This window comes from Pseudomonas sp. EggHat1 (assembly GCF_014892995.1).
Lineage (GTDB): Bacteria > Pseudomonadota > Gammaproteobacteria > Pseudomonadales > Pseudomonadaceae > Aquipseudomonas > Aquipseudomonas chaetocerotis.
The window spans coordinates 53,589-281,537 of sequence record NZ_JACKQK010000002.1 but is presented as its reverse complement, the minus strand read 5'-3'; the positions used below and the strand labels follow the sequence as shown (position 1 = coordinate 281,537).

212 protein-coding genes, 3 pseudogenes and 1 riboswitch (2 of these 216 running past the window's edge) are annotated in these 227,949 nt (G+C 63.9%); of the genes and pseudogenes, 108 read left to right on the top strand and 107 right to left on the bottom strand.

Translation table 11 applies throughout. From position 1 onward, the window contains the following. From INS93_RS05550 to INS93_RS05510, 9 genes are all read right to left on the bottom strand, one after another. Positions 1-442, bottom strand: the beginning of a protein-coding gene (locus tag INS93_RS05550; RefSeq protein ID WP_319017537.1) for a hypothetical protein. It extends 1,004 nt beyond the left edge of the window; the window shows 442 of its 1,446 coding nt (coding positions 1-442); its start codon is at positions 440-442; the stop codon falls past the left edge of the window. Continuing rightward, a complete protein-coding gene (locus tag INS93_RS05545) occupies positions 430-2,460 on the bottom strand; it encodes a TonB-dependent receptor (RefSeq protein WP_192980611.1) in 2,031 nt (676 codons plus the stop codon). The genes INS93_RS05550 and INS93_RS05545 overlap by 13 nt, the downstream gene beginning before the upstream one ends. 111 nt (positions 2,461-2,571) lie before the next feature. Continuing rightward, on the bottom strand, positions 2,572-2,964 hold the full coding sequence (locus INS93_RS05540; RefSeq protein ID WP_192980610.1) for a DUF2946 domain-containing protein: 393 nt from the start codon (positions 2,962-2,964) through the stop codon (positions 2,572-2,574). A gap of 166 nt (positions 2,965-3,130) precedes the next feature. Then, complete coding sequence (locus INS93_RS05535; RefSeq protein WP_192980609.1) at positions 3,131-4,390, bottom strand: NAD(P)/FAD-dependent oxidoreductase; 1,260 nt, start codon at positions 4,388-4,390, stop codon at positions 3,131-3,133. A 3-nt stretch (positions 4,391-4,393) separates the two neighbouring features. Next, positions 4,394-5,971 carry an aldehyde dehydrogenase (NADP(+)) gene (locus INS93_RS05530; protein ID WP_192980608.1) on the bottom strand — a complete coding sequence of 526 codons (1,578 nt, stop codon included), beginning with the start codon at positions 5,969-5,971 and terminating at the stop codon, positions 4,394-4,396. A 62-nt stretch (positions 5,972-6,033) separates the two neighbouring features. Then, positions 6,034-6,981 carry a dihydrodipicolinate synthase family protein gene (locus INS93_RS05525; protein ID WP_192980607.1) on the bottom strand — a complete coding sequence of 316 codons (948 nt, stop codon included), beginning with the start codon at positions 6,979-6,981 and terminating at the stop codon, positions 6,034-6,036. 44 nt (positions 6,982-7,025) lie between these two features. Next, entirely contained in the window at positions 7,026-7,952 is a 927-nt protein-coding gene (locus tag INS93_RS05520; protein ID WP_192980712.1) for a 4-hydroxyproline epimerase, read from the bottom strand. A gap of 11 nt (positions 7,953-7,963) precedes the next feature. Beyond that, positions 7,964-8,251, bottom strand: a complete 288-nt coding sequence (locus tag INS93_RS24870; RefSeq protein WP_319017536.1) for a hypothetical protein — start codon at positions 8,249-8,251, stop codon at positions 7,964-7,966. 27 nt (positions 8,252-8,278) lie between these two features. Beyond that, a complete protein-coding gene (locus INS93_RS05510; RefSeq protein WP_192980606.1) occupies positions 8,279-9,901 on the bottom strand; it encodes an APC family permease in 1,623 nt (540 codons plus the stop codon). 297 nt (positions 9,902-10,198) lie between these two features. Between INS93_RS05510 and INS93_RS05505 the strand changes: the two genes are divergently transcribed. Continuing rightward, on the top strand, positions 10,199-10,978 hold the full coding sequence (locus INS93_RS05505; RefSeq protein ID WP_192980605.1) for an AraC family transcriptional regulator: 780 nt from the start codon (positions 10,199-10,201) through the stop codon (positions 10,976-10,978). Positions 10,979-11,087: 109 nt separating this feature from the next. On the opposite strand, the gene INS93_RS05500 is transcribed toward INS93_RS05505, so the two are convergent. Further along, a complete protein-coding gene (locus INS93_RS05500) occupies positions 11,088-12,002 on the bottom strand; it encodes a LysR family transcriptional regulator (protein WP_192980604.1) in 915 nt (304 codons plus the stop codon). Positions 12,003-12,107: 105 nt separating this feature from the next. Here INS93_RS05500 and INS93_RS05495 point away from each other — a divergent pair, with 105 nt between their 5' ends. From INS93_RS05495 to INS93_RS05485, 3 genes are all read left to right on the top strand, one after another. Then, positions 12,108-12,401, top strand: coding sequence for a putative quinol monooxygenase (locus INS93_RS05495; RefSeq protein WP_192980603.1), 294 nt, complete (start codon positions 12,108-12,110; stop codon positions 12,399-12,401). 22 nt (positions 12,402-12,423) lie between these two features. Then, a complete protein-coding gene (locus INS93_RS05490; RefSeq protein ID WP_192980602.1) occupies positions 12,424-13,440 on the top strand; it encodes a zinc-binding alcohol dehydrogenase family protein in 1,017 nt (338 codons plus the stop codon). Between the two features lie 349 nt (positions 13,441-13,789). Beyond that, positions 13,790-13,972, top strand: coding sequence for a hypothetical protein (locus tag INS93_RS05485; protein ID WP_192980601.1), 183 nt, complete (start codon positions 13,790-13,792; stop codon positions 13,970-13,972). 72 nt (positions 13,973-14,044) lie between these two features. Here INS93_RS05485 and INS93_RS05480 read toward each other — a convergent pair whose 3' ends face one another. Continuing rightward, on the bottom strand, positions 14,045-14,701 hold the full coding sequence (locus tag INS93_RS05480; protein ID WP_160017176.1) for a TetR family transcriptional regulator: 657 nt from the start codon (positions 14,699-14,701) through the stop codon (positions 14,045-14,047). A 180-nt stretch (positions 14,702-14,881) separates the two neighbouring features. Between INS93_RS05480 and INS93_RS05475 the strand changes: the two genes are divergently transcribed. From INS93_RS05475 to adeC, 3 genes are read left to right on the top strand one after another with little or no spacing between them, the layout of a single operon-like run. Further along, on the top strand, positions 14,882-16,030 hold the full coding sequence (locus tag INS93_RS05475) for an efflux RND transporter periplasmic adaptor subunit (protein ID WP_192980600.1): 1,149 nt from the start codon (positions 14,882-14,884) through the stop codon (positions 16,028-16,030). A 14-nt stretch (positions 16,031-16,044) separates the two neighbouring features. After that, positions 16,045-19,188, top strand: a complete 3,144-nt coding sequence (locus INS93_RS05470) for an efflux RND transporter permease subunit (protein ID WP_192980599.1) — start codon at positions 16,045-16,047, stop codon at positions 19,186-19,188. Next, a complete protein-coding gene (adeC, locus tag INS93_RS05465; protein ID WP_192980598.1) occupies positions 19,185-20,618 on the top strand; it encodes an AdeC/AdeK/OprM family multidrug efflux complex outer membrane factor in 1,434 nt (477 codons plus the stop codon). The genes INS93_RS05470 and adeC overlap by 4 nt, the downstream gene beginning before the upstream one ends. A 182-nt stretch (positions 20,619-20,800) precedes the next feature. Here the strand turns inward: adeC and INS93_RS05460 are convergent, their stop codons facing one another. The 4 genes from INS93_RS05460 to INS93_RS05445 all read right to left on the bottom strand — a co-directional run bounded on the left by INS93_RS05460 (position 20,801) and on the right by INS93_RS05445 (position 24,576). Then, positions 20,801-21,394: an HAD family hydrolase gene (locus tag INS93_RS05460; RefSeq protein WP_192980597.1), complete on the bottom strand. Its 594-nt coding sequence runs from the start codon at positions 21,392-21,394 to the stop codon at positions 20,801-20,803. After that, complete coding sequence (gene tesB, locus INS93_RS05455) at positions 21,391-22,260, bottom strand: acyl-CoA thioesterase II (protein ID WP_192980596.1); 870 nt, start codon at positions 22,258-22,260, stop codon at positions 21,391-21,393. The genes INS93_RS05460 and tesB overlap by 4 nt, the downstream gene beginning before the upstream one ends. A gap of 169 nt (positions 22,261-22,429) precedes the next feature. Next, positions 22,430-24,019, bottom strand: a complete 1,590-nt coding sequence (locus tag INS93_RS05450) for a SagB/ThcOx family dehydrogenase (protein WP_192980595.1) — start codon at positions 24,017-24,019, stop codon at positions 22,430-22,432. Further along, positions 24,016-24,576 (bottom strand): GNAT family N-acetyltransferase, encoded by a 561-nt coding sequence (locus tag INS93_RS05445; RefSeq protein WP_192980594.1) that lies wholly within the window; start codon positions 24,574-24,576, stop codon positions 24,016-24,018. Before INS93_RS05445 ends, INS93_RS05450 begins: the two co-directional genes overlap by 4 nt. Positions 24,577-24,848: 272 nt before the next feature. Between INS93_RS05445 and trhA the strand changes: the two genes are divergently transcribed. The 4 genes from trhA to INS93_RS05425 all read left to right on the top strand — a co-directional run bounded on the left by trhA (position 24,849) and on the right by INS93_RS05425 (position 28,818). Continuing rightward, complete coding sequence (trhA, locus tag INS93_RS05440; RefSeq protein WP_192980593.1) at positions 24,849-25,466, top strand: PAQR family membrane homeostasis protein TrhA; 618 nt, start codon at positions 24,849-24,851, stop codon at positions 25,464-25,466. Positions 25,467-25,662: 196 nt separating this feature from the next. Continuing rightward, positions 25,663-26,745: an L-dopachrome tautomerase-related protein gene (locus INS93_RS05435; protein WP_192980592.1), complete on the top strand. Its 1,083-nt coding sequence runs from the start codon at positions 25,663-25,665 to the stop codon at positions 26,743-26,745. Positions 26,746-27,012: 267 nt separating this feature from the next. Beyond that, positions 27,013-27,933: a histone deacetylase gene (locus tag INS93_RS05430; protein ID WP_192980711.1), complete on the top strand. Its 921-nt coding sequence runs from the start codon at positions 27,013-27,015 to the stop codon at positions 27,931-27,933. A 60-nt stretch (positions 27,934-27,993) separates the two neighbouring features. After that, positions 27,994-28,818, top strand: a complete 825-nt coding sequence (locus INS93_RS05425; protein WP_192980591.1) for a class I SAM-dependent methyltransferase — start codon at positions 27,994-27,996, stop codon at positions 28,816-28,818. A 15-nt stretch (positions 28,819-28,833) separates the two neighbouring features. Here INS93_RS05425 and INS93_RS05420 read toward each other — a convergent pair whose 3' ends face one another. Next, entirely contained in the window at positions 28,834-29,967 is a 1,134-nt protein-coding gene (locus INS93_RS05420) for an aminotransferase class V-fold PLP-dependent enzyme (RefSeq protein WP_192980590.1), read from the bottom strand. A 257-nt stretch (positions 29,968-30,224) separates the two neighbouring features. On the opposite strand from INS93_RS05420, the gene INS93_RS05415 reads away from it, so the two are divergent. From INS93_RS05415 to INS93_RS05400, 4 genes are all read left to right on the top strand, one after another. After that, positions 30,225-31,460: a TIGR03862 family flavoprotein gene (locus INS93_RS05415; RefSeq protein ID WP_192980589.1), complete on the top strand. Its 1,236-nt coding sequence runs from the start codon at positions 30,225-30,227 to the stop codon at positions 31,458-31,460. Between the two features lie 126 nt (positions 31,461-31,586). Next, positions 31,587-32,588 carry a response regulator gene (locus INS93_RS05410; protein WP_192980588.1) on the top strand — a complete coding sequence of 334 codons (1,002 nt, stop codon included), beginning with the start codon at positions 31,587-31,589 and terminating at the stop codon, positions 32,586-32,588. A 4-nt stretch (positions 32,589-32,592) separates the two neighbouring features. Then, positions 32,593-33,030 carry a PAS domain-containing protein gene (locus INS93_RS05405; protein ID WP_045736286.1) on the top strand — a complete coding sequence of 146 codons (438 nt, stop codon included), beginning with the start codon at positions 32,593-32,595 and terminating at the stop codon, positions 33,028-33,030. A gap of 83 nt (positions 33,031-33,113) precedes the next feature. Beyond that, complete coding sequence (locus INS93_RS05400) at positions 33,114-33,479, top strand: VOC family protein (protein ID WP_192980587.1); 366 nt, start codon at positions 33,114-33,116, stop codon at positions 33,477-33,479. A gap of 65 nt (positions 33,480-33,544) precedes the next feature. Here the strand turns inward: INS93_RS05400 and INS93_RS05395 are convergent, their stop codons facing one another. The 3 genes from INS93_RS05395 to INS93_RS05385 all read right to left on the bottom strand — a co-directional run bounded on the left by INS93_RS05395 (position 33,545) and on the right by INS93_RS05385 (position 36,638). Continuing rightward, complete coding sequence (locus INS93_RS05395) at positions 33,545-34,888, bottom strand: DEAD/DEAH box helicase (protein ID WP_192980586.1); 1,344 nt, start codon at positions 34,886-34,888, stop codon at positions 33,545-33,547. A 284-nt stretch (positions 34,889-35,172) separates the two neighbouring features. Beyond that, complete coding sequence (locus INS93_RS05390; protein WP_192980585.1) at positions 35,173-35,772, bottom strand: PolC-type DNA polymerase III; 600 nt, start codon at positions 35,770-35,772, stop codon at positions 35,173-35,175. 386 nt (positions 35,773-36,158) lie between these two features. Next, entirely contained in the window at positions 36,159-36,638 is a 480-nt protein-coding gene (locus tag INS93_RS05385) for an NYN domain-containing protein (protein WP_075749683.1), read from the bottom strand. Between the two features lie 101 nt (positions 36,639-36,739). Between INS93_RS05385 and INS93_RS05380 the strand changes: the two genes are divergently transcribed. The 3 genes from INS93_RS05380 (at position 36,740) to INS93_RS05370 (ending at position 38,454) form a co-directional block, all read left to right on the top strand. After that, a complete protein-coding gene (locus INS93_RS05380) occupies positions 36,740-37,225 on the top strand; it encodes a YbaK/EbsC family protein (protein WP_192980584.1) in 486 nt (161 codons plus the stop codon). A gap of 63 nt (positions 37,226-37,288) precedes the next feature. After that, positions 37,289-37,957: a hypothetical protein gene (locus INS93_RS05375; RefSeq protein ID WP_160017153.1), complete on the top strand. Its 669-nt coding sequence runs from the start codon at positions 37,289-37,291 to the stop codon at positions 37,955-37,957. Positions 37,958-38,016: 59 nt separating this feature from the next. Next, positions 38,017-38,454, top strand: coding sequence for a VOC family protein (locus INS93_RS05370; RefSeq protein ID WP_192980583.1), 438 nt, complete (start codon positions 38,017-38,019; stop codon positions 38,452-38,454). A 9-nt stretch (positions 38,455-38,463) separates the two neighbouring features. Here the strand turns inward: INS93_RS05370 and INS93_RS05365 are convergent, their stop codons facing one another. Genes INS93_RS05365 through INS93_RS05355 form a run of 3 tightly spaced genes read right to left on the bottom strand, consistent with a single transcriptional unit; the run spans position 38,464 to position 40,324 of the window. Next, complete coding sequence (locus tag INS93_RS05365) at positions 38,464-39,207, bottom strand: substrate-binding periplasmic protein (protein WP_192980582.1); 744 nt, start codon at positions 39,205-39,207, stop codon at positions 38,464-38,466. After that, positions 39,207-40,052 (bottom strand): SDR family oxidoreductase, encoded by an 846-nt coding sequence (locus tag INS93_RS05360; protein ID WP_160017150.1) that lies wholly within the window; start codon positions 40,050-40,052, stop codon positions 39,207-39,209. The genes INS93_RS05365 and INS93_RS05360 overlap by 1 nt, the downstream gene beginning before the upstream one ends. A gap of 32 nt (positions 40,053-40,084) precedes the next feature. Beyond that, the gene (locus tag INS93_RS05355; protein WP_160017149.1) at positions 40,085-40,324 is read right to left on the bottom strand and encodes a CDGSH iron-sulfur domain-containing protein; all 240 of its coding nucleotides are present in this window, start codon (positions 40,322-40,324) and stop codon (positions 40,085-40,087) included. Positions 40,325-40,414: 90 nt separating this feature from the next. Here INS93_RS05355 and INS93_RS05350 point away from each other — a divergent pair, with 90 nt between their 5' ends. Then, the gene (locus INS93_RS05350) at positions 40,415-41,506 is read left to right on the top strand and encodes an endonuclease/exonuclease/phosphatase family protein (RefSeq protein WP_192980581.1); all 1,092 of its coding nucleotides are present in this window, start codon (positions 40,415-40,417) and stop codon (positions 41,504-41,506) included. 94 nt (positions 41,507-41,600) lie between these two features. Continuing rightward, positions 41,601-42,335 (top strand): substrate-binding periplasmic protein, encoded by a 735-nt coding sequence (locus tag INS93_RS05345; RefSeq protein WP_192980710.1) that lies wholly within the window; start codon positions 41,601-41,603, stop codon positions 42,333-42,335. 4 nt (positions 42,336-42,339) lie between these two features. On the opposite strand, the gene INS93_RS05340 is transcribed toward INS93_RS05345, so the two are convergent. The 3 genes from INS93_RS05340 to INS93_RS05330 are packed head-to-tail and all read right to left on the bottom strand — an operon-like array spanning position 42,340 to position 45,818. Next, on the bottom strand, positions 42,340-43,146 hold the full coding sequence (locus INS93_RS05340) for a TlpA disulfide reductase family protein (protein WP_160017147.1): 807 nt from the start codon (positions 43,144-43,146) through the stop codon (positions 42,340-42,342). Positions 43,147-43,153: 7 nt separating this feature from the next. Beyond that, the gene (gene hrpB / locus INS93_RS05335; protein WP_192980580.1) at positions 43,154-45,688 is read right to left on the bottom strand and encodes an ATP-dependent helicase HrpB; all 2,535 of its coding nucleotides are present in this window, start codon (positions 45,686-45,688) and stop codon (positions 43,154-43,156) included. Then, the gene (locus tag INS93_RS05330) at positions 45,654-45,818 is read right to left on the bottom strand and encodes a hypothetical protein (RefSeq protein ID WP_192980579.1); all 165 of its coding nucleotides are present in this window, start codon (positions 45,816-45,818) and stop codon (positions 45,654-45,656) included. Before INS93_RS05330 ends, hrpB begins: the two co-directional genes overlap by 35 nt. Here INS93_RS05330 and INS93_RS05325 point away from each other — a divergent pair. The 5 genes from INS93_RS05325 (at position 45,817) to INS93_RS05305 (ending at position 48,760) form a co-directional block, all read left to right on the top strand. Further along, positions 45,817-46,236, top strand: a complete 420-nt coding sequence (locus tag INS93_RS05325) for a polyribonucleotide nucleotidyltransferase (protein ID WP_192980578.1) — start codon at positions 45,817-45,819, stop codon at positions 46,234-46,236. The genes INS93_RS05330 and INS93_RS05325 overlap by 2 nt on opposite strands. Positions 46,237-46,240: 4 nt before the next feature. Continuing rightward, entirely contained in the window at positions 46,241-47,122 is an 882-nt protein-coding gene (locus tag INS93_RS05320; protein WP_192980577.1) for a cation diffusion facilitator family transporter, read from the top strand. Positions 47,123-47,495: 373 nt separating this feature from the next. Beyond that, positions 47,496-47,975, top strand: coding sequence for an Lrp/AsnC family transcriptional regulator (locus INS93_RS05315; RefSeq protein WP_004424680.1), 480 nt, complete (start codon positions 47,496-47,498; stop codon positions 47,973-47,975). 90 nt (positions 47,976-48,065) lie between these two features. Then, entirely contained in the window at positions 48,066-48,284 is a 219-nt protein-coding gene (locus INS93_RS05310; RefSeq protein ID WP_003240295.1) for a DUF2788 domain-containing protein, read from the top strand. An 83-nt stretch (positions 48,285-48,367) separates the two neighbouring features. Continuing rightward, positions 48,368-48,760: a globin gene (locus tag INS93_RS05305; protein WP_021489453.1), complete on the top strand. Its 393-nt coding sequence runs from the start codon at positions 48,368-48,370 to the stop codon at positions 48,758-48,760. Positions 48,761-48,975: 215 nt separating this feature from the next. Here the strand turns inward: INS93_RS05305 and INS93_RS05300 are convergent, their stop codons facing one another. After that, complete coding sequence (locus INS93_RS05300; protein ID WP_192980576.1) at positions 48,976-49,596, bottom strand: pseudouridine synthase; 621 nt, start codon at positions 49,594-49,596, stop codon at positions 48,976-48,978. A 123-nt stretch (positions 49,597-49,719) separates the two neighbouring features. Here INS93_RS05300 and ahr point away from each other — a divergent pair, with 123 nt between their 5' ends. Further along, a complete protein-coding gene (gene ahr, locus INS93_RS05295; RefSeq protein ID WP_160017141.1) occupies positions 49,720-50,751 on the top strand; it encodes an NADPH-dependent aldehyde reductase Ahr in 1,032 nt (343 codons plus the stop codon). Between the two features lie 212 nt (positions 50,752-50,963). Beyond that, positions 50,964-51,401: an acetyltransferase gene (locus INS93_RS05290; RefSeq protein ID WP_192980575.1), complete on the top strand. Its 438-nt coding sequence runs from the start codon at positions 50,964-50,966 to the stop codon at positions 51,399-51,401. Here the strand turns inward: INS93_RS05290 and INS93_RS05285 are convergent. Further along, complete coding sequence (locus tag INS93_RS05285; RefSeq protein WP_192980574.1) at positions 51,394-52,737, bottom strand: PLP-dependent aminotransferase family protein; 1,344 nt, start codon at positions 52,735-52,737, stop codon at positions 51,394-51,396. The two genes, INS93_RS05290 and INS93_RS05285, sit on opposite strands and share 8 nt — an antisense overlap. Positions 52,738-52,817: 80 nt before the next feature. On the opposite strand from INS93_RS05285, the gene INS93_RS05280 reads away from it, so the two are divergent. Then, a complete protein-coding gene (locus tag INS93_RS05280; RefSeq protein WP_192980573.1) occupies positions 52,818-53,789 on the top strand; it encodes a threonine dehydratase in 972 nt (323 codons plus the stop codon). Positions 53,790-53,893: 104 nt separating this feature from the next. On the opposite strand, the gene amn is transcribed toward INS93_RS05280, so the two are convergent. Beyond that, positions 53,894-55,426: an AMP nucleosidase gene (gene amn, locus INS93_RS05275; protein ID WP_192980572.1), complete on the bottom strand. Its 1,533-nt coding sequence runs from the start codon at positions 55,424-55,426 to the stop codon at positions 53,894-53,896. Between the two features lie 67 nt (positions 55,427-55,493). Here amn and INS93_RS05270 point away from each other — a divergent pair, with 67 nt between their 5' ends. Further along, positions 55,494-56,222 carry a hypothetical protein gene (locus INS93_RS05270; protein WP_192980571.1) on the top strand — a complete coding sequence of 243 codons (729 nt, stop codon included), beginning with the start codon at positions 55,494-55,496 and terminating at the stop codon, positions 56,220-56,222. A 145-nt stretch (positions 56,223-56,367) separates the two neighbouring features. On the opposite strand, the gene INS93_RS05265 is transcribed toward INS93_RS05270, so the two are convergent. The 8 genes from INS93_RS05265 to INS93_RS05230 all read right to left on the bottom strand — a co-directional run bounded on the left by INS93_RS05265 (position 56,368) and on the right by INS93_RS05230 (position 67,358). Next, positions 56,368-57,048, bottom strand: coding sequence for an energy-coupling factor ABC transporter permease (locus tag INS93_RS05265; protein ID WP_192980570.1), 681 nt, complete (start codon positions 57,046-57,048; stop codon positions 56,368-56,370). Between the two features lie 51 nt (positions 57,049-57,099). After that, positions 57,100-57,303: riboswitch (cobalamin riboswitch) on the bottom strand. A gap of 52 nt (positions 57,304-57,355) precedes the next feature. Continuing rightward, positions 57,356-59,005 (bottom strand): acyl-CoA dehydrogenase family protein, encoded by a 1,650-nt coding sequence (locus INS93_RS05260; RefSeq protein ID WP_192980569.1) that lies wholly within the window; start codon positions 59,003-59,005, stop codon positions 57,356-57,358. After that, on the bottom strand, positions 59,002-59,643 hold the full coding sequence (locus tag INS93_RS05255; protein ID WP_192980568.1) for a TetR/AcrR family transcriptional regulator: 642 nt from the start codon (positions 59,641-59,643) through the stop codon (positions 59,002-59,004). The genes INS93_RS05260 and INS93_RS05255 overlap by 4 nt, the downstream gene beginning before the upstream one ends. 225 nt (positions 59,644-59,868) lie before the next feature. Beyond that, positions 59,869-62,277, bottom strand: coding sequence for a hybrid sensor histidine kinase/response regulator (locus INS93_RS05250; RefSeq protein ID WP_192980567.1), 2,409 nt, complete (start codon positions 62,275-62,277; stop codon positions 59,869-59,871). A 91-nt stretch (positions 62,278-62,368) separates the two neighbouring features. After that, complete coding sequence (locus INS93_RS05245) at positions 62,369-63,259, bottom strand: ABC transporter substrate-binding protein (RefSeq protein WP_192980566.1); 891 nt, start codon at positions 63,257-63,259, stop codon at positions 62,369-62,371. Continuing rightward, positions 63,256-65,232, bottom strand: a complete 1,977-nt coding sequence (gene fhuB, locus INS93_RS05240) for a Fe(3+)-hydroxamate ABC transporter permease FhuB (RefSeq protein ID WP_192980565.1) — start codon at positions 65,230-65,232, stop codon at positions 63,256-63,258. Before fhuB ends, INS93_RS05245 begins: the two co-directional genes overlap by 4 nt. 2 nt (positions 65,233-65,234) lie before the next feature. Beyond that, positions 65,235-66,002 carry an ABC transporter ATP-binding protein gene (locus INS93_RS05235; RefSeq protein ID WP_192980564.1) on the bottom strand — a complete coding sequence of 256 codons (768 nt, stop codon included), beginning with the start codon at positions 66,000-66,002 and terminating at the stop codon, positions 65,235-65,237. Between the two features lie 195 nt (positions 66,003-66,197). Next, positions 66,198-67,358 carry an MFS transporter gene (locus INS93_RS05230; RefSeq protein ID WP_192980563.1) on the bottom strand — a complete coding sequence of 387 codons (1,161 nt, stop codon included), beginning with the start codon at positions 67,356-67,358 and terminating at the stop codon, positions 66,198-66,200. Positions 67,359-67,501: 143 nt separating this feature from the next. On the opposite strand from INS93_RS05230, the gene INS93_RS05225 reads away from it, so the two are divergent. The 5 genes from INS93_RS05225 to INS93_RS05205 all read left to right on the top strand — a co-directional run bounded on the left by INS93_RS05225 (position 67,502) and on the right by INS93_RS05205 (position 71,532). Beyond that, positions 67,502-68,299, top strand: a complete 798-nt coding sequence (locus INS93_RS05225; RefSeq protein WP_192980562.1) for a hydroxymethylpyrimidine/phosphomethylpyrimidine kinase — start codon at positions 67,502-67,504, stop codon at positions 68,297-68,299. Positions 68,300-68,309: 10 nt separating this feature from the next. Further along, the gene (gene thiE, locus INS93_RS05220; protein ID WP_192980561.1) at positions 68,310-68,933 is read left to right on the top strand and encodes a thiamine phosphate synthase; all 624 of its coding nucleotides are present in this window, start codon (positions 68,310-68,312) and stop codon (positions 68,931-68,933) included. A 22-nt stretch (positions 68,934-68,955) separates the two neighbouring features. Beyond that, on the top strand, positions 68,956-70,245 hold the full coding sequence (hemL, locus tag INS93_RS05215; RefSeq protein ID WP_192980560.1) for a glutamate-1-semialdehyde 2,1-aminomutase: 1,290 nt from the start codon (positions 68,956-68,958) through the stop codon (positions 70,243-70,245). After that, positions 70,245-70,877: a DUF6962 family protein gene (locus INS93_RS05210; RefSeq protein ID WP_160017129.1), complete on the top strand. Its 633-nt coding sequence runs from the start codon at positions 70,245-70,247 to the stop codon at positions 70,875-70,877. The genes hemL and INS93_RS05210 overlap by 1 nt, the downstream gene beginning before the upstream one ends. A 106-nt stretch (positions 70,878-70,983) precedes the next feature. Further along, positions 70,984-71,532, top strand: a complete 549-nt coding sequence (locus INS93_RS05205; RefSeq protein WP_160017128.1) for a tetratricopeptide repeat protein — start codon at positions 70,984-70,986, stop codon at positions 71,530-71,532. A gap of 108 nt (positions 71,533-71,640) precedes the next feature. Here the strand turns inward: INS93_RS05205 and INS93_RS05200 are convergent, their stop codons facing one another. Next, positions 71,641-71,964, bottom strand: a complete 324-nt coding sequence (locus tag INS93_RS05200; RefSeq protein ID WP_013717157.1) for a DUF1820 family protein — start codon at positions 71,962-71,964, stop codon at positions 71,641-71,643. A 189-nt stretch (positions 71,965-72,153) separates the two neighbouring features. Here INS93_RS05200 and miaB point away from each other — a divergent pair, with 189 nt between their 5' ends. The 5 genes from miaB (at position 72,154) to lnt (ending at position 77,615) form a co-directional block, all read left to right on the top strand. Then, positions 72,154-73,497, top strand: coding sequence for a tRNA (N6-isopentenyl adenosine(37)-C2)-methylthiotransferase MiaB (miaB, locus tag INS93_RS05195; RefSeq protein ID WP_192980559.1), 1,344 nt, complete (start codon positions 72,154-72,156; stop codon positions 73,495-73,497). 87 nt (positions 73,498-73,584) lie between these two features. After that, positions 73,585-74,577 (top strand): PhoH family protein, encoded by a 993-nt coding sequence (locus tag INS93_RS05190; protein ID WP_192980709.1) that lies wholly within the window; start codon positions 73,585-73,587, stop codon positions 74,575-74,577. Further along, complete coding sequence (gene ybeY / locus INS93_RS05185) at positions 74,570-75,049, top strand: rRNA maturation RNase YbeY (RefSeq protein WP_160017125.1); 480 nt, start codon at positions 74,570-74,572, stop codon at positions 75,047-75,049. The genes INS93_RS05190 and ybeY overlap by 8 nt, the downstream gene beginning before the upstream one ends. 6 nt (positions 75,050-75,055) lie before the next feature. After that, positions 75,056-75,895, top strand: coding sequence for an HlyC/CorC family transporter (locus tag INS93_RS05180; protein WP_072424410.1), 840 nt, complete (start codon positions 75,056-75,058; stop codon positions 75,893-75,895). A gap of 196 nt (positions 75,896-76,091) precedes the next feature. Then, complete coding sequence (gene lnt, locus INS93_RS05175; protein ID WP_192980558.1) at positions 76,092-77,615, top strand: apolipoprotein N-acyltransferase; 1,524 nt, start codon at positions 76,092-76,094, stop codon at positions 77,613-77,615. 158 nt (positions 77,616-77,773) lie between these two features. On the opposite strand, the gene INS93_RS05170 is transcribed toward lnt, so the two are convergent. Together INS93_RS05170 and INS93_RS05165 are read right to left on the bottom strand one after the other, a co-directional pair. Then, complete coding sequence (locus INS93_RS05170; protein WP_192980557.1) at positions 77,774-78,544, bottom strand: YdcF family protein; 771 nt, start codon at positions 78,542-78,544, stop codon at positions 77,774-77,776. A gap of 87 nt (positions 78,545-78,631) precedes the next feature. After that, positions 78,632-79,060, bottom strand: a complete 429-nt coding sequence (locus INS93_RS05165; protein ID WP_192980556.1) for a hypothetical protein — start codon at positions 79,058-79,060, stop codon at positions 78,632-78,634. Positions 79,061-79,238: 178 nt separating this feature from the next. Here INS93_RS05165 and leuS point away from each other — a divergent pair, with 178 nt between their 5' ends. The 6 genes and pseudogenes from leuS (at position 79,239) to lipA (ending at position 86,455) form a co-directional block, all read left to right on the top strand. Then, entirely contained in the window at positions 79,239-81,851 is a 2,613-nt protein-coding gene (gene leuS / locus INS93_RS05160) for a leucine--tRNA ligase (RefSeq protein ID WP_192980555.1), read from the top strand. A 54-nt stretch (positions 81,852-81,905) separates the two neighbouring features. Continuing rightward, entirely contained in the window at positions 81,906-82,517 is a 612-nt protein-coding gene (gene lptE, locus INS93_RS05155) for an LPS assembly lipoprotein LptE (RefSeq protein ID WP_160017121.1), read from the top strand. Between the two features lie 57 nt (positions 82,518-82,574). Then, the gene (gene holA / locus INS93_RS05150) at positions 82,575-83,609 is read left to right on the top strand and encodes a DNA polymerase III subunit delta (RefSeq protein ID WP_192980554.1); all 1,035 of its coding nucleotides are present in this window, start codon (positions 82,575-82,577) and stop codon (positions 83,607-83,609) included. A gap of 132 nt (positions 83,610-83,741) precedes the next feature. Next, positions 83,742-83,888: pseudogene (gene arfA, locus INS93_RS05145) on the top strand (alternative ribosome rescue factor ArfA); the annotation flags it as partial. A gap of 81 nt (positions 83,889-83,969) precedes the next feature. Further along, entirely contained in the window at positions 83,970-85,226 is a 1,257-nt protein-coding gene (locus INS93_RS05140) for a lytic murein transglycosylase (protein ID WP_192980553.1), read from the top strand. Between the two features lie 176 nt (positions 85,227-85,402). Continuing rightward, positions 85,403-86,455: a lipoyl synthase gene (gene lipA, locus INS93_RS05135; RefSeq protein WP_192980552.1), complete on the top strand. Its 1,053-nt coding sequence runs from the start codon at positions 85,403-85,405 to the stop codon at positions 86,453-86,455. A gap of 177 nt (positions 86,456-86,632) precedes the next feature. Here lipA and lipB read toward each other — a convergent pair whose 3' ends face one another. From lipB to INS93_RS05080, 11 genes are all read right to left on the bottom strand, one after another. Then, positions 86,633-87,250, bottom strand: coding sequence for a lipoyl(octanoyl) transferase LipB (lipB, locus tag INS93_RS05130; RefSeq protein ID WP_192980551.1), 618 nt, complete (start codon positions 87,248-87,250; stop codon positions 86,633-86,635). A 5-nt stretch (positions 87,251-87,255) separates the two neighbouring features. Continuing rightward, entirely contained in the window at positions 87,256-87,534 is a 279-nt protein-coding gene (locus INS93_RS05125) for a DUF493 domain-containing protein (RefSeq protein WP_192980550.1), read from the bottom strand. 64 nt (positions 87,535-87,598) lie between these two features. Continuing rightward, positions 87,599-88,774 carry a D-alanyl-D-alanine carboxypeptidase family protein gene (locus tag INS93_RS05120; RefSeq protein WP_160017114.1) on the bottom strand — a complete coding sequence of 392 codons (1,176 nt, stop codon included), beginning with the start codon at positions 88,772-88,774 and terminating at the stop codon, positions 87,599-87,601. A 111-nt stretch (positions 88,775-88,885) separates the two neighbouring features. After that, positions 88,886-89,899: a septal ring lytic transglycosylase RlpA family protein gene (locus tag INS93_RS05115; RefSeq protein WP_192980549.1), complete on the bottom strand. Its 1,014-nt coding sequence runs from the start codon at positions 89,897-89,899 to the stop codon at positions 88,886-88,888. Further along, entirely contained in the window at positions 89,896-90,906 is a 1,011-nt protein-coding gene (gene mltB, locus INS93_RS05110) for a lytic murein transglycosylase B (RefSeq protein ID WP_192980548.1), read from the bottom strand. Before mltB ends, INS93_RS05115 begins: the two co-directional genes overlap by 4 nt. A gap of 19 nt (positions 90,907-90,925) precedes the next feature. Next, complete coding sequence (gene rodA / locus INS93_RS05105; RefSeq protein WP_192980708.1) at positions 90,926-92,029, bottom strand: rod shape-determining protein RodA; 1,104 nt, start codon at positions 92,027-92,029, stop codon at positions 90,926-90,928. Positions 92,030-92,067: 38 nt separating this feature from the next. After that, entirely contained in the window at positions 92,068-93,960 is a 1,893-nt protein-coding gene (gene mrdA, locus INS93_RS05100; RefSeq protein WP_192980547.1) for a penicillin-binding protein 2, read from the bottom strand. 10 nt (positions 93,961-93,970) lie between these two features. Then, positions 93,971-94,438, bottom strand: coding sequence for a 23S rRNA (pseudouridine(1915)-N(3))-methyltransferase RlmH (gene rlmH / locus INS93_RS05095; RefSeq protein ID WP_192980546.1), 468 nt, complete (start codon positions 94,436-94,438; stop codon positions 93,971-93,973). Between the two features lie 9 nt (positions 94,439-94,447). Then, positions 94,448-94,801, bottom strand: coding sequence for a ribosome silencing factor (gene rsfS, locus INS93_RS05090; RefSeq protein WP_003240193.1), 354 nt, complete (start codon positions 94,799-94,801; stop codon positions 94,448-94,450). Between the two features lie 66 nt (positions 94,802-94,867). Then, entirely contained in the window at positions 94,868-95,527 is a 660-nt protein-coding gene (gene nadD, locus INS93_RS05085; protein ID WP_192980545.1) for a nicotinate-nucleotide adenylyltransferase, read from the bottom strand. Further along, the gene (locus tag INS93_RS05080) at positions 95,528-96,793 is read right to left on the bottom strand and encodes a glutamate-5-semialdehyde dehydrogenase (protein ID WP_192980544.1); all 1,266 of its coding nucleotides are present in this window, start codon (positions 96,791-96,793) and stop codon (positions 95,528-95,530) included. Between the two features lie 245 nt (positions 96,794-97,038). Here INS93_RS05080 and INS93_RS05075 point away from each other — a divergent pair, with 245 nt between their 5' ends. Both INS93_RS05075 and INS93_RS05070 read left to right on the top strand, forming a co-directional pair. Further along, entirely contained in the window at positions 97,039-97,758 is a 720-nt protein-coding gene (locus INS93_RS05075) for a DNA-3-methyladenine glycosylase (RefSeq protein ID WP_192980543.1), read from the top strand. Then, positions 97,755-99,071, top strand: a complete 1,317-nt coding sequence (locus tag INS93_RS05070; RefSeq protein WP_192980542.1) for a bifunctional DedA family/phosphatase PAP2 family protein — start codon at positions 97,755-97,757, stop codon at positions 99,069-99,071. Before INS93_RS05075 ends, INS93_RS05070 begins: the two co-directional genes overlap by 4 nt. A 9-nt stretch (positions 99,072-99,080) precedes the next feature. On the opposite strand, the gene INS93_RS05065 is transcribed toward INS93_RS05070, so the two are convergent. The 3 genes from INS93_RS05065 to INS93_RS05055 all read right to left on the bottom strand — a co-directional run bounded on the left by INS93_RS05065 (position 99,081) and on the right by INS93_RS05055 (position 100,799). Continuing rightward, entirely contained in the window at positions 99,081-99,665 is a 585-nt protein-coding gene (locus INS93_RS05065; RefSeq protein ID WP_192980541.1) for an LON peptidase substrate-binding domain-containing protein, read from the bottom strand. 61 nt (positions 99,666-99,726) lie between these two features. Further along, entirely contained in the window at positions 99,727-100,443 is a 717-nt protein-coding gene (locus tag INS93_RS05060; protein ID WP_160017103.1) for an LrgB family protein, read from the bottom strand. Further along, positions 100,440-100,799, bottom strand: a complete 360-nt coding sequence (locus INS93_RS05055; protein WP_003463039.1) for a CidA/LrgA family protein — start codon at positions 100,797-100,799, stop codon at positions 100,440-100,442. The genes INS93_RS05060 and INS93_RS05055 overlap by 4 nt, the downstream gene beginning before the upstream one ends. A gap of 429 nt (positions 100,800-101,228) precedes the next feature. On the opposite strand from INS93_RS05055, the gene INS93_RS05050 reads away from it, so the two are divergent. From INS93_RS05050 to INS93_RS05025, 6 genes are all read left to right on the top strand, one after another. Then, entirely contained in the window at positions 101,229-101,684 is a 456-nt protein-coding gene (locus INS93_RS05050; RefSeq protein ID WP_192980540.1) for a MaoC family dehydratase, read from the top strand. A gap of 134 nt (positions 101,685-101,818) precedes the next feature. Further along, on the top strand, positions 101,819-103,543 hold the full coding sequence (locus tag INS93_RS05045) for a C13 family peptidase (protein ID WP_192980539.1): 1,725 nt from the start codon (positions 101,819-101,821) through the stop codon (positions 103,541-103,543). 174 nt (positions 103,544-103,717) lie between these two features. Continuing rightward, a complete protein-coding gene (locus tag INS93_RS05040) occupies positions 103,718-104,359 on the top strand; it encodes an oxidoreductase (protein WP_192980538.1) in 642 nt (213 codons plus the stop codon). 16 nt (positions 104,360-104,375) lie between these two features. Next, entirely contained in the window at positions 104,376-104,717 is a 342-nt protein-coding gene (locus INS93_RS05035; RefSeq protein WP_160017099.1) for a DUF5629 family protein, read from the top strand. A 3-nt stretch (positions 104,718-104,720) separates the two neighbouring features. Next, complete coding sequence (locus INS93_RS05030; RefSeq protein WP_192980537.1) at positions 104,721-105,332, top strand: class I SAM-dependent methyltransferase; 612 nt, start codon at positions 104,721-104,723, stop codon at positions 105,330-105,332. 69 nt (positions 105,333-105,401) lie between these two features. Continuing rightward, positions 105,402-108,011: an EAL domain-containing protein gene (locus INS93_RS05025; RefSeq protein WP_226945338.1), complete on the top strand. Its 2,610-nt coding sequence runs from the start codon at positions 105,402-105,404 to the stop codon at positions 108,009-108,011. 4 nt (positions 108,012-108,015) lie between these two features. Here the strand turns inward: INS93_RS05025 and INS93_RS05020 are convergent, their stop codons facing one another. Beyond that, positions 108,016-108,654 carry a response regulator transcription factor gene (locus INS93_RS05020; protein WP_160017097.1) on the bottom strand — a complete coding sequence of 213 codons (639 nt, stop codon included), beginning with the start codon at positions 108,652-108,654 and terminating at the stop codon, positions 108,016-108,018. Positions 108,655-108,740: 86 nt separating this feature from the next. Further along, positions 108,741-110,675 carry a sensor histidine kinase gene (locus INS93_RS05015; protein WP_192980536.1) on the bottom strand — a complete coding sequence of 645 codons (1,935 nt, stop codon included), beginning with the start codon at positions 110,673-110,675 and terminating at the stop codon, positions 108,741-108,743. Between the two features lie 141 nt (positions 110,676-110,816). On the opposite strand from INS93_RS05015, the gene INS93_RS05010 reads away from it, so the two are divergent. The 6 genes from INS93_RS05010 to INS93_RS04985 all read left to right on the top strand — a co-directional run bounded on the left by INS93_RS05010 (position 110,817) and on the right by INS93_RS04985 (position 118,664). After that, entirely contained in the window at positions 110,817-112,436 is a 1,620-nt protein-coding gene (locus INS93_RS05010) for an acyl-CoA synthetase (RefSeq protein ID WP_192980535.1), read from the top strand. A 116-nt stretch (positions 112,437-112,552) separates the two neighbouring features. After that, the gene (locus tag INS93_RS05005) at positions 112,553-113,926 is read left to right on the top strand and encodes a solute carrier family 23 protein (protein ID WP_192980534.1); all 1,374 of its coding nucleotides are present in this window, start codon (positions 112,553-112,555) and stop codon (positions 113,924-113,926) included. A gap of 59 nt (positions 113,927-113,985) precedes the next feature. Then, a complete protein-coding gene (locus tag INS93_RS05000) occupies positions 113,986-115,758 on the top strand; it encodes an acyl-CoA dehydrogenase C-terminal domain-containing protein (RefSeq protein ID WP_192980533.1) in 1,773 nt (590 codons plus the stop codon). 142 nt (positions 115,759-115,900) lie between these two features. Next, positions 115,901-117,079 (top strand): acetyl-CoA C-acetyltransferase, encoded by a 1,179-nt coding sequence (locus INS93_RS04995; RefSeq protein WP_192980532.1) that lies wholly within the window; start codon positions 115,901-115,903, stop codon positions 117,077-117,079. A gap of 74 nt (positions 117,080-117,153) precedes the next feature. Next, complete coding sequence (locus tag INS93_RS04990; protein WP_192980531.1) at positions 117,154-118,020, top strand: MBL fold metallo-hydrolase; 867 nt, start codon at positions 117,154-117,156, stop codon at positions 118,018-118,020. Between the two features lie 164 nt (positions 118,021-118,184). Continuing rightward, complete coding sequence (locus INS93_RS04985; protein ID WP_192980530.1) at positions 118,185-118,664, top strand: YbaK/EbsC family protein; 480 nt, start codon at positions 118,185-118,187, stop codon at positions 118,662-118,664. Between the two features lie 159 nt (positions 118,665-118,823). On the opposite strand, the gene INS93_RS04980 is transcribed toward INS93_RS04985, so the two are convergent. The 3 genes from INS93_RS04980 to mpl all read right to left on the bottom strand — a co-directional run bounded on the left by INS93_RS04980 (position 118,824) and on the right by mpl (position 121,197). Then, positions 118,824-119,120, bottom strand: a complete 297-nt coding sequence (locus INS93_RS04980; RefSeq protein WP_003463065.1) for a YceK/YidQ family lipoprotein — start codon at positions 119,118-119,120, stop codon at positions 118,824-118,826. After that, positions 119,113-119,742, bottom strand: a complete 630-nt coding sequence (gene ubiX, locus INS93_RS04975) for a flavin prenyltransferase UbiX (protein WP_192980529.1) — start codon at positions 119,740-119,742, stop codon at positions 119,113-119,115. The genes INS93_RS04980 and ubiX overlap by 8 nt, the downstream gene beginning before the upstream one ends. Before the next feature lie 102 nt (positions 119,743-119,844). Next, positions 119,845-121,197, bottom strand: coding sequence for a UDP-N-acetylmuramate:L-alanyl-gamma-D-glutamyl-meso-diaminopimelate ligase (gene mpl / locus INS93_RS04970; RefSeq protein WP_192980528.1), 1,353 nt, complete (start codon positions 121,195-121,197; stop codon positions 119,845-119,847). Positions 121,198-121,442: 245 nt separating this feature from the next. On the opposite strand from mpl, the gene INS93_RS04965 reads away from it, so the two are divergent. Beyond that, on the top strand, positions 121,443-121,898 hold the full coding sequence (locus tag INS93_RS04965) for a GNAT family N-acetyltransferase (RefSeq protein ID WP_036998299.1): 456 nt from the start codon (positions 121,443-121,445) through the stop codon (positions 121,896-121,898). Positions 121,899-121,925: 27 nt separating this feature from the next. Here the strand turns inward: INS93_RS04965 and INS93_RS04960 are convergent, their stop codons facing one another. Further along, positions 121,926-123,509 (bottom strand): protein kinase, encoded by a 1,584-nt coding sequence (locus tag INS93_RS04960; protein ID WP_192980527.1) that lies wholly within the window; start codon positions 123,507-123,509, stop codon positions 121,926-121,928. Between the two features lie 114 nt (positions 123,510-123,623). Here INS93_RS04960 and INS93_RS04955 point away from each other — a divergent pair, with 114 nt between their 5' ends. From INS93_RS04955 to INS93_RS04905, 11 genes are all read left to right on the top strand, one after another. Then, a complete protein-coding gene (locus tag INS93_RS04955) occupies positions 123,624-124,451 on the top strand; it encodes a zinc-dependent peptidase (protein WP_192980526.1) in 828 nt (275 codons plus the stop codon). 78 nt (positions 124,452-124,529) lie between these two features. Next, positions 124,530-125,057, top strand: coding sequence for an inorganic diphosphatase (gene ppa / locus INS93_RS04950; RefSeq protein ID WP_074679082.1), 528 nt, complete (start codon positions 124,530-124,532; stop codon positions 125,055-125,057). A 152-nt stretch (positions 125,058-125,209) separates the two neighbouring features. Further along, positions 125,210-126,841 (top strand): methyl-accepting chemotaxis protein, encoded by a 1,632-nt coding sequence (locus INS93_RS04945; protein ID WP_178094593.1) that lies wholly within the window; start codon positions 125,210-125,212, stop codon positions 126,839-126,841. Between the two features lie 2 nt (positions 126,842-126,843). Beyond that, on the top strand, positions 126,844-127,338 hold the full coding sequence (locus INS93_RS04940) for a chemotaxis protein CheW (RefSeq protein WP_192980525.1): 495 nt from the start codon (positions 126,844-126,846) through the stop codon (positions 127,336-127,338). 4 nt (positions 127,339-127,342) lie between these two features. Continuing rightward, entirely contained in the window at positions 127,343-128,590 is a 1,248-nt protein-coding gene (locus tag INS93_RS04935; protein ID WP_192980524.1) for a CheR family methyltransferase, read from the top strand. Continuing rightward, a complete protein-coding gene (locus INS93_RS04930; RefSeq protein WP_192980523.1) occupies positions 128,583-129,266 on the top strand; it encodes a chemotaxis protein CheW in 684 nt (227 codons plus the stop codon). Before INS93_RS04935 ends, INS93_RS04930 begins: the two co-directional genes overlap by 8 nt. After that, the gene (locus INS93_RS04925) at positions 129,263-131,527 is read left to right on the top strand and encodes a hybrid sensor histidine kinase/response regulator (protein ID WP_192980522.1); all 2,265 of its coding nucleotides are present in this window, start codon (positions 129,263-129,265) and stop codon (positions 131,525-131,527) included. Before INS93_RS04930 ends, INS93_RS04925 begins: the two co-directional genes overlap by 4 nt. Then, a complete protein-coding gene (locus INS93_RS04920) occupies positions 131,524-132,528 on the top strand; it encodes a chemotaxis response regulator protein-glutamate methylesterase (RefSeq protein WP_192980521.1) in 1,005 nt (334 codons plus the stop codon). Before INS93_RS04925 ends, INS93_RS04920 begins: the two co-directional genes overlap by 4 nt. 62 nt (positions 132,529-132,590) lie before the next feature. After that, positions 132,591-133,613, top strand: coding sequence for a response regulator (locus INS93_RS04915; RefSeq protein ID WP_192980520.1), 1,023 nt, complete (start codon positions 132,591-132,593; stop codon positions 133,611-133,613). Positions 133,614-133,817: 204 nt separating this feature from the next. Beyond that, a complete protein-coding gene (gene aroQ, locus INS93_RS04910) occupies positions 133,818-134,258 on the top strand; it encodes a type II 3-dehydroquinate dehydratase (RefSeq protein ID WP_192980519.1) in 441 nt (146 codons plus the stop codon). Positions 134,259-134,262: 4 nt separating this feature from the next. Continuing rightward, positions 134,263-135,114 (top strand): shikimate dehydrogenase, encoded by an 852-nt coding sequence (locus INS93_RS04905; RefSeq protein ID WP_192980518.1) that lies wholly within the window; start codon positions 134,263-134,265, stop codon positions 135,112-135,114. Between the two features lie 70 nt (positions 135,115-135,184). Here INS93_RS04905 and INS93_RS04900 read toward each other — a convergent pair whose 3' ends face one another. The 6 genes from INS93_RS04900 to INS93_RS04875 form a co-directional block, all read right to left on the bottom strand. After that, complete coding sequence (locus INS93_RS04900) at positions 135,185-135,856, bottom strand: TetR/AcrR family transcriptional regulator (RefSeq protein WP_192980517.1); 672 nt, start codon at positions 135,854-135,856, stop codon at positions 135,185-135,187. Positions 135,857-135,944: 88 nt separating this feature from the next. Then, the gene (gene quiC / locus INS93_RS04895) at positions 135,945-137,852 is read right to left on the bottom strand and encodes a 3-dehydroshikimate dehydratase QuiC (protein WP_192980516.1); all 1,908 of its coding nucleotides are present in this window, start codon (positions 137,850-137,852) and stop codon (positions 135,945-135,947) included. Positions 137,853-138,042: 190 nt separating this feature from the next. Continuing rightward, positions 138,043-138,927 carry a DMT family transporter gene (locus INS93_RS04890; protein WP_192980515.1) on the bottom strand — a complete coding sequence of 295 codons (885 nt, stop codon included), beginning with the start codon at positions 138,925-138,927 and terminating at the stop codon, positions 138,043-138,045. 105 nt (positions 138,928-139,032) lie between these two features. Then, entirely contained in the window at positions 139,033-139,851 is an 819-nt protein-coding gene (locus tag INS93_RS04885) for a sugar phosphate isomerase/epimerase family protein (RefSeq protein WP_192980514.1), read from the bottom strand. A gap of 13 nt (positions 139,852-139,864) precedes the next feature. After that, on the bottom strand, positions 139,865-140,914 hold the full coding sequence (locus tag INS93_RS04880) for a Gfo/Idh/MocA family protein (protein ID WP_192980513.1): 1,050 nt from the start codon (positions 140,912-140,914) through the stop codon (positions 139,865-139,867). A gap of 396 nt (positions 140,915-141,310) precedes the next feature. Continuing rightward, positions 141,311-142,087 carry an IclR family transcriptional regulator gene (locus INS93_RS04875; RefSeq protein WP_192980512.1) on the bottom strand — a complete coding sequence of 259 codons (777 nt, stop codon included), beginning with the start codon at positions 142,085-142,087 and terminating at the stop codon, positions 141,311-141,313. A 555-nt stretch (positions 142,088-142,642) separates the two neighbouring features. Here INS93_RS04875 and INS93_RS04870 point away from each other — a divergent pair. The 3 genes from INS93_RS04870 (at position 142,643) to INS93_RS04860 (ending at position 145,710) form a co-directional block, all read left to right on the top strand. Beyond that, positions 142,643-143,113 (top strand): tripartite tricarboxylate transporter TctB family protein, encoded by a 471-nt coding sequence (locus tag INS93_RS04870; RefSeq protein WP_192980511.1) that lies wholly within the window; start codon positions 142,643-142,645, stop codon positions 143,111-143,113. A gap of 13 nt (positions 143,114-143,126) precedes the next feature. Beyond that, positions 143,127-144,641 carry a tripartite tricarboxylate transporter permease gene (locus INS93_RS04865; protein WP_192980510.1) on the top strand — a complete coding sequence of 505 codons (1,515 nt, stop codon included), beginning with the start codon at positions 143,127-143,129 and terminating at the stop codon, positions 144,639-144,641. A gap of 67 nt (positions 144,642-144,708) precedes the next feature. Continuing rightward, entirely contained in the window at positions 144,709-145,710 is a 1,002-nt protein-coding gene (locus INS93_RS04860) for a tripartite tricarboxylate transporter substrate binding protein (protein WP_160017067.1), read from the top strand. Between the two features lie 53 nt (positions 145,711-145,763). Here the strand turns inward: INS93_RS04860 and INS93_RS04855 are convergent, their stop codons facing one another. Continuing rightward, positions 145,764-146,633 carry a helix-turn-helix domain-containing protein gene (locus INS93_RS04855; protein WP_192980509.1) on the bottom strand — a complete coding sequence of 290 codons (870 nt, stop codon included), beginning with the start codon at positions 146,631-146,633 and terminating at the stop codon, positions 145,764-145,766. 135 nt (positions 146,634-146,768) lie between these two features. Here INS93_RS04855 and pobA point away from each other — a divergent pair, with 135 nt between their 5' ends. The 8 genes and pseudogenes from pobA (at position 146,769) to INS93_RS04820 (ending at position 156,582) form a co-directional block, all read left to right on the top strand. Then, entirely contained in the window at positions 146,769-147,953 is a 1,185-nt protein-coding gene (gene pobA / locus INS93_RS04850) for a 4-hydroxybenzoate 3-monooxygenase (RefSeq protein ID WP_192980508.1), read from the top strand. Positions 147,954-148,253: 300 nt separating this feature from the next. Then, positions 148,254-149,306 carry a TRAP transporter substrate-binding protein gene (locus INS93_RS04845; RefSeq protein WP_045736188.1) on the top strand — a complete coding sequence of 351 codons (1,053 nt, stop codon included), beginning with the start codon at positions 148,254-148,256 and terminating at the stop codon, positions 149,304-149,306. A 58-nt stretch (positions 149,307-149,364) separates the two neighbouring features. Then, positions 149,365-149,895 (top strand): TRAP transporter small permease, encoded by a 531-nt coding sequence (locus tag INS93_RS04840; protein ID WP_192980507.1) that lies wholly within the window; start codon positions 149,365-149,367, stop codon positions 149,893-149,895. Then, on the top strand, positions 149,892-151,214 hold the full coding sequence (locus INS93_RS04835) for a TRAP transporter large permease (protein WP_192980506.1): 1,323 nt from the start codon (positions 149,892-149,894) through the stop codon (positions 151,212-151,214). Before INS93_RS04840 ends, INS93_RS04835 begins: the two co-directional genes overlap by 4 nt. Before the next feature lie 125 nt (positions 151,215-151,339). Next, entirely contained in the window at positions 151,340-152,599 is a 1,260-nt protein-coding gene (locus tag INS93_RS04830; protein ID WP_192980505.1) for an OprD family porin, read from the top strand. A gap of 107 nt (positions 152,600-152,706) precedes the next feature. Then, positions 152,707-153,786, top strand: a pseudogene (locus INS93_RS25010) (methyl-accepting chemotaxis protein); the annotation flags it as partial. Next, positions 153,778-154,641 carry a methyl-accepting chemotaxis protein gene (locus INS93_RS25005; RefSeq protein ID WP_417705235.1) on the top strand — a complete coding sequence of 288 codons (864 nt, stop codon included), beginning with the start codon at positions 153,778-153,780 and terminating at the stop codon, positions 154,639-154,641. The pseudogene INS93_RS25010 and the gene INS93_RS25005, both read left to right, overlap by 9 nt. Before the next feature lie 246 nt (positions 154,642-154,887). Beyond that, positions 154,888-156,582 (top strand): FAD-dependent oxidoreductase, encoded by a 1,695-nt coding sequence (locus INS93_RS04820; RefSeq protein WP_192980503.1) that lies wholly within the window; start codon positions 154,888-154,890, stop codon positions 156,580-156,582. Positions 156,583-156,663: 81 nt separating this feature from the next. Here the strand turns inward: INS93_RS04820 and pcaC are convergent, their stop codons facing one another. The 16 genes from pcaC to INS93_RS04740 form a co-directional block, all read right to left on the bottom strand. Further along, a complete protein-coding gene (pcaC, locus tag INS93_RS04815) occupies positions 156,664-157,059 on the bottom strand; it encodes a 4-carboxymuconolactone decarboxylase (protein WP_160017059.1) in 396 nt (131 codons plus the stop codon). Between the two features lie 104 nt (positions 157,060-157,163). Continuing rightward, on the bottom strand, positions 157,164-157,952 hold the full coding sequence (pcaD, locus tag INS93_RS04810; RefSeq protein ID WP_192980502.1) for a 3-oxoadipate enol-lactonase: 789 nt from the start codon (positions 157,950-157,952) through the stop codon (positions 157,164-157,166). 9 nt (positions 157,953-157,961) lie between these two features. Then, positions 157,962-159,314: a 3-carboxy-cis,cis-muconate cycloisomerase gene (locus tag INS93_RS04805; RefSeq protein ID WP_192980501.1), complete on the bottom strand. Its 1,353-nt coding sequence runs from the start codon at positions 159,312-159,314 to the stop codon at positions 157,962-157,964. Between the two features lie 246 nt (positions 159,315-159,560). Further along, positions 159,561-160,766: a 3-oxoadipyl-CoA thiolase gene (pcaF, locus tag INS93_RS04800; RefSeq protein WP_192980500.1), complete on the bottom strand. Its 1,206-nt coding sequence runs from the start codon at positions 160,764-160,766 to the stop codon at positions 159,561-159,563. Continuing rightward, on the bottom strand, positions 160,763-161,545 hold the full coding sequence (locus tag INS93_RS04795) for a CoA-transferase subunit beta (RefSeq protein ID WP_160017055.1): 783 nt from the start codon (positions 161,543-161,545) through the stop codon (positions 160,763-160,765). The genes pcaF and INS93_RS04795 overlap by 4 nt, the downstream gene beginning before the upstream one ends. Next, positions 161,545-162,408, bottom strand: a complete 864-nt coding sequence (locus tag INS93_RS04790; protein ID WP_192980499.1) for a CoA transferase subunit A — start codon at positions 162,406-162,408, stop codon at positions 161,545-161,547. The genes INS93_RS04795 and INS93_RS04790 overlap by 1 nt, the downstream gene beginning before the upstream one ends. Positions 162,409-162,554: 146 nt before the next feature. Further along, on the bottom strand, positions 162,555-163,835 hold the full coding sequence (locus INS93_RS04785; protein ID WP_192980498.1) for an OprD family porin: 1,281 nt from the start codon (positions 163,833-163,835) through the stop codon (positions 162,555-162,557). A gap of 240 nt (positions 163,836-164,075) precedes the next feature. Continuing rightward, complete coding sequence (locus INS93_RS04780) at positions 164,076-165,290, bottom strand: benzoate/H(+) symporter BenE family transporter (protein WP_192980497.1); 1,215 nt, start codon at positions 165,288-165,290, stop codon at positions 164,076-164,078. A 101-nt stretch (positions 165,291-165,391) separates the two neighbouring features. Then, entirely contained in the window at positions 165,392-166,735 is a 1,344-nt protein-coding gene (locus tag INS93_RS04775) for an MFS transporter (RefSeq protein ID WP_192980496.1), read from the bottom strand. A gap of 119 nt (positions 166,736-166,854) precedes the next feature. Beyond that, on the bottom strand, positions 166,855-167,619 hold the full coding sequence (locus INS93_RS04770) for a 1,6-dihydroxycyclohexa-2,4-diene-1-carboxylate dehydrogenase (protein WP_192980495.1): 765 nt from the start codon (positions 167,617-167,619) through the stop codon (positions 166,855-166,857). A gap of 105 nt (positions 167,620-167,724) precedes the next feature. Then, entirely contained in the window at positions 167,725-168,735 is a 1,011-nt protein-coding gene (gene benC, locus INS93_RS04765; protein ID WP_192980494.1) for a benzoate 1,2-dioxygenase electron transfer component BenC, read from the bottom strand. Between the two features lie 81 nt (positions 168,736-168,816). Further along, on the bottom strand, positions 168,817-169,305 hold the full coding sequence (benB, locus tag INS93_RS04760; protein WP_122109117.1) for a benzoate 1,2-dioxygenase small subunit: 489 nt from the start codon (positions 169,303-169,305) through the stop codon (positions 168,817-168,819). Then, positions 169,306-170,667, bottom strand: a complete 1,362-nt coding sequence (gene benA, locus INS93_RS04755; protein ID WP_192980493.1) for a benzoate 1,2-dioxygenase large subunit — start codon at positions 170,665-170,667, stop codon at positions 169,306-169,308. A 195-nt stretch (positions 170,668-170,862) separates the two neighbouring features. Then, complete coding sequence (locus tag INS93_RS04750; RefSeq protein ID WP_192980492.1) at positions 170,863-171,819, bottom strand: AraC family transcriptional regulator; 957 nt, start codon at positions 171,817-171,819, stop codon at positions 170,863-170,865. Positions 171,820-172,156: 337 nt separating this feature from the next. Then, positions 172,157-173,002 (bottom strand): IclR family transcriptional regulator, encoded by an 846-nt coding sequence (locus tag INS93_RS04745; protein WP_160017045.1) that lies wholly within the window; start codon positions 173,000-173,002, stop codon positions 172,157-172,159. A gap of 185 nt (positions 173,003-173,187) precedes the next feature. Then, positions 173,188-174,192, bottom strand: a complete 1,005-nt coding sequence (locus INS93_RS04740; RefSeq protein WP_192980491.1) for an AraC family transcriptional regulator — start codon at positions 174,190-174,192, stop codon at positions 173,188-173,190. A gap of 546 nt (positions 174,193-174,738) precedes the next feature. On the opposite strand from INS93_RS04740, the gene antA reads away from it, so the two are divergent. From antA to antC, 3 genes are read left to right on the top strand one after another with little or no spacing between them, the layout of a single operon-like run. Beyond that, positions 174,739-176,130, top strand: a complete 1,392-nt coding sequence (gene antA, locus INS93_RS04735) for an anthranilate 1,2-dioxygenase large subunit (RefSeq protein ID WP_192980490.1) — start codon at positions 174,739-174,741, stop codon at positions 176,128-176,130. Next, positions 176,130-176,621 carry an anthranilate 1,2-dioxygenase small subunit gene (gene antB / locus INS93_RS04730; protein WP_192980489.1) on the top strand — a complete coding sequence of 164 codons (492 nt, stop codon included), beginning with the start codon at positions 176,130-176,132 and terminating at the stop codon, positions 176,619-176,621. The genes antA and antB overlap by 1 nt, the downstream gene beginning before the upstream one ends. 19 nt (positions 176,622-176,640) lie before the next feature. After that, complete coding sequence (gene antC / locus INS93_RS04725; protein ID WP_192980488.1) at positions 176,641-177,663, top strand: anthranilate 1,2-dioxygenase electron transfer component AntC; 1,023 nt, start codon at positions 176,641-176,643, stop codon at positions 177,661-177,663. Positions 177,664-177,929: 266 nt separating this feature from the next. Here the strand turns inward: antC and INS93_RS04720 are convergent, their stop codons facing one another. The 8 genes from INS93_RS04720 to INS93_RS04685 form a co-directional block, all read right to left on the bottom strand. After that, positions 177,930-178,877 carry an AEC family transporter gene (locus INS93_RS04720; protein WP_192980487.1) on the bottom strand — a complete coding sequence of 316 codons (948 nt, stop codon included), beginning with the start codon at positions 178,875-178,877 and terminating at the stop codon, positions 177,930-177,932. Beyond that, positions 178,871-179,893 (bottom strand): cell division protein ZapE, encoded by a 1,023-nt coding sequence (gene zapE, locus INS93_RS04715; RefSeq protein ID WP_226945337.1) that lies wholly within the window; start codon positions 179,891-179,893, stop codon positions 178,871-178,873. The genes INS93_RS04720 and zapE overlap by 7 nt, the downstream gene beginning before the upstream one ends. Further along, entirely contained in the window at positions 179,883-180,491 is a 609-nt protein-coding gene (gene pcaG / locus INS93_RS04710; RefSeq protein WP_192980486.1) for a protocatechuate 3,4-dioxygenase subunit alpha, read from the bottom strand. The genes zapE and pcaG overlap by 11 nt, the downstream gene beginning before the upstream one ends. 12 nt (positions 180,492-180,503) lie before the next feature. Then, positions 180,504-181,223 carry a protocatechuate 3,4-dioxygenase subunit beta gene (pcaH, locus tag INS93_RS04705; RefSeq protein ID WP_160017036.1) on the bottom strand — a complete coding sequence of 240 codons (720 nt, stop codon included), beginning with the start codon at positions 181,221-181,223 and terminating at the stop codon, positions 180,504-180,506. 116 nt (positions 181,224-181,339) lie between these two features. Beyond that, positions 181,340-182,272 (bottom strand): pca operon transcription factor PcaQ, encoded by a 933-nt coding sequence (gene pcaQ, locus INS93_RS04700; RefSeq protein ID WP_017675565.1) that lies wholly within the window; start codon positions 182,270-182,272, stop codon positions 181,340-181,342. 147 nt (positions 182,273-182,419) lie between these two features. Beyond that, positions 182,420-183,349, bottom strand: a complete 930-nt coding sequence (catA, locus tag INS93_RS04695; RefSeq protein WP_192980485.1) for a catechol 1,2-dioxygenase — start codon at positions 183,347-183,349, stop codon at positions 182,420-182,422. Between the two features lie 40 nt (positions 183,350-183,389). After that, positions 183,390-183,680 carry a muconolactone Delta-isomerase gene (catC, locus tag INS93_RS04690; RefSeq protein ID WP_037000634.1) on the bottom strand — a complete coding sequence of 97 codons (291 nt, stop codon included), beginning with the start codon at positions 183,678-183,680 and terminating at the stop codon, positions 183,390-183,392. A gap of 25 nt (positions 183,681-183,705) precedes the next feature. Continuing rightward, complete coding sequence (locus tag INS93_RS04685; RefSeq protein WP_192980484.1) at positions 183,706-184,827, bottom strand: muconate cycloisomerase family protein; 1,122 nt, start codon at positions 184,825-184,827, stop codon at positions 183,706-183,708. A gap of 126 nt (positions 184,828-184,953) precedes the next feature. On the opposite strand from INS93_RS04685, the gene INS93_RS04680 reads away from it, so the two are divergent. Then, the gene (locus INS93_RS04680) at positions 184,954-185,838 is read left to right on the top strand and encodes a LysR family transcriptional regulator (protein WP_160017032.1); all 885 of its coding nucleotides are present in this window, start codon (positions 184,954-184,956) and stop codon (positions 185,836-185,838) included. A gap of 56 nt (positions 185,839-185,894) precedes the next feature. Here the strand turns inward: INS93_RS04680 and INS93_RS04675 are convergent, their stop codons facing one another. From INS93_RS04675 to INS93_RS04625, 11 genes are all read right to left on the bottom strand, one after another. Beyond that, the gene (locus tag INS93_RS04675; RefSeq protein ID WP_192980483.1) at positions 185,895-186,518 is read right to left on the bottom strand and encodes an NIPSNAP family protein; all 624 of its coding nucleotides are present in this window, start codon (positions 186,516-186,518) and stop codon (positions 185,895-185,897) included. A gap of 60 nt (positions 186,519-186,578) precedes the next feature. Beyond that, complete coding sequence (locus INS93_RS04670; RefSeq protein WP_192980482.1) at positions 186,579-187,856, bottom strand: OprD family porin; 1,278 nt, start codon at positions 187,854-187,856, stop codon at positions 186,579-186,581. 284 nt (positions 187,857-188,140) lie between these two features. After that, complete coding sequence (locus tag INS93_RS04665) at positions 188,141-188,641, bottom strand: flavin reductase (RefSeq protein WP_160017029.1); 501 nt, start codon at positions 188,639-188,641, stop codon at positions 188,141-188,143. A 17-nt stretch (positions 188,642-188,658) separates the two neighbouring features. Continuing rightward, complete coding sequence (locus tag INS93_RS04660; protein WP_192980481.1) at positions 188,659-189,618, bottom strand: PDR/VanB family oxidoreductase; 960 nt, start codon at positions 189,616-189,618, stop codon at positions 188,659-188,661. Between the two features lie 118 nt (positions 189,619-189,736). Then, complete coding sequence (locus tag INS93_RS04655) at positions 189,737-190,477, bottom strand: SDR family NAD(P)-dependent oxidoreductase (protein ID WP_192980480.1); 741 nt, start codon at positions 190,475-190,477, stop codon at positions 189,737-189,739. Between the two features lie 153 nt (positions 190,478-190,630). Next, positions 190,631-191,107, bottom strand: coding sequence for an aromatic-ring-hydroxylating dioxygenase subunit beta (locus INS93_RS04650; RefSeq protein WP_160017026.1), 477 nt, complete (start codon positions 191,105-191,107; stop codon positions 190,631-190,633). A gap of 77 nt (positions 191,108-191,184) precedes the next feature. Beyond that, complete coding sequence (locus INS93_RS04645; RefSeq protein WP_160017025.1) at positions 191,185-192,459, bottom strand: aromatic ring-hydroxylating oxygenase subunit alpha; 1,275 nt, start codon at positions 192,457-192,459, stop codon at positions 191,185-191,187. A 142-nt stretch (positions 192,460-192,601) separates the two neighbouring features. Then, complete coding sequence (locus INS93_RS04640; protein ID WP_192980479.1) at positions 192,602-193,120, bottom strand: nuclear transport factor 2 family protein; 519 nt, start codon at positions 193,118-193,120, stop codon at positions 192,602-192,604. A gap of 3 nt (positions 193,121-193,123) precedes the next feature. Further along, positions 193,124-193,486 (bottom strand): IacB protein, encoded by a 363-nt coding sequence (locus INS93_RS04635; protein WP_192980478.1) that lies wholly within the window; start codon positions 193,484-193,486, stop codon positions 193,124-193,126. A gap of 26 nt (positions 193,487-193,512) precedes the next feature. Further along, a complete protein-coding gene (locus tag INS93_RS04630) occupies positions 193,513-194,685 on the bottom strand; it encodes an acyl-CoA dehydrogenase family protein (protein WP_192980477.1) in 1,173 nt (390 codons plus the stop codon). A 23-nt stretch (positions 194,686-194,708) separates the two neighbouring features. Then, positions 194,709-195,821, bottom strand: coding sequence for an amidase (locus INS93_RS04625; protein WP_192980705.1), 1,113 nt, complete (start codon positions 195,819-195,821; stop codon positions 194,709-194,711). 708 nt (positions 195,822-196,529) lie between these two features. Between INS93_RS04625 and INS93_RS04620 the strand changes: the two genes are divergently transcribed. The 10 genes from INS93_RS04620 to feaR (INS93_RS04575) all read left to right on the top strand — a co-directional run bounded on the left by INS93_RS04620 (position 196,530) and on the right by feaR (INS93_RS04575) (position 208,968). Next, on the top strand, positions 196,530-197,681 hold the full coding sequence (locus INS93_RS04620; RefSeq protein WP_192980476.1) for an ABC transporter substrate-binding protein: 1,152 nt from the start codon (positions 196,530-196,532) through the stop codon (positions 197,679-197,681). A 151-nt stretch (positions 197,682-197,832) separates the two neighbouring features. Continuing rightward, a complete protein-coding gene (locus tag INS93_RS04615) occupies positions 197,833-198,870 on the top strand; it encodes a branched-chain amino acid ABC transporter permease (RefSeq protein ID WP_192980475.1) in 1,038 nt (345 codons plus the stop codon). After that, the gene (locus INS93_RS04610) at positions 198,867-200,666 is read left to right on the top strand and encodes an ABC transporter permease subunit (RefSeq protein WP_192980474.1); all 1,800 of its coding nucleotides are present in this window, start codon (positions 198,867-198,869) and stop codon (positions 200,664-200,666) included. Before INS93_RS04615 ends, INS93_RS04610 begins: the two co-directional genes overlap by 4 nt. Continuing rightward, the gene (locus INS93_RS04605) at positions 200,666-201,457 is read left to right on the top strand and encodes an ABC transporter ATP-binding protein (protein ID WP_192980473.1); all 792 of its coding nucleotides are present in this window, start codon (positions 200,666-200,668) and stop codon (positions 201,455-201,457) included. Before INS93_RS04610 ends, INS93_RS04605 begins: the two co-directional genes overlap by 1 nt. A gap of 54 nt (positions 201,458-201,511) precedes the next feature. After that, positions 201,512-202,516 (top strand): ketopantoate reductase family protein, encoded by a 1,005-nt coding sequence (locus INS93_RS04600; RefSeq protein WP_192980472.1) that lies wholly within the window; start codon positions 201,512-201,514, stop codon positions 202,514-202,516. 14 nt (positions 202,517-202,530) lie between these two features. Then, entirely contained in the window at positions 202,531-203,289 is a 759-nt protein-coding gene (locus tag INS93_RS04595; RefSeq protein ID WP_192980471.1) for a class II aldolase/adducin family protein, read from the top strand. A gap of 53 nt (positions 203,290-203,342) precedes the next feature. Then, the gene (locus INS93_RS04590) at positions 203,343-204,899 is read left to right on the top strand and encodes a PAS domain-containing methyl-accepting chemotaxis protein (protein WP_192980470.1); all 1,557 of its coding nucleotides are present in this window, start codon (positions 203,343-203,345) and stop codon (positions 204,897-204,899) included. 134 nt (positions 204,900-205,033) lie between these two features. Continuing rightward, positions 205,034-206,089, top strand: coding sequence for an extracellular solute-binding protein (locus INS93_RS04585; RefSeq protein ID WP_192980469.1), 1,056 nt, complete (start codon positions 205,034-205,036; stop codon positions 206,087-206,089). A gap of 176 nt (positions 206,090-206,265) precedes the next feature. Continuing rightward, entirely contained in the window at positions 206,266-207,753 is a 1,488-nt protein-coding gene (locus INS93_RS04580) for an aldehyde dehydrogenase family protein (RefSeq protein WP_192980468.1), read from the top strand. 264 nt (positions 207,754-208,017) lie between these two features. Further along, on the top strand, positions 208,018-208,968 hold the full coding sequence (gene feaR, locus INS93_RS04575) for a transcriptional regulator FeaR (protein ID WP_192980467.1): 951 nt from the start codon (positions 208,018-208,020) through the stop codon (positions 208,966-208,968). A gap of 10 nt (positions 208,969-208,978) precedes the next feature. On the opposite strand, the gene INS93_RS04570 is transcribed toward feaR (INS93_RS04575), so the two are convergent. After that, positions 208,979-209,455 (bottom strand): MarR family winged helix-turn-helix transcriptional regulator, encoded by a 477-nt coding sequence (locus INS93_RS04570; protein ID WP_179526646.1) that lies wholly within the window; start codon positions 209,453-209,455, stop codon positions 208,979-208,981. A 128-nt stretch (positions 209,456-209,583) separates the two neighbouring features. After that, positions 209,584-210,909: a hypothetical protein gene (locus tag INS93_RS04565; protein WP_192980466.1), complete on the bottom strand. Its 1,326-nt coding sequence runs from the start codon at positions 210,907-210,909 to the stop codon at positions 209,584-209,586. Positions 210,910-211,626: 717 nt separating this feature from the next. On the opposite strand from INS93_RS04565, the pseudogene INS93_RS25000 reads away from it, so the two are divergent. Then, positions 211,627-211,881, top strand: a pseudogene (locus INS93_RS25000) (IS3 family transposase); the annotation flags it as partial. A gap of 13 nt (positions 211,882-211,894) precedes the next feature. Here the strand turns inward: INS93_RS25000 and INS93_RS04555 are convergent. Continuing rightward, on the bottom strand, positions 211,895-212,260 hold the full coding sequence (locus INS93_RS04555; RefSeq protein WP_192980465.1) for a YybH family protein: 366 nt from the start codon (positions 212,258-212,260) through the stop codon (positions 211,895-211,897). Between the two features lie 364 nt (positions 212,261-212,624). Then, entirely contained in the window at positions 212,625-213,515 is an 891-nt protein-coding gene (feaR, locus tag INS93_RS04550; RefSeq protein WP_192980704.1) for a transcriptional regulator FeaR, read from the bottom strand. A gap of 461 nt (positions 213,516-213,976) precedes the next feature. Between feaR (INS93_RS04550) and INS93_RS04545 the strand changes: the two genes are divergently transcribed. Beyond that, positions 213,977-214,528 carry a hypothetical protein gene (locus INS93_RS04545; protein WP_192980464.1) on the top strand — a complete coding sequence of 184 codons (552 nt, stop codon included), beginning with the start codon at positions 213,977-213,979 and terminating at the stop codon, positions 214,526-214,528. A 59-nt stretch (positions 214,529-214,587) separates the two neighbouring features. On the opposite strand, the gene INS93_RS04540 is transcribed toward INS93_RS04545, so the two are convergent. Together INS93_RS04540 and INS93_RS04535 are read right to left on the bottom strand one after the other, a co-directional pair. Continuing rightward, on the bottom strand, positions 214,588-215,799 hold the full coding sequence (locus INS93_RS04540) for an MFS transporter (RefSeq protein WP_192980463.1): 1,212 nt from the start codon (positions 215,797-215,799) through the stop codon (positions 214,588-214,590). A 58-nt stretch (positions 215,800-215,857) separates the two neighbouring features. Further along, positions 215,858-217,165, bottom strand: a complete 1,308-nt coding sequence (locus tag INS93_RS04535) for an NAD(P)/FAD-dependent oxidoreductase (protein ID WP_192980462.1) — start codon at positions 217,163-217,165, stop codon at positions 215,858-215,860. 1,023 nt (positions 217,166-218,188) lie between these two features. On the opposite strand from INS93_RS04535, the gene INS93_RS04530 reads away from it, so the two are divergent. The 10 genes from INS93_RS04530 to dxs form a co-directional block, all read left to right on the top strand. After that, positions 218,189-219,337 (top strand): amine dehydrogenase large subunit, encoded by a 1,149-nt coding sequence (locus INS93_RS04530; RefSeq protein WP_192980461.1) that lies wholly within the window; start codon positions 218,189-218,191, stop codon positions 219,335-219,337. A gap of 12 nt (positions 219,338-219,349) precedes the next feature. Beyond that, positions 219,350-219,889 (top strand): MauE/DoxX family redox-associated membrane protein, encoded by a 540-nt coding sequence (locus INS93_RS04525; RefSeq protein WP_192980460.1) that lies wholly within the window; start codon positions 219,350-219,352, stop codon positions 219,887-219,889. A gap of 3 nt (positions 219,890-219,892) precedes the next feature. Continuing rightward, a complete protein-coding gene (mauD, locus tag INS93_RS04520) occupies positions 219,893-220,504 on the top strand; it encodes a methylamine dehydrogenase accessory protein MauD (protein WP_192980459.1) in 612 nt (203 codons plus the stop codon). A gap of 16 nt (positions 220,505-220,520) precedes the next feature. Then, the gene (locus INS93_RS04515; protein WP_192980458.1) at positions 220,521-221,042 is read left to right on the top strand and encodes a methylamine dehydrogenase light chain; all 522 of its coding nucleotides are present in this window, start codon (positions 220,521-220,523) and stop codon (positions 221,040-221,042) included. Positions 221,043-221,056: 14 nt separating this feature from the next. Beyond that, complete coding sequence (locus tag INS93_RS04510; protein ID WP_192980457.1) at positions 221,057-221,584, top strand: cytochrome C; 528 nt, start codon at positions 221,057-221,059, stop codon at positions 221,582-221,584. Between the two features lie 69 nt (positions 221,585-221,653). Beyond that, positions 221,654-222,421: a sulfite exporter TauE/SafE family protein gene (locus tag INS93_RS04505; RefSeq protein WP_192980456.1), complete on the top strand. Its 768-nt coding sequence runs from the start codon at positions 221,654-221,656 to the stop codon at positions 222,419-222,421. A 290-nt stretch (positions 222,422-222,711) separates the two neighbouring features. Continuing rightward, positions 222,712-222,954 (top strand): exodeoxyribonuclease VII small subunit, encoded by a 243-nt coding sequence (locus INS93_RS04500; RefSeq protein ID WP_192980455.1) that lies wholly within the window; start codon positions 222,712-222,714, stop codon positions 222,952-222,954. Beyond that, positions 222,951-223,838, top strand: coding sequence for a polyprenyl synthetase family protein (locus INS93_RS04495; RefSeq protein ID WP_192980454.1), 888 nt, complete (start codon positions 222,951-222,953; stop codon positions 223,836-223,838). The genes INS93_RS04500 and INS93_RS04495 overlap by 4 nt, the downstream gene beginning before the upstream one ends. Positions 223,839-223,990: 152 nt before the next feature. Further along, the gene (locus INS93_RS04490) at positions 223,991-227,263 is read left to right on the top strand and encodes a carboxyl transferase domain-containing protein (protein WP_192980453.1); all 3,273 of its coding nucleotides are present in this window, start codon (positions 223,991-223,993) and stop codon (positions 227,261-227,263) included. Positions 227,264-227,367: 104 nt separating this feature from the next. Beyond that, positions 227,368-227,949, top strand: partial view of a 1-deoxy-D-xylulose-5-phosphate synthase gene (dxs, locus tag INS93_RS04485; RefSeq protein ID WP_192980452.1) — the 5' portion only. The gene runs 1,314 nt beyond the window's last position; 582 of the gene's 1,896 nt are visible here — the first part of the coding sequence; its start codon is at positions 227,368-227,370; its stop codon lies off the right edge, out of view.

The window sequence follows — 227,949 nt, the reverse complement described above, 5'->3', positions numbered from 1 at the left end:
AGCTCAGCGGCTCGTCACTGCCTAGATAGTGCCGCGCCAGGTGTTCGGCATGGGCCGCAGCCACATCGCTGGCCTGGCCGCTACGCGCATGCCAGTAACGCGGCAGCGGTTCACCCGGCAGACGCGCCTGGTAGTAAGGCTCGCCAGCCAGGACCAGCAGGCGCAGTGCCTGTACCCGCTCGATGGTCGCTGCGGAGAGGACCTGCGCCGGGCTGCGCAGGTGATCCAGCGGTACTACCTGCTGCGGTGCGGCCATGGTCTGCGGACGCGGCTGCAGGTAGCCCATCAGCGGGTGCAGCATGCCACTGCCCGCCCAACTGAACACGCCCAGGCAGGCTAGTAGTGCCAGGCGCCTGTGCCACGGCAGCAGCCGCAACAGGCGCTGACGCCAGGTCAGACGCGGCAGTTCTTGCGCCGGCAGTGCCGCTGTCAAAGCCGCCACTCCAGGCCGGCATAGACGGCGCGGCCGTCGCCGGGCAGGAACTGCGCGCTGTCCTGGCCGCGAGCGTCGGCGATCACCCCGGTGGCGGCGGCGTAGGTCTTGTCGGACAGGTTGCGACCCTCGACGAAGAAGCCCAGCCCTTCGCGCGCCCGGTAACCGGCCTTCAGCCCCCAGATGGCGTAGCCGTCGGCATACAGGCTCTCGGCGTGGTCGACGTTGTAGTGGGTCGGCACCCATTCGAAGGTCGGCCCGGCGTACCAGCCACCCTGCTGCCACAGCGCCTCGCCCTTGACGAACTGGCGCGGCGCGCCGGCCAGGCGGTTGTCGCCGTAGACATCGTCGTTGTCGAAGCGAAAATCGTTGAGCAGGTACTGGCCTCGCAACACGAACTGGCCCAGGGTCAGCGCGCCGCCCAGCTCGATGCCCTGGTGCAGGGTGCGGTCGGCGTTGATGGTGCCCAGCGCGTTGCCGTCGGCGTCGTTGAGCGCCAGCAGTTCGTCGCGGATCTCGCTGCGATAGACCGCCACGTCCAGCTCCAGATTGCTGCGCATCCAGCGCATGCCGAACTCCAGGGTATTGGCCTTCTGCGCGTCGTTGGCCGTGACCACCTGGCCACCAGTCAGCTCGCTGAAGGTCGGCGGCTCGACGCTCTGGCTGAAGTTGGCGAAGAACTGCAGGCCGTCGTCCAGATCGTGACGCAGGCCGATACGGCCAATGCGGCCGATATAGGTCTTGTTGAACGACTCATCCTGGGCCAGACAGAAACCGCTGACGAAGGCGTTGCACTTGAGCCGATCGTCGACGTCGCGCTGCTGATGCAGCCAGGCCAGGCCGCCAATCAGCGCCCAGCGCTCGGCCAGCGGTACTTCCAGCTCGGCGAAGGCATTCAGGCTGCGTGCGGTCTGGTGCAGTTCGTTGACCTTGCGCCCCTTCTGCCCGCCGACGTTGAGGTAACGCGAATCCCAGTTGCGCCCGTGGTTGACCTCGACGCCGCCGACCCAGCGCCAACCCTGGGCGTCCTGCCACTTGTGCGCCAGGCGCAAGCCGTAGTCCTCGCTGTCGATATCCAGCACCTGGAAGATCGGGTGGAACATCGACTTCTCGCTGTAAAAGCTCGACAGTTCCAGGCTGTGCCCGCCGTCCAGTTGCAGGGTGCTGATGTTACCCAGGCGGTTGAGGGTGAAATCGCGCTTCTGGTCGCCACCGAGGGCCGCGGCCGAGGCCTGCTCGGGATCGCGGCGCAGCTGCGCCTTGGTCAGGCTTCCCGGCAGCTCGGAGTCGCTCTCGACATGGGTCAGGTAGAAGCGGGTGGCCAGGCGCTCGTTGATCCGCCCGCCGAGGTTGGCGAAGTAGCGCTGGTTGTCCTGCCTGGCGTGATCGCGAAAGCCGTCCTGCTGGTAGTCGGCGATGCTGACGAAGCCGTCCCAGTCGCCGAAGTCCTGGGCGAAGGCGCCGTACAGCCGCTGGTAGCCGAAGCTGCCGCCTTCGACGCGCAGATCGGCCGGCGCCGCGGTCTTGCCGGTGGGGGTGACGAAGTTGATCGCGCCGCCCAGATTGGCCGCGCCGTAGCGCCAGGCGTTGGCGCCGCGCAGCACCTCGACGTGGTTGGCCGCCAGCGGCTCGATGGTCTGGAAGTCGAAGCTGCCGTCGGCCAGGTTGACCGGAGCGCCGTCCTGCATCAGCAGCAGGCCGCGGCCATGGAAGGTGCGCTGCAGGCCGGAGCCGCGAATCGACAGGCGTGCCTCCTCGGCACCGAAGCGCGGCTGGATGAACACCCCGGTGGCAAGGCCGAGGGCATCCTGCAGGGTGCTGCTGCGCCCGCTCTTGTAGGTCTCGGCATCGACCAGGCTGGCGCCGCCGGGAATATGGGCGAACTCGGCGCGCTTTTCCTCGATGGTCGGCGCGGTGGGGTCGGGTCGTTGCTGGCCGGTGACGGTGTCGTCCGGTAGTTGCACGTGGTCGGCCTGGGCCAGGCCGCAGCTCAGCGCCAGCAGGCCGAAAAGAAATGGGCGTCGCATGGGTGTCTCCCCTGAAAACTGCGCCAGCCGCCATGCACTGGGCATGCACGGGTGGCAGCAGGTATTCGCTCGATTGTTATGGTGCGTCGGCAGGCGACGGCTCGGGCGGGATCAGGCGAGCAGCGGGGAGGCGCGGGGATTGGCCGAGGGCCAGAGGTAGCGGATGGGGTGGCGGACGGCGTGGCCGACGCCAGGCAGCGCGTGGCTGGTCGACAGCAGCCCGAGCAGGCCGAAGAAGGCGGCGAGAATGATCGCGCTGAACAGGCTGGCCAGCGCACAGTTGGAACCGGTGGCCGGGTTGGGCGCGACGATGCCGGAGCCGTCGAGGTCGGCGCCGGCGCCGGCGCCGAAGTTGCCATCGAACGAGCAGTACTGGCCGTCCAGACCGCTGAGTTGCATGCCGGCCATCTGGCCGTGGCTGATCGCGCAGACGAACGCACTGAACAGGATGCTGAAGTACAGCACCCAGGCGGTCAGTGAGCGGTCTTTGCGGGCCAGTTTCATGGGGCGCGACTCTAAACAGAGGATGGCAGCGCGACACTGCGGTGCGTTGCCGCAGGGATTGTGTACGAGAGTCTAGCAAAGTAATGGGAGTGGGGATTTATCCGCGTTCAACATGATCGGGCCGGCACCGACCGGCCCGTGATCGTGCGATTCGTGCCGCCGTCAGCTAACCACCGAAGCGCCCCAACCGATAGGCCGCAAGCCCCGGTAGCACTTGCCCCCGAGCAAGCCCGGCAATGTGTTCGCCGGTGATGGCGGCCTGCGTCAGGCCCAGGTGCTGATGGCCAAAGGCGAGCAAGACACGCCCCTGCTCAACCTGGTCGATGATTGGTAGCGAATCCGGCAACGACGGTCGCATGCCCATCCACGGACTGGCTCCCTCGAGGTTCAGTTCATCGCGAAACAGCCCCTCGCTCAGACGCTGCAACTGCCAGGCACGGGCCATGTTCGCAGGCTTGTTGAGCCCGGCGAACTCCACGGTGCCCGCCAGGCGCAGCCCGTCCTGCATCGGCGTCATGATGAAGCGGCGCTCGAAGGAGGTGACGGCGAAGGGTAAGCGCCCCTGCTCCCGGGGCAACATCAGGTGATAGCCGCGCTCGGTATCCAAAGGCACCCGCCTGCCGGTAAGGCGCGCGGTGAGTGCCGCCGAATGGGCTCCACAGGCCAGCAGCACCCGGCGTGCGCGAAGTGCACCACCATCGAAGCGCAGCGCAACGCCGTCCGGCAACAGGTGCCCGTCCACCACCCGGCGTTGATGGAACACCACGCCCAGTGCTTGGGCGGCGTGAGCCAGTTCACCCACCACCCGGTAGGGGTCGATGAAGTGCCCGGTGGCGGGAAAGAACAACCCACCGCGCAGGCCATCGCTGAGTGTGGGCAGCGCCGCACGCACGGCTTGCGCGTCCCAGTAGTCGACCGGGACACCCTGCGCCTGCATGCGTGCCTGCAGGGCCAGCAGCGCCGGACGCGATTGCTCCTGCTCATAGGCCAGCAACGAGCCGTCCTCACGCAACAGTTCTGGTCGTGCGATGGCCTGCAAGGTGCGCCGCCAGGCGCTCAGACTGGCCTCGTTGAGCGCACGCAGCCCGGCCACGGTGCGTGCGAACGGCGCAGCCCGAAGATTGAGCAGCAGGCGCAGAAACCAGGGTGTGGCCTGCGGCAGATAGGTCCAGTCCAGACGCAGCGGCCCCATCGGGTCGAGGAGCATGGCGGGCAGGCGCTTGAGGATGGAGAAGTCGGCAATCGGGAACACCTGCTCGGTGGCCAGGTGCCCGGCATTGCCGAACGAGGCTCCCTGCCCCACGCCGTCCGGGTCGAAGACCTGCACCCGCAGCCCCTGACGCGCCAGTTGCAGGGCGCAGGCGACACCGATGATACCGGCGCCGACCACAGCCACATCGACATCGACCGACAGGTGATCGCTCATCGATCAGACCTCCCTTTCGCCGTCGATCAATCGCCGCAGCCCCAGCGGATTGGCGTCGCGCAGGGCCAACGGCAGCAGCTCATCCGGGAAACCCTGCAGGCATACCGGCCGCAGGAAGCGGCGAATGGCGGCCGTACCCACCGAGGTGGAACGCGCATCCGAGGTGGCCGGGAACGGCCCGCCGTGAACCATGGCATCACACACTTCCACACCTGTCGGCCAGGCATTGACCAGCACCCGACCGGTCTTGAGTTCCAGGGTCGGCAACAGGGCATGCGCCGCATCGAAGTCGGCAGCGTCCAGCTGCAAGGTGGCCGTGAGCTGGCCTTCGAGCGCGTCAAGCAGACGGCGAACCTGCGCCGCGTCGTCGTACTGCACCAGCAGCGCCGCCGCGCCGAAGACTTCGCCATGCAGAGCAGGGTCGGCGAGGAAAGACTCGGCATCGGTGAGGAACACCTGTGCCTGGCAGCGGTTCGGCCCGTCTCCCGGCAACCCGCTGGCAACCTGCCTCACCTGAGGATGTGCAGCCAGCGCCTCGACACCGGCGCTGAATGCCTGGTGGATACCCGGCGTGAGCATCACCTGCGCCGGACACTGCCTGAGCTGTTCGGCCACTGCGACGAGAAACGTATCCAGCGCAGCACCGCGCGGGGCAAGCAACAGGCCCGGATTGGTACAGAACTGACCGGCGCCCAGGGTCAGCGAAGCGACGAAGCCCTGGGCCAGTTCCTCGCCACGCGCCTTGAGCGCTGCCGGAAATAGCAGCACCGGGTTGATCGAACTCATCTCGGCGTAGACCGGGATCGGCTCGGGCCGGGATTGGGCCGCCTGACACAGGGCAAGGCCGCCACTGCGCGAACCGGTGAAGCCGACCGCCTTGATACGCGGATCACCGACCAGGCCGAGACCGACCTCACGCCCGGCACCGAACAGCAGCGAAAACACACCCTCGGGCAGACCGCAGCGCGCCACTGCCTGGCGCACCGCCTGCCCGACCAGCTCACTGGTGCCGGGGTGAGCGCCATGCGCCTTGACCACTACCGGACAGCCTGCCGCCAGCGCCGAGGCGGTGTCGCCACCGGCCACGGAGAACGCCAGAGGGAAGTTGCTCGCGCCGAACACCGCCACCGGCCCCAGTGGCACCTGGCGCTGGCGCAGGTCCGGTCGAGGCAGGGGTTGACGCTGAGGTTGCGCGCGGTCGATGCGCACGTCCAGCCACTCACCCGCGCGCAGGGTGCGGGCGAAGCTACGCAGTTGCTGGCAGGTTCGCGCACGCTCGCCCTGCAGGCGCGCCTGGGGCAGGCCGGTCTCTGCCATTGCCCGCTCGATCAGCGTCTCACCCAAGGCTTCGATGGATTCGGCAATGGCCTCCAGAAAGGCCGCACGGGCTGACGGCGTGGTCTCTCGGTAGTCATCGAAGGCGGCCCAGGCCAGGGCACACGCCTGCTCCACCTGCGCGCGAGAGGCGCCGTGGTAGGCAGGCTCAAGGGCCTGGCCGGTAGCGGGATCGATGGCGTGAAATGCGTTGCCGACGCCGGGCACGACCGCGCCGCCAATCAGCATCTTGCCTGTAAGAGTCATAGTGCATCCTTAGCGTTCAGGGGTTGGCCCCGCCGTACCGGCGGTCGGCGGGGCGGGCGAACTCAGGCGAGGTTGTGTTCGGCCGTCCAGTTGGCATACCACTGGAGGAACAGGCTGTACTGCTGCTCGGCATAGCGGCGCTGGGAGTCGCTGAGGGCGTCGCTCTCGTTGAAGTGCAAGCGGTACTCGCGGTCGCCGTTGAGCACCATCAGGTACTTGTAGAACAGCACCAGATCGCAGCCTTCGTCGAAGGACGAGAGCACCTCCAGCGCAGCACTCAGCTCCAGGGCCAGGCGCCGTGCACGCGCGTCACCGCTGGCAGCCTGGCGACTCAAGGCGACCAGTTGCAGGACTTCACGAGGCAGCACGTTACCGATGCCGGTGATGGTGCCGGTGGCGTTGCAATTGACGTAACCGTGGAACACCTGGGTGTCGACACCGGCCATGAGAATCACGTCGTCATCGCGGGAGGTGATGTGCTCGGCGGCATAGCGCATGTCGGCCGCGCCACCGAACTCCTTGAAGCCGATCAGGTTGCGGTGCTGCCCACGCAATTCGAAGAACAGATCAGCGCGGGTGGAGAAACTGTAATACGGGCTGTTGTAGATGACCGAAGGCAGCTCCGGCGCCGTCTGCAGCACGGCGCTGAAGTGCGCCTTCTGCGCCGCCGGCGAGGCCGCACGAGAGAGCAGGCGCGGAATCACCATCAGCCCGTGGGCACCCACCCTGGCCGCGTGGGCCGCGTGCGACACCGCCTCACGGGTATTCACCGCCCCCGTGCCGACGATGGTGGGCACGCCAGCCTGCACTAGACGCGCCACCCCTTCCTGACGTTGCGCTTCGCTGAGCAGCGGCCAGTCCCCCATGGAACCGCAGTAGACCACGGCGCTCATACCCGCCTGGATCAGTTCGCGGCCCTTGGCAACCAGGGCATCGAAGTCGGGTTGACGTGTCTCGGTGCAGGGCGTCATGAGGGCGGGAATGCAGCCACGGAAGATATCGATATTCATGCTGTCGCTCCTAGAGCAGGGTTTGAGAATGGGGCGAAGAGGGCTCAGATGCCCCAGGCGAAGGGGTCCTGCTCATCGATGAGCAGGGTGTTGTCGGCGGTCAGGTGGGCGCGGCCCGTGATGAAGGGACGAATACGCTCGCCCTCCCACTGGTAGCGCCCTTCGAAGCGACTGCCGGTGATGCTGGCCTGGACCCAGGTCTGCCCGGCAGCGAGCTTGCCGTCTGCGGCGAGGCAGGCGAGCTTGGCGCTGGTTCCAGTGCCGCAGGGCGAACGGTCATAAGCCTTGCCGGGGCACATGACGAAATTGCGGCTATGCGCTTCGTCGTCCTCGGCGAACAACTCGATATGGTCGATAGGCGCTCCGTCCTCGCCACCGATGCCCTGTGCCTCCAGGGCCTGCAACAGCGCCCAGGTGTATGCGCTGAGGGCATCGACATTGTCCAGGTGCAGGGTCTGGCCGTGGTCGTTGACCAGGAAGAACCAGTTGCCGCCCCAGGCGATGTCGCCGTGAACCACGCCGTGCCCAGGTACGTCCACCGGCACCTGACGGCGATAGCGATAGGCCGGCACGTTGCCGACGGTGACACGACCGTCCTCGTGCAGCGTGGCGCTGACGGTGCCCACCGGGGTGTCGATGCGGTGCTCGCCGGGTGCCATCAGACCCAGGTACTGCAAGGACGCCACCAGGCCGATGGTGCCGTGGCCGCACATGCCGAGGTAACCGGCGTTGTTGAAGAAGATCACCCCGCAGGTTGCGCCGGGCGAAACCGGCGGACGGTACAACGCGCCCACCAGCACGTCATTGCCGCGCGGCTCCAGCAGGCAGGCACGGCGCCAGCGGTCGTGCTGTTCGCGCAAGGTGTCGCGCTGCTCGGCCAGGGTGCTGCCGGCCAATTCGGGAAAGCCGTCCATCACCAGGCGCGTGGGTTCGCCGCCGGTGTGGGAATCGATGACATGGATACGCTTCATGGCCAGGTCCGTCAGGTCAGGGAATGGGGCTGATCGATCAGCCGTTGAATATCGTCCAGCAGCGGTCGGCTCACCCAGACGCCGGCCTGTCGGCTGCGCTGGCGGGCCGCGAAGCAGCGCAGCGAGTGCACGCACACCAGCACGCGGTAAAAGCCGTGGGAATGGCACTCATCGCGCTGCCCCCGGGTGATGGTGTCAGCGATGGCGCGGGCATGATCCTGGCTCATGCCGTTGACGGTCAGGGCACGCAACGCGAGCGCGTACACCTGATCGAGGCTGAGATTGACGAGATCAGTCATGGTCGTACTCCTTCCGGTCAATGCCGACTAGGCGCGGCCCGGCACCAGCGTCGGAACTGGCGCGGCATCCGCCTCATCACCGTCCTCGCTTTCGTCCTCGCCGCTCAGGCGAATCAGCTCGGCCGGTACACCGGTGGCTGCGCCCCAGTGGTAAATGCCCAGGGCACAGAGCGCCACGCTGAGGGTGTCATAGGGATGACCGAGCACTCCCAGCCCGCCAAAGCTGCCCAACCAGGAAAGCAGCAGCGTCACGGCGTAAAAGCCGATCAGCCAGGCGGACGAGCGCACCTGCTGGGCAAGACTCAGGTGCTCGGTCGGCACGAAGCGGCGGCACAGCAGGTAGATCACGAACATCACAATCTGCAGACTCAACAGCCAGGACACGGTGCCCCAGCCGGACCAGTAGACGATCAGCGCGGCAATCACGAAGGACAGCGGCCCCATTACCGCCAGGCCACGCACACGAAACGGGCGCGGCATATCCGGCGCATTGCGGCGCAGCGCAGCCACCGTGACCGGGGCTACCGCATAACTCAGTACCAGCGCGGCGGACACCACATTGATCAGCGCTTCCCAGGAGGGGAATGGCAGGGTCCAGAACACCGACAGAGCGAAGGTCAGCCACAGTGCCGGACGCGGAATGCCAGAGGCTTCGTCGATGCGAGTGAATATGCGGAAAAAAGTGCCGGTCTGCGCCCAGCCATAGATCACTCGCGGCGTCGCATTCATGTAGATGTTGCCGCAGCCACTGGGCGAAACCACGGCATCGGCGACCACCAGATAGGCTAGCCAGCCCACCCCGAGTACCAGCGCGATGTCGCGGTATGGCAGGGCGAATTCTTTGGAGATACCGGCCCAGCCGTTGGCCAGCATTTCGGTCGGCACGGCCCCCAGGAACGCAACCTGCAGCAGAACATAGATAGCCGTGGAGAGCAGCACCGAGAGGATCAGCGCAATGGGGATGGTGCGCTGCGGATTCTTGACCTCGCTGGCCACCGAGATGATCGGCGTCAGCCCCAGGTAGGCGAAGATGATGCCGCCGGCCGACACCGCCATCTCGATGCCCGACAACCCGAACGGCGCGAAGCCCTGCACCTGGAAGTTCTCGGGCTTGAAGAAGGTGAAGAGCACACCAATGACCAGCAGTGGCACGATGAACTTGAATACGCTGACCAGGTTGTTGGCGCGGGCGAAGGTTTTCACGCTGCGGTAGTTGAGCCAGAAGAACAGGCACAGCAATGCAAATTGCAGCAGCCAGCCGAGCAGCGTCGGATTGCTGGTGCCCGACTGGGTCAGGCTGGGAAACCAGGCCGCTGCGTACTGACGTGCGGCCACTACCTCGATCGCCACCAGGCTGGAAAAGGCGATCAGCGTGATGAATCCCATCAGGTAGCCCAGCAGTGGACCATGGGAAAACACCGGGTAGCGCACCACTCCACCGGCACGTGGCAGCGCCGCGCCCAGCTCGCAATAGATGATGCCCAGCAGCAGCACTGCAAAGCCGCCGAGAAACCAGGAGATGATGCCTGCCGGACCGGCAATGGCGGATACGTGGCTGGCAGCGAACAGCCAGCCGGAACCGAAGATGGCCCCCAGGCCAATGAAGGTGAGGTCCGTCAGAGACAGTTGTTTCTTGAACTTTCCAGACATGGTGCCGCCCTCTTGTATGTTTTGGATGGGCTGGAGAGAGTCTGCTGCAGTGTCTTGATTCGGAGACGATTCAGGCACCCGCCAGGAGCCGGGCCAAAGACCTCCCGATATCTGCAGCGGCCATAGATTGGCCCGGCAAAGCGTGCCTGGGCTTGATACTTTTCCTCGGCCACCATGACGAAATCGGCACAAAGCGCCCATCCCGCGCGATGTCGCCGAGTGCCTATCGACAGCAGACATGGCCGTGGGGCAACCTGCCGGACGGTCATCAACAGGCCTACCGCTGGAGAAAGGAAAATGTCGCGAAACGCGCTCGGTGCCCTGTTCGCGGAGAGCGAGCAGACGCGTCCGAAGAACATGGAAGAGTTACTGGGCAGCGCCAGGTTGCTGCTGCCCATGCTGGATGCAATCCCCAATGCGGTGATCTTCATCAAGGACACCCAGGCACGCTACCTGCTGGCCAACCGCACCCTGGTTCAACGCTGCGGGCTGAAGGACCTGCGCCCCCTGCTGGGCAAGACCAGTGCCGAGGTCTTTCCCGCCCAGCTAGGCCCCGGCTACACCGAGCAGGACCGCAGTGTTCTACAACAAGGTCAGATGCTGGAGGACCAGCTGGAGCTGCATCTCTACGGCAGCCGCGAACCTGGCTGGTGCCTGACGCACAAGCGCCCGCTGCATGATCGCAGCGGACGCATCATCGGGCTGGTGGGCATCTCCGTGGACCTGCAGTCGGCCAGTGCCAGCCATCCTGCCTACGAGCGCCTGGCCGCCGTGGACGAACATATTCGCCAGCATTTCCATGAAACCATCACCCTGGAGACGTTGACTCATATCGCCGGCCTGTCCGTCGCCCAGTTGGAGCGCTACTGCAAACGGGTCTTCCATCTCACACCCCGACAGATGATCAGCAAGGCCCGACTTGAGCATGCCCATGGTCTGCTGCTGACCGATCTGCCCATCACCGATATCGCCCTGCAATGCGGCTACACCGACCACAGCGCCTTCAGCCGAAAGTTCAAGCAACTCACCGGCTTTACCCCGCAGCAGTACCGGCAGGCAATGGGTAGACACGCATAAAAGCCACTCGCCACTTCGGGGCCACACTGACTTGCATCAGGCGAACAGTTGCATGCAGCCAGTTTGTAACGCAGCACTACCGTGCCTCAGGGCTTTATCGCATCAAGTGCTAACGCCATGGCGCAGCGTCCAGCAAACGCTGGCAGCGCAGTTGCACGAATTCGCGTAACAGATGCACCGACTTGCTCAGCTGAGCACGGTGCGCACAGACCAGATACAAAGGCGTCGGCTCGCCCAGCCAGTTCGGCAGCAGCACCTGCAGGCGTCCTTCGCGAACGTCTTCGGCGACATCCAGCCAGGACTTGTACACCACACCCCGCCCGGCCACGGCCCAGCGTCGAGTGACATCGGCATCGTCGCAGACTCGATCACCCGCGACGTTCATCAGCACTTCGCGCTTGCCATCCTGAAAGCGCCAGCGATCATACGCACGGCCATGCAGCATATAGAGCAGGCAGTTGTGCTGATGCAGCTCCTCCACGCTCTGCGGCGAACCGTGCCGGGCGAGATAGGAAGGTGAAGCGCAGAGCACCCGACGATTGTCAGCTGCCACCGGCAGTGCCACCAGGCTTGAATCCTCCGGTGCGCCGTAGCGCAAGGCGATATCCACCGGCTCACGAAACAGGTCGGTCACCCGGTCTGCCAGCAGCAGGCGCAGTTGCAGTTGCGGATGCTCGCCCTGAAACTCGTCGAGCCAGGGCAACAGCGTGTTACGCCCCAGATCCGAGGGCGCAGAAAGCTGCAATACGCCGCAAATACCCTCCTGACTGCCGACCAGTTGCTGACGTCCCTCCTCCAAGCTCTGCAACGCCAGCCGGGCATGCACCAGATACAGCTCGCCCTCGGGCGTCAGGCGCAGACTGCGCGTCGAACGCGCCAGCAGGCGCACCTGCAGTTGCTGCTCCAGACGTTTGAGGGCGGCGCTGGCGACCGCTGGCGATACATCCAGCTGCCGCGCCGCAGCGGACAGGCTGCCGGTTTCGGCGGTACGCACGAAGAGTTGCAGATCGTCGAAACGCAGCATGGCCGCTCACTTTCAAAATATTGATGAAAGAGACTCTATTACCCGCCGCTTTTTCTTGCCACACAAATAAACGAGCATGACTCCAGTACCCCACCGGAGCCAGCCATGACCACTGCTCTCACACTGATCGCCACCATCAAGGCCCTGCCAGGTCATGCCGAGGCAGTGGCCGCAGGCCTTCAACGCCTGGTCACGGCCACCTGCGCAGAGCCCGGCTGTCTGCAGTACGCGCTGCACCGCAACAAGTTGGACCCGCACCAGTTCGTGATGATCGAACAATGGCGCGACGCCGAGGCATTGGACCAGCATCGCGCAGCGCCCCATTTCCTATATTTCACCAACGCATTCGGCGAGCGGCTTGCGGGCATCGATCTGCTCCCGCTGCAACCCCTTACCTGATACCTCACAGAGGACCATTTCCATGAAAGCCGTCGCTTACTACCAATCCCTGCCTGCCGACCATCCCGAAGCACTGCAGGACATACAGCTGGCCGACCCTACTCCGGGCCCGCACGATCTGCTGGTCGAGGTTCGGGCCATCTCGGTCAACCCGGTCGATACCAAGATCCGCCTCGGCGTCAAACCGGAGAACGGCGCCGCCAAAGTGCTGGGCTGGGATGCGACCGGTATCGTCAAGGCCGTGGGCAGCGAAGTCAGCCTGTTCCAGCCCGGCGACCGGGTGTTCTACGCCGGTGCCATCGACCGTGCCGGTGCCAACAGCGAACTGCACCTGGTCGATGAACGCATCGTTGGCCATATGCCCAACAGCCTGTCATTCGCCGAAGCTGCGGCCCTGCCACTGACTGCCATCACCGCCTGGGAACTGCTGTTCGAGCGCCTGCAGGTTGCCGAGGGTTCGGCCGATCAAGGCCAGAGCCTGCTGATCGTTGGCGCCGCCGGCGGTGTTGGTTCGATCCTCACCCAACTGGCACGCCACCTGACCGGCCTGACCGTGATCGGCACTGCCTCGCGCCCGGAAACCCAGGCCTGGGTCCGTGAGCTGGGCGCACATCATGTGATCGATCACAGCAAGCCGCTGAGCGAGGAACTGGCGCGCATTGGCATCGGCCAGGTCACCCATGTCGCCAGCCTGACCCAAACCGACCAGCACTACGCACAACTGGTCGAATCCCTGGAGCCTCAGGGGCGCCTGGCGCTGATCGACGACCCACTGCAACCACTGGACGTGATGCAACTCAAGCGCAAGAGCCTGTCACTGCATTGGGAGTTGATGTTCACCCGCTCTCTGTACCAAACCGAAGACATGATCGAGCAGCATCGTCTGCTGGAACGAGTATCCGATCTGGTCGACAGCGGCGTGATCAAGACCACCCTCGGTGAGCATTTCGGCACCATCAATGCAGCCAACCTGCGCCGCGCTCATGCGTTGCTGGAGAGCGGCAAGGCCAAGGGCAAGATCGTGCTCGAAGGGTTCTGAGGCGCGATGCGGGGCTGGGTCGCATGGGGTAGGACAGTGCGGTGAGTCGGTGTGGTGGCTGAAACGGAACGCCGCCCGGCCCACAAATCTCAGCCCTGATTGCGATGTCGTAGGGTGCGCTGTGCGCACCGAAAAAACCGGCTAATACCTGGTGCGCACAGCGCACCCTACCTCCCTGCTTCAGCCCCCTCGCCTGACCCAGCGTTGACTTCACGGTACCGCTTATCGCGAAGCGGCGTCACGCTGGTCGGCCATTTGATCCAGATCAGAACAAGGTCATACAAGCGAACTATCCTGATTGTCCCCAACAAGCACTGGCGACTCGTCGCAGCTCAAGGAGGTTGTCAGCATGAAGATTGTCGTCCAACCGCAGAATCAGGGCGGCGAATGCCTGTGGCAGGTCCGTCTGGATCAGCATTGCGTGAGTTTTCGCAGCGAAGAGGAAGCCCGCCAGTTCGTCGTCAGGCTGGAAGCCCGCGTGCGCGCGCCACACAACCTGCCCGACTGGCCCGCGCAACTCAAGGCAGGCTGAGTAACTGCAAGGCCGTAGGGTGCGCTGTGCGCACCGAAAACCCGGGCTAACCCCTGGTGCGAGCAGCGCACCCTACCTCTCGTCAGGCAGCTGACTGACCGTCATCAGGCGCAACGCCGGACTGCACAGCATGTCCAACGCGGTGTCGACCAGCGCGGGCGCCTGCTGCGCCAGGTCGAAGTTGGGCACCAGCAACCAGTTCGACTCGATGCCTTCCATATAGGCATGCAGACAGACAGCTGCGCGCGCGCAGTCCAGATCGCTCGGCAGCTGGCCCTTGTTGACCGCGTTGCTCAGCGCCTTGGCGATACGTTGATCGCACTCCAGGCTCAGCGCCTGCATGCGCTCGCGCAGGCCGAGCAGCTCACCGGTGTATTCGCATTTGTAACGCAGGATGTCATGGGTGCGGTGGGTCTGCGGCTCGCAAGCCAGGCGCGTCAGGGCCTTGACCAGCAATTCACGCATGCAGCCCAGTGGGTCCGGCTCGTCCTCGCTCTCGCTGGCACGCGCCAGTTCCTCGAGCGGCAGGCGCAGACGTTCGAGCATCGCCTGAAACAGATCGATCTTGTTCTCGAAATGCCAATAAATAGCGCCGCGGCTGACGCCGGCTTCTTTCGCCACTTCCGCCAGAGAGGCACGGGAAACGCCCTGGGCATGGAACACCCGCTCGGCGGCATCGAGTATCTGCACCCGCGTCGCCTGCGCTTCCTCTTTGGTTCTTCTGGCCATCTGTCACCTACTGTCGCTTTGCCGTAACCCTTCGGTAAGGAAGGACGGGCGAGAGTATGCAGGCAGCTTTAGGCATTTACAAACATTCACGTACGTAAGTATATTCCTCCATCGATTTTTTCCCCTGCCTTCGTCCCCTTCGCCCCTTGGGCCATGATTCGATAAAAACGAGGTTCTCAGATGCACTCGAAGCCAGCCTTCGCTGTCTTGGTTTCCGCCATCGCCGTGGCAATGCTCAGTCTCACCGGCTGCCAGGAATCCAGCGCCCCACAGACCCAGCAAACCCCGCAAGTCGGCGTGGTAACGCTCGAAGCCAAACCCTTTGCACTGACCAGTGAAGTGCCGGGGCGCACCAGCGCCTATCGCATCGCCGAGGTGCGCCCACAGGTCAACGGCATCATTCAGAAGCGTCTGTTCACCGAAGGAAGCGAGGTCAAGGCGGGCCAGCAGTTGTACCAGATCGACCCGGCCACCTACCAAGCCACGTTCAAGAGCGCCCAAGCCACGCAGCTTTCCGCCAAGTCCCTGGCTGATCGCTACAAGCTGCTGGTTGCCGACAAGGCCGTCAGCCAGCAGGCCTATGACGAAGCCCGCGCCGCCGCCCTGCAGGCTGACGCCGCACTGGAGCAGGCGCGCATCGACCTGCGCTACACCAAGGTGATGGCGCCGATCAGCGGTCGCATCGGCCGCTCTGCGGTAACCGAAGGTGCGCTGGTCAGCAATGGCCAGGCGGGCGCCATGGCCACCATCCAGCAGCTCGATCCGATCTACGTCGACGTCACCCAATCGAGCAAGGAACTGCTGCGTCTGCGCCGTGACCTGGCCGATGGTCGCCTGCAGAAAGCCAGCGACAGCGCCGCCAAGGTCGCGCTGAAACTGGAGGACGGCAGCCGTTACGCCCATGAAGGCACCCTGGAATTCTCCGAAGTGGCAGTGGACGAAAGCACCGGCTCGGTGACCCTGCGCGCCGTGTTCCCCAACCCGGACCACCTGCTGCTGCCGGGCATGTTCGTGCATGCCGAGTTGCTCTCCGGGGTCAAGCAGAACGCCATCCTCGCCCCGCAGCAGGGTGTGACGCGCAACCAGCGCGGCGAACCCACGGCAATGGTGGTGGGTGCCGACAACAAGGTTGAACTGCGCGTGCTCAAGGCTGATCGCACCGCCGGCAGTGCCTGGCTGGTAGAGGAAGGCCTGAACGAAGGCGACCGCCTGATCACCGAGGGCCTGCAGTTCGTGCAGCCTGGCGCTGAGGTCAAGGCCGTGCCGGCCGGCAACGTCGAGACCGAACAGCCTGCCCAAGACGCCGAACAAGCCAGCGGCCAGGACTAACGGAGAAGTACTGAATGTCCAGATTCTTTATCGACCGGCCGATCTTCGCCTGGGTGATCGCCCTGGTGATCATGCTGGCGGGTGGCCTGTCCATCCTCAAGCTGCCGATCAACCAGTACCCGAGCATCGCGCCGCCTGCCGTCGCCATCCAGGTCAGCTACCCGGGTGCCTCGGCGCAGACGGTGCAGGACACTGTGGTGCAGGTGATCGAGCAGCAGCTCAACGGTATCGACGGTCTGCGCTATGTCAGCTCGTCGAGCAACTCCGACGGCAGCATGGAGATCATCGTTACCTTCGAACAGGGGGTGAACCCGGATATTGCCCAGGTTCAGGTGCAGAACAAGCTGCAACTGGCCACCCCGCTGCTGCCACAGGAAGTCCAGCAACAGGGCATCCGCGTGACCAAATCGGTGCGCAACTTCCTGATGGTCATCGGCGTGGTGTCGAAAGATGGCAGCATGACCCGTGAAGACCTGTCGGACTACATCGTCTCCAACCTGCAGGACCCGATCTCACGGACCAAGGGCGTCGGCGACTTCCAGGTGTTCGGCGCGCAGTACGCCATGCGCATCTGGCTCGACCCGGCCAAGCTCAACAGCTTCCAGCTGACTCCGGTTGACGTGCGCAGCGCCATCCAGGCGCAGAACGTGCAGATTTCCTCCGGCCAGTTCGGCGGCCTGCCTGCGGCGCCGGGCAATCAGCTAAACGCTACCATCATCGGCAAGACGCGCCTGCAGACCCCGGAAGAGTTCCGCAAGATTCTGCTCAAGGTTCAGCCCGATGGCTCCCAGGTACGCCTGGGTGACATCGCCAAGGTCGAGCTGGGCGGCGAGAACTACGCCATCAACGCGCAGTTCAACGGCCTGCCGGCATCCGGTCTGGCGATTCGCCTGGCCACCGGTGCCAACGCCCTGGATACCGCCAAGGCAGTGCGTGAAACCATCGCCAATCTCGAGCCGTTCTTCCCGGCCGGCATGGAAGTGGTCTTCCCCTACGACACCACGCCGGTGATCTCGGCCTCCATCGAAGGGGTGGTGCACACCCTGTTCGAGGCCATCGTGCTGGTGTTCCTGGTGATGTTCCTGTTCCTGCAGAACCTGCGCGCCACCATCATTCCGACCATGGCGGTGCCGGTGGTACTGCTCGGCACCTTCGGCATACTTGCCGCGTTCGGTTTCTCCATCAATACCCTGACCATGTTCGCCATGGTCCTGGCCATCGGCCTGTTGGTGGACGACGCCATCGTGGTGGTGGAGAACGTCGAACGGGTGATGCGCGAGGATGGGCTATCGCCCAAGGAAGCGACGCGCAAGTCCATGGGGCAGATCCAGGGCGCACTGGTGGGCATTGGCCTGGTGCTCTCGGCAGTATTCTTGCCAATGGCTTTCTTCGGCGGCTCCACCGGGGTGATCTACCGGCAGTTCTCCATCACCATCGTCTCGGCCATGGCTCTGTCGGTGCTGGTGGCGCTGATCTTTACCCCGGCGCTGTGCGCCACCCTGCTCAAGCCCATCGACGGCGATCACCACGAGGCCAAGCGCGGCTTCTTCGGCTGGTTCAACCGTACCTTCGAGCGCGGCAGCAATGCCTATCAGCGTGGCGTAGCGGGCATGATCAAGCGCAAGGCGCCCTACCTGCTGCTGTACCTGGTGATCGTCATCATCATGGCGTGGATGTTCACCCGCATCCCCACCGCCTTCCTACCCGAGGAAGACCAGGGCGTGCTCTTCGCCCAGGTGCAGACGCCGTCCGGCTCCAGTGCCGAGCGCACCCAGGTGGTGGTCGACGAGATGCGCCAGTACCTGCTGGAAGACGAAGCGAGCACGGTCAAGTCGGTGTTCACCGTCACCGGCTTCAACTTCGCCGGCCGTGGTCAGAGTTCCGGTATGGCCTTCATCATGCTCAAGCCCTGGGGCGAACGCCCGGGTGAGGAGAATGGCGTAGCCGCACTGGCGCAACGTGCACAGATGCACTTCTTCAGCTTCCGCGATGCGATGGTGTTCGCCTTCGCCCCGCCGGCGGTCATGGAGATGGGTAACGCCACCGGCTTCAACTTCTTCCTGCAGGATCAGGCGGGTGTTGGCCACCAGGTGATGAACGAGGCACGCGACAAGTTCCTGCAGCTGGCCAACCAGCACCCGGTGCTCGACAGCGTGCGCGCCAACGGCCTGCGCGACGAGGCGCAGTACCAGTTGCTGATCGATGACGAACGCGCCCGCGCCCTCGGTCTGTCGCTGGCGGACATCAACAGCACCCTGTCGATTGCCTGGGGTGCCAGTTACGTCAACGACTTCATCGATCGCGGTCGCGTGAAGAAGGTCTACCTGCAAGGCACATCCGAAGCACGCATGAGCCCGGAAGACCTGAACAAGTGGTACGTGCGCAATGACCAGGGCCGCATGGTGCCGTTCAGTGCCTTCGCCAGCGGCGAATGGACCTACGGTGCGCCGAAGCTGGCGCGCTACAACGGCGTCTCGGCGGTGGAAATCCTCGGTGCACCGGCACCTGGCTACAGCACCGGTGATGCCATGGCCGCCGTCGAGGAAATCGCCTCGCAGCTGCCACAGGGCGTCGGCTACTCCTGGACCGGGTTGTCCTACGAGGAACGCCTGGCAGGCTCGCAGACCACTGCACTGTTCGTGATCTCCGCCATCGTGGTGTTCCTGTGCCTGGCAGCCCTGTACGAGAGCTGGTCGATCCCGTTCGCGGTGATGCTGGTGGTGCCGCTGGGGATCATCGGTGCGCTGCTGTTCACCGAGCTGCGCGGCCTGTCCAACGACGTGTTCTTCAAGGTCGGTCTGCTCACCACCATCGGCCTGTCGGCGCGTAACGCGATTCTCATCGTCGAGTTCGCCAAGGCCCAGTACGAACAGGGCATGACCTTCGCCGAGGCGGCCATCGAAGCCTGCCGCATGCGTTTGCGCCCGATCATCATGACCTCGCTGGCGTTCATCCTTGGCTGTCTGCCACTGGCCATCGCCAGTGGTGCCGGCGCAGGCAGCAAGCACGCCATCGGCACCGGGGTGATCGGCGGCATGCTCAGCGCGATGATCCTGGCGATCTTCTGGATTCCGCTGTTCTACGTAGTGGTCTGCTCGATTTTCGAGAAGAAGCGCCCCGAGCCGACCCGTGAAAACGAGAAGGAGGTACTGCAATGAGGCAGTCCCTGTTGTCCCTGGCCGTGGCCGCCGCTCTGCTCAGCGGCTGCAGCCTGATTCCCGACTATGAGCGCCCGGACGCTCCGGTGGCCGCCGACTGGCCGCAAGGCGAAGCCTATGGCAGCGCCGCCAGCGAAGGCAGCCGTGCAGCGGCCGACCTGCAATGGCGCGAGTTCTTCCGCGACCCGGCGCTGCAGCAACTGGTGCAGGTGGCACTGGAAAACAACCGCGACCTGCGCGTTGCTGCGCTGAACGTCGAAGCCTATCGCGCGCTGTACCGCATCCAGCGTGCCGACCTGCTGCCTTCGGTTTCCGCCGACGGCGCCGGCACTCGCCAGCGCCTGCCCGCTGACCTGAGCCAGACCGGCGAAGCCCGTACCAGCGGTCAGTACAGCGCGACCCTGGGCGTCAACGCCTGGGAGCTGGACTTCTTCGGCCGTATCCGCAGCCTCAGCGAGCAGGCCCTGCAGCAGTACCTGGCCACCGAACAGGCCGCGCGCAGCACGCAGATCAGCCTGGTCGCCAGCGTCGCCAACGCCTACCTGCAATGGCAGGCGGATCAGGCGCTGCTGCAACTGACCCAGGACACCCTGAAGACCTTCGAGGAGAGCTACCAGCTGACCCAGCGCAGCTTCGACGTCGGTGTCGCCGATGCCCTGGCCCTGAGCCAGGCACGCAGCTCGGTGGACAGCGCCCGCGTCAGCCTGGCGCAGTACCAGCGCCTGGTCGCTCAGGATCGCAACGCCCTGACTCAACTGCTCGGCACCGGCCTGCCGGCCAACCTGCCGCAAGGTCTGGCATTGAACGCCGAACTGCTGGAGCAGGTACCGGCCGGCCTGCCCGCCGACCTGCTGCAGCGTCGCCCCGACCTGCTGCAGGCCGAGTACCAGCTCAAGGCCGCCGATGCCAATATCGGCGCGGCGCGTGCGGCGTTCTTCCCCAGCATCAGCCTGACCGCCAATGCCGGTACCGCCAGCAGCCAGTTGTCCGGCCTGTTTGATGGCGGCTCGGGCACCTGGCTGTTCCAGCCGCAAATCAGCCTGCCGATCTTCAACGCTGGACGTCTGCGCGCCAACCTCGACTATGCCGAACTGCAGAGCGATATCCGCGTCGCCGAGTACGAGAAAGCCATTCAGGTGGCTTTCCAGGAAGTCGCTGACCGCCTCGCTGCACGTACCACCTATCGCCAGCAACTGGACGCCCAGCGTGCCCTGCTGGAAACCACCGAGACCTATTACGACCTGGCCGAACGCCGCTACCGCACCGGCGTGGACAGCTACCTGACCCTGCTCGACGCCCAGCGTCAGCTGTTCAGCGTGCGCCAGCAACTGATCGCCGACCGCCTGGCCCAGCTCAGCAGCGAAGTGGAGTTGTACAAGGCCCTGGGTGGTGGCTGGAGCAATACGGGGAGCGACACCCCACAAGGTTGACCGCGCGTAACCCGCTTCAAGGACGACCTTATCCAACGCGCCGCCCCCGCAGTCTTTGCGGGGGCGTTTTTTTTACGAGTCCTGACGGGACTGGGCTGCATAACCTAGCCCGGATGAAATCCGGGGGCCGTTGGCGCTGCCTGGGTGTCGGCGCGGCATGGACAGCATGGCGCTGTCTGCGCTCAGCTCAGCTCGGCCAGCAACTGCGCGCAGTCCTGGGCATGCAACTCGGTCAGCTCCGGCCAGGGGTTGTCCGGCATGTTGACCAGCACGCTGCGCGCACCGGCGGCCTGGGCGCACTCCAGGTCGAAGCGGTAGTCGCCGACCATTACCAGCTCACGCGGCCTAACACTCCAGCGCTCGGCCAGGTGCAGCAATCCGCCCGGATGGGGTTTGGGTGGAGCTTCATCGCGGCCGAGAACGTCCGCCGTGGCGAAGCAGTCATCCAGGCCGATGGCCTGCAGCGTCAGCAGCGCCAGTTCGTAAGCATTGCGGGTCAGGATGCCGAGCTGGCAGCCACGCTCGCTCAGGGTACGCACCAGCTCGATGGCACCTGGTGCCGGGCGCGAGGCCACCGCCAGCTCGCGTTCATGCTCCAGCAGCCAGGCATGCTTCTGCGCGGCCTCCTCCGCCGGCAGCGCCGCCAGGTGATGGAGAATGTCATCCTCCTGGGGAATGCCCAGCGTCCGCTTGATCGCCGGAAAATCGTGCACCGCCAGGGTCAGGGTGCCGTCCATGTCGAACACCCAGTGACGCGCCTCACGCAGTGTCTTCACTTCCAGTCCTCACGCACGCGGGTCAGGCCTTCCTGGGCGACGGAGGCCACCAGTTCGCCCTGACGGTTGTAAATGCTGGCGCGGGAGAAACCACGGGCATTGCCGGCCCAGGGGCTGTCCATGGCGTACAGCAGCCAGTCGTCCATACGCAGGTTGCGGTGGAACCACAGCGAATGGTCAAGGCTGGCCACCTGCATGAACTTCTGGAACACCGACACACCGTGGGGCTGCATCGAGGTGGTCAGCAGGTTGAAGTCACTGGCGTAAGCCAGCAGGTACTTGTGCAGTTGCGGGTCGTCAGGCAGCTCGCCGGCGGCGCGGAACCACACGTACTTGACCGGCTCGCAGGGTTGCGGGGCAAAGGGGTTGATCAGGGTAACCGGGCGAATCTCGATAGGCTTGTCGCTGATCGCACGCTCGCGCATGCGCTCGGGAATCATCGGCGCGACCATGCGCGCCAGCTCGGTTTCCGACTTCAGGTCCTCGGGGCCGGGGACGTCCGGCATCTCGCTCTGATGGTGAAACCCCTCTTCGTCATACTGAAACGAGGCACTGCAGAAGAAGATCGGCTTGCCCTTCTGCACCGCCACCACGCGACGGGTGCTGAAGCTGCCGCCATCGCGGGTGCGCTCGACCTGATAAACCACCGGCAGGCTGGCATCGCCCGGGCGCAGGAAGTAGCCGTGCATGGAATGCACGTGGCGCGCCTCCTCGACCGTCTGGCTGGCGGCGGAAATGCATTGGCCAAGCACCTGGCCACCGAACAACTGGCGAAAACCGAGATCCTGGCTGCGGCCACGGAACAGGTTTTCCTCGATCTGTTCCAGGCTCAGCAGCGCGACCAGATCGTCGAGTACCTGGGTCATGGAGTGTCTCCTCGTGCAGGGGTAACAGACCGTTGAAAAACTATCTGCGTTGGCAATACTGCGTTAAAAACGCCCTCAAAATGCTCATTTAGTATACTAAACTGCGCTTTTTCGGCCGTTTTTGCGGGGCCGCCATCGGTATTGTCTTGCCTGCCTCGCCTACGTTTTTTCAACGGTCTGGGAATCGCGGTTGGGAATAGGCCGGCAGGGACGTCAGGCGTTCATCCCATACAGCGCGGCCAAGGGTGAAATGGTAAAGACTTTGCCAACCGCTGTCGGCATCTTCGAGCAATTCCCGCAGAGCGTCGTCGAAATAACAACCGATGCCAGTCCCCGAAAGCCCGGCCGCCTCGGCTTCCAGATAGAGCACCTGACCAATCTGGCCACATTCCCAGTAGAGCCGGGGATAACGCCAATTGCCATTGGCAACAGTGCTCTCCACCCGCGCCAGCATGGCCAGGGCCACACAACCGTCGGCGGCAATGTCCTGACCGCAACTGAGAAAGCCCGCCAGACCACGGGCATCGCCTTCGAGCAAACGGTACAGCGGCAGTTCGTCGTCCACCCGCTGCCATAGATAGTCCTCGCGCAGCGACTGCACGCCGCTGCCCGTGCGATCCAGCCAGTACAGACCGGGCGCAAGGCCCTGCACACGATGAACGAACAGCAGCAGGTCGATCTCGCTCGGCTCACCGGTGACGGCGAACGGCACCGGCGATTGCACCGGCATCAGGCGGCGCAGCCAGGCCAGCAGCAGTGCAGCCTGAATACCGCTGCGGCCGTCCATACTCTGCGCACTGCGCCGGCGATGCAGGATGGGCCTCAAGGGCAGGCCGGGGTTGTCATTGCGAACACCAGCAGCATCTAAGCTCCAGGCGGCGCGAGGACGTGCCGGTGCACGGCATAGCCCATGTATGCGCTGCAGCTCGGGCCAGTGGCGATAATCGCGTGACAGACGATTGGGCACCCCGGCCCGCTCAAGCTGCGCCAGCCCGGTCAGCAGGGGCTCGGGCAGCGCGAACTCCATCGTCTGCGCCGGGCCGATCCACAGCAGACAGTCGCCATGTTCGGCCTCATGAAAGCCCTCATCATCCAGCCCCAGCAGGCCGTCCAGACGCGCTTCGGCCACACCGTGGAGCATGCGCACCTGCCAGCCCTGCACGCTGGCGGCGATGGCCAGCGCCGCCAGGGCATGCCCCAGGTCGTGCTGGCAATAACGATAAGCCCGCTCGCCGTACTTCCAGGCTTCGCGCCAGGCGATACTGCTCAGGCCTAGGAGAAAACCGCCGGGCGGCAGGCTGTTGGCAAGCTGCTGGCCGAGCGGCGCAGGCAGGTCGCAGCGCACCTCCAGCGCATGCAGATCCGGCGCGTAATGTGCCAGCAAACCAGTTTCATCCACGACACCCGGCGGCAGCAACAGGTAGGCCTCGGTCGGGTGCAGGTTGCCAGACGACGGGTTGACCCGCAGCGCCCAGCGGCTGCCGCCGGCCTCCTTCCAGGCGGAAATGGCCAGGCTGTCGTACAGCAGTTGCGAGACGCTGGCGCGATTCAGTGGTGCGGGCGGCGCCTGCGGTCCGGCGAATGCAACATCGTAGGCCGGCCCCTCTTCCAGCGGGCGGTGGTACAGCTCGATCAGCCGAGCCCCCTCGTAACGGCGAAAGGGCGCTGGCTGGGTCGCCCAGTCCAGTTGCCCCGGCCCCGGTGCGAAGCGCTCGGGGGCGTGTTTGCTGAGCTGGTGATAGGCGAGCACGTCCGTCATCGCTGCGCCTCCCACCGCTCGCGGCTTATGCGATAGAGCACGTGCGGTTGCAAGGGATGACCGGACGGCACGCGCGGATGGAGAAAATCGCCGCTCTCGTCGCGCTGCATACCGATGCTGCGCATCACCGCCTGTGACGGCAGATTCGCCGGCACGGTGAAGCTCAGTACCTCGTCCAACCCAAGCTGCTCGAAGGCCACGGCCAGGGCAGCACGCGCCGCCTCGCGGGCATAGCCCTGACGCCAGTGCGCCCGCGCCAGGCGCCAGCCGATTTCCACAGCCGGTACGAACGGCGCATCGAAGCCGACCTGTGCCAGGCCGGTGACGCCGATCAGTTCGCCAGTGTCGCGCCGCTCCAAAGCCCAGAAGCCAAAGCCGTGCTCATCGAAATGCGCACGGATGCGCGCCAGCAGTTGTGCGCTCTGCTCGGCATCCATAGGCGCGGGAAAATGACGCATCACCTCGGCATCGGCATTGAGTGCGACCAGCGCCGACAGATCACTGTCGCGCCAGGTGCGCAGCAGCAGGCGCTCAGTGGAGGTTTCGATCAGGGGCATGGCGATTGTCTCGATTGGCTGCGACCATATGGCGTCGACTCGATGAGCACTTATTGTAAGCCGCTTACAGCCCGCCTTTCCCGCATGCTGCACGAGCATCTGGTCGACAGCGGCCGGACCACCGATGCTTAACTGCATCGTCCCGAACGGTCTCCAGCGGAGGTCCTCGCCCTCCAACTACGGGGCTTGCTACATGGCTGGCGAGCTGTCATACGAAAACCCGCGCAGAAAAGGTCTGGCAAAGCCAGGCGTAACGGAAGACGGCAGATAGCATGTACCACGGAGAAAAATTCAACGCCTGGAGCCACCTGATCGGCGCTGTGCTTGCAGCCATCGGTGCAGTATGGCTGCTGGCACTGGCCAGCTCCACGGGCGATCTCTGGAAGATCGTCGCGGTGGCCATCTATGGCGTCACCCTGATATTGCTGTACAGCATCTCCACCCTCTACCACAGCATGCGCGGCCCGGCGAAACGGGTGATGCAAAAACTCGATCACCTGTCGATCTACCTGCTTATTGCCGGCAGTTACACCCCTTTCTGTCTGGTAACCCTACGTGGTCCCTGGGGCTGGAGCTTGTTCGGCATCGTATGGAGCCTTGCGGTGATCGGCATGCTGCAGGAAATCAAACCCCGCTCCGAAGCACGCGTGCTGTCGTTGATCATCTACGCGGTGATGGGCTGGATCGTGCTGGTGGCGGTAAAGCCCTTGATCGCCGCCCTGGGCATGACCGGTTTCAAGTGGCTGGCGGCGGGTGGCGTGCTCTACACCGTGGGCATCATTTTCTTCGCTTACGACAGTCGCTTTCGCCATTGGCATGGCATCTGGCACCTGTTCGTCATGGCCGGCAGCCTGCTGCACTTCGTGGCGATTCTGTTCTACGTGCTGTGACGACTTTCGTGCGCCGATTGAAAGACGTTCAACAGGGCCAGTCTTTTTCATCTTTGCTGATAAAGCCACACTGGACCTCACTGCCTACCGGCCTCAGGGCGAATACTCGCCGCCATCAATCACCGAGGCAGCCGCAACGGCGAATAACGCTTGTGTAGCGCATTCGCCTTTCCCAGCGCACAACAGGAAACCTGTCATGACGTCTCTTTCTCGCCCCATCCGCCGGGCAGCCAGCGCTACCCTGCTGGCTATTTCCATACCGTTCTTCAACTCGGCCCTTGCAGCCAAGGTCGGCGACCTGGAAGTAGTCGCCGAACTACCGATCCGCCCCGGCAACGTCGCTCCCAGCGCGGACAACCGGGTGTTTGCCACGGTCCATCCCCTGGGGGCGCCCGCAGCCGCTCAACTGATCGAGATCACTGGCCGCGAAAGCTACAAACCCTGGCCCACCAGCACGGTGCAACGCGGCACCGCCGCTGCCAACGATGCGCAGATCGATACGCCGCTGGGCATCGCCATCGATGGCAAGAACCGCCTGTGGATAACCGACATGGGCCTGAACCTGGGCAAAACACGCCTGTGGGGCTTCGATGTGGCGACTGGCGATGAGCTGTATCGCATTGAGCTGCCTGCCGATATAGCGCCCAAAGGCAGCTTCATCCAGGATCTGGCCGTCGACGACAACGCTGGCTGGATCTACCTGGCGGACATCGCCAACCCCGGCCTGATCGCCGTAGAGATCAGCAGCGGCAAGACGCGGCGCTTCAGCGGCCATGCCGCGCTGCAAGCAGAGCCCGACGCCAGAATGGTCATCGGCGGCGTGCCGATTCAGTTCCAGGGCAAACCTGCCAACGTGGCGGTCAATCCGATCACCCTGTCGGCCGACCATGCCACCCTGTACTTCGGTGCAATGAGCGGCAAGAGCTGGTACTCGTTGCCCAGCAAGCTGCTGCGTGACGGCGCCAGCGACGAGCAAATCGCGGCTGCCATCCAGCGAGTCGGTGCCAAGCCCGTTTCCGACGGCGCCGGCACCGACGCCAAGGGCCGGCATTTTTTCACCAACCTCAACGACAACGGCATCGACCTGCTCGATACCGATGGCACGCTCAAGCCGCTGGTACGCGACGCCCGACTGGACTGGCCGGACAGCGTACATATCGGTCACGACGGCTGGCTGTATATATCGGTCAATCAGCTATACAAAACCCCGGCCTTCACCGGTGGCACCGACAGCGGCAAACCGCCTTATCGCGTGATGCGCGTGTGGCCGGGAGAATAAGCCACCCCGCACCACTGCCGGCATCATCCGTGCCCTGACGGAGATCACCGTACCTACTACTGTGCCTATCCGTTCGGTCGCCGTTTACAACACCAGGGGCATTGCCCACCAGGCCATTCCCACAGCACCGGCCCTGTCCGGTGCTGTGGACGAGTGGACGTCAGCACAGAAAGTCAGCTTTCGCTCGAAGAAGGTTTCGATCAGAGGCATGGAGATTGCCTCGATTGGCTGCGACCATATGCCGTCGATTCGATGAGCACTTACTCTATGCCGCTACCGCTGGTCTACCACGAGGACTACAGCCCGCCCTTTCCGGCCGGGCATCGTTTCCCCATGGAGAAATTCCGTCTGCTGCGCGATCACCTGGTCGACAGTGGCCTGACCACCGATGCCGAGTTGCAACGCCCCGAACTTTGCCCGGCGGATGTTCTCGCCCTGGTTCACTGCCCCGACTACATCGCCCGTTACATGGCCGGCGAGCTGTCATATGAAGACCAGCGCCGCCTAGGTCTGCCCTGGAGCGATGCCCTGGCGCGGCGCACCGTGCGCGCCGTGGGCGGTTCGCTGCTGACCGCCGAATTGGCGCTGCGTCACGGCCTGGCCTGCCACCTGGCTGGCGGCACGCACCATGCGCACTACGACTTCCCCTCCGGTTTCTGCATCTTCAACGACCTGGCGGTGATCGCCCGCTACCTGCTCGAAGCCGGCCGCGTGCACCGCGTACTGATCTTCGATTGCGACGTGCATCAGGGCGACGGCACCGCGCGGCTGCTGGAAGACGAGCCGGATGCCGTTACCGTGTCACTGCATTGCGAGCAGAACTTCCCGGCACGCAAGGCGCAGAGCGACTGGGACATCCCCCTGCCGCGCGGCATGGGCGACGAGGACTACCTGAAGGTGGTGGACGACATCCTCAACTACCTGCTGCCGATCTATCAGCCGGACCTGGTGCTCTACGATGCGGGCGTCGACGTGCACAAGGACGATGCCCTGGGCTACCTGCAACTCACCGACGCCGGCCTGGCGGCCCGTGACGAAGCCGTGCTGCAGCACTGCCTGGGCCGCGACATTCCGGTGCTGGGGGTGATCGGCGGCGGCTACTCGAAGGACCACGCCGCACTCGCCCGCCGCCACGGCATCCTGCACCACAGCGCGGCGAAGGTGTGGGCGGCGCGTGGGTTGGGTTGACGAGCACACCTGACGACACCTCGGCATAATCGTGTTTTATCCCTATATGGAAACAGCGTCATGGATGACTCATTCGAGCTGAACAAGGCCAACTGGAACGAACGCGCCGCACTGCACGCGGCCTCGCCCGACTATCAGGTGCAGAAATTCATCGAGTCGGCCGAACACCTGTCCGATGTCGTGCGCTTCGATCTGCCTCGCCTCGGAGATATCCAAGGGCTGGAAGCGCTCCATCTGCAATGCCATATCGGCACCGATACCCTGTCACTGGCCCGCCTGGGCGCGCGGCTCACCGGCCTGGACTTCTCCTGCGCCTCGCTGGAGCAGGCGCGCCGCCTGGCTGACGCCTGCCTGCAGCGCATCCACTTCGTCGAAGCCTCGGTCTACGATGCGGCACAAGCGCTCGGCGAGCGGCGATACGACCTGATCTACACGAGCATCGGCGCCCTCAACTGGCTGCCGCGCATCGATGATTGGGCGCGCAATGTTGCGGTGTTGCTCAAGCCCGGCGGGCGCCTCTTTCTGCGCGAGGCGCATCCCGTTCTGCTGAGCCTGGACGAGACGTGCGAAGATCAATTGCGCATCGCCCATCCGTACTTCGAACACCACGAGCCGCTGGTCTGGGATGACGAGCAAACCTACGTGCAGACCGAAGCGACGCTCACAGCCAGCGTTACCCACGAATGGAATCACGGCCTGGGTGAGATCATCTCGGCCTTGCTGCGCCATGGCATGACGCTCACCGCCCTGGAAGAACACGAGTGCCTGCCTTGGGAAGCCCTGCCCGGGCAGATGCAGTTGGGCGCAGACGGCGAATGGCGTCTGCGTTCACGGCCCGAGCGCCTGCCGCTGAGCTACACGCTGCAGGCCGTGAAGAATCGCTGACGAGCAGAGCCGTGATTAGCCGGCCAGCACCCTGTCCAACGCCTGCTCCAGAGTGGCCACGGTGCGGTCGATGTTGCCGAGTTTGTCCAGCCCGAACAGGCCGAGGCGGAAGGTCTGAAAGTCCGCCGGCTCGTCGCATTGCAGCGGCACGCCGGCGGCGATCTGCAGGCCGATGGCGGCGAACTTGGCGCCGGTCTTGATCTGCGCGTCGTCGGTGTAGCAAACCACCACCCCTGGCGCTTCGAAGCCCTTCCCCGCGACGCTGTTGAAGCCACGCGCCGCCAGCAGTGCGCGCACCCGGTCACCGAGTTCCTGCTGTTGCTCGCGCACCCTGTCAAAACCGAGGGTCTTGGCCTCGAGCATGGCATCGCGGAAACGCGCCAGGGCGTCGCTGGGCATGGTGGCGTGGTAGGCGTGGCCGCCCTGCTCGTAGGACTGCATGATCTGCAGCCACTTCTTCAGGTCGCAGGCGAAGCTGGTGCTCTGGGTCGATTCGACACGCGCCTGAGCCGCTTCACTCATCATCACCAGGGCGCAGCAAGGCGAGGCGCTCCAGCCTTTCTGCGGGGCGCTGATCAGCACGTCGATGCCACAGGCCTGCATGTCCACCCAGAGGGTGCCGGAGGCAATGCAATCGAGCACGAACAGGCCGCCGACGGCATGCACCGCGTCGCTCACCGCGCGCAGGTAGTCGTCCGGCAGGATCATGCCCGAGGAGGTTTCCACGTGCGGGGCGAACACCACCTGCGGTTTCTCGGCGGCGATGGTGGCCAGCACTTCGTCCAGCGGCGCCGGGGCGAAGGCCGCCTGCGGGCCGTCAGCGACCGGGCGCGCCTTGAGCACCCGCGCCTCGGCAGGAATCCGGCCCATTTCGAAGATCTGCGTCCAGCGGTAGCTGAACCAGCCGTTGCGGATCACCAGGCACTTCTGAGCGGTCGCCAACTGCCGCGCCACCGCTTCCATGCCATAGGTGCCGCTGCCCGGTACCACCGCCACGGCATGGGCGTTGTAGACCTGTTTCAGGGTGGCGGAGATATCGCGCATCACGCCCTGGAACGACTGCGACATATGGTTCAGCGAGCGGTCGGTGTAGACCACCGAATATTCGATCAGGCCATCGGGATCGATGTCGGGGCAGATCTGGGACATAACGGGCTCCAGCCGAAAAGGTTCGACCAGAACCTGCCCTAAGCCTGAGCAAATGACAAGGCCGGGGAGCACTCGGGTACCAGGCTGCTGAAAAACTACCTGCGTTGGCAATACTGCGTTAAAAACAGCCTCAAAATGCTCATTTACAGCACGTAAACTGCGCTTTTTCGGCTGTTTTTGCCTTGTCTTGCCTGCCTCGCCTACGTTTTTCAACTGCCTGGTAGAATACGCAGCCGTTCCCTGACCGCCCCGCCGCCATGACCACACACAGCCCGACCACCGCTCATCACGTCGCCATCATCGGCGGCGGCCCTGCCGGGCTGATGGCTGCCGAAGTGCTGGCACAGGGTGGCGTGCGCGTGGAGTTGTTCGATGCCATGCCCTCGGTGGGGCGTAAATTCCTGCTGGCCGGCGTCGGCGGCATGAACATCACCCACTCCGAGCCCAGGGACGCCTTCATTGGTCGTTATGGCGAGCGTCAGGCCGACGTCGCGGCGCTGCTACGCGAGTTCGACGCCGATGCCCTGCGCACATGGATTCATGGTCTGGGCATAGACACCTTCGTCGGCACCTCCGGCCGCGTATTCCCTAGCGACATGAAGGCCGCGCCGCTGCTACGCGCCTGGCTGCGCCGCCTGCGCGAACTGGGTGTAGTCATCCACACGCGCAGCCGCTGGCTGGGATGGAACGCCGATGGCAGCCTGCGTATCGCTGGCCCGGATGGTGAGCGCGCACTGGCCGCCGATGCCTGCCTGCTGGCACTGGGCGGCGGCAGCTGGGCGCGGCTGGGCTCCGATGGCGCCTGGGTGCCCCTGCTGCAAGCTCGCGGCGTCGAGGTGGCAGCGCTGAAGCCAAGCAACTGCGGTTTCGAGGTCGCCGGCTGGAGCGATCACCTCAGGGAGAAATTCGCCGGTGCGCCGCTGAAGAACATTGCCCTTGGCCTGCCCGACCAGGCGCCTCGCATCGGCGAGTTCGTGCTGACTGCAGGCGGTATCGAAGGCAGCCTGGTGTACGCCTTTTCCGCCGATATCCGTCGTGCCATCGAGGCCGATGGCCTGGCCGTGATTCACCTCGACTTGTTGCCGCAGATGCCGCTGGCCAGGCTGCAACAGGCGCTGGCCAAACCACGCGGCAAACACTCGATGGCCAAGCATCTGCATCGCCAGGCCGGCCTCGATGGGGTGAAGGCCGCCCTGCTGCGCGAGCTTGCACCCGCTGAAACCTTCGCCGATCCAGCCGCACTGACAGCGTGGATCAAGGCGCTACCAATCACCCTGGTGCGCACCCGACCGCTGGACGAGGCAATCAGCAGCGCCGGCGGCGTGCCCTTCGCGGAACTGGACGCAGGCCTGATGCTCAAGACCCTGCCCGGCGTGTTCTGCGCCGGCGAGATGCTCGACTGGGAAGCGCCCACCGGCGGCTACCTGCTGACCGCCTGCTTCGCCAGCGGGCGGGTGGCAGCACAGGGCATGCTGCGCTGGCTGAGTCCGTAGGGCGGGGGCAACCCGCCACTTTGATCTGGCGGGTTTCACCCGCCCTACGCATGAAAACTGCTGTGCCCTGACTAGGGCTGCGTCTATGCTCAGAATTGGCGCTTCCCACACAGGTAATTCCCCGCCGTGATCCCGCTGCTGGTCTGTGACGACTCCAACATGGCGCGCAAGCAATTGATCCGCGCGCTGCCGGCTGAGTGGCCGGTTTCCCTCAGCCAGGCCAGCAACGGCGAAGAGGCGCTGGCATCGATCCGCCAGGGGTTGGGCCAGGTCATGCTGCTCGACCTGACCATGCCAGTGCTCGATGGCTACCAAACCCTGGCCGCGCTGCGCGCAGAAGGGCTCAGCAGCCAGGTCATCGTGGTGTCGGGCGACGTGCAGGAAGAAGCCGTTCGCCGCGTGCGTGAGCTGGGTGCCCTGGCCTTCATCAAGAAACCCGCCGACCCCGAGATCCTGCGCCAGACACTGATCGATCTGAAGCTGTTCGACCCGCACGCCACGCCAGCGGCGCAGGCCCAGGCCGCTGCGCTGTCAGAACTCAAGGTCAGCTTCCGCGATGCCCTGCGCGAGGTCAGCAACGTCGCCATGGGCCGCGCCGCCGCGTTGCTGGCCAAGGTGCTGGGTGTATTCGTGCAGTTGCCGGTGCCGCAGGTGAATATCTTCGAAGTCAGCGAGCTGCACATGACCCTGCTCGACGCCCAACGCGGCGAGCGCTTCAGCGCCATCTGCCAGGGTTTCATCGGCGAGGCCATCGCCGGAGAGGCGCTGCTGCTGTTCCATGACTCGGAAGTGGACGACATGGCGCGCCTGCTCGGCTGGCAGCCGGAGAACGAAGCGCAAACCTCGGAGATGTTGCTGGACCTGGCCAGCATCCTGACCGGCGCCTGCCTGGCCGGCGTCGCCGAGCAACTCGACCTGCGCTTCTCCCAGGGCCACCCGCAGTTGCTCGGCCAGCATGCCAGTCTCGACCAGCTGATCCAGGTCAACCGTCAGCGCTGGCGCAAGACCCTGGCCGTGGAGATCAGCTACAGCCTGGAAGGCCATGCCATCCACTTCGACCTGCTGTTGTTGTTCACCGAAGATTCGATCAAACGCCTGACCGACAAGATCGGCTACCTGATGGAGTGAGGCGATGCCCGCACAGATCGATATCAAGGAAGTTCACTGGCTGCTCGACATCGTGCAATGCATCGACGTCGGTGTGGTGGTGCTCGACCGCCAATACCGCGTCGAAGTGTGGAATGCCTTCATGGAGAACCACTCCGGGCTGGGGCCGGACCAGGTACAGGGGCGTTCGTTGTTCGAGCTGTTCCCGGACATTGACCGCCCCTGGCTGGAGCGCAAGGTGGAAAGCGTGGTGCAATTGGGCACCCGTGCCTTCAGCCTTTGGCAGCAGCGCCCCTACCTGATGCGCTTCAAGAGTTACCAGCCGATCACCGGCCAGGCCGACTTCATGTACCAGAACGTCACCCTGTTGCCGCTGGCCGGCCAGCCGGTGGAGCATGTGTGCCTGGTGATCTATGACATGACCGCTGCAGCCGTGGCGGCACTGGCGCAACCGGCTCGATAAAAACGCCGTAGCCCGGATGCGATCCGGGGCCGGTGCCAGGTGCTCCCGGATTGCATCCGGGCTCTGACGAAAAAGGAATTTACATGCTGCGCAGCGTTGAACTGAAAACCTTCGTCCCGGCACGGGACTTCGCCCTGAGCATGGATTTCTACCAGGCCATGGGCTTCAAGCGCGGTTGGTCGGACGAACAGATGGCCTATTTCAGCCATGGTGATCACTGCGCCTTTCTGCTGCAGAACTTCTACGTGAAGGAGCAGGCGGAGAACTTCGTCATGCACCTGCTGGTGGAAGAAGTCGATGCGTGGTGGCAGCAGATTCAGGCAGCCCGCCTGGATGAGCGGTTCGGCACGCGACTGATCGCGCCGCAGGATCAGCCCTGGGGCATGCGCGAGTTCATGGTGTTCGATCCTAGCGGCGTGCTGTGGCGAATCGGCCAGAACATCGACTAGTCGCGGCTAAAGCCCCTCCCACAGCGTGCCGTAGGGCGGGTGCAACCCGCCAACAGAGATCCCACCTACTTCTTGCCGCCCTTGGGCTTGCTGCCGAAGCTCGGCACCTTGCGCACCGCCTTGGCCTTGGGCTTGGCGTCCTCTTCCTCGAACCAGCGGCCGAGGTGAATATTGCCCTTGCCGGCAGGCTTGGCCGCACCAGGGATCAGCTTCTGCTTGGGCTTCTTCGGTTTCTTCAGCACCTGGCCACCGACCGCCGTCAGCGGTACGCGGTGATCGGGAATGAAGTCCGGCTCATCGACACGCTTGATCAAYTGCTGGGTCAGGTTCTCGATCGCCGCCAGCTGATCCACCTCATCGGCGCAGACCAGGGAGATCGCCTCGCCGGTGCTGCCGGCGCGGCCGGTACGGCCGATACGGTGCACGTAGTCTTCGGCGTTGATCGGCAGATCGAGGTTGACCACCAGCGGCAGGTCGTCGATATCCAGCCCACGTGCGGCCACGTCGGTGGCCACCAGAATCTGCACGTCGCCGGCCTTGAAGCGCTCCAGCGCACGCAGGCGGCTCGGCTGTGGCTTGTCGCCGTGAATCGAATCAGCAGACACGCCCATGGCCAGCAGTTCCTGCTCGAGCTGATCGACGCCCTTGCGGGTCTTGGCGAACACCAGCACCTGGCCCCAGCGGTTTTCCTGCAGCAGGTGCAGGAACAGCTCGCTCTTGCGCTTCTTGTCCACCGGAATCAGCCATTGCTTGACGGTCTTGGCAGCAGCGTTGCGCGGGCTGACTTCCACCGACAGCGGATCGCGCAACAACTCGCCGGCCATCTGCCGGATGGCATCGGAGAAGGTGGCGGAGAACAGCAGGGTCTGGCGCTTTTTCGGCAGTGCACTGAACAGCTCGTCCAGCTCGCGGGCAAAACCCAGGTCGAGCATGCGGTCGGCCTCATCCAGCACCAGGGTCTGCAACTGGGAGAACTTCACCGCGTTCTGCCGATACAGGTCGAGCAGTCGCCCCGGCGTGGCCACCAGCACATCGACACCCTTGCGCAGCTTCATCATCTGCGGGTTGATACTGACGCCGCCGTACACCGCATAGCTGGTCAGCGGCAGGTGCTGGCCATAGCTCAAAAAGCTCTGCAGTACCTGCTCGGCCAGTTCGCGGGTTGGCGTCAGCACCAGCGCACGCACGCTGTTGCTGGCGACCTGCGGGCCTTCCAGGGTCAGACGCTGCAGCAGCGGCAGGGCGAAACCGGCGGTCTTGCCGGTACCGGTCTGCGCTGCGGCCATCAGGTCACGGCCCTTGAGCACCGCGGGAATGGCCTGGTTCTGCACCGGGGTCGGGGTCTGGTAGTCGAGGTCAGTAAGGGTATGCAGCAACGGCTCGATCAAACCGAGAGAGGCGAAGGTCATGGGGCAACCGGCGAGGCAATGGGAACAGGCGCGCAGTTTACCCTGTCCCCCAGCCGAGCGCCTTCAACCTCGATAAAGATCGCCGCTGAAACGCCTCCCACAGCGCTTATCGCCAGCGATCCTGGCTACCAACTTGTAGGAGCGGCTTCAGCCGCGAAATCCCCCGGCATACCGTCCATCGATGAAGGCTACGAATCCGTGGGAGGGGCTTTAGCCGCGACAAGAGCGCGCGACTGAAACGCAATGCCACCCAGCCGCTCTACAAAGCCAGAGTTTGCGCTGCGCTAGCCAGCGGCCAATAGCGCACGCACCTTGGCGGCGGAGAGGTTCTGCAACTGACAGAGAAAGGCATGGTCGGCCTGGTGCCGGCCATGGCGCTCACGCAGCAGGCCGAACAGATGCAACGTCAGGTTCGCTGCCATCTCGGCATCGGCCAGAGCGCGGTGAGCTCGGCCGGTATCCGGCAAGCCGGCCCAAGCGTTGAGGTTGCCCAGCTTGTGGCTAGGTGCCTCGGGCAACAGGCGCCGCGATAGCAGCAGCGAGCAGGCGAAGGGCTGCGCACGACGACGGCGCACACGCGCCAGTTCGGCGTCCCAGAACTTCTGGTCGAAGGACGCGTTATGCGCCAGCAGCGGCCTTTCCCCGATGAAGTTGGCCACCTCGTTCATCACCTGATCCGACGGCGGCGCGTTGCGCAGCATGGCGTTGCTGATACCGGTGAGCTGCTCGATGAATGGCGGCACCCAGGCACCGCTATTCATCAGGCTCTGGTAGCGGTCGACGATGCGCCCGTCCTCGATGATCGCCACGCCGATCTCGGTGGCGCGCGCCTGGCTCGGCGACACGCCGGTGGTTTCGAAGTCGATGACAGCGATGGATTCCAAATAAAACCTCAGAACGTGTTGAGAAGTCGTCGCGAGCGAAGGCAGGTCGCGTTTCGCCTGCGCGCAGCAAGCGGAGTGTAGTGAAATACATAAGCATTGCGAGCACAGCCGAAGCGCGGGATACCGAACGCAGTAGGCTTAGAACCTGTTCACAATCTCGCGAGCTAGAGCCATACAACACCGATGGCGGCCCCGCAAAAACAGGCGAGGAACGGTCGGAGTCGCGCTCGACTTTACGAGCTGTAAATGAGCATTGCTCGTTGCACTCGTCCTTCGGACCGCGCTGAAGCGCGTTAGCCGCGAGCGGCTTTCCGAGCCTGTTTTTAACGCAGTAGGGCCGACGCGCAGCAGATCGTGAACAAGTTCTTACAAGTTCTTACAAGTTCTCAGTGATTACGTAGCAAAAGCTCACCCTCGATGGGCACATACAAGCTGGCGGCGCGGATCAGCGACTGCGCCGTCAGCCCGGGCGCGCCATAGGCGATAGCCTCGACACCACGGCTGCGCACGCGCTCGAGCAGCAAGTCGAAATCGCCATCGCCAGAGGCCAGAACGATCTCGTCGACGCGCTCGACGGCATCGAGCACGTCGATGGTGATGCCGACGTCCCAGTCGCCCTTGGCCGAACCGTCGCTGCGCTGGATGTAGGGTTTGAGCTTCACGGTGAAGCCCAGCTTGCGCAGGATCTGCTGGAACTGCTGCTGCTTGGCGTCGCCACGGTCGATGGCGTAGGCGTACGCTTCAACGATCACACCACGGCGACTGACCTCGGCCCACAGCACGCTGTAGTCGAAGTGGCAGCCATAGACCTGGCGCACCGTGTAGTAGAGGTTCTGCACATCGGCGAATACGGCGATCTTCTTCACCGGGAGTCCTCGGGGGCAACGAAGCCGCCAGTATGCCAGAGCTGGGCCGCGGATGCGGCCGGGGCTGGCCCAGGCGCGGCGCAGACCCTATCCTTGGCGCCATGACGCCTCTACAACTGCTTTGCCAGCGCAATCTCGAACTGCTGCAACGCCTGGATATCGCTCATCGACTGGTCGAACACGAGCCGGTGCTGGATTACCCCACCGCTCATGCCGTGCGCCAGCGTTTTGGCCTGCGCGGCGTGGAGAGCAAGAGCCTGTTCCTGTGCATGGGGCCGCAGAGATACGCAATGCTGATCAGCGTCGAAGGCGCCCGCGCCGACTGGGCCAGGCTCAAAGCGCTGCTCGGCAGTCGCCCGCGCATCGCCAGCGACGAGGAACTGATCGAGCACACCGGCTGCGTGCCGATGTGCGCCTGTCCGTTCGGACATGACGCCAGCATCACCCTGCTGATCGATCGTGCGGCGCTGGCCTGCGACTTTTTGCTGTATTCACCCGGCCCGCCCGAGCTGACCCTGGAAGTGCCTGGTAACGAACTACCGCGTCTGCTCGCCGCACTGCCAAACGCGCAGCTGGAGTACCCTTGAACTCATTCGACTGCCCCGGCGAAAGGCTACAGCGCCCACGCCCACACACTTGGTAACCTGCCGATGAAGCCTCTGTCCGTCCTGCGCGACGCCTGGTTTTTCTCCAGCCACAACCTGCTGGCCATTGCCCGCCTGACCCTGCCGCTGTTGCTGCTCGAAGCCATCGCCCAGACGATCCTCGCCGCCCAGCTCGGCGAAGGTGCCAACCCGGCCTATGGCGTGCTGCTCGGCATTCTCTTCTACCCGCTGTATGCCGCGCCGCTGATTCTCTTCCTGCATGCGCGCAGCATCGGCCAGACGCCCGCCAACGCGCCGCTGTTCGCGGCCGGCCTGCAACTGTGGCCAGCCTTCGCCCTGATGACCGGATTGAGCACCCTGGCAATCATGCTCGGCCTGTCGCTGTTCATCGTGCCGGGCATCTGGATCATGATGCGCCTGGCCTTCTCCGAACTGATTCTGGTACTGCGCCAGGAGCCGCCGCTACGCGCGTTGCAGGCCAGCTTCACGCTGACCGAAGGGCGCTTCTGGCCGGTGTTCGCCTGCCTGGCCAACGTGCTGGTGCCGTTGTGGCTGCTCGACTGGTGGACGCAACCGAGTCAGAGCGACACCCTGCTATGGGTGCTGCATCAGACCGGCAACGGCTTCCTGCAACTGTTCGCCATCGTGGTGCTATTTCGCCTTTTCATGTTGCTCGAACCGCAGCAGGCGGCGAATAGCGAGAACAGTGACTAGCAGGCTGTTGAAAAACTACCTGCTAGGCTTGCAGCTTTGGCCAGTGTAAGGAGAGCGCCATGAGCGAAACAAATCCCAGCATCCTGTCCCACGTGTCCATCGGCACCAACAACTTCGGCGCCGCCAGCGCCTTCTACGCCAAGGTGCTGGCCACTCTCGGTTGCCGGGAAATCATGCGCCATCCCGGGGCAGTGGCCTTCGGCCGCGAGTACCCGGAGTTCTGGGTGCAGACGCCAATCAATGGTCAGCCGGCGACGCTCGGCAACGGCAGCCACTTCGGCTTCGTCGCCCCGGACAAGGCCTCGGTACATGCCTTTCACGAGGCGGCGCTGGCAGCCGGCGGCGCGGACGAAGGCCAGCCAGGCCCACGCCCGGACTACGGCGAGCCCTACTACGGTTGTTTCGTCAGGGACCTCGACGGCCACAAGATCGAGGCGGCTTACTGGGATATGGAGCTGATGTACGAGCTGTACGTCGAACCACACGATCATGGCTGACAGGGCCTGCTATTGATGCGCCACTACCACTTGGTAACGCCGAGCCGCTCGCGCTACCCAACCCTCGCGTAGCAGGGTCTCCAGCGCAGCCGCAAGTTGCGGCAGACGCTCCAGGCGCTGACGAGAAAAACCGATGTAGAGATCGGTGCGCGCCTCGGGACGGTAGGCAGCCTTGACGATGCGACCGCCCAGTTCGGGAGTCAGCAAGGCGTAGTCAACCTGGCAGTCAGTGCCCACCAGCACGTCGATACGGCCGCGCACGAGCATCTGCAGCAACTGGCTCTCGTTACTGACACCGACCTTGTTCAACGCCTGATCGCCATCGAACGGCCGGAAGTACACCGACTCCAGCACATAGCCGATGCGCAGCCCGCGAAGCTTCTCGTAGTCGTCCAGGCGCGTGGCCAGCACCGGATTGGCGTAGAAACGCGGCGAGCACGCGTAGTACGGCGCCTCCAGATACTGGATATAACGCTCACGCTCCGCCGTCCTGGCTAGCCCGGTCATCAGGTCGGCCTTGCCCTGCTCCAGCGCAGCCAGCCCTCTCGCCCAGGGCGCCCGCTCCACGTCGAAGCGCAGCCCGGTGCGCCGTGACAGTTCGGCCAGCAGATCGATATCCAGCCCCTGCAACTGACCGTTCTCGTCTTCCATGCGAAAGGGCGGCCAGAGGTCAGTGATCACCCGCAAGGGTTCGCCCTCGCCAGCACGGCACAGAGGCGCCAGGATCAGCAGTGCGAGCAGCCAGAGGCGCATCAATTGCGCCCCGAACGCTGTGGTCGCAACCCGGAAAGCCGCGGTAGCAGCACCCGCTCGAACAGCCTCGGGAAGAAGCGCGCCAGCACCCGGGCACGCCAATCGACGTTGGACAACACCAACAGACGCCGACGCTTGAGCGCCCCATGGTAGATGGCCTCGGCGACATCCTGCGGCGAAGCCACCTTGCCCATCGCCAAGGGTGGCTGGGCGGCCACCGAGCCGTCACCGACCAGGGCATTCTTGCGCAGATCAGTCGCGGTAAAGCCAGGGCACACCAGCATCACGTTCACACCCGAGCCCTTGAGCTCAAAGCGCAGTGTCTCGAACAAGCCGTGCAGCGCGTGCTTGCTGGCGTTGTAAGCGCTGCGATAGAGCAACGGCGCGATGCCCGATAGCGAGCTGAGCACGATGATCTGCCCGCCCCGCGCAATCAGGCTGGGCAGCGCCGCCTGGGTGCAGTAGAGCGCACCGAAATAGTTGACCGCCATGACCCGCTGGAAGACCTCCAGACTGGTCTCGGCGAAGGTGCTGCGATGAGTGATGCCGGCATTGTTGACCAGCACATCGATGCCGCCGAAACGCTCCACCGCCAGCGCCACCGCGCGCTGCACCGCCTCGGCGTCAGCGACGTCGCAGAGCAGGCCCAGAGCCTCGGCGTTGTGATGATCGGCCAGGTGCTGCACCAGGCTGTCCAGCGACGCCTGCTGCAGATCGAGAATCACCAGCCGCGCACCAGCCTGGGCCAGGCGCATCGCCAGGGCGCGACCGATGCCGGCACACCCTCCCGTGATGAGTACGACCTTGCGGTCGAACACCTTGTTGGCGAATACCTTGCGATACATGCGTTGCTCCCGCTGCCCTGGCCTCGCCGACACTACAACCTGTTATGGCTGCCATCGCAACAGGGTGGCGTGGCCGTGTGCTTGCAGCCACAGAAAAATACCCGTTCGGCGCGCTCGGCATGGTACTTCTGTGGCGTCAGCCCGCTGCCCTTGTGGCTGCCATCGCAGAATGGCTGGCTGGCGCTGTGCCCGCAACGGCACCAGAAATAATCCCGCCCGGCCTCCACATCCACCGCGTAGGGGCCACGCTGGGCGATCAGCGGCTGGTTCATCGCAACCTCCCGGCAGGATCGCGCATGCCTGGGCCGACAGGCCGCAGTCAGGTATCCTCGCCTCCTTCCAGCATAGCCGCCCGTTTCGCCATGTCCCTGCCCCGCCCGCTTCGTCTGCTCCTGCTCATTGTGCTGCCATTGCTCGCGGTGCTCATTGCGCTGGTCTACAGCCTGACCTGGCGCCCGCTCCCCCGTGAGGAGGCAGCCGTGTCATGCACTGGCCAGGTCGCCCAGCTGCAACCCGGTCAGGCACTCAAGGTGATGACCTGGAACGTGCAGTACCTGGCCGGCAAACGCCATGTGTTCTGGTACGACCTACCCGGCGGCGATGGCCCGGATGAGCGCCCGAGCAGCGCCGATCTGGCTGTCACCTTGGACGAAGTGGTACGCGTGCTGCGCGACGAACAACCGGATGTCGTGCTGCTGCAGGAGCTGCACGACAACGCCAGGGCCAGCGACTACCAGGATCAGCTGGCCCTGCTACAGGCGCGCCTGAGCGACCTTTACCCCTGCAGCACCGAGGCGTTCTACTGGAAGGCCGGCTTCGTCCCGCACCCGCGCATCCTCGGCAGCGTCGGCATGAAGCTCGGTACCCTCAGCCGCTTCCAGATCGCCCGCGCCGAGCGCCTGCAACTGCCCATGCTGGAAAGCGACCTGCTGAGCCGTCAGTTTCAGCTCAAGCGCGCCCTGCTGGTCAGCTACCTGCCGATTCGTGGCGGCGACGAACTGGTGGCGATCAACACCCATTTCGATGCCTTCGCCCAGGGCGCGGACACCATGCAGCGCCAGGTGGAGATGACCGACGGCCTGCTCCAGCAGCTGCAAAACAGCGACAAGACCTGGGTGCTGGGCGGCGACCTCAACCTGCTGCCGCCCGGCCAGTTCCAGCATCTGCCGGAGGATCAACGTAGCTGGTACGCAGCCGACAGCGAACTGCAGGACCTGGCCCGGCGCTACCCGATGATCCCCAGCCTGCAACAGGCCAGCGGCGAGGATCAGGCCAGGTGGTACACCCATTACCCCAATGATCCCGCCGCCAGCGGCCCGGATCGCACCCTCGACTACCTGTTCTACAGCCCGCGCCTGACGCCCTTCGCCAGCCAGGTTCGCCAGCGCGATACCCTGACCATTTCCGACCATTTGCCGGTGATCGGTCGCTTTTTCCTGCCAAGTCAGGAATAAACGTGCAGAACTGGACAAGTCCACTGCGACTTGTCCATGCTCGTGGGGCACCACTCGATAACAACAAATGACGGCCAAGAGCCGCAATACCCGGATGCCAAGACGCTTCTGCCTGATATTCATCGTCCTGCTATGGCTGCACGCCGCTCATGCTGCCGAGGCCAGGCAACGCGTTCACGTGGGTTACTACGAGTTTCCACCCTTTTCCTATACCGACGCACAAGGCCAGCCCAGTGGCTCGGGCCTGGAGCTGGCCGCGCGCCTGCTCGACGAGGCGGGATACCAGGCAGACTTTCGCGCCTACCCCGGTGCCCGCCTCTACAGCGGCCTGCTCGACGGCAGCATACATATCTGGGCCGGCGCCTCAGGCAAGCCGGAGCTGGCCGAGCACACCCTCGAAGGCAAGCACCTGCTGGGGGAGATCACCCTCAACCTGTATTTTCGCCATGACACACCTGCGCCGCGCATTCCGGATGATCTGCAGGATCGCGGGGTGATCCTGATCACCGGCTACAGCTACTGGCAGGACGTCAATCAATGGCTGGAAGATCCGGCGCGAAATATCACTCATCACCGTACCGCCAACCACACCTCGGCCCTGGAAATGCTGGCGCGCCGACGCGGCGACTACCTGCTGGACTATCAGGCCCCCGTCGAACAGGCCAAACGCGCACTGGGCATGGTCGACCTGCCCTTCGTCGAGGTACAGCGCTTGCCGCTGCGGCTGATCTATTCACGACGTGCGCCTGATGCCGAGCGCCTGCGCGAGGAGCTGGATCGGGTGTATCAGCAATTGCAGGATGCCGGCGAGGATCTGTGGCTGAATTGACGCTTCAATCTTCCCGCAATCGGGCCAGTGCCCGCTCCAGACTGGCATGCGACAGCTCGCCCAGATGACTGCCGACCTGTCGGCCCTCGGCGTCGTAGAACAGCGTGGTGGGTAAGGCCCGCGAGCCCACCAACTGACCCAGCTGCACCTGCTCGTCGAGCAGCAGGTTGTCCAGGCTCAGTTGCTGCGCGGCGAGGAACTCATCCACCAGCGCAGCGCTTTCCCCCTGGTTGACGAACAAGATGGTGATAGCCGCCTCACGTTGTTGCGCCTGCATCAACACTGGCATCTCGCGCCGACATGGCGGGCACCAGGTCGCCCACAGGTTGATCACCAGCGGCTGACCGGCGTAGTCACGCAGGTTCACCGGCTCACCCTGCATATCCCGCACCTGCAGACCGGGCAACCGCGTGCCCTGCTCCAGCGCATGCAACATCAGGTTGCCGCCGAGCCACAGTGCCAGCCCGACGCTCATCGCCACCCCCAACGGCCGCCGCAATTGTGCGTGACGCCAGAGATACCAGGCACCCAGCGCCAGCCCTGCGAGCACGCCTGGCCAGGCGATGAAACCACCATCGCGGATATCCACCACTCGCCAAGGTTCATCGCGGTAGTACTCGGCATACAGCAGCACGAACGCCAGCCGCGCCACCAGCAGCCCCAGCATGAGCATCCGGAACAACTGACTTTCCGGATTGCAGCCGTGACGACGACCGATCAACCAGCCAACCAGTGTGGCCAGCAGCAGGCTGCCAAACAGCAGCACATGGGATACACCAAGGGCCAAGGGCCCGACATCCAGGGTCAGCATCGACTTCTCATTTTCTCGGTTTGGCCCGTGCGGTGGGCTCGGCAATCAGCGGGTCATCCGGCCAATAATGCTTCGGATAACGCCCCTTGAGATCCTTCTTTACATCCAGGTAGGTATTGGCCCAGAAGCTGGCCAGGTCCTGGGTCACCTGCACCGGCCGCCGCGCTGGTGACAGCAAGTGCAGTTTGAGACCGAGGCGGCCACCGGCGATGCGCGGCGTGGCGGCCAGGCCGAACAGCTCCTGCAGGCGCACGGCGAGCACCGGTGGGTGCTCCGTGTAGTCGATGGCGATGCGTGAACCGGACGGCACGTTCAGCGCACGCGGCGCCAGCTCGTCGAGGCGCTGCGGCAACGGCCAGGGCAGCAGCGTCTGCAGGATCGACGGCAGGTCGAGGCCTGCGAAGTGGCTGAGGCGATTGACCTTGCACAAGTAGGGCGTCAGCCACTGTTCGAGGCTGGCCAGCAGCGCGACATCGGACAGGTCCGGCCATTCGCTTTGCCCTTGCTGTTGGATGTCCAACTCGCGCAGCAGCGCCACTCGCGCCTGCCACTGACGCAGCTCGGGCGTCCAGGGCAGCAGCTCCAGGCCCTTGCGCCGCACCAGGCCGACCAGCGCACGGCTGCGCGCGGCCTCGTCCAGCGCAGCCAGCGCCTGGCGTTCCAGCACCAGTTCGCCGACCTTGCGTTGGCGCTCGGCGCGCAACACGCCTTCGCGCTCGTCCCAGTCGAGCACGTCCAGCGCCTCGACCTGCTCGGCGAGCTCACGCTCGAACAGCGCCGGGTCGAGATCGGCGGCGAGGTAGATGCGCTCCTCACGCTGGCCCTGGCGGCTGCCCAGATCAGCGACCACCAGCCATTCGTGCTTCATCAGGGCATCGGTTTCACCGAACTGCGCGGCACGACCATTGGCCAGGCGATAGTCGGCGCCACCGGTGCGGCGCTGCTGGGCGATGCGGTCGGGGTAAGCGAAGGCCAGCAGACAGCCGAGCCAGCGCGGGTGCTCGGGGTCGCTCACGGCCTGGCTTACCGACCGGCCTCTAAGCAATCCGTGGAACTGCTTCGCCAGTTGCCGGGCGCGCTGCACGCCGCCTTGGGCCGAGCGCACGGCGCGGCTTTCGCCACCAAGCAGTGCCAGACGACTGTGCAAGTCGGCGCCACCGCCGCGCAGGATATCGCGCTCGGACAACAGCGCCGCCAGGTCGCACGCCAGCGCACCGAGGCCAAGAGCCTGGCCGCGCAGCAGCAGATGGGCAATACGTGGATGGCTCGGCAGCTCGGCCATGGCCTGGCCGTGAGCATTGAGCGCACCACGTTCATCGAGGGCGCCGAGGCGGCCGAGCAGATCGAGCGCCTGTGCGTAAGCGGCCGGCGGTGGCACGTCGAGCCAGCTCAGCTCCTGTGGCGTCACGCCCCAACGCAGCAGTTGCAGGGCCAGCCCGGCCAGATCAGCCGCAAGGATTTCTGCACCGGAATAGGAACTGAGCTGCTCGTGCTGCGCCTGCGACCACAGCCGATAGCAGGCGCCCGGCTGCAGGCGGCCGGCACGCCCCGCGCGCTGGGTGGCGGAGGCGCGGGAAATGCGCTGGGTGTCGAGCCGCGTCATGCCGCTGGCCGGGTCGAAACGCGGCACTCGCGCCAGACCGGCGTCGATGACCACGCGCACACCGTCGATGGTCAGGCTGGTCTCGGCGATGTTGGTGGCCAGCACCACCTTGCGCTTGCCCGCGGGTGCTGGCTCGATGGCGGCGCGCTGGGCGGACAGATCAAGCTCGCCATGCAGCGGACAGAGCAGGATGTCGTCGCGACCTCCCAGGACATCCCCCAGTTGCTCGGCCACGCGGCGAATCTCGGCCTGCCCCGGCAGGAACACCAGCAGGCTGCCCGGCTCGTCGGCCAGCGCCTGCTGCACCGTCTGCACCACGCGCGGCTCGATCCACTCACCGGGCGCCTGCGGCGCGCCCCAGCGAATATCCACCGGGAACATGCGGCCCTCACTGCGCAGCACCGGCGCATCGCCGAGTAGCGCGGCCAGGCGCTCCCCCTCCAGAGTGGCGGACATCAGCAGCACCTTGAGCGGCGACTCGCCGCTGTCCGTACCGCGAAACATGGCGCGGCCATTGAGGGTCAGTGCCAGGGCCAGATCGGCGTCCAGGCTTCTTTCGTGGAATTCATCGAAAATCACCAGGCCGACGCCGTCCAGCGCCGGATCATCCTGCAGACGACGGGCAAGAATGCCCTCTGTGACCACCTCGATGCGCGTGTTCGGCCCTACCTTGCTGTCCAGACGAATGCGATAGCCGACCGTCTCACCCACCCGCTCGCCCAGCTCGCTGGCCAGACGCTCGGCAGCGGCGCGGGCTGCCAGGCGACGCGGCTCGAGCATGAGGATGCTCTGCCCGGCCAGCCAGGGCGCATCGAGCAATGCCAGCGGCACGCGGGTGGTCTTGCCGGCGCCGGGTGGCGCTTCCAGCACCACTTCGTGGCGGGCGCTCAGCGCATTGCGCAAATCAGGCAGCAGCGAATCGATAGGCAGGATGTTCATCATTTCTCCACGGCAGACCGGCGATTATAACGGCGAACCGCCTGTCAACTTGCTGGTCTGAAACAGCGCCCTGCAGTTTTGCAATCATCGCCTTGGTATAGTTGCGCCACTTTTTTCTGGAGGTGCTCATGCGCACGAAATCCCGCGTTATTGTCGGCGTTGTCGCCGCTACCCTGCTCGCTCAACTGACCGCCTGTGGCTCGATCTTCTACCCGGATCGGCGTGGCCAGATCGAAGGCCGGATCGACCCGGTAATCGCCGGGGCCAACGCCATCGGCATCCTGTTCTACGTGATTCCGGGCCTGATCGCCTTCGCCGTGGACTTCGCCACCGGCGCCATCTACCTGCCCGAAGGCCAGACCGTTCAAGTCGACCCGCAGCAGCTCAAGCAACTGATCGGCAAAGACGGCAAGGTCGACCAGTACGCACTGAAGACGCTGATCGAAACCAGCACCGGCCACCAACTGCCGCTGGACGACCCGCGCCTGATCCAGCACAGCGGCAGTGCTGAGCAACTGGCCGCCTACGGCCTGCGCCCGGCTGCCTGAGTCCATGCACAACCCGCAGCATGCCAGGCTGATGCGCCTGGCCACTCGCGCGGCGCTGACCGTAGCGCTGACGCTGGTGCTGGCCAAGGCGATTGCCTGGTGGTTGAGTGGTTCGGTCAGCCTGCTGGCCGGCCTCACCGATTCGCTGCTCGACAGCGCCGCCTCGCTGATCAACCTGATCGCCGTGCACTTCGCCCTGCGCCCTGCGGACGAGGATCACCGCTATGGCCACGGCAAAGCGGAGGCGCTGGCCGGCCTGGCCCAGGCGCTGTTCATTGGTATCAGTGCCATCCTCATTGGCCTGCAAGGCATCGAGCGTCTGCAAGCGCCACAGCCGCTGGAGGCCGAAGGCCTCGGCATCGCCGTCATGCTGCTGTCGTTGGCGCTGACTGTCGCGCTGTTGATGTTCCAACACAAAGTGGTGCGCGAGACCGGCTCCACCGCGATTCATGCCGACTCGCTGCACTACCGCTCCGACATCCTGCTCAACAGCAGTATTCTTCTCGCCTTGCTGTTGACCCGTTTCGGCTGGCTGCAGATGGATGCGATCTTCGCCATTGGCATCGCCTTCTACATCTTCTGGAGCGCCATCAGCATCGTACGCGGTGCGATCGGCGTACTGATGGATGAAGAACTCCCCAGCGAAACCACTCGGCATATGTACGAGCTGGCCAATGCCGTCCCCGGCGTGCTCGGCTCCCATGACCTGCGCACGCGTATTTCTGGTACGCGCTGGTTCGTCCAGTTGCACCTGGAGCTGCCGGGCGAGATGAGCCTGTCCGACGCACATGCGCACTGCGAGGCCGTGGAAAAAGCGATCCATGAGCAATATCCACGCGCCGAAGTGCTGGTACACGCTGATCCGTCGGAAGTGGTCCAGCACTGACCGCAGCGCCCCGCCTCTCGAAAATTGCCAAAGCCCACGGGGCCTCCCGCAAAAATCCCAGACAATAAAAAGGGGCCTTGCGGCCCCTTCGGGAAATCTGTCCGGTGCTGGCGATGCTGTCGCCGCTTTCGTCGCCCGCCTGGTTGGGCAGTGCGGACCCGGGTGCCGGTGCGATCCGGTAGGACCGTCGGCGCCGGCTCACCTGGTTGGGCGAGGCCGGTAGGACTTGTCGTCCGGGCCGTGAAACTGAGAGAAAGCTTACGCCTTGGGCTGCGAAATAAGATTGCTAAGATTGCTTACAAACTTACCAATTGCGCAATTAACAACTAAAGGAGCACTATCTAGCGCAATCCAATAATGAGCCAGTTTAAAAATGGACAAACTCGACCGTTACGACCTGAACATTCTCGCCGAATTGCAGCGCAACGCTGCCCTGTCCAACCAGGAACTCGCCGAACGCATTGGCCTGTCGCCCTCGCCCTGCTCGCGCCGGGTCAAACAGCTGGAAGACGACGGCTACATCACCGGCCAGGTCGCCCTGCTCGACCGCAAGAAGCTTGGCCTGAGCCTGACCGCCTACGTGCTGATCGGCATGGACCGGCATACCCCCGAGCGCTTCGAGCACTTTCAGGATGAAATCCGCAAATGCCCCGAAGTGCTGGAGTGCTGCCTGGTGACCGGGATGGACGCCGACTACCAGCTCAAGGTGGTGGTACCGGACATGGATCATTACCAGAAGCTGCTGCTCGGCACCCTGACCCGTATCGACGGTGTTTCCAGCGTGCGCTCGAGCTTCGTGCTGCAGCAGATTCTCTCCAGCACGCAGTTGCCCTTGCAGCATCTGCGCGACTGAAAGTCGCAGGGTGAAGCGGATCATGCCGCGCACCAGGGCAGGGCGCGTATAATTCCCGCCCTGCGTTTTCCGTCCGAATCACGAGGCACCATGGAAACCGAACAATTTGAAGCCCTGATGATGTACGTCCTGGTGGGCGGCCTGATGCTGTTCATGTTCTTCATCATCTGGGACCTCGCGAAGAAGTCCAAGGCCGGTCGCCTGGGCACCGCCATCCTGTTCCTTGGCCTGGGTCTGTGCCTGTTCGCCTTCCTCGCCAAGCCGATCATCACTTACATCATCGAGACCGCGCGCGGCATTCACGGTTGAACGAGCGCATTAACCCGCGCTAAATATGATCGTTTACAGGGCATCGTCTCGATGCGACCTGCCGCCTACCCAAGGAGTCACACATGAGCGCCGCCAATCTGGTGATGCAGAGCTATGGACGCTGCTGCGCCAGCCCGGATTTCTTCGACAGTTTCTACCGCCACTTCCTTGCCAGCTCGCCGCTGATCCGCGAGAAATTCGTCGATACCGACATGAGCGCGCAAAAGCAGCTGCTGCGCCAGGGCATTCTCAACCTGGTGATGCACGCCCGCGGCATGCCTGACACCAAGCTGCGTGCCCTCGGCGAATCGCACTCGCGCCAACATCTGGATATTCGCCCCGAACTCTACGACCTGTGGCTCGACGCGCTGCTGGCGACCATCGGCGAGCACGACAAGGAGTGCGACGCAGACGTGCGCCAAGCCTGGCGTGAAGTGCTGAACAAAGGTATCGCCGTGATCAAGGCCGGTTATTGATTCAGGTCATGCTCGCTGGTCCGGCCTCTGCGACAAAACGTCCGCTGCGCGGTGCGCCTCACTGATCACCGCGGCCGCCGCCATTCTCCCCCTATACCCATCCAGCGGCGACTCGGGAACAATCGGCGTGCCCTGGTGCGCGCGGCGCACCCTACAGGGATACCGCCGGCCGTAGGGTGCGCCGTGCGCACCAACTTCGCCTGCAATGATGCTCCCTATGGCAATAACGCCGGCACCTCGCGCCACTGACCGGGCTGCAATCCGTCCAGACACCAGGGGCCTATGGCCACGCGCACCAGACGCAGGGTCGGCAGGCCGACGGCGGCGGTCATGCGCCGTACCTGACGATTGCGCCCCTCGCGAATCACCAGCTCCAGCCAAGCCGTCGGCACGCTCTTGCGAAAGCGTACCGGCGGGTTGCGCTCCCATAGCTCGGGCTCGTCCAGATACCGCGCCTCGGCCGGCAAGGTCGGGCCGTCATTGAGCGTCACGCCATCGCGCAACTGCTGCAGTTGCTCAGCGCTCGGCTCGCCTTCCACCTGCACCCAATACGTCTTCGGCAGCTTGTGCTTGGGGTCGGCGATACGCGCCTGCAGGCGGCCATCGTTGGTCAGCAGCAGCAGGCCTTCGCTGTCGCGATCCAGGCGCCCTGCCGGATAGACGCCAGGCACCTCGACGAAATCCTTGAGCGTGGCACGGCCCTGCTCATCGTTGAACTGGGTGAGCACGTCGAACGGCTTGTTCAACACCAGCAAACGCGGCTGGGCAGGCGGCGCCTTGGCGACGCGCCGGGGAGCGGCAGGGCGGTGATTGGCAGGTAGGCGCGGGCGAGACATGCGGCGGACTTCGATGAAACTGGGCTGCGCAGTGTAACCCACGATAAGCGCCGCTGATGGTGCTTCCACGCCCAGCCAGACCTACTAAGCTGCTGATTCACCCCCTGCATTCAGGAGCCACCGATGAGCAACAGTGCCGAACTCGCCACCTTCAGCGGCTGGGCCGCCACCGCCCCCAAGGCACCGCTGGAGCGCCTGAGCTACGACCCTGGCCCGCTTGGCGCCGAAGAAGTGGAAGTGGCGGTGGAGTATTGCGGCATCTGCCATTCCGACCAGTCGATGATCGACAACGAATGGGGCAATGCGCGCTATCCCTTCATACCCGGCCATGAGGTGGTCGGCACCATCGTTCGCCTTGGCGAGCAGGCACGCGGCCTCAAGCTGGGGCAACGGGTCGGTATCGGCTGGTACAAGGGCAGTTGCATGCACTGCGGCTCGTGCATGGAAGGCTCGCACCAGCTGTGCCGCTCGGTGAAGCCGACCATCGTCGGCAGCCATGGCGGTTTCGCCGACCGCCTGCGTTCGCACTGGGCCTGGGCCGTGCCGCTGCCCGACGGCCTCGACCCGGCCCTGGTCGGGCCGCTGTTCTGCGCCGGTTCCACGGTGTTCAGCCCACTGCTGGAGTTCGACATCAAGCCCACCGACCGCGTCGGCGTGGTCGGAATCGGCGGCCTTGGCCACCTGGCGCTGCGTTTTCTCAATGCCTGGGGCTGCGAGGTAACAGCCTTCACCTCGTCGCTGAACAAGCAGGACGAAGCCAAACGCCTGGGCGCACACAAGGTGGTGGCCTCTACCGACAGTGCAGCGATGAAGGCGATCGCCGGTAGCCTGGATTTCCTTCTGGTCACCGCCAGCGCCGACCTCGACTGGATCGCCCTGCTCGGCACCCTGCGCGGCAAGGGCCGGCTGCACTTCGTCGGCATCGTGCCCAGCGCCATCCCGGTGCACGTGTTCAACCTGATCCCGCAGCAGAAGAGCCTGTCCGGCTCGCCGGTGGGCTCGCCCTCGAGCATGGCGACCATGCTCGAATTCTGCGCGCGGCATCAGATACTGCCGCAGGTCGAGCAATTCCCCATGAGCCAGGTGAACGCGGCCATCGACCACCTGCGCAGCGGCAAGGCGCGCTACCGCGTGGTACTCGACGCCAGCAAATGACAGCACGGGCGAAAGCTGTCGGCGTAACGTGGGTGTAGGAGCCGGCTTGCCGGCGATCATAGGCCCGGAAGGATCGCCCGCAAGCGGGCTCCTACCTATCGCCTGGATGTTGCGCGCCAAGGACAAATCCGCACCTACAGGGTTGAGAGGCCTTGAGACACTCAACCGACGGGTATACTCCATCCCCCGCTTGCCTACCGATACCAATTAGCATGCTGATTCTCGACACACCCACCGATGCAGAACTGCCCACCCTGGTGGGCATCTGGGAGGCTGCCGTGCGCGCCACCCACCACTTCCTCCCGGAAAGCGACCTGCAGGTGATCAAGCCGTTGCTGCGCGAGCAATATTTCCCGGCCGTGCAACTGACCTGCGCGCGGGACGAAACGGGGCGGATACTGGGTTTTCTCGGTACGAACGAGGGCATGGTGGAAATGCTCTTCGTCGATCCGGCCTGCCACGGCCAGGGCGTGGGCAAGCGGCTGATGCGCCATGCCATCGACGAACTGGGCGCCACTCGGGTCGACGTCAACGAACAGAATCCGCAGGCCGTGGGGTTCTACCAGCACCTGGGATTCGTGGTGACCGATCGCTCGCGCCTGGACGGCGGCGGCCGGCCCTTTCCGATCCTGCATATGACGCTCAGCTGATAGGCCAAGCAGCCACTATCCCTTCCAACGCCCGCTTGAGTTCGACCCGGCTGGCTGCCGCCGCAAGGCTTACACGCACGGCGTTCCCCGGACTGGCCTCGACCGCGAACACCTCGGCCGGCACCACTTCCACGCCATGCTGCCGGCAGGCCTCAGCCAAACCGGCCGGAGGCTCGCCATCGAGCCACAAATGCGGCGCCACCGCCCTGCCCTGCGGCATGCGCGGGCCGAGCACGCGCGCAGCCAGGCGCCAGCGCTGCTGCAGCTCGCCGATCTGCCAGGCCAGGCGCTGATCGGCAATGCTGCTTTCGATCCACTCACACGCCAAGGCCAAGCTAAGCGGCGTCACCGCCCAGCGCGTGGCCTGGGCCTCGGGGTCGATACGCTCGAGCAGTTCGGGCGCGCCGGCGATAAAGCCCAGGCGCAACCCCGGTGCGACGCTCTTGGACAGGCTGCTGATCAGCAGGCAGCGCTCGGGAAGCTGCACCGCCAAAGGCGCCTCGCTGCCCAGCACGCCGTAGACATCGTCCTCGACGATCCACAACCCGCGCCGCCGCGCCACCTCGGCGATGGCCGTGCGGCGCTCGGCGTCCAGGCTGGCGCCGGTTGGGTTCTGCAAACAGGGCGTGAGCACCGCGACACGAGCCCCGGTGGCGCGGGCCAGGCGGTCGAGGTCATCGGGCAGGATGCCGCGCTCGTCCATCGCCACGCCGTGCAGCGGCAGACGCAACTGGCGCGCGGCGGCCTTGATCCCCGGCGCGGTGTAGCGCTCCACCAGAATCGGCTCGCCTGCCTCGCACAGCGCCAGCAGCGCGGCCGAGACGCCCTGCTGAGCTCCGGCGCAGAGCAGCAGGCTACCCGGCGCCAACTCCATGCCACGGCGGCGCAGCCAGGTAACCCCAGCCAGGTGCGCGCGCTCGACCAATGCTGCCGACGGGTAGGCCTGCAGCGCGTCCAGCTCGCCACGTGCAGCCAGCGCGGCGAGGCTCGTGGAGAGATCGCGGTTATCCGAGTCATGCACCGGCACGTTGGTCGACAGGTCGATCAGCTCGCCCTGCGCGGCCGGCTGCTTGAGGCGGAACAGGCTCGCTTCGTGGCTGCTGGCGAGTACGTAGGTACCGCGCCCGACCTCACCGGAGACCAGATGTCGGCGCGCCGCCTCGCGATAGGCGAGCATCACCGTGCTCGGATTGATGCCCAGCGTCCAGGCCAGGCGTCGCTGCGGCGGCAGGCGCTCACCGGGCTTGAGTTCGCCACGACCAATGGCAGCGGCGATGGCCTCGACCAGCGCGAGATACGTCGGAAGGGAGTTGTCTTGAAGATCAGGAAGCCACATTGCTTGCCATGCAATATAAATATTTACCCATACAATGCACCGCACTAGCATCCGGGTCAACACCACTCGGAGTGCCCGTCATGTTCGACCTTGCCCAACTGCGCCAGAGCGCTGAACTGGTTCACCGCCACATGGCGCCCACACCGCAACTGGCCTGGCCACTGCTGGCCCAGCGCCTGGGTTGCGAGGTCTGGGTCAAGCACGAGAACCACGCGCCGACCGCCGCCTTCAAGGTGCGCGGCGGACTGGTCTATATCGACGCCCTGCTGCGCCGCGAGCCGCAGGTGCGCGGGCTGGTCACCGCCACCCGTGGTAACCACGGTCAGAGCCTGGCGCTGGCAGCGCGCGCGGCGGGGCTGGCGATCCGCATCCTGGTGCCGCACGGCAACGCCCGCGAGAAGAACGCGGCAATGCGCGCCCTCGGCGCCGAGGTGATCGAGCATGGTCGCGATTTCGACGAAGCCCGCGCCGAGGCCGCGCGCCTGGCCGAACGCGACGACCTGCACTGGGTGCCTTCATTGCATGAGGACCTGGTGCGTGGCGTGGCCACTTACGCGCTGGAGCTGCTGGAGGCGGTGCCGAACCTGCGCCGGGTGTACGTGCCCATCGGCCTCGGCTCGGGCATCTGCGGGATGATCCGCACCCGCGACCTGCTTGGCCTCGACACCGAGATCGTCGGCGTGGTCGCCAGCGGCGCCGACGCCTATGCGCAGAGCTTCGAGCAGGGCTGCCTGGTGCAGACCGACCGCGCCGACACCCTGGCCGACGGCATGGCCTGCCGCCAGCCGCAGCAACTGGCGCTGGACATGATCCGCGCCGGCGCTGCGCGCATCGTGCGGGTCGGCGACGAGGAAATCCGCACCGCCATCCGCACTTATCACGAGGACACCCACAACCTCGCCGAAGGCGCCGGCGCCGCTGCTCTCGCCGCCCTGATGCAGGAGCGCGAGCTCAATGCCGGCCAGCGCGTGGCCGTGGTGCTCAGCGGCGCCAACATCGACCGCGCGGCGCTGGCAGAACTGCTGCGTGACGAGGCGCCGGTCGCGGCCTGAGTTCCCCCGACCAACGGTGGCTGAATGGCGTAGGGTGCGCTGTGCACACCGCTGACAAACAGATACCTGAGCGCGACAGCAGCCTGCTGGCCGCGCTCAAGCCTTCAGCGGAACGGCGGCTCGTCGAAGCTGCGCAACTTGCGCGAGTGCAGCGAGTTGAGCTGGCTGCGCATCAGCTCCAGCGCCGCGATACCGATATGTAGATGCTGGGTCACCGCGCGCTCGTAGAAGGCGCCTGCCGCGCCGGGCAGTTTGATCTCGCTGTGCAAGGGTTTGTCCGACACGCACAGCAGCGTGCCGTAAGGCACGCGCAGGCGATAGCCTTGCGCAGCGATGGTGCCACTTTCCATGTCCACCGCCACGGCGCGCGACAGGTTGATCAACGGCCGCTCCTGGGCCCAGCGCAGTTCCCAGTTGCGATCGTCGTAGGTCAGCACGGTGCCGGTGCGCAAGCGCTTCTTCAGCTCGTCGCCCTGCTCGCCGGTCACCAGCTTGGCGGCTTCCTGCAGCGCCTGCTGTACCTCGGCCAACGCTGGTAGCGGGATATGCGGCGGCAGTACGCGGTCGAGAATGCCGTCGCGGCGCATGTAGGCGTGGGCCAGCACGTAGTCGCCGATGGTCTGCGATTGGCGCAGGCCGCCGCAGTGGCCGATCATCAGCCAGCAATGCGGGCGCAGCACGGCCAGGTGGTCGGTGATGTTCTTGGCATTGGACGGACCGACGCCAATGTTGACCAGGGTGATGCCGTGGCCATCCTCAGCCTGCAGGTGGTAGGCCGGCATCTGGTAGCGGTGCCAGACCACGTTTTCGATGATCGCCTGCATCTCACCTTCGGCCATGCCGCGCTCGATCACCACGTTGCCCGGCAACACCATGCGGGTGAAACGCGAGTCGCCCACCAGCATGTCCAGGCCGTGGCGAATGAACTGATCGACGTAGCGGTGATAGTTGGTCAGCAGGATCCACGGCTGCACGTGGCGCCAGTCGCTGCCGGTGTAATGCTGGATGCGCTTGAGGGAGAAGTCGGTGCGCGCCGCGTCGAACAGCGCCAGCGGCAGCGGATCGATGTTCTCCCAGTCGTACAGGCCATCGGCGGTGCCGTCGGTGGCAGCGGACAGGTCGGTGCTGGGGAATACGCGCGCCAACTCGGCGGCGGTCACGCCACTGCCAGCCAGCTCATCACCGCCCTCGACCACGTACGGGTAGGGAATGTTCTGCTGGCTGCGGCCGACTTCCACACGCAGGGTGAAGTCGTTCATCAGCGGACGCAGCTGCTCCAGCAGGTATTTTCGGAAGGCCGCCGGCTGGGTCACGGTGATGGCGTAGGTGCCCGGCACCTGCACCTTGGCGTAGGCGCGCACGGTGGTCGGCACCTCGCCCTGGCACAGGTAGGTCAGGCGCAATTCGGGATAACGGAACAGGCAGTGTTCGCTGGCATCGGGGCGGATGCGCTCCTTGAGGTAACGCTTGAGCGCCTGGCTCAACGCACCGGTGGCCTCCTGGTGCAGGGCGGCGAGACGGTCGACCGCCTCTTCGGGGGTGTGGGCAATGATGAAATCATCTGAGCAGGCTTTCACAGTGCATCTTCCTGACTGAACGTACGCCCCTATCTTGCCTGCATACGGTGACGAAAACATAGCGCGACAGGCCTCGCGCATCACTGCTAGCGACTAGGCTTGGATCAACTCGTCAGAGGTCACCATCATGCCCCGTGCAATCGTTCTGCTGTTGGCCATGGCCTCATGCTCAAGCATTCAGGCCGGTGAACTCGACGGTCATTACCGGGCAACCCTCGACGGCCAGCCAAGCGAGCTGATCCTGCGTCAGAGCGGCGCCGTGGTAGAAGGCGAGTATGTGGAAAGCCAGCGCCTGCGCCTGATCGTCAAAGGCCGCTACGACGGCAAGCTGCTGCGTGCCGAAATCAGCGACCCACAGACCGGTCTGCTACTGGCCAACATGAACGCCACCTATGCCAATGCCATGCTCAATACCAGCATCGCCGCGCGCGATCCACGCAACGGCGAAGTGTTGGAGCGCCAGGCCTTGTTCCATCGCGAAACGGCGGCAACGGCGGCGACGCCATCCAGTGCAGGCGCTAGGGACCCGGCACTGGTCGGCATCTGGATGCATGAGAAGATCATCAACAGCGGCGGCACCAACTTCGCCTCGTTCAACACCCTGATGACCCTGCAGTTGAACGCCGATGGCAGCGTCACCCAGTGGGCTCGCTCGGTCGGCGGCGGCAACGACTGGAACTACGACAGCCCTGGCGAGGTGCAGTACAGCGGCCACTGGCGCAGCCAGGACGGCATGCTGATGGTGCGCCTGACAGGCGCCGCCGACTATCAACCCGCCGCCTATTACCGCTTCAGCGACCCGTACCTGGTCACCGAAAGCAATACCGGCAAGATGATCTGGCAGCGCCGCCGTTAGCGCAAAAGTCGCGCAGCGACGCCTTCCTTAATGCTCCTCTCCCTCCGGGAGAAGGTGGCGCGAAGCGCCGGATGAGGGCAGGCATGCAGCACAGGCTTTCATCATCCAGAACGCTTCTTAGCGCATGACCGTCAGAGCGACGAGGTCAGGCCGGCTGGTGCAGACGCACGTTGAACAGCGGCCCCTGACTGAAACGCGACAGCGCCTTGGCAGCGGCCAGCACGCCCAGGTCGATCAGCGGTTCGATCAGGATCACGCTCATGTAGGCCAGGCCGAAGCTGCCCACGGCCGCCAGGTTTTCGCTGGAGAAACCGTGGCCGTAGAAGGCCCAGAACGCCACCCAGGCAACGATGCCGCCCTGATAAGCGGTCGAAAGCGCCAGCGCCTGCTTGTAGGAAAGATCGATGTAGGCGGTGCCCGGCGCGACGATGCGCTTGGCCAGCAGGCTGATGCCCCACAGTGGGATCAACAGCGTGGTGACGTTCATGCCGTACTGCGGCAGGTCGAACGGGGCGAACAGCAGCCCTTGCAGCAGCAGACCTGCCGCCAGGCCAATGCCCGCGGCACCGGCACCGAACAGCAGGAGCAGGGTCGAACCGAGGATCAGATGAACCTCGGAAACGCCCACCGCATGATGCGGGAACACTTCGAAAAAGCAGAACACCAGGGCGGTGGTCAGCAGGCTGCGCAGCGCCAGGGCAGCGACACCGCCGTTGTTGCGTACGCTGTCCAGGGCGAGTTTGGCGGTCAGGCCGAAGGCAGTGACGGCCGTTGCGTAGCTAAGCAGGATCTTGGCGCCTTCGACGACGTCCGGTTCGATATGCATGCGAGTTCCTTTGCCGCGCCCACCGCGCGACGATTCGGATGGAGGGTGGGCGAAACGCCCGTTGTCGATGGCAGGTCTCCTGGCTCACGGCTTGACACTTCGCCCGCCTTCCCGACCGAAGTCAGTGGCATGAGGGCATCGTTCGCCGCTTACAGTTGCGGGGGCAGCCAGGGCATTGGCGAGATTCGCCGCACCCTGTTCCCTTTTCATCCGCGTCACAAGCGTGCACGCAGAACCATCGGCCGCAAGATTACTCGCCTGCCCGGCTAAAAAACAGCGCACCAGGCAATCCGCCCTCGGCACTCGCTCAGGCCAGGTGGGGCGTGCTGCGCGCCAGCAGCGCCTCGACGTCAACACCGCGCGGCAGGGTGCCGTAGACGCGACCACGGCCTTCCAGGCGGCTGGCGATGAAGGCATCGGAGACGGTAGCGTTGCCCGCCTCCAGCAGCAGCTTGGCCTGCAGCGCGACGGCCATGTCTTCGGTGAGCTGGCGGGCGCGGTACTGGATATCGGCCGTATCAGCGAAATCTGCCTTGAGCCTCTGGATATGCGCTTTCAAGCGGGCATCGCCGTGGCCATCACCCAGCTCGGCGAACAGCGCGTCGAGCACGCCCGGCTCCTTGGACAGGGCACGCAGCACGTCCAGGCATTGCACGTTGCCCGAGCCTTCCCAGATCGAGTTGACCGGCGCTTCACGATACAGGCGCGGCATGATGGTTTCCTCGACGTAGCCGGCGCCGCCCATGCACTCGCTGGCCTCGTAGATCATTTCCGGCGCGCGCTTGCAAATCCAGTACTTGCCCACCGCAGTGACCAGGCGGGCAAACTTGTCTTCCTGCGCGTCATGCGGGTTATCGAGCGCACGGCCCATGCGCATGCACAGCGCCAGCGCGGCTTCGCTCTCCAGCGCCAGGTCGGCCAGCACGTTCTGCATCAGCGGCTGGTCGGCGAGCAGCTTGCCGCCGACCTGGCGGTGTGCGCAGTGGTGCGCGGCCTGGGTCAGCGCCTGGCGCATCAGGCTGCTGGAGCCGACCATGCAATCGAAGCGGGTCATGGCCACCATCTCGATGATGGTCGGCACGCCACGTCCTTCCTCGCCGAGCATCCAGGCGAAGGCACCTCGATATTCCACCTCGCTGGAGGCGTTGGCCCAGTTGCCCAGCTTGTTCTTCAGACGCTGGATGTAGAACGCGTTGCGCGTGCCATCCGGCCGGTGACGCGGCAGCAGGAAGCACGACAGGCCCTTGTCGGTGTACGCCAGGGTGAGAAAGGCGTCGCACATCGGTGCCGAGCAGAACCATTTGTGGCCCACCAGTTCATAGCCCTGTCCCGGCCCGCCAAGACCGATGGGATAGGCCCGCGTGGTATTCGCGCGCACATCGGTGCCGCCCTGCTTCTCGGTCATGGCCATGCCGATGGTGACGCCGGCCTTCTGCTCCATCGGCAGGTTGCGTGGGTCGTACTGACTGGCGAGGATCTTCGGCAGCCACTGCTCGGCCACGTTGGGTTGCAGGCGGATGGCCGGCACAGCGGCGAAGGTCATGGTCAGCGGGCAGCCGCTGGCCGCTTCGGCCTGACTGTGCATATAGGTCAGCCCGGCGCGGGCGACATGAGCGCCGGCGCGCGGATCTGTCCAGGGCAGCGACGGCAAGCCGTGCTCCACCGCCGTGCGCATCAGTTCGTGGTAGGCCGGGTGAAACTCCACCAGATCGATACGGTTGCCGTAGCGGTCGTGGCTCTTGAACACCGGTTTGTTCTCGTTGGCGAGAAAGCCGGCCTGCATCAGGGCACCGCCTGCCAGGGCGCCATAAGCGCTCAAGCGTTCATCCGCCCAGGCGCCGTCGTAGCGGCGAATCCACTCCTGCAACGGCAGGTCGAGGCGATAGAGATTGGCGCCATCGAGGCTCGGCACCTGGTTGAACACTTCATGGGTTTCGGCGTGCAGACTGGGTTTCATCGCGCGGGCTCCTCGGCGCCGACGGCGCGCAGGCAGAAGGTGGCAAGGCTGGCGCTGACCTGCGCCAGCTCAAGAGTGGGTTGGCCCGCTTCGCGAGCGGCGCGGGCAGGTGGCGACAGCGGCCCCACCAGCGCTTCGGCAATGGCGCCGACCAGACAGGCCGCCATCAGGCTGATCGGCTCGACTCGAAACTCGCCGGCAGCGGCGCCCTCCTCCAGCAGGTCACTGAACAGTTCGGCGTAGGCTTCGCGATAGAGCAGGCGCTGCTCGTCGACTTCGGGGTCGACCGGTTCGGCGATCAACGCAAAGGCCAGACGGCGGCTATGCCAGGCGCGGGCAGCGAACTGCTCGAGGCCGATGCGCAGACGCTCACTGGGGCGGCCCGGCCCGCGCAAGGCAGCTGCCAGAGCATCCACCTCACGCTGGCTGGCGCTGGCAAAGACTTCGGCGGCCAGTTCACCCTTGCTGCGAAAGTGGCGATACAGGCTGCCGGTGGCGATGCCGACATCGTCGGCCAGCGCCTGCATGGTCAAAGCGGCGAAACCACCCTCGGCAACACGCAGCAGGGCGCAGTCGAGAATACGCGCGCGCAACGCCTGGTCGCGGTCGAGTCGAGCTTCGGTGGTGCGATAAGCCATGATCTGAATCCTGATTCACCTGCGCCCAGTGAATCAGGATTCAGACCATGGCTAAAGGGGCGATACGGCCAAACCTGCCGCCGAATCGGGAAAGAGGTTGCTCGTGCAAAGCTGCACTTGTAGGAGCCAGCTTGCTGGCGATCATCGATCTGACAGGCGCCAAGCATCGCCGGCAAGCCGGCTCCTACGGGGCGCAGCGACTTGATTACGCCCTGCGAAGAAGTGTCAGACCGGAGCGGCGCCACCGGAAACCGTCGCCGGGCGGCACAGCACCCAGTCATGCAGCAGCACGCGCAACTCGTCGAACTTCACCGGCTTCGCCAGGTAGTCGCTCATGCCCGCAGCCAGACAGCGCTCGCGGTCGCCACTGTGACTGTGCGCAGTGATCGCCAGCACCGGCAACTCGGCGCAGCCCGGCAGGGCGCGCAGTGCGCGACAGGTGGCAAAACCGTCCATCACCGGCATCTGGCAGTCGAGCAGCACTGCATCGACCGTCTCGCCGCGCAGCAACTCCAGCGCCTCGGCACCGTTGTCGGCAGTGCGCACGCGGTAGCCGAGCTTGAGCAACATGCCGCGGGTAACCAGCTGGTTGATCGCATTGTCCTCGACGATCAATACCGTGCATTGCTGTGCCTGGCGCTGCAGCGCCCCACCCCGCGGCCGTGCCGGGCGTACATCGCTGGCCTGTGGTTGCAGCGGCAGAGTCAGCGGCACATCGAGGCGAAAACGACTGCCCTGCCCCGATTGAGACTCGTGACTGAGACTGCCACCCAGCAGATCGACCAGTTGCCGACAGATCGCCAGGCCAATGCCCAAACCGCCGTACTTGCGGGTCATTGAACCGTCGAGCTGGTGGAAGCGCTGATACAGATCGCCCTCATGGACGAAACCGATACCACTGTCGCTGACCACCACACTCAGTGGCAGGTTGCTCCCCACGTTGCCGGCCCGGCCGACCTGCAACGTCACGCCGCCCTCGCTGGTGAACTTGATGGCGTTGTCCAGCAAATAGCCCAGCGCCTGCGCCAGCTTGGTCGCGTCCCCTTCCAGGGTGTCGGGCAGGTTGTCATCGAGCTCCAGGGTGAACGTCAGCCCCTTGTCTTCGGCGCGCGACGCATACTGGGCACGCAGGCCATCGAACAGCCCACGCAGGCTGAACGTCTCACGTCGCGGATAGAGTTTGCCGGCCTGCAGCTCGGTGAGCGCGAGGATGTCGTTGACCATGCGCATCATGTCGCGTGCGGACGCTGCTGCGGTCTTCTGGTACTGCTCCAGTTCGATGTCCATCTTCACCGTCTGCATCAGCTCCAGTGAGCCAATTACCCCGTTCATCGGCGTACGCAGCTCATGGGTCACGGTGGCGAGGAATTCGTCCTTGAAGCGGTTGCTGTCCGCCAGTTCCTGGTTCAGCGTTTCGAGCTTGCGTCCGGCCTCCTGGAGAATGCGCGTACGTTCTTCCTTCATCGCGTTGATGCGGTCGGCCAGCGCCAGCGACAGCAGGCCCACCTCCAGCGCCGAGCCAATCTGGCTGGCGTACATGGTGAGAAAGACATTCGGCAGGTAGCCCAGCACCATCAGCGTGTTGACGAGGCCGCCGATGAGAAAGGCGGTCCAGGCGAAGATGAAGTAGCGTGCCACGCGCATGCCGCGCAGCCAGGCCAATACCCCGGCAGCGGAGATCACCACGGTGAACAACAGCGCAAGGTAGGTGGCAAGACGCAGTGCGGTCGCATAGCTGACGCTCAGTGCCAGGATCATCACCACGGCACCACAGGCCATGAGCAGCAACAACAGGCGGTCGACCCAGGGACTATGCTCGGAGGTGTGCAGGAAACTACGGGCGAACTGACAGCCGAACAAGGCGGCCGAACCGATCAGGAAGGGGGTTGCGGCGTTGGCCCACCAGGGACTGTTGGGCCAGAAATACTCGATGCCGGCACCGTTGACCGAGACCTGATACAGGCCGAACGAGGCAATGTAGAGAATGTAATAAAGGTAGCTGGTGTCGCGCACGCTGAGGAAGATGAACAGGTTGTAGACCAGCATCACCAGCAACACACCGTAGATGATGCCGAGCACGTAGATGCGTCCCGGTTGCTCTTCCAGGTAGGCATTGGGCGCCCACAGGGTCAACGGCGCCTGGATCGAGCCCTGGCTTTCCAGGCGCAGATAAATGCGCTTTTCCTGGTTTGGCTCGAGGTTCAATTCAAAGAGGTAGTTGTTCTGCCGGATCTGCCGGCTGTCGAAGGGCAAGGCATCGCCGGTACGTTGAGCCAGGGCGAAGCCGCCGGCTTCGCTCGGCAGATACAGCTCCAGATGATCGAGCGGCGGATAGGCCAGCTCCAGCAACCAGTTGCGCGGGCCCTGCGCCTGCTGCGGCAGGTAGTGCATATCCAGTCGCAGCCAGAACACCGAACGCGAATAGCCGGCATTGAGCACAGGCTTGTCATGCAGGCGGAAACTGCCTTGCACGGCCGGCGAGGCAACATCGTCGATGCTGGCGTCGCCACGTACGTCCTCGAACACGTACATGCTCTGCCCCAGCGGCAGTGCACGCGTCTGTTCGTCGAAGGTAACGGCGCCCACGAGCGAGGAAAAAACGAAGCTCACGATGAGCAGGAGCAGCCGGTACATACGACTCCAGAACCCTGTCGAACGGTGCCCAGGCCCCCATTAGCCCATCAGATGGCACCGTCACGCACGGCAGACTTATATTCGAATCGCCCTACTCTAGGGACTGTTGGGTCGCTTTTCCAGATTCAGACGGCAGTTTAAGCAGCGCTTCACCTATGGCCTCGGCCAGGTACTGCAGGGAAAATACGCCGCCATAGGTCCAGGTCGAGGGCATCGCGGCGAAGCGCTGCTCACGCACGAAAGGCATCGCCTGCCACAGTGGCGAGGCGAACAACTGCGCCTCCTGGGCAAAGGGTTCGATATGCAGCACGACACCCTCTTTGATGCGACCGAGCGCAGTGATCGGTACCTGAGTGGTGCCCCAGGGGCTTGGCGCCAGGTCCATGGCCTGCTGCAGGCCGAGCAGCGCCAGCGCATGTTGCGGCATGGAGTTGGGGCCATTGATGAAGGCGGCTGTCGGCGACGAGAACCGAATCACCGTGACCGCCGGCAGGCGCTCCCGGTAATGTGCCCGTAGCTGCTCACGCAACTGCGCCAGTTCGGCGTCCATCGCCTGCAGGCGTTGCTCGGCCAGCGCCTCGCGCCCCAGCGAGCGCGCCAGATCGAGAAACGCCTCGCGCTGCACCTGCTGATTGTCATGCTCCTGGCTGAAACCCTGATACACCTGCACCGGTGCGATACGTTCGAGCAACGGACGAATGTCCTCCAGCAAAGGCGCAATGACGATCAGATCGGGCTGCAACTCGGCCAGCAACTCGAGGTTGGGCTCCAGGCGCGAGCCGGCCGACGGCACACCTTCAGGCAGCATTGGCCGCACCACCCAGGCGCGGTAGTCGCCGGCATCGGCCACGGTCAGCGGGGTCACGTCGAGCATCAGCAGGTGCTCGGTGGCCTCCCAGCTCAATGCCGCCACCCGTGGCGCGGCGCTGGCCCAGGCAGGCGTCAGCCAAAGCAGTAGAAAGCCAAGCAACCAACGCTTCACGCCAACCTCCCACGAATGAGCAGGAAGACGAAGTAGCCCCCACATAACACCGACGCAACAATGCCCACCGGAATCTGCAGCGGGAAGATCAAGGTGCGACCGACCCAGTCCGCCAGCAGCATCAGTACCGCGCCCAGCGAGGCTGCCAGCAACAGCTGCGGCATCACCCGACGCGCGCCGAGCATCACCGCGATATGCGGGGCCAAAAGCCCCAGGAACGCCACCGGCCCGAGCAGGCTGGTGACCAGCGCACACAGCAGTGCCACCAGCACCAGCAGCGCCAACCGTAAGCGCGGCACGTTCAGGCCACGGCTGGCGGCTACTCCGTCGCCGATGCCGATCAGCGTCAGCGCGCGCTGAAACAGCAGCGCCAGGGCGCCGAACAGCAGCACGCCAAATGTCAGCCACAACGCCTGCGCGGGTGTGGCGCGATAGGTGGAGCCGGCCAGCCAGCCGAGCAACGCGAACGAGTCCCCAGTCCCCTTGGCCAACACGAACTGCAAGGCAGCGTTGAGCAGCGCGCCAAGGGAAATCCCCAACAGCGCCATCAACGCCGGTGAGTAGTGATGGCGCCGCCCCAGCAGCATCAATACTGCCAGCACCGCCAGGCTACCGACGAAGGCCGCCAGCGGTGCGACCGCGCCGAACACCGTGCCACCGAAGACGATCAGTGCCAGCATCACCGCCAAGGTGGCCCCCGCGGAAAGGCCGAGGATATCCGGGCTGGCCAGCGGGTTACGCAGCAGCCGCTGCAGCAACAGACCGGAAATCGCCAAGCCGGCGCCAGCTGCAGCCGCAGTGAGCACGCGCGGCCAGCGTAGCGACCAGACCAGCGCCGACGGCCACTGCAGACGCCAGCCGTCGACACCACGCGCCAGCCCGAGCGCCACGGTCAACGCCAGTAGGGCGAGGGCCGCCACCCACAGCGCACTGCGCCAGCTGAAACGCTCGGCGCCTCGCGGCAACTGCAGGCCGCGCGGGTCTTCCGCCGCCAGGTGCCGGCGCGCCAGCCACAACAGTACCGGCGCACCGATCAACGCTGCTGCGGCACCACTGGGTACCATCTGGCCGCTGACACTATTGGCCAGCAGCGCCAGAACGTCAGTGCCGAGTAGCAGCAAGGCGCCGAGCAGTGCGCTGTAGAAAAGCTCGTCACGCGCCGTGCGGGCGCCGAGCATCTTCGCCATGTTCGGCGTGAGCAGGCCGATGAAACCGATCAGGCCGACCGCCGTGATCGACACCGAGCACAGCCACAGCGCCGCCAGAAACAGCACCAGCATCACCGGCCACAGCGCCAGACCACGGGCCTGGGCAGCATCGCCACCAAGCTGCAGCAGGCTCAACGGTCGCGGCGCCAGAATCAGCAGCGGCACTGCCAGCAACAGTTTGGGCCACAGCCACTGCACCCAGTGCCAGTCGATCTGCGCCAGGTCCCCCGCGCCCCAGACGAACAAGCCCTGGGTGTACTGGTTGTTGATCAGCACCAGCCCGGCGGCCAACGCACCGAGCAGCAAGTTCATGGCCATGCCGCCCAGCACCAACGGCAGCCCGCCAATGCCGCTGCGCCCGGCAATCAGCAGCACCAGGCCGACCGCCACCAGCGCGCCAACCAGCGCCGCCCACTGCCCGTGATTGGCGGCGAACGCCGGCACCAGCAAGGTGGCCAGGACCAGCCCGAGCCATGCCCCGGACGAGGCGCCGATGGTCATGGGGGAAACCAGACGATTCTGCGTGATCTGCTGCAGCAGGCTGCCGGACAAACCCAGCGCAGCGCCCGTCAGCAGCGCCATGCTCAGCCTGGGCAGCGCTGACAATTGCAGCTGGAGAAACGCGAAGCCGTGCTCGGCAGAATCGAGCATCGCCCACAGTTCGAACGGATCAAGATCGGCCGCCAGCCACAGATGCAGCAGTGCCAGGGGCAGCAACGCGAGCAGCGTCAGAAGGTGGCGTGACGGCGCCGAAACAGCCGTCATGCTCAGGCCACCACGGCAATCTTGCGGGCGCTGCCGGGCTGCTCGATCAGTTCGATATCGATGTCATAGAGCTGGCTGAGCAACGGCCCGCTGAGCAGCTCGTCCGGGCTGCCGTCGAAGAAGATCCGCCCCTGCTTGAGAGCGATCACCCGGTCGGCATGCCGCGCGGTGAGGTTGATGTCGTGGAGGATGGCGACGATGCCGCGTCCGCTGTCGCGATTGAGTTGGCGCAGCAGGCCCATCAACTCGTACTGGTGGGCCAGGTCCAGCGCCGAGGTCGGCTCGTCGAGCAAAAGCAGCGGCGATTGCTGGGCCAGCAGCATGGCGACCCAGGCGCGCTGGCGCTCGCCGCCGGAGAGACTGTCGGCCAGGTGATCGGCGTAGTGGGCGACATCGGTCTGGGCCAGCGCCTGGTCAACGGCCGCATGGTCCTCGGCGCGCCAGCGACCGAGCAGCCCGCGCCAGGGAAAGCGCCCCAGGCGCACCAGTTCACGTACGGTCAGGCCGGCGACATCGGGCAGATGCTGCGGCAGGAAGGCCACGCGCCGGGCAAAGTCACGGGCGGAAAAACCCTCCAGAGCACGCCCGTCCAGCTGCAGCGAACCTCGGGTCGGCTCCAACTGACGTGCCAGCAGGTTCATCAGGGTCGATTTGCCCGAGCCGTTGTGGCCGAGGATCACGGTGAAGCGATCACCTTCCAGATGCAGCTCGTCCACCGCAAGCGTCACCCGCTCGCCACGACGGACTTCGATATCACGCAGGTTCAGCATGCCTGGGCCAGCTCCTTGGGCAGGCCAATCGGTGCCCGGCGATGGCCGGCACGCCAGGGCAGGCTGGGACAAATCACATCGAGCAGGTGATGGAGGTCTTGCATCGCGGTGAACCCGGACGACGACGGCTGTAACAGAGGGCGAATTTAATCATCGATACGCACCTGCATCAAATTATCATTCGCCATTAAAGACTCAGGCCGCCTTAGGCTTGCGCACCAGCACCGGAAACAGCGCAGCGGTCAGCAGCAGGCCGACGGCACCGACCCAGAACGGCATGGCCTGGCCGTAATGGCTGACCAGCAGGCCCGCGCCATAGGCCGAGCCCATGTTGCCCAGGCACTGGAAGATGTTGATCTTGCTGAAGTCCACCGCATAGTGCTCTGGCGAACTGAGCTCGAACAGCAAGGCATCGAGGCGCACGGTGACCTGATACAGCGCCCAGCCGAACAGCACGCGGCCGAGCAGGATCAGCCACTGATCACCGAAACCTTGTATGAAGGTGGCCGCCGCGCCCAGCAGCAAACCGGCAAGAATGCCCTCACGGGTGTTGCCCTGCTTGGTCGCGCGGCGCCCCCACCACAGCGCCAGCACCGCCACGGCGCCGGGCAGCGCATAGACGAAGCCGGCCGCCATCTCGCTGTTCCAGTGCGCCACCTGCTGCCAATAAACGGCAAAGAACGGCCGGGTGACGTAACCGACGAAATAGAACAGCAGCATCACCAGGCACAGCCGGTAGATGGCCGGCAGGCTGCGCGACTCGTTTCTCACCGGTGCCTCTTCGTTCGCCGGCTGCTCACCCGGTGCCGGCAGGTAGCCGCGCACCAGATGCATGCAGATGGCCATCTGGATGAAGTCGCCGGCGGCCATCACCAGGAACACGTCGCCGATGTTCATGATCTGCAGAATCAGGCCACCCAGCGCGGCGCCGAGAATGGCGCCGAAGTGCACCACCACCGACAACGTGCCAATGGTCTGAGTGTGGTTGTCCTGCTGCTGCAGGCTCATCACGTAGGGGTACATCAGCAGGTAGCTGCCCTTGAACACCACCATCAGCAGCGACACCACCCAGAACAGCGGCAGCGAGTCGATGAAATAGCAGGCAGCGGTCAGGCTGCCGGCCATTAGCTGCGCGCTGATCAGGATGCGCACCGGGTGCACGCGCTTGGCCAGGCGCGCCCAGAGCGGGAACACCGACATCACCACCAGGCTGACCACAGCCAGATAGAGGCCGACATGCTGCTCCGGCGGGTTGTCGAAACGCTCGGCGAAATACTGCGGATAAAAAGGAATGATCAGGTTATCGGTGATCACCGCCAGGGCGGTCATCATGATCAGGCAGGTACGCAGCGTCATCGGAGGCATTCGGGCAAGGCGGCAGGGCCGCGCATGATGCCATTCCCAACCCGATTAATGCCAATACAGACGAGAATCAGAAAGGCTACCAACCGGCATGGCGTGCAGCGACTCAAGGCCTGTTAGTGATAAGCTCGCGCACCATGAAAACGCCAAACTCCCGCCCCGTAGTGCTCTGCATGTCCGGTCACGACCCCAGCGGTGGTGCCGGCCTGCAGGCCGATATCGAAGCCCTGCTGGCTCAAGGTTGCCACGCCGCCCCGACGGTGACCGCCCTGACCGTGCAGGATACCGTCAACGTCTCCGACTTCCGCGTGCTCGACCGCGACTGGGTGCTGGCCCAGGCCCGCGCGGTAATCGCCGACATGCCGGTGGCCGCCGTCAAACTGGGCATGCTCGGCTCAGTGGACATGGTCGACACCGTGCTCGAGGTGATGAGCCAACTGCCGGGTGTACCCCTGGTCTGTGACCCGGTACTGCGCGCGGGCGGCGGCGGCTCGCTGGGCAAGGACGACGTCGGTTATGCCATGCGCGAGCGCCTGTTCGCCGCGTCCACCATCGCCACACCGAACCTGCCGGAAGCGCGCATCCTCGCCGAGTTGCCGCAAGGCAGCGCCGACGAATGCGCCGAAAAGCTGTTGCCTTTCATCGAGCACCTGCTGATCACCGGCGGCCATGGCGACGAAGCCGAAGTGCACAACCGCCTGTACTGCCGCGACGGCAGCCGTCACACATTCACCTGCGCACGCCTGCCGGGCAGCTACCACGGTTCCGGCTGCACCCTGGCCAGCACCCTGGCCGGCCGCCTGGCGCTGGGCGAGGAACTGGTGAGTGCCGTGAAAAGCGCCCTGGATTACACCTGGCGCACCCTGCGCGACGCCGAGCAACCCGGCCACGGCCAGTACGTGCCGCGCCGTCTGCCTTTGGATTTTTCCCAGTGAAGAGCCGTTCGTGAACCTGCGCGGTCTTTACGCCATCACCGACACACCACTGCTGGCCGGCGGCAAGCTGCTGCCCTACGCCGAAGCGGCGCTGGTCGGCGGCGCACGTCTGCTGCAGTACCGCGACAAGTCGGGCGACACTGCACGCCGCTTCGACGAAGCCCAGGCCCTGGCCGAGCTGTGCCAGCGCCACGGCGCCACACTGATCATCAACGATGACCTGGAGCTGGCTGCACGCCTGGGCGTCGGCCTGCACCTGGGCCAGAGCGACGGCTCGCTGGCCGCCGCCCGCGCCCGCCTCGGCGCTGACACCGTGATCGGCGGCACCTGCCATGCCCAACTGGAACTGGCCGAGAGCGCCGTCGCCGAGGGCGCCAGTTACATCGCTTTCGGCCGCTTCTTCAATTCCAACACCAAACCCGGCGCTCCGGCTGCCACCGTGGAGTTGCTGGACGAGGCGCGTGCGCGTTTTGCCCAGCCCATCGTCGCCATCGGCGGCGTGACCCTGAGCACCGCGCCCAGCCTGATCACCCGCGGCGCCAGCATGGTCGCCGTGATCCACGCCCTGTTCGCTGCGGACTCCGCCACCGAGGTGGAAGACCGCGCCCGCGCCTTTGCCGCGCTGTTCGTCTGATTCGTTTCCAGAGAGACCTGCCATGTCCCGTTCAGAAATCCTCTTCGCCAATGCCCAGAAACACATCCCCGGCGGTGTCAACTCGCCGGTGCGCGCCTTCCGCAGCGTCGGCGGCACGCCGCTGTTCTTCAAGCACGCCGAAGGCGCCTATGTCGTGGACGAAGACGATAAGCGTTACGTCGATTACGTCGGCTCCTGGGGCCCGATGATCCTCGGCCACAGCCACCCGGACGTGCTCGACTCGGTGCGTCGCCAGCTGCAGCACGGCCTGTCGTACGGCGCGCCGACCGCGCTGGAAACCGAGATGGCCGAGCTGGTGTGCAGCCTGGTGCCGTCGATGGAGATGGTGCGCATGGTCAGTTCCGGCACCGAAGCGACCATGAGCGCCATCCGCCTGGCCCGTGGCTATACCGGCCGCGACAGCATCATCAAGTTCGAGGGCTGCTACCACGGTCACTCCGACAGCCTGCTGGTCAAGGCCGGCTCTGGCGCACTGACCCAGGGCGTGCCGAACTCCGCTGGCGTGCCGGCGGCTTTCGCCAAGCACACCCTGACCCTGCCGTTCAACGACATCGACGCCGTGGCCGAATGCCTGGCGCAGGTTGGCCAGGAAGTCGCCTGCATCATCGTCGAGCCCGTGGCCGGCAACATGAACTGCGTGCCGCCGGCGCCGGGCTTCCTCGAGGGCCTGCGCGAGCAGTGCGACAAGCATGGCGTGGTACTGATCTTCGACGAAGTGATGACCGGTTTCCGTGTCGCCCTCGGCGGTGCCCAGGCGCACTACGGCGTCACCCCGGATCTGACCACCTTCGGCAAGATCATCGGCGGCGGCATGCCGGTGGGCTGCTTTGGCGGCAAGCGCGCGATCATGGAATGCATCGCCCCGCTCGGCCCGGTCTACCAGGCCGGCACCCTGTCGGGCAACCCGCTGGCCATGGCCGCTGGCCTGACCACGCTGAAGCTGATCAGCCGTCCGGGCTTCCACACCGAGCTCACCGACTACACCTCGCGCATGCTCGCCGGCCTGCAGGAGCGCGCCGATGCCGCCGGCATTCCCTTCGTCACCACGCAGGCAGGTGCCATGTTCGGCCTGTACTTCAGCGGCGCCGACGACATCGTCACCTTCGCCGACGTGATGGCCAGCGACAGCGCACGCTTCAACCGTTTCTTCCACCTGATGCTGGACGGCGGCGTATACCTGGCCCCGAGCGCCTTCGAAGCGGGCTTCACCTCCATTGCCCACGGCGACAAGGAACTGGAAATTACCTTCGCCGCCGCCGAGCGCGCCTTCGCCGAGCTGAAAAAAGACTGATGCAATACAGCACTGCCTTCAGTGATGCGTTACTGGCACTGGCCTGCGCCGCCTGCGTCTGGATTGTCGGTCGGGCGCGCGGACGCTACGGCGAGGGCGACCAGCCGGCGCTGTTCTGCGCCCTGCTCGGCTTCCTGCTGCCGGCCGCAGCGGCCAGCGTCGGTGTGATTCGCTACGGCTTCGACCCAAGCTGGCAGCCCGCGCACCTGTGGCTGAGCCAGGCCAGCAGCTTTCTCGGCCTGCCACTGCTCGGCGCTGCTGCATTGGCGCTGGGGCGCGGCTGGGCCTGGAGCCGGCCGAACTGGGGGCGCATCCTGCTCGGGCTGTGTGCATTCTTCGAACTGTTCCGCCAGCTTGGCTACCTGGAGGACTACCGCCTGGCGCTGAACCTGGCCACGCTGGTACTGATCCTCTATGCCGGCGCGGTCCAATGGCCACGCCGCGCGCCAGTGATCAGCGCAGCCGTGGTGGTGGGCCTGTTTCTGTTGGCCGGCCTGGCGGTCGGCACCAACGGAGTGATCGGGCCACTGCGCCGCATCGACCTGTTTCACGTGCTGCTGGCGCCGGCTTATCCGCTGCTGGCATGGCTGCTGCTGAGCCTGCCGGGGAGCGCGAAACGACAGACCGGGTAAAGCCTTTGTAACAAGCGCGCGGTTTATTCCATAATGCGACGGTCGGCACGTTCTGCGCCGACCGGGCACGTCACCCGACCTGAACTGCCGAGGTCCCGTTATCCAGATGAACCGCACCGGCCGCACCCTGTCACTGGGCTGCCTGTTGCTTTTCCTCCCGCTGTTTGCGTTTGCAGGCGGCAATTCCCTGCTGATCCCCGCCAGCGGCAGCTGCGCGCTGAACGCCTCCCCCGAAGAAATGCCCGATGCCCTGGCAAGCTGCCAGGAAATGGCGCGCACCGGCAACATGCAGGCCGCTTATGAGCTGGGTGAATACTATTACGACGGCAAACGCACCCCACGCGATCTCAAGCAGGCCCTGACCTGGTTCGAACGCGCCTCACTGCAGGGCCATGCAGAAGCCCAGCTGCGCCTGGGCACCATGTTCTTCCGTGGCGAAGGCGTACCGGCCAACAACGTGCAGGCCTACATCGTCTTGAAGATGGCATCGGTCAATGGCTCGGACGAAGCCATGGATAGCGCTGATCTGGTATCGGCGCAGATGCGCCGCGATGAACTGGAAATCGCCAGCCAGGTGCTGGGGCAGATTTTCCGCAGCTACCTGCTGGAGCTGCAGACCGCCGAAGGTCGCTCGCCCTTCGCGCCGCTGCCCTGACCCCACAGGGCTGGCCGGGCGGCGTTCCGCTTCAGCCCACCAAGTGGCATCGCAATAAAGATGGTGGGCTGAAGCCCACCCTACTTAGCTATAGCCTGTGGCTTGTGCTCACTTGTCCGGCATCGGCATGGGGAACGGCATCACGTTGCCGCCGCCCTTGGCCTCGCTGATCTTCGCCGTGCCCAGACGCTCTACCTCGTCGATGCGAATGATCGCGTGCATTGGCACGAAGCTGCGCACCACACCCTCGAATTGCGCCTTGAGCTTCTCCTCGCTGGGGTCGACCACCAGTTGGCTACGCTCGCCGAAGACGAACTCCTCTACTTCCAGAAAGCCCCACAGATCGCTCTGATAGATCTGCTTGGCGTACATCTCGTACACCTGACCCTGGTTGAGGAAAATCACCTTGTAGATGGGATCGCGCTTGCTCATGAAGACTCGAAGTGAGGAAAAACGGGGCGCGCAGAATAGCACAGCGCCGCATGCGTAGCCCGGATGCAATCCGGGGACGGACGACGCAAGGCCCCGGATTGCATCCGGGCTACGGGAACGGAGCGGTAGCATCCACTTTGGCACACGCCTATAATGCGCGGTCATTTTTTAACCACCTCAGACAGTGCCATGACCAAGAAGCTCTATATCGAAACCCACGGTTGCCAGATGAACGAGTACGACAGCTCGCGCATGGTCGACCTGCTGGGTGAGCATCAGGCCCTGGAGGTCACGGAAAAACCCGAAGACGCCGACGTCATCCTGCTCAATACCTGCTCGATCCGTGAGAAGGCGCAGGACAAGGTGTTCTCCCAACTCGGCCGCTGGCGCGAGCTGAAGCAGGCCAACCCGGACCTGGTGATCGGCGTCGGCGGCTGCGTGGCCAGCCAGGAAGGTGCGGCGATCCGCGACCGCGCACCCTATGTCGACGTGGTGTTCGGCCCGCAGACCCTGCACCGCCTGCCGGAGATGATCGACGCCGCACGCCTGACCAAGACCGCGCAGGTCGACATCAGCTTTCCCGAGATCGAGAAATTCGACCGCCTGCCCGAACCGCGCGTCGACGGCCCCAGCGCTTTCGTTTCGGTGATGGAAGGCTGCAGCAAGTACTGCACCTTCTGCGTGGTGCCCTATACCCGTGGCGAGGAAGTCAGCCGACCGCTGGTCGACGTGTTGATGGAAATCACCTCCCTCACCGAGAAAGGCGTGAAGGAAATCACCCTGCTCGGGCAAAACGTCAATGGTTACCGTGGCGAAACGCCGGACGGCCGTATCGCCGACTTCGCCGAGTTGCTGCATGCCGTGGCCGCGCTCGACGGCATCGAGCGCATCCGCTACACCACCAGTCACCCGCTGGAGTTCTCCGACGCGATCATCCAGGCACACGCCGAGATCCCGCAGTTGGTCAAATACCTGCACCTGCCGGTGCAGTCCGGCTCCGACCGTATCCTCGCGGCGATGAAGCGCAACCACACCGCCCTGGAATACAAGTCGCGCATCCGCAAGCTGCGCGCTGCCGTGCCGGACATCCTGATCAGCTCGGACTTCATCGTCGGCTTCCCCGGCGAGACCGAGAAGGACTTCGAGCAGACCATGAAGCTGATCGAAGACGTCGGTTTCGACTTCTCCTTCTCTTTCATCTACAGCTCGCGCCCCGGCACACCGGCCGCCGACCTGGTCGACGACACCCCGGACGAGGTGAAGAAGCAACGCCTGGCCCTGCTGCAGCATCGCATCAACCAGAACGGCTTCGAGAACAGCCGACGCATGGTTGGCACGGTGCAACGCATCCTGGTCAGCGACTACTCGAAGAAAGACCCGGGCATGCTCCAGGGCCGCACCGAGCAGAACCGCATCGTCAATTTCCGTTGCGACAATCCGCGCCTGATCGGCCAGTTCGTCGACGTCCACATCGACGACGCCCTGCCCCACTCCCTGCGCGGCACCCTGCTGGATGCCGGCACCCTCAACTAAAGCCGTAATTGCCCACACTTTGCGTTGTGGGCGACCGGCGTTATGCTGCCTTTCCATACCCAGACAAGTGACGATCACACCATCACCTTGAACGCCTCTCTAGAACCTCATCGTTTTACCCTCGAACCTTTCGAGGCTCGCCGTTTCGCCAATCTCTGTGGCCAGTTCGACGAGCATCTGCGCCTGATCGAAGAGCGCCTCGGCCTGGAAATCCGCAACCGTGGCAACCAGTTCGAGATGCTCGGCAGCACCGAAAAGACCCAGGCCGCCGAAACCCTGCTGCGCAAGCTGTACCGCGAAACCAAGGCCACCGAGCTGTCGCCCGATCTGGTGCACCTGTACCTGCAGGAATCCGGCGTCGAAGAGCTGGTCACCCCCAGCAACCTGCCGCAGGTGACCCTACGCACCAAGAAGGGCGTGATCAAGCCGCGCGGTGCCAACCAGCAGCTCTACGTCAAGGCGATCCTCGACAACGACATCAACTTCGGAATCGGCCCAGCCGGTACCGGCAAGACCTACCTGGCCGTAGCCTGCGCGGTGGACGCGCTGGAGCGTGAACAGGTGCGACGCATCCTGCTGGTGCGCCCGGCGGTCGAGGCCGGCGAGAAGCTCGGTTTCCTGCCCGGCGACCTGGCGCAGAAAATCGACCCTTACCTGCGCCCGCTGTATGACGCGCTGTACGAGATGCTCGGTTTCGAATACGTGGCCAAGCTGATCGAAAAGCAGGTGATCGAGATCGCGCCACTGGCCTACATGCGCGGCCGCACCCTTAACAACAGCTTCATCATTCTCGACGAGAGTCAGAACACCACCGTCGAGCAGATGAAGATGTTCCTCACCCGTATCGGTTTCGGCTCCACCGCCGTGATCACCGGCGACATCACCCAGGTCGACCTGCCGCGCGGCACCAAGAGCGGCCTGGCGCACGTCATCGAGGTGCTGCGTGACGTGCCCGGCATCAGCTTCACCCACTTCAAGCCCAAGGACGTGGTGCGTCACCCGCTGGTGCAGCGCATCGTCGAAGCCTACGAGCGCCATGACGCGCGCCTGCACGGCAAGGTCGACAGTCACGATGCTTGAGCTCGACCTGCAACTGGCCACTGACGGCCAGCACCCGGACGAAGCACAGCTGCGCCGCTGGTGCGAACTGGCGCTGCGCCAGCGCACGGCCGATTCCGAGCTGACCATCCGCCTGGTCGATGAGGCCGAGGGCCGCGAGCTTAACCACACCTGGCGGCACAGGGACTACGCCACCAACGTGTTGTCCTTCCCGGCCGAGATCCCCGACGGAATCCTCGATATTCCGCTGTTGGGCGACCTGGTGATCTGCGTGCCAGTGGTCGAGCGCGAAGCCGCCGAGCAAGGCAAGACGCCGGAGGCGCACTGGGCACACCTGGTGATCCACGGCTGCCTGCACCTGCTGGGTTATGACCATATCGAGGAAGACGAAGCCCTCGAGATGGAAGAACTGGAACGACAATTGCTCGCCGAACTGGGTCATCCCGACCCGTATGCGGACGACGAATCCCCTCCTGACAAGGACCCCGAGTAAAACGCCATGAGCGAAGACCGATCGAGCAACGAGCAGAAGTCCTGGTTCAACAAGCTGACCCAGGCTTTTGCTCATGAGCCGAGAAACCGCCAGGAACTGCTGGAAGTCCTGCGCGAAGCCCACCAGAACAAGCTGCTCGACAGCGAAGCACTGGCCATCGTCGAAGGCGCCATTCAGGTCGCCGACCTGCAGGTACGCGACATCATGGTGCCGCGCTCGCAGATGATCAGCATCAAGGCCAGCCAGACGCCCCGCGAGTTCCTGCCCGCCATCATCGACGCGGCGCACTCGCGCTACCCGGTGATCGGCGAGAGCCTCGACGACGTCATTGGCATTCTCCTGGCCAAGGATCTGCTGCCGCTGATCCTGCAGGGTGAACAACCCAACTTCAACATCAAGGACCTACTGCGCCCGGCCACCTTCGTGCCCGAGTCCAAGCGCCTGAACGTGCTGCTGCGCGAGTTCCGCGCCAACCACAACCACATGGCCGTGGTCATCGACGAATACGGCGGTGTTGCCGGCCTGGTGACCATCGAGGATGTACTCGAGCAGATCGTCGGTGACATCGAAGACGAGCACGATGTCGAGGAAGACGGCTACATCAAGCCGCTGCCCTCCGGCGACTACCTGATCAAGGCGCTGACGCCCATCGACAGCTTCAACGAAACCTTCGACAGCCAGTTCTCCGACGACGAGTACGACACCGTCGGTGGCCTGGTGATGAGTGCCTTCGGCCACCTGCCCAAGCGCAACGAAGTCACCGAGATCGGCGAGTTCCGCTTCCGCGTGCTCAACGCCGACAGCCGCCGCATCCACCTGCTGCGCCTGACCCCAGTCAGCCGCTGACGGCTGGTATCCGGGCCAGGGAATCACTGAAAAAGCCGTCATGCCCGCACCGGCGGGCATCCAGAACCAGCGGATCACCTGGGCTCCCGCCTTCGCGGGAGTGACGATAAGTGGCTTTTTCAGAACATCCCTACCACTTGCCGCCCGCCACTGCCTGCCCCTACCCTTGCGCCACCCCGATTCCAAGGATCTGCTCATGTTGCAATGGATCACTCGCCCGGGCTGGCCCGGCCACCTGCTCGCCTGCGGCGCTGGCGCCCTGACCACCCTGGCGCTCGCGCCTTTCGATCTCTGGCCATTGGCCGTGCTTTCCATTGCCCTGTTGTATTTCGGCCTGCGCCATCTGCGCCCCGGCCAGGCAGCGCTGCGCGGCTGGAGCTACGGCTTTGGCCTGTTCGCCGCCGGAACCAGCTGGGTATATGTCAGCATCCACGACTACGGTGCTGCATCACCGGCACTGGCCGGCATTCTCACCCTGGGCTTCGTCGCCGGCCTGGGCCTGTTGTTCGCCCTGACTGGCGCCCTATGGGCGCGCTGGATACGCCGCAACGAAGCACCACTGGCCGACGCCCTGGCGTTCGCCGCGCTATGGGTCGCACAGGAAGTGTTTCGTGGCTGGTTCCTCACCGGCTTTCCCTGGCTCTATGCCGGCTACAGCCAGCTCGACGGCCCGCTGAGCGGCCTCGTACCGGTTGGCGGCGTGTGGCTTTCGTCGTTCGTCATCGCCCTGTCGGCAGCGCTGATCATCAATCTGGAGCGCCTGCGCAAGCACAAACCACGCTACGTCTGCGCCCTGCTCCTGTTGCTGAGTCCCTGGATCGTCGGCCTGGCGCTGAAGGATCACCACTGGACCCGCGCCGCAGGCAATAGCCTTACGGTTGCCGCCGTGCAAGGTAACGTCGAGCAGAACCTGAAGTGGGACCCGGCCCACCTCAACGCGCAGCTGGCGCTGTATCGCGACCTCAGTTTCAGCGCCGAGCGGGTCGACATTCTGGTCTGGCCGGAAACGGCGATCCCCGTGCTCAAGGACATGGCCCAGGGCTACATCGGCGTGATGGATCGCTTCGCCCGTGATCGTAACAGTGCACTGATCAGCGGCGTGCCGGTGCGCCAGTCCAACGAGCGCGGGGAGATTCGCTATTACAATGCGATCACCAGCTTTGGTGAGGGCCAGGGCACCTACCTCAAGCAGAAGCTGGTGCCATTTGGCGAATACGTCCCTCTGCAGGAAGTGCTGCGCGGCTTGATCGCCTTCTTCGACTTGCCGATGTCCGACTTCGCCCGCGGCCCCACCGACCAGCCGCCGCTGCTGGCCAAGGGGCATCGCATCGCCCCCTTCATCTGCTATGAAGTGGTCTACCCGGAGTTCGCCGCAGCACTGGCAGCGGACAGCGAGATCCTCCTCACGGTGAGCAACGACACCTGGTTCGGCACCTCCATCGGCCCGCTGCAGCACCTGCAGATGGCGCAGATGCGCGCACTGGAGGCCGGACGCTGGATGATCCGCGCCACCAACAACGGCATGACCGTGGTAATCGACCCGCAAGGACGTATCCAGTTCGGCTTACCGCAGTTCGAACAAGGCGTGCTCTACGGCGAAGTGCTGCCCATGCAGGGGCTCACGCCCTATCTGCAATGGCGCATCTGGCCGCTGGCGATTCTCTGCGCCCTGTTGCTGGGCTGGGCACTGCTGGCCAGCCGCATGGCCAAGACGGTATAGAAGCGGTGTAGCCCGGATGCAATCCGGGAATCAGGCGCCAGGATTCCCCGGATTTCATCCGGGCTACAGGCTGTAGGGTGGCCTCGCGAGCGAAGCGAGCAGCCCACCAGCCCACGGAACCCAGAATCCGCAGGCGTACAGCCTGCGGCGAGTACGCTCTACTGCTTCCCGTAGACGATGGGGTACGCCAACAAACCGATGGCTTCGTTGAGCAATTGACTGCTCTGCCAGATCACTCTCGACTCCGGCAACCAGCCGCCCAGCGGGCGCTCGTAGCCGGCACTGAGATAGCCCATCGGCGCCGTGATCACTTCGAAGCCGGCCTGCTCGAAACTCCAGCGCGCACGCGGCATGTGCCAGGCCTGTGTCACCAGCACCACACGACGAACGCCTTGAGGCTGTAACAGCTCAGCGCTCAGTTGAGCATTTTCCCAAGTGGTGCGGCTCTGCTCCTCCAGCCAGCGGATCTTCAGCCCATAGTCCCGGTGCATGGCATCGGCCATCAACACCGCTTCACTGGGCGGCTGGTCGTAGTGCAGGCCACCGGTTGCCGCCAATGGCAGGCCGGACGCGCGTGCCAGGCGAGCTGCATAGCGCAATCGCTCCAACGCCATCAGACCGGGCTGATCGGTGCGCCCCCAGCCCGGATCGTTCTGCTCACGCCCGGCACCGAGAATCACGATGGCGTCGGCACGCTGCGCCAGCGTCGCCCATTGCGCCTCCTCCAGCACCGGCTCACGCTCGAGCAGTCGAGCCCCCGCCTGCATCACCGCCGGCAGGCTCATCAGCCAGAGCCCGCAAAAACCTGTCGCGAAACAAGCCATCGCAATCCGGGGAAACCGACGGCGCAGCCACCAACCCAACAGCATCAGCAGTAGCAGGACGCCTGGCGGCATCAACAGTTGTTTGAGGATGTAGCGAATCGGCATCAGGCACCTCCTGGGCGCCCAAGCCTATCAGGCTGCTTAAACCGCAGGCGACGACTGCATGGATGCAGGAAGTCCGAGGCGAGGCAGCTAGCGGGGATTACCGCTACGAAACAACTTCGAGCCGCAGGCCTGACAGGCCTGGGCGTTCTGCCCTCGCTGCCAGGTCACCGGCGTACCGCAGAGAGCACAACACAAGGCCTGGCGCCGCTTGAGCAGGGGTTTTGCCTTGGCCATAGGGCCGGCAGAAAGGCCCTTGCCCACGCGCATTGGCTGGCGCTGGATCAGCGCCAACTCCTCGGCCGCCGCATGCCAGCCACGCAACCAGTTCAGGTCACGGTTGAGATAGGCTCGAATCAGATCCAGCTCCGCCGGGCTCAACCCATCGAGTTCCAGCTCACGCAGCGGCTCGGCATGCAGGCGGCTGGCGGTATCGGCTTCCTCCAGCGCCAGGGCAAGCCTTTGCAGCAGTCGCTCGTAAAGGCCACCACCCCGCTCCACTTGCCGTGCATCCGCCATCTAACACCTCGCGAGCCCCGACAACCGCGGGCCTTGAATAAAGCTTAGCGAAGGCCCCGCACGCAGCCCGGCGCCGCGACAAACGGCGGACGCAGCACAATCTGGGTTTCCCTCGATAGACGGCGCTCATGTATGCTACGACGTTTTCCGCAAGCCCCATTCCTTCAGCGCCAGAGCCATGCACGAACAGTACTCGCCCCGTGAAATAGAAGCCGCCGCGCAGTCCCATTGGGACGCGCAGAAATCCTTCGTCGTCAGCGAACAGCCTGGCAAGGACACCTTCTACTGCCTGTCGATGTTCCCCTACCCCAGCGGCAAGCTACACATGGGGCACGTGCGCAACTACACCATCGGTGACGTGATCGCGCGCTACCAGCGCATGCAGGGCAAGAACGTGCTGCAGCCGATGGGTTGGGACGCCTTCGGCATGCCGGCGGAAAACGCCGCGATGAAGAACCAGGTGGCGCCGGCCAAATGGACTTACGAGAACATCGCCTACATGAAGTCCCAGCTCAAATCGCTGGGGCTGGCCATCGACTGGACACGCGAAGTCACCACCTGCAAGCCGGATTACTACCGCTGGGAGCAGTGGCTGTTCACCCGCCTGTTCGAAAAGGGCGTGATCTACCGCAAGAACGGCACCGTCAACTGGGACCCGGTTGACCAGACCGTACTGGCCAACGAGCAGGTCATCGACGGCCGTGGCTGGCGCTCGGGCGCGCTGATCGAGAAGCGCGAAATCCCGATGTACTACTTCAAGATCACTGCGTATGCCGAAGAGCTGCTGAGCAGCCTGGATGAGCTCGATGGCTGGCCAGAGCAGGTCAAGACCATGCAGCGCAACTGGATCGGCAAGAGCTTCGGTGCCGACATCGTCTTCGACTACGACGTCGCCAGCGTGGGTATCGAGGGGCAACTGAAGGTCTACTCGACTCGCCCCGACACCCTGATGGGCGCCACCTACGTCGCCGTGGCCGCCGAGCACCCGCTGGCCCAGCGTGCCGCCGAAAGCAGTGCGCAGATCGCCGCCTTCATCGCCGAATGCAAGGCCGGCTCCGTGGCCGAGGCCGACATGGCCACCATGGAGAAGAAAGGCCTGGCCACCGGCCAGTTCGTCATCCACCCGCTGACCGGCGACAAGCTGCCTGTATTCGTCGCCAACTACGTGCTGTGGGGCTACGGCGAAGGTGCAGTGATGGCCGTGCCGGCACATGACGAGCGCGACTTCGAATTCGCCAACAAGTACGACCTGCCGATCCAGCAGGTCTATACCGGCGAGGGCAAGGACTACGACGCCAGCACCTGGCAGGACTGGTATGGCGACAAGGCCGGTCTGACCACCATCAATTCCGGCAAGTACGACAACCTGGACTTCGGCGCCGCCTTCGACGCCATCGTCGGTGATCTGGAAGCCCGCGAGCACGGCGCGCGCAAGACCCAGTTCCGCCTGCGCGACTGGGGCATCAGCCGCCAGCGTTACTGGGGCTGCCCGATCCCGATCATCCACTGCGACAGCTGCGGCGACGTACCGGTGCCGGAAGACCAACTGCCGGTCGTGCTGCCCGAAGACGTGGTGCCGGACGGCGCCGGCTCGCCGCTGGCCAAGATGCCCGAGTTCTACGAATGCAGCTGCCCGAAATGCGGCTCCCCGGCCAAGCGCGAAACCGACACCATGGACACCTTCGTGGAATCGTCCTGGTACTTCGCCCGCTATGCCAGCCCGAACTACGAGGGCGGCATGGTCGATCCTCAGGCGGCCAACCACTGGCTGCCGGTGGACCAGTACATCGGCGGTATCGAGCACGCCATCCTGCACCTCTTGTATGCGCGCTTCTTCCACAAGTTGATGCGCGATGAAGGTTTGGTCAGCTCCAACGAGCCGTTCAAGAACCTGCTGACCCAGGGTATGGTGGTCGCCGAAACCTACTACCGCACCCTGGCAAATGGCGGCAAGGACTGGTTCAACCCGGCCGATGTCGAGGTCGAGCGTGACGCCAAGGCCAAGGTCATCGGCGCCAAGCTGAAAAGCGACGGTCTGCCAGTGGAAATCGGCGGCACCGAGAAGATGTCCAAGTCGAAGAACAACGGTGTCGACCCGCAGGACATGATCGACCAGTACGGCGCCGACACCTGCCGCCTGTTCATGATGTTCGCCTCGCCGCCCGACATGAGCTGCGAATGGTCGGATGCCGGCGTCGAAGGCGCCAACCGCTTCCTGCGTCGCGTCTGGCGCCTGGCTCAGGGCCATGTCAGCGCCGGTCTGCCGGGCAAGCTGGATGCCGCCAGCCTGAGCGACGAGCAGAAGGCTGTACGCCGCGCCATTCACCTGGCGATCAAGCAGGCCAGCAACGATATCGGCCAGCACCACAAGTTCAACACCGCCATCGCCCAGGTGATGACGCTGATGAACGTACTGGAAAAAGCCGCCACCGCGACAGAGCAGGATCGCGCGCTGGTGCAGGAAGGCCTGGAGATCGTCACCCTGCTGCTCGCGCCGATCACCCCGCATATCAGCCACGAACTGTGGCAACGCCTGGGTCACGCCGATGCTGTGATCGATGCGCAGTGGCCGCAGGTCGACGAATCCGCTCTGGTGCAGGACAGCCTGACCCTGGTGGTACAGGTCAACGGCAAGCTGCGTGGCGAGATCATCGTGGCGGCCAGCGCCAGCCGCGAGGACGTCGAAGCTGCCGCCCGCGCCAACGAGAACGTGCTGCGCTTCACCGAAGGCCTGAGCATTCGCAAGGTCATCGTGGTACCGGGCAAGCTGGTCAACATAGTCGCCAACTGATTAAGCTCGGCGCCACACATGTGTGGCGCCGTGATCCGCCAAGGGGATATGAGAATGATGAAACGGAATCTGCTGGTCATCGGCCTGGCCGGCCTGCTCAGCGCATGCGGCTTCCAGCTGCGTGGCACTGGCGATGTGCAGTTCGCCCTCAAGGAACTCGACGTCAGCGCGCGCGATGCCTACGGTGACACCGTGCAGCAAGTACGTGAAGTACTGCAAGACAACGACGTTCGCGTTTACTCCGGCGCGCCCTACAAGCTGGTGATCAGCCGTGAAACCGAAGATCGTCGCGGCGCCAGCTACAGCAGCGGCGCCCGTACCGCCGAGTACGAGCTGACCATGGGCCTGGAATACGAGATCCGCGGTGCGAAGAACCTGCTGCTGACCGGCAACAAGGTGGAAGTACAGAACTACTACCAGCAGGATGACAACAACCTGGCCGGCTCCGACCAGGAAGCGGCTCAGCTGCGCAGCGAGCTGCGCCGTGAAATGATCCAGCAACTGATGTTCAGCCTGCAGCAGATCACGCCCGAGCGACTGGACCAACTGCAACAGACCGCCGAAGCCCGCGCCAAGGCCGAAGCCGAAGCACTGGAAGCAGAGCGCCGGGCTCGCGAGAGCCAGGTCGCACCACAGCAGTCGCCGATCGAACTGCCGTCCCGCTAAAGGCCCAAGGGCCGCAACTGCGGCCCGACGCCATGCCCGTCTGATGACATCACCTCGATGAAGCTCGCCCCCGCGCAACTCGGCAAACACCTGCAAGGCGCTCTCGCACCTGTCTATGCGATCAGCGGCGACGAGCCGCTGTTGTGCCAGGAAACCGCTGACGCCATTCGCAATGCCTGCCGCCAGCAGGGGTTCGGCGAACGCCAGGTGTTCAATGCCGAAGCCAACTTCGACTGGGGCAACCTGCTGCAAGCGGGTGCCAGCCTGTCGCTGTTCGCCGAAAAGCGCCTGCTGGAACTGCGCCTGCCTTCCGGCAAGCCAGGCGACAAGGGTACAGCCGCCCTGCTCGAATACCTGGCCCGCCCGCCCGAGGACACCGTCCTGCTGCTGAGCCTGCCCAAGCTCGACGGCAGCACGCAGAAATCCAAATGGGCCAAGGCGCTGATCGACGGTCAGGTGAGCCAGTTCATTCAGATCTGGCCGGTAGACGCCAACCAGTTGCCGCAGTGGATTCGTCAGCGCCTCGCTCAGGCCGGCCTGAGCGCCAGCGCCGATGCGGTGGACATGATCGCCGCTCGGGTGGAGGGCAACCTGCTGGCCGCCGCCCAGGAAGTGGAAAAACTCAAGCTGCTCGCCGACGGCAATCAGGTCGATGCCGAGACCGTACAGGCGGCGGTGGCCGACAGCGCCCGCTTCGATGTCTTCGGCCTGATCGACTGTGCCCTCGGCGGCGACGCTGCACATGCCCTGCGCATGCTCGAAGGCCTGCGCGGCGAGGGCGTGGAAACCCCGGTGATCCTCTGGGCACTGGCCCGCGAGATTCGCCTGCTGGCCGGCATCGCCCATCAGCAGAGCCAGGGCATACCGCTGGACAAGGCCTTCTCCAGCGCCCGTCCGCCCGTCTGGGACAAACGCAGGCCGCTGGTTTCCAAAGCCTTGCAGCGTCACAGCAGCAAACGCTGGGGCGAGTTGTTGCAGCAGGCGCAACTGATAGATGCGCAGATCAAAGGCCAGGCGGCTGGCAATCCGTGGAGCGAGCTGGCCATGCTGACCCTGCAACTCTCCGGGCAACGGCTGCGTCTTTCTCCGTAGGGCGGGTGCAACCCGCCACCCGATGATGGCGGGTTGCACCCGCCCTACGCCCCCGTCTGGACATTTTCTGTACAGCGGCGCATAGTCTTCGCCGCCTGCATTGGCGCAGGCCAGCCTGCATGAGGAAATGCCATGAGCAAGAAAACCGGCAAACGGCCGAACAAGGCCAAATCCATCGTCGCCCAGCCACTGTTTCGCTCCCGCCAGGAACGACCGCAGAAAGGCAAAGGCAGCTACCGCCGCGAAGCCTCCCACACTTGGGAGGCTTCTTGCTTTATGGGGTATGTTGATTCACTGATAGCCCTGACTGTTGCCCGAGCATGCTAAGGTAACCGCCTGCTTAAACGTCCTGAGATAGACATGCCACACCAGCTTCCTCGTCGCGTCCTGGCTCTGCTTCCTCTTCTGCTGCTGGCGGCCTGCGCCCAGGCCCCGGCGGAAAACCTGCCTAGCGCCACAGCCCCCGCAGCGCTCCAGACTACAGCCGAAAACCCCTTGCCCAGTTTCGCCGACTGGCAGCAGGCAATGCGTGGCGAAGCGATTGCCGCCGGCATCGATGCGGCGCTGTTCGATCGCGTATTCGCTGACGTAACCCCTGACCCTGCGGTGCTCAAGGCCGACAGCAGCCAGCCCGAGTTCACACGCCCGGTTTGGGAATACCTCGATGGTGCCGTCTCCTCCAGCCGCATCGGTCGCGGCCGGGTATTGCTGGCCCAACACAACACCGTGCTGCAACGCATCGAGCAGCAATATGGCGTCGAAGCGCAGATCCTGGTGGCCATCTGGGGACTTGAGAGCAACTTCGGCAACAACATCGGTAGCCACAGCGTAATCCGCTCCCTCGCCACACTGGCCTATGACGGTCGCCGCCAGGGCTTCTGGCGTGCTCAGTTGCTGGCCGCACTGCAAATCCTGCAGAACGGTGATGTACCCAGCGAACGCATGATCGGCTCCTGGGCCGGCGCCATGGGCCAGACCCAGTTCATGCCCACCACTTACAACCAGCATGCGGTCGATTTCGACGGCGACGGCAAGCGCGACCTGTGGAATTCCTCGACCGACGCCCTGGCCTCGGCCGCCCACTATCTGCAGGCATCCGGCTGGCAGCGTGGCCAGCCATGGGGATTCGAAGTGAGTCTGCCGAACGGCTTCGACTACGCCCTGGCCGACCCGGATCAGCGCCGCACGCTGGCCGAATGGGCAGAGCTCGGCATTCGTCCGCTGGCACCGACCGGTACCCCCGCCAATGCCCGCGCCAGCCTGCAGCTGCCCGCCGGACATCAAGGGCCGGCCTTCCTGCTGCTGGACAATTTCCGCAGCATCCTCAAGTACAACAACTCCACGTCCTACGCGCTGGCCATCGGCCTGCTCGCCGACAACCTGCTGCGCGCCAGTGAAATAAAGGGGCAATGGCCGCGAGGTGAGCGCCAACTGGGGCGCAGTGAACGTGTCGAGCTGCAAGAACTGCTGGCCCAGGCCGGCTTCGACCCCGGCCCGGCCGACGGCATCATCGGCGCCAATACGCGCAAGGCCATTCGCGCCCTGCAACTGCAGTTGAACTGGCCAGCCGATGGCTACCCCAACACCCAACTGCTGCAACAGCTGCGCACACGCTGAATCCATGCGCTGGCCCCGGGCGCTTGCCATCACTGGCGAGCGCCTTGCCCCGGGAAACGCCCTTGCGGTGTTTTGTCGACAGGCGGCCCCAGCGTCTGCATACACCTTCTGTGGTAGACTGGCCGGCGGCCAAAAGCCACCTGCCCACGGAGCCTCTACCGGAGCCCAGATTTCCGATGTCCGACACCTCCTCGCCCAAATCCGTCGCCAGCGGCGAAAAATTTCGCACCGCCCAAGGCATCACCGCGATCAAGGATGGTCAGAAGCGCCGTGCCTCGGCCGAACCCCAGGTCTTCGAACCCAAGCCCAAGTGGCTGCGGGTCAAGGCGCCTGGCGGTAGCCGTTTCGAGGCGGTCAAACGCAACGTCGGCGAACATCGCCTGAGCACCGTCTGCCAGGAATCGCACTGCCCGAACATGGGCGAGTGCTGGTCCAACGGCACGGCCACCATCATGCTGATGGGCTCGGTGTGCACCCGCGCCTGCCGCTTCTGCGCCGTGGACACCGGCAACCCCAATGGCTGGCTGGATCTGGAAGAGCCGCAGAACACCGCCAAGTCGGTGGAGCTGATGGCCCTGCGTTACATCGTGCTGACCTCGGTGGACCGTGACGACCTGGAAGACGGCGGCGCCGGCCACTATGCAGCCTGCGTGCGTGCAATCAAGGAAAACACCCCGCAGGTGGTGGTCGAAGCCCTGACCCCGGATTTCGATGGCGATCACCAGGCCATCGAGCGCGTCGTCGACTCCGGTCTCGAAGTCTTCGCGCAGAACGTCGAGACGGTCAAACGCCTCACCTACGTGGTACGCGACCCGCGCGCCGGCTACGAGAAGACCCTCAAGGTGCTCGAACACGCGAAAAAGCACCGTCCTGACGTGCTGACCAAGACCAGCCTGATGCTCGGCCTGGGTGAAACCGACGAGGAAATCCTGGAAACCATGGATGACCTGCGCGCCATCGGCGTGGATATCCTCACCCTCGGCCAGTACCTGCAACCCACACGCAACCACCTCAAGGTGCAACGCTGGGTCAGCCCTGAAGAGTTCAACCGTTTCCGTGAAATCGGCCTGGAGAAAGGCTTCATGGAAGTCGCCGCCGGCCCGCTGGTGCGCTCCAGCTACCGCGCTGATCGCGTGTTCGAGAAGAACAACCTGGGCCTCGCTGCCCCCGTACCGGTGCCCGGCCAGGAGATCAACGCCAGCCTGATTCCGGCGCTGAATCTGAACTGAGACAGGTCATCACAGCAAACGAAAGGGACGCCTCGGCGTCCCTTTTTCGTTGCTGGCCGCCAGGGGGCGCCATGCTGCAGCCTCATTGGTGCGCGCGGCGCACCCTAGGCTTGGCGCGATCATCCGTAGGGTGAGCCGCGCGCACCGAAAAATCGCGAATACCGAGCCGCCAAGACCCTAGGCGTAACCCAGCCTGCTACGCAGCGCCTGTTCCAGACGTTGCGCTACCTCGTCGAATGCGGGTGGCGATGGCAGCAGGTCACGCATCTGCACCATCTTCAGCCCGGCATAGCCGCATGGATTGATGCGCAGAAAGGGCGACATGTCCATATCGACGTTCAACGCCAGGCCATGAAACGAGCAGCCACGGCTGACGCGCAGCCCCAGCGAGGCGATCTTGTCACCCGCCACGTATACGCCCGGCGCATCCGCCTTGGGCGCGGCCTCGATGCCATAGCCGGCCAACAGCTCGACCAGGCTCTGCTCCATGGCAGTCACCAGCTCACGCACGCCGAGATCGAGGCGACGCAGATCGAGCATCAGATAGGCGACCAATTGGCCAGGACCGTGATAGGTCACCTGCCCGCCGCGCTCGACCTGAATCACCGGAATATCGCCCGCCGCGAGCACATGTTCGGCCTTGCCAGCCTGGCCCTGGGTGAACACCTTGGGATGCTGCAGCAACCAGATCTCGTCCGGGGCCTGTGCATCGCGCTCACGGGTCAACTGGCGCATGGCCTCCAGCGTGGGCTGGTAGTCGACCAGCCCGAGATGACGGACGACAAGCTCGGGCATGGGTGTCACAGCACCATGTGCACGCGGCCGGTGGCACGCAGGTCGACGTGAATCGCCTGCAATTGCTCGACACCGGTGGCCGTGATCAGCACCTGAACGGACAGGAAGTTGCCGTTGCGGCTGTCACGCATCACCAGCGTGGAGGCATCCAGATCCGGGGCGTGACGCTGGATCACTTCGATCACCAGGTCGGTGAAACCCTCACCGGCGGTACCGATCACCTTGATCGGGTAACGCTCGCAGGGGAATTCGATTTTTGGCGGTTGAACATCGTTGTCGGTCATGGCATCAGCGGGCTTGTGGCCCGTCCATAAGAGGGCCGCCCCGAGTTGGAGCGGCCAGGCTAAATCAGTTGAACAGGCCGAAGAAGAACAGGCGAATGCTGTCCCACAGGCGACGCAGCAGACCGCCCTCTTCTACCGATTCCAGCGCTACCAGGTCAGTGCTGCGTACCACTTCATCACCCAGTTTGACTTCGACCTTGCCGATCACGTCGCCCTGCTGGATCGGCGCGATCAGCTGCGGGTTGAGGACCATGCTGGCCTGCAGCTTTTCCAGCTGCCCCTTGGGCAAGGTCATGGTCAGGTCTTCAGCCAGACCAGCCTTGACCTGATTCGCAGCACCTTTCCAGACGGTGGCCTGCGCCAGTTCTGCGCCCTTCTGGTAGAAGGTACGGCTTTCGAAGAAACGGAAGCCGTAGGTCAGCAGTTTCTGGGTTTCCGCTGCGCGGGCCTGCTCGCTGTCGGTACCGAATACCGAGGTGATCATGCGCGCGCCATCACGCACGGCCGAGGCCACCAGGCAGAAACCGGCTTCCTGGGTGTGGCCGGTCTTCAGGCCGTCGACAGTGCGGTCACGCCACAGCAGCAGGTTGCGGTTGGGCTGCTTGATGTTGTTCCAGAGGAACTCCTTCTGCGAGTAGATCGCGTAATGCTCGGCGTCTTCATCGATGATTGCGCGGGCCAGAATGGCCATGTCATGAGCGCTGGAGTAGTGCTCGGGATGCGGCAGCCCGGTGGCATTCATGAAGTGGCTGTTCTTCATACCGAGGCGCTCGGCGGTGACGTTCATCATGTCGGCGAAGGCATCTTCGCTACCGGCGATGTACTCGGCGATGGCGATGCTGGCATCGTTGCCGGACTGGATGATGATGCCGTGCAGCAGGTCGTCGACTGTCGCCTGGCTGTTCAGCGGCAGGAACATGGTGGAGCCACCGGAGGCGGCACCGCCGGTGCGCCAGGCGTGCTCGCTGATGGTCACCAGATCCTGCTCGCCGATCTTGCCGTTACGGATTTCCAGGGTGGCGATGTAGGCGGTCATCAGCTTGGTCAGGCTGGCGGGCGGCAGGCGCTCGTCGCCATTGTTCTCGACCAGGATGTTACCGCTGGCGGCATCCATCAGAACGTAGGATTTCGCGGCCAGTTGCGGCGCCGCAGGCACCACCTGCTGGTTGGCCATTGCGAGTGGCGCGGCCAGAAGGGTCAGTACCAGTGAAGCACGTTGCACGAAGCTGGTGATGTTCATCCGTCTCTCGAAAAATCATTGCTTGGGTTGTACGGCCCCGAAGGGCCATCTTTCGACTCGCGATCAAGGCGAGCCTCGGATTTAGTCCGGCAAAAGCCGGTTAAGTTGCCATCAGTCGGCGCGCACCAGCGTGGGCTGCCCCAGGTTGGCCAGGCGCACGCTGCTCTGCAGCTGCTCAGCCTCGCCCTGGTTGCTGATCGGCCCCATTCGGACCCGATGCAGGATCTGCTGGTCGCGAACCACTGAGCTGATGAACACCGGCACACTGCTGGTCTGGCTCAGCTTGGACTTGAGCAGCTCCGCAGCGTCCGGATTGGCGAAGGCTCCCACCTGGAGATACAGGCCAGAGGCTCCGAGTGAATCGTTTTTTTTTGCGTCGATCTGCACGGGCACCACCGCAGCGGCGTGCTGCTCGGGCGGCGGCGCGTACTGTTCGACGACCTGCGGCACAGGCTGCGCCACGGGCTGGGCGACAGCGGCCTTGGCCGGCTGATTGTTGGCCAGCACCAGCGGGACCGGGCGGCCCTGCTGTGCCCACCACTCATGTGGGTCGATGCCTTCTACCTTGACTCGCGCCGTGCCTTTCTCGGCATAGCCGAGCTTCTTCGCCGCAGCGAAGGACAGGTCGATGATGCGGTCCGAATAGAACGGCCCACGATCGTTGACCCGCAGGATCACGACCTTGCCGTTCTCGAGGTTGGTCACCCGTACATAGCTGGGCAGCGGCAATGTCTTGTGCGCTGCGGTCATGCCGTACAGATCGTAGGTTTCGCCGTTGGCAGTGGCCTGGCCATGGAACTTGGTGCCGTACCAGGAAGCCGGACCGACCGCCTGGTAGCGACGGGCGTCCTGAATCGGGTAGTACTGCTTGCCGAACACCACATAAGGGCTGGCCTTGACCGGCCCGTAATGCGGCATGGGGATGGCGTCCTGAATCTTCGAGACGTCGACGTCCCACCAGGGCGCGCCATCCCTGTGTGGTCGGTTGAAATCCTCCGGGCCAGAGATACCGGCAGACTGACCGGGCGTCACCACAGGCTGCGGTGCACGCTTGGAAGAACAGCTCGCCAGCAACAGCGCTGCCGTTACGCAGACTGCCAGTGGCAGCAGTTTGGACGCACTCATCGATTACCCCGCGTTTCGACCAGCAATTCGGCCAGTTGGTTGACCGCCATGGCATACATCACGCTGCGATTGTAGCGGGTGATGGTGAAGAAGTTGGGCAAACCGAACCAGTATTCGTCACCTTCCGCGCCTTGCAGACGAAACGCCGTCACCGGCAAATCCTCGGCCAGCTTGTCTTCGCTCTTCCAGCCCAGCTCGCGCAGCTCGGCGACGTTCTTCATCGGGTCCAGGCCTTGCGTCAGACCTTCATCGACGCGAGCACCGCTGGCTTCGACGCGACTGGCGACCTGACCGCCGGCCTGCCAGCCGTGGCGTTTGAAATAGCTGGCAACACTGCCAATGGCATCGGTGGGGTTGCTCCAGATGTTGATATGACCGTCACCGTCGAAGTCCACGGCGTAAGCACGGAAACTGCTCGGCATGAACTGCGGCAGGCCCATGGCACCCGCGTAAGAGCCTTTGAGGGTGATCGGGTCGACCTGTTCCTCACGGGTCAGCAGCAGAAACTCACGCAGTTCCTTGCGGAAGAACGGCGCACGCGGCGGGTAGTCGAAGGCCAGGGTCGACAGTGCATCCATCACCCGCCAACTGCCGGTATTGCCGCCGTAGAACGTTTCCACGCCAATGATGGCGACGATGAACTGCGGCGGCACGCCGTACTCGGCTTCGGCCTTCTCCAGCACCGCCTGGTTCTTGTTCCAGAACTCGACACCCTGGGCGATACGCTTGTCGGTGATGAAGATCGGGCGATAGTCCTTCCAGGGTTTGACCTTTTCAGCCGGACGCGAAATGGCGTCGAGAATCGCCTGCTTGCGCTCTACCTCGGCAAACAGGCTGACCAGTTGCTCACTGGCGAAGCCATAGTCACGGGTCATTTCCTCGACGAACTCGGCTACCTGCGGCGAGCCGTCGTAATCGGCAGCCAGCGCCTGGACGCTTGTGCCGAGCACGCCGGCGACGCCGACTCCGATGAACGTACGAGCAGCCCAACTACGCAAAGAATGCATTGACTCAAAACCCCCAAAATCAAACCTGAGCGATCCACTTTCTGTGAGTGTGGATCGCCATCAATATCCCGAAGCCTGACAACAGCGTGACCAGATGGGTTCCGCCATAACTAATGAAGGGCAGCGGAACCCCAACCACCGGCAGCAGCCCGCTGACCATGCCGATGTTGACGAATACGTAGACAAAGAAGGTCATGGTCAGCGCCCCTGCCAGCAACTTGCCGAACAGCGTCTGCGCCTGGGCGGTAATCACCAGGCCACGCGCCAGCAACAGCAGATACAGCAGCAACAACAGACAGACGCCGACCAGGCCGAACTCCTCCGCGAGCACGGCAATGATAAAGTCCGTGTGGCTTTCCGGCAAAAAATCCAGGTGCGACTGGGTACCCAGCAGCCAGCCCTTGCCCAATACGCCGCCGGAACCGATGGCCGCCTTGGACTGGATGATGTTCCAGCCCGACCCCAGCGGATCGCTTTCCGGGTTGAGGAACGTCAGCACGCGACGCTTCTGATAGTCGTGCATGACGAAGTACCACATACCCACCGCGATCGGCACAACGGCAGCGGCGGCACCGATTATCCAGCGCCACTGCAGGCCAGCCATGAACACCACGAAGGCTCCCGAGGCGAGAATCAGCAATGAGGTGCCCAGGTCCGGCTGTTTCAGGATCAGCACGAAGGGGATGCCGATCATCGTCAGGCTGACGACGATATGTTTGAAACGTGGCGGCAGGTTATGCCGTGACAGATACCAGGCAATGGTCATCGGCATGATGATTTTCATCAGCTCCGAGGGCTGGAAGCGGATCACGCCTGGGATATTGATCCAGCGTGTCGCCCCCATCGCCGTATGGCCCATCACCTCCACCGCCATCAGCAAGGCGACACCCGCCACGTAAGCAAGAGGCACCCAGCGCGCCATGAAGCGCGGGTCGAACTGGGCGATCACAATCACCGCGACCATGCCGAGGCCGAAGGACGATGCCTGCCTGAGCAGCAGGTCGACATTCTTGCCACTGGCCGAATAGAGAATGAACAGGCTGCCGGCACCCAGAATCAGCAACAGCAACAGCAACCAGCCATCAATGTGCATACGCTGCAACAGACTGGCGCGACGACGCAGTACGTCCTCATCGGACAGGGTACGGTCGAAATTACTGATCATCGCTGACTGACCTCGGCAGGCGTGGGCAACGCGAACTCGGCCTTGAGCTGACCGGTCTCCTTATCCAGTAGCCAGGCGTCCATCACCTGCTTGACCACGGGTGCGGCAACGCCAGAGCCTGACTCACCGTTCTCGACCATCACTGCCACGGCGATCTGCGGCTTCTGCGCAGGAGCGAAGCCAATGAACAGCGCATGGTCGCGGTGGCGCTCCTGTACCTTGTTGCGGTCGTATTTTTCACCCTGCTTGATCGCCACCACCTGCGCCGTACCGCTCTTGCCGGCGATGCGATAGACGGCGCTATCACCGACCTTGCGCGCCGTCCCGCGGGCACCGTGCAGTACCTCTTCCATGCCATGGATGCCATAGTCCCAGAACTTGGGATCGCGCAGGACGATATCCGGGATCGGGTTGGGGTCGACAGGCTGGCGGCCGTCAACGCTCTTGGCCAGGTGCGGACGAATCCACTTGCCGCGCGTGGCCATCAGCGCGGTGGCCTGCGCCAACTGCAGCGGCGTGGTCTGCATGTAACCCTGGCCGATGCCAAGAATCAGCGTCTCGCCCGGGTACCACGGCTGGCGATAACGCGCCCGCTTCCAGTCACGCGAAGGCATCAGGCCGGCGGTTTCCTCGAACATGTCCAGCGCCACGCGCTGCCCGAGGCCGAAACGGCTCATGTAGTCATGCATGCGGTCGACGCCCATCTTGTGCGCCAGATCGTAGAAATAGGTGTCATTGGAGCGCGCAATGGCCAGGTTCAGATCGACCCAGCCGTCACCGTTGCGGTTCCAGTTGCGGTATTTGTGGCTGTGATTGGGCAACTGATAGAAGCCGGGGTCGAACACCCGAGTAGTGGGGGTGACCACACCCGCATCGAGACCCGCCACGGCGACCATGGGCTTGATGGTCGACCCCGGCGGATAGAGACCGCGCAATACCCGGTTATACAAAGGCTGGTCGATGGAGTCTCGCAACTCACCATAGGCCTTGAAACTGATGCCGGTGACGAAAGGGTTGGGGTCGAAACTGGGCTGACTGACCATCGCCAGAACTTCGCCGCTGTTCGGATCGATGGCCACCACGGCCCCACGGCGACCGCCAAGCGCATTCTCCGCCGCCTCCTGCAGCTTCACGTCGAGACTGAGGACGATGTCCTTGCCCGGTTTCGGATCGACGCGGTTGAGCACACGCAGCACGCGACCACGGGCGTTGGTCTCGACCTCTTCGTAGCCGACTTCGCCGTGCAGTTCTTCCTCGTAGAAACGCTCGATACCGGTCTTGCCGATATGGTGCGTACCGGCGTAGTCGGTTGGATCCAGGCGCTTGAGCTCCTGCTCGTTGATGCGCCCGACGTAGCCGACCGAATGAGCGAAGTGTTCCTGCTGCGGATAGTGCCGCACCAGTTGCGCAGCCACCTCGACGCCCGGCAGGCGGAACTGGTTGACCGCGATGCGAGCGATCTGCTCTTCGGACAGTTCGAACAGGATCGGCACCGGCTCGAACGGGCGCCGACCCTGGCGCACCCGACGCTCGAACAGCGCGCGCTCTTCCTCGGAAAGCTCCAGCACCTCGACCACCGTATCGAGCACGCCGCGCCAGTCACCGGCGCGCTCGCGGGTCACGGTGAGGCTGAAGCTCGGCCGGTTGTCAGCGATGATCACACCATTACGGTCGTAGATCAGCCCACGGGTCGGGGGCAACGGCTGCACGTGAATGCGGTTGTTTTCCGCCAGGGTGCTGTGATGCTCGTACTGAATCACCTGCAGATAGTACATGCGCAAGATCAGCACGCAGGTCAGCAGGATGATCACCGCGCCGCCGACGAGCACCCGGCGCTTGACCAGGCGAGCGTCCTTTTCGTGATCCTTGAGGCGAATCGGCTGCGGCATGACTAGGTGATCACTTGTGATACGGATGGCCGGACAGCACGGTCCAGGCTCGGTAGATCTGCTCGCCAAGCAGGATACGCACCAGCGGATGCGGCAGGGTCAGTGGCGATAGCGACCAGCGCTGGTCGCTACGCGCGCAGACCTCCGGCGCCAGCCCTTCCGGGCCGCCGACCATGAGGTTGACGTTGCGCGCATCAAGACGCCAGCGATCCAGCTCCGCGGCCAACTGCTCGGTGCTCCATGGCTTGCCATGGACCTCCAGCGTGACGATACGTTCGCCGGGTTGCACCTTGCTCAGCATGGCCTCGCCTTCCTGACGGATCAGGCGGGCGACGTCGGCATTCTTGCCGCGGGTATTGAGAGGGATTTCCACCAGTTCCAGCGGTAATTCGGCAGGCAGACGCTTGACGTACTCCTGCCAGCCCTCCTCGACCCAGCGCGGCATGCGCGAACCGACGGCGATCAGTTTGATCCGCACGGTTTGCGCTTACTCGGCGCTGTGCTGAGCGCGGCTCTGCTCGGCGCCTTGCCACAGGCGTTCGAGGTCATAGAACTGGCGCGCGGTAGGCAGCATCACGTGCACGACGATGTCGCCCAGGTCGAGCAGAGCCCATTCGCCGCTGTCCAGACCTTCGCTGCCGATCGGGCGCACGCCCTGCTCCTTGACCTTTTCCAGCACGTTCTCCACCAGCGACTTGACCTGACGGCTGGAGCTACCGCTGGCAATCACCATGAAGTCGGTGATGCTGGTCTTGTCCTTGACGTCGATCACGGTGATGTCGGTCGCCTTGATCTCTTCCAGCGCCGCCACGGCGATCTTGACCAGCTCTTCGCTGGGTATGTTCTGCTTGCTCATAAATGACTCATTTGCCTCGTGTAATGGACGCCAGCGCACATGCGCGACGTTTCAAGCATTGGGCGCACGGTACAGATCGTGCGCCTGGATGTAGGCCAGTACCGCATCCGGCAGCAGGTATCGCGCCGAGCGGTCGGTTGCCAGCAAGTGGCGAATCTGCGTGGCGGAAATCGCCAGCGGAGTCTGCCAGATGAAACTGATCTGCCCGCCAGCACCCTGCAGGCTCAGCGGGTCGCTTACACTGCGCGCGGCCAGCAGATCGCGCAGCGCCTCGGGCGCCTCGCTGTCGGCATCCGGCCGTTGCAATACCAGCAGGTGGCAATGCTCGAGCAACTCCTGCCAGCGATGCCAGCTCGGCAAGCCGCAGAAAGCGTCCCAGCCGAGCAGCAGAAACAACTGATCGTCCGCCGCCAGCTCGGCGCGCACCGACTCCAGCGTGTCGACCGTATACGACGGTTTGTCGCGGCGCAGCTCGCGGTCATCGACCGTCAGCCGCATCTCGCCAGCCACCGCCAGTTCGACCATGGCCAGACGCTGCTCGGCCGTTGCCTGCGGCGTGTCGCGATGTGGCGGTCTGGCGCTGGGAATCAGCCGCAGCTCGTCCAGCGCCATGAACTCGGCCACTTCCAGTGCGGCACGCAGATGCCCGATATGCACCGGGTTGAAGGTACCGCCGAGCAGGCCGATGCGTCGGGCGCCGATCCGTTTCATTTATGTGCGAATGTGTCCATCGCCAAAGACCACGTACTTCTCGCTGGTCAGGCCCTCCAGGCCAACCGGGCCGCGTGCGTGCAGCTTGTCGGTGGAGATACCGATCTCCGCACCCAGGCCGTACTCGAAACCATCGGCAAAGCGGGTCGAGGCATTGATCATCACCGAAGCGGAATCCACCTCGGTGAGGAAGCGCCGGGCATCGCTGAAGTTCTCGGTGATGATCGAGTCGGTGTGCTGCGAGCCGTAATGGTTGATGTGCTCGATGGCCGCATCCAGCGAATCGACGATGCGAATGGCCAGGATCGGTGCGTTGTACTCGGCGAACCAGTCGTCCTCGCTCGCTTCCAGCACATCGCTGCCGAGCAGCTGGCGGGTGGCGGCGTCACCGCGCAACTCCACGCCCTTGTCGCGGTAGATGGCGGCCAGCGGCGGCAGCACGCGCGCGGCGATAGCCTGGTGCACCAGCAGGGTTTCCATGGCGTTGCATGGCGAGTAGCGCTGGGTCTTGGCGTTGTCGCAGACGCGGATGGCCTTGTCGAGATCAGCAGCGACATCGACGTAAACATGGCAGACACCATCCAGGTGCTTGATCACCGGCACCTTGGCGTCGCGGCTGATGCGCTCGATCAGACCCTTGCCACCGCGCGGCACGATGACGTCGACGTATTCGGGCATGGTGATCAGCTCACCGACCGCAGCGCGGTCAGTGGTTTCCACCACCTGCACGGCAGCCGCCGGCAAATCGGCCTCGGCCAGCCCCTGCTGGATGCAGCGGGCAATCGCCTGGTTGGAATGAATGGCCTCGGAGCCACCGCGCAGGATGGTGGCGTTGCCGGACTTCAGGCACAGGCTGGCCGCATCGATGGTCACGTTCGGACGCGACTCGTAGATGATGCCGATAACGCCCAGCGGCACGCGCATCTTGCCGACCTGGATACCGGACGGCAGGTAGCGCATGCCCTGAATCTCGCCGATCGGGTCAGGCAGGGTCGCAACCTGGCGCAGCCCTTCGATCATGCTGTCGATCACCTTTGGCGTCAGCGCCAGGCGGTCGACCATGGCCGGCTCCAGACCGTTGGCGCGGGCGGCAGCCAAGTCCAGTTCGTTGGCGGCGGCAAGCTCGGCGCGAGCGGCGTCGAGGGCGTTGGCAGCCGCCTGCAGCGCGCGATTCTTCTGCGCGGTGCTGGCGCGGGCAAGCACCCGCGAGGCCTGGCGGGCGGCCTGGCCCAGGCGGGTCATGTAGTCGTGCACGGACTCGGTCATGGCGGCGGAGGTCTGGCAATTGGAAAAAGGGGCTGATTATAGCGGGCTCGCAAGTCCACGCCCAGCGGCGTCTGGCAAGCGGTAGGCAGCTCGCCCTTCAGGTGATGAATGCTGGGCAATGCCGGACGTCGCGGGTGTAACGCGCCAAGGGGCAGACATGGGCACGACGGGAGCAGGAACGTTCAGGCATTTTTAAGCTTCTTGTTGTTATGCTCGCCGCCCGAGACCTAGCCCCCATACGACAGATGACAGCAGTCGAACCCACCATCAGTGTGCCCTGGCCCGACGCCAGGCCATTGCCCGATACCTTCTTCGACCGCGACGCGCGGTTGCTGGCCCGCGAGTTGCTCGGCAAGGTCATCCGCCATCGCGTCGGCGCGCTATGGCTGAGCGCGCGGATCATCGAGACCGAGGCCTATTACCTGGTCGACAAGGGCAGCCACGCATCGCTCGGCTACACCGAGAAGCGCAAGGCACTGTTCGCTGATGGCGGGCACATCTATATGTACTACGCGCGCGGCGGCGATTCGCTGAACTTCAGTGCCCATGGGCCCGGCAACGCGGTGCTGATCAAATCCGCGCATCCCTGGGTCGATGCCTTCAGCGGCCCCGATGCCCTGGCGGCTATGCAACGCAACAACCCGAGCAGCCTCGGCCAGCCCCGCGCCCCCGAACGCCTGTGCGCCGGACAGACACTACTGTGCAAGGCGCTGGGCCTGAAAGTACCGGACTGGGATGCGCGCCGCTTCGACCCACAGCAGCTGTTCGTCGAGGATGTCGGAGAACGACCGCATACGATCATCCAGTGCGCACGACTGGGTATTCCCAAGGGCCGCGACGAACATCTGCCCTACCGTTTCGTTGATGCTGCCTACGCCCGCCATTGCACACGCAACCCTCTGCGCCGTGGGCAGGTCGAAGGGCGTGATTATCAATTATTGAGCGTTTCGGGAGCAGAGCGATGAGCGCCTGGCTGGACAACCTGACCACCTGGTTGAGTGGCAACCCGCAATGGCTGGGCCTGGCAATCTTCCTTATCGCCCTGCTCGAGTGCCTGGCACTGGTGGGTATTCTGCTGCCCGGCGTGGTGCTGCTGTTCAGCGTCGCCCTGCTGGCCGGCAGCGGCATACTGACGCTGTGGCAGACGTTGCTGCTGGCCTACGCCGGAGCGCTGTGTGGCGACATGATTTCCTATTCGCTGGGCAGACGCTTCAAGCACAACATCGGCCGCCTGCCGGTGTTGCGTCACCACCCGCAGTGGCTCCTGCGCGCCGAGCTCTATTTCCGCCATTACGGCGTGGCCAGTCTGCTGGTCGGTCGCTTCATCGGCCCGCTGCGCCCCATGCTGCCGCTGGTAGCCGGCATGCTGAACATGCCACTGCTGCGTTTCATTCTGGTCAGCCTGGTGGCGGCAGCCGGCTGGGCGGTGGCTTACCTGTTGCCGGGCTGGGCGACCGGTGCCGCCCTGCGCCTGCCAATGGCGGAAGGCTTCTGGACCGAAGCAGCGGTGCTGCTGGCCGGTATTGGCATGATCCTGCTGCTGACCATTCAGGCCAGCCTGGCGGAAAAACCGCGCGCCAGTCTGTTGGGGGGCGGCCTCAGCCTGTTGCTGTTGATAGCCATCGTCATTGGCTGGCCGCATCTCGATGCACTGGATCAAGGCCTGATGACGCTGGTCCAGGAACAACGCCAGGCACATCTCGATCGCTGGATCGGCACCATCACACGACTAGGCGACTTCCATATCCAGCTTGTAGCAGCAGCGGTGCTGTGCACCTTATTGCTGCTGGCTCGCCGCTGGCATCACCTGCTGTTCGCCGGTTCGACGCTACTGATCACAGCCCTGGGCAACACCACCCTCAAGCATGGTTTTGCCCGGGCGCGCCCCGACGTATTGAGTGAGCCACTGACCACGTTCAGCTTTCCCAGCGGCCATAGCTCGGCAGCCTTTGCCTTCTTCCTGGTGCTGGGAGTGCTGGCCGGCCGCGGTCAATCGGCGCGACTGCGCCTGGCCTGGCTGGTAGTGGCATGCCTGCCGGCTCTGGCGATCGCTTTGTCGCGGGTCTACCTTGGCGTGCACTGGCCCAGCGACATCATCGCCGGCGCCCTGCTGGCTTCAGCCGTCTGCGGCCTTAGCCTGGCGCTGTGTCAGCGCCAGGAAACGCTGCCGGCGCTACCGGCGCGCCTGTGGTGGATCGTCCTGCCGGCCTGTCTCGCGGTACTGGGCGCCATGGCGACCTGGCAGCTGTCCACCGCGCTGCTGCGTTATTCCTACTGACGCGTCGCTTCAGGCATTGTCCTGGAGCATTTCCAGCATGGCGTGCAGTTGTTCCAGGCGCAGGGCCGGGTCATCGAGTTGAAGTAACTGCAGTTTCTGCGCCGGCTCCAGTGGCAGCAGATAGGCCAGCTGATTGGCCAACTGCTGCTGCCCGGCGACCACGCTCGTCATGCCCAAGCCAGCCACCAGCGGATGCTCGGCCAGGGCAGCATGCAGGGCGGCCAGATCGGCATGTTCGGCCTGCAGTGGGCTGTTTGCCTGCTCCTCCAGCCACTGCACCTCGGCGACGGTCAGTTGGTCAGGCATAACCTGAGCTCGCTCGACATGAAAACGCCGCCCGCCTTCGACACGAATCCCCAGCAGACCATTGGTGCGCTGCTGAAAGTCGCGCACCAATGCCTCGCAACCAATAGCGGAGAAACTACTGGCGGCTTCGCCGACTTCATCCCCCTCGACGATGCAGACTACACCGAAGCCACTGCCCTGTTTCATGCAGCCGCTGATCATGTCCAGATAGCGCGCCTCGAATATCTGCAGGTCGAGCACGCAGCCGGGAAACAGTACGGTATTGAGAGGGAACAGCGGCAGATTCATGGTTTCACAGCCTGTTATCAATGCAGTGGTGCCAGGGCATCAGTGATCGCCTGGCAGGCTCTCACAGCAGCAGAGCAATCGCCAGAGGCAACAGCACGGCGGTAATCACCCCCATCAGGCTCATCGCCAAAGCCGCGAAAGCACCACATTCGTCGCTCTCCTGCAGCGCTCGCGCCGTACCCACGGCGTGCGCGGTGATACCCAGCGCCATGCCCTGCGCGGCCGGATGATGAACCCTGCACAGACGTAGAATGGACGGCCCGACTATGGCGCCGATGACCCCGGTGATCATCACGAACACCGCCGCCAGCGCCGCGATACCGCCAATCTGATCGGCCACCAGCATGGCGATAGGCGAGGTCACCGACTTGGGCGCCATGCTCATCAGCATCAGTCGCTCGGCGCCGAACAGCCAGGCCAGCCCCGCTCCAAGCACGGTGGCGAAGGTGCCTGCGACCAGCAAGGTCAGGATGATCGGCCAGAACAGCTGGCGAATCCGCCGCAGATTGAGATACAGCGGCACCGCCAGGGCCACGGTGGCCGGGCCAAGCAACAGCGTCAGCGCCGCGACGCTGCCCCGGTACTCGGCGAAACTCAGGCCGCACAACAACAGAATGCCGATCACCGTGAGCATCGATACCAGCACCGGCTGCAGAAATACCCAGCGGGTGCGCTCGTAGGCGGCCATGGCCAGTTGATAAGCGCCCAGGGTGATGCCGATGCCGAACAACGGGTGATGGGTCAGCGCCTGCCAGGCACCCTGCCAATCAGGACTCATACGTCCTCCCGGCGCTGCTGACGCTCGATCAGTTTCTGCATCAGCCAGCCGGCGAAGGCCAGCGACACCAGCAGCGACAGCACCAGCGCACCGACCACCGCCCAGAAGTCGGCGGCGATGTCGCTGGCGTACGCCATCACGCCCACGGCCGGTGGCACCAGAATCAGCGGCAGGTACTTGAGCAGGCTGCTGGACGCGACGCTCAGCGGTTCCCCCACCTCGCCGCGCAGCATGAGAAAGACGAACAAAAGCAGCATGCCGATGATAGGCCCCGGCAGCATCGGTAACAGCAGGACATTGAGAACGGTACCCAGCAACTGGCACAGCACCAGCCAGGAAAGGCCGCGAAGCAGCATGTTTGAGGTCTCCAGAAGACGAACGATGGCCGCGTTTCCGCTCGCGAGTAGGCCGCTGAAAAACGTAGGCGAGGCAGTCAGTGCAACACCGATGGCGGCCCCGCAAAAACAGGCGAGAAAGCGCAGTTTACGAGTTGTAAATGAGCATTCTGATCGGACTCGCGCACGAGCCTGTTTTTAACGCAGCAATGGCAACGTAGGTAGTTTTTCAGCGACCTACCAGAGGGGATTCCGGGCATCTATTGAGGCATGTCGGCCATTATAGGCGCGATGCCCCCTCGCTGGCCCCTGTATTGCTTCGTCAGGCTGGCCTATGCCGCGTCATTCATTACGCCAAGGCAGGCTTGACCCGCTGCCGGCCCCGTGATGATCTAGGCCGCAACGGTTCCACGCACACAAGAACAACACCCGCGTCCTCAAGGAGGAACTATGCCGTTCGTACCCGTAGCAGAGCTCAAGGATCATGTTGGCAAGGAACTCGGCAAGTCCGAGTGGCTGACCATCGACCAGCAGCGCATCAATCAGTTCGCCGAGTGCACCGGCGACCACCAGTTCATCCACGTCGACCCGGAAAAGGCCAAGCTGACCCCCTTCGGCACCACCATCGCCCACGGATTCCTCTCGCTGTCGCTGGTGCCGATGCTGATGGAAGGCATCATGATCATGCCGCAGGGCCTGAAAATGGCTGTGAATTACGGCCTCGACAGCGTGCGTTTCATCCAACCGGTCAAGGTTGACTCCAAAGTGCGTCTGACGGTGACCCTGACCGACGCCACCGAGAAGAACCCCGGCCAGTGGCTGCTCAAGGCCCGCGCCGTACTGGAGATCGAAGGCCAGGAAAAGCCGGCCTATATCGCCGAACCGCTGACCCTCTGCTTCGTCTGACCCGGACTGTTCCCGTTTCCGGCGGCAGCCGCCGGGGCGGGAGCGTTCTCACATCAGCAAAGCGTGCGACTCGGCAACGCAAGCGTCCAGGCTTGCGGCATACTGCGGACAAAGCACTGACCTGGACGTCCGTCATGAATCCCCTTGCCCTGCGCTTACTGCCTCTTTGCCTGTCCCTGCTGCTCGTCGGTTGCGAGGAAGCGCGCCCGCTGCTGCCGGCCAATGCCACGCTGCCAGACGGCGGTCAGTATCGCGGCGAGATAGTCGATGGGCTATTGCAAGGTCCGGGGCGCCTGGACTACCGCAACGGCAGCTGGTTCGTCGGTCAGTTCAAGGACGGCATGCTCGAAGGCAGCGGCGAATGGCAAGGCCCTGGCGGCGAACACTACCTGGGGGAATTCCACCAAGGCATGTTCCATGGCCAGGGCACCCTGACCTACAGCGATGGCAGTCGCTATCAGGGCGGTTTCGAACGCAACCGTTTCAGTGGCGCAGGCTTGCTCGAACAGGGCGGCCAGCGCTACCAGGGCGAATTTCTCAATGACCGCTTCCATGGCCTGGGCAAACTGGAGACGGCCGACGGCAGCAGCTTCCAGGGCCAGTTCGTCAATGGTCAGCCAGAAGGCCAGGGCGTGCGCAGCGATGCCTATGGCAACCAGTACAGCGGCGTGTTCACCCAGGGGCTGCTCAGTGGCCAGGGCAGTTACCAGAATGCCGATGGCGACAACTACAGCGGCGGTTTCCAGAATGATGAATTCCACGGCAAGGGCCGCTACCAGAGCGCCAGCGGCGAAACCTGGGCCGGGGATTTCATCGAGGGCGTGATGCAGGGCCCCGGTGAATATACCGACGGCGCTGGCACCCGCTACCTCGGCGAATTCGCCGACTGGCAGTACGAAGGCGAAGGCCTGCTCACCCTGACCGATGGCAGCGCCTACCGCGGGCATTTCTCGGGTGGCGAGTACAGCGGCGAAGGCACCCTGACCCTGGCCGATGGCAGCCGCCAGTCCGGCACCTGGCAACGCGGCCGCCTGGTGCGTGACGAACAGGGCCAGGTGCTGCCCGACAGCCTCGAACTGGGTCTGCTGCAGCAAGGGCACCTGCTCGATCAAGCCATCGCCGCGATTCCAGCCTCAACCTCGGCGCGCGAACTGTATGCGCTGACTCTGGCCGGCGACGGCAAGCAAAGCGTATTCATGCGCGAAGCCGACTACGTCAGCCGGCTGATGCGCGAGCGCTTCGGCGCCTATGGCAGCATCAGCCTGATCAACCATCGCGACCATCTCGCCGACCGCCCGCTGGCCACCCGCGAGAACCTCACCCGCGCCGTCCAGGCGCTGGCTGAACGCAGCGGCGAGGAAGACCTGATCTTCATCTACCTGACCAGCCACGGCTCGCGCCGACACGAGCTCAATCTCGACCAGCCACGCCTGCAGCTGGCCGACCTGCCCGCCAGCGAGCTGGCCGCTCTGCTCGCTCCGCTCAAGCAGCGCAACAAGGTGGTAGTGATCTCTGCCTGCTATTCCGGCGGTTTCATCCCGCCACTGAAAGACGAGAAGACTCTGGTAATGACCGCCGCACGCGCCGATCGGGTGTCCTTCGGCTGCAGCGAGGAAAACGACTTCACCTACTTCGGGCGTGCCCTGTTCGCCGAGGCGCTGGGCGAGACCGACAACCTCGAGCGTGCCTTCGAGCTGGCCAAGGAACGCGTCGCCGAGCGTGAGCAGAGCGACGGCTTCGAACCTTCCGAACCGCAGATCTGGGCGCCACGCGGCGTACTCCAGCACTGGCGTAACCTGCGCCAGAGCCAGGCCGAGCGAGCGCTCAGCGCCGTGGCCAGCGGTCCGGCAAAGGACTAACAGGCCGTTGAAAAACGTAGGCGAGGCAGGCAAGGCGAGGCAAAAACAGCCGAAAAAGCGCAGTTTACAAATTGTAAATGAGCATTTTGAGGCTGTTTTTAACGCAGCATTGCCAACGCAGGTAGTTTTTCAACAGCCTGTTAAGCTGAACTGTAACGGACAAGAGACAATTGCATGTACCTGACCCCGCAGCACATCCTTCTCGCTGGTGCCACCGGACTCACCGGTGAACACCTGCTCGACCGCCTCCTCAGCGAGCCAACGGTCGCCCGCGTGCTGGCGCCTACCCGCCGGCCGCTGGCCACGCACCCTCACCTGGAAAACCCGGTGGGCGACCTGCAAGCGCTGCTGCCGCAGTTGTCCGGCCAGGTCGATACCGCTTTCTGCTGCCTGGGCAGCACCATCAAGCAGGCCGGCTCGCAGGAAGCCTTCCGCGCCGTCGACCATGACCTGGTGCTGGCCTTCGCTCGCCGCGCTCGCGAGCTGGGCGCACGGCATCTGGTGGTGATCAGCGCCCTGGGCGCCAACCCCGGATCAAAGGTGTTCTACAACCGCGTCAAGGGCGAGACCGAAGCGGCGCTGAAGGCCATGGACTGGCCGCAACTGACCATCGCCCGCCCGTCGCTGCTGCTCGGTGCGCGGCACGAATTTCGTCTCGGCGAGCGTCTGGCAGCGCCGCTGCTGCGCTGGCTGCCGGGCAAGTACCGCGGCATCGACGCCTGCGCCCTGGCCCGTGCATTGTGGCGCCTGGCTCTGGAAGAGGAAGACGGCGTGCGCGTGATAGAGTCTTCCGACCTGCGCCGCCTGGGGCGCTGATGCCGTGGGTGATGCGATGAAACCGACAAGCCTGATCGAGGCCCTGCAGGACGCCGACATGCTGGAGATCGATGGTCTGTATGCCTGGCAGTTCGACCTCGACACCGAATTGCTGGCGCAGATCAGCGCCGGCACGGCGGGCAGCGACAGCTCTGCCAAACCCCTGCTGCAGGTGCACTGCATCGATGGCCGCGAACGCCGCCTGTGGAAGTTTTCCCTGGCTTCGGTGCAGGCCGCGCGGTACAGCGAAGCGGACGACAGCTGGCTCATCGAAGGCAACGAGGCTAGCCACAGCCTCAAGTGCTTCGCTGCCTATCGCGGCGACAACGATGACGACGTCGAGCAAGACGAGGCCTGAACCATGGGCCTCTATGACCGCCATGTGCTGCCGTATCTGATCGATTTCGCCTGCGGCATGGGCGCGGTCATGAAGGCACGCTCGCAGGTCGTACCACTGGCAAAGGGACGGGTGCTGGAAATCGGCATCGGCAGCGGTCTCAACCTGAGCTTCTACGATCCGCAGCGCGTCGAGGTAGTCGTCGGCGTCGACCCGTCCGCCGACATGCAGCGCCTGGCCCGCGACCGCGCCGCGCGCTGCCAGATGCCGGTGGAAATGATCGCCCTGGAGCTGGGCCAGATTCAGGCTGAGGACGCCAGCTTCGACGATATCGTCTGTACCTTCACTCTGTGCACCATCCCCGATGTGGTCGCCGCCCTGGACGAAATGCGCCGGGTGCTCAAACCCGGCGGCCGTCTGTTGTTTTGCGAACACGGACTGGCGCCGGATCTCCCTGTGGTGCGCTGGCAAAAACGCCTCACCCCACTGTGGAAGCCGCTGGCCGGCGGCTGCCACCTGGACCGCGACATACCCGCGCTGATTATCGCCGGTGGTTTTCATATCCGCCAGCTGGATACCGGTTACCTGAAGGGGCCCAGGCCCATGACCCACGTCTATCGCGGCTGGGCCGACTGAGCACCGTCCTGAGCTCGCATACTCGGCATAGGCGGCCATACTGCAGAACAGGTTGCTGGAACTTTGCCAATGGAAGTCGACCCGCGCATGAAGCCGCTCTCTTCACCCCGCCTTGTTCACCTGCTGCTGTGCCTGTGCCTGCTGGGCTGCGCCTGGAACATTGCCGCAGAGACACGCACGGTCAGGGTCGGTGTATACGCCAACGAGCCAAAGATCTTTGCCGATGCCAACGCACAGCCATCGGGCATTCTCGGTGAACTGCTGCAGGCGATTGCCAACGAGGAGCGCTGGCAGCTGCAGACAGTGCCCTGCGCCTGGCAGCAATGTCTGCAGATGCTGCAGGACGGCGAGATCGATCTGCTGCCGGACGTCGCCTTCAGCGAAGAACGCGCACAACTGATGGACTTCCACCAGGTGCCTTCGCTATTCAGTTGGTCGCAGTTGTACAGCCACGAAGAGCTGCACCTGCGGAGCGTGCTCGACCTGCGCGACCTGCGTATCGCCGCACTGGAGGGGTCGATTCAATACCAGTATCTGCAGAGCCTGCTCGACAGCTTTGGCCTGCAGGCGCAGATGATTCCGCTCAGCGACCTGAGTCAGGGCTTTGCCATGGTGCTTGCCGAACAGGCCGACGCAGTGGTGGCCAATCAGCTGTTCGGTGACTATCACGCCGCCAACTACCGCCTGAGCGCGACACCGATCATGTTCCAGCCCGCACAGTTGTTCTACGCCACGCGCAAGGGTGCCAACGGCGAGCTGCTCAGCGCCATCGACCAGCACCTGCAAAACTGGCAATCAGCGCCTGGCTCTATCTACTTTCAGGTGCTGCAGCGCTGGAGCGGCGCACCTCAGCAGCGCAACGTTCCCGTCCTGTTCTGGTGGGGCCTGGCGCTGCTAGCCGCGCTACTGACGTTGGCCATTGGCGGCAGCCTGTTGTTGCGCCGCCAGGTCGCGGACAAGACCCGACATCTCAAGACCAGCGAAGCGCGCCTCAATACCATCCTCGACAGCGTCGAGGCACATATCTACATCAAGGACCCGCAACTGCGTTATCAGTACGTCAATCGCAAGGTCTGCGATCTGTTCGGACGCAGCGCCGAACAGGTCATCGGCCATAGCGATGCCGACTTCTTCGACAGTGACACAGCGCAAGCACTGAGCATCAATGACCGACTCGTACTGGCTGGCGAGCGCATCGAAAGCGAGGAAACCAACCGTGATCGCTACGGCCGTAACGAGCGCACCTACTTTTCGGTGAAGCTGCCGCTGCGTGCGGCCGATGGCAGCATCTACGCTCTGTGCGGCATTTCCACCGACATCACCGAGCACAAGAAGAACCTCGAACAGATCCATCAGCTCGCCTATTACGACGCACTCACCGGTCTGCCCAATCGCCGCCTGCTGCTCGAACACCTGCAGTTCGCCCTGGCCCGCAGCGCACGTAGTCGACGTGAGGGCGCGCTGCTGTTCATCGATCTGGACAATTTCAAGCAGCTCAATGACACCCTCGGCCACGACATGGGCGACCTGCTGCTGCAACAGGTCAGCGACCGTCTGCTCAATCAGGTGCGCCTCGAAGACAGCCTGGCGCGCCTCGGCGGTGATGAGTTCGTACTGACTCTGGAGAACCTCGACCCCGAACCTCAGGCAGCCATCGCCGCCATCGAGCATGTCGCAGAAAAACTGCTGCGCGCTCTGGCCACCCCGTTCGAGCTGCCCGGCTATAGCCACAGCGGTAGCGCCAGCATTGGTGTCGCATTGTTCTCGCAACCGCACGACAAGCCCGAGGAGCTGCTCAAGCACGCCGACCTGGCGATGTATGAAGCCAAGGCCGCCGGGCGCAATACCCTGTGCTTCTTCGACCCGCGCATGCAGCAGGCACTGGCGGCCCGCGCTACCCTGGAGCACGAGCTGCGTCACGCCCTGAGCGAGGCTCAGCTACTTCTGCACTACCAGCCGCAGGTAGATGAACGGGGTGAGCTGCTCGGCGCCGAGGCGCTGGTACGCTGGCAGCACCCGCAGCGCGGTCTGGTACCGCCTGGCGAGTTCATCCCGCTGGCGGAAAGCACCGGGCTGATCCTGCCCATGGGCCGCTGGATCCTGCACACGGCCTGTCAGCAACTCGCCTCATGGGCCAATGACCCGCAGCGCGCTGCGCTGACCGTGGCGATCAACGTCAGCGCCCGCCAATTCCATCACCCTGACTTCGTCACCGACGTGCTCGCCGCGCTGCAGGAGACCGGAGCCGACCCGCACAGGCTGGAGCTGGAGCTGACCGAAAGTCAGCTGGTCCAGGACATCGAAGCGCTGATCAACAAGATGGCCCAGCTCAGAGCCCACGGCGTGCGCTTCTCGCTGGACGACTTCGGCACAGGCTACTCATCGCTCAGCTACCTGAAGCGCCTGCCACTCGACCAGTTGAAGATCGACCGCAGCTTCGTTCGCGATCTGCTCGACAATGCCAGCGATACCGCCATCGTGCGGACCATTCTCGCCCTGGGTCAGGCGCTGGAGTTACGCGTCATCGCCGAAGGCGTAGAGAGCCAGGCGCAGCGCGACGCCCTGCTACACCTGGGCTGTCGCTACTTCCAGGGCTACCTGTATGGCGTCCCGCAGCCGGCCGAACAGATCGGTGCCTATGGCCGAGCCACCCTCGACCTGCAGCAGGGCTCAGCCTGAAGGCTCAGGCGCGCGCCGGCTCACGCAACGCCAGGCTGTCCACCAGACCGGCGGCGATGGCCATGCCCACCAGTTCCGGCAGGCTTTCGGCCTGCATGCGCTTCATCACCCGTGAGCGATAGAGGTCGACGGTTTTTACGCTGATATCGAGCTGCTCGGCCACTTCACGGTTGGTGTAGCCGCGCACCAGTGGCAACAGCACGTCACGCTCACGTGGGGTGAGTTGATCGAGCCGTGCCTGTACTTCGGCCAGACGCGGATCCAGCCGGACCGGAGGCGCACGACGCTCCAGCGCCTGCTGCACACTGTCGAGCAGCAATTGCTCGTTGTAGGGCTTCTCGATGAAATCCACCGCGCCGGCCTTGAACGCGCGCACGACGATGGGTACGTCGGCATGGCCGCTGACGAAGATGATCGGTAGGTCGATGCCGCGCGCACGCATCTCCTCCTGCACGTTCAGGCCGCCCATACCCGGCATGCGCACATCGAGCAGGACGCAAGCATTGGCCAGCGCATCGCAGGCCTCGAGAAAGGCGCGACCGCTAGTGAACGGCACGCCCTTGAGGCCTACCGACTCCAGCAGCCAGAGGGTCGAGTCGAGCATGCCCTGGTCGTCATCGACCACATAAACCAGTTGTTGCATCCCAGTGCAGCTCCTCTTGTTGTTATGCATTTCATCGGTCGCGGCTGAAGCCCCTCCCACAGTTTGCATGCCCCGTGGGAGTGGCTTTAGCCGCGACTGTTCGACAACGACTCATCGTCCCTGCCCAGCGGCAAACGACACTCCAAGCACAACCCGCCACCCTCGGCCGGCAATGCCTCCAGCGCCCCACCAAAACCCTCGATGATACTGCGACTCATGGACAGACCCAGCCCCAGGCCGTCCGCCTTGCTGGTGTAGAACGGCGTGAACAGCTTGCCCAGTTGCTCGTCGCTGGCGCCCGGTCCCTGGTCGATCACCCTGATCGTCAGGCTGCCGTTGCCTTCACGAGCCTCCAGGCGTATCTGCGATGCGCTGCCTGGATGCTGGTCGCGATTCGCCTCGATGGCATTACGCAGCAGGTTCAGCAACACCTGCTCGAGCAATACACGGTCGGCGAATACCAGCGGCAGATTGTCCGGCAAGGCGTCGCTGACCGCCACCTGTGCCGCGCCCGCCTCCCAGGCGCACAAACGCACGGCCTCGCGTGCCACCTCGGCCAGGTTCAGCGCCTGCATGCGCCGTTGGCCCTTGCGCAGGAAGGCGCGCAGACGTCTGATCACCGTCGCGGCATGGTTGGCATGTTCGGTGATGCGCGCCAGGCCCTGAGCCACCTTGTCGACACCGGCCGGATCACCGCCGACGCCCTGCAGATAGCGCTGGCTGGCACTGGCGTAGTTGACCACAGCCGCCAGCGGCTGGTTGATCTCATGGGCGATGCCCGACGCCAGCTCGCCCAGGGTGATCAAACGCGTGGTGTGTGCCAGTTCGTCCTCCAGACGCCGCTTGTTCTCTTCGGCATGGATACGCGCAGTGATGTCGCGCGAAACGCTGACCACCTCCACCACCGCGCCGGTGTAGGTCTCGCGGATGGCGCGGCTGGCGGTCTCGAACCACAGGTAGTGCCCGTCGCGGTGACGGATGCGATAGGTCATGGTGTGGTAGCCGTCCTGCTCCAGCGCCTCGCGCGCCTGCTTGGCCTGCTGCAGTTGGTCCTGTGGATGCAGCAGGCCGTCGACCGCCATGCCGCGCAACTCTTCCGGCCAGTAGCCGAGCAACGTCCAGCTTGCAGGCGTGGCATCGAGAAACACGCCGTCCGGCGTATGCCGGGAAATCAGGTCGGTGGTGTTCTCGGTGATCAGCCGATACAGCCTGCGCGCGCGCGCAGCTTCGCGCTGCTCGCGAATTTCCTGGGTCGCTTCGCGGCAGCGTGCCAGCACGCGACATTCGGCGAGGTCGGGGATGAAGCTCCAGATCAGGATGCGCTCGCCGTCCTGCGCCTCCACCGCCTCGATGGCACGGGCCTGCTCCAGACAGGCGCGCACCAGCGGCACATGATTCACCGGCAACAGCGCGCCCACCTGCGCCAACGCGCGCTCGCCTAGCAGCGCCAGCAACGCGTGGTTGAACTCCAGCGGGCGCGCCTGTTCATCGAGCAGCAGCGCCGGCTGCGGATCTGCCGATAGCAGCGGCGCGCTGCGCGCCATACCGCCGGACAGCGCGATCAGTTGCGCCAGCAGCTCACGCAGCCAGGGTAGCCATTGCAGACCGGCGTCTTCGTCCACCTGCAGCAGCAACAGACCGGCACCACCCTCCTCCAGACTCAGCGCCAGCGCCTGGCCGTGATGAATCGCGGCGCGGCGCAGTCGCCCGGCCAGCCAGCAGGGCAGTTGACGCACTGCTTCCAGGCTCAGGCAGGGCTGTGTCGTCAGCGCCTCGAACAACTCCTGATCGCTGGCGGCCAGAGGATCGCCCTGCCCCGGCGGCAGGCGCGGGCCACCGTCGTCCTGGGCATAGGTACGGCTGGCCGGTTGCCAGGTCAGGTACCAGGCCTGGCGTACCTGTGGGCAACCCAGCACGGCACGGCGCAAAGCCGCCGCCCGCTCATTGAGGGATGGCGCTTCGCGCTGGATACGCAGCCAGGCCTGCAGCGGCACGACCGCCTGATCACTCGAAAGATTCATATAGTAATTATTCTATAAAACCTTGGTACAACTTCCATAAAAAAAAGAAATGACCTATAAATCACCGCCAGAAAGCTTCGGTAATGCCTGCATCATTACCGGAATAACCAGAGCTAACAATCAGCCAAAGGTGTATCCGCCATGTCGATCTACGAGCAGGGCCTCGGCCGCGCCGCCGTCAACCATGTCGCCCTCAGCCCCCTGAGCTTCATCGAACGCACTGCGGCGATATACCCACACTACCCGGCAGTGGTGCATGGTTCGATTCGTCGCGACTGGGCCGAAACCTACGCACGCTGCCGGCGCCTGGCCTCGGCGCTGGCCGGTCGCGGTATCGGCAAGGGCGATACGGTAGCGGTGATGCTGCCGAACATTCCGGCGATGCTCGAAGCGCATTTCGGCGTGCCGATGATCGGCGCAGTGCTCAACACCCTCAACGTACGTCTGGATGCAGAGGCCATCTCCTTCATGCTGCAGCATGGCGAGGCCAAGGTGGTGATCGCCGACCGCGAGTTCCATGACGTGATCCACGCCGCCATCGGCATGCTCGACCACCCGCCGCTGGTAATCGATGTCGACGACCCGGAGTACGGCGAAGGCCAGGCCGTCAGCGATCTGGACTACGAGGCCTTCCTCGCCGAAGGCGACCCCGAGTTCGCCTGGCAGTGGCCGGCGGACGAGTGGCAGGCCATCAGCCTCAACTACACCTCCGGCACTACCGGTAACCCGAAAGGCGTGGTCTATCACCACCGTGGCGCCTTCCTCAACGCCATGGGCAACCAGATGACCTGGGCCATGGGCAACCACCCGGTCTACCTGTGGACCCTGCCGATGTTCCACTGCAACGGCTGGTGCTACCCCTGGACCATCACCGCCCTGGCCGGCGTGCATGTGTTCCTGCGCCGCGTCGACCCGGCGAAGATCCTCACCCTGATCCGCGACGAGCAGGTTACTCACCTGTGCGGCGCGCCCATCGTGCTCAATGCCCTGGTCAACATGCCGCCCGAAGCCAAGGCCGCCATCGATCATCCGGTCAAGGCCATGGTGGCTGGCGCCGCACCACCGGCCAAGGTGATCGGTGCGGTGGAAGAGATGGGCATCACCGTGACCCACGTCTATGGCCTCACCGAAGTCTACGGCCCGGTCACGCTGTGCGCCTGGCATGCCGAGTGGGATGAACTGCCGCTGGAGGAGCGCGCCACCATCAAGGCGCGCCAGGGCGTGCGCTACCCGACCCTGGAAGGGGTGATGGTCGCCGACCCGAAAACCCTGGAGCCGGTGCCGCGCGATGGCCAGACCATCGGCGAGATCTTCATGCGCGGCAACACCGTGATGAAGGGTTACCTGAAGAACCCCAGCGCCACCGCCGAGGCCTTCGAGGGCGGCTGGTTCCACACCGGCGACCTGGGCGTGTGCCATGCCGACGGCTACGTGGAAATCCGCGACCGCCTCAAGGACATCATCATCTCCGGCGGCGAGAACATCTCCACCATCGAAATCGAGGGCGTGCTCTATCGCCACCCCGCCGTGCTGGAGGCGGCCGTGGTAGCGCGCCCGGACGAGAAATGGGGCGAGACGCCCTGCGCCTTCATCACCCTGAAGACCGGTCAGCAAGCCAGCGACAGCGAGATCATGACCTTCTGCCGCGACCACCTGGCCGGCTTCAAGGTGCCCAAGACCGTGGTCTTCACCCAGTTGCCCAAGACCAGCACCGGCAAGATCCAGAAGTTCGTCCTGCGCGATATGGCCAAGGCGCTCTGATCCCTTGTGGGAGGGGCTTCAGCCGCGAGCGTCGCCGCTAAAGCGCCTCCCACAGACCGCAGCCCACCGTTTGCACAACAACAAGAACCGGCCCTGGCGGCCGACGGAGAACCCTCATGCAAATTTTCAAGCGCCGTGACGGCGACGAACAACCACACTGGCCCCTCGGGCCGTTCAAGGTGCGCCTGCCCTTCGTGCATTACCGCTGGGAAACGGCGGAGATGCTGCAGGCGCTGATCATGTTCGTGGTCAGCCTGGCGATGATCCCGCTGCTGGAGAAATACCTCGGCCTGCCCTATGACGTGGCCCTGGCCTATGTGGTGGTGTGTGGCATCGGCTTCATGCTGCCGGCGCTGCTCGGCGTGCCCTTCGTACCCGGCTGGATCACCCCTGGCATCCCCGTGGTGCTGCTGTTCCTCGGCGACTTCGAGCCGGGCCCGCAGGCCATCCAGGCGCTGTTCGCCCTGCAGTTCCTGGTGTTCGTGATTTTCCTCGTGCTCGGCGTCACGCGTCTGGGCAGCGCCTTGGTGCGGCTGATCCCCAACTCGATGAAGGGCGGCATCATCATCGGCGCCGGCATCGCCGCACTGATGGGCGAGATCAGCGCCGGTGGCCGCCTGGCCAACACGCCGATCTCCCTGGTGCTGGGCAGCCTGATCTGCCTGTACCTGATGTTCTCCGTGTCGTTCAAGGGCCTGACCGAGCGTGTGCCAATGGCACGCAAGATCGTCAACTACGGCATGGTGCCAGGCATGCTGATCGCCATTTTCATCGGCATCGGCGTGGGCGAGTACAAGATGCCGGACGTGAAATGGGGCATCACCGCGCCGGCCTTCGCCGAGATGTGGAACTACCTGCCGTTCAGCGTCGGTTTCCCCGGCCTGGACGTGTTCCTGCTGGCCGTGCCCACGGCGGTGATCGCCTATGTGATCGCCTTCGGCGACATCATCGTTGGTCAGTCGCTGATGCAACGCGCCGATGAACTGCGCACCGACGAGGTGATCGAAAACAACGTCGACCGCGTGCATCTGGTGACCGCCATCCGCAACGCCCTGCATGCCTTCTTCGCACCCTACCCGGGCCTGGCCGGTCCGCTGTGGACGGCGGTGGCGGCAACCATGGCCGAACGCTACAAATACGGACGCAAGGCGATGGATTCGATCTACAGCGGCGCTGGCACGTTCTGGATCACCGGCTTCGCCGCGCTGTTCATGCTGCCGCTGGTCAGTTTCTTCCAGCCGGTGCTGCCGATCGCCCTGTCGCTGACGCTGATCCTCACCGGCTACATCTGCCTGATGGTCGGCTTCGAGCAACTCAACAACAACACCGAGCGCGGCATCGCCGGCACCATGGGTGTGGTGCTCGCCGTCTACGGCGCTGGCTGGGGCCTGGCTGCGGGTGCGGCGCTGTACATCCTGGTCGAACGTACCCATCTGCTTAAATTCACCAGCGTCAAGGATAAGCCGCAAAGTCAGGCGGAAGCCGACTGACGGATTTCGTTCCACACGCGCCGCGCTCGTCGCGGCGCCACTGCTGTCGAGGTTGCACCATGCCCGAGTTCAACGCCCCGCTGCGCGATATGCGCTTCGTCCTCCATGAAGTCTTCCAGGCGCCAAACCTGTGGGCACGTCTGCCGGCCCTGGCGGAAACCGTCGATGCCGACACCGCCGACGCCATCCTCGAAGAAGCCGCCAAGGTCACCGGCAGCCTGATCGCCCCGCTCAACCGCAGCGGCGACGAGGAAGGCGCGCAGTGGGTCGATGGCGACGTGCGCACCCCAGCCGGTTTCCGCGAGGCCTACGCCACCTACACCGAAGGCGGCTGGGTCGGCCTGTCCGGCAACCCGCAGTACGGCGGCATGGGCATGCCCAAGATGCTCGCCGTGGCCTTCGAGGAAATGCTCTACGCCGCTGGCTCCAGTTTCGCGCTGTATTCGGCGCTGAGTTCCGGCGCCTGCCTGGCCATCGACGCCCATGCCAGCGAAGAACTGAAAACCACCTACCTGCCGCCGATGTACGAGGGCCGCTGGGCCGGTTCCATGTGCCTGACCGAGGCCCACGCCGGCACCGACCTGGGCATCATCAGAACCCGCGCCGAGCCGCAGGCAGACGGCAGCTACAAGGTCACCGGCAGCAAGATCTTCATCACCGGCGGTGAGCAGGATCTGACCGAGAACATCATCCACCTGGTGCTGGCCAAGTTGCCGGACGCACCGACTGGGCCGAAGGGCATCTCGCTGTTCCTGGTGCCCAAGGTGATGGTCAACGGCGATGGCAACCTCGGCGCGCGCAATGCGGTGAGCTGCGGCTCCATCGAGCACAAGATGGGCATCAAGGCCTCGGCCACTTGCGTGATGAACTTCGACGGCGCCACCGGCTATCTGATCGGCGAGGTCAACAAAGGCCTGGCGGCGATGTTCACCATGATGAACTACGAACGCCTGTCCATTGGCATCCAGGGCATCGGCTGCGCCGAGGCGTCCTACCAGTCGGCCGTCAGCTACGCCCGCGAACGCATCCAGAGCCGCGCCGCCACCGGCCCTGTCAATCACGACAAGATCGCCGACCCGATCATCGTCCACGCTGATGTGCGTCGCATGCTGCTGACGATGAAGGCGTTGAACGAAGGTGGTCGTGCTTTCGCCTGCTACGTCGGCCAGCAACTCGACCTGGCCAAGTACGCCGAGGACGCCAACGAGCGGCAGAACGCCGAAGCCCTGGTCGCCCTGCTGACGCCGGTGGCCAAGGCCTTTTTCACCGACACCGGTCTGGAAAGCTGCGTGCACGGCCAGCAAGTGTTCGGCGGCCACGGCTACATCCGCGAGTGGGGCCAGGAGCAGTTGGTGCGTGACGTGCGCATCGCGCAGATCTATGAAGGCACCAACGGCATACAGGCGCTCGACCTGCTCGGGCGCAAGGTGGTGGCCAACGGCGGCGCCGCGCTGCGCCTGTTCGCCGGCGAAGTGCGCGACTTCGCCCATGCTCACGAATCGCCTCACGGCGAGCGCCTGGTGGAAGCGCTGGAACGTCTTGAAGCGGTCAGCGGCTGGCTGCTGGAGCAGGCCAAGAGCGATCCCAATTCGGTCGGTGCCGCCTCGGTGGAGTACCTGCACCTGTTCGGCTACGTCGCCTACGCCTATATGTGGGCGCGCATGGCCGCCGTGGCGCAGGGCAAACAGAACGAGGACAACGCTTTCTACGGCGGCAAGCTCGCTACCGCCGAGTTCTTCTTCGCCCGCCTGCTGCCGCGCACCCTGAGCCTGGAGGCGAGCATTCGTGGTGGTAGCCAGTCCTTGTATGGCCTGGCTGCCGAGCAGTTTTAAACGTAGGGCGGGGGTAACCCGTCACCGCCGAGCTAGCGGGTTTCACCCGCCCTACAGGGTTGAGCGTGTTGCGCGGCGCTTCGGCGCCGCGCTTTTTTATTCAAGTCTCGGCTGGGACATGCCCAACCGACGAGGAACCTTTATGCGTGAAGTCGTGATAGTCGCCGCCTGCCGTACTGCCATAGGCAGCTTCCAGGGCGCGTTGAGCCGCATTCCAGCCCCGCAGCTGGGCGCGGCAGTGATCCGTGAACTCCTCGCCCGCACAGGCATTGCAGGCGAGCAGATCGACGAGGTGATTCTAGGCCAGGTACTTACCGCAGGCTCAGGGCAGAATCCGGCCCGGCAGAGCGTGCTGCTCGCCGGCCTGCCACATACGGTGCCGGCCATGACCCTGAACAAGGTCTGCGGCTCCGGCCTCAAGGCGGTGATCCTCGGTGCCCAGGCCATTCGTGGTGGCGATGCCGAGATCATCATCGCCGGCGGCCAGGAGAACATGAGCCTGGCGCCCTACGTCATGCCCGGCGCCCGCAGCGGCCTGCGCATGGGTCATGCCGGGCTGGTCGACACGATGATCCAGGACGGTCTGTGGGACGCCTTCAATAACTACCACATGGGCATCACCGCCGAGAACCTGGCCGAGCAGTACGGCGTCACGCGCGCCGAACAGGATGCCTTCGCCCTGCGCTCGCAGCAGCGCGCCCAGGCAGCCATCGAGTCCGGCCGTTTTGCCAGCGAGATCGTCCCCGTGGAAATTCCCCAACGCGGCGCCGAACCGCTGCGTTTTGCCCAGGACGAACAGCCGCGCGCCGGCACCAGCCTGGACAGCCTCGGCAAGCTGCGCCCGGCCTTCAAGAACGACGGCACGGTGACCGCCGGCAATGCCTCGACGCTCAACGACGGCGCTGCTGCCGTACTGCTGATGAGCGCCGAGAAGGCCGATGAATTGCAACTGCCGGTGCTGGCGCGCATTGCCGCCCACGCTAGCGCCGGGGTCGACCCGGCGGTGATGGGCATTGGCCCGGTATTCGCCAGTTGCAAGGCACTGGAGCGGGCAGGCTGGAGCCTGGAACAGCTCGACCTGATCGAGGCCAACGAAGCCTTCGCCGCCCAGGCCATCGCCGTCGGCCGCGAGCTGCATTGGGACAGCGCCAAGGTCAACGTCAACGGCGGTGCCATCGCCCTCGGCCACCCCATCGGCGCCTCCGGCTGCCGCATCCTGGTCAGCCTGATCCACGAGATGCAGCGCCGCGATGCCCGCCGTGGCCTGGCTACCCTGTGCATCGGCGGCGGCCAGGGCGTGGCGCTGGCCATCGAACGCTAGCCTGGAACAAACGAGCCGGTGGATGTAGAAAGCGACATCCACCACGCCTCCCAGACAAGAACAAGAGAACACCCATGCGAACCCTGACCACCCTCACCGGCAACAGCCAGAAACTCGACGGCGGCGCCATGTTCGGCAACGCGCCCAAGGCTCTCTGGCAACGCTGGATGCCGGCCGACGAACTGAACCGCATCGACCTCGGCTGCCGTGCCCTGCTGGTGCAGGAGGACGAGCGCAACATCCTCATCGAAACCGGTATCGGTGCCTTCTTTAGCCCCGAACTCAGGCAGCGCTTTGGCGTGCAGGAAGATCGCCACGTGCTGCTCGACAGCCTGGCGGCCGTGGGCTTGAGTGACGCCGACATCGACATCCTGGTGCTCACCCACCTGCACTTCGACCATGCCGGCGGCCTGCTCGCCGCCTGGCAAGAGGGTCAGCCAGCACGATTGCTGTTCCCCAACGCGCGCTTCATCACAGGCCGACGCCAGTGGCAGCGTGCCTGCAACCCACACGCCCGGGATAAGGCCTCCTATATTCCGGAACTGCTCGATCTCCTGGAAAACAGCGGCCGCCTGCAACTGATCGACGAAACCGAGCACTGCGAATTGCTCGGCCCCGACTGGCGCCTGCACTGGAGCGACGGCCATACGCCGGGCCAACTGCTGCCGGAAGTCGCCATGCCGGGCGGACCGGTGGTGTTTCCCGGTGACCTGATTCCCGGCGCGCCCTGGGTCCATCTCCCGATCACCATGGGTTATGACCGCTTCCCCGAAGGCCTGATCGAGGAGAAGCAAGCGCTGCTCAGTGACCTGTTTTCGCGTGACGGCCGGCTGGTGTTCACCCATGACCCGGAAGTGGCCATGGGACGGGTAACGCGAGATGAAAAAGGCCGCTACGGGCTCATTGAGGCGGTAAAAACAGCACATCTGCTGGCAAACTGACGCCATCAGGCCTTGACGCGCAGCTCATGCAGCGCGAGCATGGCCGCTTGTTTTTTCGCCGTGGTCACGACCACACCAGCACCCCAGGAAGGGGGCTGCGCTTGGCCAGCGAGAGACTGGCCGTCGTGCCATGCCCACCTCGACAGCCCTGGGGGGATCGTTTCATGAGCCTGGCCTCTGTACGCGCCTTCTTCGCCGCCAAGGCGCCCGATATCGCGATCATCGAACTGCAGTCCAGCACCGCCACCGTGGCGCTGGCTGCCGAAGCGCATGGTGTATCGCCGGGACAGATCGCCAAGACCCTGGCCTTTCGCATCGCCGAACGCGACGTGCTGATCGTCGCCCGCGGTGACGCCCGTATCGACAACCGCAAGATGAAGGAATGCTTCGGCGCCAAGGCGCGCATGCTCGATGCACAAACCGTTGTCGAGCTGACCAGCCACCCGGTCGGCGGCGTCTGCCCGTTCGGCCTGGCCACACCGCTCAGCGTCTACTGCGACCGCTCGCTGCTGGCCTTTAACGAAGTGCTGCCGGCGGCCGGCGCCACCCACAGCGCCGTGCGTATCGCCCCGCAGCGCATGGCCGAACTGGTGGACGCCGAGTGGATCGACGTGTGCCAGGAAGTGGAAACCGAACCCTGCTGAACGGCGTCACGTCCATGTAGGGTGCGCCGCGCGCACCGGGCTTTCCCGGATGACATCCCAGCCTTCAACCTTAGGACGCACCACTGCAGCCGAGATTCGGTGCGCACAGCGCACCCTACGGTGTCATGGCACTAGCGCCTGTCCCGGATTGCATCCGGGCTACAACCCGCCGCTGACACCGAGGCTGACACCCAGGGCGGTAGCTAGCGAAAACGGCAGCAACAGGGTATCGAGCAGCGCGCTGGCCGGCAGATCCAGTCCCGCATAACGAGGCGCCTCGGCACCGAAACGATCCAGCGGGCAGCAGCCGCCATTGATCGCATACCAATCCAGTCGCGTGCCGGCATAGACCACCGGCGCACCAGGCTTGGCCGCATCCAGCGTGCGCACGGTGGCACAGCCGCTCAGGCTCAGCAGCGCCACGGCGCATAAGAGCAGGCGCACGCTGCTAGTCATCCGACACCAAATGATGCTCGCCCCAGCGCGGCAACATGTCCTGAGGGATATTCAGGCAATTGAGGATGCGCGCAACGACGAAATCCACCAGATCATCCAGCGTCTGCGGCTGGTGATAGAACCCGGGCGAAGCCGGCAGAATGGTCACGCCCAGATTCGACAGCTTGAGCATGTTCTCCAGGTGAATGCTCGAATACGGCGCCTCGCGCGGCACCAGGATCAACTGGCGGCGCTCCTTCAATGCCACGTCGGCGGCGCGTTCGATCAGGTTGTTGCAGGCACCGGTAGCGATGGCCGACAAGGTGCCGGTGCTGCACGGCACCACCACCATGGCCGTCGGCGCGCCGGAGCCGGAGGCCGCCGGCGCCATCCAGTCTTCCTTGCCGTAGACGCGAATCTGCCCCGGCGCCGCGCCGGTGTATTCGGTGAGGAACTGCGCCATGGACTGCGGCTTGGCCGGCAGCGCCACGTCGGTCTCGGTGGCCATCACCAGTTGCGCGGCCTTGGAGATCAGGAAGTGCACCTCGCGATCCTCCTGCACCAGGCAATCGAGCAGGCGCAGACCATATTGCGCGCCGGAGGCGCCGGTCATGGCCAGGGTAACTCTATCGGGACCGCTCATACATTCACTCTCAAGACTGCTACGCGTGCTTATGCCGCGTAGGGCGGGTGCAAACCGCCGGGACTTGAACCATGGCGGGTTTCACCCGCCCTACTGCCAGCTTCAGGCCAGGGCCTCGGCCAGCTTGCCATGCAAACCACCGAAGCCGCCGTTGCTCATGATCACCACCTGGGTGCCGGGGCCCGCCAGGGCCTTCACGCCGTCGATGATCGACTCCAGCGAATCGCACACCTGGGTCGCATTGGTCGCCCCAGCAACGGTCGCGCCTAGGTCCCAGCCGAGATTCGGCGGGGCGTACCAGAACACCGCATCGGCCTGCTCGGCCGACTCGGCCAGGCCATCGCGATGAGCGCCAAGCTTCATCGAATTGGAGCGCGGCTCGATCACCGCGATCACCTGAGTGTCGTCACCAACGCGCTTGCGCAGCCCGTCCAGGGTGGTGGCAATGGCGGTCGGGTGATGGGCGAAGTCATCGAAGACGGTCACGCCATTCACCTCGGCGACCTTCTCCATGCGCCGCTTGGCGTTGATGAACTGGCCCAGCGCCTCGATGCCCAGCGCCGGCACCACGCCGACATGGCGCGCTGCAGCGAGCACGGCCAGGGCGTTGGCGACGTTGTGCTGACCGGTCAGGTTCCACTGCACGGTACCCTCGACCTTGCCGTCGAAGCTCACCTCGAAGCGCGAGCCATCCGCGCTGAGCAGGCGTGCCTGCCATTGCCCGCCTTCGCCGGTGGTCTGCACAGGTGTCCAGCAGCCCATTTCGATGACTCGCGCCAACGCGGCTTCGCTGGCGGGGTGGATGACCAGGCCTTCGCCGGGAATGATGCGCACCAGATGGTGGAACTGTCGCTCGATGGCCGCCAGGTCCGGGAAGATATCGGCGTGGTCGAATTCCAGATTGTTGAGAATGGCCGTACGCGGACGGTAATGGACGAACTTGCTGCGCTTGTCGAAGAAGGCGCTGTCGTATTCGTCAGCCTCGACCACGAAGAACGGCGTGTCGCCCAGCCGCGCGGAAATGCCGAAGTTCTGCGGCACGCCGCCAATCAGAAAGCCCGGACTCATGCCGGCGTGCTCCAGCACCCAGGCGAGCATGCTGGAACTGCTGGTCTTGCCGTGGGTACCGGCGACCGCCATCACCCAGCGCCCCTGCAGCACGTGATCGGCCAGCCACTGCGGGCCGGAAACGTAGGGCAGGCCCTTGTTCAGCACATATTCCACCGCCGGGTTGCCACGGCTCATGGCGTTACCCACCACCACCAGATCGGGCGCCGGCTGCAAATGCGCCGGGTCGTAGCCCTGCATCAGCTCGATGCCCTGGGCTTCCAACTGAGTGCTCATGGGCGGGTAGACGTTGGCATCGGAGCCGGTAACGCGATGGCCAAGCTCTTTGGCCAGAACGGCCAGCGACCCCATGAAGGTGCCGCAGATGCCGAGAATATGAATGTGCATTGATGACCTCTGAACGCGCCCTAATCATAGGGCTTAAAGCGATGGCGGCAGGTTAGCACAGCGCCCGCCAGGCGGCTGCTGCGCCCTGTTCAGACAGAGATGCGCAAACCAAGTTGCCCGGCAGGCGAAAATCAAACGCTTGCTTTGATTGCACATTCAACTGGCTTTGAGGCAGCATCGACTGGCTTGCTGGCACAACAGCTGCATCGTCCATCCAGTTTCAATCACAGAAGCCGAGGCCCGCCATGCGCATCGTCCAAGCCACCCTGGAGCACCTGGACCTGTTGACCCCGCTGTTCGTCAAATACCGCGAGTTCTACAACGAACTGCCCTACCCCGAGTCGTCGCGCAAGTTCCTCGAGAAGCGCCTGCGGCGCAAGGAGTCGGTGATCTACCTGGCGCTGGCCGACGATGAAGACAAGCTGCTCGGCTTTTGCCAGCTCTACCCCAGCTATTCCTCGCTGTCGCTCAAGCGCGTGTGGATTCTCAACGACATCTACGTCGCCGAGGATGCTCGCCGCCAACTGGTTGCCGACCGCCTGCTGCACACCGCCAAGCAGATGGCCAAGGAAACCAACGCCGTGCGCATGCGCGTGGCCACCAGCCGCGACAACGAAGTGGCGCAGAAGGTTTACGAGTCCATCGGCTTCGTCGAGGACGAGCAGTTCAAGAACTACGTGCTGCCGATCAACTCCGATTGATCGAACTGCAAGCGCAGCGGCTGTGCGTCAGCCGCCGAGACTGAGCAGCAGCCCGAACAGCAATGGCAAGGTGACCAGGCCCAAAACAGCCAGGCGTGTCGGCTGCAACGGCACCCGCCGCAGCGCTTGACTGCGACGCGCCTGCAGCGGCTGCTGCAATGCCAGCTGAAACTCCGACAGTGCATCGAAACGTGCCTGTGGCTGCGGCGCCAGGGCACGGGCAAGCACACCATCCCAGCCTTGCGGTACATGCACGCTAAAGGTCGCCAACGGCACGTAGCAGTGACCGGGCCCGACGTCGCTGCGCGCCGCCTCCGGCCATTGCCCGGACATCAGCCAGTAGACCAGCGACGCAAGTGCGAACTGATCAGCACGACCATCCAGCGCACGGCCACTGCGCAGCTCCGGCGCCAGTGGTACAGCCTGTTCAGGCACAGGTTGACGCGCAACGCCGGGCAGGATGACAGCCGCTCCGGGCAGAAACAGCACGCGCCCATCATCACCGAGCAGAATCTGCCTGGGACTCAGCCAAAGCCCCTGCATGCCACGGCGCTGCAGCGAACGCACGGCGGCGATCAGTTGCGTCACTATCCCCATCAGCGTCTGTGTATCCGGCGCACCATGGGCGGCCACCCAATCGAACAGATTGCGCATGCCGCGGGGCGGTTTGGCCAGTACCAGATACGCGTGACTGCGCGCCTGATGCGGCGACAGCACCTGCGGCAACCCCTGCTGCGCACTACGCCGCAACGCCCACTCGCGCTGCCAGAAGGCTTCCCCTGCGTCTTCCTCGGCGAACCAGAGCACGGCTTCCCGCCCGGATTCATCACACCCGATATACAGCCGCCCGGGCGGCCCATAAGGACATTGGCTCAGCAGCGTCCAACCATCGAGCTGCTGGCCACAGGTGATCTGCGTCAACGCCGGGCGCGCCGGCGCGGACGGCGCCGGCGTCAGGCACTGGGTTTCGCCCACGCCGAGCAAAACTGCAGCGCCGGGGGCCTGCAACAGCGGCTGCAGCCGCTCGCCAAGCGCACCCTCCGCCTGGATACAGAGCCCTTGCAGATCACTCACATCGAGCAGCGGTTGCGGTGCCAGCAGCAGATGCTCGCCGCAGCTTGGCACCAGGCTGTGCTGAACCAGCGCCAGCTCGGCCTGGGCGCCGAGCGCCTGCCCCTCACGCCCCGTGAGGATTTGCAAGGTGCCTTTATGCGCACGCGCCAGGCCGACACTGCCCGCCTGCAGAAACTGCAACTCATCGCCTTGCATCAAAAGCACACCGGCATGCAAGTCGGCGACGCCCTGCCCGGCCTGCTGCTGGCGAAACAGCTGAAGATTCAGGGCTGCCAGCACCTGTCGCACGGCCTGGGTTTCACTCCAGCCCTCAGGCGTACAGCGAAAATCGGCGAACAGGGCATCCAAATGATGTTCAAGGCGCTGCACCACATCGGGGCAATGGCGCGCCCAAAGCAGCACGACCAGCAACAAGGGTGGACGTTGTTGGCGACCGGCCAGCCACATCGCCCGAGCGCGCGCGGCCTGCTGCGGCAAGTCCAGCCCAGTGCCGAACGCCAGCGTGATTCCAGGGTGTTCCAGCAATTGCAGCGCCATGCTCAGTCCTCCTGCATCAGCGAAGCTGCCAGTGGCATTGCAGCCTTTGTGCCGACTTGTAGCCAGGCCTTGGCGCCCTTATGGTGGCGTGGTCATCCCAACGAGCCCGCATGCATGTGGTCCTTCAAGGCCTGGCGCCGTCGGCGCACCCTCGAAAACAACCCTGTCGACCCCGCCCACTGGGCCGAAGTACGCAGGCGCCTGCCGATTCTCGACGGCCTCGACGAACGCGAAGAGCATCATCTGCGCGAGCACGCCGTACTGTTTCTGCATGACAAGCACCTGACCGCCCTGCCCGGCCTGGAACTCGGGCCAGTCGAGCAACTGCTGCTGGCAGCTCAGGCACAGTTGCCACTGCTACACCTGGGCGATCTGGACTGGTACCGGGGCTTTCACGAAATCGTCCTTTACCCGGACGACTTCCTCAGCCCACAGCGCCACCGCGACGCCAGTGGCATCGAACATGAATGGGATGACGCCCGCAGTGGCGAAGCCTGGCAGCAAGGCCCGGTGATCCTCGCCTGGCCCGGCGTCGAGGCCAGCGGCGGTTGGGAAGGCTACAACCTGGTGATCCACGAATTGGCACACAAGCTGGACATGCTCGAAGGCGGCGCCAATGGCCTGCCGCCGCTGCACCGCGACATGCGCGTGCAGGACTGGGCCAATGCCATGCAGAGTGCCTATAACGCACTGAACGCCGAGCTGGACGCCAACCCCGACAGCGAAACCGCCATCGACCCGTACGCAGCCGAAGACCCGGCGGAATTCTTCGCGGTGACCAGCGAATATTTCTTCAGCGCACCGGATCTGCTGGCTGACGCCTTCCCCGAGGTCTACCGGCAACTGGCATTGTTCTACCGCCAGGACAGCCTGGCGCGATTGCAGCGTCTGCAGGCGGAACACCCCGACTACAGGGCGGTCGAAAACGCGACCAATGGCTGAGTAGGCCACCGTAGTAACGCACTGCGAATACGCCTATAATGCGCCCCACTTTTTTGGCCCTCCCTGGGAGTTTCCCCCATGAGCTACAGCAAGATCCCGGCTGGTAAAGACCTGCCGAACGACATCTACGTTGCCATCGAAATCCCGGCCAACCACGCGCCGATCAAATACGAAATCGACCACGACACCGACTGCCTGATGGTCGATCGTTTCATGGCCACCCCGATGTTCTACCCGGCCAACTACGGTTTCATCCCGCACACCCTGGCTGACGACGGCGACCCCCTCGACGTGCTGGTCGTGACCCCTTATCCGGTTGCTCCGGGTTCGGTGATCCGCGCCCGTCCGGTCGGCGTCCTGCACATGAGCGACGAAGCGGGCGGCGACGCCAAGCTGGTTGCCGTTCCGCACGACAAGCTGAGCGTTCTGTACAAGGACGTTCAGGAATACACCGACCTGCCCGCGCTGTTGATCGAGCAGATCAAGCACTTCTTCGAGAACTACAAGGATCTGGAGAAGGGCAAGTGGGTCAAGGTAGAAGGCTGGGGCGGCGCTGAAGAAGCCCGCGGCCTGATCAACAAGGCAGTCGCGGCTTACCAAAAATAAGCCCTGACCACCTCCGAAAAGCCGGCCACAAGCCGGCTTTTTTATTGCCTTTCGCCAGGCAACCGGTACACATTCGTTACACCCAGGCAAAACGGCGACACGCCGGTGTGCTGTAATCGATTAGCAAAACTGACCTGCCAGGCCCAATGGACATGATGAACCTGACCGTACGTAATCGAATCATTGTCAGCTTCCTGCTGATCATCGCCATTCTGGTTCTGCTGGCTGGCGCCTCTTATTTTCGCCTGGTGCAGATCGAGAAAGAGGCCAATGGCATTCGCAACGGGTCTATCCCGGGCCTCTATCATCCGAGCAAGGCGCAGGAGCTCTGGTCCCGTCACATGCTCGACACCCGCCGCCTGCTGCTACGTGCCGTCGATGAAGACGTTACCATCGTGCTCGACACCTACCGCGACCAGTTCGCCACGTTGGAGCAGGCGCTCGATGAGGAATTCGGTCGTTACCAGAGCGCCACGGCGGACGAGCAGGAGCTTGCTCTGGCAGAGCAATTCCGTCAGGTGCAGCGTCAGTATCTGAACCGCCACGGGCAACTGCTCGACAGCTTGCCAAGCATCGAACTCAAGCAGGCTCGTCAGTTCAGTGCCGAACGCGTGTTTCCCGAGTGGGACAAAGGCGAAAGCCTGCTGAGCGAGCTGATCGAGATGAATCGCAGCCAGGCCGAGGCCGCCGCGCACGAAATTCGTGGTGCGGTGCGCATCATGGAAGCAGGCTTGCTGATTGCCATCCTCCTGGCCATCCTCGTCTCCGCCGTGTGCGGCTGGCTGCTGATGAACGCCATCACCAAACCGGTGAACCGCATCGTCGCCACCCTCAAATCCCTGGAAAGCGGCGACCTGTCAGTGAAGCTCGACCTGCACCGGCGCGACGAATTCAACGCCATCGAGCTGGGTTTCAACAGCATGGTCGGCGAGCTCAAGAACCTGGTCGGCAACACACAGCGTTCGGCTGTGCAGATGACCACCTCGGTCACCGAGATTGCTGCTACCTCGCGCCAGCAGCAGGCCACGGCCACCGAAACAGCCGCCACTACTACAGAGATCGGTGCAACTTCACGGGAGATCGCCGCCACTTCGCGCGATCTGGTCCGCACCATGGGCGAGGTATCGGATAACGCCGAGCAGACCTCGATTCTCGCCGGCACCGGCCAGCTGGGCCTGGCCCGCATGGAAGAGATCATGCATCAGGTGATGGGCGCTGCCGACGTAGTCAACGGCAAGCTGTCGATCCTCAACGAGAAGGCCGGCAACATCACCCAGGTGGTCACCACCATCGTCAAGGTGGCGGACCAGACCAACCTGCTTTCACTCAACGCCGCCATAGAGGCGGAAAAAGCCGGCGAATATGGCAAGGGCTTCGCCGTGGTCGCCGTGGAAGTACGTCGTCTGGCCGACCAGACCGCCGTGGCCACCTATGACATCGAACAAATGGTGCGCGAGATCCAGTCCGCCGTATCGGCTGGGGTGATGGGCATGGACAAGTTCTCCGAAGAAGTGCGCCGCGGCATCGGCGAGATGGCACAGATGGGCGACCAGCTCAGCCAGATCATCCAGCAGGTACAGGCCCTGGCGCCACGCATCCAGATGGTCAACGAAGGCATGCAGGCACAGTCCACCGGCGCCGAACAGATCAACCAGGCATTGGTGCAGCTCGGCGAAGCCAGCAGCCAGACCGTCGATTCGCTGCGCCAGGCCGGCGCCGCCATCGATGAACTCAACCAGGTGGCCAACAACCTGCGCGTTGGCGTCAGCCGCTTCAAGGTCTGAACATGCCGGCTTCCAGCAAAGCATCAGCCGGGGAGCTGCACCTGCAGTTTCAGCTCGGTAACGATCGCTACGCCCTGCCCGCCAGCCAGGTGGTCGAAGTGCTGCCGCTGCGCCGCCTGAAAAAGGTACCCGAAGCACCGCAGTGGGTTGCCGGGCTGTTCGAGCATCGCGGCCGGGTGACCCCGGTGATCGATCTCAGCCGCCGCGTGCTGGGTCGCCCCGCCCTGCCGCGCAGCAGTACGCGGCTGGTGCTGGTGCGCTTCGACATGCAGCTGGGTGAGCAATCTCCGGTGCTCGGTCTGATCCTGGAGCAGGCCACCGACACCCTGCGCCTGCCCAGCGAGGCGTTCAAGGCCAGCGGCCTGGAAGCGGGTCAGGCCGATTACCTGGGGCCACTGCAACGCGACGCCCGGGGCATGATCCAGCGTATCGAGGTCGCCGGGCTGCTCGACGACGAGGTACGCGCCTTGCTGTTCCAACCGACGCAGCAGGGCTGAAGGGATGATCGAGCATATCGAACGCCTGCTGAAAAACCGCATCGGCCTGGAAGCCGAATCGGTCGGCCGCACAGTGATCGAACGCGCCGTACGCCAGCGCATGAACGCCCTCGGCCAGCAGAGCCTGGAAGGCTACTGGACCACCCTCGGCGGCTCGCCACGCGAGCAGCAGGCGCTGGTGGAAGCCGTAGTGGTGCCGGAAACCTGGTTCTTCCGCTACCCGGAATCGTTCAACGCGCTGGCCAGCCTGGCCCAGGAACGTCACGCCCAATTGCATGGGGCCAGGCCGCTGCGCCTGATCAGCCTGCCCTGCTCCAGCGGTGAAGAACCCTACTCCATCGCCATGACCCTGCTCGATGCCGGTTTTGCCGCCGAACAGTTCCAGATCGAGGCACTGGACGTCAGCGACAAGGTGCTGGAGCAGGCTCGCAAGGGCCTCTACGGGCGCAACTCGTTCCGCGGTGATGCCCTGGCCTTTCGTGATCGCTTCTTCCACGAGCAGGACGCCGGTGGCTTTCTCCTCGACGACCGGGTGCGCACATGCATCAGGCTGCGCACCGGCAACCTGCTCGATTCCAGCCTGTTTGCCGGCGAGCCCAGCTACGATTTCATCTTCTGCCGCAACCTGCTGATCTACTTCGACCGCCCGACCCAGGTGCGCGTGCTGGAGCTGCTCAAGCGCCAGCTGCAGGAAGGCGGCACACTGTTCATTGGCCCCGCCGAGGCCAGCCTGGCCAGCCAGAACGGTTTGCAGGCGCTGGGCCGCCAGCAGACCTTTGCCTTTCGCATGGCCCCGGCCCAACCGGTCATAAGCGTGCCGACGCGGGCACCCGCCAGTCGTTCGCGCCCAGCTGTGGCCATACCGACGCGCGCCATCCAGCCAAGCAGGCCACGCTCCGCGAGCAGAGCGCTGGACACAGCGGCACCAAACGTACAGGCAGTGGATGTCTGGAGCGAAGTCGCCAACCTGGCCAACGCCGGCCGCACCGACGAGGCGCGCCAGCGCAGCGAAGAGCATTTGCAGCAAAACGGCCCCAGCGCCGCAGCCTATTACTGGCTGGGTCTGCTCTGCGACGCGGCAGGCCAGGGCGACCAGGCCTGCGCCTACTACCGCAAGGCGATCTATCTCGAACCGCAACACCGCGAGGCACTCACCCATCTGGCCGCGCACCTGGAAGCGCAAGGCGATCAGACTGGCGCCCTACGCCTGTATCGACGCGCGCAGAACCCCGAGGTAGGCGAACGTGACTGATCAGGATCTGTTGCACAGCCAAACAGCCGTAGACGACTGCTGGAACCGCATTGGCGTGTTCGGCGACAAGCGCTGCCCGCAGCTGGAGCGGCATATCCATTGCCGCAACTGCGAGGTTTACGGCGCAGCGGCCATCGCCCTGCTCGACCGCTACGGCAGTGCACTGGAGCGTGGCGATGACGACTACGCCCAGAGCGGAACCGAGGAAGTTCAGGGCGCGCAGCGCTCACTGCTGATCTTCCGCCTTGGCGAGCAATGGCTGGCCATCGCCACGCGCTGCCTGGCCGAGGTGATGCCGGTCTCGCCGATCCACGTGCTGCCGCACCGTAACAGCCGTGGCCTGCTGGGCGTGACCAACGTACGCGGCACCCTGGTCGCCTGCCTGTCGCTGGCCGAACTGCTCGATCTCGACACGCAGCAGGATGCACGCCGTGGCGAGCGGCGAGTGATTCCGCGCATGCTAATACTGGAGAGCGACAGCGGCCCGCTGGTGACGCCGGTGGATGAGGTCAGCGGCATCCATCGCATCCCCGTGGCACGCATCAGCAGCGCCAAACATGACGACAAGCGCGCCATCAGCCGTTTCACTGCGGGCGTCCTGCAATGGCAGGAACAGAGCATTACCCTGCTCGACGACGAACAGTTGCTGCAAACCATGATCGGGAGCCTCGCGTGACACCGGACCAGATGAGGGACGCATCGCTGCTCGACCTGTTCCGGCTGGAAGCCGAGGCGCAGAAGCAGGTGCTCGACACCGGCCTGCTGATTCTCGAACGGGACCCGACCAACGCCGGCCAGCTGGAAGCCTGCATGCGCGCCGCGCACTCGCTCAAGGGCGCGGCACGCATCGTCGGCCTGGACCATGGCGTGCAGGTCGCCCACGCCATGGAGGACTTGCTGGTCGCCGCCCAGGAAGGCCTGCTGCGCCTGCTGCCCGATCATATCGACGCCCTGCTGCAAGGTTCCGACCTGCTCCTGCGCATCGGCCAGGCACAGCAGGACGCCGAGCTGGACGCGCGGGTGGAAACCGTCACCACACGCCTGCAGGTGCTGCTTGGCAATGCCGTGCCGGCACTGCGCGTGCAGCCTGGTGACAGCCCCCTGTTTGCCGCCGAAGCCACCCCGACCAGCCCGCACGAAACGCCCATTGCGCCCAGCCCGCAGCCAGCCGAGCCCGTGGCCGACGAACGCATCAGTCGCGTATTGCGGGTGTCGGCCGAACGCTTCGACCACCTGATCGACCTGTCCGGTAAATCGCTGGTGGAGTTCCAACGCACCAAGCCGCTGAACGATTCGCTGCATCGCCTCAAGCGCCAGCAGGAGTCGGCACGGCGCACCCTGGAGACGTTGCGCGAGCAGTTGCTCGGCACCGACCTGGACGCCACCGCGCAGGCGCTGTTTGCCGAGAGCCGCAACCTGTTGATCGAATGCCAGCAACAGCTGCAGGCCCACCAGGAACTGTTCGACGACTTCGTCTGGTACGGCGGGCAACGCACGCAGCAGCTGTACGACCTGGCACTGGCCTCGCGCATGCGCCCGTTCGCCGATGTGCTGACCGGGCACACGCGCATGCTGCGCGACCTGGGTCGCTCGCTGGGCAAACAGGTGCGTCTGGAGATCGAGGGCGACAACACTCAGGTCGACCGCGACGTGCTGGAGCGCCTGGAGGCCCCCCTGACGCACCTGCTGCGCAACGCCGTCGACCACGGCATCGAGCCACCGGCGCTGCGCGCCCGCAAGGGCAAGCCGGAAGAAGGCGTGGTGCAACTGCGCGCCCGTCATCATGCCGGCATGCTGGTGCTGGAAGTCAGTGACGACGGTGCCGGCATCGACCTCGAGCGCGTCGCCGAGGCGGTGATCAAGCGTCGTTTCGCCACTGCCGAGCAGGTCGAGCAGATGACCGAGGAAGAGCTGCTGGCCTTCCTCTTCCTGCCTGGTTTCAGCATGAGCCAGCAGGTCACTGAAGTATCCGGTCGCGGTGTCGGCCTCGATGTGGTGCAACACGAAATTCGCCGCATGCGCGGTAATGTACGCCTGCTGCAGAACCCGGATCAGGGCTGTCTGTTCCACCTCGAACTGCCACTGACCCTCTCGGTGGTGCGCGCGCTGGTGGTGACCATCGGCGGCGAAGCCTATGCCTTCCCGCTGGCGCAGATCGAACGCATGCTGCGCCTGCCGCGCAGCGCCATCGTCCAGCTCGAGGGACGCCAGCAGTTCTGGCTGGAGGACGAGCATGTCGGCCTGATCTCCGCCGCACAGCTGCTGCAATGCAATGAGAAACAGGGTGACGATGACAGCATTCCCATCGTGCTGATTCGCGACCGCGAGCAATACCACGGCCTGGCGGTCGAAGCCTTCCTCGGCGAGTTCACCCTGGTGCTGATGCCGCTCGATGGGCGCCTGGGCAAGGTGCGCGACGTCGCGGCCGGCGCCCTGCTGCACGACGGCACGCCGGTGCTGATCCTCGACGTCGACGACCTGCTCAACTCGGTGGGCAAATTGCTCGGCACCGGTCACCTGGAGCGCGTCGACCATGCCAGCCATGCGCGCCAGGCTGTCAGCAAGCGTGTGCTGGTGGTGGATGACTCACTTACCGTGCGCGAACTGGAGCGCAAGCTGCTGCTCAGTCGTGGCTATCAGGTGTCGGTCGCCGTGGATGGCATGGATGGCTGGAACGCCCTGCGCGCCGAGACCTTCGATCTGCTGATCACCGATATCGACATGCCGCGCATGGACGGCATCGAGCTGGTCACGCACGTGCGCCAGGACCCTCGCCTACGCTCTCTGCCAGTGATGGTGGTGTCGTACAAGGATCGCGAAGAGGATCGTCGTCGCGGCCTGGAGGCCGGCGCCGATTATTACCTGGCCAAGGCCAGCTTCCATGACGAAGCGCTGCTGGATGCCGTACAAACCCTGATCGGTGAGGCCCGCGAATGAGGATCGCCATTGCCAACGACATGCCCCTGGCAGTCGAAGCCCTGCGCCGCGCCCTGGCGGCAGAGCCCGAATACCAGTTGATCTGGGTTGCCAGCAACGGCGAAGAGGCGGTCAGCCGCTGCCGCGACGACCTGCCCGACCTGCTGCTGATGGACATGCTCATGCCCGGTATGGACGGCGTGGAAGCGACCCGGCGGATCATGCACGACACGCCCTGCGCCATTCTCATCGTCACCTCGGATGTCGAACGCAACATGTCGCGGGTATTCGATGCCATGGGTGCCGGTGCGCTGGATGTGGTCGCCGCGCCGTCGCTCGGCCCGCAACAAGTGCTCGATGCCGCGACGGTAAGGCGCAAGATCCACAACATCGCCTGGATGATCGGCCACAAGACCTCGCGCTCGGTCAAACCGACACCCGTGCGCAGCACTGAGAACCGCGGCAAACGCCTGGTGGCCATCGGCGCATCGGCCGGCGGACCGGCTTCGCTGGTAGAGCTGCTGCGGCAGATACCACCGGATTTTCCCGCCAGCATCGTGCTGGTGCAGCATGTCGACGAAGTTTTCGCGGCCGGCATGGCCCAGTGGCTCGGCAGCGAATCGCACATGCCGGTGCGCCTGGCCCGAGAGGGCGAAGTGCTGCAACCGGCCACCGTGCTCCTGGCCGGCACCAACAATCACCTGTACCTGGCGCCGGAGGGGCGCCTGGTGTACCGACGCGAGCCGACCGATCAGGTCTACCGGCCCTCTATCGATGTATTCTTCGAGAGCGTGGCCACCTACTGGCGAGGTGATGCAATTGGCGTGTTGCTGACGGGGATGGGGCGCGATGGCGCCAGGGGCCTGAAACTGATGCGCGAACGCGGCTTCCATACCATCGCCCAGGATCAGGCCAGCAGCGCCGTCTACGGCATGCCCAAGGCCGCTGTGGCGTTGGGCGCCGCAGCCGAAGTGCTGCCTCTGGACAGAATTGCGGCGCGCCTGCTCGAGCGCCTGGGCTGAGAACGCCAACTCGCGGCCAAAGCAGCCGCGCAACCTACGAAGACAAAGGCGGAGACGCACTTATGCAACGGCCTCAAGGGAACTCCAATCATCATTACGGCTTGCCCGACTACTCGATGATGGTGCTGCTGGTCGACGACCAGGCCATGATCGGCGAAGCCGTGCGGCGGGCGCTGAGTGAAGAGAGCGACATCGACTTCCACTTCTGCTCCGACGCGCATCAGGCGCTGAGCGTTGCCCAGCAGATCAAGCCGACGGTGATCCTGCAGGACCTGATCATGCCCGGTGTCGACGGACTCGAACTGCTCGCCCAGTACCGCGCGGCGCCCGGCCTGCGCGATGTACCGATCATCGTGCTGTCGACCAAGGAAGACCCCAAGGTCAAGAGCGCCGCCTTCACCGCCGGGGCCAACGATTACCTGGTCAAGCTGCCGGACGTGATCGAGCTGCTCGCACGCATCCGCTACCACTCGCGCTCCTACCTGACCCTGCTGCAGCGCGACGAGGCTTACCGCGCCCTGCGCGAAAGCCAGCAGCAATTGCTCGATACCAACCTGGTGCTGCAGCGCCTGATCAAATCCGACGGCCTCACCGGCCTGGCCAACCGCCGCTACTTCGACGAGTACCTGGAAATCGAATGGAGCCGCGCCTTGCGTGATCAGAGCGAACTGTCGCTGCTGATGATCGACGTCGACTACTTCAAGGCCTACAACGACCAGCACGGCCACGTCGCCGGCGATGAAGTGTTGCGCCGCGTCGGTGAGTCGCTGCGCGGAAGTTGCACGCGCGCCTCTGATCTGGCTGCACGCTACGGTGGCGAAGAGTTCGCCGTGATCATGCCCGGCACCGCCGCCGGCGGCGCGCGTCTGCAGGCAGAAAAGATCCGTCGTGCTGTCGAAGCACTGGGCATTCCCCACGACCTGCCCAAGCCCGGCTCTCCGATCAGCGTGAGTATCGGTATCGCCACCATCCGGCCCTCTGTGGAACATGATCCGCTGAGCCTGGTGATCAAGGCTGATGAAGGCCTGTACCTGGCCAAGCACAGCGGCCGCAACCAGGTGGCGCAGGCTGGCGAGAACAGCTAAAGCGCAGGGCGATAATCGCCCACTTTGCAAGCCCCCTTCGGTCTTGCCGAAATCTTCCACAACCCTTGATTTTACTGAGCCTGACGCCCTGACCGAGGGCGCCAGGCTTTTTCTTGCGCGCTTACCCAGCGACCACCGAATTGACTGAATTAACCAGTTAGTACATTTTTCTCGCAGTCACGTCACAACAACAAGAGATACCCCATGACGCCCTGCATTCTTGTACTCAATGGCCCCAATCTGAACCTGCTTGGAACCCGCGAACCGGCTACCTATGGCCATGAAACCCTGGCCGACATTTCCCGGCTTTGCGCCGAAACTGCCACCGAACACGGCTTGAAGATCGAGTTTCGCCAGACCAACCATGAGGGCGAACTGCTCGACTGGATTCATGCCGCGCGCGGGCGCTGCGCCGGCATCCTGATCAATCCGGCAGCCTGGACTCACACGTCGGTGGCCATCCGCGATGCCCTGGTGGCCAGCGAACTGCCGGTCATCGAGGTGCATCTGTCCAACGTGCACAAGCGTGAGCCGTTCCGTCATCACTCCTTCGTCTCGCCGATCGCCGTCGGTGTCATTTGTGGGCTCGGCAGTCAGGGTTACCGACTGGGCCTGCAGTACTTCGCTCAATCGCTCAAGGGTTAAGACCATGTCCTCGGTTACCAGCGGCATTCTCGCCGGCCTCATTGGCAAAGGCATTCAGGCTTCGCGCACGCCCGCCATGCACGAACGCGAAGGCGATGCGCAGGGGCTGCGCTACCTCTACCGCCTGATCGACCTCGACCAGTTGGGCCTCGATCTCGATGCGCTGCCGAGCCTGCTCGATGCGGCGCAGCACATGGGCTTTACCGGTCTCAACATCACCTTCCCGGCCAAGCAGGCGATCATCCCGCTGCTCGACGAGCTGTCGAGCGAGGCCCGTGGCATTGGCGCGGTGAACACCGTGGTGCTCAAGGACGGCAAGCGTGTCGGCCACAACACCGATTGCCTGGGCTTCGCAGAGGGCTTGCGCCGTGGCCTGCCCAACGTGGCTCGCCGTCGCGTGGTGCAGATGGGCGCAGGCGGTGCCGGCGCAGCCGTGGCCCATGCCCTGCTCGCCGAAGGCGTCGAACGCCTGTGCATCTTCGAGGTGGAGCCCGGCCGCGCCCAGGCCCTGGCGGACAATCTCAACGCTCACTTTGGCGCCGAGCGCGCCATCGCGGGCGAAGACCTGGCAGGTGAAGTCGCCGCTGCCGACGGACTGGTCAACACCACGCCGGTGGGCATGGCCAAACTGCCGGGCACACCGCTGCCGATGGAGCTGCTGCATGCCGGGCTGTGGGTCGCCGAGATCATCTACTTCCCGCTGGAAACCGAACTGCTGCGCCACGCCCGCGCCCTTGGCTGCCGCACGCTGGATGGCGGCACCATGGCGGTGTTCCAGGCGGTCAAGGCGTTCGAACTGTTCAGTGGCCGCCCGGCCGATGCCGAACGCATGCAGGCGCACTTCGCCAGTTTCTGAGCACACTCATGCAAAAAGGGCCCTGGCAGCGACAACGCGGCCAGGGCCCTTTTCATATCCGCACCGATCTTCAGCCCTGGATATAACGCAGCACCGCCTCGCAGATCATCGCCTTGTGTCGCTGCTTGACCTGCTCGTCGGGCAGATCGATCTGGAAGATCTCGCCAAAGGTGTGGCGGTTGGACACCCGATAGAAACAGAACGAACTGATCAGCAGGTGTACATCGAGTACGTCGATACCGGAGCGGAACACCCCCTCTTGCTCGCCGCGACGCAGGGTCTTGCCGAGGGTATCGAGCACCACGTTGCTCATCTGGCGGATGACCGGCGACTGCTTGACGTACTCGCCGTAGTGGATGTTCTCGATGCTGACGATGCGCACGAAGTCGACGTTGCGGTCATGGTGATCGAAGGTGAACTCCACCAGCCGACGGATCGCCAGCACCGGCGGCAAGGAGGCCAGATCGAGGCGACTCTCGGTGCCGCGGATATCACCGTAGAGTTTGACCAGCACCTCGAGATAGAGCTGTTCCTTGCTGCCGAAGTAGTAGTAGATCATCCGTTTCGAGGTCGCGGTGCGCTCGGCGATGGCGTCCACGCGGGCGCCGGAAAGGCCCTGCTGAACGAACTCCGTGATGGCGGCCTGGAGAATGCTCTCGCGGGTTTTTTCCGGGTTGTTCTTACGTACCTTGCGCACCACCTCGAGAGGTTCAGTGGTCAGGTTGGCAACGGCTTCGGTCATACGGCAATGGTCTTTTTTATAAGTATTGGTAATACGGAGTATGGCAGGCCGGGTAGCGGCAACCGAGCAGGTTGCCGCCTCGACCGAGTTACAGCCGCGGCCGCTTCAAGCCACCGCTGCGCGCCTTGGCCATGGCCGCCAGGCGCACCGCGACGTTGGCTGCGCCGTAGCCCACGTAGCCACCCTTGCGCTGAATGATCTCGAAGAAGAAGCGCTCCTCGAACGGCTCGGTGTAGACGTGGAACAACTCGCCACCCTGGGCATCACGGTCATAGAGCACGTTGTAGTACGCCAGCTCGCTGAGGAATTCGTCGTCGAAATCGAAGCGCGCGGCCAGATCATCGTAGTAGTTCAGCGGAATTTCCAGTAGCGGCACACCCGCTTCCTTGGCCCGCGCCACTTCGGCGAAGATGTCTTCGCAGGAAAACGCGATGTGGTGCACGCCGGAGCCCTGATAGCTCGACAGAGCATGGGCAATGGCGGTGTTGCGGTTCTCCGAGATGTTCAGCGGCAGGCGGATCGAACTGCAACGGCTGCGAATCGCGCGGCTTTTCACCAGGCCATAGGGATCGGGCAGGACCACTTCGTCATCGGCCTCGAAATCCAGCAGGCTCTTGTAAAACAGCACCCAACTGTCCAGCGACTCGGCTGGCAGTGCCAGCGCCATGTGGTCGATGCGCTGCAGGCCACCACTGGCCTCGGCCGCCTGATTCAGGCTGAAGTCAGTGTCATAGATGGTCTGACCTGCTCCCGCCTGCTCCACCAGATAGATCAGGCTGCCATCGGGAGCGCGCACTGCCGGCACTTCCCGCTCGTTGGGGCCGACCAGGCCGCGATAGGGCTGGCCCCGATAGTCGCAGGCGCGTTGCAACGCCGCGGCACCATCCTTCACCCGCAGCGCAGTGGCACACAGCGACGGGCCGTGCGACTCGAAGAAGTTGTGCGCGAAAGAATAGGGTTCGGCGTTGAGCACGATATTGATATCGCCCTGACGCAGCAGGCGGACATCCTTGGAGCGATGCTGGCCGGCATGGGCAAAACCCAGTCGCTCCAGCCAGCCGGACAGACGCGCGCCGACGGCTTCGTCGACGGCGAACTCGAGAAACTCCACGCCGTCGTAGCGGTGTGCCGCAGGCGGGGTGAAGAGCACGCCCGGCTCGATCTGATGGCCCTCTTTCTCAAGGCGCTTGTGGGTCTTTTCCTCGAGATAGAGCAGCGAGCGCAGACCGTCGGCGGCGTTCTGACGCGGCGGCGCAGCGCGAAAACCATCGTTGAAGATTTCCAGCGACAGCGGGCCGCGATAGCCGGTACGCAGGATCGGCGCGAGGAAACCGGCCAGATCGAATTCGCCCTGCCCCGGGAAGCAGCGGAAATGGCGGCTCCACTCCAGCACGTCCATGGCCAGGATCGGTGCATCGGCCATCTGCACGAAGAAGATCTTGTCGCCGGGGATATCGGCGATGGCTGCAGGATCGCCCTTGAGCGACAGCGTATGGAAACTGTCGAGGATCACCCCGACGGCCGGGTGATCGGCCTGACGAACCAGATTCCATACCTGCTGGTAGGTATTGACGTGACGGCCCCAGGCCAAGGCCTCGTATCCAATTCGCAGGCCGCGCGCACCAGCGCGCTCGCCCAACAGGCGCAGGTCGTCGATAAGGATTTCATCGTCGCCCAGCGAGTCGGCAGCGACGTTGCTGCACACCAGCACCAGGTCGGTGCCCAGTTCCTGCATCAGGTCGAACTTGCGCTCGGCACGGTCGATGTTGCGCTGCAGGCGGTCGCGGCGGCAGCCTTCGAAGTCGCGAAATGGCTGGAACAAGGTGATGGCGATGCCCAGGTCGGCGCAGCGCTTGCGAATTTCGCTGGGGCTGCCGTCGTAGTAGAGCAGGTCGTTCTCGAAGATTTCCACACCGTCGAAGCCGGCGGCAGCAATGGCTTCGAGCTTCTCGGGCAGGGTACCGCTGAGGGAAACGGTGGCAATTGAACGCTGCATAGACGGCTCCGGGCTGAGGCGGCGCCGTGGCGGGCAAAGTGAGGGAGGCGAGACGCGCTCATGAGCCCTCACTCGGCCGGTTGGTCGGCGCTCATGGATTGTTCGTAGCCTGGATTATTGGCAGGGTCGGGGAGATCAGCAATTTAAAATGAACGAACTGGTTAGTTTTCCGTTCGATAATCGAACATCATCACTTCCGGGGCTGTTTCCGGTTCTGCCAGGCAGCCGCCAAACCACTCAGGCAGATGATGAGAATACCGATCATCGCCGTGGTATCCGGCTTGTGCTGGAACACCAGCAGCCCCAGCAGCCCGGCGAAGACGATCTGCACGTAGCCGAACGGCGCCAGCAAAGCCGGCGCGGCATGGCGGAAGGCGTGGGTCAGCAGCAGGTGCGCGGCCATGCCACAGCCGCCCAGCGCCAGCATCATCAGACCGTGCGTGAGGCTCGGTACATGCCAGAAGAACGGCACCAGCAGACTCATCACCAGCGTGTTGACCAGGCCGGCGAAGAAGTTGCTGGTGGTCGCGCTGTCCACTTCACTGAGACGCCGGGTGAGGATCTGATAGCAGCTGAAACACAACGCCGCACTCAGCGGCAACAGCACAGCCGGGGTAAACAGGCTGCCGCCCGGATGCACGATGATCAGGACCCCGACGAAGCCGACGATCACCGCAGCCCACTGGCCCGCGCTGACGCGTTCACCGAGCAAGGGCACCGATAGCGCCGTGACCAGCAGCGGCGCCAGAAAGATCACCGAGGTCGCCTCGGCCAGCGGGATGAATATCAGACCCGTGGTGAACAGCAGGCTCACACCCAGCAGGCACAGCGCCCGCAGCACCTGCAGGCCAGGCCGCTTGGTACGCAGCACGCGCAATCCGGATTGCGGCAGGAAGATGCCGGCCATCAGCAAGGTGTGCACCAGGTAGCGCGCCCAGACGATGAGGATGATCGGATAGAAACCCGACAGGTATTTGGACATGGCATCGTGACTGGCGAACAGGAAGGTCGCCAGCACCATCAGGCCGATCCCCTTGAGCGGGTGATTGGCACCGGACAATGGAGTGAGACTCATGAAATACCCGGAAGGCGGACTCGCCGCAAAAAGATAGCAAGACAACTAACTATACAGACCACGACGGATCAACGCCTACATCCACTGCGGCAGGCGCTGACTGCATCACGACTGACGGTCGAGCAACTGCCGGGTCTTCTCCAGCGCCATGCGGGCTCGCTGCAATGCGCTGACACCCTGTTCCATCAGTTGCCGGGTCGGAATTTCCAGGCTCAGCGGGATGTTCGTCGGCAGGGTTCGCAGCAAGCCGAGCAGATCGCAGTCGCCGTCGCCGGGGAAGCGCCGTTCATTACGCGCCTGCCGCAGGATCTCCTCCATGTCCTGCGGGCGCGGCCCGGCCACGTCGCACAACTGAGCGTAGCGCAGGCGCTCGGTGGGCACGGCCGCCAGATCCTGCAGGCGTGAGCCAGAACGGTCGAAGTGAAAGGCATCGACCAGCACGCAGCCATTGGCTCGCCCCGCCGCAGCGACGATACGCGCCGCCTGGGTCAGGTCGCGAGCGTCGGTCCAGGGCATGAATTCCAGGTGCGGATGCAGGCCGTACCGCGCGGACAGATCACAGAGCGCTGCGAAGTTGTCGGTCAGTCGCGCTTCGTCTGGATCATTGCCGGCTACCAGCAGTTCGCTGGCACCGCACTCGGCGCCTACGGCAAGGATGGCCTCGAAGTCGCTGACGCGGGTTTGCGCCCTCAGGCGCAGAATTTCCACATCGAGCACCTGGATGCCGGTATCGCGCAAACGCTGCAGGGTCTGCGTACGCAGGGCGGCATCAGCCACCAGCGGGAAGTGATGTTCCTCCGGTGTGGCCGGCACCAGACGCAAGCCAACATGGCTATAGCCGGCGCGCGCCGCCACCTCGACCATTTCCGGCGGCGACAGCTCGAGCACGGTCAGGGCGGCCAGGGACAGAATACGTTCGCTCATGATGATTCTCTGCTCAGAGGGTTTCGGGGACGCAGGCCTGGCCGCTTTCCGCCGCCTGCCGAATGGCCTCGACCAACGCCAGGGTGCGACCGGCATCGGCAGCGCTGACCAACGGCTGAACCTGGCCACGGGCGACCTGGACGAAATGCTGCAACTGGCGGTATAGCGCCTCGCCTGCGTCGAAGTGCTCCTGCACCTGCTGCAGCGGCTGGTGCCAGCCGGCACCCGCCTCGCTGTAATGCCAGCGCTTGAGCTGCGGAATGCTCAGGGCGCCGCGTGTACCGGCGAGCAGATAACAGGGCTGATCGGCCTGGCGCGGGTAGACCGGGTTCTCGCCCGATGTCATCTCCCAGCTCCAGGGCGCCGCGGCGGCGTCAGAACCAGTCAGGCTGCCCAGCGCACCACCTTCGAACTGCAGCAGCACCGCCGCGCTGTCCTCGTTGGCGAAACCGCGTACGCCATTGCTGGTAATGGCCTGTACCTGGCGCACTTCGCCGCACAAGTGCCGCAGCAGATCGAGGTCATGAATCAGATTGGTCAGCAGCATCCCGGCACCTGCTTCGCGGCGCCAGGCGATGTCGTAGTAGCTGTCGGGTTTCTGCACCTGCCACAGCGCGGTCACCGTGGTCAGTCGGCCCAGAGCGCCCTCTTCGATGAATTCGCGGGCACGGGCGATCAGCGGATTGTGCCGGCGATGATGCCCCACCAGCACCGGCACGCCACTGCGTTCGCTGGCCGCAACCAGCTCGCGTACCTCGTCCAGGTGGACGCCCACCGGTTTTTCCAGCAGCACCGGCACGCCCGCTGCAATGCAGTCGAGCGCCGTACTGACATGCAGCGCATTGGGGTTCGCAACGATCACTGCTTCAGGCCGAACCTGCTCCAGCATCTGCTGGTGATCGGCGAAAAAAGGCACGCCGCATTGCGCCGCAAACTCGGCGGCCTGAGGGCCGGGATCGGCGATGGCACAGAGTTGCGCTTCGGCCAGATTCTGCAGGTGCTGGTGGTGCTGACGGCCCATGACACCAGCGCCGATCAGGGCAATACGCAGGGGGGAAATCACGCGTTGATCCTCTTTTTGTCGTATTTGCGCGGGCGCTGCCTGGGAGGTCCTGCAGCGCCTCTTTTTTTAATTTAGAACTTAGTTCCAGAAAAATCGCAAGCGCGAATTGGGGCTAACGGATTGCCCTTGATCGGAAGTCGGCGAGAGGAAGAAGTTGAAGCAGGTTCGCGCGGCGCACCCTACACGCTAGTCGCATCAACCGATGCATTGCGCCCGTGCCGACTCAGTACGTAGGGTGCGCCGTGCGCACCAGAACCGACGGAAGCATCGGATCCGGCATCAGCCCGCAGATTACCTGCAGGCGCGACGGTGCCACGAAGGACGTTGATTCGCGGCTGAAGCGGAGTGCCGCCCAGCCGCTCCTACGATGAGGTGGGCGTGTCGCTTTCCAATCGATCAGGCGAACAGTTCGGAAGCAGGGCTGGCGGCGGACAGCTCACCGGCGGCGGCCAGCAGCTCAGGCGCCATTTGCTCGATACGCGTCAGAGGCATACGAGCACTGGGCCCAGCAATGCTGAGCACGCCGATTACCCGTTCCTCGACGGGGTGACGCACCACAGCAGCCAGCGCTGCGGTGCCGATCGACGAACTTTCCATCACCCAGGCGTATCCCTGCTGGCGCGCCAGGGCCAGGCGCTGCAGCAGTTGCTGTTGGTTACGCGGCGCATTGGGGCCGAAGTCGGCAGGGTCGGCGACACCCTGCCGCGCCACCAGCGCCAGAGCGTCTGCGTCGCTCATGCTGGCCAGCCAGGCATGCCCGGAAGCGGTGTAGAACAGCGGTGCGTCACGCCCCATGTCCGGGTCGTAACGCAAACCGGAGCGAGCCCCCTGGCTCTTGGCGATCCAGGTCTGGCGCTCGCCCTCGATCACGCCCAGGCGCACCAGCTCGCCGCTGGTTTCAGCCAAACCATCGAGAATCGGCTGCACCACATCGGCGCCGCTGTTGGCCAGATAGCGAAAGCCCAGCGCTACCAGTTTGGTCGAGAGCCGATAGCGACTGGTGAGCGCATCCTGGCGCACATAGCCCAGACGCATCAGCTCGGCGAGCATGCGATGCGTAGCGCTCTTGGGAATATCCAGCTCATCGGCCAGTGCCTGCATCTGCATGCCACGGGCATCGCGAGTGAGGCTTTCGAGAAGGCTGAGCGCGCGTTCGATCTGACTGCCGGCCATGAGAATGTCCTGAAAAATTTGCGCCGATTCTAAGAGACAAGCGCCCGGTGACGCGAGCCAGACCGGAGCCTACCTCTGGATGCTGGGCCACGGACGCGCGATACTGCCGGCGCGACGCACAATGTACTAACTGGTTCGTTCTTGTTCGGTTATCGAACAAAACCCCGTTTAGCGAATTGAAATGGCCAGCCTGGTCGGCCCACTATTCCTACCACGCCTGAAACCGAAGTGATCTTCTGCCTGGTGCATCACGCTTCGAATGTTTCAGCAGCCAATAAATATAAGAAGGTCAATTGTCATGTCACAGCCTATGCACCTGCGTGCCCCGGCCACCAACGCCACAGCGAGGATCGCTCCTCGTCCGGCGCCCAGCTCGTTGCTCGACGACTGGTCATCCCTATCGACGCTAGCCATGCCTGCCCTCGCCCCTGCCTGTCATGACATGCACAGGAGCTCTCGGCCGCGCCTGATCAGCTCGCTGCTTGCCAGACTGCTGCCTGCGCGCAAAGCCTGACTCAGCCCCTTACCCTCCCCCCATTCTGTCGGAGCGATAGCATGAACAAGACAGACAAGATGCTGGTCGGCGAGCGCACCTTCTGTGTCCTGCTGCTGGTATTCAGCCTGGCGATCTTCTACCTGGCCTACCAGATTTCCGGTTTCTCCTCGATCAATTCCCCAGGGGCATTTCCCATCGGCGTCGCGCTGGTGATGATCCTCTCCGCAGTGAAGATCGGCGTCGAACTGATCGGCAAGGCCAAACCCGACTGCAGCGGCTGGCTGGATGCCTTCCAGCAGTTTCGCGACACCCACTTCCCGCGCCGCACACTGGTCTTCGGCCTGCTGGCCGTGGCGTATCTGGCGGCGATCCAGTGGGTCAGTTTCTACGTCAGCACCTTCCTTTTTCTGGTGCTGTCGATCGTTTACCTGCGCAAAGGCCGCGTACTCAACGCCATCCTGATCGCAGCTGTGTTGCTGGTGCTGATCTATCTGCTGTTCAGCCTGGCGTTCAGCGTTTACCTGCCATAACGAGGCACTCGAGATGAGCGATACCCTTTCCTACCTGCTGATGGCCTGGAGTGATCCGCAGCTGCTGATGCTGACTGCACTGGGCACCTTTGCCGGCATCTATATCGGCGCCATCCCGGGCCTCTCGGTGACCATGGCAGTGTCCATCCTGGTGTCCTTCACCTTCTCCTGGGATGTCAACGATGCGCTGGCGCTGATCGTCGGTATCTTCATCGGCGGCGTTTACGGTGGCTCACGCAGCGCCATCCTGCTGAACATCCCCGGCGCGCCATCCTCGGTGGCCACGGCCTTCGACGGCTACCCGCTGGCACAACAGGGCGAAGCCGGTCGCGCCATCGGCCTGAGCACCGTGATGTCGGTGGTCGGCGGTATCGTCGGCACCATCATGCTCGCCAGCGCGGCACCGCTGATCGGCGAACTGGCCCTGCGCTTCGCCCCGCGCGACTACTTCCTGGTCGCCGCCATCGGCCTGCTGTTGGTCGGTAGCCTGGCCGAAGGCTCGCTGGCAAAAGGCATCTTCGCCGCCGGCCTGGGCGCGGTGATCGGCCTGGTGGGTATGGACCCGGTCACTGCACAAGGGCGTTTCACCCTGGGCCAGGTCGAACTGATGGGCGGCATCCACTACGTGGTGCTGATGATTGGCCTGTTCGGCGTCGCCGAGGCCTTCTATCAACTGCATAACCTCGACAGCCCGGTAGTCCGCCAGAAGGTGGACAAGATCCTGCCGTCCTTCGCCATGGTGCTGAAATTCCTCCCGTTGTCGATCCGCACCTCGATCATTGGTGTCATCGTCGGCGTGCTGCCGGGCGTCGGCGGCGACATCGCGGCGCTGATGGCCTATGACCACGCCAAGCGCACCGTGAAAAATCCGTCCAGGCCGTTCGGCAAGGGTGCCTACGAAGGCCTGGTGGCCCCGGAAACCGCCAACAGCGCAGCGGTCGGTGGCGCCTACGTACCGATGCTGACCCTGGGCATGCCCGGTGATGCAGTCACCGCAGTGATCATCGGCGCCCTGGTGGTGCATGGCCTCAACCCCGGCCCGATGCTGATGGTGGAAAACCCGCACATCTTCTACTTCACCGTCGGCAACCTGCTGCTGGCCAACGTGTTTCTGATGATCTTCGGCCTGATGGGCATCAAGCTCTTCGCCAAGTTCGTGGAAATGCCCAAGGCCGTGCTGATTCCACTGATCCTCGTGCTCTGCGTGGTCGGTACCTACTCGATCAACAGCAGCATGACCGAGGTGTACTGGATGCTCGGTTTCGGCGTGCTCGGCTATCTGCTGAAGATCTTTGGCTTCCAGATGGGCCCGATCATCCTCGGCGCCATCCTCGGCCCGCTGATGGACACCTCGTATCGCCAGGCCATGTCCTCGGCCGGTGACAACCCGGTGGAGCTGCTGCAAGGGCTGGTCACCAGCCCGCTGTCGCTGATCCTCAGCGCCGCGGTGGTGCTGATCCTGCTGGGCAACACCCCGCTGCTGAAGAAACTCAAGAGCAAGTTCAGCCCCGCTTCGGCGCGCGGCTGACACCCAGGTTCCAAGGCGTGCCCCGGCCGACAGGGGCTCACAACAACAACCGATGGAGAGTCTCCACATGTTCAAATCGTTACTGACTGGCGCCGCTCTCGGACTCAGCGCCCTCACCATGGCCCTGCCAGCCCACGCCGAATACCCCGAGCGCAGCATCCAGGCGGTCATTCCCTGGGGTGCAGGCGGCGCCACCGACAACGTCATGCGCAGCCTGACTCCGTACGTGGAGAAAGAGCTGGGCGGCAAGTTCATCCTCAACAACCGCCCGGGTGGCACCGCCGTCATCGGCAGCACCCACGTCATGCAGCAGCGTCCTAACGGCTACACCGTCCTGCTCGGCGCCGAGAACCCGCAGCTCTATAAAGTGCTGAAACTCGCCGACTTCGATTACGCCGACTTCTACCCGGTCAACATCATCGGCCAGAACGTGGTGGTGATCGCCGCCAACGCCGACGCGCCGTTCAACAACATGGCCGAACTGATGGCCGCCGCCAAGGCCAACCCGGACACCCTGCGCATGGGCTCCACCGGCGCCGGCGGCCTGCCGAGCACCGTCAGCGCGATGATCAATGCGGTGGACGAGCTGAAAGTGCGTGAAGTGACCTTCGGTGGCGACGGCCCCGGCATCACCGCGCTGATGGGCAAACACATCGACTTCATGCCCCTGAGCCTGGCCGCCGCCCGCGAACTGGTACGCAGCGGCAAGCTCAAGGCCCTGGCCGTGTTCGCCACCGAGGAAACCCCGGAACTGCCGGGCGTGGAGCCGATCACCAAGTCCCTGCCGGCCATCGCCGAGTACCTGCCGTGGGGCCCGTTCTGGGGCGCCTTCGTGCACAAGGACACCCCGGACGACGTCAAGCAGAAGCTGGTCGACGCCTACGCCAAGGCCGTTGCCAACCCCGAGTTCCAGGGCTTCCTGAAGAACTTCGGCGCGCAGAGCTTGAACCTCAACGGCGCCGAAGCTGAAGAGTTCCTCAAGCGCTGGCAGTCGGTCACCACCTGGTCGATGTACAAGGCCAAGGCCATCGAAATTTCCCCGGACTCGGTCGGCATCGCCAAGCCCTGACCTTCCCCAGCGGGTGCCTTCGGCGCCTGCCTCTCTTTCGCCTGCATCGCTGCTCAGCGATGCAGGCGAAATGCCTTGGGCGAAAGCCCGCTGCCACGCTTGAAGAAACGGGAAAAATAGCCCGGCTCGGAAAACCCCAGACTGTCTGACACCTGGCTCACCGTCATGGTGGTGTACACCAGACAGCGCTTGGCCTCGAGCAACAGACGCTGATTGATCAGCTGCAATGCGGATTGCCCGGCCAACCGCCGGCACAGCGCATTGAGGTGAGCGGCACTGATGCCCAGGCGCGAGGCGTAATATTCGATCGGTAGATGCTCGCGAAAGTGCGTTTCGAGCAAATGCACGAAGGCCTGCACATGCTCGCGCCCTCGGCCATCGGCAGGCTCCTGCGCCTCGCTTCGCGCCAGTTGCCGGCGCGCGATGGCAACCAGCAGGACACTGATCAGCGATTGCAGCATCAGCTCCCGCGCTGGCTCCAGACGGCCGTACTCCTGGCTGATCGACTCGAACAAGGCATCCAGATAACGGCGCTGCTCGCCAACCTCATAGCACATGGGACTCTGCAAGCATTGCTGGCCCAGCGGCGCGGCCAGTTGCTCCACCAGAGGCCGCGCCAGGCTCAGCACATAGCCCTGAACATCACGCGAGAAACGAAAGCCGTGCACGCACAGCGCCGGCACGACCTGCAGCGAAGCACTGCGCACCAGGCGCACTTGCCCTTCCACCTCCAGCTCCGCTTCACCCGCCTGCACATAGAGCAACTGCAGCAGGTCAGCGTGACGGTGCGGTTTGATTTCCCAACCGTGCAGCTGGCTGCGCTCGGGAATCGATTCGCAGTGGATAAGGTCGGGGGTCGGCCATTCGGTCGTCTCACCGTACAGCTTGAATACCGGCACCAGGGAGGCTTTCGAAGCAGTCATGAGCGGGCTCTTAAAATCATCGAAAAGTCCAAGAATCCTTTCCGATATTGCCTTCTAACCGAGCATGTATCCACAAAAAATACAGACCTGAGCCTGTGAATCGACATACAGCCGATCACGTACTGGAGAACAATAATGAACACTCAGGTCGCCATCATCGGCGCTGGCCCCTCCGGCCTGCTGCTCGGCCAACTGCTGCACAACGCCGGCATCGACAACGTCATCCTCGAACGCCAGAGCCCCGACTACGTACTCGGCCGCATCCGCGCTGGCGTGCTCGAACAGGGCATGGTCGACCTGCTGCGCGAGGCCGGCGTGGCCGCGCGCATGGATCGCGAAGGACTGCCGCACGATGGCTTCCAGCTGGCCTTCGATGGCCGCTGCGAGCGCATCGACCTCAAAGAGCTGACCGGTGGCAAGAGCGTGATGGTCTACGGCCAGACGGAAGTCACTCGCGACCTGATGGAAGCACGCCAGGCCAGCGGCGCCGTCACCCTGTACGACACCAGCCGGGTGCAGTTGCACGAGCTCAAGGGCGAGCGCCCTTACCTGACCTTCGAGCATGAGGGCCGCACGCAGCGCCTGACGTGCGATTACATCGCGGGCTGCGATGGCTTCCATGGTGTATCGCGACAATCCATTCCGGCTGGGGTACTTCAGGAGTTCGAACGGGTGTATCCGTTCGGCTGGCTGGGCATCCTTGCCGACACCCCGCCGGTGCATGAGGAGCTGATCTACGCCAACCACGCGCGTGGCTTCGCCCTGTGCAGCATGCGTTCGCCGACACGCACGCGTTACTACGTGCAGGTGGGCGCCGAGGAGAAGGTCGAGGACTGGTCCGACGAGCGCTTCTGGGACGAACTCAAGCGCCGTCTGCCCAGCGATATCGCCAGCCAGTTGGTCACCGGACCTTCGATCGAAAAGAGCATCGCGCCGCTACGCAGTTTCGTCGTCGAGCCGATGCAGTACGGCCGTCTGTTTCTACTCGGTGATGCCGCACACATCGTTCCGCCGACTGGCGCCAAGGGCCTCAACCTGGCCGCCAGCGACGTCAGCACGCTGTACCGCATCCTGCTCAAGGTCTACCGCGAAGGCCGAGTGGACCTGCTCGAACGCTACTCGGAAATCTGCCTGCGGCGCATCTGGAAGGCCGAGCGTTTTTCCTGGTGGATGACCTCGATGCTGCATCGCTTTCCCGACACCGATGCCTTCAGCCGCCGCATGCAGGAGACCGAACTGGACTACTTCGTCAGCTCCGAAGCCGGCCGCAGGACCATCGCCGAGAATTACGTCGGCCTGCCCTACGAAGCCATCGAATGACTCATTTCTCAGCCGTAGGGTGCGCCGCGCGCACCCAGCCAAACTGCGGGCCATTGGTGCGCACGGTGCACCCTGGCCCTCGCACGGGAGCCCTTGATCGATAATCGCCCGGCGCGCCTCTGGCACGTCCCAGGCTCACGCAATTCGTTCGTTTATCGCACACTAAGTCGTTAATCGAATTGAATAGCCCCTCGCTAACTCGCACCATGCGAGCAGCGAATCCTAGCGGCGGCAGTATTGCAGCCGAATTTGGCTGTACCTGAATCGCCTACTAACAATGAATAAGAAAGGACATTTGCGATGCACAAGCTTTCCAAGGCTTTGCTGACGCTGCTCGCCACCAGCGTCATGACCTGGGCCAACGCCGACGAGGCCGAGGTCACCCTCAAGGTTCACCACTTCCTGCCGGCGCACTCGGTGACCCAGGCCGACTTTCTCAAGCCCTGGGCAGAGAAGATCACCGCCGAATCCAATGGTCGAATCCAGTTTCAGTTCTACCCTTCCATGCAGTTGGGCGGCACCCCGCCGCAACTGATCGACCAGGCGCGTGACGGCGTCGCCGACATCGTCTGGACCCTGCCTGGCTACACCAGCGGCCGCTTCCCGCTGGCATCGGCATTCGAGATGCCGTTCATGAGTCGCTCTTCGGAAGCCAGCAGCCAGGCCATGTGGGATTTCCTCGAAGCCCACGGGCAGAAGGAGTTCGCCGACGTGCATCTGCTCGCGACTCACCTGACCGATGGCGCGCTGCTGCACACGGCGAAGAAGCCGGTGCGTAGCCTGGCCGACTTCCGTGGCCTGAAACTGCGCTCGGCCAACCGCATCTCCACCAAGCTGATCTCCATGCTCGGTGCCACCCCGGTGGCCATGCCGGTACCGCAGGTGCCGGAAGCGCTGTCCAAGGGTGTGGTCGACGGCGCCGTGCTGCCCTGGGACGTGGTCCCTGCACTGAAGCTGCAGGAACTGGTCAAGTACCACACCGAAATGGCGCCGGGTCAGCCAGCGTTGATGCACACCGCGCTGGTACTGGCGATGAACCCGGCCAAGTACGCCAGCCTGCCCGATGACCTGCGCAAGATCATCGACGCCAACAGCGGCCGTGAACTCTCACGCCAGGCCGGCCATATCTGGGATACCAACGTGATCGAGACCGGGCACAAGCTGGCGCAATCGCGTGGCAACGAGATCTACGTACTGCCCGCCGAAGAACAGGCCAAGTGGATGGCCATCGGCCGCAAGCTGGACAACGACTGGATCAAGGAAGTCGAGAGCAAAGGCAACGACAACGGTGCTGCGCTGCTGCAAGAAGTGCGCGACCTGATCGAAAGCTACAACGCCAAGCTGCCGCACTGATCGTTAACCCTCGTTGTGTTGGCCGGCACCTGCGGTGCCGGTCTTGCGGAGTCCTCTCATGATCGAAAACCCTGCCTTGCCCGGGCAGCCTCAGCGCACGCGCCCGTTCGGCCAGTTGCTCGATGTCCTGGCCCGTTGGCTGGCACTGGCTGGTGGCCTGGTGCTGGTCGCCATCACCCTGCTGTCGGCCTACAGCATCACCATGCGCAGCCTGTTCGATGCGCCACTGCTCGGTGACGTCGAGCTGGTGCAGATGGGCTGCGGTATTGCCGTGGTGAGTTTCCTGCCGCTGTGCCAGTTGCGTCGCAACAATGTCATCGTCGACGCCTTCACCTTGCGCGCCTCGGCCAGCACCCGGCGCTATCTCGACACGCTCGGCTGCCTGCTGATGTCCGCCTGTGCAGCGCTGCTGGCTTGGCGCTCGATAATCGGCACCCTGGATACTTACCGCAACGGTGAAGAGTCGATCATCATGGGCATTCCGATGTGGTGGTCGATGACCCCCTTCGCGCCTTCTTTCGCTCTGCTCGCCGTCGTTTCCCTGTACACCGCCTGGCTCGACCTGCGCGGTGAGGGAGGCCAACAATGAGCAGCGTCGCATTGGGCGGACTCTTCCTCGCCTTCCTCCTGGTTCTGCTGGCCATCCGCATTCCAATCGCCATCGCCATGCTGCTGACCGGTATTGGCGGCTACGTCTCGATCAGCGGTTGGGACCCCTTGCTCAACTACCTGAAGACGGTGGCCTACGCCCGCTACACCGTGTACGACCTGTCGGTGATCCCGCTGTTTCTGCTGATGGGGCAGTTCGCCTCGCGTGGCGGCCTGGCTACGGGCCTGTTCCGGGCCGCAGCCGCCATGGTCGGACACTGGCGCGGTGGCCTGGCGATCTCCGCCATCGGTTCCTGCGCAGCCTTCGGCGCGGTCTGTGGCTCATCGGTGGCAACCGCCGCGACCATGGGCCAGGTGGCCCTGCCGGAGCTGCGTCGCTACAAGTACTCCAATTCGCTGGCAGTGGGTTGCCTGGCGGCCGGCGGCACCCTGGGCATTCTCATCCCGCCCTCGGTGGTGCTGGTGATCTACGCCATTCTCGCCCAGCAGAACATCTCCACGCTGTTCATGGCCGCCTTCGTGCCGGGCATTCTCGCCGTCATCGGCTACATGATCGCCATTGCCATCTATGTGCGCCTGTTCCCGGACTCCGGGCCAGCGCAGGAGCGCTCGAGCTGGAAACAGCGACTGCAGGCGCAGCAGGGTGTGTGGCCGGTACTGCTGATTTTCCTGGTGGTGCTCGGGGGTATCTACGGCGGCTGGTTCACCCCTACCGAAGCTGCAGCCATCGGCACCGTGGGCACGGGGTTCTTCGCCTTCACCCTGGGCAAGATGCGTCTGACCGAACTCAAGGAGGTGCTGCTGGGCACCGGCGTGACCACGGCCATGATCTTCATGATCCTGCTCGGCGCCGATGTGATGAATGCCTTCCTGGCCATCTCGCAACTGCCCAACTTCATCGCCGAAACCATCAGCGGCGCAGGTCTGCCGCCCTTCCTGGTGCTGGCCGGAATTCTCGTCCTGTACCTGATCCTCGGCTGCGTGATGGACACCATGTCGATGATCCTGCTGACCATCCCGATCTTCTTCCCGGTGATCATGGGGCTGGACTTCTATGGACTGGACCAGACCGAGAAGGCCATCTGGTTCGGCATCCTGGCCCTGATGGTGGTGGAAATCGGCATGGTCACCCCGCCACTGGGCATGAACGTGTACGTGATTGCCGGCATGGCGCGCGATATCCCCATGAGTGAAGCCTTCAGAGGCATCGTGCCGTTCCTGATCTCGGACATCGTGCGCGTGGTCATCCTTGTGCTCTTCCCATCGATCACCCTGTGCCTGGTGCGCTGGCTGAACTGAGGACTCGCGATGCATTCAGACGAACGCCGCTGAACCCCGAATAACTGCCACCACTCTCCCCGATGTAGAAGCGTATCCGCCGCTGCGGAGGGGAGCTTTCAACCTTGAAAAAGGAAACGATAACAATGAAAAAAACCCTGTACCTCGCTCCCAGTGCAATCGCCGTTGCAGTCATGGCCTCCAGCCTCTCGGTCGGCGTTCAGGCCGCCGGCTTCGTCGAAGACGCCAAGGTCACCCTCGGCCTGCGCAACTACTACTTCAACCGTAACTACCTGAACGGCACCGATCCGCTGATCCGCGGTGAGCGCCAGGGCCAGGCCGAAGGCTGGACCCAGAGCTTCATCCTCGATGCCCGCTCCGGCTACACCCAGGGCACCGTCGGCTTCGGTCTCGATGTGCTCGGCCTGTACAGCATCAAGCTGGATGGCAACCGTGGCGCTGCCAACACCCAACTGATGCCGATCCACGATGATGGCCAGGCCGCCGACCAGTTCGGCCGCACCGCCGTGGCCGCCAAGGCCAAGCTCTCCAAGACCGAACTGAAGGTCGGCGAATGGTTCGCCGTGCTGCCGATCCTGCGCGCCGACGACGGTCGTTCGCTGCCGCAAACCTTCCAGGGCGCCCAGCTGACTTCCAACGAGATCGATGGCCTGACCCTGTACGGCGGCCAGTTCTGGAAGAACAGCCAGCGCAACGATGCCAGCCGTGAAGACATGTCGTTCGGTGGCGTGAAGGGCGACGACTTCAACTTCGGCGGTGGTGAGTACCGTTTCAATGGCAACAACACCATGGTCGGCGTCTGGCATGCCCGCCTGGAAGACGTCTACCAGCAAAGCTACGTGCAGTTGACCCACAGCCAACCGGTCGGTGACTGGGTACTGGGTGCCAACCTCGGCTATGTCACCGGCAAGGAAGAAGGCGCGGCCAAGGCCGGCGACCTGGACAACAAGGTCTATCAAGGCGCGTTCACGGCCAAGACCGGCAACAACACCTTCATGCTGGCCTACCAGCGACTGAGCGGTGACACCAAGTTCATGCGCATCGACGGTGCCAGTGGCGGCACCCTGGTCAACGACGGCTTCACCAACAGCTACGACAACCCTGAGGAGCGCTCCTGGCAGGTTCGCCACGACTACAACTTCGCCGGCCTCGGCATCCCGGGCCTGACCCTGATGAACCGCTACGTCAGCGGCTCCAACATCCACACCGGCGGCCGTACCGATGCCGAAGAGTGGGGGCGTGAATCCGAGCTGGCCTACACCATTCAGGAAGGCACGATGAAGAACCTGAGCATCCGCTGGCGTAACTCCGACGTGCGCCGTGACGTGGGCCAGGATCTGCACGAGAACCGTCTGATCATCAACTACCCGCTGTCGATTCTGTAAGCATCACGCGACATCGCTGCACAAGTGACTCCTAGTGTTACGGCACGTTCAGCCCGTCCTCGTGACGGGCTTTTTTTTGATGTGCAACTGTTCGAGGAAGTACCCCCATGCGCTGGATTATCGAACGTAGCGCCGACCTCAAGGTCGGGCACAAACTCCTGCTGGGCTTCTCACTGGTCATGCTGCTGACCCTGGCAGTCGCCCTGGGTGGCTGGCGCACAGCCAGCGAGATTCTCGGGCATGCCGCCCAGTCGCTCCAGGTGGCGGACCTCAAGCAACGGATCCTGCAACTGCGCTTGCAGGAGAAGGATTATCTGCTGGCGCCGCTGGCTGGTCATGAAGCAGGCATAACCGAGCAACATGCGCGCATCGCCGCACAGCTGGCTGACTTGCCCACCGACGCCGAGCAACTCCAGCTGTTGCTGCACGGCAACGACGCCTACCTGCAGCAATTTGCTCAACTGCGCGCGGCGCAGTCTCAGGCAAGCACCGCGCAGACCGGCATGGCGATTCGCGCCGATGAAGCGCTGATCCAGTTCGAGATGATCACCCAGGACCAGTTCAACCTGATTCGCGATCGATTGTACGATGGCGAAACGGGCACGCAGAGCAGCGTCGACCAGGCCGAAGCGGCGGCGCGCCTGAGCCACACCCTGTTGCAGCTGCGCCTGGCGGAAAGCCAGTTCATCCGCAGCGCTGACAAGGTCGATGCCGATCTCTGGCAAACGCGCTTCGCCAGCATGACCGAGGCAGCTCAGCAACTGCGCGCGCAACTCGCGGCCCTGCAGCAGGCATCCCTGGACGAGGCCCTGCGCGCACTCGACAGCTATCGCGAATCCTTCGAGCACTATCGCCATAGTCGCGAGGCCGAGCAGCGCAGTCGCAGCCAATTGGCCGACCTGGCGCAAGGCATGCTGCAGCATGGCAACGACCTGCAGCAGCACCAGCAACGCGCCATGCAAGCAGGCAACCGCACCTCCCTGCAAACCCTTGCCCTGCTCACCACTGCAGCGCTGCTACTGGCTCTGCTCGCCAGTTGGCTTATCCGCCGCCTGATCGTCGGGCCGCTGCAGCACTGCCTGCTGCTGGCCCAGCAGGTCGCGGCCGGCAATCTCAGTGGCAGTCGCATTGCCGTGCGGCGTGATGAGGTCGGCCAGCTTCTGGGCGCACTGCAAACCATGCGCGACCACCTGCGCGAATTGATCGAGCAGATCGGTGGCAGCGCGACACAGATTGCCGCTGCGGCAGAGCAACTCTCGGCAGTCAGCGAACAGACCCGCGCGGGTGTGCGCGAGCAGAGTGAAGAGTCCAGCCAGACGGCCTGCGCCATGCAACAGATGGTCACCAGCGTGCAGCAGGTGGCCGGTGATGCCGAGCAGGCATCGCAGGCCGCGCAACAGGCAGAATTGCAGGCCCGTGATGGCGACCGCCAGGTGCATCGGGTAGTCGAGCAGATCGAACGCCTGGCCAGCGAAGTGGCGCATACCGGACAGACGGTTGGCCAGGTACAAGGCGAGAGCCAACGTATCGGCAGTGTGCTGGATGTAATCAAGGCAGTCGCCGAGCAGACCAATCTGCTGGCGCTCAACGCCGCCATCGAGGCCGCACGCGCCGGTGAACAAGGTCGCGGTTTCGCTGTTGTCGCCGATGAAGTGCGTGCCCTGGCGCGCCGTACTCAGGACTCCACCAGCGAGATCGAGGCGCTGATCACCAGCCTGCAGAGCCGCGTACAAACGGCCGTTACCCAGACTCAGGCCAGCCAGACGCTGAGCCAGGACGCGATGAGCAGCGTCAAGCTGGCCGGCCAGAGCCTGACGCGCATCAATCAGGCGGTCGCACTGATCGAGCAGATGAACCAGCAGATCGCCAGCGCGGCCGAACAGCAGAGTGCGGTGGCTCTGGAGATCAACCGCAGCCTGGACAACGTACGTGGCATCGGCGAGCAAAGCGCCAGCGCCACCGAGCAGACCGCGCTATCGAGCGCCGAACTGGCCAGACTGGGCGGTGAATTGCAGCTGCGCATCGGCCGCTTTCGTACCTGAGGCCGAGAAACTGGCCTTGATCATCAAGGCCGTCGGGTGGGCAACGCGAAGCTTGTCCACCGCTGCTGCTCACGAGCAAGACACAATCGCGGCCCTTTCCCGGATTGCATCCGGCTACACCGACAATAAATGACCGCTAACCGCACGACTTCCCGGGCAAATCATCCGACAGTGCTTGGCGCCCCGGTAGTCGCCACATAAAATTCGGAACCAAGTTCCAATAAATAACAAATGCGGAGATCTGCCATGGCCAACGCCCCACTCGACTGCGACCTGCTGGTGATCGGCTCCGGCGCGGCCGGCCTGGCAGCCGCCGTCAGCGCCGCGCACCTGGGCAAACGGGTGATCCTGGTAGAAAAGGACCCGGTATTGGGCGGCGCCACCGCCTGGTCCGGCGGCTGGCTGTGGGCGCCACGTAACCCTCTGGCCAGACGCGCCGGCATCGTCGAAGACATCGAGCAACCGCGTACCTACCTGCGTAACGAGCTGGGCGAACATTACCGCGCCGAGTTGGTGGACGCCTTTCTGCAGCACTGCCCCGAGATGGTGGCGTTCTTCGAGCAGCACACTGCCCTGCAGTTCGTCGACGGCAACGGCATCCCCGATATGCACGGCAACACGCCTGGCGCCGCCAGCGGTGGCCATCAGGTCATCGCCGCGCCCTACGATGGTCGCGAAGTGCTCGACCTGCTGCCGCGCCTGCGCAAGACCATGCGCGAGACGTCCTTCATGGGCATGCCGATCATGGCCGGCGCCGATCTCGCAGCCTTCCTCAACATGACCCGTTCACCCAAGGCGCTGCTGCACGTGATCCGGCGCTTCACCACCCACCTGTATCACCTGGCCCGCTACGGACGCGCCATGCACCTGGTCAACGGCGTAGCGCTGATCGCACGCCTGGCGCGCTCGGCGCAGGATCTCGGCGTGCAAATGATGGTGTCCACGCCCGCGCAGCGCCTGATGATCGAAGACGGCAACGTATGCGGTGCCATGGTGCTGCACGCCGGTGAGGAAATGACTATCCGCGCCAAAGCGGTGGTACTGGCTGCCGGCGGCTTTCCCAACGACCCCGAACGCCGCAAGGCGATATTCCCGCGCGATGCCAGCGGCCACGACAACCTCGCCCTGCCGCCTGCCAGTTGCTCCGGTGACGGCCTGCGCCTGGGCGAATCAGCGGGCGGCCAGGTGGCCGACGACCTGCGCTCGCCGGTGGCCTGGGCGCCGGTGTCGAAGGTGCCCCACGCCGACGGCAGCGTCGGCCATTTCCCGCACATCATCGACCGCGGCAAACCCGGCATCATCGGCGTGCTGCAAAACGGCAAGCGCTTCGTCAACGAAGCCGGTGGTTACTACGACTATGTCGACGCCATGCTCAAAGCCATCCCCGACGATCAGCAAGCCTGCTCCTGGCTGATCTGTGACCACCGCTTCCAGCGCCGCTACGGCCTCGGCTTCGCTCGCCCGGCGCCAATACCGCTGTGGCCACATATCCGCAATGGCTACCTCAAGCGCGGCCACAGCCTGGAAGCACTGGCGCAGGCCTGTGGCATCGACCCGATCGGGCTCGTTGCCACCGTCGACGAGTTCAACCAGCATGCGCGCCGTGGCGAAGACCCACTGTTCGGGCGTGGCAGCACCGCGTTCAACCGTCGCAGTGGCGATGCCAAGCACAACGGTCCGAACCCCTGCGTAGCCCCTATCGAGCATGGCCCCTTCTATGCCGTGAAAGTACAACCGGGTTGCTTCGGCACCTTCGCCGGGCTGCGCACCGATGGGCATGCGCGGGTGCTCGATGGCACAGGCCAACCGATACCCGGGCTGTATGCAGCAGGTACGGACATGGCCAGCCCCATGGGTGGGCACTACCCGTCGGGTGGCATCAATCTCGGCCCTGCATTGACCTTTGGCTATATCGCCGGACGCCACGCGGCCACATTGTGATATCTGCCGGCCATGGATGGCAGGCATAAAAAAGCGCCACCCGGATGCGTGGTCCGGGTAGCGCCCCATTGCTCGTACGAATCAGTCTTCCAGTGATTCCACGCCCAATTCGTCCCAGACTTCCTCGGCCAGGTGGAAGGTGGCATTGGCTGCCGGGATGCCGCAGTAGATCGCGCTCTGCATGAGCACTTCCTTGATCTCGTCGCGGGTCACGCCGTTGTTCTTCGCTGCGCGCAGGTGCAGTTTCAGTTCGCCCTCGCGGTTCATGCCGATCAGCATGGCGATGGTGATCAGGCTGCGGGTGTGGCGCGGCAGGCCGGGGCGAGTCCAGATATCGCCCCAGGCGTGACGGGTGATCATCTCCTGGAACTCACTGTTGAACGGCGTGAGCTTCTCCAGGCTGCGGTCGACATGGGCGTCGCCCAGCACCGCGCGGCGCACCTGCATGCCGGCTTCGTAGCGTTGTTTTTCGTCCATTTTCTGCTCCGTGGAAAAATGCTCTTGTAGGAGCGAGCTTGCTCGCGAACATCACGAGCGAAAAAGCTTCGCGAGCAAGCTCGCTCCTACAGAAAAACGTGCGATCAGGTGGTTAGGAAATCCAGCAGCGCCTGGGTAAAGGACACGCCGGCCTCGACGTTGGACAGGTGCGCGGCGTGGAACTCCACCAGCTTCGCGCCCTCGATCCGCTGCTGCATGAAGCGGCCGTGCTCGACGGTGGTCACCGGATCGAGGCTGCCGCAGACGATCAGCGTTGGCGACTGGAGGCCGGCAATCTGCTCGCGGAAATCGGCGTCGCGCACCGCTGCACAGTTGGCGGCGTAACCTTCGGGCGAAGTCTGCGCCAGCATGTCGACGATGGGCTCGACCTGCTGCGGCTGCGCGGCGGCGAAACCGGCAGTGAACCAGCGTGAGATCGAGGCGTCGCGCAGATCGCGCATGGCCTGCGCGCCGCCGGCTAGCACGGTTTCAATACGCGGGTTCCACACCTCTGGCGCGCCGATCTTGGCGGCGGTGTTGCACAGCACCAGGCGCGCGATGCGCTCGGGCGCGTTGAGCGCCAGCCACTGGCCGATCAGCCCGCCCATGGACAACCCACAGAAATGCGCCTTGGCGATATCCAGCGCGTCGAGCAGGGCCAGCACGTCGCGGCCCAGTTGCTCGATGCTATAGGGCCCTTCAGTCACCAGCGACTGGCCATGGCCACGGGTGTCGTAGCGCAGTACCTGGAAATGGCGGGTCAGCGCCGGCATCTGCATATCCCACATGTGCAGGTCGGTGCCCAGGGAGTTGGACAGTACCAGCACCGGCGCACCGGCCGGGCCTTCGAGCTGGTAGTTGAGATCGCCATCGGCGAGACGTACGGCAGGCATGGATAACTCCTAACGCGAAAATTGCTGGTGTTCGGCGACGGCCCGCTGCACCCAGCGGCGGGCCTGTCCCAGGTAATGGGCCGGATCGAGTAGACGCTCCAGCTCGGTAGCGGACAGCTCTGCGCTGACCTCGGCATTGGCGCCGAGCACCGCACGCAGGTGCACGCCCTGCTGCACCGCCTGGCGGCAGCACTGCTCGACCAGATGATGTGCGGCGTCACGGCCGATGCGCAGGGCCAGGGCGATGCTCACCGCCTCGGCCAGCACCAGGCCCTGGGTCAGTTCGAGGTTGGCACGCATGCGCGCGGCATCCACCTCCAGCCCAGGCACCGCCAACAGCGCCTGCTGCAGCGCGCCGGAAACCAGGCAGCAGAGTTCCGGCAGGGTTTCCCATTCGGCGTGCCACAGGCCCAGGCTGCGCTCGTGCTCCTGCGGCATGGCGGCGAACATCGTCGCCACCAGGCCCGGCGCGCGGGTGGCGGCGCCGATCAGCACCGCAGCGCCCACCGGGTTGCGCTTGTGCGGCATGGTCGACGAGCCGCCCTTGCCCGGCGCCGAGGGTTCGAAGACTTCACCGGCCTCGGTCTGCATCAGCAGACTCAGATCGCGGCCGAGCTTGCCCAGGCTGCCGGCGATCAGCCCGAGCAGGCTGGCGAACTCCACCAGTCGGTCGCGCTGGGTGTGCCAGGGCTGCTCGGGCAGGTTCAGCTGCAGCTCGGCGGCCAGCGCCTCGGCCACCGGCCATGCCTGCTCGCCGAGCGCCGCCAGGCTGCCGGAGGCACCACCGAACTGCAGGCTCAGCAGGCGCGGCTTGAGTTCATTCAGGCGCTGACGATGGCGGGTGATGGCGCCGAGCACGCCGGCCAGCTTCATGCCCAGGGTCACCGGGGTAGCCTGCTGCAGCCAGGTGCGCCCGGCCAGCGGCGTGTCGGCATGGCGCTCGGCCTGCGCCGCCAGGGCATCGCCCAGGTTGGCGAGATCGCTTTCGATCAGGTCAATGGCCGCGCGCAGTTGCAGCACCAGGCCGCTGTCCATGACGTCCTGGCTGGTCGCACCGAGGTGTACGAAACGCTCGGCCTCGGGGCTTGACGCAGCGATGCGTTTGCCCAGCGCCTTGACCAGTGGAATGGCGGAGTTGCCGGCCGTGGCGATGGCCTCGGCCAGCGCCGGGTAATCGTAGAGTTCGGCTTTACAGGCGGCCTCGATGGGCACCACGGCTTCGGCGGGGATCAGCCCCACGCGTGCCTCGGCCCGTGCCAGCGCGGCCTCGAAGTCGAGCATGCCCTGCACCCGGCCGGCGTCGCAGAACACCGCGCGCATGGCCGGGGCGGTGAAGTAGGCATCGAAGAGTTGGTTGCTCACGAGCGAAACGCTCCTGGGAAAAATGTACGGCTAGTGTGGCATCAACCGGCGGCGCCGCGCACGGAGGGGCGTCTGTGGGAGGGGCTTTAGCCGCGACGGCTTAAAGGCGTCGCCGCTGAAGCGCCTCCCACAAGGTTCACACCCGCTCGATGACCGGGCCTTGGGGTGGGCCGGGCGGAGATCCGTTTTAGCCCACCAATAGCCATAGTGGACATGGTGGGCTAAAGCCCCCCCTACAGATGTCATTCACACCCGCTCGATGGCCAGCGCCAACCCCTGGCCCACGCCCACGCACATGGTCGCCAGGCCCAGCTTGCCGCCGGATTTCTCCAGCTGATGCAGCGCGGTCTGCACCAGGCGCGCGCCGCTGGCGCCCAGCGGGTGGCCGAGGGCGATGGCGCCGCCGTTGGGGTTGACCTTGTCGCTGTCGTCGGCCAAACCCAGCTCGCGCATCACCGCCAGCCCCTGGGCGGCGAAGGCTTCGTTGAGTTCGATCACGTCGAACTGGTCGATGCCCAGGTTCAGCCGCTCCAGCAGCTTGCGTACCGCCGGCACCGGGCCGATGCCCATTACGCGTGGCGCCACGCCGGCGCTGGCCATGCCGAGCACCCTGGCACGCGGGGTCAGGCCGTGTTTTTTCACCGCATCGGCGGACGCCAGGATCAGCGCCACGGCGCCGTCGTTGACGCCCGAGGCATTGCCGGCGGTGACCGTCTTGCCCTCGCCGTTGACCGGCTTGAGCTTGGTCAGCGCTTCCAGAGTGGTGTCGGCGCGCGGATGCTCGTCGGTGTCGACCACCGCCTCACCTTTCTTGCCTTTGATCACTACCGGGACGATTTCCTCGGCGAAGAAGCCTTCGGCCTGTGCCCGCGCAGCGCGCTGCTGGCTGCGCAGGGCGAACAGGTCCTGGTCGGCGCGACTGACCTGATAGTCGTCGGCGACGTTGTCGGCGGTCTGCGGCATGGCGTCGACGCCGTACTGCGCCTTCATCAGCGGGTTGATGAAGCGCCAGCCGATGGTGGTGTCCTCGATCTTCTGGTTGCGCCCGAAGGCACTGTCGGCCTTGCCCATCACGTAGGGCGCACGGGACATGGACTCCACGCCGCCAGCAATGGCCAGTTCCATTTCACCGGCTGCGATGGCACGGAAGGCACTGCCCACCGCATCCAGGCCGGAAGCACACAGGCGGTTGAGGGTCACCCCCGGCACGCTGTCGGGGATGCCGGCCAGCAGCAGCGCCATACGCGCGACGTTGCGGTTATCCTCACCGGCCTGGTTGGCGCAGCCCATGAAGACTTCGTCGATGGCGGCCAGATCCAGCTGCGGATTGCGCTCGATCAGCGCCTTCAGCGGCACCGCCGCCAGATCGTCGGCACGCACCGGCGCCAGGCCGCCGCCGAAGCGGCCGATGGGCGTGCGAATGGCGTCACAGATGTAAACGTCGCGGCTCATTCCTCACCCCCGGCCTGACCGTGGGCGGCGGCGGTGCGCGCTTCCAGGGCGCGCAGCGCTTCCAACTCGGTGTCGTTCGGCGCCTCGGTCACGGCCAGGTCGTCGGCGAAACGGATGGCCCAGCCGGTATTCTCGATCACCTGCTCGCGGGTCACGCCCGGGTGCAGCGAGGTGACGATGAACTCGTTGCTACCGGCTTCCGGCTCCATGATGCACAGGTCGGTAATGATACCCACCGGGCCCTTGCCGGGCAGGCCGAGCTGCTGACGGTGGTCGCCGCCCTCGCCGAAACCGACCGATGTGATGAAGGCCAGCTTGTCGACGAAGGTGCGATGCGACTGCTTGAGGATGATCAGCACTTCCTTGGCGCTACCAGCGATCTCCGGCGCGCCGCCGGCACCGGGCAGGCGCACTTTCGGGTTGTGGTAGTCGCCGATCACGGTGGTGTTGATATTGCCGAACTTGTCGACCTGGGCCGCGCCGAGAAAACCGACGTCGATGCGCCCGCCCTGCAGCCAGTAGCGGAAGATTTCGCCAGTGGGCACCACGGTGTCGGCGGTTTCGGCCAGCTCACCGTCGCCGATCGACAGCGGCAGCACGCTGGGCTTGGCACCGATGGGGCCGGATTCGTAGATCAGCACGACGTCTGGCGAGGAGGTCAGGCGCGCCAGGTTGGCAGCCTTGGACGGCAGGCCGATGCCGACGAAGCAGACCGCGCCGTTCTTCAGGCGGCGGGCAGCGGCGACGGTCATCATTTCATTGGTGCTGTAGTGGCTCATCACTTGGCCTCCGCAATCTTGGCTTGGGCGATCTTTTCCCGGAACTGGGCGAAATCCTGGGTGCCGCGGATGTATTCATCGATCCAGGCGCTGAAGGTTTCACGGTCGCGGGCAATCGGGTCCCAGGCCTGATAGAAGCGGTTGTCGCGCTCGTAGTAGCCGTGGGCATAGGACGGGTGCGCGCCGCCAGGCACGTGGCACACGGCGGTCAACGCCCAGCTCGGCAGCACGCAGGCGTTCATCGGCGCCTTGAGGTCGTCGACGATTTCCTCGACCGTGACGATGCAGCGCTTGGCCGCCAGGGCCGCTTCCTTCTGCACGCCGAGGATGCCCCACAGCAGCACGTTGCCCTTGCGGTCGGCCTTCTGCGCGTGGATCACGGTGACGTCCGGGCGCACCGCCGGGGTAGCCGCCAGCTTCTCGCCGGTGAAGGGGCAGTCGATGAACTTGATGTTCGGATTGACCTTCGGCAGGTCGGAGCCGGCATAGGCACGCAGCAGGGCGAACGGCAGGCCGGAGGCGCCAGCGACATAGGAGTTGGCCAGGTCGGCATGGCTGTGCTCGTCGATTTCCAGGGCGTTCGGCCACTTCTTCTCTACCGCATCGCGCAGACGGTGCAGCGAGCCGACGCCGGGGTTACCACCCCAGGAGAAGGTCAGCTTGCGCGCACAACCGGCGCCGATCAGCAAGTCGTAGACCAGGTCCGGGGTCATGCGTACCAGATGCAGGTCTTTCTTGCCCTGGCGGATCAGCTCGTGGGAGGCGGCAGTGGGGATCAAATGGGTGAAGCCTTCGAGAGCGACGCAGTCGCCGTCGTTGACGTGGCGCGAAATGGCTTCGCCCAGGGTGATGATGTCGGCCATCGTGTTGTTCTCGCTTGGGTTGCAGGTGCCACCGGGCAGGGGTGGCGGTGAGTTCAGATTAGGGCGCGCCATGCGGCGGAACAATCCGATAATCGCCTTATCGTGCGATTATCGAACCATTCCTGATTAATGGTGCTGACAGCGCCTTACAGCAGGTTCCAGGTGTAACTGAGGATCAGGCGGTTCTCGTCGATATCGCTGCGGTAGTTGGAGCGCGCGGTGACGTTGCGCACGCGCACACCGAGCCCCTTGAGCGCGCCGCTCTGCAGCGTGTAGCCGATATCCAGATCGCGCTCCCAGTCCTTGCCTTCGTAGCGCGCACCGCCACGGTTGGTGGCCTGGACATCGACGTTGTCGCCGCGGATGTAGCGCACCCCGGCCACCAGGCCCGGTAAGCCCATGGCTGCGAAGTCGTAGTCGTAACGCAGCTGCCAGGAGCGCTCGTCGGCCGAGGCGAACTCGAATGTCGGCACCTCGTTGCCCAGCGGGCTGACGTTGGCGAATACGCGCGGGAAGGCGTCATCGCCGAACATCGCCTGGTAGCCGATATAGAAGGTGTGGCCACCGTGCCTGGCCGACAGCAGGGCGAACAGCGCTTGGTTGTCGATCTCACCGAGCAACTGCTTGCCGTCTTCGGCCGAGTCGTAGAAGCCGAGGTTGGCGCCCAGGGTCCAGGTGCCAACCGGCTGGCTGTGCTTGAGGCCGAGGAAGCGCTGGTCGTAGATGTCTTCCAGCTGCGCGTACCAGGCGCTGGCGGTGGTGCGCCCGGCGTTGAAGGCATAGTCGCCGCCGGCGTAGTTGAAAGCGTCGCTGGTCGCCGCGCGCTGCGGCAGGTGACCGAGCATGGCGAGCATCTTGTCGTCGCCAGCCTCGTTGCGCAGGCTGGTGGAATTGAGATGCCCGGCCTGCAGGGTCAGCCCGGCGAACTCGTTGGAGACGACGCTGACGCCCTGGTAGCTGGGCGGTAGCAGGCGGATATCGGAATAGGTCAGCACTGGCAGGTTGGGTTGCAATTCGCCCACCTTCAGCTCGGTCCTGGACACACGCAGCTTCGCTGCCAGGCCCAGGCGGCTGTAGTCGTCGGCGGCCTTGCCGCTCTCGCGGGTTGGCAACAGACCGGTATTGACTCGATCCGGGCTACTGTCGAGCTTGAGGCCGAGCAGGCCGATGGCATCCACGCCGAACCCCACCGGCCCAGGGGTGTAGCCGGATTTGACGTTGAGGATAAAGCCCTGCGCCCACTCCTCGGCCTTGGACTGCCGGTTAGGGCCGACGATGTCGGAAAAGTCGCGGCTGAAGTAGTAGTTGCGCGCCGTGAGCGTGGCGCTGGCGTCTTCGATAAACCCTCCCTCGCCAGCCTGGCTCAGGCTCGGCAGGCAGGCGGCAATGGCGGTGGACAGCAGGCAAAGGCGTGGGCTGTGTTTCATCGGTAGCGTGCTCTTGTTGTTATCGAGGTTGCAGAAACCCGCCCGGCAGCCATTGGGAAGCCGGTTGGGGGTAGATGGATCGGGTCGATTGGAGCTATATCGCGGTTTGTAGGGGGTCGCGGGGCCGCCTAGGCCGTGCGCACCAATACAGACGGCAACTGTTGATACGCGCGATGTGGCAATGGTTGGTGCGCATGGCGCACCCTACGAAAGCCGGTCCAGACGCGGATATAGCGCTGTTCACTCGCGCACCGGCGCGGCCCTCGGGTTACTCGTGGCGCTTGGCGATTGCTGCCGTGCTCGCAACAGCAGGTGTGCGGCGAGACCGAACAGCAGGCCCCAAAAGGCCGCCGACAAACCGAGAAAACTCACCCCGGAGGCCGTCACCAGAAAGGTGAACAGCCCGGCGTCGCGCTCCCTGGGCTCGTTCAGGCTGCGCGCCAGCGCCTCACTGAACGCGCCATATAGCGCGAGCCCCGCGAGGGCGGCGATCAGCGCGGCGGGAAAGGCGGCAAACAGCGACACCAGGGTGGCGCCACCAATGCCCAGCAGCAGGTAGGCCAGGCTGCCGGCCACTGCGGCGATGTAGCGCCGCTTGGGGTCTTCATGAGCCTCGCGGCCGGTGCAGAGGCTGGCGGTGACCGCCGCCAGGTTCAGGCCGTGGCAGCCGAACGGCGCCAACAGCGCGCCACCAATGGCACTGGCGCCGATGATCGGGCTGGCCGGTGTGTCATAGCCGGCGCCGCGAAGCGCCGCCATGCCCGGCATGAACTGCCCGGTGAGCGCCACCAGCACCAGCGGCAGCGCCAGGTTGAGGCTGGCGGCCAGGCTGAACTCGGGGGCGATCCACTGCGGCGTAGCCAGTTCCAGCACCAGCGCCTCGCTGCGCAGCTGGCCGCCGAGCAGGGTCAGCGCCGCGCCCACCAGCAATACACCGGCCACCGCATAACGCGGCGCGATTCGGCGCAGCAGCACGTAGGTGGCGAACATGCTGACGATCAGCAACGGCTGCTCCGGTAGCGCCTTGAACACCTCGATGCCGAAGGCGAACAGAATGCCGGCCTGCAGGCCAGCAGCGATGGAACCGGGCAGTTTGGCGATCAGCCGGTCGAAGCTGCCGCTCAGGGCAATCAGCAGCAGGATCAGGTTGGCCACCAGGTAGGCGCCGATGGCCTGGTTCAGGCCCAGTTCCGGCAGGGCGCCGACCAGCAGCGCGCTGCCGGGGATCGACCAGGCGATCACCACCGGCGTGCGGTAGCGCAGGCTGAGCAGCAGGCCCAACGCGCCACTGCCGATGGAAATTGCCCAGACCCAGGAAGACAGCAGCGCCTGCGACAGGCCGGCGCTTTCCGCGGCATGGAAGATCAGCACCAGCGGCCCTGCGTAGGAGATGGTGGTGGCGAGCAGCCCGGCCACCAGGGCGGGCAGAGAACAGTCGCGCAGCAAAGCCTGCATGTCAGCCTCGCAAGTCAGTGTGGCCTTCCGGCAGCGGAAGGCGCTCGGTGTCGGAACGACGGGCCCCCTGCCTGCTCACAGGCAGGGGCTCGGCATGCGGCTCAGGCCTTGGCAGACACCAGCGCCGCGGTCGCTGCCGCCTGGCGCCGCTGGCCGCTGAGGGTGAACACCGCCATGGCCAGGGCAGCGATGGCCCCGGGCACGGCGAAGGCGATGAAATTCAGTTGCAGCGGCAGGTTGATCGCCATCAGCGCACCACCGAGCAGTGGGCCGACGATAGCGCCGTTGCGGCCGATGCCCGAGGCCCAGCCGAGGCCAGTGGAGCGGATCGACAGGCCGTAGAACTGCGCGGCACCGGCGTACAGCAGAATCTGCGTGCCGATGGTGGTGGCGCCAGCAATGAAGATCAGCCCGTAGAGCACCGGCGTGGGGCTGTTGAAGCCCAGCAGGCTGATCGAGGCGGCGGCGGCGACGAAGAAGGCCACCATCACCTTGCCCAGGTTGAAGCGGTCGCCCAGCCAGCCGCCGAGGATCGCTCCGGCCATGCCGCCGAAGTTCAGCGCCAGCAGGAACGACAGACTGGACCCCAGGCTGTAGCCGGAGTTGGCCATCAGTTTCGGTAGCCAGGAGCTCAGCGCGTAGACCATCAGCAGGCAGCAGAAGAACGCCAGCCACAGGCACAGGGTGCGCAGCGCACGACCGTCGCGAAACAGCTCGAATACGCCAACGCCCTGGCCCTTGCCATCGCTCATTTGCAGTTGGTCGGCGGCGTCGATCCGCAGGCCCGGCTCGACCTTGGCCAGCACCGCGCGGGCCTGCTCATGGCGACCCTGGCGCACCAGGAAACCCACCGACTCCGGCAGCTTCCACAGAATCAGCGGCAACAGCAGCAGCGGCACGGCGGCGGCGAAGAACATCGATTCCCAGCCGAAGCGCGGCAGCATGTAGATACCGACGCCGGCAGCGAGCATACCGCCCAGCGAGTAGCCGCTGAACATCACCGCCACCAGAGTGCTGCGCAGGCGCTTGGGCGCGTACTCGTTCATCAGCGCCACGGCGTTGGGCATCAGCCCGCCGCAGCCTAGCCCGGCGATAAAGCGGAAGATGCCGAACTCGGTGGGGCTGGAGGCAAAGCCGTTGAGGATGGTCGCCGTGGAGAACAGCACGAAGCAGATGGCGATGCCCTTCTTGCGCCCGATCCGGTCGGCCAGGGTGCCGAAGCCGAGGGCGCCGAACATCATGCCGAACAGCGCGTAGCTGCCCAGGGCGCCGGCCTCCAGCGGGGTCAGGTTCCACTCCTGCATGATCGACGGCAGCACCACGCCGAAGATGAACAGGTCGTAGCCGTCGAAGATCAGCAGCAGCGCGCAGAGCGCCATGACCATCCAGTGAAAGCGGGAAAAACGCGCGTTATCGATAACGGGGTGAACGTCTATCTGTCGCATGGCATCGGTTCTCGGTTTTGTTTTTGTTGTGAACTGCTCGGTTGATGTTTGTAGGAGCCCGCTTGCGGGCGATGCAGTTGATGGATCGCCAGCAAGCCGGCTCCTACGCGATCAGGGGACTAGCCGAGATCCCCGCCACCCACCGGCAGGGTCACGCCGGTGATATAGGAGGCCTCGTCGGAGGCGAGAAAGAGGATCGCGCCGACCTGCTCGTCGAGGGTTCCGTAGCGCTTCATCAGGCTGCTCTCGACGGTCTGATCGACGATCTGCTGGTACCAGGCCTTCTCCTGGTCGCTCGGCTCGGCGGCGTTGCGCGGGACGCGTCGCGGCGGCGCCTCAGTGCCGCCAGGAGCGGTGGCGTTGACGCGAATGCCGCGCTCGGCAGTCTCGAACGCCAGGCAGGCAGTTAGTGCGTTGACGCCGCCCTTGGCCGCGCCGTAGGGCACACGGTTGACCCCACGAGTGGCGATGGAGGAGACGTTGACGATGGCACCGCTTCCCTGCTTCAGCATCTGTGGCAATGCGGCGTGGCAGCACCACAGCGTGGGGAACAGCGAGCGACGCACTTCGGCTTCGATCTGCGCGGTTTCGTAGTGCTCGAACGGCTTGGCCCAGATGGTGCCGCCGACGTTGTTGATCAGGATGTCCAGGCGGCCGAAACGCTCGACCGCCGCCTGCATCACGCCCTGGCAGTCGCCGGCCTGCTCCAGGTCGGCGGTCAGGCACAGCACACCGACCTGCTCGGCCAGTTCATTGATCAGCTTGGAGCGGTCCACCGCCACCACCTGCGCGCCCTCATCCAGCAACCGCTCGGCGACCCGTCGGCCAATGCCCTGGGCGGCGCCGGTGACCACGGCGACCTTGTCTTGGAAACGCTTGTTCATCTGTCGACCTCAATCAAATGGTGCGACCGTAGCCCGGATGCAATCCGGGACTGGTTCGTGGACTTCCCCCGGATTTCATCCGGGCTACGACTGCCCCGCCCGCGCCTATGCGCTGGCAGCAAACTTCTCGTAATAGAAATTGGCCGGCGCGATGCCCTGTTCGCGGATGCAGGCGCTGACCGCCTCGACCATCGGCGGCGGGCCGCACAGATAGATGTCCACCTCGCCGTCGTTGAGGTGCCTGGGTTCGATGTGCTGGGTGACGTAGCCCTTGTGCGGGTAGCTGCTCTCGGGGCTGGCCACGCAGGCGCTGAAGCTGAAACCGGGGATGCGCGCGGCGAAGGCTTCCAGCTTGTCCAACTCGACCAGGTCATGGTCGTGGGTCACGCCGTAGATCAGGTGCAGCGGGTGCGCGCTGCCCTCGGCGGCGATCTTCTCCAGCATTGCGGTAAAGGGCGCCAGGCCGGTGCCACCGGCCAGCAGCAGCAACGGGCGCTTGATCTCGCGCAGGTAGAAGCTGCCCAGCGGGCCGGCCAGGCTGATGCTGTCGCCGGCCTTGGCCAGGTTGCTCAGGAAGCTGCTCATCAGCCCGCCCGGCACGTTGCGGATCAGGAAGCTGACCTCGCCGTCCTTCTGCAGGCTGCTGAAGGAGTAGGCGCGGCTCTGCTCGCTACCCGGCACCTGCAGGTTGACGTACTGCCCCGGCAGGAAGGCCAGCTGGCTCAGCGCCTCGCCCTTGACCGACAGGGCGATGGTGCTGTCGCTCAGTTTGCGCACCGCGCTGATGGCCGCCTCGAAGCTGGCCTGCTGGGTCTTGCACACTTGCGACGACGCCGGCACGCGGATCACGCAGTCGCTCTCGGCGCGCATCTGGCAGGTCAGCACGTAGCCCTGCTCGGCCTCGGTCTGGCTCAGGGCGTCCTCGATGTATTCCTCGCCGAGGTCGTATTGGCCGGCTTCGGCGAAGCACTTGCAGGCGCCGCAGGCGCCATCGCGGCAGTCCAGCGGGATATTGATGCCCTGGCGATAGGCGGCGTCGGCCACCGTCTCACCCAGGTTGGCGTCGATAAAGCGGGTCACCCCGTCTTCGAAATTCAGTGCGATCTTGTGGCTCATGGCGCACCTCGCTATGCGGTTGGCGGCGTGCAGAAGCCCGCGACGGGAGCCAATGGCCCCGCCGGCAGCGCTGCAGCGGATTCAGATGTGGTAGACGTCGATGATCTGTCTGACGTAATCGTTCTTCAGCACCACCTTCTTGGCCTTGATCAGCGGGTTCTCGCCGCGGGTATCCAGGGTGTAGAAGCTGCTGCCGTAGAAGTGATCGACGGTCTTGTAGCGAAAGCTCAGGGTGTGCCAGTTGAAGCGCACCTTGGTGAGGCCCTCTTCCTGCTCGACGATCTCGATGTTGTTGATGTTGTGCGAGGTGCGGGTATCCGGGATGGTGGCGCTGGAGCGCTCGGTGCGGATGCGGAACACCCGGTCCTCCAGGCCGCCGCGGTTGCCGTACCAGATCAGCGAGATTTCGGTCTGCGGGTTTTCCACCAGCTGATCGGCATCGTCCCAGGCCGGCATCCAGAACTCGGCATCCGGGGCGTACAGCTCGAGCCACTGATCCCACTGCTTGTCGTCCAGGTAGCGCGCCTCGCGGTAGAGGAAGTCGCGCACGGCGTCATAGGAAAGGCTCATTTACGCACCCTCCACGTGGATCAGTTGGTCCTGTTCTTTCTTCACCGCCTGGATCATCTGCTGCTGCCAGTAGTGGTGCTGCAGCACGAACAGACCCTCGTCCTCGGTGCGCACGCCGCTCATCAACGGCTGCAGGTCGATCTCCCGGGCCGAGTCGTCGGCGCCTTCGATCCAGTGCTTGGCGCCGCGGGACATGTCGTTCCACTCCATCGCGCGGCCGGCGAAGCCCTGCTGGCAGGCGCGGAATTCTTCCAGGTCATCAGGGGTGGCCATGCCGGAGACGTTGAAGAAATCCTCGTACTGGCGGATACGACGGGCGCGGGCCTCGGCACTCTCGCCCTTGGGCGCGATGCAGTAGATGGTCACTTCGGTCTTGTCCACCGACAGCGGGCGGGCGATGCGCAGCTGCGAGCCGAACTGATCCATCAGGTACAGGTTGGGGTACAGGCAGAGGTTGCGCGAGTGGCCGATCATCCAGTCGGCACGGGCTTCGCCGAACTCGGCGGCGAGGCGCTCGCGGTCGGCGAACAGCGGGCGGTCCTCGGGGTTGTCCCAACGGGTCCAGAGCAGCAGGTGGCCGTTCTCGAACGAGTAGAAACCGCCGCCCTTCTTGCCCCAGCCGCCGGCGCTCATGGCGCGGATATCGTCGCCGGCCTCTTTCAGCTTGCGCTGCTGCTGGGTGGCGGCGTAGTTCCAGTGCACGGCGGTGACGTGGTAGCCGTCGGCGCCGTTTTCCGCCTGCAGCTTCCAGTTGCCCTCATAGACGTAGGTGCTGGAGCCGCGCAGCACTTCCAGGCCTTCGCTGGACTGGTCGCAGATCATGTCGATGATCGTCTTCGACTCGCCGAGGAACTCTTCGAGCGGAGCCACGTCCTCACGAAGGCTGCCGAACAGGAAGCCGCGGTAGGACTCGAAGCGGGCGACCTTCTTCAGGTCGTGGGAGCCGTCGCAGTTGAAGCTGTCCGGGTAGCCGGCTTCCTTGGGATCCTTGACCTTGAGCAACTTGCCGCTGTTGTTGAAGGTCCAGCCGTGGAACGGGCAGGTGTAGCTGGCCTTGTTGCCGCTCTTGAAGCGGCAGAGCATGGCGCCGCGATGGCTGCAGGCGTTGATGAAGGCGTTGAGTTCACCGTCCTTGTTGCGCGCGATGAAGATCGGCTGGCGCCCCATGTGAGTGGTGTAGTAGTCGTTGACGTTGGGGATCTGGCTCTCGTGGGCCAGGTACAGCCAGTTGCCCTCGAAGATGTGCTGCATCTCCAGGTCGAACAACCGGGGGTCGGTGAACATCTCGCGCTTGCAGCGGAAAATGCCCTTGTCCTTGTCTTCTTCAAGCAGGCTATTGAGGTAGTCGAGTCCCAGGTTCATGGCCATGGCTCCGTTGTTATTGTTTCAACGGTTCCAAGGCTATGCCGCCTGATTGTCCGACAATATCCAGTTCGTGCAGGACCTTTATCCGTTTTCTGCAGGGTGCGACCAAGGTCGTAGAAGCCAGAGATGACGGGGCCTGCGCGACGCTTCATCGGGCGTAGGGTGCGCCGCGCGCACCGAGAAGGCGGGAAATCAGGACTCGCGGCGACGCAGGGTATCGGAGGGCAGTTCGCCGAAGGCGCTCTTGTAGCTCTCGGAGAAGCGGCCAAGGTGAAGGAAGCCGTAGTCCAGCGCCACCTCGGTGATATTGCGCACCTTGGCCGACGGATCGCTGAGGCAGGCATGCACCCGCTCCAGCTTGCGCTGGCGGATGTAGTGCTTGGGCGTGGTGCCCAGATGCTTGTCGAACAGCCCGTAGAGCGAGCGCGGGCTGATATGGGCCAGCTGAGCCAGCTGCTCGAGGCTGATGTCCTGTTTGAGGTTGTCGTCGATGAACTGCACTAGGCGCTCGAACGAAGGGTTGCTCTCGGCCAACTCCACACGACTGACATTGTTGCCCAGCAGGCCGAGCAGCTTGCTGGCGATGATCCGCGTGTAGTGCTCCTGCACCGATGGCAGCGACTGCTCGCTCTCGGCCTCGTCGCAGACCAGACCGAGCAGATTGGTGAAGCCTTCGAGCTGCTGCAGCTGGTGGCGCGAGGCGAAGCGCACGCCATCGGCCGGGCGCTGCCAGTGGTTGTCGCTGCAGGCGCGCTCGATCAACTGGGCCGGCAGCTTGACGATGAACTTCTCGCAATCGTCGGAATAGGTCAGGTCGACCGGATCATCCGGGTTGATCAACAGCAGTTCGCCGGGGGTGAAGTAGTGTTCCTGGCTGTAGCCGCGCCACAGGCAGTGGCCCTGTAGCAGCACCTGCAGGTGGTAGATGGTCTCCAGCGCCGGCGTGGTGACGCGCACGCTGCCGCCGTAGCTGATACGGCACAGGTCAAGACTCGCGAAGCTGCGATGGCTGAGGCTGGCGGCCGGACGGCCGCTGCTGGGCAGGCGGATACAGTGCGAGCCGACATGCTGGTTGACGTAGTCGGATACCGCATAGGGATCGGCATTGGCGAACAGCCGACTCTTCTCGTTCAGCAGGCGACAGTCCATGACTCACGGCACTCTTATCATTGTTATTTGAGTAGCGGGTACTGACGGGCCAAGGCAGCCCTCCTCGCTCGAACCATAGATACAGGCAAATGGCCCATACCTGATCACAAACCGATCAACGGTTGACCGCAGCAGGTTAGCGGCTCGACGAGCTTAGGCAATCGGATCTTGGACGAATATCGCTGCGGGCGATTACCGCCCGGTTTCGTGAAGTGGCGTAGCAGGACCGCCCCCCGCAGCCTCTGTAGGAGCCCCGCCCCGGGGCGAAAGCGATCGAGCAGACAACGCACCTTCGCCCCGGAGCGCAGCGCCTACGAGCAAGCGTCGAGGCGGCCGCTCAGGCCGGCCGGAACAACTGGCTACTGAGCTCGCGGCTGGCGCTGAGCATCAGCGGCAGGTAGCGCTTCTCCAACTCGCTGACCGGCACGCGGCCGGCGTGGGTGCTGACGTTCATCGCCGCCAGCACGTGGCCGGCAGAGTCATACACCGGCACTGCCAGCGAACGCAGGCCCTGTTCCAGTTCCTGATCGACGACGCACCAGCCCTGGTGACGCACGCGCTGCAGGCATTCCCATAGCGCCTCGGGAGTGTGCAAGGTGCGGCTGGTCTTGGGCTGCAGTTCGGCGTGAGCCAGGTAGTCCTGGAGCTGGTCGTCGTCCAGCGCGGCCAGCAGGATGCGGCCCATGGACGTGCAGTAGGCCGGCAGGCGGCTGCCGACACTGAGATCCACCGATATCAACCGCTGCGGAATCGCCGAACGGGCGATATACAACACCTGCTCACCTTCCAGGGTGGCCAGGTTGCAAGCCTCGTGCAGTTGCTCGCTGAGGCGGTCGAGGTAGGGCTGGGCGGACACCGCCAAAGGCGTCGACGACAGGTAGGCGTGGCCCAAGGTCAACACCTTGGGCAGCAGCGAATAGGTACGCCCGTCGGTGGTGACGTAGCCCAGCTTCATCAGGCTGTAGAGGCAGCGGCGCACGGCGGCGCGAGGAATCTCGGTGCGGTGGCTGATCTGGGCGATGGTCAGGTGACGCTTGCGCTCCTGGAAGGCATTGATCACCGCCAGGCCGCGAGCCAGGGAGGTCATGAAATTGGGATCGCCGGCGAACTCCTCGATACGCTTGGCCGGCGACACGTAGGGCGGCGGAGCAAGACTGGTAAGCGGCGGACGGGTTTCGCTCATGGGGCCTCCGAAACGGAATGGACAGCACCAGGCGATTATCGAACCATTGTGCGGTAATCGCAATTCGGCACCACGACCAGGGGGTCAATGTGGATTGCCATCTAAGCCAGTTTCCCGGCTACCCTAAATGGCCTGAGCACGGCCCGACTGAGTATCCAAAACGCGGGGCACCCCGCCGCAGCACCTCATGGCCGTCGCAACGCTTTCAGGCGTTGCTGGGTCATCGTGGGCGTTTCGCCAAACAACTTGCGGTATTCGCTGGCAAAGCGCCCAAGATGATTGAACCCCCAGGCCATGGCGATAACCGAAATATTGCGCGCAAAGCGATCCTCCAGTAGCTCCTGGCGCACGGCTGTCAGACGGTATTTTTTCAGGTACGCCATGGGCGTCTGCCCAAAGTAGCGGTTGAACCCCTCGAACAGCTTGAAGCGGGAAACGCCTGCTACCTGCTCGACATCATCCAGCGCCAGTTGCTCGCGGGCATGGGCATGAATGAAGTCACGCGCACGCACCAGATAATGCGGCAACTTGAGCGCCAGACGTTCACGCAGTTCGTCGGCGTAGTTGCTCGGCTGAGAAAGAATCAAGCCCTTGATCAGAGCGCTTTCGATATCACGGGTGAAAAGCATCTGTCCGTAAAGGTCGCGACTGTGCTCCAGCTCATCGCTCAGGTGCCGAACCATACGCCACCAGCCGGCAGCCGCCCCCTTCAAGGCATTCATTCGCGGCTCGAAACATAGCGGAGCATCCACCCGACGCTGCAGCAGTTCTTCGAGGGTTTTCTGCATGGCCGCACGGCCAATGGCGACTTGCAGCTTGTGGCAGTTGCCGGCGATGGTCAGCCGCTGCGTTTCATGAGGCGAGACGATCACGCCACAGCCTCGGTCCGATAGCAGTCGCTGACCGCCCTTTTCCAACTCCTGCTCGCCGCTAAGCGGCAGACTCAGGCTGTAACAGTTCAGCGCATGACCATCACCGATGCCGATAGTGACATCCGTGCCGTACTCGACATAACCAAGTGTCGTCGACATCGAAGGCAGCACGTTGCCACTGTGGTGAAATTCAATGCACTCAGGCCGGGCCACATATAGATGATGCGGCCCGCAAACAGTGGCCATCCAGGCACGGGCTCCGGCTAGATCGTAATGATCGGCGGAGATATCTCGATAATGCTGGGAGGGGCTATTCATCACGCAACTCTCGACACGGCAATAGGCAGGCGCGTTCTGACGACGCACTCGATGCATTCAACGCAAGCGGTATGCCATCAAGACCTGCCTGACAGCGAACCGAAAGAAACGGATAGTAATCGTGCGCTTTTCGGCCAGACTCGGTGAACCTTCACCTGTCGGCATCCCTGAAAGCTCTGGCCAAGTAATCGGCGCAATGCCGACATTGCCCAGAAAAACAGGCGGAAAGTGGAGTTTTCACAGGTTAAATGAGCATTTTCGAAGCTTTTTAACCCGCCGGTGGCCGCTCTGAAGGCGAGGCAGCGACGCTGATCAACGCGCATCGCCGCTCACCACGCTCTACTCCCTGACAGCAGATGAACGCCGACAAAGCGTTACCCCATCGCCCGCAATTGCCCCGAAGCGTTACCAAGGGCTACCAAACTCCAGCTTCTGTCATCCCTATCAAATAAGCGGCCCGACTTCGTCAACTAAGCGGATAGACCGGCATTTGCCGCACTCTTTCTAATGGCATCTCGAATTGCCTGACGTGCAAGGTGCGACGCCATGAATACCTCCAACAAAAGCATTGAACAGTGGAAAGACTACATAAGCGGCTGCCTGGACTTCCGCCCCGATGAGGGCGTGTTCCGTATCGCCCGCGACATGTTCACCGAGCCAGAACTCTTCGATCTGGAGATGGAGCTGATCTTCGAACGCAACTGGATCTACGCCTGCCACGAGAGCGAGATTGCCAAGCCGAACGACTTCATCACGATGCGCGCCGGCCGCCAGCCGATCATCATCACCCGCGACGGCAATGGCCAACTGCATGCTCTGGTCAACGCCTGCCAGCACCGTGGCGCCACACTGACGCGCGTGAGCAAGGGCAACCAGTCCACCTTCACCTGCCCCTTCCACGCCTGGTGCTACAAGAGCGATGGCCGTCTGGTTAAGGTCAAGGCGCCGGGCGAATACCCGGAGAGCTTCGACAAAGCCACGCGCAGCCTGAAAAAGGCGCGCATCGAGAGCTACAAGGGCTTCGTCTTCATCAGTCTCGACGTCACCGCCAGCGACAGCCTGGAAGATTTTCTCGGCGACGCCCGTGTGTTCTTCGACATGATGGTGGCGCAATCCCCCACCGGCGAACTTGAGGTCATTCCGGGACGCTCCACCTACACCTTCGACGGCAACTGGAAACTGCAGAACGAGAACGGCCTGGACGGTTATCACGTGAGTACCGTGCACTACAACTACGTGGCCACCGTACAACACCGCCAGCAGGTCAACGCCGAAGCCGGCACCACCAGCCAGACCCTGGACTACAGCAAACTCGGTGCTGGTGATGCGCAGACCGACGACGGCTGGTTTTCCTTCCACAACGGCCATAGCGTGCTGTTCAGTGACATGCCCAACCCCAGCGTGCGTCCCGGCTATGCGACCGTCATGCCACGTCTGGTCGAAACCTATGGCAAGGCCCGCGCCGAGTGGATGATGCATCGCCTGCGCAACCTGAACATCTATCCCAGCCTGTTCTTCATGGACCAGATCAGCTCCCAGTTGCGCATCGTCCGTCCGCTGGCCTGGAACAAGACTGAAGTCATCAGCCAATGCATCGGCGTGAAGGGTGAATCCGACGCCGACCGTGAAAGCCGCATCCGCCAGTTCGAAGACTTCTTCAACGTCTCAGGCATGGGCACACCGGATGACTTGGTGGAGTTTCGCGAACAGCAGCGCGGCTTCCAGGGACGCCTGGAGCGCTGGAGCGACATCTCGCGCGGTTACGACAAGTGGCGTACAGGCCCCACCGCCAACAGCGAAACCCTCGGCATCACACCTGTGATGACCGGCACCGAGGCAACCCACGAAGGTCTCTACGTGAACCAGCAAGGCAGCTGGCAGCGCTTTTTGCTCGAAGGTCTGGCCAAGAAAGCTCTGAGCCTGAAGGAGGTGCAATGATGAACGCGCAACTGCAATACCAGGTCGAGCAGTTTCTCTACCGCAAATCGGCGCTGTGCGACGCACAGGATTGGGATGCCTACCTGGACCTGTTCGATGAGCAGTGCGAGTACCACCTGCCGCAATGGGAAAGCGAGCACACCTACACCCAGGACCCCAAGCGCAGTATGTCGCTGATCTACTACGCCAACCGCTCGGGCCTGGAAGACCGCGTGTTCCGCATTCGCACTGGCAAAGCCGCCTCCACCATTCCGATGCCGCGCACCCTGCACATGATCAGCAACGTGCGTATCGCCGAGGCTCAAGACGGCCAACTGAAAGTGAAGACCAACTGGCAGACGCTGTTCCACCGCCTCGGCGCGAGCGACCAGTTCTTCGGCTACGCCACCTATCACCTCAAACCGCACGGCGAGAGTTGGAAGATCACCCGCAAGCACATCGTGCTGCTCAACGACACCATCAACGCGGTGCTCGATTTCTACCACCTCTGAACAGCCGGACAGACAGCTCATGACGCACAAGGTCGCCTTCAGTTTTGCCGACGGCAAAACCCTGTTTTTCGCCGTGCAAGACAATGAAATCCTGCTCGATGCCGCCCTGCGCAACGGCATCAACATCCCACTGGACTGCCGTGAAGGCGTGTGTGGAACCTGCGCGGGCCGCTGCGAGTCGGGTCTCTATGAAATGGACTATGTGGATGAGGAAGCCCTCTCGCCACAGGACCTCGCCCAGCGCCGGATTCTCAGTTGCCAGACCCGTGTGAAGTCGGACGCCTCCTTCTACTTCGACTTCGATGCCAGCCGCTGCAGCACCGCCCAAGCGGTGCAGTGGCGCGGCGTGGTCAGCCACGTCGAGCAGGTTTCACCGACCACCGCCATCCTCCACCTGGACGGCAGCGACAGCCAGCAGCTGGACTTCTTGCCGGGACAATACGCGCGCCTGCACGTGCCCGGCACTGACGCCCGCCGCTCCTACTCCTTCGCCAACCGGCCGGGTGCGGACAACAAGCTGCAGTTTCTAATCCGCCTGCTGCCGCACGGGGTCATGAGCGACTACATCCGCGAACGCTGTCAGGTGGGTGACGTAATTCACCTGGAAGCGCCCCTGGGCACCTTCTACCTGCGCCATGTCGAACGGCCACTGGTGCTGGTAGCAGGTGGCACCGGGCTGTCCGCCTTCCTCGGCATGCTCGATGAACTGGCCGAACGCGGCGGTTGCGGCCAGCCGGTACAGCTGTACTACGGCGTACGTCAGGTGGCGGATCTGTGCGAACTATCGCGTATCCAGGGCTACGCCGAGCGTATTCCCGGCTTCAGCTTCACCCCGGTGATCAGCGACGAGGCGCAGAACTGGCAGGGCAAGCGCGGTTACGTGATCGAACATATGGACGCTGAGGCCCTGCGCGCCCAGGCGTTCGACATGTATCTGTGCGGTCCACCGCCGATGGTCGACTCGGTCAAACACTGGCTCGAAGAGAATGGCCCGGACAATGGCCATCTGTATTACGAGAAATTCACCCACAGCAATAGCTGACAATCGCAATACAGCTCTGCGAGAACCGCACACCTGCGTCGAAGCGGAGCTGTCTTCCTGCGCATCTGCGTTCCCGAATCCTCGACTGGCGCACCTGCGCACACGCGCACATCGTCCGTTCCGCACATCGACTACGCGCCGCTGCAGGAGGCGCAGGCCACTTCGCCGATCATCATCAGCCGGCGTATCGGCGACGCCTCGCCGCTGAAGCGCCTCCCACAGGCGCCATGCCTGAACGCAAGGTGCGCCACGCGCACCACCAACTCTCAGTCCGGCAACAGGCCCTGCCAGCGCAGCAACACCAGCAGGATGCTGACGCTGAAGAAGGCGAGCACGGTGCAACCGACCAGTGAGGCCGCGCAGCGCTCCTCCAGGCCGAAGCGTTGGCCGAGAATCGGGAACACGCTCATCATGGGCGCGCTGGCGAACAGCAGGCCGGCCACCATCAGCGTCGGGTCGATGCCTGGCACCAGCGCCAAAGCCGCGAACATCAGCAGCGGATGCAGGATCAATTTGCCGATGGAGGTCTGGGCCAGATCCGCCGCCATGCCGCCGACTTTCATACCGTTGAGCGTGGCGCCGATTACGAACAGTGCCACCGGGGCCGAGGCTGCGGCCAACATGTCGATGACACGTGCCGGAACCGTCGGCAGACGCAGCGCCAGCATCGACATGACCAGACCCAGCACGATGGCGATGATCAGCGGATTGCGCAGCAGGCGCAGCGCCGTTTCGCGCACCACCGTCCAGCCGCGCCCGCCCTGCTGGCCGGCTTCGGCAAGCGCCAGAGCCAGAGGGACCATCAGCAGGTTTTCCACCAGCATGCCCAGCGCCATGGCCAGCGCCGCCGTGGGGCCGATCACCATGACCGCAATGGGGTAACCAACGAAGCCGCTATTGGGCACGGCCATGCCCATGGCCAGGATCGCACTGCTGGAAAGATTCAGACCGCGCCAACGTCGCGCCACCAGCAGGCCAATGCCGAACAGGCTCAGCGAGGCCATCGCATAAGCTGCCAGATAAGGCCCGTTGAGCACCTCGCTCAGGCTGCGCTCGGCCAGCGCCTTGAACACCAGCGCAGGCAGCGCGAAGTAGATGACGAAGGTGCCCATGCCGCGCACCTGTTCCCGATTGACGAGCCCGACGCGAGCCGAGAGAAAGCCCAGACCGATGAGGATGAAGATCGGTGCGGTAATGCTCAGAACCGCTAGCATGCCAGGCTCTCCGCTTGTTCTTGGCGCAGTTGCGCAAAGCGACTGCGAGTACGGGAAAAGTCGCCGTGCGAGACACCTGCACACAGCACATCGAGAGGGCGCTCGCCTTGCAGCCAGAGTTCACAAGCACGGTCGTAAGCGATGTCGATGAAGTTGATCAGACGCTGTTGCTCGTCCAGCGTGCAACGCCCCAGTGCGGGCAACTCACCGATGGCGATGTGCGCGAAACGCTGGCATAGCTGCAGGTAGTCACTGCTGGCCAGCGGCTGTCGGCACAGTGCGGCGAAGTCCAGCCAGATCGTTCGTTCATCCATGCCGCGCAGTGCCAGAGTGCGGCGCTGCACAAGCAACTGAGACGTGGCCGGTAGATGCGCCAGCCGCGCCTCCAGCAATCTGGCAGGGCCTTGCAGGTAAAGCCCCCAGTGCCGCGTGCTGTGGGCACGGTAGTCAGGGCCGGCCTCCATCTGCAGCACCAGGCAGCGGCGCTGCAGCAGCTCGGCGAACGGTTTGAAACGACTGTGATACAGCGGGTTGGGACACAACTGTGCCGGGGTGTAGTTGGAGCTGAACAGGAGGATGCAGTCGCGCTCGATCAGGGTCTGCAACAGGCGCCCGAGCAGGATTGCATCGCCGATGTCATGGACATGGCATTCATCGAGATAGAGCAGCCGTGCCTCGCGGGCCAGTTCGTCGGCCACGCGCTGCAGCGGATCAGCCTGGCCGGCATGCACCAGCAGACGGCGCTGCACGTCCTGCAGCAGCGCATGGACATGCATCCGGCGCTTGCTGGCCACTGGCGCGGCCTCGAACAAGGCCGCCAGCAACAGGCTCTTGCCACGCCCGACACCGCCCCACAGGTAAGCGCCAGCCGCAGGCCGGCGCCGCCAGCCAGACGGCCGAATGCGCGCCTGCAACCAATCGGTCAGGCGGGCGAGCGTCCGTTGCTGGGCATCGTCCAGATGCAGACCTTGCGCTTCGATGAAGCGCAAGGTCTGCGAGCACAACTCAGAAGTCAAAGAAGACCGTCTCGCCCTCACCCTGAATGCGGATGTCGAAACGGTACGCCGGCTTGCCGTCCACTTCGCAGCGCTTGGCGATCAGCGTCTCGCGGCGCTGTGGCTGCTCGATCAGGTTCAGCACCGGATCCTTGGCGTTGGCCTCGGCCTCGTCTTCGAAGTACAGGCGGGTGTTGAGGTGAATGTTGATGCCGCGGGCGAACAGCGCGACGTTCACGTGCGGCGCCATCGGCACGCCGGCAGCATTGTTCACCACGCCCGGCTTGACCGTGTAAGCGGTCCACTCACTGCCGGCGTCGAAGGTGGTGGCGGTACGAGCGAAACCGTTGAACGCTTTGGACAGGTCGTAATCCTCGTCGTACTGGCCCTGGTGGTCGGCCTGCCACAGTTCGAGGAAAGCATCGCGCACCAGATGGCCGTTGCCGTCATAGACATGGCCGACCAGCACGATGTGCTCGCCCGGGGCTTCGGGCCTCGCCATCTGGTTCCAGATTTCCTGCTCACGGATCGGGTTGCCGGCGGCGGCCAGGGCCAGACCGATATGGACGTAGGGGCCGGCGGTCTGCGAGGGGGTTTCCGGCAGCAATTCAACAGGCATGGGGCATCCTCCTCATTTGTTCTCGAAATGGGTCTTCCGCTGGCCGCGCAACACGATATCGAAGCGGTAGGCCAGGCAATCCATCGGGTTGGCCGTGCTCATGTCGAGCTTGGCTATCAGCGTCTGTACCGCGTCCGGGTTGGCGATGGACTTGACGATCGGGCACAGCGGAATCAACGGATCACCCTCGAAATACAGCTGGGTGATCAGGCGAGTGGAAATCGATGGGCCATTGAGCGAGAAGTGGATATGCGCCGGGCGCCAGTCGTTGGGGTTGTTGCGCCACGGATAGGGTCCGGGCTTGATGGTGCGGAAGATATAGCGACCTTCGCTGTCGGTCAGTGCCCGGCCGACACCGCCGAAGTTGGGGTCGAGCGGCGCCAGATAGCGATCGTTCTTGTGCCGGTAGCGGCCGCCGGCGTTAGCCTGCCACATCTCCACCAGGGTATGCGGGATCGGCTTGCCGTACTGATCCATCACCCGGCCGGAAACGATGATGCGCTCGCCGATGGGCAGGCCACCGTTGTTGAAGTTGAGCAGCAGGTCGTTGTCGTGCTCGGCGAACTTCAGGTGCGAGAAGTCCGGGCCGGTGGTCTCGGAGATCGACTGCGGGATGCTCACCAGCGCCTGGCGCGGCGAACGGGCGATGGAGGTCTTGTAATCGGGCGTCAGGGCTTTGGGGTGCCAGTTGCGGTCACGAATGACGAAACGGCGGTTGTCCTCGGCAGGCATGGTGCGCTCCTGTTGTGAGTATTGTGGAGTCGACCTGGGATCAGGCTGAAGCACAGTTTCCGACAAAGCAGACGCGGGGAATATTGAAAAGACGCCGCCACACCATAACCAGATGGTTATGCAAACAACCCTTCGCGGTAGGCTTCGGCCACCTCACGCAGCGCTGCGCAGAACTGCTCGGCAGCCAGCGGCAGTGCCAGCGCGCTGTTGCGACAGATACCCACCGAGCCGCCTGGTTCCTGCACGCCCAGCTGCAGCTCGACCAGCTCGCCACGCTGCACGTCCAGGCACACCGCGTCCTGCGGCGCCACCCACAGCGCATCGCCGGACAGCACGTAGCGCCGACTCAACGCCGGCGACAGGGTCTCCAGGCGCTGCCGCGACGGCGTCACCCCGCACTGCACGAACAGGCTGTCGGCGTGCTTGCGGATGGTGGTGCCCGCCGTCGGCAACACCAGCGGGTAATCGCCGAGCCGCCCCAGTGTGGCGGCGCCTGCGGCCAGCAGCGGGTGACCGGGGCGCACCACCAGGCTCATCGACTCGCTGTACAGATGCTCGAAGGTCAGGCCCTGGATGTCCGGGCTGTCGGTCATGCGTCCGACCACCAGGTCCAGCTCGCCAACGCGCAACTGACCGAGCAGGTAGGCACCCGGCCCGGTGGCCACGCTGACCACCAGCGCCGAGTGACGCTGATGTAGGCGTCGCACCACCTCGGGAATCAGCAGGCTCTCTACAGTAGAAAGCACACCGACTCGCACCTGGCCGGCCTCGTGCTCACCTTCGCGAAGACTGTTCACCCCATCGCGCAGCGCCTGCACGCAGGGCCCGGCGTAACGCATGAAGGCGACGCCAGCAGCGGTCAGACTCACCCCGTTCCTGCCCCGCTCGAACAGGCTGGCCTCGAGGATCTCCTCCAGTTCCTTGAGCGTCTTGGAAATCGCCGGCTGACTGACCGCCAGGGCATCGGCCGCCTTGGCGAAGCTGCGCTGGCGAGCGATTTCGAGAAAGCACAGCAGGTGGCGGAATTTGATACGGGTGTCGATGTTCATCGCGGGCACCGAAGGGACATGCTGCGATCATGCCGCAAAGCCCGCCAGGCTCCCAGCCCGATTCCTCGCCCCGTCCCTAGGGTGAGACGGAATAAAAAAAGCCGGCACCAAGGCCGGCTATTAATCGGGGTGGTTGGCGACCCGGTCTTACTGCAAGGCACGGGGGCGCGCGTTGCGCTGTTCGGCATCCGCTACGGGTGCACTCTGCAGCTGGAAGTCGAAGTTCACTTCAGCGAAGCGATTGCCCTGAAAGCCACGGTCGCGTGCAGCGGCTTCACCCTCGACGAAGGTCACGTCGCCGATCAGGCCTTCGCGGGTGGCGTAGGCGAAGTCGTCCCACAGGTACTCGTCGCCCGCCAGGTTGATCTGCGTGGTCAGGTGACGATAGCCAGGTGCGGAGATGAAGAAGTGGATGTGCGCTGGGCGGTTGCCGTGGCGACCAAGCTGGTTGAGCAGCTCCTGCGTGGTGCCTTCGGGTGGGCAGCCGTAACCGGACGGCACGATACTGCGCGCGCGGTAGCTGCCATCGGCATCGGTGACGATGCGTCGACGCAGGTTGTAATCGCTCTGGCTCGAATCGAAGTAGGAATAGGTCCCTTTGGTATTGGCATGCCAGACATCGACGATGGCGCCAGCAACCGGCTTGCCGTGGCTATCGACCACGCGGCCATGCAGGTACATCGGCGTACCCGGGTCGGTGCCGTCGTCCATCCGTGCTTCGCCTTCGGTCATCGGCGCACCGGCCACGTACAGCGGGCCTTCGATGGTGCGCGGGGTGCCACCAGTGAGACCGGCCGCCTCGTCCTTGGCATCGAGCAGCAGATCCAGGTAGTGCTCCAGACCCAGACCGGCGACCAACAGGCCGGCTTCGCTGCGAGCACCCATGCGGTTGAGGTAGTCCACCGCCTTCCAGAACTCTTCGGTGGTGACCTCCATGTCCTCGATGATGCGGATGCTGTCCTGCAGGATGCGATTGATCAGCGCCTTCATACGCGGGCTGCCCTGATCGTTGGTCAGGCCGCTGACTTCCTTGAAGAAGTTCTGGACGCTTTCGGTATGCGACAGTTTGATGCTCATGATTATTTCCTCATCTTGTTTTTATCGACTGGAAGATTGATCAGCGATCGTCCTGGTGGATCGAAGACGGGTGACGACACAGGCCGTTCACCTCGATCTCCATGTAGGGAAACAGCGGCAACTGCATGAGGGTATCGTGCAGTTCCTCGACGCTGGCCAGGTCGAACACGCTGTAGTTGGCATAGTGGCCGGCGATGCGCCACAGGTGGCGCCATTTGCCCTCGCGCTGCAGGCGCTGCGCCAGTTCTTTCTCGTCGGCCTTGAGCTTGGCCGCCTGAGCGGGGTCCATGTCGACCGGCAACTTCACGGTCATCTTCACGTGGAACAGCATGAGATCTCTCCTCCTTCGCGCAGGGTTAGGAACGGCGGAAGCGCGCCAGGCGCTCCTCGTCGAGGGTCAGGCCAATGCCGGGCAAGCGCGGCACGTGCAGGTGGAAGTCGCGGTACAGCGGCGCCTCGGTGACGATGTCTTCGGTCAGCAACAGCGGACCGAACAGTTCGGTATCCCAGGCCAGTTTGTTCAGGGTGATGAACGCATGGGCCGAAGCCAGGGTGCCGACGCTGCCCTCGAGCATGGTGCCGCCGTACAGGCCGATGCCGGCTGCCTCGGCGATGCTGGCAGTACGCAGCACGGCGCGCGGGCCACCGTTCTTGGCGATCTTCAGGGCGAACACCGGGGCAGCACCGTCACGTGCAAGGTTGAAGGCGTCCTCCACGCATTCGATGGATTCGTCGGCCATGATTGGCGCCGGGCTGGACTGGTTCAGGCGCACCTGGCCACCGCGGTTGTGACGCGAGATCGGCTGCTCGATCAGGTCGATGCCGTTGTCGCCGAGTATGCGACAGGCACGCAGGGCCACCGCCTCGTCCCAGGCCTGGTTGACGTCGACACGCACGCTGGCGCGCTCACCGAGGGCCTGTTTGATGGCGATGACGTGGGCCAGGTCCTTGCTCACCTCACCGGCGCCGATCTTCAGTTTGAAGATGCGGTGGCGACGGGCTTCGAGCATCTGTTCGCCTTCGGCGATGTCCTTGCCGGTGTCGCCGCTGGCCAGGGTCCAGGCCACTTCCAGGCTGTCGCGCACGCGGCCGCCGAGGATCTCGCTGACTGGCAGGCCGAGGCGCTTGCCCTGGGCATCGAGCAGCGCGGTTTCCACGGCCGAGCGGGCGAAGGTGTTGCCCTTCACCACGCGGTCGATGCGCTGCATGCAGGCGTTGATATTGCTGGCGTCCTGGCCGATCAGCAGTGGCGCGAAGTGACGATCCAGGTTGACCTTGATGCTGTCCGGGCTCTCGTTGCCATAGGACAGGCCACCGATGGTGGTGGCCTCACCGATGCCCTCGATACCGTCGGCGCAGCGCAGGCGCAGGATCACCAGGGTCTGGTTCTGCATGGTGTGCATCGCCAGCTTGTGCGGGCGGATGGTCGGCAGGTCAACGATGATCGCTTCGAGCGACTCGATCGCGGCGTGGCTCATTTCAATACCCATCAGGTTGCTCATATCTATGGACTGATATTGATCCTGCCTTTTGAGAGGTTCCAATATTGATTTTGTCTGCAACAATACCCTGAAGGTATCGTCAACCTCAGAGGACAGTCGCCCATGGAGCTTCGCCACCTGCGCTATTTCCAGGCGCTCGCCGAAACCCTCAACTTCACCCGCGCCGCCGAGCGCCTGCACATCGCCCAGCCACCACTGAGCCGGCAAATCCAGCAGCTCGAGGACGAACTCGGTGTGGCCCTGCTCGAACGCGGCCGGCCGCTGCGCCTGACCGAAGCCGGGCGCTTCTTTCACGAGCACTCCAATGCCCTGCTCGAGCAACTGGCCAAGGTCTGCGATAGCACCCGGCGCATCGGTTCGGGCGAGAAGGCCTGGCTCGGTATCGGCTTCGCCCCGTCCACCCTCTACGGCGTGCTGCCGGAACTGATTCGCCGTCTGCGCAGTGACGCCGGCCTGGAACTGGGGCTGTCGGAAATGACCACGCTGCAACAGGTGGAAGCACTCAAGGCCGGGCGTATCGACGTCGGCTTCGGCCGTATCCACATCAACGATGCGGCCATCTCCCAGCAGGTGCTGAGGCTCGACCCCCTGGTCGCCGCGCTGCCCGCCGGGCATCCGCTGCTGCCGGGACCGGTGAGCCTGGCCGAGCTGGCCCGCGAGCCGTTCGTGCTGTACCCGGGCAACCCACGCCCGAGCTACGCCGACCATGTGCTGACGCTGTTTGCCACGCATGGCCTGCAGATTCGCGTGGCGCAGTGGACCAACGAGCTGCAGACAGCCATCGGCCTGGTCGCCGCCGGCATCGGCATCACCCTGGTACCGGCCTCGGTGCAGGTACTGCACCGCGCCGACATCGACTACGCGCCGCTGCAGGATGCGCAGGCCACCTCGCCGATCATCATCAGCCGGCGTATCGGCGACGCCTCGCCGGCGCTCGATCACTGCCTGACTCTGGTCGACGAGCTGTCGCGCGCGCACCAGCGCTAAGCGCGGAGGAAGAAAAAAGCCCGCAAGGAGGGAGACGGGCATGAAAGAGTTCCTGCCTACTGCAACGGCGAGAACGCCGCCGGCAGATAGAGGGTGGAATGCATCTCGCGCAGTTGCGGCCCGGAGTTCTCCGGCGGCCAGACACCGTCCGCCACGGCACGGGCGCGCACATCCAGGCGTTGCTCCTGGGTCGCGTACGGCCAGATGTGCAGGTAGCGCGGGGTGCGCCCGTCGGTGGCGAAGAACGCTGCATAGACCGCTGAGTAACCTACCCCGGTACGCGAGCTGACGGCCTTCTCCCAGCCTGCCATGGTAGGCGCCAGGCCGGAGGGAATCAGGTTGTATTCGCGCAGCTCGTAGAACGGCCCGTGATGGCCGGGCGCCAGGGGTTCGAGAAAGGGGAAAAGCGTGTAGTTCTCCACCTTCATGTCGAGCATGAAGGCTTCGATACCGAAGGCATCGGGTGCCTGCAGGAAGCGCTCGCGCTCAGCCTGCCGCGCCGTCTCGTCACGGAAACCGCGTAACACGGCGATCTGGTTCAGTGGGCCGATTTCGGACGACCAGCAGCCCATCAGCATGCAGCCATCGCGCACCTCGGCGAGCGTCTCACGAAGGCGCTTCAGTGCTTCGGCCGGGGTGCGCACGCGCAGGGTGAAGGTGATCAGTTCGTAGAGTCGCATCGTCTTCTCGCAACCGTTGAATGCAGGCGGAGCCGGATCTGCATCCGACCCCGCCGCAGGTCAGAACTTGAAGGTGTAGGAGGTGATCAGGCGGTTCTCCTTGTAGTCAGCACCCGACGCCGCGCCATTGCCGTAGCGGGTCTTCACGTCGATGTTGCGCCACTCGAAACCTACGCCCTTGAGGGGACCGCTCTGCACCACGTAGCTGAGGAAGATGTTGCGCTCACTCTCCACGTTCTGATCCAGATCGTTGCTGCCACGGTCGATACCGGTACCGCGCAGGTAGCGGGTCATCAGCTTCAGCCCAGGTACGCCATAGCTGGCGAAGTCCAGGTCGTAGCGCAGTTGCCAGGAGCTCTCGTTGGGCTTGACGAAGGCGACGGTTGACCAGTTCACCAGGTACGGCTGCGGTGCGTAGCCGTTGAGGGTGGGGAAGGTACTGTCGCCAAGCATGCGCTGGTAGCCGACACCGACAGCGTGGGCCCCCTTGCGCAGGGTGGTCATCGCGCCGTAGGAGCGGTTGTCGATGTCACCGTAGAGTGCCTTGCCGTCCTCACGATTGTCGAAGTAGCGCAGGTCAGTCTTGAGCCCGAAGCCGTTACCCAGGTCGGCGTTGTAGGTACCGCCGAGATACTGCTGCTGGTAGATGTCTTCCAACTGACCGTAGAAGTAAGTAGCAGACAACGACGGAGTGAAGGCGTAGGTGGCACCGCCGAAGTTCAGACCATCGCTGCGGCGCTGGATATCCGGCCCGTTGAACAGGTACATCTTCTCGCGGTTGGACGACTCACGACTGCTGATCTCGGTAAACCGGCCGGCAGTAAGGGTCAGCTTGTCCACTTCACGCGACTCCAGCATGAAGCCGTGGTAGGTGGTGATCAGCTGGCGCGAATCGTCATAGAAGGCCACCGGCAGCATCGGGCGGTGCTCACCCACCTTCAGCTCGGTCTTGGAATAACGCAGCTTGGCCGTCAGCGCGGCACGGCCATAGTCACGCACCTGCTCGCCCTTGCTGTCATCATAGGGAATGATGGTGTCCGGGCCGCGACCACCACCGCCATCCAGGCGATAGGCATATTGCGCCGAGACGTCGAGTCCGAATTGCAGCGTGCCTTCGGTATATCCGGAGATGGCGCGAAAATCGAAACCCTGAGTCCAACTGCCAATACGCGATTTGGGCGCATCATGCTGTTTGAAGTCGCGATCGATATAGAAATTGCGCAAGCCGAGACTGACGTTTCGATCATCGAAGAAGTCCGCCTGCGCGGAAATAGACGCGAACATGCCCATTAGGCCAACAGCGCCCAAGCTGCCGGCCAGCCAGTTATTCTGAATCATTGTTTTGATCCTTTGTTACTTGTGCAAAGCACAATGAGTGGAAGCAGATTAATTAGCAGACAACTCAAACAAGGCAGTTAATCCGCAGTGTTGTTTTTATAACCACTTACTGCAAAAAAGGTCGTAGCAAGGTTCTACCCATGAATATCGGGCAGTTATTTCTTATTAACGGGTACTACATGCTTCAGGATGAAATGACACTTCATCCGTCATTTCCGAAGTTACTTCGGAAATCCCTGTGCACTGGCAAAACGGCGGGAGGGCCAATACCCACCTACGGCGCCTCAGCAGGCCGAGCGCGACTGCTCGCCCAAACGGTGATAGGCACGGTTGAAATACACCAGACCGTCCTGGTTCTTGCCGTTACGAATACCCAGTACCTCGCAATAGAAGATGGTGTGCGAACCCACCTCATGCGCCTGCGCGATGCGGCAATCGAAATTGACCAGGGCGTCGTCCAGCAGAGGCGCGCCGCTTTCCAGGGTGCTCCAGCTGGCCTGGGCGAAACGCTGTTCGGAGTCCAGGTCGCGGCTGGCGAAGACGCCGGAAATGTCCTTCAGCTCGGCACTCAGCACGTTCACGCTGAGCACACCGTTCTGCTTGAAGTGGCCATTGGAGAAAGATGAGCGATTCATGCACACCAGCAGCGTCGGCGGCTGGTCGGTAACGCTGCACACGGCCGAGGCGGTGAAGCCCCAGCGTCCGGCAACGCCGTCGGTGGTAATCACGGAAACGGCGCCGCCCAGCAGCGCCATGGCGTTACGGAAACCTGTGGTATCAACCATGATCTTGCCCTCGCCTCTTAGATATCCAGCACCAGTTTTTTTGACTTGGCGCGCGAACAGCAGACCAGAATCTGGTCGTTGGCGGCCTTCTCGTCATCGGTCAGGTAGACGTCGCGATGATCCGGCTCGCCGTCCAGCACATCGCACAAACAGGTACCGCAAACGCCCTGCTCACAAGAGATCTCCACCTTGATGCCGACGGTGGCGAGGGCGTCGATGATGGTCTGGCCTTCGGCGACCTGAACGGTCTTGCCGCTGCGCTGGGCCACCACTTCGAAGCCGGCGCCACTAGCGTCGACTTCCACCTGGAAATACTCGCGGTGGATGTGTGCCTCGTCGTAGCCTGCCTGGCGCGCCCCCTCGATGACCCAGTCCATGAAACCGGACGGACCACACACATAGACGTGCACACCGGCGCCCGGCTGGCCGAGCACAGCCGGCAGATCAAGCTTTTGCGCATCGCCTTCATCATCGAAGTGAGTGCGCACACTGGCAGCGAAACCGGCGCTGGCCAGTTCGTCGAGGAAGGCTGTGCGCTGACGCGAGCGACCGCAGTAGTGCAGCTCGAACGGGCTGCCCTGGGCAGTCAGCTGGTGCGCCATGGCGATCATCGGGGTGACGCCGATGCCGCCTCCGATAAGGATCGAACGGCTGGCGCCAGCGGCCAGAGGAAACAGGTTGCGCGGCGTGCCGACGCTGACGCTGGAGCCTTCGGTGAGCAGGTCGTGAACCGCTACCGAGCCACCGCGCGAAGCCGGATCGCGCAGCACACCCAGGCGGTATACAGCGGCGTTGGCCGGGTCACCGCAAAGGGAATACTGGCGCACCAGCCCGGGCTTGAGGTGGATATCGACATGGGCACCGGCCTCGAAGGCCGGCAGATTGCTGCCCGTCGGATCGGCGAGGTCGAGGATCACCACGCCCTCGCCTTGTTCCTGCCGCTTGCGTACCACCAGGTTCAACACTTGCTCAGTCATACCGACCTTCCCGCACCCTTCGGGGTGCTGATTGTTCTCGTTCGTTACAGTCCGCAGCTCGCACGCGCGGCATTCTTTCGCTTGTCCGCTGCAGCCGAAGGGCCACAGCGAACGGGATTCAACGCATGAACAGGCCGCCGTTCACGTCCCAGGTCGCCCCGGTTGTGAAGTAGGCTTCCGGGCGCGCCAGTTGCACCACCAGGTCACCAAGGAAGTCGGCATCGCCGAGGCGCTTCACCGGGATATTGGCGAGCAGGCCGGCCATGCGCTCCGGCGGCACCGCCGCATGCACGGCGGGCGACTCGATGGGGCCGGGGGCGATGGCGTTGACCGTCACACCGGCGCCGGCCAGTTCCTTGGCGAAGATCTTGGTCAGGGTGACGATGGCGCCCTTGGAGGCGGCGTAGTGCGCACCCGTAGCGGTGCCTCCGTTCTGCCCGGCCAGTGAGGCCATGTTGATGATCCGCCCGTAGCCAGAGCCGGCCATGTGCCCACCGAACACCTGGCAGCCGAGGAAGATGCTGCGGGTGTTGAGGCTCATGACCTGATCGAACTCTTCGGGGCTGATCTGCATGACCGGCGTGGTGCGCGTCATTGCGGCGCTGTTGACCACCACGTGCAGCTCGCCCCAGCGGGCCAGCACAGCGGTCAGCGCGGCCTCGAAGTCGGCCTTGCTGGCGACGTCGAGCTGCAGCGCCAGGCTGCGCTGGCCGCTCGGGTCGAGACGGTCGGCGGCGGCCTGGGCACTGTCGAGCGACAGGTCGGTGATCACCACCGCATAACCGGCTGCATACAGGCGGCTGACGATGGACAGACCGAGCCCCTGGGCGGCGCCGGTGACGAGGGCTACCTGAGTCATGCCTCACCCCCGAGGGCCCGTTCATGGGCGCGCGAGCTAGCGCGAGACAAGGAAGAAAGGGCTGAGGAAGCGGAGTCTACGAGCTGTAGATGAGCATTCCGAAGCCGTTGATGGCGCTGTATCGCCGACGCGCAGCCGCTCATGGACGGGCCCTCACAGGATGTAGCCGATACCGGCGAGGGTATCGGTCGAGTTGATCAACTGGATCAGCTTGCGCTGGATCCTGAAGCTGTCGCCGTCACGCTTGAGCTGGAAGGTGAGGTCGGCGGTGTAGTGTTTGAGCACGTCCTTGCGAAACTCGCGCAGGTTCTGCGCACAGCGCACGGTGACCACGTCGTCTTCCTCGCCAAGCACGCGAAAGCGCGACAGGCTGCGCACGGTGCGTGCACGCGGGCTGGTGGAAATGGACTCGCCGCCGATCAGGCGCTGCACGCGCAACTGGCGCATGTGGTGATCGTCGTAGGCGTAGTTGAGGGTGTTCTCGAAGTCGGTCTCGTTGGGATCGATAGGGATGATGTAGGTGCCCTTGTCGGCCCACAGGTTGAGCCAGGCGTCGAATTCGCCGTGATCCAGCATGTCCGCTTCCTGCCAGATAAAGGCACTGACGTGGTTGAGCAGCTCGATATTCATATTCGTTCTCTTCAGATAAGTGCGTTACGCAGCTGAGCAGCAGACCCCTCTCATCGCGACGAGAGGGGCGAAAAGACTCAGGCCGACATCATCTTTTTCCACTGCTGGTAAGCCGCGCGCATGCCGGTCTCGGCGCTCACGTCGCTGACCAGGCCGTCTTCGCTTGGCTTCTCGCCGGGCAGACCGCGGTTGAGCATGATCCACAGGTCACTGCCGGCCTGGGCGCCCTTCTGTACGCGCTCCCAGGCCTCGGAATCGTCCGGTGTGCCGAAGCCCATCGGCCCCTGGAAGTGCTCGTGCAGGCGCAGGCGGTAGCGGTTGGCCACGGCCGGGCCGCCGTCCATGGTGATCACTGCGTGGTGGATCTCGGTCTCTGTTACCGAGACCGGCTGCAGCACGCGGAAGAACGCCATGGAGCAGGCGACATTGGGGAACAGGTTGAGGTTGAAGCCCGAACCGCCGACGGCGCGGACGATGCGGCGCACCTGCTGCTCGTCGATGCCCTCGTCACGCAGTTCCTGCGCCAGCGTTTCGAAGCGCTCGGGGATCGGCTTGTCGAGGTCTGCTTCCAGATCCACCAGATCGGGGATCATCACCATCACGCTGTGGCCGTTGCCGAGATCCTCGACATAACCGGGGCCTTTGACGAAATCGAACAGCTCCAGAGTCTGCTCGTCCACCGAGGACAGGAACGACTTGTGCACCAGCGGGAAGTGGTAGGCGTCGGTGGTATTCTCCAGCTGGATTTTCCAGTTGCCGGGGAAGCGGAAACGATGCTCACCGGAGACTTTCACTCCGTAGCCAGCTCCCTGTTTCATGAACAGGTCGATCCACTTCTTGGCCGCGCCGAGGAAGTCTTCCAACGGTTCGATGTCGTCCTTGAAGGTGGCGAAGATCATGCCGTTGTATTGCTCGACGCGCAGGCTCACAAGCGGCAGTTCACCCTTGTCCAGGCAGTCGGCGTAGCTCTCCGGGTGCGGCACGCCACGTAGGCTGCCATCGAGCGCGTAACTCCAGCCGTGGTAAGGGCAGACGAAGCTGTTGGTCTTGCCCTTCTTGTGCTCGCACACAGTGGCGCCACGGTGACGGCAGCGATTGAGCAGCACGTGCACATCCTTCTTGCGGTCGCGGACCACGATCACCGGCTGTTTGCCGATGTACGTGCTCTTGTAGCTACCGTTGTCAGGAATCTCGCTGGCATGCGCCACCCACACCCAGGTGCTGTAGAACACCTTCTCCAGTTCTTCGTCGAACAGACGCGCATCGGTGTAAAGGGAGGTGTGCACGCGGTCGTGCAGCACCAGGTCGGCCGGGGTGGCGGCCAGGTTCACGGTTTCGATCAGGTTGGTCACGATCACTCCTCCTCGGCATCACGTGCCGACTCACAATTTCTTTTGCGCGCCTTGTCCGAAAATCGAAGTTTCGGTTGGCGCTCTCTTCGTAGGGTGGGCCTCAGCCCACGTCTGGCCTTTCTGCGGTGGGCCAAATCCCACCCTACGTCTGTTGGTTCTTGCCCGGCACGGGCAGGTGGGCATCGCTGTTCCATGCCTCGACCGGACGACCGAACAGGTTCTCGGTCTGGAAATGGGCCATGCGCCAGACGCCCTCCTCTTCACGGAAACGCACCGTCAGGCGCGCCGCATTGAGATGCGAAGCGCCACTGGCGAAGGTTGAGGTCTGCAACATCACCCAACTGCCGCTGGCTTCGTCACCCTCCACGCGGATCAGCTCCGAGCAGAGGAAGTGCACGTTGAGGGCGAAGTGCGCCGGCTCGCTCATGTAGCCGGCGAACATCGCGCGGATCGCCTCACGTCCCCGGTAGCCGCCGAAGCTCTTGGCGTACCTGGCGCCCTTGCCCTCCCAGACGGCGTCGGTGGTGAACAGCCCGGCCAACTCGTCCAGCGGGGTGCGCGCATCGAGTGCATCGCACAGCACCATGTAGCGGTTCATGCAGCAACGTACGGCGTGCTCGCTTTCCAGCTGGTACAGGCGGGCTTCGAGGGATTGGCTCATGGCTCAGGCCCGCTGGATGATCAGTTCACGACCGGTACGCGCTTCCACCTTGCAGTAGCGCCACAACTTGTAAGGGCCGGTGCCCACAGCGGTGGTGCGGAACAGGTTGCAAGCGGCGTGGACGGTTTCGATATCCGGCACGTCGGCCAGCAGGTAGGTGGTCCAGGGGTAACCGCTGGATGGCCCGACCATGCTCTGGTCGTCATCCATGTTGCCGTAGACCGTCACACCAGGCAGGTCGTGGATGCCATTCCACATGGAGCTGAACGCAGCCCAGACTTCCAGTTGCTCTTCGCGCGGGGCGTCGAAGAAGTTCTGGTTGATGCCCATGCAGAACAGGACGCGCAGGGCTTTTTTCTCAGTCATCACATTCACCGATCGTTAGTTGTCGATTACAGGTAGCCAGGCAGTGGCTTGTTGCCGAAGAAGATCGCACCGGCATTCTGGTAGGTCATGTCGCCCATGAAGGCGTGCTGGGTAACCACCAGGGTGTCGTTGACGAAGCGCGACAACGGGTTGTCGCGATAGACACCGGTCATCCCTGAAAGCATCTGCGCGGTGCGTGCCACTTCGGCCGCCACACGGGTGGCATGGGTCGAGGACAAGCGCAGCAGGTTGGTCTGCTCTATGCTCGCCGGCGTACCGGCAACCACGCTGTCCCAGGCGTCTTCCATGGCTTCGTAGAACCAGGCGCGGGCGGCGCGCAGTTCGGCTTCTGCTTTGGCCATCTGCATCTGCGCCAGTGGGCGATCAGCCAGGGCTGGCGCACCGGTGACTGAGAAGCGGCCGCTGGCCATGCCGGATAGATAGTCCAGGGCAGCGCGGGCCACGCCCAGGCCGACCACGGATAGCACCTGTGTGGCGAAGGACAACGACGGGTAGCGGAACATGGGCTCGTCGAGGTTGGACGGGCCGCCACGGACGAATGTCCACTCGTCGGGCACTACCACGCCATCGATCACCACGTCATGACTGCCGGTACCGATCAGGCCCACCACATTCCAGGTCTCCTCGATCGTTACCTTCTCGCTCGGCATCACTGCCAGGCGCGGCAGCCCCAGAGTCTCGCCATTCTTTGGGCTGATGCCGACGCCGATCAGGCTGGCCCCCTTGCAGCCACTGGAGAAACGCCAGCGTCCGCTGACCTTGAAGCCGCCTTCATGTAGATCGGCCGGTTGTGGAGGAAAAATACCGCCGGCAAACACCACGTCCGGACCATCGGCATAGAGTTTCTCCAGCGTTGCCAGGGGTAGCGCTGCCAGGTACACAGGATTCATGCCGAAGCTGGCCACCCAGCCGGCAGAACCGTCGGCAGCGGAGATCTCCTCCACCATCTCGCAAAACTCCATGGGGCTGCGCTGATCGCCACCGAAGCGCGTAGGCACCAGGGCACGGTAGACACCGAGCTCCTTGAAACGCTGGATCACGTCATGGGAGATGTATTTCTGCTGGTCGAACTCTTCACGCTGGGCGCGCTCACGAATATCGACCAGCAGCGACTGAAAGGCTTCATTTGCGGTAATCGGGGCAAGGCGCTGGTGATCCAGCTGGCTTAGGGAAGACATGGGCTTCTCCAGGATGGACATGGTTATTGTTCGAGGCGCTGCAATAATTCGCGGGCGACTGCCAGAAGCAGTTCGTCCGCGCCTTTGGCAGCGACCAGTTGTAGTCCTACCGGCAGCTTCGAGGCGCCCTCGAAAGGGATGCTCAAGGCCGGGTGACCAGTCAGGTTGAAGGGACGTACGAAAGCGGTCATGCCGATGGCCGCGCGGGTGTCGGCAGCATCTGCAACGAGCGCCGGGTAATCCGGCATGGTCGGTAGGGCGAGAATCGAGCATTGCGCCAGGGCGGCGTCCACCTCGGCAGTGAACGCGGCGCGACAACGCTCGGCGTCAACCAGGGCCGCGTCACGGGTATCACGCGCTGCCAGCAGCCGGGCGGCGACATCAGTGCCGACCAGGCCGGTTTCCACAAGGTGTCCGCAGGCATTCCAGGTTTCCCGGTTGATCACGGCCAGACCCGCGTCGTAGGCAGCTGGCATACCAGGCAGCGGCATCTCGCACAGCTCAAAATCCGCAGCCTCAAGCACGGCGCCCAGAGTGTCCTGCACCTCGTGGTTGGCCTGCACCGGCACCACCCCGATGCGGATGCCAGCCACGTCCGGCAGCGCCTTGAAGGAAGGGTCGATGACCTTCATCGCACTGATCAGTGTCTCGATGTCGGCCGCGAAGGGGCCGACGCAATCCAGCGAGGTCTGCACCGGCATCACTCCGGCACGACTGATCCGGCCGTAGGTGGGTTTGAGGCCGAACACGCCACAGCAGGCAGCAGGAATACGCACCGAACCGCCGGTGTCGGTACCCAGGGAAAAATCACACAGGCCCGCAGCAACGGCAGCAGCTGAACCACTTGAGGAGCCTCCTGGAATGCGTCCGGGATAGCGCGGATTTTCCGCTGTACCGATCCAGGCATTGAGTCCGGTAGTACCAAAGGCCAACTCATGCAGGCTGGTCTTGCCAACCAGCTGACAACCGGCATCGAGCAACGCCTTAACCACATCGGCATGACGCTCGGCATCCGGCGCATGCTCAAGAGCACGACTGGAAGCACGGGTGGGATGACCCGCCACATCGATGGTGTCTTTCACCATCACACGCGGACCTTGCCCACCAAGCTTCAGCTTCTCGACCACTATTGCCATCTGCTTCACCACTGCCGTTCCTATTGAAAAGCGAGCCGTATCAGAGGAGCGGCTTGCGTAAATTCAGAATCGGAAGAATTACGTGAATTGTCAATTGAATTATCGCTTAAAAATAGTGTGTAGATTCGGTGCATTTTCACCATCACAAGCACCATTCTCGTGCAGTTTGGTAACACTATAAACTTGTAACATTCACGTATAAATCACATATAAATTCTTTAAAAACATATATTTAAGACTAATATGAGATTAACTCTCAACGCGCACAAGGATTTTTAACGATCTCTTCGGCACAGTAAAAATGGCCGATAACCGCACGAAAATTGCACGATTTAAACGGCGTTTTTAAAGGCAAAAAATGCGATTTTTAAACAACAAAAAACACTAAAAAACCGTAATTTCCCGCTCACGAAAAAGCACGTCCAGGCCCGATGAAATCAGCCATGAGGTGATCTGCATCACCCTCTCGGATGGAGCGCCTCGGCACTGCCGCAGGAGGGCAAGCCAAGCGTTCGGTTCGCGACCGAACAGGGCCATGCGACAGGTCGGTGCACGCCGTTCTGGCACGGGAGGTGCAAAACAGCCTGTGTCGGACGGGTCAATCGCCGACAGCGCCCAAAGGCGCCAGAACAACAAGAAGACGACAAACCCTCCCAACCGGCAGGGCTCTGTCTCTCCAAATAGCCTTGCAACCCCTCGGAGTACGTCATGCACTTCAAACGAGCTGTGTCCACCCTCCTCCTCAGCGCCGTCTGCGCTTCCTTCGCACAAGCCGAGGTAAAGGTGGGTGTCATCACCTCCTCTACCGGCCCCATCGCACTGGTCGGGCTACCGCAGAAGAATTCCGTCCCGCTGCTGCCCACTCAGGCCGGCGACCAGCAGGTGAAGTACATCGCCCTGGATGACGGCAGCGATCCCACCGCCACCGTCAAGGCGCTGAAGAAGCTGATCAGCGAGGAAAACGTCGACGCCATCATCGGCCCGAGCGGCTCGCCCAATGCCATGGGCGTGATTCAGTTCGTCGCCGAGGCCGGCGTGCCGTTGCTGGCACCGGTCGGTACCGCCGCCGTGGTGTTGCCGATGACCGAGCAGAAGAAGTGGGTATTCAAGACCACGCAGAACGACGACCTGATCGCCAAGGCCCTGGTCGAGGACATGAACGCCCGTGGCGTGAAGACGCTCGGCTTCATCGGCACCGCCGACCCCTACGGCGAGAACTGGTCGAAGGTGATGGGCACACTGGCCGCCGAACACGGCATCAAGATGCTGGCCAGCGAGCGCTTCCAGCGCCAGGACACCTCGGTGACCGGGCAGAGCCTGAAGATTCTCGCCTCGCGCCCCGACGCCGTGCTGGTGGCCGCGCCGGGCAGCTCGGCGGTTCTGCCGCAGACCACCCTGTTCGACCAGGGCTACCGTGGCCAGATGTACCAGACCCACGGCGCCGCGCTGCCGGACTTCCTCCGGCTCGGCGGCAAGAAGGTCGAAGGCACCATCCTCGCCGCCAGCCTGATGCTGGTGCTCGATCAGATGCCCGACAGCCATCCGTCCAAGGCCATCGCTGGGGAATACGTGACGGCCTACGAGAAGCTCAACGGCAGCAAGCCGGCCACCTTCGGCGCCAACACCTATGACGCCGGGCTGCTGCTGCAACAGGCGATTCCGGCTGCCGCCGCCAAGGCGCAACCCGGCACGCCCGAGTTCCGCGCTGCCCTGCGCGATGCGCTGGAGGCGACCCACGAGTTCGCCGCCACCCAGGGCGTCTACAGCATGAGTCCCGAGGATCACAGCGGCTTCGACGAGCGTGGTCGCGAGCTGATCCAGGTGAAGAACGGCACCTGGACGCTGCTCAAGCGCGACTGATCGCGGAGTCAAGCCCCGTAGGGTGGACAGCGCTTTTCTGTCCACCGGATGGAGCCTGGCCCGGTACCGACAGGTGGATGAAAAAAGCGTCATCCACCCTACGCCCGAGCCGCACCAACCCGCATGCCCATACCGCAAACGAGTTTCCGATATGAATTTCCAGATTGCCCTGCTGCTCGGCCAGGACGGCATCACCAACGGCGCTATCTACGCGCTGCTGGCGTTGTCGATCCTGCTGGTCTTCACCGTGACGCGCATCCTGCTGATCCCGCTGGGTGAGTTCGTCACCTACGGTGCGCTGACCATGGCCGCCCTGCAGGCCGGCCAGCCCACCGCGCTGGTCTGGCTGCTACTGGCGCTGACCCTGGCCGACTGCGCCATGGATCTGTACGACGCCACTCGCGCCAGCCGCAGTTTCCGCTTCCCAAAACGCATCGTGCTCAAGCTCGCCTATGCCCTGGCCATGGTCGGCCTGATCCGCAGCCTGCCGCTGGCGGAGCTGCCCATGGCATTGCAGGCCCTGCTTACTCTGGCGCTGGTGGTACCGCTCGGCCCGCAGCTCTATCGCCTGGTGTTCCAGCCGCTGGCTTCGGCCAGTGCACTGGTGCTGTTGATCGTCTCCATCGCCGTGCACGTAGCCATGGTCGGTATCGCCCTGCTGCTGTTCGGGCCCGAAGGCGCACGTACCCAGCCCTTCTCCGAAGCAGGCCTGACCCTCGGCCCGGTGACCTTCAACAGCCAGACCCTGTGGGTCATCGCCGTGTCCCTGGCGCTGATCATCAGCCTGTTCCTGTTCTTCGAACGCAGCCTGTATGGCAAGGCCCTGCGGGCCACCGCGGTGAATCGCATGGGCGCACGGTTGATGGGCATCTCGCCGAACCTGGCGGGCAAGGCCACCTTCGCCCTGGCCACGTTCATCGGTGCGCTGTCGGGCATCCTCATCGCCCCCATCACCACTCTGTATTTCGACTCCGGCTTCGTCATCAGCCTCAAGGGTTTCGTCGGCGCCATCATCGGCGGTCTGGTGAGTTACCCGGCGGCCGCTTTGGGCGCCCTCGCCGTGGGCCTGATCGAGGCGTTCTCGATGTTCTGGGCCAGCACCTACAAGGAGATCATCGTCTTCACCCTGATCATCCCCTTCCTGCTCTGGCGTTCCCTCACCAGCCGTCATGTGGAGGACGATGAATGAAACCGCGCTACCTGATCCTCGCCCTGGTCGCCGTCCTGGCCGTGGCGCCGGCGGTGCTGCCGCCTTACTACGTCACCCTGCTCAACTACATCGGCCTGTACACCCTGGTGGTGCTCGGTCTGGTACTGCTCACTGGTGTCGGCGGCATGACCAGCTTCGGCCAGGCCGCCTTCGTCGGCCTCGGTGCCTACACCAGCGCCTACCTGACCACCGTGCAGGACCTGCCAACCTGGCTGGCCTGGGCTAGCGCTTCGCCCTGGCTGACCCTGCTGGTGGGCCTGGCCCTGACCGCCATCGTGGCCCTGGTGCTCGGCGCCATGACGCTGAAGCTGTCCGGCCACTACCTGCCGCTAGGCACCATCGCCTGGGGCCTGTCGCTGTACTACCTGTTCGGCACCCTGGAATCGCTCGGCGGACACACTGGCGTCAGCGGCCTGCCGAGCATTTCCCTGTTCGGCTGGGCGTTGGACAAGGGCGAGAAGATCTATTACCTGATCTGGGCGATCCTGCTGTGCGCCATGCTCATCACGCAAAACCTTCTCGACTCGCGTGAAGGCCGTGCCATACGCGCGCTCAAGGGCGGCCAGTTGATGGCCGAGTCGATGGGCGTGAACACCTTCCGCACGAAGATGGTGATCTTCCTCATCTCGGCGCTGTTCGCCGCCCTCTCCGGCTGGCTCTACGCGCACACCCAGCGCTTCGTGAACCCCACGCCGTTCGGCCTGCACATGGGCATCGAGTATCTGTTCATGGCGCTGATCGGCGGCGTGGCCAGCGTCTGGGGCGCCCTGCTCGGCGCCGGTGTGCTGACCATGCTCAAACAGTGGCTGCAGGATCTGCTGCCACAATTGCTGGGCAATACCGGCAACTACGAGGTGATCGTCTTCGGCATCGCCATCGTGCTGCTGATGCAGCGCGCGCCGGGCGGCCTGTGGCCACTGCTGACGCGCCTGCTGCCTGATGCCTGGAAGCCGCGCCGCACCGCCCGCCCAATCGACGACGCCAGCGAGCTGCCGCAGCGCGAAGCGCCGGTCGTCGGCGAGGTGCTGCTGGAAGCGCGCGACGTGACCCGTTGCTTCGGCGGCCTGGTAGCCAACAACGAGATGAACCTGGAGGTACACGCCGGGGAAATTCTCGCCCTGATCGGCCCCAATGGCGCCGGCAAGAGCACCCTGTTCAACCAGCTCTCCGGGGTCGATACGCCCACTTCCGGTGAAGTGCTGTTCCGTGGCCAGCGCATCAACGGCACCCCCTCGCGGCGCATCGCGCGCATGGGCATGAGCCGCACCTTCCAGCACGTCAAGCTGCTGCCGGAGATGAGCGTGCTGGAGAACGTCGCCCTCGGCGCCCACCTGCGCGGCAGCAAGGGTGTACTCGCCGCTGCCCTGCGTCTGGATCGCGCCGAGGAAGCACGCCTGCTCGGCGAAGCTCGACGCCAGCTCGAGCGTGTCGGCCTCGGCGACTACCTGTACGCGGAAGCCGGCAGCTTGGCGCTGGGCCAGCAACGCATCCTAGAAATAGCCCGCGCGCTGTGCGCCAACCCCTGCCTGCTGCTGCTCGACGAGCCGGCCGCCGGCCTGCGCCACAAGGAGAAGGAAGCACTCGGCCAGTTGCTCAGCCGCCTGCGTAGCGAAGGTATGGCGATCCTGTTGGTCGAGCACGACATGGACTTCGTGATGGGCCTGGTTGATCGCGTGGTGGTGATGGAGTTCGGCCAGCGCATCGCCTTCGGCCTGCCGGCCGATGTGCAGAAGGATCCGGCCGTGCTGGAAGCCTATCTCGGAGGAGCGGAGTGATGAACATGCCCATGCATAACCTGCAGCAAACGCAGAACCAGGTGGCCAACCCCGTTCTCGACATCAGCGACCTGAGCGTCGCCTACGGCAAGGTGGAGGCGCTGTCCAACGCCAGCCTGCGCGTCGGCCAGGGCCAGATTGTCACCGTGATCGGCCCCAATGGCGCCGGCAAGACCACCCTGCTCTCGGCCATCATGGGCGTGCTTGACTCGCGCGGCCGGGTCGCCTTCGATGGCAGCCTGGAAGCCGTGCCGGAGGTCGAGGTGATGGTCGCCCGTGGCCTCGGCCTGGTGCCGGAGAAACGCGAGCTGTTCAGCAGTATGACGGTTGCCGACAACCTGCTGCTGGGCGCCTTCCAGCGCCATCGCAGCGGCCAGCGCGATCACGGCCAGACGCTCAAGGAAGTCTATGAGCTGTTCCCACGCCTGTGGGAACGCCGTGAGCAGCTCGCTGCCACCCTCTCCGGCGGCGAACGGCAGATGCTCGCCGTCGGCCGCGCACTGATGGCCAAACCCAAGCTGCTGATGCTCGACGAACCGAGCCTGGGCCTGGCGCCGCTGATCACCCGCGAGATCTTCCGCATCATCACCACTCTGCGCCAGCAGGGCGTGTCGATCCTGCTGGTGGAGCAGAACGCCCGCGCCGCCCTGCGCGTGGCGGACTACGCCTACGTGCTGGAAACCGGCCAGATCGCCATGCAGGGCCCAGCCGCCCAATTGGCAGACGACCCGCGCGTGATCGAAGCCTACCTGGGCCTGGCCAGCAAGCATCAGGAAATGCTCTCCACCTGAACCCACGGCGCCCGCCTGGCGGGCGCCGTCGTCAGCTCGCAAGGAAACACACGCATGCCTGATTCCAAGCCATTGCGCGTCGGTATCGCCGGTGCCGGCGCCATCGGCTGTACCCTCGCCGCCCGCCTGGTCGCAAGCGGCCAGCCGGTCAGCCTGCTGGCGCGCGGCAAGACGCTCGCCGCGCTGCGCTACAGCGGCATCCAACTGACCGATCTGGACGGCGAACACCGCGTACAGGTCAGCGCCAGCGATGACTGCCGCAAACTCGGTGAGCAGGATCTGCTATTCATCTGCACCAAGGCGCCGGCCCTGGTCGGCCTGCTGCCCGAACTGGCACCGCTGATCGGCCCCGACACCGTGGTGGTGCCGGTGGTCAACGGCGTGCCCTGGTGGTACTTCCACGGCCACGAAGGGCGCCTCGCCGGTCGCCGCGTCGAGGCGGTCGACCCTGACGGCGCACTCAGCGCCAGCCTCGACCTGCGCCACGTGCTCGGCTGCGTGGTATTTATCACTGCCGAAAGCAGCGCTCCCGGCGTGGTGCGCTCGAACAACCCGCACCTGATGATCTTCGGCGAGCCGAACGGACAGATGAGCGAACGCTTGGAACGAGTGCGCGCGCTGATCGCCGCCAGCGGCATCGAGGCACGCGCTACCGAGCGCATCCGCGACCAGCTGTGGACCAAGATCATCGCCAACATCACCTCCAACCCGCTGTCAGTGGTGACCGGCGCGACCCTGGAAGAGCTGTACGGCCAGGCTGAGCTGAAAACGGTGGTCGGCAAGATCCTTCAGGAAACCCTGCTCACGGCAGCCGCCTACGGCGCACGCATCGCCTTCGATCCGCAGACCTTCATGGAGCTGGGTGCCGGCATGGGCGCGGTACGCACGTCCATGCTGCAGGACTATGAACAGGGCCGCCCACTTGAACTCGCCGCCATCGGCGATGCGGTCGTAGAACTGGCCGGCTACCAGGGCCTGGCCATGCCCACCACTCAGGACATCCTCGCCCTGGCGCGCTTCCGCAGCGCACCCGGTCACGTCCATTCCCCCACACCTTGATACGAGACTTCGTCATGACCGATTTCAGCAAACCCGCCCATTGCAGCGACGAAGAATGGGCGCTGCGCGTCAAGCTCGCCTACTGCTACCACCTGGTGGACTGGTTCGGCTGGACCGAGACCATCTTCAACCACATTTCCGCGCGCCTGCCTGGCCCGGCCCACCATTACCTGGTCAACCCCTTCGGCCTGAACTACAGCGAAGTCACACCGGGCAACCTGCTCAAGGTCGACCTGCACGGCAAGAAACTGGAGGCCTCGTCCTACGACGGCAACCCCGCCGGCTTCGCCCTGCATAGCGCCGTGCACGGTGCGCGTGACGACATCCAGTGCGTGATCCACACCCACACCACGCCGATCTCTGCCGTGGTGCAGAAGAAGCGCGGTTTTACCCACGACGACTTCTACGGCGCCCAGCTCTATGGCCGCATTGGCTACCACACCTTCGAGGGCATCACCCTCTTCGATGACGAGAAGGCGCGAATGATCGAGAGCCTCGGCGACAAGCATGTGCTGGTGCTGCGCAACCACGGCATCGCGGTAGGCGAAAGCAGCATCGAGAAGACCTTCTTCCTGCTCTGGACGGTGCAACGCGCCGCCGAGAATCAATGCGCTGCCGGTGCCCTGGGCGGCGAGGACAACCCATTGGAAGAAGGCATCGCGGCCAAATGTTCCGACCTCACCGCGATGCTGATCCGCGAGAGCGGTTTCGCCACCAAGTTCTATGACGCCATGGTGCGCAAGATGCGCGCCGAACGGAGCATGGACTGGTAATCGCACGGCCTGCATAGGCAGGCCACAACGGGTCACAGCCGAGGAGTCGTGCCATGCAAACTGCCGTCAACACACCAACGGTTTTCGAGGAACCGCCGATTTCCCGGCTCGATCCACAGGGCGTGATGCTCACCTGCAACGCCGCCTACCTGAACATGAGCGGGTACGCCGAGCACGAGTTGGTCGGCAAACCCCACGAGTTGATCAATCATCCACGCATGCCGACATCGGTGGTCGCCAGCATGTGGCGCGCCCTACGTGCCGGCGTGCCATGGACGGCACCGGTGATGATCCGCCACAGGCAGGGCGACCAAGACTGGCGCAACCTCTACGTGGTCCCACTGTTCGACGACGGTAAGCTGGCGGCGCTGGGCACCGTATACCAGCCCATCGAGCCGGCACAGGCACGCCGTGCCGAGTTCCTCTATACGCGTCTGGCACGGGGCCAGGCGCCGTGGAATGCGGGTCAGCGTCTCGTCGCACTGCTGGCAGGGCACGGTCTGCAACTGGCGCTTGGGCTTGCCACGCTGCTTGCGACACTGCTGGCTTACTTACCAGCCACTGCGGGCCTGCCGCTGCTGTTCGCGCTGGGGCTCGCCGGCCTGCAGCCAGCGCTGCGCCAGCGTCAATTGATCCGCGCCCTCCTCGCCCAGCATGGCCAGGCCTTCAGCGACTCGCTGCTGGCACCACTGCACGCCCAGCAACCCGGCCCGGTCAGCCTGCTGGCCATGGCTCTGGAAAGCCAGCGCGCGCGTATGACCACGGTGATGTCACGTATCTGCATCAATAGCGTGGTGCTGCGCCAGCAGGCGCAGACCTCGGCCGATGTGGTGGAAAACTCGGTCGAGCACCTGGATCGCCAGGTGCGCGAGACCGAGCAGACCGCTGCCGCGATCAACCAGATGAGCGCCACCATCCAGGAGCTGTCGCGTAACCTGCAGCACACCGCGCAGGCCGCACAGAACGCTGACCAACTGGCTCGCGATGGCGAACGTCTGTCCGATGACAGCCAGCGCTCGGCCCAGACCATGCGTCACTCGGTGGGCGAGATTGGTCAGGCGGTCGGCAGCCTGGCTGTGGCCATCGAATCCATCGGCGGCGTCGCCGAGGTGATCCAGAGCATCGCCGAGCAGACCAACCTGCTGGCCCTCAATGCGGCGATCGAAGCCGCCCGCGCTGGCGAGTCAGGACGGGGCTTCGCGGTGGTCGCCGACGAAGTACGCAGCCTAGCCTCGCGCACCCGCGAATCGACCCATGAGATTCAGCGCTCGCTCGAAACCCTTCGCCAGGACAGCGGCACCGCCCTGGCCACCGCCCAGCGCGGCGAGCAGGCGGCAGTACGCGCCAGCACCGACGTCGAGCAGGCGCGCCAGGCACTAACACGTATCTGCGCCGAGGTCGCGCAGATTAGCGGCATGAGCCTGCAGATGGCCGCCGCCATCGAGCAGCAGGGCCAGGTAGCCGAGCAGATCAACCAGCAGATCACCGAGATCGCCGGTTTTACCGAACGCAGCAGTCAGCAGGCCGGGCGCACCAACGAGATCAGCCAGGCACTGCACCAGTTGGCCGAGTCGCAGTTGGGGTTGGCGCAGCGCTTCCTCAGGGGTTGAGAACCTGGCAGCCAAGTACAAGAACTTGGCCGCCAGGATCAAGCGACGCCCGGCGCAGGGCGATTGAATGGCGCACACGAGCTCATCGGCCAACCCGATGCCCTTCGCCATTCGTCCTACCTGGAGGCCTTCCGATGAAGCGGCTGTTCGCCTTGCTGCTCCTGCTTGCCAGCACCACCCATGCCGAGGAGGTGCTGCGCGTCTATGGCTGGAAGGACTACATCGACCCGCAGGTGCTCGAAGACTTCCGCGCGCAGACCGGTATCACCGTGGATTACCAGGCGTTCACCACCTCGGGCGAACTGCTCGCGGCGCTGGCCGCCGGTACCGATCACGACCTGGTTATGCCAAGCCATTTCATGCTCGAACAACTGATTGCCGAGGGCCGCCTGGCGCCACTGGATACAGGCCGTTTGCGCCATCACGCCAGCCTTGATCCCTGGCTGCTGTCTACCCTGGCCGGCATCCCAGCTGCCAACCGTCATGCGGTACCTTATCTGTGGGGCTCCATCGGCCTGGTGGTCAACCCGCAGCAGGCCCAGGCGCATTACAGCGGCGCACTGCCCAACAGTTGGCGCCTACTATTCGATCCCGAGCAGGCAGCGCAACTGAGCGACTGTGGCCTGGGTTTGCTGGACGCTGCCGAAGAAACCAGCTCGCTGCTGCTCAACTACCGTGGCAGGCGCCTGTCCGCCAGCAGCGACCGGCAGATCGTGCGTCAGCTGCGCAGCCTAGAAGCGGTCGCGCCGCTGCTGCGTACCCTGGATAACTGGGCCTTCGTCGACGAGCTGATCGCTGGCCGCCTGTGCCTGGCCATGACCTGGAGCGGCCATGCGGTACGTGCGATGGAAGGCAATACGCAGTTGCGTTACCAGATTCCAGACGAAGGCGCGGCTATCTACATCGACACCCTGGCGATCCCCACCCACGCCGCCAATCCACAGTTGGCCTACCGCCTGATCGACTTTCTCATCGACCCACCCGTGGCCATTCGTAACGCCCGCGCCACCCGTTTCTACCCTCCGCTGCCCAGCACAGCGCCCGCCATGCAGAGCTTCGCCGCCGAGCATCCGGCGCAAGTGCTGACGACTGAGCAGCGACGCCGCAGCTACCTGCTGGAAAGCCTGCCGCCTCGGCAGAAGCAGGTACTCGACGACGCCTGGGCGCGAGTCAGGGCCGCCCGGCACTGACGTCGCCAGAGTGGCAGGCATCTACAACAAGCTGTCCGCCATGATCAATTTTTCCACTCTGCTCGGGTGCTATGAATAGCGCCCAGATATTCCCGGCTCGGGCCCATTGGCGCCCGGGCACCTCCAGCCGGCCACAGAGGCGCAGAACCTCGTGCCGCCCCACTCCGGAGTCCTCCATGAGCGAAATCCAGTTACTGCCTCAGGTGCGCGAGTTCCTTCAGCGCAATCATGCCCATTTCATCGACGGCCAATACCGCGCCGGTACATCGGGCAAGCACCTGCCCATCGTCAACCCGGCCAGCGGCGAAGTGATCGCGCAGATCACCTGCGCCACTGCCGACGAGGTCGAGTCAGCCGTTGCCGTCGCCCGCCGCACCTTCAAGAACGAATGGGCGCAAACCTCGCCCTACCAGCGCGGCGTGGCCCTCAACCGCCTGGCCGACCTGATGGAAGCCAATGGCGAGGAACTGGCGCAACTGGAAACCCTCTGTTCGGGCAAGTCCATCCACCTCTCGCGCATGTTCGAAGTCGGCCAGAGCGCCATCTTCCTGCGCTACTACGCCGGCTGGACGACCAAGATCAACGGCGAGACCATGAGCCCGTCGTTCCCCTCCATGGCTGGCGAGCAGTACACCGCCTTCACCCGCCGCGAGCCAGTGGGCGTGGTGGCCGGCATCGTGCCGTGGAATTTCTCGGTGATGATCGCCGTGTGGAAGATCGCCGCAGCCCTAGCCACCGGCTGCACGCTGGTGCTCAAACCCAGCGAGTTCACCCCTCTGACCCTGCTGCGCCTGGCCGAATTGGCCATCGAGGCTGGGGTGCCGGCGGGCGTATTCAACGTGGTCAATGGCACCGGCGAGGTCGGCGCCAGCCTGATCGAACATCCGCAGGTGGCCAAGGTCTCGTTCACCGGCTCGGTGCCCACCGGCCTCAAGGTCGGCCAGAGCGCCATGGCCGCCAACCTCACCCGCGTGACCCTGGAGCTGGGCGGCAAGAACGCTGCCGCGCTGCTGCCCGACGCCGATATCGACGGCGCGGTGGCCGGCCTTATCCAGACCGGCTACGTGCACCAGGGCCAGGTCTGTGCCGCACCGGAGCGCATCTACGTGCACCGCTCGCGCCTCGACGAGACCCTCACCAAGTTCACTGCGGCCCTGCAAGGCATGAACATCGGCTCGCCGCTGGATGAAAGCGTGAACTTCGGCCCGCTGGCCAACAAGCCGCAGTTCGACAAGGTTTCACAGTTCCTGCAACTGGCTCGCGAAGAGAGCAAGGTAGTCTGTGGCGGCAAGCAGCTGGCCCGCGCCGGCTACTTCGTCGAGCCGACCGTGGTGCTGGCCAACGGGCCGCAGGATCGCCTGCTACACGAGGAAACCTTCGGCCCGATCCTCTGCGTGTTGCCCTACGACGAGGTCGAGGAGCTGCCGGCACTGATCAACGACTCGCCGTTCGGCCTCACCGCCAGCATCTGGACCAACGACCTGTCCCGCGCGCTGCGACTGATCCCGCAGATCGAGGCTGGTACGGTATACGTCAACATGCACACCTTCCTCGACCCCTCGGTGCCCTTCGGCGGCGTCAAGGCCTCCGGCACCGGTCGTGAATTCGGCAGCGCCTTCATCGACGACTACACCGAACTCAAATCGGTGATGATCCGCTACTGACCCACCACAAACGGGCCGCCAGCCCTTCCTGCGGCCCGTTCCTCCCCCCGCCCAGCCCCCATTCTCACATGCCCCGAGTCGGCTCACTGACGCGCGGACGCGCCGGCATCCGACCGCCCGCACGGAACCCGCCACCGATCTCAATACGACATCACATAGCGGTTTCTGGCTCAAAAAATGCTTGAATATTCACGTTATTTGCCAAGTGTGCAGAAACGACACAAACAGCGCACCAAAACATAAAAAATAAAGTGAGGTTGCCTCATGAGCGTGCATACATCCCGTGATTTCGAACGCTGGAACCATAGTGTTCACAGCGTTTGTGGGCGTTTTGAAACCCGACCAGCGTGGCATGACACAACCTTCGTTGGCGAGATCGAGCGCATCGACCTGGGCGGTCTGGAGATCGCCGACATCAGTACCAATGCCCTGGCCATCAACCGCCAGCGCGGTAACAGTGCCCGCGCCGATGATCGCTACTATTTTCTGGTGATGCAGCGCGAAGGGGTGATGGCCATCGACCAGGGTGACCGAGAATTCGTGCTGCACCCCGGCGACATGGCCCTGCTCGATTCGGCGCAGGCCTTCGAGATGAAGCCGCAAGGGCTGATCCGCCAACTGTCGGTACACCTGTGCCGGGATATGGTCGACCCGCTGCTGCCGGTGACAGCTCGACGCTTTGGCAAGCTGGAGCAGGAAAACCCGACCGGGCACCTGCTACAAGGCATCTTGCAGCAGATCGCCAATGGCGAACTCAGCTCGGCCACCCAGAACCACTACGGTTCCGCCCTGCAAAACGCATTGATCGCCCTGCTGCCACCTGCCTTCCAAGACGAGCAGTTGCTCGAACCAGGCCGCCCCCTGCGCCGCCTGGCGGAGAAGATCATCAGCGAGTCGCTGCCCAATGCGCCGACACCGACCGAGCTGGCGGCGAAACTGAACGTGTCGGTGCGCAAGCTCTACCGCCAGTTCGAGATCGACGGCGACAGCATCTGCCGCTACATACAGCGTCAGCGCCTGGAGCGTAGCGCTCGGGAGCTCGCCGATACCGGTAGCCAAGCGTTACCGATAACCACCATCGCCTACAAATGGGGCTTCACCGACTCGGCGCATTTCTCGCGCGTATTCAAGCAATGCTACGGTGTATCACCGCGGGCGTATCGGGCTGATGCCCTGAAGCGCCAAGTGGCAGGCACTGCGCACCTGCACGGGTAGCTCGGACGAGTCAGATCTCAGAAAGGTTGTCGAACATGGTCGCCAGGGTCTGGTTGAGCTTGCGAATCTGCGCCTCGGTCATCCCCTTGAAACCGGCATGAAACAGCTCTGCGGTGACCTCATGCATGGCAAAGTAGGCCTGACGGCCTTTTTCCGTGATGGAAACCTGAGTAACGCGACCGTCGATATCGCTCTGGCGGGTATCGACCAGACCATCGTCTTTCATCCGGTAGACGATCTTGGTAATGGTCGACAGTTTGGCCACGGCGAACTCGGAAATTTCCGAAATGCTCGCATCCTGGGTTTCGTAAAGGATGTTGAGAACGCGCCAACGAGGAATGTCCAGATCGACCTTCTTCAGCAGCCTTTCCATGCTCATCGAATAGCGGGCGTGAACACGCACCAGCCAATAGAACGGAAACTCTTCCTTGTGAAAATCTTCGCTGATCGGGTTATAGCGATTGCGACGTTTCTTCGGCACCTTCATGGATAGACCGCTTCGATGGGAATAAGGCGAGATAATAGATAATTCTCGTAATCGTTGCACCGCGGCATCGCGCCTCACGGCTTACAGTACCTCGCCAGCAAAGGCTGGCGAGGCACGTGTGTCAGGCATCAGAAGTGGAAGGCGAAAACCAGTTGGCTGTAGAGGTTGCGGTCGTTGTTACCCAATTGAGCGCCACCGTTCTCAGCACTTTTCTTCGGCTGATACAGGCCCACAACCGGCATCACCACCAGATTTTCGGTCAGTCCCCATTCAGCGTAGAGATTCAGCTCGCGGCCGGAGAAGTCACCACGCTCACGATCAAGCGTGTCGAAGTCGAACCACAGCGCGCCGACACTGAGGTTCTCCAAGGGGCTGGCACGCAGGCCGACGTGATGCACACGACTGTTAGTGTTGAACGGCCCGGCGTAGTTGCCCGCTACCTCACCCTGGAACCAGGTGCCATAGCCACGGCTGAAACCGTAGAACAGCGTGTCGTAACCTTCCGAGAAACGACTGTAGCGGTAACTGAGGGTCGGCGACCAGGCGACATCAGCGAAAGTCCAGCCGGCCTCCAGGTACCAGGCATTCTCGTCAGTGCCCTGGTCGCGGTCCTGCATGGCGTACTCGCCGGACAGCGACAGGTTCTCCACGCCGGCGTTGCCCGCCGCACGCAGGCTATAGGTCTCCATGTCTTTGCGTTGGAGCTGCGACGGCGAAGCGTAGCGCTCGTCGACATCACGCGTGCGGATATAAGTGAGGCCTACCGTACCGGCATCAGCTACATGCTCCAGCGTACCGACGTAGAGTTCGGTCTTGGCCTGCGCACGGTTGTCGGATTTCAGCCACATCAGGTCGCCCCGCCAGCCCTGCTGCCCACCCAAGCGCAGCACCGCAGTCTGGTCGAAGGTCTTGCGCGCCGCCAGGTAGTAGGCGCCACCACGATTGAATTCGCCATCGGCCAGCCCCTTGCCGATGTTCAACGCATCACCGTTGATCAGGAAACCATCGCCGACCATGACGTTCTGCCGGCCGAAGGAGACGTCCACGCCGTCCTCGCCGAGCGCCTCGAAGAGCGTGCCCGAGCGCCAGCCGAGGTAGGCATCCTCTATCTTGGTGGTGCGCTCTGAGCCATCGGAGAAGCCAGCGGCATCACCATCACCCCAGGTTGCGGAACTAACCATGGAGAGCGCGCCATAAGAATTGCCCAAACCCGCCAGGCCCTGTTCGAAACTCAGGCCATACTTGACGTAGCCCTCACGCCAGGAGGAACTGCCTTCTCCCAGTCGCCCGCTCGGGGCATAGTTCTCACGGCTGTTAAATATGCCGAATACGGCTTCGAGATCGGCGTTCAAGCGCGTGTCGTCATCGGCATAAAGTTCTACCGCGCCAGCGGGTAACGCGGCGCCGAGAAGCAGCGCGAGAGTAGAGAGACGAAACGAGGGTAGTTTGGACATGACTTTCCCCAAAGTGGTGAGTGAAGTTGACAGACCCCGACGCTATGCCCTGCCCCTCTCACACTCTTTCACCTGCCTGCCATTCACTTGCCTACGCCTGCCAGATCGCGCGAACCCCGTGATGCGCTGCTGCCTGGGCTGAACGCTGACAGGCAAATACAAGTTTCTTGCAGGCGCTTACAAGCCAGCGGGCTGCGGGTTCTAACCCCGATAGCACGGACACTTTTGAGTGAGCCCGTACCGAGCTGAAGAAATGCTCACGTCCAAGCGCAATAAATACAGCCCACGATTCAAGCAGGAAGCCATCGAATTGGTTCGTCGCTCAGGGGCGAGTTGCCGACAGGCGGCCCTGGAGATTTGTGTTGCTCCCAACTTGCTCACACACTAGGTTCGAGAGGCACAACCATTTACAGATAGAGCCTTTCCCGTAACAGGAAGCCCGTGGGGTGAGGAGCTTCCCCGCCTCAAGAGCGAGCTGGCCCGAGTAACCAAGGAACGTGATTTTAGAGACGCGGCAGCGTCCTTTGCCAAGGAGTCATCGAGCACTACACGATGATCGAGAGCAGTCGCAACGAGCCCCCGGTAGGACCGATGAACCTTTGCTTGAGAGTTTCTGCCAAGGGCTATTGCGCCTGGCAAGTTTGCGCCCCCAGGTCCGCGCGCTCAAAAGAGTGCGCGCTTGGTGAAGCACATTCTGGAGGTCCACTGGACAATGTTGACTACCAGCGTTTTGTGAATCGCAACATGCGGAGCTGCAGCATAAGTACCGTCGGGCATTGCGACGATAACGCGAGCGGTGAATGCTTCTTAAGTTCGCTCAAACGGGAGGACATTGTCCATCAGTCGTATCGAACTCGTTATGAAGCACGGGCGGTTCTATTCAACTACATCGAGCGGTTTCATAACCCACGAATGCGTCGTAGAGTCGCCCGGCAAGATATGAAGTTTTCAGCCCTTTTCAAACCGCCCGTGGAAATCCTTGTGGTCAGCCCTCAAACTGACCCATACCATAGAAATCAGCGACGATTTGCCAGCTATCGCCATGGCGGCGCCAAGTAGTCAGAGAGCGAAAGGTAATGCTCTCGCCCTGAGGACCTGGCGAACTCCAGTTCAGCCAGGTGACCACGCTGTCAGCGCTGGCCTGTTGCTGCAGGCAGATCGAGATGGTGAGAGACGGCGTCAACTCAAACATTTGGGCAACAGCGGCACGCACGCCGACTTCGCCCTGCAGGATCCCGGGAACACCTTCTCCCGAGATGGTGGCGTCGGCGGCAAAAATCCTCAATACACCATCGACATCGTGAGCCTGGCAGCTTGCTTGCAGTTGCTGGACGGCTTGTTCAATAGACATTTCAACTCCCCTCTACAAAGTTAGGAACCTGGATTTTTAATCCAGTACCGAGTTTGCAACATCACTGCACGCCTTACAGGTTCCGCCCTGCCACGCTTTTGGATATGGCCGCCAGCGCCTGACTTATACATTGCCAGTTACCCGCAAGAGGCATGGCGGCTGCTTACGTTAACGAGTGCGCCAGCACACTTATCGCCAGATGCCCATCGGAGCAGGAGCACTCATACGACCAATGGTGATAGCGCCGAACAGGCATGCAGAGTCGCCAGCTATCTACGCCGGAAATCAAGAGCGGTAACCACATTGTCTTGTTTGACCCGGAATCTCGCGGGCCAGCCTATTCGTGCAGAGCCGTACGACTCTCCTACATGCGGTAGTTACGCGGCGTCATGCCCAGGTGCTTTTTGAAGGATTTAGAGAAATGCGCGGAATCGGCGAATCCCCAACGGGTACCGATGTCGGTGATCGAGCGATGGCGGCAAGCCGGGTTCCGCAGATCCTGAGCAGCTTTGAGCAGCCGCTCACGTAAAATATAGCGGCACACACTGTCGCCGCTGGCCTCGAATAGACGGTACAACTGGCGGCCGGAGATACCCAACTCCTCGGCGAGAGAAGTGGGGCTCAGCCGAGGGGTATGAAGGCGCTGCTGAATTAACGCCTGCACTTCATGTAAATGCAGACCTGGCGAAGCATCTCGCGTCTGGTATTCCAGCACCGAGCTGAGCAATCCAATCAAGGCGGCCTGCAAGCCAGTACCGTCCGCCGAACAGGCCCACTGCTCAAGCTCACCGTCAGCCACCTGACACATCAGGGTACTCAGCAATTGGCCACAAGCGCCTGCCGTGGAGAGCCTGCCATAGCGGCTACGTTCAAATTCTTTCAAACGCTCACGAGGCAGGTGGATCGACAAATGTGAGAACAGACCTTGGGGAACCATCTTCATCGCCTGAGCAGGATCAAGCAATGCTAAGTCACCTTCGCGCAGCTCTGTAACTCGATCGCCAAGCTCTAAGGACATGCTCCCATAACGCTGTAACACAAGAAAACAATGCGAATCGGCATCACGCCTCGCTTCACGCCCCGATCGGGCGATGACATTGGCGTTGCTACGGATGTGGGCGACACGTGCAGCACCCAACAGCGTGCTTCGAAATTCCCCGATAAAAAGATTCTGGCAATGATCAAAACGAGTTTCGAAACGTCCGCACAAGGCGTGAACCTTCTCGTTCCAGGCAGACATCGCGTGACCATTCATTAACCACCTCCTATGAAGATCGGCAGACAACACACTGAAATATTCACGTGAATTTAGCAATAATAAGTCGCTACTGAATTGAACACCCTGCGCCAGGTCCATCAGCCGTACCAGAACACAATCCACTACACCATGGTTACTAGACAACAGAGCCAAAAGCCTCCAGCAATTGCGGCACAAGTCAGTGGAGCGAGGGGGCGTGAGCAAAATGGCCGAGACCAATGGGTCATGATCGACTCATAGATCAGTCGCAAATCAGCTCGCATCGGACCCACACATCTGCCACGTGATGACACCTTCCAAACCTGCTGGAAAGCTCTTTGCAGCCTACTGCCAGCGCTAACCCGATCTTGCGCGGTCTGGCAGGGAGATACCCGTGACTGGCAGCCAAGAACAAGGCCCGCTGCGATACTTGCGCTTCAATGGATGGGCGTTATCTACCCCCATCTCGCGAGTAACCGATGCTCAAACCCTCTATCCTCACACTCTCCCTGATCTGTGCAACAGCTATGGCTAACCCTGATATAGCTACCACAGTGGATCTCAAACCCTTCAAAACCACCATGCAGGGCGAACTGACCAACCGCGCTACCGCACGCTACGCGATTGCTGCCATCACCGCGCGGGACTTGGAGCAGGACGCGAAACAGTTCTGGCACAGCTACGCAGCGCTCGAAGCACTTAACCAGGCTCGCTACGCCCCAGTGGCAGCAGAATTGCAGCTCAAGCCCAGCGCTTTATCGGCCTGGTTGAAGGGTCGTTCGGCGTCGCTGTACTACCGTTTCTTTCCCGAAAGCATGCTTAAGACCATGGCAAAGTCGACCGACAGCTACTACCGCGAGCTAAGTGACGTCACAGCCAAGGTCGCTGCCCAACATCGCACGTTCTATATGTACGTGCTGGAACAGGAGCAAGCCCAGGTCGAAGCCCTTGCCCTTGCGGCGACCGGCAAATACCGAGAAGCCAGCGTGCGCCTCGATGAATTCATCCAAGCCCACCAACCCAAGCCTTAGCAAAAACCTAAAAGGCTCGCCCGGGGTCCCCGACGAGCCTTTTCTATGAAGCAACTGCGTTATAGCTTCGGAAGCACAGCCGCGCTGTCGATTAAGACACGTTCGCTAACCTGCTGGGAGCGGAGTACCGCGGCACCATAAATAGCTAGGACACTGATCGAGCAAGCGCCAGAGAACAGCAGTACAGCCGTATAACCAAATGCCTCAATCAAGAAACCACCTACGGCCGGTCCCACCGCTGCGCCGACCGACAAGCACAATGCGCCCAGAGCCACCAGCCTGCCCGAAAAATCGAACTCAGCCATCACACCGAAGGTGTAGGCCAGCACAAAGCTAATCGAGAAAAGGAAGCACATCACCCCCACTACGTAGGTAAACAGTGAGGCGAACTGTCCTAGCAGCACCAGACCAGCTATCTCAGCGCAGATGATCACAGCGACTGGCAGGAAACGCCCAGCTTTCAGACCTATCGAGGAAGCAATAAAGCCGCCCCCAGCATTGATGATGAAGCCAAGCGCCAGCACAGTGCCGATGGCGTCCGAGGACAAACCACTTTTCTTCCCCATCAGTTCGAGGAACGCCCATACCGACATGATCCCAGTGAGGAAAACCAGACTGGCGAGCAGGCTCAGCCAGACAATGGCGCGACTCTTACGGCAGGCAACCGGCGCCTCGCCGGCGCGGGACTCAAGATGCCGCACACTGTGCCGCGGCACCCAGGGCAACGGAATGATGCCCATCAACACGATGCTGATGACCAAGGCGATCAGCATGCCCTGGAAGCCCCATTGCGGCGCCACCAGTACTGGCAGGACTATCAACAATACTGCCCCCGGCACGGTTTCCATGCCGAGTTTGAAACCGAATGCACGCTCAGGTTGTGCGCTGTCGCCAAAGATGGTCATTGCCAACGCATACAACGCACCGGTACCACCTCCGGCCAGCGCCATGAGCAGCAAGAGCTGCTCGTAGGAGGGACCACGGAGAACGGCCGCGACCGCTGCTGCAACCAGCAGCGAAGCCAGAGTGGAGATGATCCGCCAGCTAACCCGCTGGATCCACAGTAGCGATGCTAGGCCGAGCACCCCGAAACCAAGATTCATGGCCATAGCAAGGGTGCCAAGTTGTTGCTCGCCGTAGCCGAACTGCTCGGCCAGGGCGCCGAACAACACCGGCAGCACATTAAGTAGGAGTGCTCCGGCGGCGGAAACCAGTCCTGCGCAGATGTACACAGAGGTATTGTCAATCGGATTGGATACTGTTGTTTTCATAATGTGATCCTGGATTGGATGTGTAGTGCTAGGTAGCGGTGTCCCGACCACGCCAGCCTCAGCGGCGCCCCACCCGGTAAGCATTGAGCTGGCGGGTTATCTTGCCGAGGGTGCAGATCAACGCGCGATAGCGATCCTTGCCGTGAATACGTCGAAGAGGGATCGAACTCATTGCCCGCCAAGCAGGTGAGCCGCCGGTCATGCCGTCGACGATGACCTTGGCGATCACCTGACTGGGGGTGACACCAAAGCCGGAATAGCCCTGCACATAGAACACATTGTCGTGCCCCTCCAGCGTCCCGACCTGCGGGAACAGGTTGAGCGTGCAGTCCATCGGCCCCCCCCACGCCAGGTCGATACGGGTATCGGCCAAGTAGGGGAACAGGCGCAACAGCTTTTTATGGTTCCACGCCTTGAGATCGCGCGGCACGTATTCCAGTAACATGCCGGCGGTGCCATACATGAGCCGGTTGTCAGGGGTGATGCGGTAGTAGTCGATGATCGGCGTGATGTCGCTGAACGCTCCACGGATCGGACTGATGCGCTGGATCAACTCGTCGGACAGTGGCTCAGTGACGGTATTGAACGCGTAGACATTGATGGCAGCGCGATCGAGCGAGCGATCGAGCTTATTGAGGAAAGCGCCGCAACTTAGCAGTAACTTGTCGGCCTTGACCGTGCCCTTGGCAGTGCGCACCATGATCTTCGGTCCGTACTGAATCTGCAGTACCGGGGATTGCTCGAAGATGCGACCGCCGTAGAGCTCGGTGAAAGCTTTGGCCTGCCCCAGCAACAGATTGAGCGAGTGCACCTGACCGTTGCCCATATGCTTTAGGCCACAGGTGTAAATCTCAGCACCGACGATGCTCTGCACGTCGGCACCTTCCAGATAGGTGATTTCCTGACCGGGATTGAGGCTCTGGAAGTCTTTTTCCCATCCCTGCAGCAGCTTGCCCTGGCGCTTGTTGAAGCCCATGTAGCCGTAGCCGTGACGGAAGTCCGCCTGGATATCGTAGCGGGCGATGCGCTGCTTGATCAGACTGGCGCCCAAGTCGCTGATTTCGAAAATCGCCTTCAGGCCTTCGGGCCCGACATCCTTCTCAATCGTTTCCAAGTCATGACCGATACCGGCCATCACATGTCCGCCGTTACGTCCTGAGCCACCGAAACCCAGGTAGTTTGCTTCTAGCACCACCACGTCAGTGATACCGCGCTCAGCCAGTTCCAAGGCGGTATTAATTCCGGAAAATCCGCCACCGATGATAACCACCTGAGCGTCGATATCACCCTCTAGATCACCGTAGTGGAGATCATATTTGCGGGTCATGGTGTAGTACGAAGAAGGGTTTTCCAATGACAGAGACATACAGACCTACCTTAGTGACGGGGATAAGCCCCGAGCCTTGGCCAACGTGCTCGTTTGCCTGCCTGAGCCGGAGTCTTGTGACCAAAATAGTGTGCAGCGCAAAGAGAGCAGCGACATGTGCAGCACTGCCAAGCTTTTGGACATTTCTGCCAGAATGCGTCCAGAGCTGCGCCAAAAGGCCAATAACATGGGGAGAGGCCGTCGTCGCCGCACATTGGCAACGAACATCCGCTGATTAAGCCATTACCAGGTTACGCACGAAAATTTGTCGAGCGAGGGGCAGATGCGAAAACGGACTTCATGATCGGCAAATGAGCATTATTTCTCTCGACTTTTGGCACAGGCGGGAACGCATTAACCGCAGCCGCTTGCCCAACTCGTTATTAATGAAGCATCAGCGAGTTCAGAGACTTTTTGCGCAGAACTTGACTTCGGCGATGTCGAGATCCGGATAGCGCAAAAACGTATTTACGGGCAACAACTCAATAAGTTGATTAGTCTTTCGACCGATATACTCAACAGCGCTCGGCTCAACTGCGTAAACGACGATACTTACCTGTCAGCGCAATCTAGCCGACACCCAAGAAAAACCTGAGCACCGAGCATTTGAGGCCCCTCATCACGATGAACGTGAACTCAACGTCAGCACTTGTGCGGACGTTAAACGCCTACATTCATGGCCAAGATATTAAGTATCGTTTTTTCTCAGGCCACTTCTGACAGCTCCCCGACGCTATGCTCTGCCCACCTCGAACTCTTTCATCTGCCTGCCATTCACTTGCCCATGCCTGCCAGATCACTCTTGTGGGCATGACACGTCGTTACCAGGCCTGCACGCTGGCAGGCAAATACAAGTTTCTTGCAGGCGCTTACAAGCCAGTGAGCTGCGTTTTTAAGATCGTGGTGATGCCCATCCCGAATCATTTTCCCTCGGAGAACGTCTGCATGCTCACCCGCCATCCAGCCCGACTGCGCTCGACTCCTTGGGCAATGCCCCGTACTCCCGACAACAAGGAGAACCCCATGCGAACACCTCGGATCATCAGACAGACGGCCCTGGCGCTGGGTCTGTCCCTGGTGGGGCTCGGCGCCTATGCCGAGCTTCCCCGTGACACCATCGGCCAGGAAACCCTGCCCTTCCCGCCGTCGCCGCACCGTGCCTATATCGTCGATGCCGAATTCGAGAACCTGGTGACGGGACGGATCACCGTGGTCGATCCGGACAGCAAGCGCATGCTTGGCATGGTCAGCACCGGTTTCGCCGCGCCCTCGACCCTGAGCCACGACGGCAAGTACCTGTACACCGCCGACCTGTTCTATTCGCGCGGCACCCGCGGCACCCGCACCGACGTGCTCACCGCCTGGAACACCAGCACCCTGTCGCCCGACTGGGAAGTGGAAATCCCCAACAAGCGTGCGGTGATGCTGCCAGAACGCCACGCTCTGGGCGCCAGCTCGGATGACCGTTTTATCTACATCTACAATTTCACGCCCTCGACCTCGGTGACGGTGGTCGACACCCAAGCCAAGAAAGTAGTCAGCGAGATCTCGATTCCAGGCTGCGTGCTCAACTACCCGGTCGGCACGCGCCGCTTCGCCTCGCTGTGCGGCGACGGCAACCTGCAGGTGGTCACCCTGGACGACGCCGGCAAGGAGACTGCCCGCACCCACACCACCTTCTTCGACCCGAACGCCGAGAAGCTGGTGGAGCGCGCCTACGCAGTGGGCGATACCTACTACTTCGTCACTACCACCGGCACCGTGCGCGCCGTGGACTTCTCTGGCGAGAAACCGAAGATCATTCCGGCCTGGGAGCTGGTCAGCGAAGCCGCCGACAAGAAAGCTGGCTGGGCGCCGGGCGGTTGGCAACTGATTGCCGTCGCGCCGAAGCTCAATCGCCTATACGCACTGATGCACGACGCCCACGAACCGCTGAAATGGGAAGATCCGAGCACGATCATCTGGGTCTACGACCTGAAGACGCGCAAGCGAATCGGCACTATGGAAGCCCCGGCGCCGATCTGGAGCCTGCAAGCGACCACCGATGACCAGCCGCGACTACTCGGCGCCAATGTGGTCGGCGGACTTGAGGTCTTCGACCTGACCAGCGGCAAACATACCGGAACCGTGGAAAGCATCGCCAAGACCGCGATTCACATACTCAGTCACTGACGAGGTGCAGCCATGCAACCCGATCCGATATTCGTCATCGCTGCCGCACTCGCGGTATCGGTGATCCTGGCCAGCGCCGCGACCCACAAACTGCGCGCACCGGCTCGTTTCGCCAGCCAATTGGAGGAATACCAGTTGCTGCCGCAAGCCCTGGTGCGCCCCGTAGCTCGGGTTCTACTCTGGATCGAGGCGGCCCTGGCCTTCGCCCTGCTGGTTCCCGCAGCGCGTCAGGTCGCGGCCTTCGCTGCTGCTGCGCTGCTCGCGGGCTACGCCCTGGCCATAGCCATCAACCTCTGGCGTGGTCGACGTGATATCGATTGCGGTTGCGCCGGGCCACAACAAGCGCAGCCGATTCGCCCGGTGCTGCTGGCACGCAATGCCGTTCTGGTGGGATTGGCACTGGTCGCCAGTCTCGCTCCACTGAGCCGTGGTCTGGGCGTGTTCGACGGTTTCGTCGTCATCGCTGCCAGTGCCGTGGCCCTGCTGATCTACGCCGCTGCTGATGGCCTGATGGCCAACAGCCCTCGTCTGCTCAAACTCATTGGAAGGTGAATCATGGAAGCTCTGATCGTTTCTAACATTCTGCTCTGGTGCCTGCTGATCGCCCTGGCCTTCGCCGTCATGGGGCTGGTACGCCAGATCGGCGTTCTGCATGGTCGCCTGGCGCCAGCCGGCGCGCTCATGGTCGACAAAGGCGTGGCCGTCAACGAGCCCGCACCGCAACTGACTGCCGCCGACCGCAGCGGGCGTCCGGTGAACATAGGCTATGCCGGCGATAAGGCGCAGCTGCTGTTCTTCCTATCGCCCACCTGCCCGATCTGCAAATCCCTGCTGCCGTCGATCAAGTCCATCGCCAAGGAACAAGCCCATCGTCTCGACGTGATCTACGTCAGCGACGGCGACATGGATGCGCAGAAGGCCCTGATAGCCGAACACAAGCTGGAAGACGCCACCTACGTGGTAAGCCCCGAAGTGGGCATGACCTACCAGATCGGCAAACTGCCCTATGCGGCCCTGATCGATAACGCTGGCGTGCTGCGCGCCAAGGGCCTGGTCAACTCCCGCGAGCACCTCGACAGCCTGTTCGAGACCGAGCACCTGGGTAGCGCCACCCTCCAGCAGTACCTGCACAACAGCCAGCACGCCCACGGCGCGCACAACCACTGAGCCAGGGAGCCCTGACATGAAATTGCTAGACCGCCTGTTCGAACGCTCCACTCGCCATGTGGCCGACACCACCTCACGACGCAACTTCCTCGGTCGCCTCGGCTCGCTGATGGTCGCCGGTGCCGCCCTGCCGGTGCTGCTGCCCATTGACCGCACCAGCAAGGCGCTGGCCGCCGAGGCACCGAAAGCCGGTGATCCAGGCGACCCCAACAGCTGCGATTACTGGCGCTACTGCTCCATCGACGGCTTCCTGTGCAGCTGCTGCGGCGGCACCGTGACCTCCTGCCCACCGGGCACCGAAGTATCGCAAGTTACCTGGATCGGCACCTGCCGCAACCCGGGCGATGGCAAGGACTACATCATTGCCTACAACGACTGCTGCGGTAAGCACAGCTGCGCCCAGTGCGCCTGCACCCGCAACGACAGCGAGGAGCCACTGTACCGGCCGTTCAACAACAACGACATCAACTGGTGCCTGGCCGCCAAGTCGAGCATCTACAACTGCACGGTTGCCGTAATCCGCGGCGTCGCAGTGTGAGACAGGGGGCGACCATGCGTGCATTCATGATCGGACTGGCCTGTGCCATGGTCGCCCCTCTGGCCATGGCTCGCGCCATTCCCAACCCCGACCAGCGGCCTGCTCCCGGCAACGAGGAGCAACAGAAGCCCATTGCCCAGGCCCAGTACAGCACGCCGGTCAACTACCAGCTGCAGTGTGCCGGCTGCCACCTGGACGACGGCACGGGCTCGAAGGCCAACGACACGCCGAACATGAAGGATTTCGTCGGCCACTTTCTCAAGGTCGAGGGCGGGCGTGAATTCCTGGTGCGCGTGCCCGGCATGTCGCAATCGGCGCTCAACGACGCCCAACTGGCCGACTTGCTCAACTGGCTGCTGCGCGAGGACGGCATGGCCGGCAAGAGCATGCCGGCGCATTACCAGCCGTACAGCGCCGATGAGGTGGCCCAACTGCGCAAGGTGAGCATGCTCAACCTGCCGGATACACGCGCTCATCTGATCGAGCAGATGCGTGAGCTGGGCATCCCGATCAATGACGGCATGGGCGACGATACGCCCTGAGCCAATGGTCGGGCTGGCTGAGTAATACCTCAGGTCTTATGCTGCACTCTTTTTGTGCGAGCCTGCCTGATGCCCCTGTTCGATCTGCTGCTGTTGGCCCTCGCCGGTTTCGCCGCCGGCGGCATGAATGCCCTCGCCGGCGGCGGCACCTTCTTCTCCTTCCCGGCCCTGCTCGCCGCCGGCCTGCCGCCGGTGACGGCCAATGCCACCAACGCCGTGGCGCTGTGGCCGGCCAGCCTAGCCGGCGCCTGGGCTGCGCGCGCCTCGCTGCGCCCGCTAGGGCGTTACCTGATTCCGCTGCTGCTGGCCGGCCTGGCTGGCGGTCTGCTCGGCGGACTGTTGCTGCTGGCCGGCGGCGACGACGTGTTCCGCGTGCTGATTCCCTGGCTGTTGCTGGCGGCCACCGCGCTGTTCGCCGCCAGCCCCTGGCTGGGTCGCGCGCTGGCGGCACGACGCAAGGCAGCCGAGCATCCGCCACATACGCCGTTGTCGCTGGGTGCGCACATTGGCGTATCGATCTACGGCGGCTACTTCGGCGCCGGCATGGGCATTCTGCAGCTCGCTGCGTTTTCTATCGAAGGTCACCCACTGGCCCGCGCCAACGCACTGAAGAACCTGATCTCGGCGGTGATCTACAGCATCGCCACGCTGACCTTCGTCATCGCCGGCCGAGTCAGCTGGTACGAGCTGGCGATCCTGCTCACCGGCGCCACCCTGGGTGGTTATGCCGGCGGCGCACTGGGCGAGAAACTACCACCGGCACTGCTGCGCAGCTTTGTCATCCTGGTCGGCAGCACGATGACGCTGTACTACTTCTGGAGCACCTATCTGGGATAGACCGTGGGATGCGCCATGCGCACCAAAACCCGCATCCGAGGTAGAGCCGGTGCGCACGGCGCACCCTACCGGGGACATCGCGGTACAAGCCATTGCCGCCGTAGCGTGCTCGGACCGTAGGGTGCGCCGTACGCACCAGGGTTCCACGGCGGTGCGCGCGGCGCACCCTGCGCAGGCACCAATCCCGGACTGCGCCCTCGGCCAGCACACTTGCTGCCCAGCTGATTTGCCCGAGCAGCAAGCCTCTGCTAGTGTCGCGCCCGTTTACACGCTGCCCGAGACCCGCCGCCATGGCCCGCAAGAAAGCCGCCCCTGACTTCGAACACTCCCTCGCCGAACTGCAGACGCTGGTCGAGCGCATGGAGAGCGGCGAGCTGTCGCTGGAAGACTCGCTGACCGCCTTCGAACAGGGCATCGGCCTGACCCGCGAATGCCAGGCCGCCCTGGCCCAGGCCGAGCAGAAAGTGCAGATTCTGCTCGAGCGCGACGGCGAGTTGCAGCCCGCGCCCTTCGACACGGACGAGCACGCATGATTGCGGCGTATCAGAAACGCTGCCAGACCCGCGTCGACACGGCACTGGAAACGCTGTTTCAAGCACCACGCACGGAGCTCGAGCGCCTCTACCAGGCCATGCGCTACAGCGTGATGAACGGTGGCAAGCGTGTGCGCCCTCTGCTGGTCTATGCCGCTTGCGAGGCTCTCGAAGGTGATCTCGAACGGGCCGATGGTGCCGCCTGTGCGGTGGAACTGATTCACGCCTACTCGCTGGTGCATGACGATCTGCCGGCGATGGACGACGACGATCTGCGTCGCGGCCAGCCGACCACCCACAAGGCCTTCGACGAAGCCAGTGCCATCCTTGCCGGCGATGGTCTGCAAAGCCTGGCCTTCGAAGTGCTCGCCGACCGCCGGCGCAATCCGCAGGATGCCGAGACGCGACTGCAGATGATCGAATTGCTGAGCCAGGCTGCTGGCCCGGCCGGCATGGTCGGCGGCCAGGCCATCGACCTCGGCTCGGTCGGCCAGAGGCTCGACCAGCAGGCGCTGGAAGTGATGCACCGGCACAAGACCGGCGCGCTGATCGAGGCCAGCGTGGCGCTCGGCGCCCTGGCCAGTGGCAACACCGACGAGCTCGCGCACAAGGCCCTGCGGCAATACGCCCGCGCCATCGGCCTGGCCTTCCAGGTGCAGGACGACATCCTCGACGTGGAGAGCGACACCGCCACCCTGGGCAAGACCCAGGGCAAGGACGAAGCCCACGACAAACCCACTTACCCTGCACTGCTCGGCCTCGACGCGGCCAAGGACTATGCCCTGGAGCTGCGCGACCAGGCCCTGCACGTGCTGCGCCCGTTCGACAACAGCGCCGAACCGCTGCGCGAGCTGGCGCGCTACATCGTCGAACGACGCAGCTAGTCCGCTCTTGCGGGAGCGGCTTCAGCCGCGAAATCCACTCGCTCGCCCCATCATTGCAATCTATGTCGCCATGATCGCCGCATAAGGCTTGCTTTACCCCTGCGACCAGGCTCCTAAGATGGCTCCATAACGACAAGACGTCTGGAGCCGCCATGCCCTTCCCCGCCCTGCTGATCGCCAACCGCGGCGAGATCGCCATCCGCATCACCCAGGCCTGTGCCGATCTCGGCGTCCGCAGTGTCGCGGTGTATGCCGAAGATGACGGTGCCTGCCTGCACACACGCAAGGCGGATCTGGCAGTGCCGCTCGCAGGGCGAGGCGTGGCCGCGTATCTGGACATGGACCAGCTGATCACCATCGCCCACGAGCAGGGCTGCAGCGCCATCCATCCCGGCTATGGCTTTCTCGCCGAGAACGCCGAGTTCGCCCGTCGCTGCCAGGCAGCCGGGCTGACCTTCATTGGCCCCTCGCCAGAAACCCTGCAGTTGTTCGGCGACAAGGCCGCCGCCCGCGACCTGGCCGAACGCTGTGCGGTGCCGCTGGTGCCCGGCATCAACCAGGCGGTAACGCTGGAGCAGGCCGCAGGCTTTCTCGCCGAGCACGGCAGCGTGATGCTCAAGGCCCTGGCCGGTGGCGGCGGACGCGGCATGCGAGCGGTGGACGATGCCGCGCAACTGGCCGAGGCTTTCGCCCGCTGCACCTCCGAGGCCCAGGGGGCCTTCGGCAGCGGCGCACTGTACGTGGAGAAGCGCGTGCGCCGCGCCCGGCATATCGAAGTGCAGGTACTCGGCGACGGCAGCGGCGCGGTCAGCCACCTGTGGGAACGCGACTGCAGCCTGCAGCGCCGCCACCAGAAGCTGGTGGAGATTGCACCCAGCCCCGATCTGGATGTGCCCACCCGTGACGCGATCATCACCAGCGCACTGCGCCTGGCGGTCGAGGTGCAGTATCGCGGCATCGGCACCTTCGAGTTCCTGCTCGACCTCGACCAGCCGGGGCGCTTCTACTTCATGGAAGCCAACCCGCGCGTGCAGGTGGAGCACACCGTTACCGAGCAGGTCACAGGCGTCGACCTGCTGCACACGCAACTGCACCTGGCCGCCGGTAAAAGCCTGGACGAGCTGGGCCTGCTCACTCCGGCCGCGCCGAAAGGCTGTGCCGTGCAGCTGCGCCTGAACCTGGAAACCCTGCTCGCCGACGGTAGCGCGCGCCCGGCTGCCGGCGTGCTCGGCGCCTACCAACCGCCCTCCGGTCCAGGCCTGCGCGTCGACGGCTGCGGCTATGCCGGCTACGCCGTCAGCCCGGCCTACGACTCGCTGGTGGCCAAGCTGATCGCCAGCGCCAGCGATTACCCCGGAGCCCTGCGCCGCGCCTACCGGGCGCTGTGCGAGTTCCGCATCGAGGGCGTGGCGAGCAACCTGCACCTGCTGCAGAACCTGCTGCAGCGCGACGAGGTGATCGCCAACCGAGTCGACACCACCTACGTCGAGCGTCACCTGGGCGAGCTGCTCGCCGCCCGCGAACAGGCGCATCCCCACCATTACTTCGCCGGCGACGAATCTGCGCAAAGCGCCAAGGATACTGTCGACGCCCCGCCCGGCACCCTGGCGCTGAACGCGCCCAGCGCCGGCGTGCTGGTCAGCCTGTCGGTCGCCATGGGTGACGCCGTGGCCGCCGGCCAGCCCATCGCCGTGCTGGAAGCGATGAAGATGGAGTTCGAGGTCAAGGCTGAGCACAGCGGTATCGTCCGCGCGCTGAACGTGGCGCCGGGTGACGCCCTCGGCGAGGGCCAGGCGCTGCTGTTCGTGGAGCCAGCCGAGGTGGACGGCCTCGACGCCCACGGTGAGCAGGCGGTCGATCTGACGCATATCCGCGCTGATCTGGCCGAAGTGCTGGAACGCCATGCGCGCCTGACCGACGCGCGTCGCCCCGAGGCCGTGGCCAAGCGGCGCAAGACCGGCCAGCGAACGGTTCGGGAGAACCTGGCGGACCTGCTCGATGACGGCAGCTTTATCGAATACGGCGCCATGGCCCTGGCCGCCCAGCGCCGTCGGCGCTCGCCCGAGGAACTGCAGGAGCTGAGTCCGGCCGATGGCCTGGTCGCCGGTATCGGCACGGTATGCGCTGCGCAGTTCGGCACCGAGGCCGCGCGCTGCATGGCCATCGCCTACGACTACACGGTATTCGCCGGCACCCAGGGCGTGATGAACCACAAGAAGACCGACCGCATGCTGGCCCTGGCCGAGCAGTGGCGCCTGCCCGTGGTGCTGTTCGCCGAAGGCGGCGGCGGGCGGCCGGGCGATACCGACTTCGTCGGCGTGGCCGGGCTGGACTGCCATACATTCGTCGCCATGGCCAGGCTCTCCGGGCTGGTGCCGACGGTGGGCGTGGTCTCCGGGCGCTGCTTCGCCGGCAACGCCGCGCTGCTCGGCTGCTGCGACCTGATCATCGCCACGCGTAACGCCAGCATTGGCATGGCCGGCCCGGCGATGATCGAAGGTGGCGGCCTCGGCAGCTTCAAACCCGAGCAGGTCGGCCCGACCAGCGTGCAGGGCCCAAATGGCGTGATCGATGTGCTGGTCGAGGACGAGGCCGAAGCGGTCGCCATAGCCAAGCAGTACCTGGGTTATTTCCAGGGCCCGCTCAGCGACTGGCAGTGCAGCGATGCCCGCGAACTGCGCCAAGTGATCCCGGAGAATCGCCTGCGCGTATACGACATCCGCAAGGTGATCGAACTGCTCGCCGATCACCGCAGCGTGCTGGAGCTGCGCCGTCAGTTCGCACCCGGCCTGATCACCGCGCTGATCCGCATCGAGGGCAAGCCCTTCGGCCTGATCGCCAATAACCCCGCACACCTGGGCGGCGCCATCGATGCCGTGGCCGGCGACAAGGCCGCACGCTTTTTGCAGCTGTGCGAGGCACACGATTTGCCCATCGTTTCACTGTGCGATACCCCCGGTTTCATGGTCGGCCCGGAGGCGGAGAAGCAGGCCACGGTGCGTCACGTCTCGCGTCTGTTCGTCACCGCCGCCAGCCTCACGGTGCCCTTCTTCACCCTGGTGCTACGCAAGGGTTATGGCCTCGGTGCCCAGGCCATGGCGGCCGGCAGCTTCCATTCGCCGCTGTTCACCGCCGCCTGGCCCAGTGGAGAATTCGGTGCCATGGGCCTGGAGGGCGCGGTGCGCCTGGGCTTTGCCAAGGAACTGGCAGCTCAGCCAGACGACGACGCGCGTCAGGCGCTGTTCGACAAACTGGTGGCCAAGGCCTACGAAAACGGCAAGGCGCTGAACATGGCCAGTTATCTGGAGATCGACGCCGTGATCGACCCGGCTGACAGCCGCGCCTGGCTGTTGCGCGGGCTGGCAGCCAAACCGCGCCCGGTGCGGCGCGAGGGTCGCAAGCGGCCGTTCGTCGATACCTGGTAGGGGCCCCGTGCGAGGACGCTGGCTTGTCGCACGGGGCGTGAAGCTTGCAGCCACCTTTTTCGGGTAAACTGCCGCATCTTTTTACACCTATAACGATTCGCCTGATGCCGACCACTTTCCACGAGATCCCCCGCGAGCGCCCGCTGACGCCGCTGCTGGACAGCGCCAACACGCCGGATGAGCTGCGCCGCCTGGCCGAAGCGGACCTGGAAACCCTCGCCGACGAACTGCGCCAGTACCTGCTCTACAGCGTCGGCCAGAGCGGCGGGCACTTCGGTGCCGGCCTAGGCGTGATCGAACTGACCATCGCCCTGCACTACGTCTTCGACACCCCCGRTGACCGTCTGGTGTGGGACGTCGGCCATCAGGCCTACCCACACAAGATCCTCACTGGCCGTCGCGAGCGCATGGGCAGCCTGCGCCAGAAGGATGGCCTGGCCGCCTTTCCGCGCCGCAGCGAGAGCGAGTACGACACCTTCGGCGTCGGTCACTCCAGCACCAGCATCAGCGCGGCGCTGGGCATGGCCATCGCTGCCCGCCTGAAGGGCGAGAAGCGCAAGAGCGTGGCGGTGATCGGCGACGGCGCACTGACCGCCGGCATGGCCTTCGAGGCGCTGAACCACGCCACCGACGTCGGCGCCAACATGCTGGTGATCCTCAACGACAACGACATGTCGATCTCCAAG

Bases quoted from the DNA above. Each gene is read 5' to 3' on its own strand.
- holA (WP_192980554.1), top strand. From the start codon at position 82,575: ATGAAGCTCGCCCCCGCGCAACTCGGCAAACACCTGCAAGGCGCTCTC.
- INS93_RS04660 (WP_192980481.1), bottom strand. From the start codon at position 189,618: ATGACTGAGCAAGTGTTGAACCTGGTGGTACGCAAGCGGCAGGAACAA.
- INS93_RS05270 (WP_192980571.1), top strand. From the start codon at position 55,494: ATGCCCCGTGCAATCGTTCTGCTGTTGGCCATGGCCTCATGCTCAAGC.
- INS93_RS05505 (WP_192980605.1), top strand. From the start codon at position 10,199: ATGTCGCGAAACGCGCTCGGTGCCCTGTTCGCGGAGAGCGAGCAGACG.
- INS93_RS05230 (WP_192980563.1), bottom strand. From the start codon at position 67,358: ATGACGCTGCGTACCTGCCTGATCATGATGACCGCCCTGGCGGTGATC.
- INS93_RS04960 (WP_192980527.1), bottom strand. From the start codon at position 123,509: ATGGCGCTGCAATTGCTGGAACACCCTGGAATCACGCTGGCGTTCGGC.
- amn (WP_192980572.1), bottom strand. From the start codon at position 55,426: ATGTTTTCGTCACCGTATGCAGGCAAGATAGGGGCGTACGTTCAGTCA.
- mpl (WP_192980528.1), bottom strand. From the start codon at position 121,197: ATGCACATTCATATTCTCGGCATCTGCGGCACCTTCATGGGGTCGCTG.
- INS93_RS05375 (WP_160017153.1), top strand. From the start codon at position 37,289: ATGAAGCCTCTGTCCGTCCTGCGCGACGCCTGGTTTTTCTCCAGCCAC.
- INS93_RS05260 (WP_192980569.1), bottom strand. From the start codon at position 59,005: ATGAAACCCAGTCTGCACGCCGAAACCCATGAAGTGTTCAACCAGGTG.
- INS93_RS04720 (WP_192980487.1), bottom strand. From the start codon at position 178,877: ATGCTAGCGGTTCTGAGCATTACCGCACCGATCTTCATCCTCATCGGT.
- tesB (WP_192980596.1), bottom strand. From the start codon at position 22,260: ATGACCCAGGTACTCGACGATCTGGTCGCGCTGCTGAGCCTGGAACAG.
- INS93_RS04610 (WP_192980474.1), top strand. From the start codon at position 198,867: ATGAAACCGCGCTACCTGATCCTCGCCCTGGTCGCCGTCCTGGCCGTG.
- pcaF (WP_192980500.1), bottom strand. From the start codon at position 160,766: ATGAGCCGCGACGTTTACATCTGTGACGCCATTCGCACGCCCATCGGC.
- trhA (WP_192980593.1), top strand. From the start codon at position 24,849: ATGTACCACGGAGAAAAATTCAACGCCTGGAGCCACCTGATCGGCGCT.
- INS93_RS04980 (WP_003463065.1), bottom strand. From the start codon at position 119,120: ATGACTAGCAGCGTGCGCCTGCTCTTATGCGCCGTGGCGCTGCTGAGC.
- INS93_RS04995 (WP_192980532.1), top strand. From the start codon at position 115,901: ATGCGTGAAGTCGTGATAGTCGCCGCCTGCCGTACTGCCATAGGCAGC.
- INS93_RS04505 (WP_192980456.1), top strand. From the start codon at position 221,654: ATGCCCCTGTTCGATCTGCTGCTGTTGGCCCTCGCCGGTTTCGCCGCC.
- INS93_RS05315 (WP_004424680.1), top strand. From the start codon at position 47,496: ATGGACAAACTCGACCGTTACGACCTGAACATTCTCGCCGAATTGCAG.
- INS93_RS04790 (WP_192980499.1), bottom strand. From the start codon at position 162,408: ATGGCCGACATCATCACCCTGGGCGAAGCCATTTCGCGCCACGTCAAC.
- INS93_RS04920 (WP_192980521.1), top strand. From the start codon at position 131,524: ATGAGGATCGCCATTGCCAACGACATGCCCCTGGCAGTCGAAGCCCTG.
- INS93_RS05165 (WP_192980556.1), bottom strand. From the start codon at position 79,060: ATGGCGGATGCACGGCAAGTGGAGCGGGGTGGTGGCCTTTACGAGCGA.
- INS93_RS05540 (WP_192980610.1), bottom strand. From the start codon at position 2,964: ATGAAACTGGCCCGCAAAGACCGCTCACTGACCGCCTGGGTGCTGTAC.
- nadD (WP_192980545.1), bottom strand. From the start codon at position 95,527: ATGAAACGGATCGGCGCCCGACGCATCGGCCTGCTCGGCGGTACCTTC.
- leuS (WP_192980555.1), top strand. From the start codon at position 79,239: ATGCACGAACAGTACTCGCCCCGTGAAATAGAAGCCGCCGCGCAGTCC.
- INS93_RS04580 (WP_192980468.1), top strand. From the start codon at position 206,266: ATGAGCGAAATCCAGTTACTGCCTCAGGTGCGCGAGTTCCTTCAGCGC.
- INS93_RS05070 (WP_192980542.1), top strand. From the start codon at position 97,755: ATGAGCGCCTGGCTGGACAACCTGACCACCTGGTTGAGTGGCAACCCG.
- INS93_RS05075 (WP_192980543.1), top strand. From the start codon at position 97,039: ATGACAGCAGTCGAACCCACCATCAGTGTGCCCTGGCCCGACGCCAGG.
- INS93_RS04630 (WP_192980477.1), bottom strand. From the start codon at position 194,685: ATGTCTTCCCTAAGCCAGCTGGATCACCAGCGCCTTGCCCCGATTACC.
- INS93_RS04865 (WP_192980510.1), top strand. From the start codon at position 143,127: ATGAGCGATACCCTTTCCTACCTGCTGATGGCCTGGAGTGATCCGCAG.
- INS93_RS04665 (WP_160017029.1), bottom strand. From the start codon at position 188,641: ATGGTTGATACCACAGGTTTCCGTAACGCCATGGCGCTGCTGGGCGGC.
- INS93_RS05435 (WP_192980592.1), top strand. From the start codon at position 25,663: ATGACGTCTCTTTCTCGCCCCATCCGCCGGGCAGCCAGCGCTACCCTG.
- INS93_RS04905 (WP_192980518.1), top strand. From the start codon at position 134,263: ATGTCCTCGGTTACCAGCGGCATTCTCGCCGGCCTCATTGGCAAAGGC.
- INS93_RS04985 (WP_192980530.1), top strand. From the start codon at position 118,185: ATGAGCCTGGCCTCTGTACGCGCCTTCTTCGCCGCCAAGGCGCCCGAT.
- INS93_RS04860 (WP_160017067.1), top strand. From the start codon at position 144,709: ATGTTCAAATCGTTACTGACTGGCGCCGCTCTCGGACTCAGCGCCCTC.
- INS93_RS05225 (WP_192980562.1), top strand. From the start codon at position 67,502: ATGAAAACGCCAAACTCCCGCCCCGTAGTGCTCTGCATGTCCGGTCAC.
- hrpB (WP_192980580.1), bottom strand. From the start codon at position 45,688: ATGAACATCCTGCCTATCGATTCGCTGCTGCCTGATTTGCGCAATGCG.
- INS93_RS04590 (WP_192980470.1), top strand. From the start codon at position 203,343: ATGCAAACTGCCGTCAACACACCAACGGTTTTCGAGGAACCGCCGATT.
- INS93_RS04565 (WP_192980466.1), bottom strand. From the start codon at position 210,909: ATGTCCAAACTACCCTCGTTTCGTCTCTCTACTCTCGCGCTGCTTCTC.
- INS93_RS04675 (WP_192980483.1), bottom strand. From the start codon at position 186,518: ATGCGACTCTACGAACTGATCACCTTCACCCTGCGCGTGCGCACCCCG.
- INS93_RS05265 (WP_192980570.1), bottom strand. From the start codon at position 57,048: ATGCATATCGAACCGGACGTCGTCGAAGGCGCCAAGATCCTGCTTAGC.
- INS93_RS05255 (WP_192980568.1), bottom strand. From the start codon at position 59,643: ATGGCTTATCGCACCACCGAAGCTCGACTCGACCGCGACCAGGCGTTG.
- INS93_RS05080 (WP_192980544.1), bottom strand. From the start codon at position 96,793: ATGACCGAGTCCGTGCACGACTACATGACCCGCCTGGGCCAGGCCGCC.
- INS93_RS04750 (WP_192980492.1), bottom strand. From the start codon at position 171,819: ATGGACTGTCGCCTGCTGAACGAGAAGAGTCGGCTGTTCGCCAATGCC.
- lnt (WP_192980558.1), top strand. From the start codon at position 76,092: ATGTTGCAATGGATCACTCGCCCGGGCTGGCCCGGCCACCTGCTCGCC.
- catC (WP_037000634.1), bottom strand. From the start codon at position 183,680: ATGCTGTTCCACGTGAAGATGACCGTGAAGTTGCCGGTCGACATGGAC.
- INS93_RS04635 (WP_192980478.1), bottom strand. From the start codon at position 193,486: ATGACTGAGAAAAAAGCCCTGCGCGTCCTGTTCTGCATGGGCATCAAC.
- INS93_RS05380 (WP_192980584.1), top strand. From the start codon at position 36,740: ATGACGCCTCTACAACTGCTTTGCCAGCGCAATCTCGAACTGCTGCAA.
- INS93_RS05030 (WP_192980537.1), top strand. From the start codon at position 104,721: ATGGGCCTCTATGACCGCCATGTGCTGCCGTATCTGATCGATTTCGCC.
- INS93_RS05530 (WP_192980608.1), bottom strand. From the start codon at position 5,971: ATGACTCTTACAGGCAAGATGCTGATTGGCGGCGCGGTCGTGCCCGGC.
- lipB (WP_192980551.1), bottom strand. From the start codon at position 87,250: ATGCCCGAGCTTGTCGTCCGTCATCTCGGGCTGGTCGACTACCAGCCC.
- INS93_RS05495 (WP_192980603.1), top strand. From the start codon at position 12,108: ATGACCACTGCTCTCACACTGATCGCCACCATCAAGGCCCTGCCAGGT.
- INS93_RS05500 (WP_192980604.1), bottom strand. From the start codon at position 12,002: ATGCTGCGTTTCGACGATCTGCAACTCTTCGTGCGTACCGCCGAAACC.
- INS93_RS04530 (WP_192980461.1), top strand. From the start codon at position 218,189: ATGCGAACACCTCGGATCATCAGACAGACGGCCCTGGCGCTGGGTCTG.
- INS93_RS04955 (WP_192980526.1), top strand. From the start codon at position 123,624: ATGTGGTCCTTCAAGGCCTGGCGCCGTCGGCGCACCCTCGAAAACAAC.
- INS93_RS04500 (WP_192980455.1), top strand. From the start codon at position 222,712: ATGGCCCGCAAGAAAGCCGCCCCTGACTTCGAACACTCCCTCGCCGAA.
- INS93_RS05015 (WP_192980536.1), bottom strand. From the start codon at position 110,675: ATGAATCTTTCGAGTGATCAGGCGGTCGTGCCGCTGCAGGCCTGGCTG.
- INS93_RS05370 (WP_192980583.1), top strand. From the start codon at position 38,017: ATGAGCGAAACAAATCCCAGCATCCTGTCCCACGTGTCCATCGGCACC.
- INS93_RS04490 (WP_192980453.1), top strand. From the start codon at position 223,991: ATGCCCTTCCCCGCCCTGCTGATCGCCAACCGCGGCGAGATCGCCATC.
- INS93_RS05485 (WP_192980601.1), top strand. From the start codon at position 13,790: ATGAAGATTGTCGTCCAACCGCAGAATCAGGGCGGCGAATGCCTGTGG.
- INS93_RS05300 (WP_192980576.1), bottom strand. From the start codon at position 49,596: ATGTCTCGCCCGCGCCTACCTGCCAATCACCGCCCTGCCGCTCCCCGG.
- INS93_RS04605 (WP_192980473.1), top strand. From the start codon at position 200,666: ATGAACATGCCCATGCATAACCTGCAGCAAACGCAGAACCAGGTGGCC.
- INS93_RS04885 (WP_192980514.1), bottom strand. From the start codon at position 139,851: ATGAGCGAACGTATTCTGTCCCTGGCCGCCCTGACCGTGCTCGAGCTG.
- pcaQ (WP_017675565.1), bottom strand. From the start codon at position 182,272: ATGAACATCGACACCCGTATCAAATTCCGCCACCTGCTGTGCTTTCTC.
- INS93_RS05450 (WP_192980595.1), bottom strand. From the start codon at position 24,019: ATGACGGACGTGCTCGCCTATCACCAGCTCAGCAAACACGCCCCCGAG.
- INS93_RS04785 (WP_192980498.1), bottom strand. From the start codon at position 163,835: ATGAAACACAGCCCACGCCTTTGCCTGCTGTCCACCGCCATTGCCGCC.
- INS93_RS05170 (WP_192980557.1), bottom strand. From the start codon at position 78,544: ATGCCGATTCGCTACATCCTCAAACAACTGTTGATGCCGCCAGGCGTC.
- INS93_RS04585 (WP_192980469.1), top strand. From the start codon at position 205,034: ATGAAGCGGCTGTTCGCCTTGCTGCTCCTGCTTGCCAGCACCACCCAT.
- INS93_RS05545 (WP_192980611.1), bottom strand. From the start codon at position 2,460: ATGCGACGCCCATTTCTTTTCGGCCTGCTGGCGCTGAGCTGCGGCCTG.
- INS93_RS04840 (WP_192980507.1), top strand. From the start codon at position 149,365: ATGATCGAAAACCCTGCCTTGCCCGGGCAGCCTCAGCGCACGCGCCCG.
- INS93_RS04965 (WP_036998299.1), top strand. From the start codon at position 121,443: ATGCGCATCGTCCAAGCCACCCTGGAGCACCTGGACCTGTTGACCCCG.
- INS93_RS05290 (WP_192980575.1), top strand. From the start codon at position 50,964: ATGCTGATTCTCGACACACCCACCGATGCAGAACTGCCCACCCTGGTG.
- INS93_RS04900 (WP_192980517.1), bottom strand. From the start codon at position 135,856: ATGACCGAAGCCGTTGCCAACCTGACCACTGAACCTCTCGAGGTGGTG.
- pcaH (WP_160017036.1), bottom strand. From the start codon at position 181,223: ATGCCTGCCGAGGACAACCGCCGTTTCGTCATTCGTGACCGCAACTGG.
- mltB (WP_192980548.1), bottom strand. From the start codon at position 90,906: ATGCATTCTTTGCGTAGTTGGGCTGCTCGTACGTTCATCGGAGTCGGC.
- ybeY (WP_160017125.1), top strand. From the start codon at position 74,570: ATGCTTGAGCTCGACCTGCAACTGGCCACTGACGGCCAGCACCCGGAC.
- antA (WP_192980490.1), top strand. From the start codon at position 174,739: ATGAATACCTCCAACAAAAGCATTGAACAGTGGAAAGACTACATAAGC.
- INS93_RS05065 (WP_192980541.1), bottom strand. From the start codon at position 99,665: ATGAATCTGCCGCTGTTCCCTCTCAATACCGTACTGTTTCCCGGCTGC.
- pcaD (WP_192980502.1), bottom strand. From the start codon at position 157,952: ATGCCTGCCGTACGTCTCGCCGATGGCGATCTCAACTACCAGCTCGAA.
- lipA (WP_192980552.1), top strand. From the start codon at position 85,403: ATGTCCGACACCTCCTCGCCCAAATCCGTCGCCAGCGGCGAAAAATTT.
- INS93_RS04640 (WP_192980479.1), bottom strand. From the start codon at position 193,120: ATGAGCCAATCCCTCGAAGCCCGCCTGTACCAGCTGGAAAGCGAGCAC.
- INS93_RS04940 (WP_192980525.1), top strand. From the start codon at position 126,844: ATGCCGGCTTCCAGCAAAGCATCAGCCGGGGAGCTGCACCTGCAGTTT.
- INS93_RS05345 (WP_192980710.1), top strand. From the start codon at position 41,601: ATGCCAAGACGCTTCTGCCTGATATTCATCGTCCTGCTATGGCTGCAC.
- mauD (WP_192980459.1), top strand. From the start codon at position 219,893: ATGGAAGCTCTGATCGTTTCTAACATTCTGCTCTGGTGCCTGCTGATC.
- INS93_RS05235 (WP_192980564.1), bottom strand. From the start codon at position 66,002: ATGCTGAACCTGCGTGATATCGAAGTCCGTCGTGGCGAGCGGGTGACG.
- INS93_RS04945 (WP_178094593.1), top strand. From the start codon at position 125,210: ATGATGAACCTGACCGTACGTAATCGAATCATTGTCAGCTTCCTGCTG.
- INS93_RS04540 (WP_192980463.1), bottom strand. From the start codon at position 215,799: ATGAAAACAACAGTATCCAATCCGATTGACAATACCTCTGTGTACATC.
- INS93_RS05025 (WP_226945338.1), top strand. From the start codon at position 105,402: ATGGAAGTCGACCCGCGCATGAAGCCGCTCTCTTCACCCCGCCTTGTT.
- adeC (WP_192980598.1), top strand. From the start codon at position 19,185: ATGAGGCAGTCCCTGTTGTCCCTGGCCGTGGCCGCCGCTCTGCTCAGC.
- INS93_RS05320 (WP_192980577.1), top strand. From the start codon at position 46,241: ATGCACAACCCGCAGCATGCCAGGCTGATGCGCCTGGCCACTCGCGCG.
- ahr (WP_160017141.1), top strand. From the start codon at position 49,720: ATGAGCAACAGTGCCGAACTCGCCACCTTCAGCGGCTGGGCCGCCACC.
- INS93_RS05405 (WP_045736286.1), top strand. From the start codon at position 32,593: ATGCCCGCACAGATCGATATCAAGGAAGTTCACTGGCTGCTCGACATC.
- INS93_RS04855 (WP_192980509.1), bottom strand. From the start codon at position 146,633: ATGACTGCTTCGAAAGCCTCCCTGGTGCCGGTATTCAAGCTGTACGGT.
- INS93_RS25005 (WP_417705235.1), top strand. From the start codon at position 153,778: ATGCGCGACCACCTGCGCGAATTGATCGAGCAGATCGGTGGCAGCGCG.
- INS93_RS05445 (WP_192980594.1), bottom strand. From the start codon at position 24,576: ATGCCCCTGATCGAAACCTCCACTGAGCGCCTGCTGCTGCGCACCTGG.
- INS93_RS04650 (WP_160017026.1), bottom strand. From the start codon at position 191,107: ATGAATATCGAGCTGCTCAACCACGTCAGTGCCTTTATCTGGCAGGAA.
- INS93_RS05060 (WP_160017103.1), bottom strand. From the start codon at position 100,443: ATGAGTCCTGATTGGCAGGGTGCCTGGCAGGCGCTGACCCATCACCCG.
- antB (WP_192980489.1), top strand. From the start codon at position 176,130: ATGAACGCGCAACTGCAATACCAGGTCGAGCAGTTTCTCTACCGCAAA.
- ppa (WP_074679082.1), top strand. From the start codon at position 124,530: ATGAGCTACAGCAAGATCCCGGCTGGTAAAGACCTGCCGAACGACATC.
- INS93_RS05210 (WP_160017129.1), top strand. From the start codon at position 70,245: ATGCAATACAGCACTGCCTTCAGTGATGCGTTACTGGCACTGGCCTGC.
- INS93_RS05420 (WP_192980590.1), bottom strand. From the start codon at position 29,967: ATGTCCCAGATCTGCCCCGACATCGATCCCGATGGCCTGATCGAATAT.
- INS93_RS05415 (WP_192980589.1), top strand. From the start codon at position 30,225: ATGACCACACACAGCCCGACCACCGCTCATCACGTCGCCATCATCGGC.
- feaR (WP_192980467.1), top strand. From the start codon at position 208,018: ATGAGCGTGCATACATCCCGTGATTTCGAACGCTGGAACCATAGTGTT.
- INS93_RS05055 (WP_003463039.1), bottom strand. From the start codon at position 100,799: ATGCTGCTTCGCGGCCTTTCCTGGCTGGTGCTGTGCCAGTTGCTGGGT.
- quiC (WP_192980516.1), bottom strand. From the start codon at position 137,852: ATGCAGCGTTCAATTGCCACCGTTTCCCTCAGCGGTACCCTGCCCGAG.
- INS93_RS05470 (WP_192980599.1), top strand. From the start codon at position 16,045: ATGTCCAGATTCTTTATCGACCGGCCGATCTTCGCCTGGGTGATCGCC.
- INS93_RS05400 (WP_192980587.1), top strand. From the start codon at position 33,114: ATGCTGCGCAGCGTTGAACTGAAAACCTTCGTCCCGGCACGGGACTTC.
- benA (WP_192980493.1), bottom strand. From the start codon at position 170,667: ATGAACCTGGGACTCGACTACCTCAATAGCCTGCTTGAAGAAGACAAG.
- INS93_RS05010 (WP_192980535.1), top strand. From the start codon at position 110,817: ATGTCGATCTACGAGCAGGGCCTCGGCCGCGCCGCCGTCAACCATGTC.
- lptE (WP_160017121.1), top strand. From the start codon at position 81,906: ATGATGAAACGGAATCTGCTGGTCATCGGCCTGGCCGGCCTGCTCAGC.
- pcaC (WP_160017059.1), bottom strand. From the start codon at position 157,059: ATGGACGAAAAACAACGCTACGAAGCCGGCATGCAGGTGCGCCGCGCG.
- INS93_RS05050 (WP_192980540.1), top strand. From the start codon at position 101,229: ATGCCGTTCGTACCCGTAGCAGAGCTCAAGGATCATGTTGGCAAGGAA.
- INS93_RS04820 (WP_192980503.1), top strand. From the start codon at position 154,888: ATGGCCAACGCCCCACTCGACTGCGACCTGCTGGTGATCGGCTCCGGC.
- INS93_RS05430 (WP_192980711.1), top strand. From the start codon at position 27,013: ATGCCGCTACCGCTGGTCTACCACGAGGACTACAGCCCGCCCTTTCCG.
- INS93_RS04780 (WP_192980497.1), bottom strand. From the start codon at position 165,290: ATGCAGGCTTTGCTGCGCGACTGTTCTCTGCCCGCCCTGGTGGCCGGG.
- INS93_RS05365 (WP_192980582.1), bottom strand. From the start codon at position 39,207: ATGCGCCTCTGGCTGCTCGCACTGCTGATCCTGGCGCCTCTGTGCCGT.
- INS93_RS04570 (WP_179526646.1), bottom strand. From the start codon at position 209,455: ATGAAGGTGCCGAAGAAACGTCGCAATCGCTATAACCCGATCAGCGAA.
- INS93_RS05525 (WP_192980607.1), bottom strand. From the start codon at position 6,981: ATGAATATCGATATCTTCCGTGGCTGCATTCCCGCCCTCATGACGCCC.
- INS93_RS05535 (WP_192980609.1), bottom strand. From the start codon at position 4,390: ATGAGCGATCACCTGTCGGTCGATGTCGATGTGGCTGTGGTCGGCGCC.
- INS93_RS05040 (WP_192980538.1), top strand. From the start codon at position 103,718: ATGTACCTGACCCCGCAGCACATCCTTCTCGCTGGTGCCACCGGACTC.
- INS93_RS04935 (WP_192980524.1), top strand. From the start codon at position 127,343: ATGATCGAGCATATCGAACGCCTGCTGAAAAACCGCATCGGCCTGGAA.
- INS93_RS05340 (WP_160017147.1), bottom strand. From the start codon at position 43,146: ATGCTGACCCTGGATGTCGGGCCCTTGGCCCTTGGTGTATCCCATGTG.
- INS93_RS04875 (WP_192980512.1), bottom strand. From the start codon at position 142,087: ATGGCCGGCAGTCAGATCGAACGCGCGCTCAGCCTTCTCGAAAGCCTC.
- catA (WP_192980485.1), bottom strand. From the start codon at position 183,349: ATGAGCATCAAACTGTCGCATACCGAAAGCGTCCAGAACTTCTTCAAG.
- INS93_RS05005 (WP_192980534.1), top strand. From the start codon at position 112,553: ATGCAAATTTTCAAGCGCCGTGACGGCGACGAACAACCACACTGGCCC.
- INS93_RS05490 (WP_192980602.1), top strand. From the start codon at position 12,424: ATGAAAGCCGTCGCTTACTACCAATCCCTGCCTGCCGACCATCCCGAA.
- INS93_RS04685 (WP_192980484.1), bottom strand. From the start codon at position 184,827: ATGAGCCACGCCGCGATCGAGTCGCTCGAAGCGATCATCGTTGACCTG.
- antC (WP_192980488.1), top strand. From the start codon at position 176,641: ATGACGCACAAGGTCGCCTTCAGTTTTGCCGACGGCAAAACCCTGTTT.
- INS93_RS04600 (WP_192980472.1), top strand. From the start codon at position 201,512: ATGCCTGATTCCAAGCCATTGCGCGTCGGTATCGCCGGTGCCGGCGCC.
- INS93_RS05520 (WP_192980712.1), bottom strand. From the start codon at position 7,952: ATGAAGCGTATCCATGTCATCGATTCCCACACCGGCGGCGAACCCACG.
- INS93_RS04555 (WP_192980465.1), bottom strand. From the start codon at position 212,260: ATGTCTATTGAACAAGCCGTCCAGCAACTGCAAGCAAGCTGCCAGGCT.
- INS93_RS04625 (WP_192980705.1), bottom strand. From the start codon at position 195,821: ATGGCAATAGTGGTCGAGAAGCTGAAGCTTGGTGGGCAAGGTCCGCGT.
- INS93_RS04770 (WP_192980495.1), bottom strand. From the start codon at position 167,619: ATGAACAAGCGTTTCCAAGACAAGGTCGCCGTGGTCACCGGCGCCGCC.
- INS93_RS04515 (WP_192980458.1), top strand. From the start codon at position 220,521: ATGAAATTGCTAGACCGCCTGTTCGAACGCTCCACTCGCCATGTGGCC.
- ubiX (WP_192980529.1), bottom strand. From the start codon at position 119,742: ATGAGCGGTCCCGATAGAGTTACCCTGGCCATGACCGGCGCCTCCGGC.
- INS93_RS04495 (WP_192980454.1), top strand. From the start codon at position 222,951: ATGATTGCGGCGTATCAGAAACGCTGCCAGACCCGCGTCGACACGGCA.
- aroQ (WP_192980519.1), top strand. From the start codon at position 133,818: ATGACGCCCTGCATTCTTGTACTCAATGGCCCCAATCTGAACCTGCTT.
- INS93_RS04680 (WP_160017032.1), top strand. From the start codon at position 184,954: ATGGAGCTTCGCCACCTGCGCTATTTCCAGGCGCTCGCCGAAACCCTC.
- INS93_RS05200 (WP_013717157.1), bottom strand. From the start codon at position 71,964: ATGAGCAAGCGCGATCCCATCTACAAGGTGATTTTCCTCAACCAGGGT.
- INS93_RS05205 (WP_160017128.1), top strand. From the start codon at position 70,984: ATGAACCGCACCGGCCGCACCCTGTCACTGGGCTGCCTGTTGCTTTTC.
- INS93_RS04525 (WP_192980460.1), top strand. From the start codon at position 219,350: ATGCAACCCGATCCGATATTCGTCATCGCTGCCGCACTCGCGGTATCG.
- INS93_RS04890 (WP_192980515.1), bottom strand. From the start codon at position 138,927: ATGAGTCTCACTCCATTGTCCGGTGCCAATCACCCGCTCAAGGGGATC.
- INS93_RS04670 (WP_192980482.1), bottom strand. From the start codon at position 187,856: ATGATTCAGAATAACTGGCTGGCCGGCAGCTTGGGCGCTGTTGGCCTA.
- INS93_RS04655 (WP_192980480.1), bottom strand. From the start codon at position 190,477: ATGACTCAGGTAGCCCTCGTCACCGGCGCCGCCCAGGGGCTCGGTCTG.
- INS93_RS05035 (WP_160017099.1), top strand. From the start codon at position 104,376: ATGAAACCGACAAGCCTGATCGAGGCCCTGCAGGACGCCGACATGCTG.
- INS93_RS05120 (WP_160017114.1), bottom strand. From the start codon at position 88,774: ATGAACATCACCAGCTTCGTGCAACGTGCTTCACTGGTACTGACCCTT.
- INS93_RS04620 (WP_192980476.1), top strand. From the start codon at position 196,530: ATGCACTTCAAACGAGCTGTGTCCACCCTCCTCCTCAGCGCCGTCTGC.
- pobA (WP_192980508.1), top strand. From the start codon at position 146,769: ATGAACACTCAGGTCGCCATCATCGGCGCTGGCCCCTCCGGCCTGCTG.
- INS93_RS05350 (WP_192980581.1), top strand. From the start codon at position 40,415: ATGTCCCTGCCCCGCCCGCTTCGTCTGCTCCTGCTCATTGTGCTGCCA.
- INS93_RS04545 (WP_192980464.1), top strand. From the start codon at position 213,977: ATGCTCAAACCCTCTATCCTCACACTCTCCCTGATCTGTGCAACAGCT.
- mrdA (WP_192980547.1), bottom strand. From the start codon at position 93,960: ATGCCGCAGCCGATTCGCCTCAAGGATCACGAAAAGGACGCTCGCCTG.
- INS93_RS05045 (WP_192980539.1), top strand. From the start codon at position 101,819: ATGAATCCCCTTGCCCTGCGCTTACTGCCTCTTTGCCTGTCCCTGCTG.
- INS93_RS04915 (WP_192980520.1), top strand. From the start codon at position 132,591: ATGCAACGGCCTCAAGGGAACTCCAATCATCATTACGGCTTGCCCGAC.
- INS93_RS05020 (WP_160017097.1), bottom strand. From the start codon at position 108,654: ATGCAACAACTGGTTTATGTGGTCGATGACGACCAGGGCATGCTCGAC.
- INS93_RS04775 (WP_192980496.1), bottom strand. From the start codon at position 166,735: ATGCGACAGATAGACGTTCACCCCGTTATCGATAACGCGCGTTTTTCC.
- INS93_RS04835 (WP_192980506.1), top strand. From the start codon at position 149,892: ATGAGCAGCGTCGCATTGGGCGGACTCTTCCTCGCCTTCCTCCTGGTT.
- INS93_RS05355 (WP_160017149.1), bottom strand. From the start codon at position 40,324: ATGAACCAGCCGCTGATCGCCCAGCGTGGCCCCTACGCGGTGGATGTG.
- INS93_RS04595 (WP_192980471.1), top strand. From the start codon at position 202,531: ATGACCGATTTCAGCAAACCCGCCCATTGCAGCGACGAAGAATGGGCG.
- INS93_RS04845 (WP_045736188.1), top strand. From the start codon at position 148,254: ATGCACAAGCTTTCCAAGGCTTTGCTGACGCTGCTCGCCACCAGCGTC.
- INS93_RS05360 (WP_160017150.1), bottom strand. From the start codon at position 40,052: ATGTATCGCAAGGTATTCGCCAACAAGGTGTTCGACCGCAAGGTCGTA.
- INS93_RS05480 (WP_160017176.1), bottom strand. From the start codon at position 14,701: ATGGCCAGAAGAACCAAAGAGGAAGCGCAGGCGACGCGGGTGCAGATA.
- INS93_RS05125 (WP_192980550.1), bottom strand. From the start codon at position 87,534: ATGACCGACAACGATGTTCAACCGCCAAAAATCGAATTCCCCTGCGAG.
- benB (WP_122109117.1), bottom strand. From the start codon at position 169,305: ATGAGCCTTTCCTATGACGCCGTGCGCGACTTCCTCTACCGCGAGGCG.
- INS93_RS04870 (WP_192980511.1), top strand. From the start codon at position 142,643: ATGAACAAGACAGACAAGATGCTGGTCGGCGAGCGCACCTTCTGTGTC.
- INS93_RS05280 (WP_192980573.1), top strand. From the start codon at position 52,818: ATGTTCGACCTTGCCCAACTGCGCCAGAGCGCTGAACTGGTTCACCGC.
- INS93_RS05285 (WP_192980574.1), bottom strand. From the start codon at position 52,737: ATGTGGCTTCCTGATCTTCAAGACAACTCCCTTCCGACGTATCTCGCG.
- INS93_RS05305 (WP_021489453.1), top strand. From the start codon at position 48,368: ATGAGCGCCGCCAATCTGGTGATGCAGAGCTATGGACGCTGCTGCGCC.
- pcaG (WP_192980486.1), bottom strand. From the start codon at position 180,491: ATGCCTGTTGAATTGCTGCCGGAAACCCCCTCGCAGACCGCCGGCCCC.
- INS93_RS04795 (WP_160017055.1), bottom strand. From the start codon at position 161,545: ATGAGCCACTACAGCACCAATGAAATGATGACCGTCGCCGCTGCCCGC.
- miaB (WP_192980559.1), top strand. From the start codon at position 72,154: ATGACCAAGAAGCTCTATATCGAAACCCACGGTTGCCAGATGAACGAG.
- INS93_RS05250 (WP_192980567.1), bottom strand. From the start codon at position 62,277: ATGTACCGGCTGCTCCTGCTCATCGTGAGCTTCGTTTTTTCCTCGCTC.
- INS93_RS24870 (WP_319017536.1), bottom strand. From the start codon at position 8,251: ATGACTGATCTCGTCAATCTCAGCCTCGATCAGGTGTACGCGCTCGCG.
- INS93_RS04830 (WP_192980505.1), top strand. From the start codon at position 151,340: ATGAAAAAAACCCTGTACCTCGCTCCCAGTGCAATCGCCGTTGCAGTC.
- INS93_RS05140 (WP_192980553.1), top strand. From the start codon at position 83,970: ATGCCACACCAGCTTCCTCGTCGCGTCCTGGCTCTGCTTCCTCTTCTG.
- benC (WP_192980494.1), bottom strand. From the start codon at position 168,735: ATGAGCCACAAGATCGCACTGAATTTCGAAGACGGGGTGACCCGCTTT.
- INS93_RS04615 (WP_192980475.1), top strand. From the start codon at position 197,833: ATGAATTTCCAGATTGCCCTGCTGCTCGGCCAGGACGGCATCACCAAC.
- INS93_RS04990 (WP_192980531.1), top strand. From the start codon at position 117,154: ATGCGAACCCTGACCACCCTCACCGGCAACAGCCAGAAACTCGACGGC.
- INS93_RS05475 (WP_192980600.1), top strand. From the start codon at position 14,882: ATGCACTCGAAGCCAGCCTTCGCTGTCTTGGTTTCCGCCATCGCCGTG.
- INS93_RS04740 (WP_192980491.1), bottom strand. From the start codon at position 174,192: ATGAATAGCCCCTCCCAGCATTATCGAGATATCTCCGCCGATCATTAC.
- INS93_RS04510 (WP_192980457.1), top strand. From the start codon at position 221,057: ATGCGTGCATTCATGATCGGACTGGCCTGTGCCATGGTCGCCCCTCTG.
- INS93_RS05325 (WP_192980578.1), top strand. From the start codon at position 45,817: ATGCGCACGAAATCCCGCGTTATTGTCGGCGTTGTCGCCGCTACCCTG.
- INS93_RS04535 (WP_192980462.1), bottom strand. From the start codon at position 217,165: ATGTCTCTGTCATTGGAAAACCCTTCTTCGTACTACACCATGACCCGC.
- INS93_RS05000 (WP_192980533.1), top strand. From the start codon at position 113,986: ATGCCCGAGTTCAACGCCCCGCTGCGCGATATGCGCTTCGTCCTCCAT.
- INS93_RS05330 (WP_192980579.1), bottom strand. From the start codon at position 45,818: ATGAGCACCTCCAGAAAAAAGTGGCGCAACTATACCAAGGCGATGATT.
- hemL (WP_192980560.1), top strand. From the start codon at position 68,956: ATGTCCCGTTCAGAAATCCTCTTCGCCAATGCCCAGAAACACATCCCC.
- INS93_RS05310 (WP_003240295.1), top strand. From the start codon at position 48,066: ATGGAAACCGAACAATTTGAAGCCCTGATGATGTACGTCCTGGTGGGC.
- INS93_RS04745 (WP_160017045.1), bottom strand. From the start codon at position 173,002: ATGAGCGAAACCCGTCCGCCGCTTACCAGTCTTGCTCCGCCGCCCTAC.
- fhuB (WP_192980565.1), bottom strand. From the start codon at position 65,232: ATGACGGCTGTTTCGGCGCCGTCACGCCACCTTCTGACGCTGCTCGCG.
- INS93_RS05425 (WP_192980591.1), top strand. From the start codon at position 27,994: ATGGATGACTCATTCGAGCTGAACAAGGCCAACTGGAACGAACGCGCC.
- INS93_RS05115 (WP_192980549.1), bottom strand. From the start codon at position 89,899: ATGAGTGCGTCCAAACTGCTGCCACTGGCAGTCTGCGTAACGGCAGCG.
- feaR (WP_192980704.1), bottom strand. From the start codon at position 213,515: ATGAATGGTCACGCGATGTCTGCCTGGAACGAGAAGGTTCACGCCTTG.
- INS93_RS05510 (WP_192980606.1), bottom strand. From the start codon at position 9,901: ATGTCTGGAAAGTTCAAGAAACAACTGTCTCTGACGGACCTCACCTTC.
- INS93_RS05180 (WP_072424410.1), top strand. From the start codon at position 75,056: ATGAGCGAAGACCGATCGAGCAACGAGCAGAAGTCCTGGTTCAACAAG.